This window comes from Bartonella sp. B41 (assembly GCF_053795765.1).
Map to the genome: position 1 here is coordinate 57,672 of NZ_CP200037.1, position 230,686 is coordinate 288,357.

A 230,686-nucleotide genomic window follows, 5' to 3' on the forward strand; every position below is an offset into this window, starting at 1 on the left:
TTTTGGAACTTGGTCGGCGTGCAAAATATTTATTATTTTATCTTTCAGAGGGCGAAACGGTTTTGAGTCATTTAGGAATGTCAGGATCATGGCGTTTAGAGAAGAATGTTTTAAGAAAAAAACATTATTCTACGGGTAAATCGATTTTACATGATCACCTTATTATGAATGTGCAAGCAGAAAATGGCTATGTTTACCGCTTAGTATATAATGATCCTCGCCGTTTTGGATTTATGCAGCTAGCAGATACAGCGAATCTTTACAAGAATCCATTTTTAAAAAATTTGGGATTAGAGCCGACGAGCAACGAATTTTCTGGTACCTATTTGCAAAAGGTTTTTGCTAGTAAGAAAACACCTCTTAAAATAGCTCTGCTAGATCAGTCTATTATTGCGGGTCTTGGAAATATTTATGTTTGTGAAGCACTTTGGCGTAGTCATTTATCACCAAGACGTAGTGCTTCGACATTGGCATTAGAAAGTGTTCGTGCACGCAAATTGGCAAAAAATCTAGCTAACAATATACGAAATGTGATTGCTGAAGCAATTTTTTCTGGAGGATCTTCTCTGCGTGATTATATGCATGCAGATGGTTCATTTGGATATTTTCAACATTGTTTTTCGGTTTATGGGCGAGAAGGAAAGGAATGTTTACAGTGTGGAATGCTCATTGTGCGTATTGTCCAATCAGGGCGTTCAAGTTTTTACTGTCCACGGTGTCAAAAATAAATAAGATGCCTTGCAAAATCTTATAACAGGCTTAAAGTCATGGATATGATTTTTTGAAGATGAAGAGGTTTTTGTGTTAGACAGAGTTTTAACTTATCTAGATGAGAATGTAGAAAAAAGTCTTGAACGTCTTTTTTCTTTTTTACGTTTCCAGTCGATTTCTACAGATTTATCCTATAAAGATGCATGTTGTAGAGCTGCTGATTGGCTGGTAGAGGATTTAAAAAGTATTGGTTTTGATGTTTCACGTCGTAATACGCCAGGTCATCCAATGGTTGTTGGGCATCATGCAGGGCCTTCAAAAAATTGTTTACATGTCCTTTTTTATGGGCATTATGATGTTCAACCGGTTGATCCATTAAATTTATGGGAAGATGATCCATTTGAGCCTTCTTTAAAAGAGCGAGATGGAGAAAAGGTTATTTGTGCGCGTGGCGCTTCAGATGACAAAGGTCAGCTGATGACTTTTATTGAAGCATGCCGTGCATTTAAAAAAGAGACAGGCCATCTTCCTATTAAAGTAACTGTTTTATTTGAAGGTGAAGAAGAGAGTGGTTCTCCTTCACTTGTTCCTTTTTTGAGAGAAAATATTGATGAGTTGAAGGCTGATTGTGCATTGGTTTGTGATACATCAATGTGGGATTCTAATACACCATCGATTTCTACGGGTCTTCGTGGTCTCTTAGGTGAAGAAGTTATTATCAAAGCTGCAAATTGTGATTTGCATTCTGGTTATTTTGGGGGTGCAGCTGCCAATCCTATTCGTATTTTGGCTAAGATTTTAGGGGGGCTTCATGATGAGGAGGGACGAGTAACCCTTTCTGGGTTTTACGAGGGTGTAGAAGAGACACCTAAAGAAATCTTGAAATCGTGGAGCGAGCTCAATTGTAATGCTGAAAAGTTTTTAGGTCCTGTAGGTCTTGCCATTCCTTCTGGAGAAAAGGGGCGGAGTATTTTAGAGCAAGTATGGGCTCGTCCTACAGCAGAAATAAATGGTATTAGTGGGGGATATGAGGGAGAAGGGATTAAAACAGTCATTGCCTCTCAAGCGATTGCAAAGGTTTCTTTTCGATTAGTACATAAACAAAATCCAGAAAAAATACGTCAGACGTTTCGTGATTATGTTCGCAGTTTTATTCCTGCTGATTGTACAGTCACATTTAAAGAACAAGGTGCTTCTCCAGCTATTCAGCTTCCCTATGATTCGCCTTTTATTGAAGCAGCAAAAAATGCATTATCACAGGAATGGGAAAATCCTGCTGTATTAACTGCTATGGGTGGTTCTATTCCGATTGTTGGAGATTTTCGAGCAATTTTCAATATGGAAACTGTTTTAGTTGGATTTGCATTGGCAGATGATCGTATTCATTCGCCGAATGAAAAATATAATCTAAAATCATTTCATAAAGGTCAGCGGTCTTGGGCGCGTATTCTTGCAACTTTGGCGCAAATAGGAGGTTAGATGGCAGAGATTCGTGTTCATCAGGGTGATTTACCAAACTTGGATAATTATGATATTGATTCTGTTGCAGTTGATACTGAAACTTTAGGGTTACAACCGCATCGTGATCGTTTATGTGTTGTGCAGCTTTCTTCTGGAGATGGTACTGCTGACATTATACAGATTGCTAAAGGGCAAAGAAGTGCTCCTAATTTAGTCAAGTTGCTTGAAGATAAGGAAATTACTAAAATATTCCATTTTGGACGTTTTGATCTTGCCATTTTGGCGCATACATTTGGTGTTATGCCAGAGGTCGTTTTTTGTACGAAAATTGCTTCAAAGCTTACTCGTACCTACACAGATCGTCATGGATTGAAAGAGATTTGTTGTGAATTATTAAACATTAATATTTCCAAGCAGCAGCAATCTTCAGATTGGGCGGCAGAGACTTTATCACGTGCACAAATTGAATATGCGGCGTCGGATGTTTTGTATTTGCATCGTTTAAAAAGTGTTCTTGAAGAACGATTAATACGAGAAGATCGGGAGAACGTTGCAAAAGCATGTTTCCAATTTTTACCTATTAGAGCAAAACTTGATCTTTTGGGATGGCCAGAGGTTGATATTTTTGCACACAGCTAGGCCAAAAAAAATTGCTCTCAAGCTGAAAATAGAGAGGATAGTTTATACAAACAGAAAAAATACCTCACACTTATTTCTCTGTTCTCTCATTTATTTTTTATTACGATGTTTATGGTAAAGTTTTGCGCGATGGCACAACTTAGCTTAAAGGTTTTGTAATAAAATACAATTTACAAATGTGTTTTTCGAAGATTTAAAACTATTTTTATCTAAGCTTTGTCAAATATGGTTTCATTTTTATGGAACTTACAGTAGATAAATATAGCATCAATATTCAAGTAATATGCGGTATGTGTGAATGTTGTTGGGATTGCATTGAGTAACATAAAGCACGATGTTGTTATCAAAAAAATGAGTTATTTATCTATATGCTGTATCCTATATCCAACCATGTATCATTTTTACCTATTATAAATTTATGGATTTGTACGCTAATATATCTCAAAAATTTTATTTATTTTGAAATCAAAATGTTACGATTTTATTTTTATGCTTCTTGTAGAAATAGAAAATTGGCGCTCTATGTAAGACACATTATGTATAATTAAATTATAAAGGTAAAACTATGAACATAAAACATTTTATTACACGCTCTGCTTTTGTTTCAATTTTTGCGATTCAGGGAACCAGTCTTATGGCATTCCAAAGATTGGCTCTTGATGCATCTCCCGTAGCTGCTTCCTTTAGTAATTCTTTTCTTAATGAACAAGATAACATCCCTTTGGATAAAGTTTTTCAAACAAAATTTTCTTATTCTTACAACGATGGGTGGGAAGAAAGCGCTCATTTATTACCCGTGGCATCTCAAATTAAAAAGAGACATAAGAACTCTGGAAACAGGCCAAGACGACCAAGTCTATTTACACGTGGTCCGATGTCATTCTAGCAAACAGACGACAGTTTTAAGATTATATGATTTTGTTCTCAGGTAATTGAAGGGTAAATGCAGAATATTGGTCGGGGGGGCTTTTATTGGGATGTTTGGTTGATAGAGCTTGACGTTTCATGTTTTTTACAGGTGTATCATTTTTACTACAGATATCTGAAATTAGCGCACTATATGACACCACATGTTCAAATATCAGCTATTGGAGAAAAATGATGAATATAAAATGGTTAATGACAGCTTCTGCTTGCGCTTTAATTTCAGCTTCTATAGCGAAGGCAGCGGATGTTATGGTTCCTTTAGATCCGACGCCAGCTGCACCAGTTATTGTTGCTCCTACTTTTTCTTGGACAGGTTTTTATATTGGTGGTCAAATTGGTAATTTTTCGAGTAAGACTCGCAGGAACACTATAGGAAACGACAGACCCTTTCCTGTTAATGAAAATTTTTTGCCCAAACCATCGGGTTTCATGGCTGGTCTTTATGCAGGTTCTAATGCTGATCTCGGTAATGGTCTTATTTTGGGTGTTGATACGGATATTGTTTGGACTGATAAGGATGACAGTAAGATTGGGCAGGCGTCTTCAATTGCTCAAGGTCAGATAGCATATGTTGAAAATATGCTAAAAAATGCTGGAATTAAGGTTGTTAATGGAGCAATACACGCTGGTGATGAACGAGTTAATGGTTTTACTCTTAAAGAAAAATGGTCTGGTGCAACGCGTTTGCGGATCGGTTTTGCTGCTGACCGTATTATGCCTTATCTCGCTGGTGGTGTTGCTTATGCACGGCTTCAAGACATTATGTCGATATCAGTAAGGGCAAAAGACCATGGTCCAGTAATTGTTTCTGGTAATTTGTTAGATGAAACAAAAACATTGGTTGGTTATGCTGTTGGTGCTGGTATTGATTTTGCAATGGCTAATAATGTTATTGTGCGTGCGGAATATCGCTACTCAGACTTTGGTAAGAAAAAATTTATGGATGATATACAAGAACTTGGTTACAAGACTAACGATTTCCGTGTTGGTGTGGCTTATAAATTCTAATTTAGCACAATATTGAATTACTAGGAGATCTCGTTTTGAGAGGGGTCTCTATTTTTCGTGATTGTGTCATTTTTGCTACAGATTTTTTTTTGCATTTGTGTAACATTGCCCCTATAAATTAATTTAGGAGCAAAATTTATGAATATTAAACATTTAATGACGACCTCTGTTGCCGCTTTGACTTTATCTTCTGCGGCACAGGCTGCGGATGTTGTAGTCCCTGCTCGTGAGATGGCGCCAGCTGTTACTGCTACTACTACCGCTCCTGCGTTTTCTTGGACGGGTTTCTATATTGGTGGTCAGATTGGTGGTTTTTCAAGTAAAGTGGGTATAAGTGAGAAACATGCAAATATTGGTTCTTATACCGACAATAAGGATGGAATACCTCAACCTTCGGGTTTTATGGGTGGTGCTTATGCAGGTTCTAACATTGATCTTGGAAATGGTCTTGTTCTTGGTATTGAAACGGGTGCAGTTTGGGCAGATCAGGAAAAAACGGGCACAATTTCTTCAGTAGCTCTTGATGCGGCGGGTATTGCAGCTCTTAATGCAGCGTTCGATTTGAAAGGCGATAATGTGCTTGCAGTTAACGATAGGCAAGATAATGTCTTTACTTATAAAGAAAAATGGTCTGGTGCAACGCGGGTTCGTGTTGGTTGGTCGACTGCTGGAAACATGTTGCCTTATGTTGCAGGTGGTGTCGCTTATGCGCAGATGCAGGGTATTTCTACAGCTTTAGAGGTAAAACAACCGTCGGGTAAGGTAGCAGCTACTTCTTCGGAAATAGATGAAACAGCTACAATGGTTGGTTATACTGTTGGTGGTGGTATTGATTTTGCAGTAAATAGCAATGTTGTGTTGCGTGCGGAGTACCGTTACTCAGACTTTGGTAAAAAGAAATTTTCAAAAGAAAATCTTGAAGTGAGCTACAAAACTAATGATTTTCGTGTTGGCGTAGCTTATAAATTCTAAATTTAGTGCAAGATTAAATTGTTAGGAGACCTCGTTTGAAGCGGGGTTTCTATTTTTTTGTGACTGTATCATTTTTGCTACAGATATTTTATTTTAGATGCTTTATATATAATTCGTTTTGGATATTTGGAGATATTTTATGAATACGAAACGTTTGATAGAAGTGTCTATTTTTGCTTTAATTTCTGCTTCCACAGCGCAAGCAGCGGATGTCATGGCTCCTCATCAGCCGATACATGCTGTTTCACCTGCTCCTGCTGTTGTAGCGCCTGCCTTTTCATGGACAGGTTTTTACTTTGGTGCTCAGGTTGATAGTTTTTCAAGTAAGGTCGATATGAACTTTGTTGATGATGGTCAAGCTGCTCCAGTGGGTGATGATTTGACGCCAAGGCCTTCAGGTATTACAGGTGGTCTTTATGCAGGTTCTAATATTGATCTTGGGGACGGATTTGCTCTTGGTGTTGATACAGATTTCATGTGGTTTAAACGGGGAAAGACAAAAAATATCGTTTTAGATACATCTGATTACCCTGTACTAAGGGAGTCTGGGAGAGTTCGTAGAGCAGCACCACCAGCACCACCAGCACCACCAGCACCACCAGTAGCACTTCCACACGGAACGCACGCTTCTTCTGGTAAGTTGAACAGTGGTGGTAGCTCGTCTCAAGGTCATCATAGCGGAACAAGCAGATCTTCTGTTAGTCATACGGTGCATTCTGCAGTAAGTTTAGCTGGATCCACTTCACAAAGTAGACCAGCAACTGTGAATGCAAAAGGTGTTAATGCGCACAATGCAGCACAGGCCAGAGGAATGGCTTCAGCCTTTGGTTTTGATATCGAGGATGATTTTGATACTTTAAGTCACACTCTAAAACAGAATTGGACAGGCGCTACGCGGGTACGTGTTGGTTTTGCTGCTGATCGTATTATGCCTTATGTTGCTGGTGGTATTGCTTATACACAGCTCCAAGATACATTTTCTATATCGAGCAAAGAAGAATCTGCTTCCAAGAATATATTGGATGAAACAAAAACATTGGTTGGTTACACCCTTGGTGGTGGTGTTGATTTTGCAGTGATGGATAATATCATTTTTCGTGCAGAATACCGTTACTCAGACTTTGGTAAAAAGAAATTTTTAAAAGAAGAGCTTGAAGTTAGTTACAAAACTAATGATTTCCGTGTTGGTGTAGCTTACAAGTTCTAATTATCATTCAAGCTAAGCTGTTGAGGGAGCTCTGCCTACGGTGGGGCTCTTATTTTTTTAAGGGGATCATTTTATGGTTTCCTTTCTTCGCTCTTTCATGATAAAGCCCATAAGACGTTATGATAATCTTCTTGATCGCTGCTTGATACGAACTATTGTTTTGTCTCTTCCCATGGATCAAAAAAACGGAGTTGCAGGGTTCAGGGAAATTATGAAAAAATAAAATCGTAAAAGTGGACAGGAATCTTTCACAATGGCTGTGAAAAATAAGACAATGGATTATTCAAAAACTCTTTATTTGCCACAAACAAACTTTCCAATGCGTGCAGGACTACCGCAAAAAGAGCTGGAATTGATAGCACGGTGGAAAGACATAGGTCTTTATGTTCAATTGCGGCAGCAAGCAAAAAATCGTCCACTTTATGTTCTTCATGATGGTCCGCCCTATGCAAATGGCAATATTCATATAGGCCATGCTTTAAACAAAGTTTTAAAGGATGTTGTTGTTCGTGCATTTCAAATGCGCGGTTTTAATGCAAATTATGTGCCTGGTTGGGATTGTCATGGACTTCCGATTGAATGGAAGGTTGAAGAAAAATACCGTGCACGGGGAAAAAACAAGAACGATGTACCTCTTAACGAATTTCGTCAAGAGTGTCGTGAATTTGCTCAGCGTTGGATAACTATTCAAAGCGAGGAGTTTCAGCGTCTTGGAGTTGTTGGAGATTTTAATGCTCCCTACACCACAATGGCTTTTCATTCAGAAGCGTGCATTGCTAAAGAACTTATGAAATTTGTTATGTCGGATCAGATTTATCGTGGCTCGAAGCCTGTAATGTGGTCTGTTGTGGAACGTACGGCTTTGGCTGAGGCAGAAATTGAATACCACGATCATGAATCAGAAGTTATTTGGGTTAAGTTTCCTATTTTACAGGCAGATTCTGATGATTTATATGGTGCTTATGTAGTTATTTGGACGACGACTCCATGGACAATTCCTGGAAATCGCGCAATTAGTTATTCTTCTCAGATTTCTTATGGTGTTTACGAAGTTGAAAGTACGGAAAACGATTTTGGTCCTCAAATTGGAGAAACACTTCTTTTTGCTGATATTTTAGCTTTAGAATGTGCAAAAAAAGCAAAACTTGTTTTGAAGCGTTTGCGTGCTATTTGTGCTGATGAGCTTAAAAACATCATTCTTTCTCATCCATTGAGAGGGTTAGCTGGAGGTTATAATTACAAGGTTGCGATGCTTGATGGTTCGCACGTGACAGATAGTGCTGGTACAGGTTTTGTTCATACAGCGCCTAGCCATGGTCGTGAAGATTTTGAAATTTGGAACTCTTATAAATCTACATTGGAGAAAGCAGGGATTGATCCATCCATACCTTTTCCTGTTGATGACGCTGGATTTTATACACAAGATGCTCCTGGTTTTGGTCCAGATCGTAACGGGAAGGCTGTACGCGTTATTGATGACAATGGAAAAATGGGTGATGCTAATAAAGAGGTTATTAATGCTTTAATTGAAGCAGATAGATTGTTTGCACGTGGTCGTTTAAAACATTCTTATCCCCACAGTTGGCGTTCAAAAAAACCGATCATTTTTCGTAATACGCCACAATGGTTTGTTTCAATGGATAAAGATCTTGGAGATGGTTCAACTTTACGCAGTAGGGCTTTAAAAGCTGTTTCAATGACGCGTTTTATTCCACCTTCGGGTCAAACTCGTCTGATTTCTATGATAGCAGATCGTCCTGATTGGGTTCTTTCTCGCCAGCGTGCTTGGGGAGTTCCTATTTGTATTTTTGCAAATAAAGATGGTTTTGTTCTTAAAGATGAGCAAGTGAATGAGCGTATTTTGCAGGCTTTTGAAGAAGAAGGTGCTGATGCGTGGTTTAGTGAAGGAGCGCGTGAACGTTTTTTAGGTGAACGTGCACATGAGCCTTGGATTCAAGTTCGTGATATTCTCGATGTTTGGTTTGATTCTGGAGCAAGTCATGGTTTTGTGTTAGAAAATAGAGATGATCTAAAGTGGCCTGCCGATGTTTATTTGGAGGGATCTGACCAGCATCGTGGATGGTTTCAGTCTTCTCTTTTGGAAAGTTGTGGGACACGCGTTTGTTCACCTTATAAGGCTGTAGTTACGCACGGCTTTACTTTAGATGAAAATGGCAAAAAAATGTCTAAATCTTTAGGCAATACTGTTGTTCCTCAGGAGATTATTAAGACTTCAGGTGCCGATATTTTTCGTCTTTGGGTGACGATGACTGATTATTGGGAAGATCAGCGTTTAGGAAAAAAAATTCTTCAGGCAAATGTAGATTCATATCGTAAGTTACGAAATGCAATTCGTTGGATGCTCGGAACTTTAACGCATGATGAAGGAGAAGAAATATCTTATTTTGCGCTTCCAGATCTCGAAAAATTTATATTGCATAGACTTTTTGAACTCGATCAATTGATTAATAAAGCCTATGATAATTTTGATTTTAAGAAGGTTATGCGTTCATTATTAGATTTTTCGATCATTGAGTTGTCGGCATTTTATTTTGATATTCGCAAAGATTCTCTTTACTGTGACGCACCCTCATCGGATAAGCGTAAGGCTTCTTTGCAGATTGTTCGTGAAGTTTTTGAGAGAATGGTAACATGGTTGGCTCCGATGCTGCCTTTTACGATGGAAGAGGCTTGGTTGGAGCGTTATCCGGAAAGTCAATCGATACATTTAGAACAGTTTCGACCTGCGCAAGAAGAATGGCAGAATGAATCTTTGTCTGAGCGTTGGAAAAAGATTCGGCAAATTCGTAAAGTTGTAACTGGCGCTTTAGAGCTTGAGAGGGCTAGCAAAAATATTGGATCATCTTTGGAAGCAGCTCCTATTGTTTTTATTTCTAATCCAGTTTTACTTGAAGCCATAGAAAATTTAGATATGGCGGAAATTTGTATTACAAGTTCTTTAACAATTATTTCGGATATACCACCTTCAGATGCTTTTATTTTAGATGATGTTGAAGGTGTTGGAGTGCGTTTTAGAAAAGCGGGCGGCACAAAATGTGCTCGATCATGGCGTTATACACAAGATGTTGGAAGCGATCCGGCTTATCCTGATGTTTCTGCTCGCGATGCGGCTGCTTTACGAGAATTACAGATGCTGGGAAAGATTTGAGATTTTAAATAAAATATGGAAAAGCGCAAGATTTTAACAGCATTTTAATGCTTAACCTGTGTTCATTGGCGGTTTAAAACTGTTTGTGTGGAATGTTTGGCAGAGCAGGTCTTTAAGATTGATGCAGTGAAGAAGTATTTGTTCTGTCATGTAGTTTTTGTTTTACAAAGAAGGTCTAACAATTAACTGGAATGTTGACTCCGCTGATCCAGATTTCATGGTTATACATGAAACAATGATGGGCAGTATTTTTTTATGGGGATAGGGGTAAAGGTGAAAAAACAGAGTGTTTCTATAGTATTCTTAAATTATACTATCATTTAGGAAAATTGTTGAAGAATGCTTAAAAAATATTTTGGTGAGAAGTTCACTATTCTTTAAAGGACATTTTATCTTGTTAAAGATATAGGCATTTTAGTAAAGAACAAAAATTGTCTTTAATAACGTTTTCGAGCAAAAAATTCTTTTAGCAGTTGAGCAGCTTCTCTTTCTTTAAACCCAGAATAAACTTCAGGTTTGTGATGACAGGTTGGTTGTTGGTAAAGGCGTGGTCCGTGTTTGACAGCACCACTTTTAGGATCGTCTGTTGCATAGTATAAACGCCGTATGCGTGCAAATGAGATAGCTGTTGCACACATAGCGCAAGGTTCAAGCGTTACATAGAGGTCACAATTGGAGAGTCTTTCACTTTTTAATATCTCACAAGCCGTACGGATAACACGTATTTCTGCATGACCGGTAGGATCATGCGCAGCTTTTACATAGTTACCAGCGCGTGCAATAATTGTTTTTCCGTGTGTTATAACAGCTCCTACAGGGACTTCATTTTTCTTTTCTGTCCATTGTGCTTCTAAAAGAGCTATTTCCATGGGAGTTAAAGTCATAGTATTTTTTTTATTTAAGTGTATAAGACAAAAAATATTTTCCATATGAGAGGGTGCTAAGAAATAGACACTATTTTCATTTCATAACGAAAAAGATATAATTTTTAAAGTGTTTAAAATTAAATTTGCAAGTAAACAAATCTTGTTGTCTTTAAAAGATAGCAAATCGTATACAATTATGTTAATTCATGCTTTTCTGGATAAGCGATATGGTGCGTACAAATGTTTGCTGAACGTGCTAAAAGAGGCTAGTGTGAAAAGCAAATGAATGAAAACAGTGAAAGTGAGAGGATTGCTAAACGATTAGCACGTGCTGGTATTGCGTCGCGTCGTGATGCAGAAATGATGATTATCGCAGGTCGTATTGTTGTTAATGGAACGGTTATAACGACACCTGCTTTTAACGTTACTTGTTCTGATGTTATTGCAGTTGATGGTAAGCCTTTACCTCCCATAGAACGGACACGATTGTGGCTTTATCATAAGCCAGCAGGGCTTGTTACTACTAACCGTGATCCCGAAGGTAGACCAACAGTATTTAATAGTTTACCTAAGGAAATGCCTCGTGTTCTTTCTGTAGGAAGGCTTGATATCAGCACAGAGGGACTTTTGCTGCTAACAAATGATGGAGGTTTAGCACGCGTATTAGAGCTTCCTTTAACAGGGTGGATACGTAAATATCGGGTTCGTGCTCATGGAAAAGTGAAGCAGAGTGTACTTGATAACTTGAAAAATGGCATTGTTATTAATGGTATTTTTTATGGTTCAATTGAGGCATCGATTGAGCGTGAACAGGGAGCGAATGTATGGCTTTCTGTTGCTTTGCGTGAAGGAAAAAATCGTGAAATAAAGAATGTTTTGGGAGCATTAGGGCTGTTTGTTAATCGTTTAATTCGCATATCTTATGGTCCATTTCAGCTGCATAATTTAGAAGCAGGAGCTGTTTGTGAGATAAAAGGTCGAGTATTGCGTTATCAATTAGGTGAAGATTTAATTATGCAAGCTAATGCAAATTTTGATGCTCCTATCATTAGACCATTTCAAAATACTACAATTTCTTCAAAAAAAACAAGTCGTGAAAATCGTCTGACGGAAAATAAAAATGAGTGGATTTTTTCGAGTGAAGGAAAAACTCAGCAAGGACAACGAGGTGGGTTTGCTGAGTATAGTCGATTACGATTGATGAAAAAAATTGATGAAAAACAATTTTCTCATAATAAAATACAAGATAAAAAATTAGGTCATTTTCGCCGTTCTAATGTTTGGATGGCTCCGAAGAGTACTCATAGGAAACATTTTCATAATGAGAATATCTTCCACAATGATGAGAGTGATTTAGCGAGAAAGAGATCCTCTTACAAAAGTAAAGAAAAATCGTCACAAACTCAATTACGGAAAGACAAAAGCGTTAATTTTAATCAAGAATGCGAAAAAAAATCTCATGGTGGCGTAAATTTTTTTAGTAAGAAGAATCATTTTTTAAAGACAGCAGAAAAAGTTACAAAAAGTGGTCGTGGTGCGCGTTTTTTTGAAAATGAGAAAGGGAGAAAATCGTGTAGTGATGTCATAAAAAGGTCTAAATTATGCAGAGGTGGTACAAAAAGCTCCAAGTTATTTAAGGGATCGTATGCGGGTCATTGGCGGTAAATTTGCAGGGCGTATTTTGTTTGCTCCTACTGGTCATTCTATTCGCCCAACAAGTGATCGTACGCGTGAAAGCTTATTTAACATTCTTGCTAGTCGAGAAGAACAGTTTTGGAGAGATAAGAGAATTTTAGATCTTTTTGCGGGGACTGGTGCCTTTGGTATTGAGGCGCTTTCACGTGGTGCAAAGGCTGCCGTTTTTGTTGAAACTTCAATTGAGGGACGTGGTCTTATTCAAAAAAATATTGAATCCCTTGATCTGCAGTCAATGGGTCGTGTTTTACGTCGTGATGCGACTAAGCTTGGTAATATTGGGACGATGCTTCCGTTTGATGTGATTTGCGCAGATCCTCCTTATGGACATTGTTTGGGTGAGCGCGCTTTTGTTGAAGCTATGAAGGGAGGATGGGCAAAAGCTAGTACACTTTTTATACTTGAGGAAAAAAAAGGCGCGATTATTCGTTTACCTGATGTATTTTACGTGGATGATGAACGTTATTATGGTGATACCACGATACGTATTTATAAATTTCTATCATAATTTTTACTAATTGGTGCACAAGAGTTATATTGCCGTGTAAGTTTACAAAATTTCGTATTTGATGTGAATGAAAAAAGGAGTCTATGATGGCTGATAAAAACCAGATTGATAAAGCTGCATCATTGGTTGAATCAGCTAAACACTTTGGTGCAGATGCTGCTGATGCCGTTATAATTTGTACACATTCTACCCGTGTATCTGTTCGTTTGGGAAAGGTTGAATCGACAGAATCTTCAGAGAGTGATGATTTCACACTGAGAGTTTTTGTTGGTAAGAAAGTAGCGAGTGTTTCTGCTAATTTAACATCTCATCCAAAAGAATTAGCAAAGCGTGCTGTTGCAATGGCTAAAGCTTCTCCAGAAAATTTATTCGAAGGGTTGGCAGACAAGGAATTGTTGGTTACTCATCCTAAAGATCTTGATCTTTTTGATACGTTTGTTCCACACAGTAATTTTTTAATAGAGGATGCTTTAAAAATGGAAGAAGCAGCCCTTAATATTCAAGGGGTTAATAATTCTGGTGGAGCTGAAACAGTTTATGGCCGTAGTGGGTTTGTTCTTGTGACAAGTGATGGTTTTTGCGGAACTTATCAATCCAGTTATTTTTCACGTTTTTGTAGTGCACTTGCTGGTGAGGGTACAGCAATGGAGCGAGATTACGATTATACAACGGCTTTGCATTTTTCTGATTTAGAAGAAGCAGAAATTGTAGGTAGAAATGCGGGATTAGGTGCAGTCCGGCGTCTGGGAGCAGTTCGTGCAGATACAGGGGTTATTGATGTTATTTTTGACCCGCGTACTTCTCGTGGGATTGCAGGACATATTGCATGCATGGTTAATGGAGAATTTGTTGTTCGCAAAACAAGTATTTTACAAAATTTTTTGGGTAAGGCAGTAATGAAGTCTGATGTTAATGTGACAGATCAACCTTTGCGATTACGTGGAAATTCTTCTCGTCCTTTTGATGGAGAAGGAGTGGAAGGGAAAGCATTGAATATCATTGAAAATGGTGTTTTAAAAAATTGGCTTCTTTCATCGTCTTCAGCTCGTGCATTGGGTTTAAAAACCAATGGACGTGGTGTGCGTTCAGCATCATTAGTTCAGCCAGCAAGTACCAATTTTGCTATTGAACCGAGTGTAATATCACCTCACGATATGATCAAAGATTTGCAGAATGGGTTTTATGTGACAGAATTATTTGGGCATGGAATTGATTTTATTACAGGTCAGTATAGTCGTGGCGCTTCCGGTTTTTGGATTGAAAATGGTGAAATTACTCATCCAGTAAGCGAGGTGACTCTTGGTTCTGATTTACTTCATATGTTGGCACATTTAACTCCTGCAAATGATATTGATCGACGTTATAGTATATCTGCTCCAACATTGTTAATTGAGGGAATGACACTTGCAGGAAAATAATACGCAGTATTCTTCTGATTTAGCTCTTTTGCTTGATGTTTGTCGAGAGGCAAAGGATTTGGCAATGAGGTATTTTAGGTGTGAGTTGAACGTTTGGATAAAAGATGGTAATTCACCAGTTAGTGAAGCAGATTTGGCTGTTGATAAGTTTTTGAAGAAGAAGCTTCTTGAAGCACGTCCAAATTATGGATGGATTTCGGAAGAGACGAAAGACAGTAGAAAACAAGGGAGCTATAAACGCTATTTTGTCGTCGATCCTATTGATGGTACACGTGGTTTTCTTTCTGGAAATACCCATTGGTGTATTTCAGTGGCTATCATTGAGAATGGACGCCCTGTTGTGGGTGTTTTGCAGTGTCCAGCTCAGGAAGATGTTTACGCAGCCATTATTGGTTGTGGAGCAACATTAAATGGTGTAATGCTTCCTCGTTTGCAACAGCAGACTAATCGAAAATATAAAGTTTCGCTTGATAAATCGCTTTCCCAAAAATTGCCAAATGATTTTCGGAATCAAGTCAGTTTTTACCACTACATTCCCTCTCTTGCATATCGTGTTGTGCTTGTTGCTCAGGGTAAGATTGATGCTGTACTTGTTTATCCCAGTTGTTATGAGTGGGATATTGCTGCCGCCGATCTTATTTTACAGGAATGCGGCGGATGTTTTTTACCATTTGATAAATCTTCTATTTCTTATGGTATTGAGCCCTATCAATATGGATTTTTGATAGCTGGTAAAAGCAATTTTTGTCAAAATATGATAGATGTTATTCATCAGGCAAAGTTAATTTAACAGCATATAAAAACGCACTAAAATTTCTTAATGATATGGAGATATTCATGACTAAAGGAAACGAGGAAAAGCAATATTTACATCTTGTTTTTGGTGGGGAATTAAAAAGCCTTAGTAGCAACCAATTTAAGAATCTTGAAGATTTAGATGTGGTTGGTATTTTTCCAAATTATCAGTTAGCTCAAGAAGCGTGGAGGGCGAAAGCACAAAGCAGCGTGGACAATGCATTACAGCGTTACTACATCGTAGATCTACATAAATTTTTGGATAATGAAACAAACGATAGATAATAGAATTAGATTTATTTTACTTTTGGTAAAAGATTCAATTTTCTTGGATCAAAAAGACTAGATTATTGTACGAAGTAACATAATTCTTGTAATCTATTTATTATCACTTTGTTTGTGCAGCGTGTTTATTATGGAATCTGAATCTTTTTTTGGTTTGGGGATGGAGGATTATTTTATATGTTTTTTATTTAGAAGTGGATGCATAATTTGCAAAAATTTAAGGCTTTAATTGTATATTAAATGAAATAAAGTTCTTCATGTAAAAAAGGGGTGTTGTGTGGGCGCATCGATATTTAGAGATAGTTCTAAATTTCGCAAAAAAATAACTGAGATTAACGGATGTCTTATCTAGAAAGGTGCTGTAAAATTGGGGAAGGGGTTATTTAGTTAGCCAAACTATCTTCTTGCTCTGCTGTACAGCGTGTATTTCTCTATTCCTATAGGAAGAAAATTTTTAAAATATAAGATAAAATGCAGTTTTTACTTATAAAAATATGAACAGTATTTTACCAAAAGCAACGGATAAAATGAACAAAGAATTACGGAATAAAAGAAGATCATAGAAGTCTAAAAACAAATAAATGGGGTAATTCAAATGGTAGAATTAAAGGCACATACGGCTCTTTTAATTTATAGAATGATCGGATTTTGTTTACGTCCTATAGTACCCTTTTATTTGTTTCTACGTGCTGCACGTGGAAAAGAGGAGAGGGGGCGTCAGAAGGAGCGTTTGGGTAAAAGCTACAAAGTGCGTCCACAGAGCCCATTAATCTGGTTACATGCGGCGAGTGTTGGGGAAACACTTGCTCTTTTCCCTATTATTAATTACATTTTATCATTAAAAATCAATGTACTATTAACAACTGATACTGTAGCATCTTCTTCCCTTGTGAAGAAGCATTTTGGAAGCAGGTTAATTCATCAGTATGCTCCGTTAGATTTAGATTTGGCAGTGCATCGTTTTATAGATCATTGGAAGCCTGATTTGGCATTGATTTGTGAATCAGAAATTTGGCCGCTACGTATTAAAGAACTCGCAAAAATGCGGATTCCACAAATATTAGTTAACGCCCATATGTCCGAGCGCTCTTTTAAAGCTTGGCAAAAGCGAAGTGTTCTTGCTAAGCACATTTTTAAGGATATTGATATAGCGATTGCACAAAATGAAAGAGATGTGGCTTATTATCATGCTCTTGGGGTAAAGTCTGTTGCACTTTCTGGTAATCTTAAGGCCGATATTTTTCCGATTGAAGATAAAGAATTGCTCGAGCACTATCGTAGTGCTATCGGTGATCGTCCAGTTTGGGCAGCTGTTTCTACTCATGAAGGGGAAGAGCAAATAGTTTTTGAAGTTCACAAGATTCTTAAAAATTATTTACCGAATTTGTTGACAATTATTGTTCCTAGTCATTCTGAACGTTTAGAAGAGCTTGTTAAGATCTGTACTAATAAGGGGTTGCGTTTTGTTTATAGAAGTGACAATGTTGCTCCTGATCAGAAGACAGATATTTTATGGGGAGATACAGTTGGAGAAATAGGTCTTTTCCTTCGCTTGTCAAAAGTTGCGTTCATCGGTAAGTCATTATGTGGAGATGGTGGACATAACCCATTGGAGCTAGCTTTGTTTGATTCAGCTATTTTAACGGGACCTCACGTGTCAAATTTTCAGGAAATGTTTGGACAATTTTTAATGTGTGATGCAGCATGTATGGTTCAGGATACAAAACAGCTTGCCATTCAGGTTTATAGGCTTTTAACAAATGAAGAATTACGCAAAGAGATGGTTGATAAGGCTCATGAAGTGGCAACAGGTATGGCAGGTGCACTTGAACGCACGTTAAAAATTATTGATCCATTTTTGCAACCTCTAGTGATTCAAAAAAATTTGAGTCAGGATCGAGGTAGCTATGTATGTTAGAGCATTTGATTTTTGGTGGAAAGATAAGAGTTTTTTACGTTTTTTGTTAACACCATTTTCTTTGGTATACGGTTATTTTTCGTACCGTCAGATGGCAAAACATTCTCCTGTTATTGATCTTCCAGTTTTGTGTATTGGCAATTTTACATTAGGTGGTGCAGGCAAAACACCTGTTGTTATTGCTTTTGCTAAAATTGCAAAAGAGCTTGGTTTGGTTCCTGGTATTGTATCACGAGGTTATGGTGGTACGGTTAGGGGAGTGCATCTCGTAAATGAAGAGTGCGATAATGCGCGTGATGTTGGAGATGAGCCAATTTTGCTCGCAAAGTATGCTTTTGTTGCTATATCTTCTGATCGTTATGCAGCCGCACAACGACTTAAAGAAGAAGGATGTGATCTTATTTTGATGGATGATGGATTTCAGAGTCGCCGTCTTTATATGGATTACGCGTTGCTTGTTGTTGATTCAATGCGTGGTTTTGGTAACAGAGCTGTTTTCCCTGCAGGACCTTTACGTGCACCTTTAAAAACACAATTTTCTTTTGTGGATAGTGTTTTGTTGATTGGTTGTTCAGATTCCTATGATAATGTTGCTTTTCTTGTCTCCCAGACTGAGAAGCCTTTATATCATGCTCATTTCAAACCTCTGGCATCTGACGAAGTTGCGGGAAAGTCATTTTTAGCATTTGCAGGTATTGGCAATCCAAATAAGTTTTTTGAATCTATTAAAGAACTCTCTGGTCGTGTTATACAAACCCACTCTTATCCAGATCATTATTTTTTTACCGATACAGATTTGAAAGATCTCATACAAAGAGCCAAAGATGAAAACTTATTGTTGGCAACAACCGCCAAAGACTACACACGCATACAAACGAATAGTGTGCAAAAAGATTTAAAAAATCTTATTGTATTTGATGTTGAGGTGGATTTTGTTCAAAAAGATTTCTGTCGCATACTCCTTGAAGTAGTTATAGCTCGCTTTGCTGAACGAAAATGCTCCCTTTAAACTGGCAATTTTGGAAATAAGTTGAGTTCTAATTTTTTCATAAGTTACTTTTCTTGCTTCTTAATAATTCGCGGAGATATGGATTGCATTCAAGTTCACGGTGATAAGAAATTTCACAGCTTGCATATGCTTCTTGGCGGTGATGATTCCAGTATTTCAGATCATCGATAGGGATTTTTTTTCCGCTAACAGCGCAAAGAGTATAAGTTCCGTATTTCACTATTTTGTATCCACTGTTAGAATAATGGATTTCTGCTTCGCATTCATTTTTGGATAACATTTCCAACAACTCCTTTCCAAATATATGAAAGATGATTCGAAGAGGATATTGTAGGACACTTTATAAAGTCGAGAACAAATTACAAAACACTTTTTCTACTATAGAGAATGAATCATAGTTTATTTCCTGCCAAAAAGCCGTTCTATATCAATCAATTTTAATTCAATATAAGTAGGACGACCATGGTTACATGTGCCAGTCTTAGGTGTTGCCTCTATTTGTCGTAACAATGCATTCATTTCCTCAGGATGTAGAAGACGTCCTGATCTTATTGAACCATGGCAAGCCATAGTTGCTGCAACGTGATCTAGCATTTCTTTTAAATTGTCAGCGGTGCCATATTCCGCTGCTTCATCCGCAAGATCTCTAATGAGAGCCTGTACGTTTATTTCTCCTAGCATAGAAGGTGTTTCACGCACAACAATCGCATCACTCCCGAAGGGTTCTATTCCTAAGCCAAATTTCTGTAAAGCATCTTTATGAGCCAGAAGACATGTTGTTTCTTCTTCGGAGAGTTCTACAACTTCAGGGATAAGCAACAATTGTGAAGAAAGAGGTTTGGAATAAAGTGCATTTTTGAGTGCTTCGTAGACCAGTCTTTCATGCGCGGCATGTTGGTCAACAATGATCAAACTATCTTTTGTTTGAGAGATAATGTAGTTCTTGTGGATTTGTGCTCTAGCAGCTCCTAGAGGATAATGCAACTCTTCTGGTGAAGGCACAATATTTGCAGTACAGGTATTACCGCTTGGTGTATTTAAAAACTCGATAGGGGTATGATCTTTTTTTAAGTAGGGAGAGCTTGCAGCATCTAGTGGTTTATGAATTATGGATGCGGAAGGAGATGCAAAATGACAATTCTGCAGGCTGTAAGAAAAAGATTGGCAAGTATTTTCAAAATTTCCAAATTGTTGTTGTGATGTTTGAAATGCTTCCAGCATTGCTTCAGATTTTGTTGAAGTGTGACGAACACTTATTTGATGCAACATTTCATGAATTGTTCCAATGATTAAGCTGCGAATTAATCCAGGATCACGGAATCGCACATCAGCTTTTGTCGGGTGAACATTAACATCTACCTCAGTAGGAGGTAGGTCAATAAAAAGAATAGAGACAGGATAACGATCCCGAGCTATAACGTCGGTGTAAGCTCCTCGGATTGCACCCAAGAGCAATTTATCGCGTACTGGGCGTCCATTCACATAAGCAAACTGATGAAGGCTGTTGCTGCGGTTAAAAGACGGTAACCCAGTAAATCCAGTTAAATGAACAGCTTCGCGTTTGGCATTAAGAGTGATACTATTATCAGCAAATTCTTTTCCCATGATTTGTGTAATGCGTTGTAATTGTCCTTGGATGCTATTCTTTGTGCTAGGAAATTCCAGGGAAGCTCTGTCTGGACCAGAAAGAGAAAAGCGGATATGTGGAAATGCGATGGCAATTCGTTTAACTACGTCAGTTATGGCATTTGCTTCGGCTCGATCAGTTTTCATGAATTTTAGTCGTGCTGGAGTAACAAAGAAAAGATCTCGAACCTCAACAATAGTTCCAAGATTTGCTGCAGCCGGTTTAGGCTCCGTAATTTTTCCTGCTGTGACAATAATCTCGGTAGCATTGTCAGCATGCTGTGTTCGTGAGGTCAGCTTGAGTTTAGCAATGGAGCCAATAGATGGTAAAGCTTCTCCCCGAAATCCAAGGAAACGGATATTGTGCACATCATCGGTAATTTTTGAAGTACAATGACGAGAAACTGCCAATGTCAACTGATCTGCAGGAATTCCGCAGCCATTATCACTGACTTTAATTAAGGTTTTTCCACCATTAGCTGTGGTAATATCGATTCGAGTTGCTCCAGAGTCAATAGCATTTTCAACAAGTTCTTTAACAACATTTGCAGGTCGTTCAATAACTTCTCCTGCGGCAATTTGATTAATAATATTTTCATTGAGATGGCGTATTAGCATAACAAATTCCAACAAAATCTTGGATGTTTTACAGTTTCCTAGAAGCTGTGGGTGATGATAACATCATTTATTCAACATTCAAGAATAATGGCATCTAAATAGATGAAAGAATATTTTTTTAGAACTATTTCATTATTTGTAGAATCCTATTATTGGTAGCAGGAAACTAATTGATAAGCTCAGGAGGGGATAATTTCTGTTTTTTAACAGTTTGCACTAATCAGCTATTTAAGCCAAAGATATTTTTGACAAGAACTAAAGTAAAGATAGAAAGCAAGGCATGTGGAACGTCTAAGCGGTATTTTAGCAGATAGCGATATACAGGTTTTAATTAATAGTGGTGTTCTTAAGGCTCTATTTCCATTTGATGCCTCCCAAATACAACCTGCTAGTCTTGATCTTCGTCTAGGAGAGAAGGCCTATCGTATACGTGCCTCTTTTATGCCGGGATCTGATGCAAAAGTTTCAGACAAGATTGAGCGGTTAAAGTTACATGAATTTGATCTGAGAGATGGAGCGGTTTTAGAGACTGGTTGCGTTTATATTGTACCTCTTTTGGAGAATTTGGCTTTACCAAAAATTTTGTCTGCAGTTGCCAATCCTAAAAGTTCTACGGGACGGTTAGATGTTTTTACGCGTGTGATTACAGATAATTCTCGAGAGTTTGATCGAATTTGTGCAGGTTATCATGGCCCTCTTTATCTTGAAATTAGTCCACGTACATTTCCAGTTTTGGTTCGTACAGGTTCTTATTTATCTCAGCTCCGATTTCGTAAAGGACAAAGTTGTTTAAGTGAAATTGAGCTACATTCTTTGCATAAAGAGGAGATGCTTATATCAGATGATTTTCCGAATATTAATGGTGGTGGTATTGGAATTTCTATCAACTTGAAGGGGGATGAAAACGGGCTTGTAGGTTATCGTGGTAAACGTCACACAGGCGTTATTGATATTGATAAATGTGCTTTTGTTCATATTTTGGATTTTTGGGAACCAATTTTTGACTACGGTCAAATGGAATTGATTCTTGATCCTGATGAATTTTACATTTTAGCTTCGCGAGAGTCTATCCATATTCCTCCTCTTTATGCTGCTGAAATGACTCCTTTTGATCCATTAGTTGGTGAGTTTAGAGTGCATTATGCAGGTTTTTTTGACCCAGGGTTTGGGCATATGCATGATGGTGGAAAGGGGACAAGAGCAGTTTTAGAAGTTCGTAGTCATGGTGTTCCATCTATTTTGGAACATGGTCAAATCATTGGTCGTTTGGTTTATGAGCACATGCTTAATCGGCCGTTGACACTTTATGGAAATAATGTTGGATCACATTATCAAGCGCAGGGGCTAAAGCTTTCTAAGCATTTTAAATGAATTTGCAAAAAGTAAGCTTTAATCTAAATTATCATTGAAATTGCCTCTGTTTAAGAGGCAGATAGGGTTGAGTTTGATTTACAGTGTGGTAACAGAGATGATAGAAGCTTGAAAAACTTTGTTATTTTGCATTATCCATAAATTTTTTGTTAGCAGGAACTTTTTTAGGTTGTAAATATTAATTTAGTAAAATTTACTGATTTATTCAAAATTCTTATTAAAGCCTAAATGCTTTTTTTGTTTTTATAATGGATGATATGTTCTTGATGATTATCTTTGTACCTATCGCAAATGATAGTGTGATGTTTCTTCATAGGAGGGTATTGCTTTAAAATCAGAACTAAGTGAAAAGATAATGCTTCTTGTGTAGGCATCGACCATGTAATTACACCATTTTAAAATGATGAACAGTGCGTGCGTTGTTACGTTAGCAGCTAAAGACAGTTCTTAATCTGGAAAAGAAGTAGAGGAGTTATTTTTATCTGTTAATTTTGGGGGTTGCAATCGGTTGTGCTTGCATCTACTGAGTGGGGCATTCTTTTGGAATATTTAGTAGTAATGTGAATGAGTTTGGGTGTTGGTTTTAGGGGGATTATTTTTCATTCAGAAACAATGGTGCAATTATGATTATTTCCTCAACGTTTGATTACCGCAGAGCAGCGAGACGTCGGCTTCCTCCTTTTCTTTTTCATTATATTGATGGCGGAGCTTATTCTGAAGAGACAATGCGACGTAATTGTACAGATCTTCAAGCGCTTTCTTTGCGTCAAAGGATTTTGATGCAGGTTGGTGAAGTTGATCTTTCAGTAAAGCTGTTTGATCAAATGCTCGATATGCCCGTTGTATTAGCGCCTGTTGGTTTGACAGGTATGTATGCGCGTCGTGGTGAGGTGCAAGCCGCGCGTGCAGCTTTAAAAAAAGGTATTCCTTTTACACTATCCTCAGTTTCTGTATGTCCCATTGAAGAAGTCCAAGAGAAGGTTGAAAGTGCATTTTGGTTTCAACTTTATGTTTTAAAGGACCATGGATTTATGCGTGATGTTTTAGAGCGATCTTGGTTTGCTGGTGTACGCACATTAGTGTTTACGGTTGATATGCCGGTTCCAGGTGCACGTTATCGTGATGCTCATTCAGGCATGTCTGGTCCTTACGCTGGGATACGTCGTATTTTACAAGCTATGTGTCATCCACATTGGGCTTGGAATGTTGGTATTATGGGACGCCCACATGATCTTGGAAATGTTTCTACTTATCTCAAAAATAGAGTTACATTGGAAGATTACATTGGTTGGCTTGGTGCAAATTTTGATCCCTCAATTGGTTGGTCTGATCTTCAGTGGATTAGAGATTTTTGGAAAGGAAAAATGATTCTAAAAGGAATCCTAGATCCGCAAGATGCGCGAGAAGCAGTAAGATTTGGCGCTGATGGTATTGTTGTTTCTAATCATGGTGGGCGTCAGCTTGATGGTGTATTATCAACTACTAAGGTTTTGCCAGTAATTGCAGATGCGGTGAAGGGTGATTTAACTATTTTAGCTGATTCTGGTGTTCGTTCTGGCCTTGATGTTGTACGTATGATAGCGCAAGGTGCGGATGCTGTTATGATCGGTCGTGCTTTCATTTATGCGCTTGCTGCTGCGGGTGAAAATGGTGTTGAACATCTTCTAGATCTTTTTGCAAATGAAATGAGAGTGGCTATGACATTAACTGGTGTACGCACAATTAGAGATATTACACGTGAGAGTTTGGCAGGTGTAGATGCTGTTGGTTCGTTAATGAATAATGTGTAGTACTCGGTATTTTTGGAAAAAAGATATTTTCACATAGTTAGAAAGAACGTGATTTTGTGTTTTTGCGTTGTGTATGTTCTATTCTGGATAAAATAGTGTCGTGTATAGGCGAAATATACCATATTAGTGGGGGGCAGCTCATTAAAAGTATGCGAAGGAGGATGTTTATATTAAAGTGAAAGTTGCGCTACAGCAATAACATGGTGTTTTTGCGCAGTAGATTATCGTTATTATTGCTAGATTTTCGCATACTGGGGGAGTGTGTAGATGTTTGCGTGTTTTATTTAAATATTTTGGCGTTGTTGATACAGATAGGAAATGATGAAGCACGATGGATATTTTAAATGCGAGCTTTATTGAAATTTTGGCATAAAGGAGTTGTTTAAAAAGGGATTGCTTTGTGTAGGTGATGTTGAAATCCTACATTTTATTACAGAATCTTTGTATCTGGTTATTATCTTGGTTTTGATAAGGGTTTGTTGCAAATACACTTTGATCGTGCAGTTTCTTTGGGTAAAGTTGTGGCCAACATTAAGAACGGAGCTATGCTTTGATTGAGCGTGTTGCAGACAGTTTGTTAATGGTTTCAAGATTTTGTTGTAAGAGCTCCTTGCAATCTTTGAACAACCTTCTTTTTTCCTAACGTGATGTTCAGAATATCGAGGAGTAGTCTACAAATGTTTTGAAAGAAAATGAATGGTATGTACAGATTAACGTAGCACATATTTCTGTGTATGCATTTGTTCGTTTGTACTGTTCTCCATTTGAGCTTGCTTTTTAAATTCGCATTTATTTTCTTTATAAAGTTATTATCTTCCTCAGTTTGGAGTAGATAGATCACTTGCAGTAGACGGTAGGATATATATTTTAGATATGTTAGCGGAATAAAATGGTGCCGCATGCCGGATTCGAACCAGCGACCCCATCATTACGAATGATGTGCTCTACCAACTGAGCTAATGCGGCACACAGACTTGTTACTCTAATTGAGTAAAAGCTATTTCCTGAAGGTAATTAACCAAAAGAATACACAAAAGCAAGCGCACGTTTTGTTCAATAAATTGTACAGAACAGAAATTTCGAGATTAGGTTAGTAGTTTGTTTAACTTCAGAATAGTATTTTTTTGATACAATTAAATGTTTTTTAATTTATGACTTTAAAGTTGTGTAAGAATTTTATTTCGTAAATTCGATATAAAATAAAATATATTTTCTATTTATAGCATATTTTATTAAAAGGATTTTGTTTTTCGTAGCTTAATAAAAAAAATGCCGTTGATAAAGTGCCAAAGATAAACCACACTGGTAAATAAGTTATAGCAATGCAAATTGAGGAGAAAAAAGGAGATATAGTGTGACAGATAGATTTATTCAGATTATAGATATTCATCTGTAGAAAATTTGCTAATATTTCATTCAGAAGGGTTGTGGTCCAGTGAGATGTGCTTATGGAATGTGTAATGTCTATTTCTGATACTATGATTGTTAGTGCAGCGAAAGTAAAAGCTGCTAATTTAAATAAAGAACGGTGCATATTTTTCCTATAAATTCAAACATAGTGTTTGCGTAATTGGTAGAGTGTTTTTGTAACGTAAAAAAAAGAAAGTAGTTGCATTATAACAAGAAAAATGAGTTACGTTTTTTATGATTTTTTAAAAGATGCATAAGGATATTCATGAGTCGCTGTGGCAAAGATTTAATCGTGTTTAATTAAAGTATTAATGAGAGATAATGTTTGAGGAAAAGAACAGTAAGTTAAAGCGTAACCTTCAAAATCGCCATGTTCAAATGATTGCTCTGGGAGGTGTTATTGGAACGGGGCTTTTTTATGGATCAACAGAAGCTATACAATTAGCAGGCCCTTCAGCCATTTTGGCTTATCTTTTCGGAGGTCTTATTATCTATTTCATCATGCGAATGCTTGGTGAGATGCTTTCAGAGGAACCGATTTCTGGTGCATTTAGTTTTTTTGCTTATAAATATTGGGGATCTCTTGCTGGTTTTGTATCAGGATGGAATTATTGGTTTCTTTACGTTCTCGTTAGTATGGCCGAACTGACGGTTATTGGATTTTATCTTGATCACTGGGTTTTTGTAAGTCATTGGAAATCGTCATGTATCGTTCTTTTGTTGGTCACATTAATCAATCTCTTTAATGTTCGTTTATATGGAGAATTTGAATTTTATTTGTCCTTAATCAAGGTTATTTCTATTATCGGTTTGATTATTTTTGGATTATTTCTCATCATTACCGGTATAAATGGAAACCAGGCGAGTGTTCACAATCTTTGGATTCATGGTGGCTTTTTTCCTTACGGTGCAATAGGAGTTGCTCTAGCTACTTGTGTTGCGATGTTTTCCTTTGGTGGAACAGAGCTCATTGGTATTGCAGCGGGAGAGGTATCAAACCCACAAAAGACAATTCCGGCTGCTATCAATAAAGTTATGTGGAGAATTATAATTTTTTATATTGGTTCCATTAGCATTATTATGATGATAAGTCCGTGGAATGCGATTGAAAGAAATGGAAGTCCTTTTGTTGTAGTTTTTGAGACAATAGGAATTCCTGCAGCAGGCCATATTTTGAATTTTATTGTTATTATGACAGCTGTTTCTGTCTACAATAGTGGCATTTATTCTAATGGTCGTATGTTGTATAGTTTGGCCACACAAAAAAATGCTCCAAATATTTTTAGTAAGCTAAATTCTGCCCATGTTCCCTATATTGCTATCCTTTTTTCATCAGCTTGTACTTCGGTGATTATTATCATTAATGCTATTTTTCCTGATAATAGTTTCGTGCGAATCATGGCGATTGTGACTGCAGCAGCAGTTATCACTTGGTCTGTCATTGTTGTTGTTCATTTGAAGTTTCGAAAGGCGCATAAAAATAGAGAAGGTTCCTTTATTTATCCATTTTATTTATATCCTTATGCTCATTATTTTTGTCTTTGTTTTCTCATTGTATTGTTTTGCATTATGTTTATAAGTGGTTTTGGGCATAATGGGATGATGACTCAACTTTTTGATATGATAGGGGTAAGAACGGTTTTTATTAGATCGTATATTCCAGTTCAGATGCCTGATATGAGTTTAGCGGTTATCGTTATTCCTGCATGGTGTTTGCTGTTGCTGATGAGCCATAGACTTAAGAGATTGTGGCAGAAAAGGGGTAATATTACAGGAATTGATAGGAATAAATTTTGGGGATTATAAAATTTGAAAAAGTAACGCAGTTATTTGGTGATTTGTGTGCTTTAAAAGACATCACCATACAAATGACAGAGCGGCGAATTGCGATTATTGGTGCAAATGGATCTGGGAAAAGTACATTTGTTCGGCTTATAAACGGATTACAATTACCATCGAGTGGTTTTGTAAGCGTTGATGGGCTTGATACAAGGAATGATGCAAAGGCAGTAAGGCGTAAAATAGGATTTGTCTTTCAAAATCCTGATAATCAAATTGTGTTACCATTGGTGGAGGAAGATTTATCTTTCGGCCTTAAAAATTTAAAACTTAGTAAAAATGAAATAAAGAAGCGTGTAGATGAGGTTTTGCAGCACTATAACCTTCAAGACTTTAGAAATCATGCGGTTCATTCATTAAGTGGTGGACAAAAACAATTGATTGCCATATCAGGTGTGGTAGCAATGAGACCAGACTATGTTATTTTTGATGAACCAACAACTTTGCTCGATTTGCGAAATAAGCGCCGTGTTACGCAAGTTATAGAAGAGTTACCACAAACGGTTATTGTTGTATCCCATGATTTGGAATTTTTGAGAAAATTTGATAGAATTCTTGTCTTCGATAAGGGAGAAATAGTCGTTGATGATGTACCTTTTGTTGCGATCAAAGAATATACAAGAAGAATGTCGTGATTAGGTTATATATTTCTAAAGATACATTTATTCATAGGCTTAAACCGGGAGTTAAGTTGTTGTTTCTGACTATAGGAGCGACAGCCATGTTTGCGGTTTCATCTATTCCTGTGCTTATACTATTTTTGTTATTTGTAGCTTTATTGTATGGAATTGCAAAGATCCCTTTGATTGATGTGTTAAAACAGCTGAAATCAATGAGTTTGTTTTTAATACTTATATTTGCGTTTCAGGTCATTTTTAGAAATTGGTATGTAGGTCTTGAAATTATATTACGCTTTATCACTCTGATTTTTTTGGCTTCTCTTGTTTCCCTAACAACCAAGGTTTCAGATATGGTAAACTCAATCGAGACAGTGCTCAAACCATTGCAGTGTTTTGGTATAAATTCGTCAAAAATTGGTATGGTTTTATCCATGGCAATTAGATTTATTCCTGTTGTTGGTAAAAATTTCAGTGAGGTGCGTGAAGCACAGCGGGCACGTGGATTTGATGTCAACATTTTTGCGTTTGCAATGCCTCTCATAATACGAACTATCAATATGGCTTCAGAGGTTGCTGAAGCTTTGGAGGCACGGTCTTATGATGGTGAACCCAGCGATAGAGAACAGGATGTTAATACAATTTTCATTGAGGAGGGGTAATTTTATGAATACTAAGGATTTAGTCTATGTTTCTTTATTCGCGGCTATTTATGCAGTTTTAGGACTTTTCCCCCCTATTTATCTTCCTGTATTCCTTGGGTTGCCTATTACAGCTCAATCTATGGGGCCAATGTTAGCCGGATCCATACTTGGAGCAAAAAGAGGAGCTTTGTCATCGATTCTTTTCCTTGTGCTTGTTTCTGTTGGACTTCCTTTGTTATCTGGTGGGCGTGGAGGCATTGGTGTTTTTTTAGGAGCTGGGGGAGGCTATATGCTTGGCTATCCAGTTGCTGCATTTTTTATTGGCTATATGGTTGAGTTATTTTGGCAGAAGTTAAATTTTACTATCTTATTTATTGTAAATACTGTTGGTGGCGTAGGGATTGTTTTTCTTTTTGGGATACCGTGGATGGCTTATATTGCCAACGTTTCTTTATTAACAGTTTTAACGAGTTCATTAGGTTTTTTAATTGGTGATTTTGTAAAAGTTTTTGTTGCGTCTTCTATTGCGCTTGCAGTTAAAAAATCCACCCCTCTTATTCAATAATAAAAGGTGAGTTCTTATTTACCTATACATGAAAAATAGTGTTACGATAAATCCAAAAATTAAAAAGGAAAAACGCAATATTTGATGAAGTTTTCTGCATTATTTATTCGTATTTGGAATAAAAAATGTACAAGGTAAGTAAAAAAAATAATTTTTTATTACCTGATGATTTTATCAAAAAGAAATAATATTATTAATTCATATTGATTCTTTAATTAAAGGGTTGTATATGTAAAAATGCGCGGATTTTGTTCATAAATTACGTAAATTATTTTATTGCCGTCTATTGTATATTTTTTACAGAAAATATATTTGATATATATCAAATATATTATGCTAATCTTTTTATTCAAGAAATTGTATATTGAAGCACAAACTATTGATTTAAGAAAAATTACCTTGTTAGCGGTTTATGATTAAGATTTTTAAACAGCAATAGAAATTTTGTTTCATGTTTATTTGCAGTATATATTAAATACATTATTATCTTTACAATAAATCAAAAATATTTATATTGTTACATACTTTATATATAGACACACATAATGATATTATGATACATGCAGCATTTATTTTTTTAAGAAAGGTAAATAATATGAATAAAGTTATAAGTATAAGATATTTTTTTGCTGTATGTTCTATTATTCTATGTTTTTCTTCTACTGCAAAAGCGATGGATCATTTAAACCTTCAAAAAGGAGCATCTGTTTTTATTATTTCTGCCATATCTAGGGCAGATTTATTACCTAATGAGCGAGTTAATCCTTTATTGAATAAAGTTTTTGTTCCTTCTCATTTAGGTGATCACACCTTGTTCTGGAAGAGTGTGGCATTGACGTTTCAGAAAACAAGAAAAGTGTACGCTGATCTTGGAAAGTATCTCTATGCTTCTCTATGTTCCATATTTAGGTGGTAGAATAAGGAAAGCCTTATCATTAAAGGGGTAGTGTCGTTTTTATTGTAACTCAAGAGTTATAGGCATCCTAAACTTTTTAAAAAAGGCAAATCTTTTTTATCTGGAGGAGCATTTAGGGGAATGAGCGGGAAAATAAAAATATTTTACATCTACGTATAAATTAAAATTTCTTGTTAAAATCCTTTTTCGATTTATTCATTTGGATTTGTTGTGTTCTAAGAGTTAGATTATTATAGTACGCACGAGAAGTCTCGTTGGGGATGAGGAGCATCTATAAAGCCATATAAAATTTTTGTATCAGGAAATATATTTGTAAGAGAGAATACGATATTGATTATTAAATAGCGCGTATTCTTTCCTTTTATATGATTGCATGATAAATTTTCAAATATGCTTATTTTCTTCCTTCATGAAACGGTAATTATGAAACGTCGATATACAAAAAATAAAATAACAGATGTCTAGTATATTGTTTATTATTCATTTTTTATCTATCAGATAAAGCTTTCTTTGGATCTATTCCGTATTTGTTATCCATACGTTTTCCATCTTTTAAAATAAGATAAAAGGATAAAGCAATTCTAGAAAATACCACTAACATCAAAAAAAGATCAAAGAAGATGCTTTCTATTAGATAGTAGAAAGAATCGTTCATTTCTGAGAGATTTTCCAAAAAACCCATTGTTAACCAAGGTACGTAGATGGGGATCAGCCAAAAACCTGAATGACCTAAATCGTGCAATCGCCTCACTGAAACAGCAAGCTCAGGTATTCGTAATGCATGATAGATTACATGCAAAAAAAACACGAAACCAATATTTGATTTGGGAAGTACAAACTCAAATATTTCAGGATGCTTCGCAAAAAACCAGAGAGGTAATGCAAGAAGACGTGATATGATCAAAACCCAAGCATACTCAGCACGTGTTGCGCGTTCTTTCCAGTTAAATGAACGTTTTAGCCCGCAACAGAACCATCTAAATCCATCATACCATTTCAATTCACGCATCTTAGTATCCTATTTTTCACAACCTATGCATTATTGTAGCGACTTCCATATAATGATTCCCTATGGTTACAATTTACCTATTACTTTCTTCAGACATTTTTAAGATTTAACAACAAAGATGAGGGCTTTTTTAGACAATTATTTTCAACAAACTTTTCTCTACAAGATTTTTTTAGGAGCTTCAGAACGCAATGGGAAAAATGATGGTATCACTAAATGGCTTCAAAGGTTCTCTCATGATCATTCAGCAGTTTATGTTGCGCTGTTTATTAAGATAATGAAAATCGATGCAAAAAAGATGGATAAAGAAGAAACTTTTAAAGTATTTACTCAATCCGTGATTGAAATTAAGATTCTTTTCTCTATCCCTACAAATGTTTCTGAATAAAGATCAGTGGGGAGTATAAAATTTGAGATAAGATTATACGTAAGTTTTTAAAGGATAAAATCGATTTTATTTTCGGATATTGTTGGAGAAAAAAATTATAAAATACCTAAAATAGGAACTCTCGAAAATAATCAAATAGGGGAAGGAATAGTTTTAAAGGCTATCATGAATATATTTTAGTGTTCCAATAAAGCCATCAACTCTAACGTTTCATTCTTTCTTAATCTAAAAAATCAGCGTTAATCTTTGTTATTTTTTTAGATAGTCTCATGTTTTTTATAATTTTGAGTAAATATTTAACCTTAAAATAACCACATAAATTAACATAAAGATTCATCTGCTTTTTTGTGAACTTCTTTTTTCTTATTTCAAAATTTTGTAAAATCTTTATAAATCCAGTCTTATTAAGGAAGTTGAGATTTTGTCAAACAATACTATTAGTAGCTTACACATAATTCATGCAGAAATTGAGCCAAGCAATACTGTATCCAAAAGTTTATATGATTTATTTCAATAGTATATACGATACATGAATAGTTAAATTTTTTTGTGAATTAAGTTCTTTTTTACTTTGTTAGCCTACCCAAAGAGTTTGTGATATCTCTAACTTCTTTTCATTGAGTCCCATGTATTCAATTTTAATATATGTATAGGGAACATATGTCTTTATCCTTATACAAGCTTTTCAGCATTTAGATTAATTGAAGCGATGCTTATTTTTAATAAGCAGTAAGGGGTAGACTACTGAGTGAATTGAAAGAAAATAAAATCAATTCATCTATTGATTATATTACATTATTTAAAATAAAGTGGTGCCCAGACGCGGATTCGAACCACGGACACGCGGATTTTCAGTCCGCTGCTCTACCTACTGAGCTATCTGGGCACGCTCCACAGAACACGTGAAACGTGTGCGGTTATAACATTAAAATTCTCTCTGTCCAGTCTTGAAAAGAAAAATAATTTATTTTTTACAAAGTTTATCCTTGTTCTATGAAAATTGCAATTATTCTCACTGTAAAATCAACTTGATAGGAATATTTCAATACGTTATCTTGGTATCGTCGAGGTGTTGTCTTATCGTGACAATAATGCATGCAGTTCACTGTAATAAATAGAATCAATCAAGGGGCATGATTGATCAAGATATTTTCACAAGGGGTTCGCATATTTTAAACTTACAAAATAGACAGAAAACATTTGCGATTTTTATATAAAAAGGCTCGTTAAGAAGCCTTATAACGTTGGTCTTTCTTTAAAAAAGAAAGCTATGTAAATGGGGAGAATAATAATGTTGAAAAAACCAAATTTGCGTCCAAATAATCCTAATTTTTCTTCAGGTCCTTGTAGTAAACGACCAGGTTGGACTGTAGAAGTCCTGAAAAATGCATTAGTTGGTCGTTCGCATCGATCTAAAGTAGCACGATTAAGACTTGCGGAAGTAATTGATTTAACACGTAAGATTCTTGAAGTTCCTTCTGATTATCGTATAGGTATCGTTCCTGCTTCGGATACTGGTGCTGTCGAGATGTCTTTATGGTCTTTGCTAGGTGAGCGTGGTGTTGATATAGTTGCGTGGGAAAGCTTTGGTTTTGGTTGGATTGCTGATGTTGTCGAACAATTAAAACTTTCTGATGTGCGGCGTTTTGAAGCTCCATATGGTGAATTGCCTGATTTAACACAAATTGACTTTAATCGTGATGTTGTTTTTACGTGGAATGGAACGACGGCTGGTGTTCGTATTCCTAATGCATCTTTTATTCCAGATAATCGAAAGGGATTGACAATTTGTGATGCAACATCAGCAGCTTTTGCACAAAATCTTGATTTTTCAAAATTGGATGTTGTTACTTTTTCATGGCAAAAAGTTTTGGGAGGTGAAGCAGCGCATGGTATGTTGATTTTAAGCCCTCGTGCTGTCGAACGACTTGAGACTTATTCTCCTGCTTGGCCTATTCCCCAAATTTTTTGTCTGAAAAAAGATAAAAAATTGAATGAAGATATTTTTAAAGGGGAGGTAATTAATACGCCTTCTTTATTATGTGTTGAAGATTATCTTGATGCGTTAAGGTGGGCTCAGTCAATTGGTGGTTTACCAGCTTTAAGAGAGCGAGTTGAGAAAAATTTCGCTGTACTCGATGCTTTTGTCCGCAGAACACCTTGGTTGGAGTATTTAGCGAAGGTTCCCCAAGTACGTTCTAACACGTCTGTTTGTTTAGTAATCGTAGACAAAGATATTGCTGCTTTGGACATTAACATGCGAGCATCTTTTGTAAAAGCGATAGTGAATCGTCTTGATGAGGAAGGTGCTGCTTATGATATCGGTTCTTATCGGGATGCTCCCCTAGGAATTCGAATTTGGGCAGGCATAACAGTTGAGAATTCTGATCTTGAGTGCTTAACAGAATGGCTTGAATGGGCATTTCAAGTTGAAAAAGCTAAATTCCAAGTGGTCTAGAGGGATCCTTGTAACATGATTTAAAAAAATGGAACACGAGAAACCGTAATGGTATTTTGTGTTCTTTTAAAGAGAGGGACTATTTTTAAAATTATACAAATTCTGTAAGATAATAGGATAGACATTGATGATTTTCTAGATGTAAGAAAACTAAAAACTTTGAATTCTTTTGCATTTTTGGTCTTTGATCGTAGTAGAGTAGTGGATCATTCATAATATGAAGAGTAGAAAAAAAGCGTAAATGAAGGGTCGCACTTTCTCTAAGGTTTCGCTATAAAGGAGCGTTCATTTTTGAATGCTGGTTTTATTCTACCAAACACGACGGAGAAAGTTATGGCCAATGTAGTAGTTGTCGGCACACAATGGGGCGATGAAGGCAAAGGTAAAATCGTAGATTGGTTGTCTGAGCGCGCAGATATTGTTGTGAGGTATCAGGGTGGACATAATGCAGGCCACACATTAGTCATTGAAGGAGTTAGTTATAAATTATCTCTTTTACCATCTGGTGTTGTTCGTGGAAAATTGTCAATTATTGGGAACGGTGTTGTTGTTGATCCTCATCATTTTGTTGCAGAATTAAAAAAACTGCGGGATCAAGGTGTTAAGATTACACCAGAAATTTTACGTATAGCTGAAAATGCTCCTTTAATTCTTTCTGTGCATCGTGATCTTGATGCAACTAGGGAAAGTTGTATTTCAGGTTTAAAAATTGGAACGACAAGGCGTGGAATCGGACCCGCTTACGAAGATAAAGTAGGGCGCCGTTCTATCCGAGTTATGGATCTTGCAGAAGCTGATACGCTGATGGCTAAGATCAAGAGGCTTTTGGTACACCACAATGCTTTGCGTCGTGGAATGGGTGTTGAAGAGATCGATTCACAAATTCTTTATGATGAATTAATGCAAGTAGCAGATAAAATTTTGCCTTTTATGGATTGTACATGGCGTCTTTTAGATGAAAATTATCGTATGGGAAAGCGCATCCTTTTTGAAGGTGCACAAGGTGCATTGTTAGATAACGATTTTGGGACTTATCCTTATGTGACTTCATCTAACACAGTTTCTGGGCAGGCTCTTACGGGTTCAGGTATGGGATTTGGATCAATTCATTATGTTTTAGGTATTGCAAAAGCTTATACAACACGGGTTGGAGAGGGGCCATTTCCGACAGAACAGATGAATGATATTGGAGAATTTCTTGGAACACGTGGTAATGAATTTGGTGTTGTGACGGGTAGGAAACGAAGATGTGGTTGGTTTGATGCTGTTTTAGTACGTCAGATGGTTATGATTTGTGGAATTCAAGGAATAGCATTGACAAAGCTTGATGTCTTAGATGGATTGGATGAAATTAAGGTTTGCGTTGGTTATGAAATTGATGGAAAAAAGATTGATTATTTGCCTTCCTCTATGAGCTCTCAAGATCGTGTTAAGCCGATATACGAGATATTAGAAGGTTGGAAGGAAACAACAGCGCATACATCGAGATGGGAAGATCTACCAGTAAATGCTGTTAAATATATTCGCTATATAGAAGAGTTAATTGATACGAAGGTGGCTTTATTATCTACTAGTCCTGAACGTGATGATACCATCCTTGTAACTGATCCATTTGCAGATTAACTTCCTATATTTTCACGCCATTGCTGTATTGTTTCTGAAAATAAAGAATTAAGTGGTAAGATACAGAAAAGTACAAAATAGCATTGTCTATTTTTTGTATTCGCTTTAAGGTGTAGTTATATCAATGTAAATGATGATCAATTTAAAGGGCTAAAGTCAGGGATTTTTTAGCTTTGCGGTTGGTTTTTTTCTTCAACTTGAGAAAGATCATACAGGAATGGTAGATTTCGCTGGAATCTTAAGAAAGGCAATTAATGCACAAAGCAGCGTTACCCCACAGGTGCGAGAGAAAATTTATAGGCGGGCTACTGAAACATTAGAAAATAAATTTCTGATTGCAAAAATCTCTCAAGAAATTGCGGATGAGCAAAGACAAATTTTACAGAATGCTATTGCAAGTATTGAAAAGGAATATTTAGCAGTTGAGAAGCAGCTTCTTTCTTCGGTTATTGGGTGGAAATTTACAGCTACTTCTGAAAATAATAAAAATGTTCAAAATTCTGTATTGCTACAGTCTGATAATATTTTGGTTTTTGAGACAGAAAAAAAGCAGGATTTTTATGGCACAGTTTTAGGGAGCAGAGAAGAAGTTCATGAACGCTCTGTATCGATATTAAGAACGCCAGATGCAGAACCGGTCAATATGGATGCTAATTTGGTTTCCCGGCATGTTGACTCAAATCTATCAAAAAATTCTACTTTAACTTCTTCTTCGAAAGTAGATAATTTTCATGTTGTTTCACATATTTTTTCTCAAGCTTTGCGTCGTACAAACCGATTGTCAATGCAGAGACGTATTGCGATAGGCATCGCTATTTTTGCTAGCATTGCTCCTTTAATTGTTGGTATTTATCTCATTGGTGGATATGTGTCTGTATCAAATGATAATAAGTCAACAAGAGAAAACGTTCAACCTTCTAATGCATTATCAAAATCGTTTGTGGCTAAAAGAAAATTAACTCAACGTCTATTAGAAGATGGGAGTGAAATTGATGTTGGTTTGGATCAAATAGAAGATTCTTTTGAGGAAGGGACATCGACGGTTATAACAAATAATTTACAGACAATTGAGCAACTAGGAGAAGCTATTTTTTATCAAGCACGTACAAATGATGATGCGGAAAAAGTAGCAACTGGAAATGTACGATGGTCACTTGTAAAAGAATCACACGCTAAAGGTAGTCCAAAGGGATCAACTATACAAGGTGATGTAACAATTCCAGATGCAGGGTTATCGTTACGGTTAGTTTTAAGACGTAATACTGATCCATCTTTTCCTGCTTTATATGTCATGGATCTAATTTTTATTGTTTCTGACACATTTCTAGGTAAAGCCATAAGTAACATTCAGGCCTTGACTTTCAAGGCAAGTGAACAATCAATAGGGCAAGTTTTAACAAGAACTGTTACAGCAAAGATTGATGACAACCTTTTTCTTGTTTCTTTGAGTGGAAATCATCCATTTCTTGATAGAAACTTACAGTTGATGAAAGAATTGGATTGGATCCGTTTGATTCTTATGGATAAAAATGGACGTACAAACGAATTAACTTTTGCAAAAGGGTCAATTGGTAAGACTATTTTTAATGAGGTTATTGGACGATGGCTTACACAGTCATCTAAATTTGAGGTTCTTGGTCAAAGAAAATACAAAGCAAACTAAGAAGATACAAATAGAGTTGCTCCCTCCCCCCCTCTACGCAAGAAGTCAAACAACCTTTACTTAAAAGAACAAAGCTAACATAATGAACTTTAGTTCACATCAATAATACAAGAAAGTTGATCAACTATACACCTGCCCTTGAGATAAAGCAGACGCTTTGACAGAATATTGTACTTTTTCAAATGCGCGCATTTCAATTTGTCGTACGCGTTCTCTACTGATATTGAACTCAGTTGAAAGTTCTTCTAGTGTTAATGGTTCATCACTTAAGCGACGCGCTTTGAATATACGCTTTTCACGTTCATTCAAATTATTCATGGCGTGCGTTAACATTGAACGACGATTTTCCAATTCACTTTGCTCAATCAAAATCTGCTCTTGGTTATCAGATTCATCAACCAACCAATCTTGTAATTCACTGTTTTCACCTTCTTTTGTGCGTAAAGGCGCATTAAGTGAAGTATCGCCACCCAATCGATGATTCATGGATACAACTTCATCTTCTGCGACATTTAACTGTTTTGCAATCTCTTTAACCTGTTCTGCACTGAGATCGCTGTTATCCAATGCTTGCAGTTTACTTTTTAGCTTACGAAGGTTGAAAAATAAACGTTTTTGATTTGCAGTCGTTCCTATTTTCACTAAACTCCAAGATCGCAACACATACTCTTGTATTGATGCCTTAATCCACCATATCGCATATGTTGCAAGACGGAAACCACGCTCTGGATCAAAACGCTTGACAGCTTGCATCAGTCCAACATTACCTTCTGAAATAACTTCTCCAATAGGCAATCCATAGCCTCGATATCCCATCGCAATTTTAGCCACAAGACGCAAATGACTAGTAACTAATTTATGCGCAGCCTTTCTATCGTGATGCTCACGATAACGCCTAGCCAACATGTACTCTTCTTTTGGCTGAAGCATTGGAAAACGACGAATTTCTTCTAGGTAATGGCTTAGTCCTCCATCACCGGTTGTTATTGATAGTAGATTCACATGGGCCATATAGCACCCTCCTTTTTCATGAATTCCCTAAATGAGGCAAATTCCGTTTCTAGTAATTACACTAACTACTCACCACATACGTTATCATAATTTTAAACTTTGTTCAAAAAGAGATATTGTATTATGAAATCATAAGAAGGCTAAAAGTTTCAATTAATTTTTTTAAAATGATTAATAAGTTCAGCCATGTCTTTTGGAAATGGTGAGGAAAAAGACATGATTTCACTTGTAATGGGATGTTCAAAGGTAAGGCTGGTTGCATGGAGTGCTTGTCGATTAAATTGAGCAATTGCATTTTTAATTATAGGATTGAGTATGTTTGATTTTGTTTTAAAAGCACTTCCATAAACAGCATCACCTATAAGTGGATGTCCAATATGAGCCATGTGAACGCGGATTTGGTGTGTACGACCAGTTTCTAGTCTACATTCCAGAAGACTGGCCAAGGATGACGTATCCGAACAGATTCCATATTTTTCAATTAAAGAGAAATGCGTAACAGCATAACGGGCATAAGGATGTTTGCTATGGACAACAGCTCGTTTTGTTCTGTTATGAGGAGAGCGCCCAAGAGCTGCATTAATTGTCAAGACATTTCGATTAGGGGATCCCCAAATCAGGGCGTGGTATCGTCTATCTAATGCACGAGTGCGTCCATGGTCAGCAAATTGAGTACTGAGGTTTTTATGAGCAAGATCATTTTTGGCCACAACCATGACTCCACTCGTATCTTTGTCAAGACGATGGACAATACCGGGGCGTTGAATGCCACCAATTCCAGATAAACTACCTTTACAGTGGTAGATAAGTGCATTAACCAATGTGCCAGTCCAATTACCATTGCCGGGATGAGAAACAAGACCAGCTGGTTTATTTACGACAACGATATGATCATCTTCAAACAGAATATCCAATGCAATATCTTCGCCTCTAAGTTTTGCTTCCTTAGTAGTAGGCATTGTTAACTGAACTATTTGATTTGGTTTTAATTTTGTCTTCGGTTCTTTTATTAATTGGCCATCAATTTGGAGGTATCCTTCACGGATGAGTGTTTGCAAACGTGAACGCGACAATTCATGACAATACTGTTTGGTAAGCCATTGATCAAGCCGCTGTCCAATAGCACTCTCGTCCGTTATACATTGTATCACTCTATAATTCCTATTAAGATTTCAGTGAAATTCTTTTACCAACATGAAATCGCTTTGGTATCTAAAAACTCTTTGATTCCCCATTTCCCACCTTCACGGGCGCGTCCAGAAAATCTTACTCCTCCAAAGTAACTACCATCTGGCAGACGGTGTCCATTAATTTCTACCATACCAGATCGCATTTGCGCAGCGACTCGACGACATTTACTTTGGTCTTGTGATTGTATATAGTTCGTAAGACCGTATTCTGTTTCATTGGCCAAGGATATAGCCTCATCTTCTGTATTAAAAGGAAGAATTGAGAGAACAGGGCCAAATATTTCTTCGCGAAAAATACGCATATTGGGTTTTACATTTGCAAAAACTGTTGGTCGGACATAATAACCGCGTTCCATTCCTATAGGTAAGCCAGTTCCACCCGCTATAAGAGTTGCACCCTCATCAATTCCAGATTGGATCAGTTCCTGAATTTTATTATATTGTTGCTTTGAAACAACGGGACCAATATGATTTCCTGTTTGAGAATTTGAACCAATTTTTGTTTTTTCTGCAATATCTTTGGCTATTTTTATTGCTTTTTCATAAATAGTTCGTTCTACAAGCATTCGCGTTGGTGCATTACAGCTTTGTCCACTATTATAAAAGCAGTGGTGCACACCCCGTTGAATAGCATCAGCATCAGCATCGGCAAAGATGAGATTAGCTCCTTTACCTCCAAGTTCGAGACAGACTCGTTTTAAAGTGCTACTAGCATTTTTGGAAATATCTTTTCCTGCTCTTGTTGATCCAGTGAAGCTAATCATTTCCAAATCTGGATGAGAAGATAAGTAAGAGCCGACATTGGCGCCATCTCCGTTGATCAAATTAAAGACGCCAGCAGGAAGATCAGCTTCATCTAAAAATTCTGCAAAAAGCATAGCTGAAAGAGGAGCAATTTCAGAGGGTTTTAAGACCATAGTACAGCCAGCTAAAAGAGCCGGGATAACTTTAAGGGTTATTTGATTCATAGGCCAATTCCATGGAGTAATCAAACCAACGACACCGATGGGATCATAATGAAGAATTGCTTTTTCATCATCTTTTGTTAAAGGATTTTGAAACGAAAACTCCTTGAAAGATTTTATAAAGTTGCGAATATGATAACTTCCTGTCGCGGTTTGTGCGTTGCGTGCCATGTCAATAGGCGCTCCCATTTCCATTGAAATGGTTTTTGCCATATCTTCTGAGCGTCTTTCGTAGATTTCTAAAATTTTTTCAACAAATCTAAGACGTTCGCTTGGTAAGATTGTTTTCCAGTTTTGAAAGGCCTTTTTAGCAGCGCTAATTGCTTTATCTGCATCTCTTGTGCTTCCAAGGCTAATAATAGCACATGGACTTTCTGTTGATGGATTAATGACATGTAGATCGTTAGGAGTACTCGGATTTTCCCATAGACCATTGATATAAAATTTTCTCTTATTAAACATAATTCGCTTCCAACTTTATTTCTTATTAAATAGTACATTATTTTGGCTTTTGATATCAAAAATAGCAAAAATAATCTCATGATGAATTGGAATCACATGGTGTTATGAGTTTCACCATTGACGCAGTGAGCGTAATGAGAAAAAGAATCTTGGTAAAAAGTACTTTTTTCATTTAATTTCATTTTAAAATAGTTATTGGCAAAAAGTTATTAACCTTCATGTTTTAGTTTTTATACATTCTTTTGAAGAAGCGATAGTTCTCATTCTGATAATTTTGTTGGGTGTCATGCATAATTCGAAAAAAAAATCCATTTTTACGTCCTCTTTTTCAAATGAGGATGTGGAAGATGCATCAGGAAAAAGTTTATCTGCAAAGATTACTGAGATATTTCCTTATCCAGAAGTATGGAAAAAAGCATTTTCTCTTGGCAAAAACGTGCGTTTTACAAGAACTCCGGAGATTGAGATTTTACGGCGTCGGATAGAAACAGATCCAGTTTTTGCGAGGAAATTTAAAATTTTTGTGAAAAAAAAGCAAAAAAATCTTACGAATATTTTATACAACAGTAAAAAAATGATGAATTCTTTACCAATTGAGGATAAAGAATCACACGGATGTTCAGCAGTTTTGAATCAGATGTCGTTGGAGATTGGTGACATTCCGAGTAAAAGAAAGGCAAAGGTGCATAAATTACAAATAGACAGCGCAATAGAAAAACAAAAGTCTGCGTTCCATCTTTCGGACGACGCATTTTTTGAGTGTGATCCTTCTATATTGGAGCAGGTTGATACTAAGATTTCAGAAGAAAATAGAACATTTGTTAATTTTTTGAATGACAAGGATGCATCGGATACGGATTCTACCTTTGATGATTCAACGATTGCACTTTCTCATGTTCTTGAAAGCCGTTTCCCAAAATTTTACAACTCAATTGTATCAGAATTCTCGACAAATAATATTCAAGAAATTAGACAAACTTCTAATTTAACATCCAAAAAAAGTAATACTGCAAAAGAGGCTGAATTATGTAATTATGAACTTGTAGATGGAAATGTTTCCCATACACTAGACAACATGGCAGGTACTACAATAGCCAACAGTTACACCTGCATTGCTGACCGTTTAACGGGCAGAGCGCTAAAGAATTCAACGAGTTTTCCTTTAATGAAAACAGAGGGTAGTAGTGCATTGCGAACTGCTAGTTCAACGTTGGGGGGGCGTAATTCCTCTGTTATTTCAAATTTTCAATCTTATAATAATAATATTTATGAGTTCCCTCCGATTGATTTATTGCAGGAGCCTGCTTTTCGTGAAGGCACAGTTATCCCACGAGAGATGCTAGAGCGCAATGCCAGACTTTTAGAAAGCGTTTTAGAAGATTTTGGTATTAAGGGTGAAATTATTCATGTTCATCCAGGGCCGGTGGTAACAATGTACGAGTTTGAGCCTGCTGCTGGAGTAAAATCATCGAGAGTTATCAGCATTTCTGATGATATTGCGCGTTCTATGTCTGCTATTTCTACACGTGTTGCTGTGATTCCTGGACGCAATGTTATTGGGATTGAGTTACCAAATACAGTACGTGAAACAGTCTATTTGCGTGAATTAATACAATCGAGCTCTTTTCATGAAAATCAATTTAAATTAGCTCTTGCTTTAGGAAAAGGGATTAATGGTCATCCTGTAATTGCAGAATTAGCAAAAATGCCGCATTTATTGGTTGCTGGAACAACAGGATCAGGAAAATCTGTAGCGATTAATACCATGATCTTATCGATTCTTTATCGAATGACACCAAAGCAGTGTCGTTTAATCATGGTAGATCCTAAAATGCTTGAGCTTTCTGTTTATGATGGCATTCCACATCTTTTAACACCCGTTGTAACTGATCCAAAGAAAGCTGTAGCGGCTTTGAAATGGGCAGTTCGTGAGATGGAAGAGCGCTACCGAAAAATGGCGAAATTAGGTGTACGTAATATTGATGGTTTTAATGCACGAGTTTCTCTTGCAGCAAAAAAAGGCGAAACGATCATGTGTACTGTACAATCTGGTTTCGACAAAGAAAGTGGAGAAATGCTTTATCATGAAGAAGTGATGGATCTTACACAGCTTCCTTATATTGTCGTTATTGTCGATGAAATGTCAGATCTTATGATGGTTGCTGGAAAAGAAATAGAGAATGCTATTCAGCGTTTGGCACAAATGGCGCGTGCTGCAGGTATTCACCTTATTATGGCAACACAGCGTCCTTCTGTTGATGTAATAACGGGGACGATTAAAGCAAATTTTCCTACTCGCATTTCCTTTCAAGTCACATCAAAAATTGATAGTCGCACAATTTTGGGAGAACAAGGTGCTGAAACACTTTTGGGTCAAGGAGATATGCTTTATATGGCTGGTGGTGGACGCATTATCCGTGTTCATGGGCCTTTCGTTTCTGATGAAGAAGTTGAGTCTGTTGTGACGCACCTTAAAATGCAAGGAAAACCTGATTATTTAGCAACAGTAACGGACGGTGAAGACGATAACAAAGATACGGAGTCTGTAGGTGCAGTTTCTGGAAATACTACGATGGAGGATGGTGAAGAATTGTATGAACAGGCTGTTAAAATTGTGATGCGTGATAAAAAATGTTCAATATCTTATATTCAGCGTCGACTTGCAATAGGTTATAATAAAGCTGCTTCTCTCGTTGAAAAAATGGAAGCAAAGGGTATCGTTGGTGCTGCTAATCACGTTGGTAAACGTGAAATCTTACTCGATGAGTGTAACAATAATCATGTTTAGTGAACTATAGGATGCTAAATCGGTAAGGCATTTCATGCCTTTATTTTTTCTTGGATAATAGATCTCTGATTTCTGACAATAATTTTTCTTCTAGAGACATCTCTTGGAGATTTTCTTGTTCTCCTTGGGTGCGACGGACCTTATTCATACCTTTAACAAATAGAAAAAGAATCCAAGCAACAATCAGAAAATTTATGAGTAGCGTTATAAAGTGCCCATAACTAATGGTTGCTCCAGCTTGCTTTGCTGCATTTAGTGTTACTTGTTTCTCACCAGCAAGCTGAATAAACATATTAGAAAAGTCAATTCCACCCGTTATAAGGCCAATAATTGGCATAAAAATGTCGTTGACAATTGAATTAACCAGACCCCCAAAAGCGTTTCCTATAATAACGCCTATGGCGAGGTCAATCATATTTCCTTTTAAAGCAAACTCTCTAAATTCTTTAAACATTGCATTTTCCCCCTTTACATACGTAGCCTGTTAGTAATTTTAACTATGGCTTTCAATAAAAAAGGAAAGGGCAGCTTTTATTTTATTGCAACGTTATATTGCAAATATGAAAATTTTTAATGACTATTATGATAACTATGATAACGCCAAAAAGTTTAACTATAAATTTTATTTTGTTTTGTTAAAATTTAGAGAAAGAAGCACTTTATTAAGTTGAAATAAATAAAAGTCATTTTCAGTGAAAATAATATATATTTTACTGACCTCTTATTGAATTTATTAATAGATAGAAAAAAGGAAAGCATTTTTAAGAGTAAAAAGATTTTGTGCTGACTAGCATTCACAAACATAAGCATAATTGGTGGTTATCCTATGGGTTTTTTTCGTTGTATTGGTCGCTCTGCTTTATTTATGTTGGATCCGGAGCATGCTCATCGCTTAGCAATTTTGGGATTGAGAAGTGGATTAAACAGTTATCAGAGGGTTGTTGATGAGCGTTTGTGTGTAAACGTTGCAGGTCTTAAGTTTGATAATTTTGTTGGCCTTGCTGCAGGTTTTGATAAAAATGCAGAGGTTATTGATGCTGTTTTTCATTTAGGATTTGGTTTTACTGAAATTGGCACAGTTACACCAAGATCTCAGATTGGTAATCCAAAGCCACGGCTTTTTCGCCTAAAAGAAGATGAAGCGATTATTAACAGAATGGGCTTTAACAATGATGGCCATAAAACTATTTATGGCAGAATTTGTTCCTGTAACCGCCTCGGCATTTTAGGGATAAATATTGGTGCTAATAAGGATGCATCTGATAAAATTAATGATTATGCTGCTGGTATTACTTTTTTTTATGATGTTGCAGATTATTTTACGGTTAACATTTCATCACCTAATACACCAGGTTTGCGTGATTTACAGACTCGTGATAATTTACGTCTTTTGCTTAACACAGTTTCACGAGAGCGTAATGAACAAAAGAAAAAGCATGGATTCTCCATTCCAATTTTTTTAAAAATTGCGCCTGATTTATCAGAGAAAGAATTGGATGATGTAGCTGAAGAGGTAAGACAGTCTGATGTTGATGGTTTAATTATTTCTAATACCACTCTTTCTCGTCAAGGATTGACGGATCATTCACTGATCAGCGAGGAAGGAGGGCTTTCTGGGCGCCCGCTTTTTGAACGATCCACAGTTACTCTTGCAAAAATGCGTAAAAAATTGGGAAAAGATATGGCGATTATTGGTGTTGGTGGTGTTAGAGACGCAAAAACAGCTTTGGAAAAAATTAAAGCTGGTGCGGATTTAGTCCAATTATACAGTGGGATGGTTTACGAAGGTCCAGATCTCGCGATAATTATTTTAAAAGGAATTTTGCAGTTGATGCAGCGAGACGGTGTTGATAACATAGCAAATTATCGTGATTATCATGTTGAGAGGTGGGCAAAACGTGCGCTTCTTCTGTGATGAACAGTTTTTTCTTGACAAAAAACGCTGTATTTTTTTTAAGGGGCTTGCAAACTTCCGTGATCTTCCTTATGTCACACGGATTGTGAGTGATTATTGGATATTATTGTTTGTGCGGTTGTAGCTCAGTTGGTTAGAGCGCTGGTTTGTGGCACCAGAGGTCGTAGGTTCAAATCCCACCAACCGTACCACTTTTCACTGTATTTAATATAATAAGCAGTTTACTGTGGTTACAGGACATAGATTATTTTTGTAGTGAGGTTTATGTTGTCATTTAAAGTGGAGCTAAGTTTTTACACATTTTTATGTGCGTATGGCTCAACGAAGGTGAGGTTTAATTATCTTTTTTAAATTAGTGCATTATGACTGTGAAGAGTAGTCAACAAATGAAGAGCAAAAATTCTAAGACGGTCGCTGATTTTTTGAAAAAGTTACGTGGTGTGGATAATTGGGAGCAGGTTTCTCAATGGCTTTCGTTTCGGAACGTAGAAGACATTGAGTGTATTACGCCCGATCAAGCAGGTGTCGCGCGTGGCAAAATGATGCCTTCTAAAAAATTTATATCAGAAACATCGTTGGCGCTTCCTTCAGCAATTTTTATGACGACAATTTCAGGGATCTATCCTGAAGATGGACATGGCTTTGAGTATCCTAAAACAGATGGTGATTTGCGTCTTGAGCCTGATCTTTCTACATTAAGCATTGTTCCTTGGGAAGGTGCACCTACAGCACAAGTGATTTGTGATCTTATATACCAGAATGGTCAAATTGTCGATTATACGCCACGAAATGTTTTACGGAAAGTAACCAGCCTTTATACACAAATAGGTTTAAAACCTGTTGTTTCACCGGAGATTGAGTTTTATTTAGTGCAGAAAAATCCCGATCCAGATTACCCTCTGGTATCTCCTGTTGGTCGTTCTGGACGTTCAATTGGTGGTGGGCAGGGTTATTCGATTGCTGGTGTTAATGAATTTGACGATTTGATTGATGATATTTACCATTTTTCTGAAGCACAAGGGCTAGAAATTGATACACTCATTCACGAAGAAGGGGCAGGTCAGTTTGAAATCAATTTACGCCACGGTGATCCAGTTGAATTGGCTGATCAAGTTTTTATGTTTAAACGAACAATTCGTGAAGCAGCGTTAAAGCATAACATGTATGCAACCTTTATGGCCAAGCCTATTCAAGGACAACCCGGATCTGCAATGCATATTCATCAATCTGTTATTGATGAGAAAACCGGTCTTAATATTTTTACAGATAGGGATGGTGGAGAAAGTGTCTATTTTCGTCATTTTATTGGTGGATTGCAAAGACATATGGCTGGGGTGCTGGTGATGCTTGCACCTTATGTTAATTCTTATCGGCGTCTCATGCCTGGAATTTCTGTACCTGTTAATTTGCAATGGGGGTATGATGATCGTACAACGGCTTTTCGTGTTCCACGTTCTGCACCACAGGGGCGTCGTATTGAAAATAGGCTTCCTTCTTCAGATGCTAATCCTTATTTAGCATTGGCCGCTTCCTTAGCTTGTGGACTTATTGGTTTGCAGCAAAAGATTGAGCCGGATGAGCCAGTAGCAAATAGTGTGGATGCTGATAATATTGAGTTACCGCGCGGGCTTATTGAAGCTGTCAGTTTGTTTGAACAAGATGTAGCAGTGCGTGCTATTCTTGGAAATATGTTTGTAAATACCTATGCTGCAATAAAAAGACAAGAATTTGAAACCTTTATGGAAGTGATTAGTCCGTGGGAGCGCGAATATCTCTTGCTAAATGTTTGAGTTCTATAACGATGACTGATAAAAATCCAATTTCTCCAGGAATTTCTTGGTATGAGGATATTTTAGAAAGACGTCCTTCTTACCCATTTTTTAACGGATCTACTCGGTGTGATGTGGTTATTATTGGTGGTGGATTCACAGGGTTATCTGCCGCTTATCATTTATCTAAGGTTGGAGTGAGCGTTGTTTTGCTTGATGCTTCACGTTTTGGAGATGGTGCTTCAGGACGTAATGGTGGTCAATTGGGGACAGGCCAGAGACAATGGGTAGAAGCATTAGAGAAAAAATATGGTTTTGAGCGAAGTAAGATGCTATTTGATTTATCTGAAGAAGCTAAAAAAGATATTTTATCTTTGTGTTCTATGCCTGGTTGTCATAGCGAATTTATGACGGGTCAGCTTTCTGTTATTCATAAAAAAAGTAAGGTAGCACCTTATCAACGACACGTTGAAGTAATGCACCGTTATGGATATCATGATCTCACTTTTATGGATAGAGATGAAGTTTCTGAAAGACTTGGCTCATCTTTTTACTATGGTGGTATTTATGATTCTGGTACTGGCCATATAAATCCTTTGAAACTGGTTGTTTGGTTAGCAAAAAACGCAAAAAATGCGGGTGCTAGACTTTATGAAAAGACATGTGTTGTTTCGGTAGAGAGAAAAAATAGTCGAAATGGTAGCTATTGCATAGTGAGAACAGAAAAAGGTCACATAACGTCTGAGCATGTTCTGTTAGCAACTAATGCCTATAAACTTGGGCTTCAGCATTTTATTGAGAAAAATATTGTTTCCATCCGATCTTATATTGGGGCCACTGAACCGTTATCGAAGCGTGATTCAATTCTTTCAGGAAATGAATCGGTGGATGATTCTCGTTTCATGGTTCGCTATTTTCGAAAAAGCATTGACAATCGTTTATTATTTGGTGGAGTAGAAAGTTACGATAATAGTTGCCCCGTGAATTTAGATAAACATATACGGCGGCAAATTTTTGAAATTTATCCTCATTTACAATTTATAAATCTGACTCATTGTTGGGGTGCAACAGTTGGCATTACAGTTGAACGTATGCCCTATGTGAGACAGCTTTTACCAGGGATTACCTATTGTGGTGGTTATTCTGGTCATGGAGTTATGCTTGCACCTTTTGTGGGGAAATTATACTCCGAATGGCTGACTGGTAGGCGTGAGCGTTTTAAAATGTTTGAGAAATTGAAGATTTCATCATTCTGGGGTGGAAGAGTTTTACGTCATCCGCTTGTATTTCTGGCGATGAATTGGTTTTCTTTAATGGATCGTTTTTAGTTAAAAGTTTGTTTAAATGAATAAAGTTCAATGTCTTGTTTGGCGCATAATTTTCTAATCACTAAAGATTCCACAATTTACTAAGATAACAAATAAGTGCATATTTTGTAGAGTTATCCTATTTTTATCTCCTAATAATTTATGTTGGAACATTGATTTAGGATCATTTCACACAATGGGTCGCATAATTTTTAAAGTGAGAAAAAGCAGTGTAGAATACAAGAATAGTGTAGAAATTTTTGCAATATGGTACAGGCCTTTAGATTGTATTTGAATACTGTGAAATATGATTTGTCAACGATGAAATTACTGTTCGTTACGAAAGATTCCAAATTTTTCGATTTTTAGTATTTCTCAATATTCATAATACAGAACAAACAATGTATAGGTGGTATGTGGGGGTGATGTCTTACTGATACGTTAATGCCATGTATACACCTTAATGAAGTCAAGTTTACTTGATATCTATAATCTAGAAGTATAGAAGCACTAGATAATCCTAGTTTAGAGCGATAATGATGCATAAAATGAACATAGATCGTTTAAGTTTTGAAACACCTGCTGCCTTAGCTTTAGTGTTGGCAGGATAGGGCTGTAGCAGAGCTCACCGTCGCTATTTGCTGCAAAATTTCGCTGCTGAAGCGCATTTTGTTTGGCTTTATAATGGGGATCTGCAGTTGAACTTGCTGCTTTTCTGCGGTAAATCGCATAAATACTTTGCCTATGCCATTTGATGTTATCATTTTAGGAATGGGTGTGGGTGAATATACCTCCTCTTTTTTCTGATGTTGATCGTTTAAAGCAGGCGCTTGATCTTAATACACGGGTACTTGTTTTTCCTATTCATTCAAAGAGAGCGTTTTGGTCAAGGATTACGCTAACAATGTCTGTTAGAGCGATTTTGTGTTATGCTCATAACCTTGTCCAGATTTGTTGATTGCCCACAAAAAATAAAATAGTTAAAATTGAATGTGGCATAAGTACAGAAACTGCTTAATTTTTTTATGATAAAATGTGCATATAAATAATCACGTTTGTAGCATTTTAATAAGTAAATACAATAACATAATATTTTAAATTAGTTTCAGAGGTCAGAGAAAATTTATTGTAACGATATGAAGAAAGTATGAAAAGTAAAGAAGCCATGTAGGTATAGAGTATAGTAAGTGTAATAAAATAATATACTATTCTTAAAATTTTGGCATAGGTAGATTGTGGAAGTTGGTCGCAGCTTTGAGTGTATTAACCATAAGCATAGCAATCGTCATAGGCCCAACACCTCCTGGAACGGGGGTGATGGCGGCTGCTTTTTCTTTTACTTTTTCAAAATCGACATCACCGACAAGTTGTGTCTTTCCTATACCTTTTTCTGGTGTTTCAATACGGTTTATGCCAATATCAATAACAACGGCACCATTTTTTATCCAATCTTTTTTAATCATTTGTGGACGGCCTACTGCAGCTACTAAAATATCAGCACTACGACATACATCATCGAGGTCGTGGGTATGACTATGAGCGATTGTCACAGTGGCATTTGCTGTTGTCAAAAGAGATGCCATAGGCTTTCCAACAATATTCGAGCGTCCAACAACGACAGCATCAAGACCAGATAAATCTCGTCCACATTGCTGCTCAATCATTATCATAGCACCAGCAGGTGTGCATGGAATAATAGCATCTTCAAGTGAATTTGTTACGAGTTTTCCTACATTTATATAATGAAATCCATCAACATCTTTTTGGAAAGCAATAGCCTGTGTTACACGGTTTGTACTAATGTGGTCAGGAAGGGGGAGTTGTACCAAAATACCATGAATTTTAGGATCAGAATTTAATGCTGCAATGAGTTGGAGGAGCTCTTTTTCTCGTGTTTTTGGGGAAAGTACATGCGTTTTTGAGAAAAAACCACATTCTTCAGCCTTCTTACTCTTTGATTTGACGTATACGTGGCTTGCGGGATCATCGCCAACAATGATAACAGCAATACCAGGTTGTACCTTGTAGTTATTCCGAAGTTTTGTTGTTTCAGCCTTAACTTTTATAATAATCTCTTCGGCAAGCTTTTTTCCATCAATAATATTGCTCATGGAAAGTATCCTTTCAGTAAGGCTGACTGTTCATTTTTTGTATAAAGCATTTGCTGACAATTCAATAGAGCTTTATGCAAGAATAATTCGGTTATTAAACGGGATATGACAGATTTTTGAATTATGAAGAAGCTTTTTAGCTATAATTTAGATTTTCTTTTGATTGATTATGTGAAATAAAGATATAGGAAGGGTGTATATATCAGAGTGATAAAACATTTGAATAGTTTTTTACTCCAATTGATATTTTTATTTGCGGTAAAATTTCTCTTCTTATCACTAAAAAGGGTAAGAACATGGTATTTTTATGGTTTAAAATAATACAGATGCAGATCAATTTTTGTTTTTTATGTTGGCAGGAATTTTAAGAAATTTCTAAAGAACGTTGTTCTAGGGTAAAATTTTGAATATATAATGGTGTATATTCACTGAGTTTGAGCAGAAATTCCGTAACCATCTTTAACGATTATTCTTTTCTTATCTGCTACAACGGAACCAATTCCTATTGTAAGAAGAATAAAGGTCAAAATAGTTATGACAGTGATGATTGTGGCCTTCTTAGCAGACATATTTTTCTCCAGTTATATGTTAACTTGCCGAACACAACTGAGATTTGTGTATTATTCTAAATTCGTACAAAAACAGAATCACTTAATGTCCTATTTGTTCCATTATCATCTCATAAAGCTAAAAAAACTTATAACCCTTTGCATATTATAACTTTACAGGTATGATTTTTATTGAATATTTTTCTTCATTTGCTTGACGATTATTGTTAGCTCTGGCAAAAATTTTTTATGCGCCTAAATTATAAACTGAAAAGATTATTTGTTCGACAACCTCTTGTTTTGAATAAAGAGGTAAAAATAGAAGGTTCGCAAGCTTTGTATCTTGCACGCGTTTTACGTATGCAAGAGGGGGAAAGAATTCTTCTTTTTAATGGACATGATGGTGAGTGGCTTGCTAAACTTATTGACATTAGAAAAAAGGTTGTATCAGCGCGTCTTATACGTCAAGAAAGATTGCAAACATTATGTTCGAGTTTTGTTTATTGTTTTGCTCCGATTAAGAATGCACGTTTAGATTATATGGTGCAAAAAGTTGTAGAAATGGGGGCATCAGTTTTGCAACCTGTTGTAACACACCATACACAGGTATCTCGTATCAATATGGTACGTATGAAAGCTAATATTGTCGAGGCAGCTCAACAATGTGGCATTTTATCTTTGCCTAAATGTCTACCTGCTGTGTCATTAGCAGAACTTTTAGAACATTGGAACGAAAATAAGACTTTATTTTTTTGTGATGAAGCGCACGAATTACACAGTCCATTACCTCTTTTAAAGAGGCATGGAGTCGCTACATCAGGTATTCTCATTGGGCCAGAGGGTGGATTTAGTGAAGAGGAACGCAGTTTTTTAAAAAAACATCCTTTTGTGATTCCAATATCATTAGGTTCATGTGTTTTACGTGCTGATACTGCTGCTGTTGCTGCTCTAGCTCTTCTTAATGCTACGGTGGGAGATTGGTCAATTAATTGAGAAGCCTGTAAAGTGATTTTAAAGATTCATTAAAATGGTGGAACTAATGATAGGATAAAATGAGTTATGGCGCTTGATATAACCGATGAAAATGAAATTTCTAGCTTAGATTCTTTAGTTGGCTATTTTCAAGGGGGATGTAAGGCAGAGAACGATTGGCGTATTGGAACAGAACATGAAAAAATTCCATTTTATATAGATAATTTACGTCCTGTTCCATATGATGGTACGAGGGGAATTCGTGTGCTTTTAGAGAAACTGCAAGGAGCCCTAGGATGGATGCCTGTTTTAGATAAAGGGAACATTATTGGCCTTGTGGGGTCAGTAGATCAAGGAGCTATTTCCTTAGAACCTGGAGGACAATTTGAATTATCTGGTGCTCCATTGAAAACAGTTTATCAGACTTATTATGAGGCGATGGAGCATTTATCTCTCCTTAAGAAAATTTCTGAACCATTAGGTATTGGTTTTCTCGGTATTGGTGCTAGCCCAAAATGGACGTTGGATGAAACTCCGCGAATGCCAAAGTCACGCTATCAGATTATGACTAATTACATGCCAAAAGTTGGGCATAGCGGTCTTGATATGATGTATAGAACATCAACTGTTCAGGTTAATCTTGATTTTTCATCTGAAGCTGATATGCGAAGAAAAATGCAAGTATCAATGAAATTGCAATCTGTTGCGACAGCTTTATTTGCTAGTTCACCTTTTACTGAAGGGCGTCCAAATGGCTTTGTATCTTGGCGCTCTGAAATTTGGCGTGATACCGATAATCAGAGGTCTGGAGTTCTTCCTTTCACATTTTCTGATAATTTTGGTTTTCTGGATTATGTTGAATGGGCGCTTGATATACCAATGTATTTTGTTATACGGGACGGTTGTTATTACGATTGCACGAATATAACTTTTCGACAGTTCATGAATGGAGCTTTAAGAGGAAAAATTGCAAATTCGATACCGAGTATAGGAGATTGGATTAATCATTTGTCCACTTTATTTCCTGAAGTACGCTTAAAACGATTTTTGGAAATGAGAGGTGCTGATTGTGGTTCTTTGAAGTATATTTGTGCATTGTCAGCTTTTTGGGTAGGTCTTCTTTATGATAGTGAAGCGCTTAATGATGCAGAAGCTTTTACAAAGGATTGGCGTTTTGAAGAAATTTTGGACATGCGTAATCGTGTTCCAAAAGAGGGATTAAAAACCCCCTTTCGTCAGACTAGAGTTTTAGAATTAGCACGCCATGCTGTTTCTATTTCACGCAAGGGTTTAAAGAATCGGCAACAGTGTGAGGCAGATGATTTTGATGAGACAAATTTTCTAACTCCTTTGGAAGAGGTAATTGCTTTAGGTCAAACAGAGGCTGATAAATTTTTGTCTAGCTATCATTCTGTTTGGGACGAATCTGTAGATCCAGTATTTTTAGAATGCTCTTACTAAGTTTTTTAAGTAGGTAAAATTTATTTCTCAATAAGATTTTATTTTCATAATTCAGTTCATATTCGAACAGTTTGTTGATGTATTGTGCATTTTTTCCTCTTCGTTTGTTGAGGATGTAATGCTATATTCATTGGATGCCATCATTTGAAATTACAAAAATGGTAAATTAGGGGCATTGCTATATTTACAGGCTGCTAATGTTAATAACAATTCTCACATTTAAAGATTTATTTATCGTTCGTTTAAAAGCCATAGTTTTTACGTGAAGGATATCATTTTATCTTCTATCCATCCTAAAAGTGCTTTGATTGCAATTATTTGTAAGTGAAGCACCACTCTATTGGTCTTTAAATTTGCCATTTTAGGCGGGTTGTTAACTTCATCTTTCTATTCTTTATCGCCATTTTCATCTGATGAGATCAACCTCCCCAGCGCGAACGCTCAGATACAGTCACAACAGACAAAACGAAAAAAATGTATAACAAAGCGAGGTATTACTTCTGCATTTAAAACAAACTTAACAAAACACAAGACTAGAAAAAATTCCACAACAACACAAAAAAAAACGAACCATAATCACCATACGGCTATTATTTTGCACGATAAACAAAAAGGAAAAAAACTACTTCATAAGAGAAGTTCGACTACTACCAACTAGGCCTTCTCTTTGTGCACGCTTACGAGCAAGTTTACGTGTACGACGAATCGCCTCAGCTTTCTCGCGGGCACGCTTTTCTGAAGGCTTTTCATAACACCCGCGCATCTTCATTTCACGGAAAATACCTTCACGTTGCATCTTTTTCTTGAGCGCACGCAGCGCTTGATCAACATTATTATCACGAACGAGTACCTGCACGATCCATCCTACTTTGTTTCAATGTAAAAAACAATTGGTCAAAGAACTACACCCTAACAAGATGTACATCCAAGGGATGTGCATACCACATAAACGAGATATTTGTCTATATTGCTTTTAAAAATTCTATTCTTTTTTCCATGAATGGTTTTGCATAGTTGATAATCAATTCTATGAGTATAAATTCGTAAAAATTCCTAAATTGCACTATCTTTGTTGATATAAACTATCTTTGATAGCTAGAAATGTAGTATGTTTTTATGGTGTTATGATATCTTTATTACATTAAAGAAACAATAATAAAGTTTATTCTCGTTGGGAATGTATGCTCTTACTTCGTATAGAAATTTTAAAAATTAGTGGTGATGTCACCTTTTTTAAGATAGGAAAAAATTAGAATTCTCTTTAAATATATGGAAATGTTGTTAGTCACAGCATGCTCATTCTCAATTTTCAGACTGTTTTAATGGTCTGATCTAGTACTATATCTTCCTAAGAAATTGGATCTGGTATGTTTGAAGAGGAAATAAAGATGATATAAACACGATGATATAAATACAATGTGCGGGTAGATGCTGGAACACTTACACTGGATCAACCAAGAAATCAAAACAAAGACTGAGAGCTAAATTTGAGCCAGATTTTTTTCATAAATTATTTTTCAAATACACGAAACCCAACATCCTGATAGTACTCTTATCTTCCATAAAAACATGAAAAAATGGCGCACCCGAAGAGATTCGAACTCCTGACCCCCAGATTCGTAGTCTGGTGCTCTATCCAGCTGAGCTACGGGTGCGTTCACCTATCCTAGGACATGGGTTTTTCCTAATCGTTTCGTTGGCGAATTGCAAGTAAAACTTAGCAAAACAAAAATTTTGCCTATTACCTAGTTATTTGCCTATTAGAAAATCATATATTCCTATTTTAGGATTGTAACGCTTCATCAATTATAATGTAAATGTATAGGTTATAGGATTTTATTTGCTGTGTTAACATCAGAAATTTCAATATAAATTGTGGTTAACTTGACAGTCTGAGCCACAGGAGATAGTTTGGATGTATGAAAATACGTTTTTAGGGGATTAAAATACGCTATCTGCAATTCTTTTAGGCAGTTTTACTGAAAATTACTTCAAACAAAAAAAATATTTCAAATAAATTTGCATGTTTATTTATAAACCAAGGATAGGTACATGGGGTTATCTAAGAAAAATGTTACGTTGGCGTTTTTAGTCTTTGTTTTGATGGTTTTTTACTTTTGGTTAAAGTACAGCTCAAGCCCAGAACAATCTGTCCCAGCAGCAGAAAAGATAACAAATTCATTGTTGCATGAAGCATCAAAGGGTTCAACAGGACGTCCCCCAGCAAAAGTTGTCGTTGACTTTGTTAAAGTACAAGATTTTTGTGAACAGCTTAATGCTCTAGGCAGTGGACGAGCAATTTCTTCAGTAGATTTGACTCCTTGGTCATCGGGTGTTGTTGATAAGTTTTTTGTATCTTCTGGAGCAAAAGTGCAAGTTGGTGACGCAATTGTTAAGCTTGATTCTAAAAAAGAAGAAATAGCTGCCGCAAAGGCAAAGGTACAACGTGACAATAGTGCTCTAACACTTTCTCGTATTCTTAAATTACGTGCTAGCAATACAGCAACGGAGGTTCAAGAGATTACAGCACGATTGGAGTTGGATAATGCAAATTTAGCTTTACGTAATGCTGATTTAGAGCTTGATCGGCGAACAATTCGAGCTCCAATTAGTGGGGTTGTTGGTATTTTCCCCATTGGCGTTGGCAACACTGTTGCGCTTAACACTGTCATAGGACATATAGAAAATAGGGATCGTATTTTGGTTGATGTATGGGTACCGGAAAGATATGCATCGCGTCTTCATAAAGGAGATAAGGTAACAGCAACGTTAACGGCACAGTCAAATAAGAGTTTCATTGGTCATGTTTATGCGCTTGACAATGTTGTTGATGCGACAAGCCGCACACTACGTGTTCAAGTTGAAATTAAAAATGAAAAAGATATGCTTATGTCTGGTATGTCTTTTTCTGTTGCGTTTAAATTTCTAAGTGGTTCTTTCCCTGTTATTAATCCTCTTGCAGTTCAATGGAACAGCAAAGGATCTTTTGTTTGGCGCATAAGAGAGGGAAAAGCAGAGGTTGTTCCTGTGTCAATTATCCAGCATAAAGAGAATCAAGTTTTTGTGAAAGCCCCTTTAGAAAATGGTGATCAGGTTGTTATTCAGGGAGTACAAATGCTCCATCCAGGAAGCAGTGTTGTTATTGATAGTCAAGAGGCTTATCAACAGCAAACATCAGAAAATAATGGGCAGAATGTACAATGAGTCAAGAATTGAAAACAAAACGTCATGCTACAGATGTAGAACAAGGCGGTGTAATTTCATTATTTATTCGTCGTCCTGTTTTTACTTTTGTTTTGAATGCTATGATCGTAATTGCAGGAATTGCTGCATGGCTAAATGTTGATGTTCGCGAGTTGCCAGATATTGATATTCCAGTAACAACGATTATGACGACCTTTGATGGGGCATCAGCAGAAACAATTGATCGTGAAATTACAAAAAATATAGAGGATGCAGTTTCTCGGGTTTCAGGTGTTAAAACAATTTCTTCAACTTCTTCTTTTGGTCGCTCTCAAGTGAAGGTTAACTTTAATGTTGGAGTTGATTTGAATGTTGCTGCATCTGATATTAGAGATGCTCTTTCTCGTATTGCGTATTCTTTACCGAAAAATTCTGATACACCTGTAATCATTAAGGCGGATTCGAATGCAGCTGCTATGATGTACTTGGTCGTGACTTCACCAACGGTTAGCATTGATGATTTAACAAAAGTTGTAAATGATCAGATTTTAGATGCGATTTCTGCAGTTGATGGTGTTGGTGATGTAAAGGTTGATAGTGCTCGCACAAAAATTTTTCAAATCGATGTCGACCAAGCAAAACTTGCTAGCTATGGGTTGACTGTAGCAGATGTTTCTCGTGTTCTTTCTGATATGACAACTGACGTACCTGCAGGGTCGTCGCGCAATTCGAAGCAAGCTTTGATTGTGCGTGCTACAGCACGATTAACGACACCAGAGGATTTTGAACGGGTTGTTTTAAAGTCTCATGTGCAGCTTGGTGATGTTGCGCATGTTACTTTGTCTCCTGATGTTGAAACGGTTATTCTTCGTATAAATGGGAAAGCAGGAATTGGATTGGGTATCGTTCGTAAAGCACAATCCAATACCCTTAATATTTCTAGGGGCGTTCGAGAGGTTGTCGATCATCTTAAAAATGTTCTTCCTTCTTCTGTACACGTAAGCGTTGTTAGCGATGATGCTATCTTTATTAAGAGTGCTCTTCATGAGGTTGAGGTTGCATTGATTATTGCTATCCTGAGCGTTGTTTTGGTTATTTTTCTTTTTCTTAGAGATATTCGTGTAACGCTTATTCCTGCTTTATCTATTCCTGTTGCTTTGGTTGGTACGATTGCTGCCATCTATCTTGCTGGATTTTCACTCAATATTCTCACATTTTTAGGACTTGTTTTGGCAACAGGGCTTGTGGTAGATGACGCAATTGTTGTTCTTGAAAACATTGTTCGTTGGCGCAATATGGGTTTTAATCCTAAAACTGCGTCTGTGCTTGGAACACGGGAAGTATTTTTTGCTGTTTTAGCAACGACATTGACTTTGGTCGCTGTTTTTGTGCCTATTTCTTTTCTCCCTGGACAAGTCGGAGGACTTTTTAGAGAATTCGGTTTCGTTTTAGCGATTTCTATTCTTCTTTCTTCAATCGTTGCTTTAACTCTTTGTCCTATGTTGGCATCACATTTTTTGACGGAACATGCTGAGGATAATAAGGAAGGAGTAGGTCATTTTGCTTTTCTACATAAAGTTGGGTCTTTTTTTAGCAGGGGATATGCTTATAGTTTACAGAGATGTTTAAATAGGCCTTGGGCTGTCGTCTTTGCTTCGGTTATTTTCGCGTGTCTTTGCGTTGGAGGTTATACGCGATTACAACAAGAATTAACACCATCAGAAGATAGGGGGCTTATTTTTTTAGTTATTAATGGACCACAGGGAATTTCAACACAGTACTTGAATGAGCAGGTGGAGCAGATTGAGGCCAGTTTAAAACCGTTGCGTGACTCTGGAGAAATTACTCATAGTTACTCTATTGCTGGCGTTGGTGGGTCATCCAATACTGCTTTTCTTATTTTACTGCTTTCGCCTTGGGATCAGCGTTTGCGCAGCCAACAAAAGATCGTAGAGGATATCAATGTAAGAGTTAGGCAGTTTCCAGCGGTTTTTGTATTTGCTGCGCAGGGAAATTCTTTAGGGGTTAGGGGAACTGGGCAAGGACTACAATTTGCAATTCTTGGAAACGATTATACAAAATTGCAACCGCTTGCTGATAAGCTTGTTAATGCTTTGCAAGTAGATCCGCATTTCATTCGTCCACGGCTTACCGTTGATGCAACACAGCCACAATTTTTTATCGAAATCAATCGAGAGAAAGCTTCTGATTTAGGGATCGATATTGCTAATTTGGGAAATACATTGCAGGCAATGTTAGATGGGAAAAAAATCGGTTCTGTTTACGTGGATGATCATTCTTATGACGTTAAGCTAACGTCTCGTAAAAATCCTATTAATAATCCTAATGATTTAGAAAATATTTTTTTAAAAACAAAGGGTAATCAATATGTTCCTTTATCAACTACTGCGAACTTACACGAAAAAGCCATCGCGCCTCAATTAAAACGCGAAAACAGAATGAGTGCTGTTGTTCTAAGTGCCAATCTTGCACCAGGTGTTGTTCTAGGAAATGCTTATAAGATTGTAGAAGGAATTGCTGCTCCTTTGTTGTCTGAAGGAAATTATATTATTCCTTTGGGTGAAGCTGCGACACTTAGTGAAACATCTTCTGATTTTATGGTTGTTTTTGTAATTGCCTTTATCATCATTCTATTGATTTTGGCAGCTCAGTTTGAGAGTTTTGTTTCAGGATTTATCATAATGGCTACTGTCCCATTAGGGATTGGTTGTGCTGTAATTGCTATGCTTGTTAGTGGTGTTAGCCTTAACATTTACAGTCAAATTGGTTTAATTTTGCTAATTGGAGTTATGGCTAAAAATGGCATCATAATTGTTGAGTTTGCAGATCAGCTGCGTGGTCAAGGTAAAAATGTGCGTGAAGCTATAGAAGCAGCGGCAAATATTCGTCTTCGTCCAGTTTGCATGACGATGATTTGTGCTATCTTGGGAGGTATTCCTTTAATTTTGGCCAAAGGTGCTGGTGCGGAAGCACGTATAGCTTTAGGTTGGGTTATCGTTGGAGGTTTGGGTTTAGCAACTGTTTTTACCCTTTATGTCACACCAATTGTTTATCTTTTCCTTGGACGTTTTGTGAAGCCAAAAACGGAATAAAACAAAAATTTAGCCCTTCAAAAATTGCAAATGGATGTACCTAAAGATGTATCAAATCTAGTGAAGCAATCAAATAGATGAGTAAATTACAAATCGTTCACGAGAAAGCAGAGTTAACAATTTTTTGGTTACCACAAGCCTTTTTCATAGATTACTTGTTTATAAAGAAACACGGTATATAGAATTCAAGATATTTTATAGATATTTCTATTGATTTACAAGTTTGGCGGAGAGAGAGGGATTTGAACCCCCGATAGAGTTACCCCTATGCCGCATTTCGAGTGCGGTGCTTTCAACCACTCAGCCATCTCTCCACGTTAAATGAAATAATATTTTGAACTTTTAAAGCATATTGTGGATAGATAACCCTCAATTATTTTTAGCACAACTCTTTTTTTGCATTTTTATGGAGCTTTATTGACAGGAAATAGAAATTCCGTCATATACACTGAACGGTGCAGACGTAGAAATCATACGTGTTTGTATTTTGTGGGTATTTTTGCCCCTCTTTTAGAACCTGTTACGACTGATAAAAAGCAGCCTATTGTCCTTATTAACTAAGGTACAACAAATAAGAGCTGGATTGAACGAAAGGATAAGAAATGTTCGCAGTCATTAAGACCGGTGGTAAGCAATATCGCGTATTTGCTGATCAGTTAGTAAAAGTAGAAAAGGTCATTGGAAATGTCGGTGACGTTGTTGAGTTCAGTGATGTTCTGATGATCGGGGAAGAGAGTAATGTGGCTATTGGTGTACCGATTGTCGCTAATGCTTTGGTTACAGCTGAGATCGTGGAACAGGGGCGAGCGCGTAAAGTTGTTGCATTTAAAAAGCGCCGTCGTCAAAATTCAAAACGCACTCGTGGACATCGTCAAGAAATAACAGTGCTTCGTATTTTAGATATTTTAACTGGTGATGAAAAGCAGAAAAAAGTGGTTGTGGAGGCAGTTGGAAAGGGAGAAGCTGTTTCAAAGGAAACAGCGAAAAGAGTAAAATCTGCTGCTTCCGTTAAGAAAAATGCTACAAAAGCTGCTGAGAAAGAAGCTGTGTCGCAAAAGGTGGCGACGACATCGTCAGATGATAATAAAGATTAAAGGAGAACGCCTATGGCACATAAGAAAGCTGGTGGTTCATCGCGTAATGGTCGAGATTCAGAGTCAAAACGTCTTGGTGTTAAAAAATTTGGTGGTGAATCTGTTGTAGCTGGGAATATCATTGTCCGCCAACGTGGTACACGCTGGCATCCTGGAGATAATGTTGGCATTGGAAAAGATCATACTCTTTTTGCACTGTCGAGTGGAACAGTTTCTTTTTGTAAAAGAGCTAATAATCGCCCGTATGTTTCTATTATTCCTACCGTAAAAGCAACAGAATAAGCTATGTATTATTTGTATTAGCTGATAATTTATCAGATTTCATTTTTGGTTCATATAAAAGGGAAGGTAGTACGCTATCCTTCCTTTTTTGTTTTCTATTATTTAATCAACTATGAAAAGAATCGAGAATCAGCGCAAAGTTTATAAGGATATTTTCTTTAAATGATTAAAAAATCGACTTAGAAATTTTTTTTACAATTAACGAATGATTATTTTGATGAATATTGATTAGTTTGTGTATGTTTATGATTTTGGCAATAGCCACAATATTTCTTTAATTTGTTATAAGTATTTTTGGGATTGAGTGTCTAAACAAGAGCAGTGTGCAACAGAGAATATAAGAATACTGATCAAAAATCACTTTAAAAGAAATGTGTGTTGTAAGAAGAGAAAATGTGAGATTAAACTACATTTTAGGAGGAAGTCCAGTTTGAAGGTATTGCAATAACATGGATATATTAACTACCTCATGCATTGGTGTGTCTTTAATCTGTTTGTTATTGAGTATTGTTAAAATAGGAGTTACCAAAAAAATAACAAAACTAATTTAAGAGAATGGCATTTTGCACTTCATAAACTTTATTTGTCTCGTTTATTTCTGTTCTTATCAATTTGGATGATTTGCAAAATTTTTTTAATTTTAGTTTTCGAAAGTGTTGTTTTTTGATGTCTATTTTAGAATATACAGGAAGATAACATTTAGCTATTGTAATGCCTATTTGGGAGGGAAAAAGTATAATACGATTAAGGTTTCATCTTTGTGATTTTGGTTTTGGATATTAATCTGTAAAAAATCTTAAGAAATTAAGCTCTGATATGGACATTTATAATTATGAAATCAATTAGATGAAAGAAATAGTGATTTTTTTGATTTTTGAAATGATTGAATAGCATCAAAATTTTAGATGATAAGTGCGTTTGTCAGATAATTTTATGTGATGGAAGCTTTTTAAAAATTACTGTTTTGTTAATTATATTTGTGAAGATTTCTACGTTTTATACGGTAGGGTAGAGAATGTAGTTGAGGTATTTTCAATGATCACTTTATCTGATTGTATTTTATAAAACAAAATGAAGCTGTATTGTTACCTATATCTTGTAAATACAATTTTGAAACGAAATTTATCAAAATCTTTTAAACTGTTTTAAAATGTGGGGAAGTGGAAGCAATGAGTGCAGATTTTGACAAGATAGAAATTTTATCTGCGAGATCTGTACAGCTTGCAGCTGCTTTTGATCATAAAAATGATGCAATTCGTGCTGCCGCTGAATTGCTTATTCAGGTTGGTGCAGTTAAAAAATATTATTTAGAAAGAATGCTTAAGAATGAGGCAACAACAAACACTTGGCTTGGGAATGGTATAGCAATTCTCTACGTAATGGATAAAAATAGTAATTTAATTATCAGAGATGCTGTTGCTGTTGTCCAAATTCCCGTTGGTGTCGAGTGGTGGGATGGAAATAAAGCTCATTTGGTTATTGCCATTGCAGATCGTTCAGATCGATATATAGAAATTCACAAAAAATTGACACAACTTTTGTTTGATAAAGAGCGTCTTGAATTGCTTTTAACAACTACAGATAAACAACAGGTTATTGAAGCCTTATTGGGTGAATATACGAAGATAGAAAAGGCTTCTGTTGATGATTTTTTAGTATGTAAGGAATGGACTTTAGATTATCCAAGTGGTCTTCATGCTCGACCTGCTTCTTTGTGGGTTGACTTCGCAAAAAAAGCAAAGGGCTCTATTATGGTTCGATGCGGTAAACATGCTGTTGAAATGAAAAATTTGGTTGGATTGCTGCAACTGGGAGCAAAAAATGGTGATGTTTTGATTTTTTCAACGGATGTTGCAGGAGGTGAACAGCTTCTTAAGGATGCGATTTTAGTCGCAAAAAAAATTAGCGTAAGTGAAAAATGTATAACAAAGGAGATGGAATCTAAAACAAAATTTTTTCATGGTTGGAAACCATTCTCTGGAAAAAAAGGTATTTCCGGTGTTGGGGCAAGTCCAGGATTGTCTATCGGTAAAGTTTTTGTCTTAAGGCGAAACGATATTGTTGTAGCAGATCAGCCAATTGGTTTTGCAACTGGCACTGCACACCTTAAACATGCTCTCAGAAAAACAAAGTGTAAAATGATATCAATTATCGATGACATCACATCTCGTATAGGGGAAGATTCTGCGGCAATTTTTTCTGCACAAATGATTTTTCTTGAAGATGAAAATCTAATAGATCAAGCTTGTCGTTTTATAGCAGAAGGTCATGGTGTTGCGTGGTCTTGGGATAGAACAGTTCGACAATTTTCCGACATGTTTTCTAAGGTTGACAACCCTTTATTGGAGGAGCGTGCCGCGAACTTAATTGATGTTGGTCGCCGTGTTTTAGGAGAAATTGATCCATCTTATAGGCCATTCTTTTTAAATGATATTCCTCATGGAATTATTCTGATTACAGATGATTTATCTCCTTCTGATGCAGCTCAGCTTGATTGTACGAAAGTTTATGGATTGACAACAGCATGGGGGGGGCCTATGTCGCATACTGCTATCTTGGCGCGCACTCTTGGTATTCCAATGGTTGTTGCTGTGGGTGTCAATATTTTAGCAGTTGATAATGATACTCGGGCGATTATTGATGGCGATAATGGGTTTATTTATCTTAATCCCATTGCTGAAGATATTGAAGATGTCCAAAAACAAAAAAGCATTATTGCAAAAAAACGTGCTAATGAGGAGCGCACATGTAGATTGCCAGCGAAGACGGCAGATGGTCAAAGGATTCGCATTATGGCCAATGTCAATCACGCAAACCAAATTTCTACTGCGTTAAATTCTGGAGCTGAAGGTGTTGGACTAATGCGTACAGAATTTTTGTTTTTAGATAGTTCACATATTCCAGACGAAGAAGAACAGTTTGATGTATATCGCGAGATGATTAAATTTGTTGGGAAAAAACCATTGATTATTCGTGCACTCGATATTGGAGGGGATAAACAAGTCACGCATTTACACTTATCAAAAGAAGATAATCCCTTTTTAGGTGTTCGAGGAACTCGTCTTTTATTACGTCGCCGTGATCTTTTGGTTCCTCAATTGCGTGCTCTTTATCGTGCCGCGAGAGAGGGAGGAGATCTATGGATTTTATTTCCTATGGTTATGTCTGTTTCAGAAATTTTCGTTATAAAAAAGATTACTGAAGATATTCAGAATGATATTGGTGCACCAAAACTAAAACTTGGAGTTTTAATTGAGATCCCAGCAGCTGCTATTATGGCGGATGTTTTGAGTGCTTATGTTGATTTTTTTTCGATTGGAACTAATGATTTAACTCAGTATACAATGGCAATTGATAGGAAAAACCCTTATCTCGTATCAGAAGCTGATAGCTTGGATCCGGCAGTTTTACGTATGATTTATCAGACTATTAAAGGAGCTGCAAAGCATAAGCGTTGGGTTAGTGTGTGTGGTGGTATGGCTGGAGATCCTTTTGCAGCAATGATATTAGCTGGATTGGGGATTAATGAGCTTTCTATGATATCCTGCGATATTGCATCAGTAAAAGCACGTTTACAGGCTTATAGTTTTGCAGACATGAAAATTTTAGCACAGAATGCATTACAGTGTGAAACTGCACGAGATGTGCGTGCTCTTAACTATGATACGAGATAAACAAAGGGTAGGTAGAGAGAACAGAGCATCAGTAAGTTATAACAATTTAGTAAAATAACTATATTTAGATCATTTTGCTGTTTATGAGATGCAATAGTCTCGTAATTGTTTCGGCTATTTTATTTGGGAAAATATATGCAATATTTTGATTTAAATATCAGTGTATTCCGTTAATAAGAAGTAGAATCAGCAAACATTAAAAATTTTGATTTTCTGAAATATTGTTGTTACAGATTTTATTTATCCACGGAAAAGTTATTCCTTGAATAGAGAAGAGATGACTGTTGCTAAATAAACACTGTACCTTATTTTGATAGATGAAAATGTCTTTAATGAATTTTAGAATAGAGTTTGAGCTTGCACGTTATCTCTTTCTGGGTATAGTGCTCCCTCCTGGAGAGGTGGCCGAGTGGTTGAAGGCGCACGCCTGGAACGCGTGTATATGGGAAACCATATCGAGGGTTCGAATCCCTCTCTCTCCGCCATCGACTAAAACAAACGTTTATATGTAAGAAACATAAGGACGTTCTAAGGCGATTTGTTTGCTTGGACAAGATTTGCATTAAGAATAAGATAACTTAGTTTCAAATTTCTCTTGTTTAGATTGTTTTTTTAAACTGCCTTTGAAAACTTTTCGTGAAAAGCACCTTTTGCTTAAATCTTATTTGCTTTATTTCCAGCTTATTACAAATATATTAGAGTTTAGCGAATGTACCTTTTATTGCATATGAAGCAGTATTTTTACGCTTACCACTGGCTGCTCATAGGGCAAATGGATGTTTTGTAAAACGGGCTTCTTAATTTATACTTTCAGGGATTTAAATTGAAACATAGTCAAAGCACTATTTATAAACGAGACATGTAGTCTTTCGTCGTTTCAGGGTTGATTTCATTATATAATGATATTTAGGCACAACGTGGAATACATTGTTTAAGAGTGTTTTCCAGTTGATATAACCTATGCAATTTTCTTCATACTATTCCTATGAGTATTCTGATTTTTATAATCTTAAAATAACTATACACTTTTTACGTGTTTTTATTTTTGTTTTTTAAAATAGCATTGAGAGTTTTATAGTAGGTTTAAAAAGATTAGATCAAGCAAATGCAGAATTTTGTATGGTGCCAATAAATTTCACAGAAATATGCTGAGTGCACTTGAGTGTTATTTTGATGTATTTCTGCAAATTAATGAAAAATTATTTTTATACTCTTGTCATTCCTTCCACTCGCTTTATCTGAAGGGTAAAATTTCTCTTTTATAATGGCTATTTTGTCTAGGTGGTGAATGGCAATTTCTTTGGATGAGGATCATGTAGTATTTACAAAATTGTATGTCTTTTTATTTTTTAGCTTAAATCCCTCTAGCTAAAGGGTTGGGGCCTTCTCTAGATTAAGTGTTCAGAGGTTTTAGACTGGTGTTATGGTTGATGTTGGCATCAGTTAAGGGTGGGTTTGTCTTTAATTTATTGGTTTCTTGTGTGCGCAAACGAAGATTTTGCTGCGTGGAGGTTTTTGCGCGCTGTGACAATGTTAGACTCTGTTGGAGGAGGTTCTTAATGAAAAAAATGCATTCAACAAATTTGGCTAGAGCTATTTCACTTGGAACGGCAATAGCCGTACTTTTATCAAGTGTTTCTCCTATTTTTGCTTCCAATATTTCTATAACAGGAGAGATTATTCGTAGCACAAATGGTACGCATTCAGCTTATTTAAAGGGGAGTCATGGCAGTATTGTTTTTTCTGGGGATGATGATTATTGTGGAGTCGATCATGTTATTGATCGTGGAAGTTCATCAAATACAGCTGCAGCAATAAGTGCGGAAAACCAGTATGAAAGATTTATCAATGATACAAATTATAGAGGTCGAAATCCTTATGGGGTAATGACAAACCAAGCGACTTGGGAAGGGGATGGTTTGACAACTCAGAATAGTGGTTATATGGGAAATTTAACTGGTGGTGCGCAAAATGTTCTGCCTGAGGCTTATGGTATCTATTCTTTTGTGACCGGTTGTGGTGCTTATGCATCAGGTAATTATTCAACAGCATTTGGTGCTGGTGCAACTGCCAAGTCTGGAGGAGCACAGGCTTTTGGTGTTTCTGCACTTGCAAGTGGGAAAACGAGTGTTGCCGTCGGTGTTGGATCAGAAGCATCAGGAACATCCTCGGTCGCTCTTGGGGGGCTAACAGTTGCTTCCGCTGATGATAGTATTTCTTTGGGCGTAAGAACGAAGGCAGGGGAAAAATATGCAATTGCGATAGGTTCACGGTCTGAGGCGCAAGCTAAAGGATCCATAGCGATAGGTGGCAGCGATCCTGTAGAAGAAAACGGTCAAAAAAGGTATGTGTTGGCAAAAGCTAAAAATTCTATTGCTATCGGTGCTAGTGCTTATGCTGAGAAGCATGCTTCAGTCGCTATTGGTGATAATGCACAGGTACGTGTTGATGATGGTGTTGCAATTGGAGGAGGATCTAGATCTATAACCCCACGTGATACTGCTGGTTATGATCCAGCGTTACATGATACTGCAAAAAATGAAGACAGTACATGGAAAAGCACTTCTGGTGCTTTTGCTATTGGTGATGCAGATCTTGATGTTACTCGACAGATTACAGGGGTAGCTGCCGGAATTAGAGACACTGATGCAGTTAACCTTGCTCAGTTAAGAGCTGTAGAAGATTTGGCCTCAGGAGTGTGGAATATTTCTGTTAATGGCAAAGACAAAACGGAAGTTAGAGCTGGTAATTCGGTTAATTTTTTATCGAAAACAGGAAATTTAATAGTTGAAAAAAACACTGATAATGATTTGAATAATATTCAATTTGGTTTGAGTGATAATCTTAGACTGGCTAGCATAACTACTGGAGGAACTTCTTTAAGCGCTGATGGTTTGGTGTTAAAAGGAGGGCCAAGAGTAACCAGCAATGGTATTTTTGCTGGAGGTAAAGTAATTACAGGACTTGCAGATGGGACTGATGATACTGATGCAGTTACCGTTGCTCAGCTAAATGCTATGAAAGGCATGGCAGAAGGGTGGAATCTTTCTGTTAATAAAGAAAATTCAACAGCTGTTGGAGCAGGAAGCAAAGTAGATTTTTCAGTAAAAAACAATAATTTATCGATTATAAAAGACAATGATAATAATGTTAAATTTGGTTTAAGTTCCGATATTACACTAACGAGTGTTACTACTGGAAAAACTTCTATGCAAACTTATGGTTTAGTAATAATTGGAGGGCCAAAGGTAACTAGCGATGGTATTTTTGCTGGAAATAAAAAAATTAAAGGAATAGAGGATGGTGATATCACTTCATCTTCTGATGAAGCGGTTACGGGTAAGCAGATTAATAAATTCGGTCAAGATATTGCAGGTTATTTCGGTGGTAATTCTAGCTACGATAGTGGTGTGTGGACAGCTCCTAGTTTTATGGTTAATAAAATTGATGACAAAGGTATTGTTTCTGAAAAAAAATATAATAATGTTGCTGAAGCACTGAAGGATATTGATAGTTCTATTTCGAATGTTTATAATAAAATTACTAATGCACAGAAAGATAGTCTTGTTAAACAGCAGCATGATGTTGCTGTGATAACGATTGGCGAGGAAACAGGTGGCAATGAAATTCGTGTTGCAAATAAATCTGATGTGGATCGTAAGATTTCTGGTGTAAAAGATGCAGAATATGCTGATGAAGCTGTTAATAAAAAACAACTTGATAAGAGTATTGCATCTGCAGTTCTTTACGATAAAGCAGGGGAACGCGTTGATTATAGCAGTATAACTTTGGGAGGAGGGAGGTCTGGAGGGGCGGTTGCTCTCCGTAACGTGAAGGATGGTGAAATCACTTCGCAATCGTTGGATGCAGTCAACGGTGGTCAGGTTGATGCGATAGGCCAAAGTGTTGCATTCTATTTTGGTGGAGATACAAAATTCAATAATGGTGTCTTTACGGATCCAAATTACCGAATATCCACAGTTTCACCGGATGGCAGCATAGTTTATGGCAGTTATAATAATGTTGGTACTGCTTTATCAGTGCTTGATAACAGTATTAGGGGTATTAACACTCGTATAACGTACGAATCTGATAATTTGACTCAAAAAATTGATAATCTTTCTCAACAAGCTTTATTATGGAATGAGGACGATCAGGCGTTTGTTGCCATACGTGGAAAAGGAAGCGATAGGAAACCGAGAAAGATTAAGTTTCTTGCAGATGGAGAAATTTCTGCTCAGTCAACTGATGCTATTAATGGTCATCAGTTTTATGTTCTAGGCAGCAATGTTGCTAAATATTTTGGTGGTGGTGCTAGCTATAACAACGGTGTATGGACGGCTCCCAATTTTACGGTTGGAAAACTTAATCTTGATGGTACTGTCGGTGATGATAAAAGCTATAATAACGTTGCTGATGCACTTAAAGGCGTTAATAGCTATATTACGAGTGTCTACAATCAAGTTTCCAATGCGGCGCAAAATTCTCTTGTTAAACAAGAGAGCTATGATAGTCCAATCACCGTTGGTGGTGCAACAGGTGGCGATGAAATTAGCATTACAAACAAGTCAAATGAAGATCGTAAGATTCTTGGTGTGAAAGATGCGGAACAGGCTAATGAAGCTGTTAATAAAGGACAACTTGATAAAAGTATTAAAGATGTTATTGACAGTATTAAGGACATTAAAGATTTAGGCGTTGCGGCAGTTCTCTACGATAAAAAAAATGGCAATGTTGATTATGGGAGTATAACTTTAGGTGGAGATCATAGTAACAATTCGGTAGCCCTTCGTAACGTAAAAGATGGGAAAATTGCCAAGCAATCGCATGATGCAATCAACGGTGGCCAGATTGATACAATAGCTAAAAATATTGCAAGCTATTTTGGTGGAGGGATGACATTTATGGATGGTGTTTTTACACAGCCGTCTTATTCCTTATCCGTTATTTTAAGTGATGGTAGCGTAGGTCGGACAAATGTTCACAATGTTGATGACGCTTTGGCGAGTCTTGATATCAATATCGATAATGTGAATAGTCGTTTAACATCGAAAGTTAATGAGTTCACTGAAAATGCCTTATTATGGAGTGAAGGCGATCAGGCATTTGTTTCTTTACACAAATCAGCAGGGGTTAGAAAAAATAGCAAGATTACGTATCTTTTGGATGGAGAAATTTCTTCTCGGTCAACTGATGCCGTTAATGGTAAGCAACTTTATACTGTAATTAGCAATGTTGCTTCATATTTTGGTGGTGGTGCTAAATATGATGATGGTAAATGGATAGCTCCTACTTTTGAGATTGGTCAACTCAATCTCGATGGAAGTTTTGGTGCCAATGAGAGCTATAATAACGTTGCTGATGCACTTAAAGGCGTTAATAGCTATATTACAAGTGTTTACAATCAAGTTTCTAATGGGATTCGAAATTCTCTTGTTAAACAAAATCTGGAAAATAGTCCAATTACTATTGGTGTGGAAACAGGTGGTAATGAAATTCGCATTACAAACAAATCAAATGGAGATCGTACGATTTCTGGTGTAAAGGCTGCAGAAAAAGGCGATGAGGCTGTGAATAAAAGACAACTTGATGGTCATATTGAAATAATTAATAACGATATTAAAAACATTAGAAGTGCGAGCGCTTTTGCGGTTCTTTATGATAAAAGAGATGGTGGTAGCGTAGATTATGGCAGAATAACTTTAGGTGGAGATAAATATACAGGGCCTGTTGCTCTACGTAATGTGCGAGGAGGTGAAATTAATCAGCAATCACTTGACGCGGTTAATGGTGGTCAGATTTACACGATAGGCCAAAATGTTGCGCTCTATTTCGGTGGAGATACAGAATTCAATAATGGTGTCTTTACAGGTCCAAATTATCGAATATCCACGGTTTCACCAGATGGTAGTATAATTTATGACAATTATACCAATGTTGGTACTGCCTTATCAGCACTTGGTAACAGTATTGGAAGTATTAACACTCGCATAATGTACATATCTGATAATTTTACTCAGAAAATTGATAATCTTTCTCAACAAGCTTTATTATGGAGTGAGGACGATAAGGCGTTTGTTGCCATACGTGGAAAAGGAGCTGATAGAAAACCAAGAAAGATTAAGTTTCTCGCGGAAGGAGAAATTTCTTCTGGGTCAACTGATGCTATTAACGGTAAGCAGCTTTATGTTATGGGTAGTAGCGTTGCCAGATATTTTGGTGGTAAAGCTAGTTATGAAAACGGTGTGTGGACAGCTCCTAATTTTAAGGTTGCGCACATTGAAGGTAATGTTGCTCGTGAGGAAAATTATGATAATGTTGCTGAAGCGCTTGGTGATGTTAGTAAAAGTATAATAAATGTAAATAATCGTATTTCTGAGATTAAAGATCAAGTTGGTTCAGATGTTTTACGTTGGAATAGTATCAAGGATGCTTATGATGCTACTCGTGGAGGTCGGACGAGCAAGATTGTCGGTGTAGCTGATGGTTTAGTTACACAAAATTCTACAGATGCCATTAATGGTGGGCAGCTTTGGAAAACAAATGAGCGTGTCAAAGATGTTGAACAGAAGGTTGATTATATTGATAGGAGAGTTGACAATATTTCTAGTACGGTTACTGACATGGGTAAAACGATTTTCAATATTGAAAATAAGGTTAATGGTATTACTGATGGAGCTGTTGTTTATGATAAAGATCGAGATGGGAAAAAGACGAATAAAATCACTTTAGTCGGTGGTGATGAGGGTGTACCTGTATTGATTGATAATCTTTCTGATGGTCGTATTGAAAGCGGATCAAAAGAGGCTGTTAATGGTGGACAGCTATATGATTACACCAAGCAGCAAATGCAGATAATTCTTAACGATGCAAAACAGTATACAGATCAGAGGGTCAATAACATCGTTGTTGATGCTATCGATGATGCTGTTGAACAGTCTAAACATTATACAGATCTAAAATTTGAAAATCTAAATTACAATATTGAGATTGCACAAAAAGAGGCAAGACAGTCAGCTGCTATTGGGTTGGCTGTGGCCAACTTGCGTTATAATGATACGCCTGGGAAGTTGAGTATTGCATTTGGCAGCGGCTTATGGCGTAGTCAATCAGCACTCGCATTTGGTGCTGGTTATACATCGGAGAATGGGAATATTCGTTCTAACTTATCTGTGACCAGTTCTGGAGGGCATTGGGGTATAGGTGCAGGATTTAATATGACATTGAATTAATAACCATAGTTGTTACATTTTAATCAAAGTTCTCGCCCTTGTTTAATAATTTAATAAGACAAGAGCGAGAGATTTATATATATATGAAATTGGATGCGGGTATAAAGTTACCTTAATGTAAGGTCATTATTTTTGTAAAAAGTACAGTGTTGTATATTTTCTCTTTGAGAATTGGAAAGATAGAGTACTTATTATTTTCTTCTTGCTATTCTATTTTATATCTCTTATAGCGTTGAGAAATCCCAGAAAACAAAATAATTATTCTTTCTTATGAAGGAAAATTTAATTGCGAATAAATAATTATGGAACTAAAAACTTTGTGCAACAAAAAATATCCACCATAGAAGTATTAAAAATACTTTGCCATATAATTTAATTTCTATGTTAAGACACTTTTATACTAAAAGTGGCTTTTTTTTAGTATCAAAAAAACACGTATGGTCTGTATTGAGGCATAAATACTTCTTTATTATGTTCATTCTAAAGGCCTTTTTATTTTTATTGATTTTGAAGACTTATTACAGAAATACTAATTCACTACGACAAGGTAAAACAATTCAAAGCATTGAATACGCATAAGACTAATAAAGTTAAAATGTGTTTTTATTTATGTTTTGAATATATTCATTAGTTAGGGGAGCTTATTATGAAAAAATCGTATTCCATTTTTAAAAAATCCATTTCAAAAGAAAATAATTTGAAAAATAGTTTGAAAGAGAATTATTTTCTTCGTTTAACAAAAATGGGTTCATTGGGCCCAAAATTTACTACACTTTTATCGAGTGTTTTCCTGGTGTGTATTGTTTCTGAGCCAGCTAATGCTTTATCTGGATTCGGCTCTAATTCTTTGATAATTGCTCCTGAAGAGGTAACACTTGCTGCGGGTAAATTTTTAGGGTCCGTATCTTTAGTTAACAGTGCTGAGCTGTGTTATGCAGATGAAGTTTATGGGCGAGGTAACATTTGGAACAGCCCCAACGGTTCAGATGAAAATACACTAACTGCATATAAGCAGTATAGTCTTTTTTTTGATGCGGAAAATCCGTCTTTATCTGCAGTGCGTCCACAAAGAGAAAAAACTACAACAAGTTTTGCAAAACTTCAACTTCCTCTTGCTTATGGAATGAATTCTTTTGCAACCGGTTGTGGTGCTTTTTCAGCGGCAAGTGCTTCAACGGCATTTGGTATGAATGCAACTACATTAGGTGCTGGATCGCAGGCTTTTGGTGTCTCTGCGCTTGCAGGTGGGAGAGCAAGTATTGCAGTAGGAGTTGGATCAGAAGCAGCAGGGGATGATGCAATTGCTTTAGGCAGTCTTGCAACAGCAAAAGACATGAGTTCGATCGCATTAGGTAGAACTGCACTGGCGAATAGTGAAAAGGCTATTTCTATCGGTTCTGCCTCAAAGGCATTAGAAAGTGGCAGTATTGCAGTAGGATATGTTGCAGAAGTACATAGTCATGCTGGAACTGCACTTGGCATGTTTGCATCGGTAAATGGTGATAGCGGTATTGCTCTTGGCCGTAGTGCAAAGGCGGAAGGTGAAGCTTCTGGTGCTCTGGGTTATCGTGCGGTAGCAACAGGAAAAAATAGTCTTGCTCTTGGTCGTCTTTCCAAGACAGAAGCAGGAGATAGTATAGCTCTTGGTGTTTATTCCGTAGCCAGTAAAGATAATGCTTATGCTGGTCGGATAGGGTATAATCCTTTTAAGGATAGTCCAGTTATGTTAAATGCGGAAAATGTGCTTCCTGAATGGAAAAGTACATTGGGAGCACTTAGTGTGGGTGATATAGAAAATGGAAAAACACGCCAAATTAAAGCAGTTGCAGCTGGTAGTGATGACACTGATGCAGTAAATATTTTACAGTTAAAATCGTTAAGAGAATATGTAAAAAGAGGTTGGATGGTTTCTATTAATGGGAATGATAAAAATTCTGTAAATTTTGATAAAGATAATGGTTTGAATTTTTCAGTTTCAAATAAAAATTTCTATATTACTCGGGGTAAAGGAGATGCTAATATAGTCTTTGGTTTATCTGATGACATTAAGCTTAATAGTATAAAAACAGGAAAAAATAGCTTGACAGAGGCTGGTTTAGATGTTGGGAATGTTCGCATAACCTCTGATGGCATCAATTCTGGTGATCAGAAGATAAAGGGAGTTCTACATGGTGAGCTTTCCAATCTTTCAAAAGAGGCAGTTAATGGTTCTCAACTTTATTCTATGAGTAATCAGCTTGCTACGTATTTTGGTGATGCTGCTGCATACAATGATACAGGATGGACAAATCCTATTTTTCAGGTGGTTACAGGGTTTAATGCTGGTGGTTCTCCTATCATAACGTCTTATAATGATGTTGCTAGTGCCTTTCGCGGTATTAATAATGGTTTAATCTATGTAAAGGATCTTCTCGGTTCAATTAAAGTTGATGCCGGTAGTTCTAGTAATGTTGGTTTACCTTGGAATAGTGATAAGGGGGCTTATGATGCAATTCACGATGGTCATGTGAGTGGTATCATTAATGTGGCTGATGGCCAAATTGCACAAAGTTCTACCGATGTGGTGAGTGGTGGGCAGCTTTGGAAAATAAATGAACATGTTGCAACCGTTGAAAAAAAAGTTGATGATTTTTCTAACACAATTACCGGTATGGGTAGTACAATCGTTGGCATCGAGGACAAAGTTGATGGTCTTTCCAATACAGTTACTGACATGGGTAAAACGATTGTCAATATTGAAAACAGGGTTGATGGAATCGAGGATAAAGTTAACAATATTGCTGATGGAGTTGTAACCTATGATAAAGATCAAGATGGAAAGAAGACCAATAAAATTACTTTAGCAGGTGGTGATGAAAGTGAGCCTGTGTTGATTGACAATCTTGCTGATGGTCATATTGAAAGTGGATCAAAAGAGGCTGTTAACGGTGGGCAGATGCATGATTACACAAAGCAACAAATGCAGATAGTTCTTGATGATGCAAAGCAATATACAAATCAACATGTCAGTGATATTACCGCCGATGTTATTGACCGAGCTGTTGATCAGTCCAAACATTATACAGATTTGAGATTTAAAAATTTAAATTACAGTATAGAAGGTGTTCGGAAAGAAGCGAGACAAGCTGCAGCTATTGGTCTGGCAGTGTCCAATTTGCGTTATTATGATACGCCTGGATCGTTAAGTTTTTCATTTGGTGGTGGTCTATGGAGTGGTCAAGCTGCGTTTGCTATTGGTGCCGGCTATGCATCTGAAGATGGAAATGTTCTTTCTAATTTATCTGTTACTGGTTCTAGTGGTAATTGGGGTGTAGGAGGGGGAGTTACCCTGAAAATAAAATAATGGGTAAAAGCTAACGTAAAAGTTAATATAACCGTAAAAACAAAAATATTTTTCTTAATATTCTCTCGCTTTTGTCTTTAAACTAGGTATGGGCGAGAGGTTTTTTTATTTATTCACATAAAATTAACCACAATATAGAGCGCTTGATTCAGGATTACAATCTTTATAAAAAGTCTTATATTACATGGAATAGTTGCAAAAAAATATCTTGGATACTCAGACAACAGACAATATCCGAACGAGAAAAGTAGAGTTATTTCCCCTTGCTATTCTATAGTACATCTCCTATAGCGTGAAAAAATCTAAAAATAAGGAGTTTTCCTTCAATAGAATCAAAATTGAAGGAAAAAGTTATGAGGTTTAAACTCTTGCGAAACAAAAAAAATCCACCATAGTATTATATCAACACTCTGCTAAATAATCCAAATTTTAAACGCAAAACATCTCTACAACAAAACAATCTCTTTCAAAATGTACATCACACGTCCGTGATTTTGTGAAGAGATTTTTTCTTTCGTTTCCTTTCAAAAATTCACCAAAAAACGCACTCAGAAAAAATGAGCGATGTGGGCTCAAGTGCCCAGATATAACTGACAAGCGTAAACGTAAAGTTAAAATATGTTTTTTTTATGTTTTGAATATATTCATTAATCAGGGGAGGTTATTATGAAAAAACAATATTCTATTTTAAAAGAAAATTATCTGAAAGAAGAGCGTTTTACTCATTCACCAAAAACAATGTCGTTAGGAAAAAAACTTACTGCACTTTTGTCAAGTGTTTTCCTTGTTTGTGTTGCTTCTGAGTCTGCCAGTGCTTTGGCTGATAAAGATCCAAGTTATCTAGATGTATTTGGTCATCTAGATTTAGTTGGGGAAGGTGCTAATTATTTAGTCGTTAATTCTGGACAAGTTTTTTTATCTTCTGGTCGTCTTCGAGGATCAGCATCTTTGATTAATAGTGCTACAGAATGCTACGCAGATGAAGTTTATGGTCGTGGCAGTTTATGGAATAAACAAGTTGCTGATGCACCTAATGCATTAACTAAAAAACAACAATATGAGCAATTTTTTAGTGGTTCATTTGCACCTCCACATGATGCACCTCAGTATGAGCTAAATGATGATCCTAAACTGAGTATAACTGCTAATGCAAAGCGTCAATTACCTAATGCGCTTGCTATGTATTCTTTTGCAACTGGTTGTGGAGCGCGTGCAGGAGGTCGCGCTTCAACAGCATTTGGTATGAATGCAACTACAGTATCTGCTGGATCACAAGCTTTTGGTGTTTCTGCACTTGCAGGCGCGGCATCAAGTATCGCAATGGGGGTAGGATCAGAAACAAGAGGTGCAGATTCAATAGCTTTAGGTAGTCTTTCGTTGGCAAAGGGAAAAAATAGTCTTGCCTTTGGTTATGAATCATCGACAGTGGGTGATGATTCAATTTCTTTCGGTAGTGAAGCATCAGCAATTGGTCAATATAGTCTTTCTATTGGTTCTTCTTCAAAATCATCAGGTGAATCTTCAGTTGCTTTAAGCAGCCTTTCGTCAGCACTGGCAGATTATAGTCTTTCTTTAGGTTACCGTTCAAAAGCAACTGCGAAGGATGGTCTTGCTTTAGGTTCCTATTCTGTTGCTGATACGGTTTCTGGTGGCTTTGGGTATGATCCCTTGACGAATGGTGCGATAAAGGACATCACTACTCCTACATGGAAAAGTACATTAGGTGCAGTTAGTGTTGGTGACAATCAGAATGGAAAGACACGTCAGATTAAATCGGTTGCAGCTGGTAGCGATGACACCGATGCAGTGAATGTAGCACAGCTAAAAAAGTTAAGAGAGTATGCGACAAGTGGCTGGAAGGTTACTATTAATGGAGACACTACGAGTCCTGTAGTTTTTGATAAAGACAGTAGTTTGAATTTTTCAGTTTCCAATAAAAACCTTAATATTACTAAGGGTGATGGCAATGCAAACGTAGCTTTTGGTTTGTCTGATGATATTACACTTAAGAGTGTAAAAACAGGAGGAAATAGCTTAACAGAGTCTGGTTTAGATGTTGGGAATGTTCACATAACTTCTACTGGCATCAATTCTGGTGATAAGAAGATAACGGAAGTCTTGAATGGAGATGTTTATGGCTCTTCAAAAGATGCGATTAATGGTTCACAGCTTTACTCGATGAGCAACACACTTGCATCGTATTTTGGAGGTGGAGCCAAATATGATGATGGGAAATGGACAGCTCCAACTTTTAAAGTTAGCACTATTGCTGCCGATGGTACTCATAAAGAAGAGAGCTACAACAATGTTGCTTCTGCGTTTAGCGGGGTTGGAAGTTCTTTCACAAATCTTGACAAGAAAATTTCTGATAAAATTAACAAGCTTTCCGATGATATCAAGAATGTCACCGGAAATGGTATGATTGATCATGATACATCAACAAATGTTATCTCTATTGGTGGTACCACTGGTGGCAGCATCATTAGTGTATCAAATGACAAGGATGAATCACGCGTTGTTTCTGGTGTAAAGGATGGAGCAGTTTCATCTGGTTCCACGGATGCGATTAATGGTTCACAGCTTTACTCGATGAGCAACACACTTGCATCGTATTTTGGAGGTGGAGCCAAATATGATGATGGGAAATGGACAGCTCCAACTTTTAAAGTTAGCACTATTTCTGCTGATGGTACTCATAAAGAAGAGAGCTACAACAATGTTGCTTCTGCGTTTAGCGGGGTTGGAAGTTCTTTCACAAATCTTGATAAGAAGATTTCTGATAAGGCAGATGAGCTTTCTAAGGAAATTAAGAATGTTGCGAGCACAAGCACTATTCATCATGATGCAACGACAGGTTCTATCTCTATTGGTGGTACCACTGGTGGCAGCATCATTAGTGTATCAAATGACAAGGATGAATCACGCGTTGTTTCTGGTGTAAAGGATGGAGCAGTTTCATCTGGTTCCACGGATGCGATTAATGGTTCACAGCTTTACTCGATGAGCAACACACTTGCATCGTATTTTGGAGGTGGAGCCAAATATGATGATGGGAAATGGACAGCTCCAACTTTTAAAGTTAGCACTATTTCTGCTGATGGTACTCATAAAGAAGAGAGCTACAACAATGTTGCTTCTGCGTTTAGCGGGGTTGGAAGTTCTTTCACAAATCTTGATAAGAAGATTTCTGATAAGGCAGATGAGCTTTCTAAGGAAATTAAGAATGTTGCGAGCACAAGCACTATTCATCATGATGCAACGACAGGTTCTATCTCTATTGGTGGTACCACTGGTGGCAGCATCATTAGTGTATCAAATGACAAGGATGAATCACGCGTTGTTTCTGGTGTAAAGGATGGAGCAGTTTCATCTGGTTCCACGGATGCGATTAATGGTTCACAGCTTTACTCGATGAGCAACACACTTGCATCGTATTTTGGAGGTGGAGCCAAATATGATGATGGGAAATGGACAGCTCCAACTTTTAAAGTTAGCACTATTTCTGCTGATGGTACTCATAAAGAAGAGAGCTACAACAATGTTGCTTCTGCGTTTAGCGGGGTTGGAAGTTCTTTCACAAATCTTGATAAGAAGATTTCTGATAAGGCAGATGAGCTTTCTAAGGAAATTAAGAATGTTGCGAGCACAAGCACTATTCATCATGATGCAACGACAGGTTCTATCTCTATTGGTGGTACCACTGGTGGCAGCATCATTAGTGTATCAAATGACAAGGATGAATCACGCGTTGTTTCTGGTGTAAAGGATGGAGCAGTTTCATCTGGTTCCACGGATGCGATTAATGGTTCACAGCTTTACTCGATGAGCAACACACTTGCATCGTATTTTGGAGGTGGAGCCAAATATGATGATGGGAAATGGACAGCTCCAACTTTTAAAGTTAGCACTATTTCTGCTGATGGTACTCATAAAGAAGAGAGCTACAACAATGTTGCTTCTGCGTTTAGCGGGGTTGGAAGTTCTTTCACAAATCTTGATAAGAAGATTTCTGATAAGGCAGATGAGCTTTCTAAGGAAATTAAGAATGTTGCGAGCACAAGCACTATTCATCATGATGCAACGACAGGTTCTATCTCTATTGGTGGTACCACTGGTGGCAGCATCATTAGTGTATCAAATGACAAGGATGAATCACGCGTTGTTTCTGGTGTAAAGGATGGAGCAGTTTCATCTGGTTCCACGGATGCGATTAATGGTTCACAGCTTTACTCGATGAGCAACACACTTGCATCGTATTTTGGAGGTGGAGCCAAATATGATGATGGGAAATGGACAGCTCCAACTTTTAAAGTTAGCACTATTTCTGCTGATGGTACTCATAAAGAAGAGAGCTACAACAATGTTGCTTCTGCGTTTAGCGGGGTTGGAAGTTCTTTCACAAATCTTGACAAGAAAATTTCTGATAAAATTAACAAGCTTTCCGATGATATCAAGAATGTCACCGGAAATGGTATGATTGATCATGATACATCAACAAATGTTATCTCTATTGGTGGTACCACTGGTGGCAGCATCATTAGTGTATCAAATGACAAGGATGAATCACGCGTTGTTTCTGGTGTAAAGGATGGAGCAGTTTCATCTGGTTCCACGGATGCAATTAATGGTTCACAGCTTTACTCGATGAGCAACACACTTGCATCGTATTTTGGAGGTGGAGCCAAATATGATGATGGGAAATGGACAGCTCCAACTTTTAAAGTTAGCACTATTTCTGCTGATGGTACTCATAAAGAAGAGAGCTACAACAATGTTGCTTCTGCGTTTAGCGGGGTTGGAAGTTCTTTCACAAATCTTGACAAGAAAATTTCTGATAAAATTAACAAGCTTTCCGATGATATCAAGAATGTCACCGGAAATGGTATGATTGATCATGATACATCAACAAATGTTATCTCTATTGGTGGTACCACTGGTGGCAGCATCATTAGTGTATCAAATGACAAGGATGAATCACGCGTTGTTTCTGGTGTAAAGGATGGAGCAGTTTCATCTGGTTCCACGGATGCGATTAATGGTTCACAGCTTTACTCGATGAGCAACACACTTGCATCGTATTTTGGAGGTGGAGCCAAATATGATGATGGGAAATGGACAGCTCCAACTTTTAAAGTTAGCACTATTTCTGCTGATGGTACTCATAAAGAAGAGAGCTACAACAATGTTGCTTCTGCGTTTAGCGGGGTTGGAAGTTCTTTCACAAATCTTGACAAGAAAATTTCTGATAAAATTAACAAGCTTTCCGATGATATCAAGAATGTCACCGGAAATGGTATGATTGATCATGATACATCAACAAATGTTATCTCTATTGGTGGTACCACTGGTGGCAGCATCATTAGTGTATCAAATGACAAGGATGAATCACGCGTTGTTTCTGGTGTAAAGGATGGAGCAGTTTCATCTGGTTCCACGGATGCGATTAATGGTTCACAGCTTTACTCGATGAGCAACACACTTGCATCGTATTTTGGAGGTGGAGCCAAATATGATGATGGGAAATGGACAGCTCCAACTTTTAAAGTTAGCACTATTTCTGCCGATGGTACTCATAAAGAAGAGAGCTACAACAATGTTGCTTCTGCGTTTAGCGGGGTTGGAAGTTCTTTCACAAATCTTGATAAGAAGATTTCTGATAAGGCAGATGAGCTTTCTAAGGAAATTAAGAATGTTGCGAGCACAAGCACTATTCATCATGATGCAACGACAGGTTCTATCTCTATTGGTGGTACCACTGGTGGCAGCATCATTAGTGTATCAAATGACAAGGATGAATCACGCGTTGTTTCTGGTGTAAAGGATGGAGCAGTTTCATCTGGTTCCACGGATGCGATTAATGGTTCACAGCTTTACTCGATGAGCAACACACTTGCATCGTATTTTGGAGGTGGAGCCAAATATGATGATGGGAAATGGACAGCTCCAACTTTTAAAGTTAGCACTATTTCTGCTGATGGTACTCATAAAGAAGAGAGCTACAACAATGTTGCTTCTGCGTTTAGCGGGGTTGGAAGTTCTTTCACAAATCTTGACAAGAAAATTTCTGATAAAATTAACAAGCTTTCCGATGATATCAAGAATGTCACTGGAAATGGTATGATTGATCATGATACATCAACAAATGTTATCTCTATTGGTGGTACCACTGGTGGCAGCATCATTAGTGTATCAAATGACAAGGATGAATCACGCGTTGTTTCTGGTGTAAAGGATGGAGCAGTTTCATCTGGTTCCACGGATGCAATTAATGGTTCACAGCTTTACTCGATGAGCAACACACTTGCATCGTATTTTGGAGGTGGAGCCAAATATGATGATGGGAAATGGACAGCTCCAACTTTTAAATTTGAAATTGTTGGTGCCGATGGTACTCATAAAGAAGAGAGCTATCAGAATGTTTTTGCTGCGTTTAATGGTTTTAGCGAAAGCATGTTAAGTCTGAGCGATCGTGTTCAAGTTATTGAAAAAGGAATTGATCCCAATATCTTAGAAAATGCACAGGAACTTATAAATGGAGGACATAAGATTGAAGAAATTGAAAATAAGGTAGATGTTCTCTCTAATACAGTTACTGACATTGGTCATAAGCTTTCTGGTATTGAAACTCAAGTTAACGTTGTTACCGATGGAGTTATTGCTTACGATAGAGGAGAAGATGGAGGAAAAAGCAATACAATCACTTTAGCAGGTGGTAATGAAAGCGAACCTGTATTGATTGACAATCTTGCTGATGGTCGTGTTGAAGAGGGATCGAAAGAGGCTGTTAATGGTGGTCAGTTATATAGCTATACTAAAGAACAGATTGATGTTGTTTTTAAGGATGCGCAGAAATATACTGATGAGAGCATTAACAATGCTGTTAACGATGCCAAAATTTACACAGATATGCAGTTTGAATCGTTAAAATATGGGATTGATGATGTTCGGAAAGAAGCGAGACAAGCTGCGGCTATTGGTTTGGCAGTATCCAATTTACGTTATTATGATGTTCCAGGGTCTTTAAGCTTTTCATTTGGTAGCGGCTTATGGAGTGGTCAGTCAGCTTTTGCTATTGGTGCTGGCTATACATCTGAAGATGGTAATGTTCTTTCTAGTCTGTCTGTCACTAGTGCTGGAGGTCATTGGGGTATAGGAGGGGGAATTACCTTGAGAATAAAGTAACAAAGAAAAATCTAGTGTAAGATTAGTATAAATGTGAAAGATAGAGTATTTTATTAATATTTTTTTGCCCTTGTCTTAATTAGACAGGGGCAAAAGTTTTTATTTATATGAAATCAATTATAATATAAACAAAATAAGTATAGTATTATGATTTTTGTAAAAATCTCATATTATATAGTTTATATATGAGGTAATATCTTGGATACTTAGTAAAAATAAACTACATTTAGACAAACAAAATACTATTATTTTTTTGTTGATGTTATTTTTTTCTTGCTATTCTATTTAATATCCCCTATAGCGTGGAAAAAATACAAACAGCGAGGGGTTTTCTTTTGATAAGAAGAAAAGCTTAGTTACAGGAAGAAAGATTATGAAATCTAAACTTTTGCGTGGTAAAAAGTTTCCGCCGTAATGTTATATAGACATTGCATTATATAATTTGATTTTTATATTTAAGACACTTTTACCAGAAGTGGCCTTTTTTTTTGGCGTTTAGAAACACACATTCCATTTTTAACAAGGCATAGATATGTCTTTTTTATATCCGTATTAAAAGTCTTCTTAGCGTTATTTCTTTTGAAGGCACACGGAAAATACTTAATCAAAAACATCAAGAACACGCGGAGGATTATAAGCCGAAATGTGTCTTTTTTATGTTTTAAATATATTCATTAGCTAGGGGAGCTTATTATGAAAAATTCACATTCTGTTTTAAGAGAAAAATGTTTTCTTCGTTCAGCTAAAGCAATTTCATTGGGAACAACACTAATTGCATTTTTATCAAGCACTTTTCCTGCTTTTGCTACAGATTTTACTCCTGTAAAAGAAGCCAAAATTATTGGAAATCCAGGTGCTTGGCGTCCAGGTATCGCTAATTCCATTGGGGTTGGTAGTATCATTTTAATTGGAAGCAGTAACGATCGTTGTTTCGCAGATAAAGTTTATGGTCGTGGTGCATTGGCTCATAATAAGCCAGATACTAGCTATCCAGGCGCAATGACTGTGGCAGCGCAATATGAAAAATTTCTTCGTGAAAAAAAATCTTTAGATTCTCATAGTTCAATAGAAATAGAAAGAGCAGTTAGTAACAATGATTCTGCACCACCTATGGCTTTTGGTGCTTATTCTTTTGCGATTGGTTGTGGAGCCCATGCAGGAGGAGATAATGCAACGGCATTTGGCATGAATGCGACTACGGGATCTGCAGGAGCGCAAGCTTTTGGTGTTTCTGCACTTGCGAGAGGGAAAGCAAGCATTGCATTTGGTATGGGATCAGAAGCAGAAGGTGAATCTTCAGTTGCTTTAAGCAGCCTTTCGTCAGCACTGGCAGATTATAGTCTTTCTTTAGGTTACCGTTCAAAAGCAACTGCGAAGGATGGTCTTGCTTTAGGTTCCTATTCTGTTGCTGATACGGTTTCTGGTGGCTTTGGGTATGATCCCTTGACGAATGGTGCGATAAAGGACATCACTACTCCTACATGGAAAAGTACATTAGGTGCAGTTAGTGTTGGTGACAATCAGAATGGAAAGACACGTCAGATTAAATCGGTTGCAGCTGGTAGCGATGACACCGATGCAGTGAATGTAGCACAGCTAAAAAAGTTAAGAGAGTATGCGACAAGTGGCTGGAAGGTTACTATTAATGGAGACACTACGAGTCCTGTAGTTTTTGATAAAGACAGTAGTTTGAATTTTTCAGTTTCCAATAAAAACCTTAATATTACTAAGGGTGATGGCAATGCAAACGTAGCTTTTGGTTTGTCTGATGATATTACACTTAAGAGTGTAAAAACAGGAGGAAATAGCTTAACAGAGTCTGGTTTAGATGTTGGGAATGTTCACATAACTTCTACTGGCATCAATTCTGGTGATAAGAAGATAACGGAAGTCTTGAATGGAGATGTTTATGGCTCTTCAAAAGATGCGATTAATGGTTCACAGCTTTACTCGATGAGCAACACACTTGCATCGTATTTTGGAGGTGGAGCCAAATATGATGATGGGAAATGGACAGCTCCAACTTTTAAAGTTAGCACTATTGCTGCCGATGGTACTCATAAAGAAGAGAGCTACAACAATGTTGCTTCTGCGTTTAGCGGGGTTGGAAGTTCTTTCACAAATCTTGACAAGAAAATTTCTGATAAAATTAACAAGCTTTCCGATGATATCAAGAATGTCACCGGAAATGGTATGATTGATCATGATACATCAACAAATGTTATCTCTATTGGTGGTACCACTGGTGGCAGCATCATTAGTGTATCAAATGACAAGGATGAATCACGCGTTGTTTCTGGTGTAAAGGATGGAGCAGTTTCATCTGGTTCCACGGATGCGATTAATGGTTCACAGCTTTACTCGATGAGCAACACACTTGCATCGTATTTTGGAGGTGGAGCCAAATATGATGATGGGAAATGGACAGCTCCAACTTTTAAAGTTAGCACTATTTCTGCTGATGGTACTCATAAAGAAGAGAGCTACAACAATGTTGCTTCTGCGTTTAGCGGGGTTGGAAGTTCTTTCACAAATCTTGATAAGAAGATTTCTGATAAGGCAGATGAGCTTTCTAAGGAAATTAAGAATGTTGCGAGCACAAGCACTATTCATCATGATGCAACGACAGGTTCTATCTCTATTGGTGGTACCACTGGTGGCAGCATCATTAGTGTATCAAATGACAAGGATGAATCACGCGTTGTTTCTGGTGTAAAGGATGGAGCAGTTTCATCTGGTTCCACGGATGCGATTAATGGTTCACAGCTTTACTCGATGAGCAACACACTTGCATCGTATTTTGGAGGTGGAGCCAAATATGATGATGGGAAATGGACAGCTCCAACTTTTAAAGTTAGCACTATTTCTGCTGATGGTACTCATAAAGAAGAGAGCTACAACAATGTTGCTTCTGCGTTTAGCGGGGTTGGAAGTTCTTTCACAAATCTTGACAAGAAAATTTCTGATAAAATTAACAAGCTTTCCGATGATATCAAGAATGTCACCGGAAATGGTATGATTGATCATGATACATCAACAAATGTTATCTCTATTGGTGGTACCACTGGTGGCAGCATCATTAGTGTATCAAATGACAAGGATGAATCACGCGTTGTTTCTGGTGTAAAGGATGGAGCAGTTTCATCTGGTTCCACGGATGCGATTAATGGTTCACAGCTTTACTCGATGAGCAACACACTTGCATCGTATTTTGGAGGTGGAGCCAAATATGATGATGGGAAATGGACAGCTCCAACTTTTAAAGTTAGCACTATTTCTGCTGATGGTACTCATAAAGAAGAGAGCTACAACAATGTTGCTTCTGCGTTTAGCGGGGTTGGAAGTTCTTTCACAAATCTTGATAAGAAGATTTCTGATAAGGCAGATGAGCTTTCTAAGGAAATTAAGAATGTTGCGAGCACAAGCACTATTCATCATGATGCAACGACAGGTTCTATCTCTATTGGTGGTACCACTGGTGGCAGCATCATTAGTGTATCAAATGACAAGGATGAATCACGCGTTGTTTCTGGTGTAAAGGATGGAGCAGTTTCATCTGGTTCCACGGATGCGATTAATGGTTCACAGCTTTACTCGATGAGCAACACACTTGCATCGTATTTTGGAGGTGGAGCCAAATATGATGATGGGAAATGGACAGCTCCAACTTTTAAAGTTAGCACTATTTCTGCTGATGGTACTCATAAAGAAGAGAGCTACAACAATGTTGCTTCTGCGTTTAGCGGGGTTGGAAGTTCTTTCACAAATCTTGACAAGAAAATTTCTGATAAAATTAACAAGCTTTCCGATGATATCAAGAATGTCACCGGAAATGGTATGATTGATCATGATACATCAACAAATGTTATCTCTATTGGTGGTACCACTGGTGGCAGCATCATTAGTGTATCAAATGACAAGGATGAATCACGCGTTGTTTCTGGTGTAAAGGATGGAGCAGTTTCATCTGGTTCCACGGATGCGATTAATGGTTCACAGCTTTACTCGATGAGCAACACACTTGCATCGTATTTTGGAGGTGGAGCCAAATATGATGATGGGAAATGGACAGCTCCAACTTTTAAAGTTAGCACTATTTCTGCTGATGGTACTCATAAAGAAGAGAGCTACAACAATGTTGCTTCTGCGTTTAGCGGGGTTGGAAGTTCTTTCACAAATCTTGATAAGAAGATTTCTGATAAGGCAGATGAGCTTTCTAAGGAAATTAAGAATGTTGCGAGCACAAGCACTATTCATCATGATGCAACGACAGGTTCTATCTCTATTGGTGGTACCACTGGTGGCAGCATCATTAGTGTATCAAATGACAAGGATGAATCACGCGTTGTTTCTGGTGTAAAGGATGGAGCAGTTTCATCTGGTTCCACGGATGCGATTAATGGTTCACAGCTTTACTCGATGAGCAACACACTTGCATCGTATTTTGGAGGTGGAGCCAAATATGATGATGGGAAATGGACAGCTCCAACTTTTAAAGTTAGCACTATTGCTGCCGATGGTACTCATAAAGAAGAGAGCTACAACAATGTTGCTTCTGCGTTTAGCGGGGTTGGAAGTTCTTTCACAAATCTTGACAAGAAAATTTCTGATAAAATTAACAAGCTTTCCGATGATATCAAGAATGTCACCGGAAATGGTATGATTGATCATGATACATCAACAAATGTTATCTCTATTGGTGGTACCACTGGTGGCAGCATCATTAGTGTATCAAATGACAAGGATGAATCACGCGTTGTTTCTGGTGTAAAGGATGGAGCAGTTTCATCTGGTTCCACGGATGCGATTAATGGTTCACAGCTTTACTCGATGAGCAACACACTTGCATCGTATTTTGGAGGTGGAGCCAAATATGATGATGGGAAATGGACAGCTCCAACTTTTAAAGTTAGCACTATTTCTGCTGATGGTACTCATAAAGAAGAGAGCTACAACAATGTTGCTTCTGCGTTTAGCGGGGTTGGAAGTTCTTTCACAAATCTTGATAAGAAGATTTCTGATAAGGCAGATGAGCTTTCTAAGGAAATTAAGAATGTTGCGAGCACAAGCACTATTCATCATGATGCAACGACAGGTTCTATCTCTATTGGTGGTACCACTGGTGGCAGCATCATTAGTGTATCAAATGACAAGGATGAATCACGCGTTGTTTCTGGTGTAAAGGATGGAGCAGTTTCATCTGGTTCCACGGATGCGATTAATGGTTCACAGCTTTACTCGATGAGCAACACACTTGCATCGTATTTTGGAGGTGGAGCCAAATATGATGATGGGAAATGGACAGCTCCAACTTTTAAAGTTAGCACTATTTCTGCTGATGGTACTCATAAAGAAGAGAGCTACAACAATGTTGCTTCTGCGTTTAGCGGGGTTGGAAGTTCTTTCACAAATCTTGACAAGAAAATTTCTGATAAAATTAACAAGCTTTCCGATGATATCAAGAATGTCACCGGAAATGGTATGATTGATCATGATACATCAACAAATGTTATCTCTATTGGTGGTACCACTGGTGGCAGCATCATTAGTGTATCAAATGACAAGGATGAATCACGCGTTGTTTCTGGTGTAAAGGATGGAGCAGTTTCATCTGGTTCCACGGATGCGATTAATGGTTCACAGCTTTACTCGATGAGCAACACACTTGCATCGTATTTTGGAGGTGGAGCCAAATATGATGATGGGAAATGGACAGCTCCAACTTTTAAAGTTAGCACTATTTCTGCTGATGGTACTCATAAAGAAGAGAGCTACAACAATGTTGCTTCTGCGTTTAGCGGGGTTGGAAGTTCTTTCACAAATCTTGATAAGAAGATTTCTGATAAGGCAGATGAGCTTTCTAAGGAAATTAAGAATGTTGCGAGCACAAGCACTATTCATCATGATGCAACGACAGGTTCTATCTCTATTGGTGGTACCACTGGTGGCAGCATCATTAGTGTATCAAATGACAAGGATGAATCACGCGTTGTTTCTGGTGTAAAGGATGGAGCAGTTTCATCTGGTTCCACGGATGCAATTAATGGTTCACAGCTTTACTCGATGAGCAACACACTTGCATCGTATTTTGGAGGTGGAGCCAAATATGATGATGGGAAATGGACAGCTCCAACTTTTAAAGTTAGCACTATTTCTGCTGATGGTACTCATAAAGAAGAGAGCTACAACAATGTTGCTTCTGCGTTTAGCGGGGTTGGAAGTTCTTTCACAAATCTTGATAAGAAGATTTCTGATAAGGCAGATGAGCTTTCTAAGGAAATTAAGAATGTTGCGAGCACAAGCACTATTCATCATGATGCAACGACAGGTTCTATCTCTATTGGTGGTACCACTGGTGGCAGCATCATTAGTGTATCAAATGACAAGGATGAATCACGCGTTGTTTCTGGTGTAAAGGATGGAGCAGTTTCATCTGGTTCCACGGATGCAATTAATGGTTCACAGCTTTACTCGATGAGCAACACACTTGCATCGTATTTTGGAGGTGGAGCCAAATATGATGATGGGAAATGGACAGCTCCAACTTTTAAAGTTAGCACTATTTCTGCTGATGGTACTCATAAAGAAGAGAGCTACAACAATGTTGCTTCTGCGTTTAGCGGGGTTGGAAGTTCTTTCACAAATCTTGATAAGAAGATTTCTGATAAGGCAGATGAGCTTTCTAAGGAAATTAAGAATGTTGCGAGCACAAGCACTATTCATCATGATGCAACGACAGGTTCTATCTCTATTGGTGGTACCACTGGTGGCAGCATCATTAGTGTATCAAATGACAAGGATGAATCACGCGTTGTTTCTGGTGTAAAGGATGGAGCAGTTTCATCTGGTTCCACGGATGCGATTAATGGTTCACAGCTTTACTCGATGAGCAACACACTTGCATCGTATTTTGGAGGTGGAGCCAAATATGATGATGGGAAATGGACAGCTCCAACTTTTAAAGTTAGCACTATTTCTGCTGATGGTACTCATAAAGAAGAGAGCTACAACAATGTTGCTTCTGCGTTTAGCGGGGTTGGAAGTTCTTTCACAAATCTTGACAAGAAAATTTCTGATAAAATTAACAAGCTTTCCGATGATATCAAGAATGTCACCGGAAATGGTATGATTGATCATGATACATCAACAAATGTTATCTCTATTGGTGGTACCACTGGTGGCAGCATCATTAGTGTATCAAATGACAAGGATGAATCACGCGTTGTTTCTGGTGTAAAGGATGGAGCAGTTTCATCTGGTTCCACGGATGCGATTAATGGTTCACAGCTTTACTCGATGAGCAACACACTTGCATCGTATTTTGGAGGTGGAGCCAAATATGATGATGGGAAATGGACAGCTCCAACTTTTAAAGTTAGCACTATTTCTGCTGATGGTACTCATAAAGAAGAGAGCTACAACAATGTTGCTTCTGCGTTTAGCGGGGTTGGAAGTTCTTTCACAAATCTTGATAAGAAGATTTCTGATAAGGCAGATGAGCTTTCTAAGGAAATTAAGAATGTTGCGAGCACAAGCACTATTCATCATGATGCAACGACAGGTTCTATCTCTATTGGTGGTACCACTGGTGGCAGCATCATTAGTGTATCAAATGACAAGGATGAATCACGCGTTGTTTCTGGTGTAAAGGATGGAGCAGTTTCATCTGGTTCCACGGATGCGATTAATGGTTCACAGCTTTACTCGATGAGCAACACACTTGCATCGTATTTTGGAGGTGGAGCCAAATATGATGATGGGAAATGGACAGCTCCAACTTTTAAATTTGAAATTGTTGGTGCCGATGGTACTCATAAAGAAGAGAGCTATCAGAATGTTTTTGCTGCGTTTAATGGTTTTAGCGAAAGCATGTTAAGTCTGAGCGATCGTGTTCAAGTTATTGAAAAAGGAATTGATCCCAATATCTTAGAAAATGCACAGGAACTTATAAATGGAGGACATAAGATTGAAGAAATTGAAAATAAGGTAGATGTTCTCTCTAATACAGTTACTGACATTGGTCATAAGCTTTCTGGTATTGAAACTCAAGTTAACGTTGTTACCGATGGAGTTATTGCTTACGATAGAGGAGAAGATGGAGGAAAAAGCAATACAATCACTTTAGCAGGTGGTAATGAAAGCGAACCTGTATTGATTGACAATCTTGCTGATGGTCGTGTTGAAGAGGGATCGAAAGAGGCTGTTAATGGTGGTCAGTTATATAGCTATACTAAAGAACAGATTGATGTTGTTTTTAAGGATGCGCAGAAATATACTGATGAGAGCATTAACAATGCTGTTAACGATGCCAAAATTTACACAGATATGCAGTTTGAATCGTTAAAATATGGGATTGATGATGTTCGGAAAGAAGCGAGACAAGCTGCGGCTATTGGTTTGGCAGTATCCAATTTACGTTATTATGATGTTCCAGGGTCTTTAAGCTTTTCATTTGGTAGCGGCTTATGGAGTGGTCAGTCAGCTTTTGCTATTGGTGCTGGCTATACATCTGAAGATGGTAATGTTCTTTCTAGTCTGTCTGTCACTAGTGCTGGAGGTCATTGGGGTATAGGAGGGGGAATTACCTTGAGAATAAAGTAACAAAGAAAAATCTAGTGTAAGATTAGTATAAATGTGAAAGATAGAGTATTTTATTAATATTTTTTTGCCCTTGTCTTAATTAGACAGGGGCAAAAGTTTTTATTTATATGAAATCAATTATAATATAAACAAAATAAGTATAGTATTATGATTTTTGTAAAATATTACTATATAAGATACGTATACGAGAAAATATTTCTTATTTTTAGATAATACACTACTCTTGAATAATAGTAATACTATTACTTTCTTCTTGCTATTCTGTTTAACATCTTTTATATCGTGAAAAGACTTAAAAAAGCGGGATGGTCTCCTTCTCAAAAAGCAAGAAATATTTTGGCTATTAAGCCATTAAAGAGAAGAATTGTGAAATATAAACTCTTGCACACAAAAAAAATGTCCATTGTGGCATCGTATAGACACCTCGCTGTGCAATTCAATTTCCATGCTGAAAGAATTCAACTAAAGCAAAAATATATCTTTATTTATATCTTACGTTCATTAGCTAGGGGAGCTTATTATGAAAAAAACACACTTGGTTCTAAAAGAAAATAATTTGAAAGATTATCATTTTTTTCGTTCATCTCAAGCAGTTTTGCTGGACACAACGCTAATTGTATTTTTATCAAGCATTTTTCCTTCTTTTGCTGCAGATCCTGTTCCAACAGAGGTTGCATCTACGTCTTCAGCAGAGATAGAGTCCACATCGACTGCTTTCCCGTCAGCTAGGATTTTTACTGGGCAAGGTGTTGGAGCAATAATTAAGGACAGTAAGGATAAAAGCAGTAAGGTTAAAGCTGCAAAAAAATCAAATTCTTTGATACTCGGAAATGATCCATATGATATCGGAGATTTTTCAGTATCCATTGGTGCTCAGACGTTCGCAGTTCCACTTTTTGCGTCAAATCCGAATACTGGTTCTTTTAGTGTATCGATTGGTGCTAATACCATTACTGCAGGGATTGGAACAATAGGTATTGGAGCTTCATCACAAGTGTTTGGTTCTGATTCTATAGGGATTGGTAAGTTTATAAACGTGGGAACTGCTGCAGGTCCGGGTGGTGAAAATTTACCACTTGGTGTTTCTGGTGTTGTAGCTATAGGTTCTGATTTATCTATTAGAAAATCTTCCAACTTTTCTATAGCTATTGGTAAGAAAGTAACAGTATATGATAGCGCGGAGTCTGCTATCGCCATTGGTTTTGAGACACACACGGATCATGCTGATACTGTAGTTGTAGGTCATGGTGGACAAGCAATAGGCACTGCCTCTATAGCTGTTGGGTTATGGTCAAATGCAGGGGGAGATTCTAGCGTGGCTTTAGGTGACCACGCAATTACAATGGATAATCGATCTATTGCAATGGGTTCTTTTGCATCAGCCCAAAAAGGTAATTCAATCGCGATTGGACAGGGCGCATCATCAGCTAACGTTGGTTCTATTTCCGTTGGTTCTAACGCAAATGCGACGGGTCATGATGCAGTTTCTTTGGGTAATGAATCTAAGTCAACGGCCTATTATACAGTTGCTATCGGTTGGAAGGCGTCTTCATCGCTTGAGAGTGCTGTTGCTATCGGTTTCAAAGCAAAGGCAAGTGCTTTCGATTCAGTTGCTTTGGGAAGTGATTCTGTGGTTAATGATAGTGGTGACGCTGGTTCCTTGGGATATAATCCTATAACAGGTAAATTGACAAGTATGGATAGTCACGATTTTAATGATCATGTATGGATAAGTACAAGGGGTGCGGTCAGTGTAGGGAATGTTGGCAAAGGTTTCACACGCCAAATTAAATCAGTTGCAGCTGGTAGCGAGGACACTGATGCAGTAAATATTGCACAGCTAAAAAAATTAAAAGAGTATGCGACAAGTGGTTGGAAGGCTGTTATTAATGGAGATACTATAAATCCCATAGCTTTTGGTAAAGACAGCGGTTTGAATTTTTCAGTTTTAAATAAAAATTTAAAAATTGCTAAAGGCGACAGCAAATCTAATATAGCCTTTGGTTTATCCGATAATATTATACTTAAGAGTGTAAAAACAGGAGGAAATAGTTTAACGGAGACTGGTTTAAATGTTGGGAGTGTTCACATAACTTCTACTGGTATCGATTCCGGTGATAAGAAGATAATAGGAGTTTTGGATGGAGAGCTTTCTAGTTTTTCAAAAGAAGCGGTTAGCGGTTCACAGCTTTATTCTGTAAGCAACATGCTTGCTTCATATTTTGGAGGAGGTGCCCAATATGATGGTGGCAAATGGACGGCTCCGACTTTTAAAGTTAACACTATTGGTACTGATGGTACTCATAAAGAAGAGAGCTATAATAATGTTGCGGCAGCTTTTGCCGGTATTAGTGCTTCATTTGGAAATATTGATAAGAAGATTTCTAATAAATTTAATGAATTTTCGAGCGAAGTCGGTATTGTTTCTGGTGATAATCTTGTTCAACAAAATGGAGAGACGCGTGTTATCTCCATTGGTGGAACTAAAGGTGGTAGCGTCATCAATGCCACAAACAGCGAAGGTGAAGCGCGTGTTATTTTGGGTGTAAAGAATGGTGTAATTTCATCCTCTTCAAAAGAGGCAGTAAATGGCTCTCAGCTTTATTCTGTAGGCAACATGCTTGCTTCATATTTCGGAGGAGGTGCTCAATATGATAGTGGCAAATGGACAGCTCCAACTTTTAAGCTTGTAACTGTCAGTGCCAGTGGTAATGAAGAAAAGGGCTATAATGATGTTGCTACAGCTTTTACAGGAGTTAGTAGTTCTTTCACAAATATTGATAAGAAGATTAACCAGCTTTCTAAAGAAATTAATAATGTCACTAGTGATGGTATTATCAGTCATGATACATCGACGAATGTTATTTTCATTGGCAGACGTGAAGGTGGCAGCGTCATCAATGTCACAAACAGCGAGGGTGAAGCACGCATTATTTCTGGTATAAAGGGCGGTACGATTTCGTCTAGCTCAAAAGAAGCAATAAATGGCTCTCAGCTTTATTCTGTAAGCAATACGCTTGCTTCATATTTCGGAGGAGGTGCTCAATATGATGGTGGAAAATGGACTTCTCCAACATTTAAACTTACTGCTATTGGAGATGATGGAGTCAATAAAAATGAGAGCTACGCTAATGTTGCGGCAGCTTTTACGGGGGTTGGCAGTTCTTTCACAAATCTTGATAAGAAGATTTCTAATGAAGTTAAGGTGCTCTCTGACAAAATCAACATTGTTTCTGGTGGTAATCTTGTTCAACAGAATAAAGATACACATGTTATTTCTATTGGTGTAACTGAAGGTGGTGGCATAATCGACGTCACGAATAATGCAGGGGAGGTACGCGTTATTTCTGGTGTAAAGAGCGGTACGATTTCGTCTGTCTCGAAAGAAGCAATAAATGGCTCTCAGTTTTACTCGATGAGCAATACACTTGTGTCATATTTTGGTGGTGAAGCTAAATACGATGGTGGAAAATGGACAGCTCCGACCTTTAAACTTACCATCATTGGAGCTGATGGAGCTAATAAAGAGGAGAGTTATGCTAATGTTGCTGCGGCTTTTACAGGTATTGGTACTTCTTTTGCAAACCTCGATAAGAAAATTTCTGATAGAGTTGAAAAGCTTTCTGACGAAATTAATATTTTTACTGGTAGTAATCTTGTTCAGCAAAATAAGGATACACATGCTATTTTAATTGGTGGAAATGAGAGTGGACATACCGTTGACATTACAAATAGTGAACATGAAACACGTATTATTTCTGGTGTAAAGAGTGGTGCAACTTCATCTTCTTCAAAAGAAGCAGTAAATGGCTCTCAGCTTTATTCTACGAACACCACGCTTGTTTCATATTTTGGAGGAGGTGCTCAATATAATGGTGACAAATGGATGGCTCCAACCTTTAAGCTTGTCACTGTTAGTGCCAGTGGTAGCAATGAAGAAAAGAGCTATAATGATGTTGCCGCGGCTTTTACAGGAGTTGGCAGTTCTTTCACAAATCTTGATAAGAAGCTTAATAAGATCTCTGATCAGATCAATGATAATAGTATTGTTGGCTATGATACATCAACAAATGTCATCTCCATTGGCAGCGGTAAAGGTGGCAGTACCATCAGTATCGTAAATAATGAACATGAAACACGTATTATTTCTGGTGTAAAGAATGGTGCAATTTCATCTGAATCGAAAGAAGCGGTGAATGGCTCTCAGCTTTACTCTATGAATACTACGCTTGCTGCGTATTTTGGCGGAGGTGCTTCTTATAATGATGGTGTGTGGACAGTACCAAATTTCCAGATTGCACATATCAATGACGATGGCAGTATTGTTACGGAAAAAAAATATAATAATGTTGCTAGTGCGCTTAGTGATGTTAGCAAAAGTATACTAAATGTAAATAATCGACTTTCTGAGATAAAAAATAATGTTTCTTCAGATAGCGTTTTAGTTTGGGATAATGAGAAGGAAGCCTATGATGCTTCTCGTGAAGGTCAACGGAGTAAGATTACCAATGTGGCAAATGGTACAGTTGCACAAAATTCTACTGATGTAGTAAATGGTGGACAACTTTGGAATACAGACAAAAGTGTTACAGATGTCGAAAAGAGAGTCTCTCATGTTGAGAAGAACGTTGATGATCTTTCCAATACGGTCACTGATATGGATGATGTTCTTGTTGGAATTGAAAAAAAGGTTGATGGCATAACTGATGGAGTTGTTACTTATAATAGAGACCAAAACGGAAAAAAAACCAATAAGATTGCTTTGTCAGGTGGCGATGAAAGTGAGCCTGTATTGATTGATAATCTCGCTGATGGTCACATTGCAAGCAAATCAAAGGAGGCCATTAATGGTGGGCAGTTATATGATTATACAGAAAAAAGGATGAATACAGTTTTTGAAGACGCAAAGCAATACACAGATCAGCGGGTCAGTAACATTACTGTCGATGCTATTGATGAAGCTTTTGAACAATCCAAAAAATATACAGATCTAAAATTTGAAAACTTAAATTATAGTATAGAAGGTTCGCGAAAAGAAGCTAGACAAGCTGCGGCTATTGGTTTGGCTGTAGCCAACTTGCATTATAACGATTCACCTGGAAAATTGAGTATTTCATTTGGCGGTGGTTTATGGCGTAGCCAGACTGCACTTGCATTTGGTGCAGGTTACACATCCGAAAGTGGAAATATCCGTTCTAGTTTATCAGTGACCAGTTCTGGAGGTCATTGGGGAGTTGGTGGAGCATTTAATGTAACATTGAACTAATAATCGTAATCATTACCTTTTACAAAGGATTCCGCTTTTGTCTAACAAGGATAGGAGCGGAATTTTTGTTTACACTTCCAACAGCGCACAATCCTCATGCCCACCTATGATGTATTTAGGGTATGATTTTTTATGAAAATTGCAAAAACCAAATCATCGTACAGTGTATTTGAAAACAATGTTTTGACCGAAGATATACCACACTTTGATAGATATAATACTATGATAGATACAATATTATTATTTTCTTCTTGCCATTTCATATAATATTTTATAGCGTAAAAGAGATAGAGGGACTCAACTAGCCTTTATTAGGGAATTTAGCTATCATGGAAAAGTACAATATCTGACGTTATACAGGAAGAAAAATTCACTACGAAGAAAATAGCCTATGAACTTTGACTTTTTGAGCAACAAAAAACACCCACCATAACATTATATAGGCACCTTCCTATACAATCCAATTTCTCACAAAATACATTAATACTTAAAATACTTTCATATCTTTTTATAGACGTTCCTTTTTTTACTAGAGCGCAAGCGTGTTCTTTTTATGTTTATAAACAAGTTTTTCAGTTTTACTATCTTTATGGAGCTACCTTAAAGAGCACGTTGTGAAAAAGTAAAACGATACAAAACTTAAAGCTATAAACAAAACCAGTAAGCGTAATCTTAAAGCTGAAATGTGTCTTTTTTATGTTTTGAAGATATCCATTAGTTTAGGGGAGCTTATTATGAAAAAATCGTGTTTCATTTTTAAAGAAAATTGTCTTAAAGGGAATCATTTTACTCGTTTAGACAAAACAGTTTCATTGGGTATTATACTAATTGCACTTTTGTTGAGTATTTTTTCCGCTTTTGCTGCAGATCCTGTTCTTACAGAAGAAGATAGAGCCAGTGGAAGCGTGGGGGCTATTGATCCTACAGATCATGCGAATATTTCTAATTCTGTTGGTAAGGGAAGTATTATTTTGACTGGCAGCAGTGGCGATCGTTGTTTTGCAGATAAAGTTTACGATCGTGGCAAATTGTCTAATGAGCCAAGCAGTAGTATAGGTGCGATGACTACAGAAGAGCAATATGAGAAATTTCGTCGCAAAAAAAATTCTTTATATTCTCATTCTAAGGGAGCGATAGAAAAAGATTCTAATTGCTTCGGTTATGATTGTGAAAGTAATGGTTCTTTACCACCTGAAGCTTTTGGCGTCTATTCTTTTGCTGTTGGCTGTGGAGCTTATGCAGAAGGAAGTCATTCAACGGCGTTTGGTATGAGTGCAACTACAAGATCTGCAGGAGCACAAGCCTTTGGTGTTTCTGCACTTGCAAGTGGGAAAGCAAGTGTTGCAGTAGGTATGGGATCGGAAGCAGCAGGTGAATCTTCAGTTGCTTTAAGTAGTCTTTCATCAGCATTTGGCGATTATAGTATTTCTTTAGGTTACCGCTCAAAAGCAACTGCGACGGGAGGTATTGCTCTAGGTGCATATTCTTTGTCCAATACCAATGATGGTGAAAAGGGATATGATCCTATAACAAATACTTTGAGAGAAGATAATGGTCATTTTAGGAGTGAGCAGAGCACTTCGCATATATGGAAAAGTACATTAGGTGCGCTTAGTATAGGTGATGCTGAGAACGGCAGGACGCGCCAAATTAAGTCGGTAGCAGCTGGCAGTGTTGATACAGATGCAGTGAATGTTGCGCAGTTGAAAGCATTAAGAGAATATATGGCAGGCGGCTGGAAGGTTATTATCAGTGGGGATTCTCAGAATCCTATAATTTTTGATAAAGATAGTGGTTTGAATTTTTCAGTTTCAGATACTAATCTCAAAATTACTAAAGGCAACCGCAATGCTAATGTAGCTTTTGGTTTGTCTGATAACATTATACTTAAAGGTGTGAACGCAGGAAAAAATAGTTTAACTGAAGATGGCTTAAAGATTACAGGTGGTAGTAGTATAACCATTGAAGGAATTAATGCTGGTGATAAAAAGATAAAAGGAGTTTTGAATGGAGAAATTATCAGCTTTTCAAAAGAGGCTGTTAATGGTGGACAGCTTTATTCTATAAGCAACTTGTTTGCTAAGATTTTCAATAAAGATGCTGGCTATGAGGATCAAAGCTGGATTTTCCCAAAGTTTTCAGCAATTACAAAATTTAATGATGATGGTACAGCCGTTAAGACGAATTATAGCAATGTTTCTGATGCGTTTGAGGGGATTAATAGCGGTTTACTTGATGTAAAAAATCGTCTTGATTGGATTAAAAATAGTGTTGATAATTTTAGTGAGTTTAGAGAATCTAATTTGCTTTGGGATAGTGAAAAGGGAGCCTATTATGTAGCTCATGAAAATCAGCAGAGTCAGCAGAGAAAGATTGTCAATAAAGCTGATGGTCAGGGTGTGCAGCTTTGGAAGACAGATGAAGATGTTACAGTTGTTGAAAAGAAGATTGATGACCTTTCCGATACAGTTGCTGGAATGGGCAATACGCTTGCTTGTATTGAAAATAAAGTTAACACTATTACCGATGGAGTTGTAACTTATGATGAAAGTCGAGATGGAAAAAAAATTAATAAAATTACTTTAGCAGGTGGTGATGAAAGTGAACCTGTGTTGATTGACAATCTTGCTGACGGTCATATTGAAAGTGGATCAAAAGAGGCTGTTAATGGTGGGCAGATGCATGATTACACCGAGCAGCAAATGCAGCTAATTCTTAGCGATGCAAAACAGTATACAGATAAGCGAGTTAGCAACCTTGTTGTTGATGCCATTGACGATGCAGTTGAACGGTCTAAGTATTATGCAGATTTGAAATTTAAAGATTTAAGTTATGGCATCAAAGATACACTGAAGGAAGCAAGACAATCGGCTGCTATTGGATTGGCTGTCTCTAACTTGCGTTATAATGATGCACCCGGAAAATTAAGCATCGCATTTGGTAGTGGCCTATGGCGCAATCAAACTGCGCTTGCGCTTGGTACTGGTTATACATCTGAAAATGGTAATATTCGTTCTAACTTATCTGTGACTACTTCTGGAGGTTATTGGGGAGTTGGTGCAGGATTAAGCATAACATTGAATTAATAGTCGTAGTAATTGTATCTTGTAGGATTTTTGCCCTTGTCTAATAAGACAAGGGCGAAATCTTTATTGATATTAATATGAAATTAACCATAATATAAAGTTATCCAATATAGGATCATAATTTTTGTAAAAAATCCTGTATTATGTGGCATATCTGTGAAGAGATATCTTGGTAGAAAATTTCGGATAACAAGATGCTATTCCATTTTAATTTCCCATAGCACGGGAAAATTCTAAAAAGGAGGAAAATTTTTCCGAAAGAAAAGAGAACTTGAATCGCAAAGAAGGGGAATACCAGTTTAGACTCTCATATAATAGAAATTCCTACTGTAGCGCCATATAGATGTCTTGATGTGAACACAATTTCTATATGCATAACACCCCCATGCTAAGAAATTTTAGCATCAAGAAACATGTGCTCAACCTCAATCAAAGCATAAATGCACTCTATTTTACATCTATTTTGCTAAGAGTATTTCTGCCTCTGTCGATTTTGAACATTTTTCGCAAAAACACTAATCCATCACAAAATAATTCAGAATCTCAAACATTTGCATGACATTATTAAAACTAAAATGTGTCTTTTTTATGTTTCAAATATATCCATTAGTTAGGGGAGCTTATTATGAAAACATCATATCCTATTTTAAAAGAAAATGATTTGAAAGAGAATTTTCTTCTTCATTCAGCTAAAACAATTTCATTAGGTACGGCACTAATTACACTTTTATCGAGTATCTTTCCTGTTTATGCTGCAAATCTCGCTATAACAGGTGCGAATAAAATTAGTACAAATCTTCCTGGTGTTGCATATTTATACGGGAGTCATGGAAGTGTGGTTTTGTCTGGTGATGATGATTATTGTGGTGCAGATAAAGTTTATGGTCGTGGTAAGTTATCTGAAAAAACAGAAGCGGACAATGTAACAGGGGCTATAACTGCAAAGGAACAATATGAGAGATTTCTTAATGAGAAACTGTATGATGATGGAAAATATAATCCGTATGGCACTATGACGAGCCAATCCATCTGGACCGGCGATGGTCGTGCCAGCAAAGGTGGCGGGTATATGGGAGCAAGTACTGGTGGTTTTACAAATGTTTTACCTGAAGCTTATGGTCTCTATTCTTTTGTAACTGGTTGTGGTGCTTCTGCAATAGGCAACTATTCAACAGCATTTGGAGCAGGTGCAACCACAAGAGCTGGAGGAGCACAAGCTTTTGGTGTTTCTGCACTTGCAGCTGGGAAGGCAAGTGTTGCAATAGGTATTGGATCGGAAGCAGCAGGTGTAGATTCGATCGCTTTGGGTAGTCTTGCATCAGCAGGTAGTAAAGGAAGTCTTGCTATTGGCCATGCTTCAGAAGCAGCGGGTGAATTTTCAATTGTTTTAGGTAGTGAAGCATCAGCAACTGGTGATCATAGTCTTGCCTTAGGTTCTAATTCAAAAGCATCAGAAAATAATGCAGTTTCCTTAGGTCATCACGCGTTAGTAAAAGGTATAAATGGTCTTGCTTTGGGTTATAATTCAGAAGCAGTAGGTAGTTCATCTGTTGCTCTAGGAGCTTATGCAGCAGCAGCTGGTTCAGATAGTATTGCATTGGGTTCCATTGCAAAATCAGCGGGTGAAGCTTCAGTCGCTTTAGGCTACCTTGCATCAGCAGTTGGTACCAATAGTCTTGCATTTGGTCGTGTTTCCAAAGCAGAAGTGGAGAATAGTGTTGCTATTGGTTCCTATTCAGCAGTTAATAAAGGTGATATAGAGCCTAATCAAGTTGGGTATGATCCCTTGACGAATGGTGCGATAAAGGACATCACTACTCCTACATGGAAAAGTACATTAGGTGCAGTTAGTGTTGGTGACAATCAGAATGGAAAGACACGTCAGATTAAATCGGTTGCAGCTGGTAGCGATGACACCGATGCAGTGAATGTAGCACAGCTAAAAAAGTTAAGAGAGTATGCGACAAGTGGCTGGAAGGTTACTATTAATGGAGACACTACGAGTCCTGTAGTTTTTGATAAAGACAGTAGTTTGAATTTTTCAGTTTCCAATAAAAACCTTAATATTACTAAGGGTGATGGCAATGCAAACGTAGCTTTTGGTTTGTCTGATGATATTACACTTAAGAGTGTAAAAACAGGAGGAAATAGCTTAACAGAGTCTGGTTTAGATGTTGGGAATGTTCACATAACTTCTACTGGCATCAATTCTGGTGATAAGAAGATAACGGAAGTCTTGAATGGAGATGTTTATGGCTCTTCAAAAGATGCGATTAATGGTTCACAGCTTTACTCGATGAGCAACACACTTGCATCGTATTTTGGAGGTGGAGCCAAATATGATGATGGGAAATGGACAGCTCCAACTTTTAAAGTTAGCACTATTTCTGCCGATGGTACTCATAAAGAAGAGAGCTACAACAATGTTGCTTCTGCGTTTAGCGGGGTTGGAAGTTCTTTCACAAATCTTGACAAGAAAATTTCTGATAAAATTAACAAGCTTTCCGATGATATCAAGAATGTCACCGGAAATGGTATGATTGATCATGATACATCAACAAATGTTATTTCTGTTGGTGGAAATGAGGGTGGACATACCGTTGACGTTACAAATAATAAGGATGAATCGCGTGTTGTTTCTGGTGTAAAGGATGGAGCAGTTTCATCTGGTTCCACGGATGCGATTAATGGTTCACAGCTTTACTCGATGGGCAGTACGCTTGCGTCATATTTTGGAGGTGGAGCCAAATATGATGATGGGAAATGGACAGCTCCAACTTTTAAAGTTAGCACTATTTCTGCCGATGGTACTCATAAAGAAGAGAGCTACAACAATGTTGCTTCTGCGTTTAGCGGGGTTGGAAGTTCTTTCACAAATCTTGACAAGAAAATTTCTGATAAAATTAACAAGCTTTCCGATGATATCAAGAATGTCACTGGAAATGGTATGATTGATCATGATACATCAACAAATGTTATTTCTGTTGGTGGAAATGAGGGTGGACATACCGTTGACGTTACAAATAATAAGGATGAATCGCGTGTTGTTTCTGGTGTAAAGGATGGAGCAGTTTCATCTGGTTCCACGGATGCGATTAATGGTTCACAGCTTTACTCGATGGGCAGTACGCTTGCGTCATATTTTGGAGGTGGAGCCAAATATGATGATGGGAAATGGACAGCTCCAACTTTTAAAGTTAGCACTATTTCTGCCGATGGTACTCATAAAGAAGAGAGCTACAACAATGTTGCTTCTGCGTTTAGCGGGGTTGGAAGTTCTTTCACAAATCTTGACAAGAAAATTTCTGATAAAATTAACAAGCTTTCCGATGATATCAAGAATGTCACTGGAAATGGTATGATTGATCATGATACATCAACAAATGTTATTTCTGTTGGTGGAAATGAGGGTGGACATACCGTTGACGTTACAAATAATAAGGATGAATCGCGTGTTGTTTCTGGTGTAAAGGATGGAGCAGTTTCATCTGGTTCCACGGATGCAATTAATGGTTCACAGCTTTACTCGATGGGCAGTACGCTTGCGTCATATTTTGGAGGTGGAGCCAAATATGATGATGGGAAATGGACAGCTCCAACTTTTAAAGTTAGCACTATTTCTGCTGATGGTACTCATAAAGAAGAGAGCTACAACAATGTTGCTTCTGCGTTTAGCGGGGTTGGAAGTTCTTTCACAAATCTTGACAAGAAAATTTCTGATAAAATTAATAAGCTTTCCGATGATATCAAGAATGTCACTGGAAATGGTATGATTGATCATGATACATCAACAAATGTTATTTCTGTTGGTGGAAATGAGGGTGGACATACCGTTGACGTTACAAATAATAAGGATGAATCACGCGTTGTTTCTGGTGTAAAGGATGGAGCAGTTTCATCTGGTTCCACGGATGCGATTAATGGTTCACAGCTTTACTCGATGAGCAACACACTTGCATCGTATTTTGGAGGTGGAGCCAAATATGATGATGGGAAATGGACAGCTCCAACTTTTAAATTTGAAATTGTTGGTGCCGATGGTACTCATAAAGAAGAGAGCTATCAGAATGTTTTTGCTGCGTTTAATGGTTTTAGCGAAAGCATGTTAAGTCTGAGCGATCGTGTTCAAGTTATTGAAAAAGGAATTGATCCCAATATCTTAGAAAATGCACAGGAACTTATAAATGGAGGACATAAGATTGAAGAAATTGAAAATAAGGTAGATGTTCTCTCTAATACAGTTACTGACATTGGTCATAAGCTTTCTGGTATTGAAACTCAAGTTAACGTTGTTACCGATGGAGTTATTGCTTACGATAGAGGAGAAGATGGAGGAAAAAGCAATACAATCACTTTAGCAGGTGGTAATGAAAGCGAACCTGTATTGATTGACAATCTTGCTGATGGTCGTGTTGAAGAGGGATCGAAAGAGGCTGTTAATGGTGGTCAGTTATATAGCTATACTAAAGAACAGATTGATGTTGTTTTTAAGGATGCGCAGAAATATACTGATGAGAGCATTAACAATGCTGTTAACGGTGCCAAAATTTACACAGATATGCAGTTTGAATCGTTAAAATATGGGATTGATGATGTTCGAAAAGAGGCAAAACAAGCTGCGGCTATTGGTTTGGCAGTATCCAATTTACGTTATTATGATGTTCCAGGGTCTTTAAGCTTTTCATTTGGTAGCGGCTTATGGAGTGGTCAGTCAGCTTTTGCTATTGGTGCTGGCTATACATCTGAAGATGGTAATGTTCTTTCTAATCTATCTATTACTACTTCTGGAGGTAATTGGGGCATAGGAGGGGGAATTACCTTGAGAATGAAGTGACAAAGAAAAAATCTAGAATGAAAATTAATACAATCGGAAAAAATGGAAATATTTTGCTCAATATTTTTTTCTCCCTTGTCTTATTAGGCGAGGGTGAGAGTTTTGCTGCTGAAAAAAGCAGTATTTATACGGTGCATCCACCTAAATTATCTGTACCTAGCGGAGATCCCGGTGAAACACGTCGGGTTATTATGCAGTTTTATAATTGGACTTTGATCTGTGATGAAAAACAATCTCTCAGGCAAGGCGTATGTAATGTAACACAAACGGTTCATGATCATGAGGATAATACTATTTTTAGTTGGTCTCTTGTTTCTACAAAAAGCGGTCAAGCGGTAATGCTTTTTCGAGCATTACCAGAAGCTGATACAAGTGTTCCTATTAGAATTTTTATCGATGGTATTAAAAAGCCTATTCTCATTCCTTATACACAGTGCAACAAAACCGTTTGTTTAGCACAATCGCCTGTAGGACCAATTTTTAGCAAACAAATAGAACAAAACAAAAATGTACGCATTTCTTATAAAATTAAAGGAGGAAAAACATTTTCTTTTACTGTGCCGTTTAAAGGTCTCAGTGCCGCACTTTATTCTTTACAGCGATAAAACTATAAAATTTTTCACAATAGGAATATTATTATTTCGTAGATTAGTGCATTTTATTTTCAAATTTTGCTAAGGGATTTATGGGTATATGTTTTTATGTTTAACACAGGGATTGTTTAGTCAAATTTGGAGCACATTTTACAAGTACGAGATATCACGAGTTACTTAATACATAATCGGAGATCAAAGAGTGCCTACCTGTTTACTGTAAAAAAGATTTTTTAAAAATCTTAATAGTGCTTTTTAAGAAAATTATCTATGATAAAAAATAACAATATTTTTTGATATTGGCAGTTTGGTGCGACATTGTTACACCTAATGTTTGGCGATTAGCGGAATGGTCTTTGTTCTGGATTGTTATAGATGAGTTACGCTCTATTTCTTTTGACGTAAAGAAGCAATTATGAAAAAGATATTTGAAATATAAATCAGTGCTAAGCTGTTTGGAATCATCTCGTGAGTTTTGCGGTTAGGTAGTGGTAGGTGCAAAATAAGAAATCAGAACATATCTTTTTCTTCATCATTTTCTAAATCTAAGCCTTCACCTCTTTATGCAGCACTTGATTTGGGAACAAATAATTGTCGTCTTCTGATTGCGTCTCCTAGTAATTTAGGATGTTTTCGGGTCATTGACGCTTTTTCACGCGTTGTACGATTAGGGGAAGGTTTAGTAAATAGCGGTTTTCTTAATACACAAGCTATGGATCGAGCGATTGAAGCATTAAAAATTTGTAGTTCAAAATTGAAAAAAAGGCATATAAAGCGTTCTTGCTTAATTGCGACGGAGGCTTGCCGTTCAGCTAAAAATGGTAAGCATTTTATTCAACGTGTTTGGGATGAGATTGGCCTTAAATTAAAAATTGTTGACAGAGAAACAGAGGTACGTTTTGCTGTTTTGGGATGTAGCACACTAATTGATCCGGATTCTGATGCGTTTGTATTATTTGATATTGGAGGCGGATCGTCAGAAATTGCACTTCTTGATGTTTCTCAAAAGCGCTCTTTGTGTTTAGATGAACAAATTACAGCTTGGACCTCTCTTCCTGTTGGTGTTGTTACTCTTGCTGAGCGCTTCGGAAGAAACGATATCAGCTTAGATAATTTTGAAAAGATGAAAAGCTATGTACGTAATTTATTAAACAATTTTTCGGATCGTTATAAACTAGGTGATTTGGCTAAAAGTCCGAAATTTCATCTTTTGGGAACTTCTGGAACGGTTACAACTTTAGCGGGAATGTATCTTAACTTAAAGCATTACGATCGAAATCAAGTTGATGGCATCTGGATGAATAATTCAGATATTACTCTTATGATAAAACGTTTGTTGTTATGGGATACAAAAAAACAAGAAATTAGTCTTCGTATTGGTCGAAAAAGGGCAGGTTTAGTTTTAGCTGGTTGCGCAATTTTAGATATCATTCGAGAAGTTTGGCCAAGCAAGCGACTAAGAGTTGCAGATCGTGGGTTGAGAGATGGAATTTTGATAGAGCTTATGTTACGTGATGGTGCTTGGTGTCGCTATAAAAGGGAAAGAGAATCCAAATATTAATAAGCTGCTAATAGCAGTTTACTGTAGTATGAAGATAATGTGAATAATTATGAAAAAAATAACGAGAACAACGACTGGTGGATATGGTGGATCAGGGTCGCATGAATTATATCAGCGCGTAAAGAAAAAAGCTCGGCGTATCAAAGCATCTTCACGGCGATGGTTAGAAAGACATCTAAATGATCCCTATGTTCATCAATCAAAAGTGGATGGTTACCGCTCGCGTGCTGCTTATAAGCTGATTGAAATTAATGAACGCTATAAGTTTTTAAAAAAAGGTCAAAAAGTTATCGATTTGGGAGCTGCTCCTGGTGGATGGTGTCAAGTGGCTGCTTGCATGGTAGGATCAAGCGATAAAAACCCTAAAGTTGTTGGTATCGATTACCTGCACGTTGATCCATTGTCTGGAGTTATGATGTTGGAAATGGATTTTTTGCATGTAGATGCGCGACAGAAATTAATTGATGCTTTAGGAGAAAAGCCGGATGTAATTCTTTCTGATATGGCTGCGCCGACAACTGGTCATCGTCATACAGATCATTTAAGAACAATTTACTTATGTGAGGCTGCTGCCGATTTTGCTCTTTCTGTTCTTAAGCCTAAGGGACATTTTTTAGCGAAAGCTTTTCAGGGAGGAGCAGAAAATAATCTTCTTATTGCATTAAAGCAGAATTTTAGAACAGTACGTCACGTTAAACCGCCTGCAAGTCGTACAGAATCAGCAGAGTTATATCTTCTAGCTCTCGAATTTAAGGGAAGAGCAGCGGTACAGTGATATTTCTTTGTTTTTATTGGTAATTTGGTAATATTGTGTGTGTTTTTGTAGATGATAAAAATTGTCAAAATTAATGTATGACCTGTAGAGGTTGAAGGGTTTGATTCCTTAGTGAGTGTTTTATGAAATTTCTTGATCAGGCTAAAATTTATATTCGTTCTGGTAACGGAGGGGCTGGTGCAGTATCATTTCGTCGTGAAAAATTTATAGAATTTGGGGGGCCTGATGGGGGCAATGGGGGACGTGGTGGTGATGTTTGGGCTTTTGTTGTTGATGGTCTCAACACATTGATTGATTATCGTTATCAGCAGCATTTTAGAGCAAAGACGGGAGGTCATGGAAAAGGGCGTAATATGACTGGTGAAAAGGGTGATGATATCATTCTCAAAGTGCCCGTTGGAACGCAAATTTTTGAAGAAGATAATGTAACACTAATTTGTGATTTAACTGAGATTGGACAACGTTACCGTCTTGCAAAAGGGGGAAATGGTGGTTTTGGGAATTTGCATTTTACGACATCCACGAATCGTGCGCCTCGTCATGCGAATCCAGGGTTAGCTGGAGAGGAACGTACACTGTGGTTACGTTTAAAATTGATTGCTGATGGAGGACTTATTGGTTTGCCAAATGCTGGGAAGTCAACTTTTTTAGCATCAGTAACAGCTGCAAAACCAAAAATTGCATCTTATCCTTTTACCACTCTACATCCTTATCTTGGTGTTGTACGTATTGATTCTCGCGAGTTTGTTTTAGCTGATATTCCAGGTTTAATTGAGGGAGCACACGAAGGTATTGGTATTGGGGATCGCTTTTTAGGGCACGTGGAACGTTGTCGTGTTTTGTTCCATTTGGTTTCTGCTCAAGAAGAAGATGTTGCACAAGCGTACCAGATAGTCCGGAACGAACTCAAGGCATACGGACATAATCTGAGTGACAAAGTTGAAATTGTAGCCTTAAGTCAGATAGACACTCTCTCCGTTGAGGAGCGTGAAGCTAAACAAAAAAGTTTGCAAAAGGTTACAGGAAAATCTGTTATGATGTTTTCTGCCGTTAGTCATGAAGGTTTAGAGAATGTGCTGCGAGCTGGTGCGCATATCATCGAAATGGCACGTAAGGAAGATATCCATAAGGGATGGTAGGGTGATTGATTGATATGGCTACTGGACTACAGAAACTCGCACACTACAAACGCATTGTGGTTAAAGTTGGATCAGCTCTTTTGGTTGATTCCAAAACAGGATTAAGAACTGAATGGCTCAATAGTTTAGTAAGTGATATTGCGTGGTTGCATCAAAAAGGTGTTGAGGTTTTATTAGTATCTTCAGGTGCTGTTGCGTTAGGAAGAACATTGCTAAGCCTTCCTAGGGGGACTTTGAAGTTAGAAGAGAGTCAGGCGTGTGCTGCTTTAGGACAAATTGAGTTGGCTAAAACGTATGGGGATGCGCTTGCTAGATATGGATTAAAAACTGCTCAGATTTTGCTTACTTTGTTTGATACGGAGGAACGGCGACGTTATCTCAATGCACGAGCTACGATTAACGTTCTTTTGCGTTTTGGAGTAGTACCCGTTATCAATGAAAATGATACTGTTGCAACAAGTGAAATTCGCTACGGTGATAATGACCGTTTGGCAGCACGTGTAGCAACAATGATGGGATCTGATCTTTTGGTACTTTTATCAGATATCGATGGTCTTTATACAAAATCTCCTAATCGTGATCCAACAGCTGAATTTATTCCTTTTGTTGCATCAATTACAGGAGATATTGAAAAAATGGCCGATGATTCTTCTTCAGATTTTTCACGAGGAGGCATGAAGACCAAACTTGATGCGGGAAAAATAGCAAATTCTGCTGGAACAGCTATGGTTATTGCATCGGGTAAGCGTATAAATCCTCTTTTGGCAATTGACAGGGGAGAACGTAGCAGTTTTTTTGCAGCTAGCGAAAAACCTGTAAATGCTTGGAAGACTTGGATTTCTGGTCATTTAGGTCCATCAGGTATCTTAATTATTGATCGGGGGGCAGTGAAAGCCCTTGAATCTGGAAAATCATTGTTATCTGCTGGAGTTATTGCGATTAAGGGAAGATTTAATCGTGGAGATACAGTTGCAATTGTTGATGAAAATGGGATTGAAATTGCGCGTGGACTTGTGAATTATAGCAAAGATGAAATCGTTCGTATTATGGGACGTAAAAGCGAAGAAATTGAATTTATCCTCGGATATGCAGCGCGCTCTTCTGTAGTGCATCGTAATGATATGGTTTTACGCTGCTTGAGCGATTTTATTTAGAAAAATTATCTTGTATTTTCTTATTTTTCTCTTGTGATGGATGATTGTATGACTTTAGAAAAACAAATGAAAGACATGGGAAACATGGCGCGTAACGCTGCTTCAGTGCTTGCATCTGTTTCTACTGAACAAAAGAATCAAGCATTAGAAATGATAGCTTTGAGTTTAGAATCTCAATTTGATGAGATTTTATATGCCAATCGTAAGGATTTAGAGAATGCTATTCAGAATAATTTAAGAGCAGCGATGATTGATCGTCTCAAATTAGATAAATTACGATTGCGTGCAATAATAGATAATGTCCGCAAAATTGCTTGTTTACCTGATCCTGTTGGAAAAGTCATAAGTGAATGGATGCGTCCAAATGGGTTGCACATAAGCCGTGTGTGCACACCTCTTGGTGTAATTGGAGTTATTTATGAGAGCCGACCAAATGTTACAATTGATGCAGGAGTTTTATGCTTAAAAGCTGGAAATGCAGCAATTTTGCGTAGCGGTTCAGATAGTTTTTATTCTGCACGGGCTTTGCACTCAGCATTAGTAAAAGGATTAAGTAAGGCTGCTTTTCCTGAATATGCTATTCAGCTCGTTAAAACAACAGACCGGGATGCCGTTGGAGAGATGCTCAGGGGGCTGGGTGGAGCAATTGATGTTATTATACCTCGTGGAGGGAAGAACCTTGTTGCACGTGTTCAGTCTGATGCACGTGTTCCAACTTTTGCGCATTTGGAGGGGCTCTGCCATATTTATATTGATCGGTCAGCAGATTTAAATATGGCACGTGATATTGTTGTTAATGCAAAGTTGCGGCGACCAAGCGTATGTGGAGCTGTTGAGACGGTTTTAATTGATCGCAAAGCACTAAAAAAATTTCTTCCTGTTTTGACTGCTTTACAGAAAAATGGGTGTGAAATTCGTGCAACAGAAGATATCATTTTTCTTGTACCACATGCTAAATTAGCATCTGAAGAAGATTGGTCACATGAGTATCTTGATGCAATTCTTTCTGTAAAAACTGTCGATGGTATTGAGGGAGCCATTGAGCATATTAAACGTTATTCATCAGGACATACTGAATCAATTATTGCTGAGGATATGGAGATGGCGAAGATATTTTTTGATCGTTTAGATTCAGCTATTTTGCTTCATAATGCATCTACGCAATTTGCTGATGGAGGTGAATTTGGTTTTGGAGCAGAAATTGGTATTGCAACGGGAAGAATGCACGCACGAGGTCCCATAGGTGTGGAGCAGCTGACATCATTTCAGTACCATGTAAAGGGAAGTGGGCAGGTTAGGCCTTGAAAAATCTATTTTCTCAATGGAAAAGCCGTATGCCATATGTAGAAAGATCCAATGTTGTTGGTCTTTTTGGTGGATCCTTTAATCCACCACATGTGGGACATCTTCTTGTTGCGAAAATTGCAATTAAGCGTTTGAATCTTGATCAATTATGGTGGATGGTAACTCCGAAGAATCCTTTAAAGGAATGCACTCAATTACGATCTCTGGATGAGAGGATACGGTTAAGTGTTGCGCTCGTTGATCACCCAAAAATTCGCGTGACGGGTTTTGAGCAGGTTATAGGCAGCAAGGTATCAATAGATACAGTTTCTCATGTTCTTACTTATTATAGTAAAGTGCATTTCGTGCTGATTATAGGTGCGGACAGTTTTGCAATGATTCATTATTGGCATCGGTGGCGCGACCTTGTGTCGATGATTCCTATTGCAGTGATTGATCGTCCTTTGGTGCGTACGCCCGCACTTTCTTCTCGTATGGCACAAATTTATCATCGTTTTCGTTTAGATGAAAGAGAAAGCATACAATTGCCTTTTATGAAGCCCCCAGCTTGGGTGTATTTGCACGGACCTTTGTCTTTTCAGTCTTCAACGAATCTTCGTTTAAGGGAGAATGATTTTTCTTGAATATTTTATCAGATTTTGCAAACTCTTTTTCGAAGAGGTGATTATTCTTCCTGTATTTTAAGTGATAAGAGAGGAGATTATTCTGGAAAACATTTTACAAAAATATACTGGCAGTTTTGCATTTTCTAATGAAAAGAAAGGTTTTTCTGTGGATGATGGCCTAAAACTTATTCTCGATAGTTTAGAAAATGCAAAAGCAGAAGATATCGTTTCTATTAACATTCATGGGAAATCGTCTTTGGCTGATTATGTTGTCATAGCTTCAGCGCATTCACAGCGTCATGTGTCCGCTGTTGCTGATTATTTACTACGCACTTGGAAAGACAGAGGGTATGGTCGTGCAAATGTAGAAGGACTCACTGGTAGTGATTGGGTATTGATCGATACAGGAGACATTATTGTTCATCTTTTTCGTACTGAAATTCGCCTCTTTTATGATTTAGAAACGGCACTGTTAGTTCCGGATTTAGATAATACAAAATCGGTTCTCTTCGGGGATCGTTGATATGCGTATTTCTATTTTTGCTATTGGTCGTATGAAGACAGGGGTTGAGCACAAATTGATTCACCATTATTTGGATCGTTTTATTAGAAACTCTGGAACTGTAGGATTACATTTTAAAATATTACAGGAAATATCGGAGAGTCGTGCTCAGACAGCATGTCAGCGTATGGAAGAAGAGGGGAGGAAGCTTATTGACTTTTTGCCAGAAAAATATCGATTAATTGTATTGGATGAGCGTGGTCAATCGATTTCATCATTTGCTTTTGCCAAAAAATTGGGGTGTTATCGTGATGAGGGTGTTCGTGATTTAGTGATGGCCTTAGGGGGGCCGGATGGGCATAATGAACAGATAAGGAAACGAGCTGATTTTCTTTTGTCTTTTGGTTGTATGACGTGGCCACATCAAATTGCACGTATATTGCTGACAGAGCAGCTTTATCGGGCTGTAACGATTTTGTGCAATCATCCTTATCATCGCGCTTAGTATTTTTGTATAATTTTATCTTTGTTTCTGCATTTATTAATATTGTTTTAGGTGACACCGTTTAAAGCATCTCTGATTTGTGTAATGAGGCTTAATGGTTGAGCAAATGAACGAGCAAATGAAGAATTTTCTTCATAGAAGTATTGGGTATTCATATAAGAGTTACATGATATCCGTTGCGTTGGTTCTAAGTATATTATTTGTCTTGTCTCCATCACGTGCTGAAGATGCTATTAGTAGCACAGCAGTACATAGGGCATTAGAAGAAATTCGTCAGAATATATCTATCTCGCGTGAACGTATTACTTTTCTTACTAATCAAGTTGAACTCTTAAAAAAAGATCAACAAGCTTTGATTGATGCGTTAATAAAGGGTGCTCAAATAGAGCGAATTATAGCAAACGATGTTGCTAAAAGGGAAGAAAAATTGAAAAAAATGGTGGAGAAGCAGGAACAAATGCGCCGCAATTTAAATAGCTGTAAAGCTGAATTTGCAGAAGTTCTTGCCATTTTAGAGCGAATGGGACTGAATCCACCTCCTGCTCTTATGGCACGGCCTGAAGATGTATTATCGTCTATGCGCAGTTCTGTTTTGTTGGGAGCCGTTATTCCAGAAATGCAGGAAAAAATAAAAGCTTTGGCAGTCAGTTTAAAAGAGTTAACTAATATTAGTAACTCAATTACCACGGAATATGCGTCTCTAAAGGTTAAAATACGAAATCAAGCAGAACAGAGAAAACATTTGGAGCTTTTATTAAAAGAAAAATCTAAGCTGCAAAAAATATCAGAAAAAGAATTGATGGAGCAGCGACAAAAAAGCATTTCTCTTATTAAAAAAGTTAAGTCTTTGGAAGAATTGGTTTTAGAGCTTGATCGTCAGTCACAGATTAATTCTAATGTGTCTATGCGAGTACGAAAAAATCTACAATTATTGGAACAGCGTAATTTTGAAAATCAAAAAGGTTCTTTGCTTTTTCCCGTTTCAGGAAAGAGAGTGGGACGTGTTAGTAATAGTTCACAGGTTATAAGGTTTGGTGAAGTGATTGAAACAGAACCAGAGGCTGTTGTTATAGCTCCTGCTAATGCTCTTGTTGCTTTTGCTGGACCTTTTCGTTCTTACGGACAATTGATTATTCTCAATGTCGGGAGTGGTTATCATATTGTTTTGATTGGTATGTCTAAAATTAACGTTATTCAAGGGCAATTTGTCCTCTCAGGTGAGCCTCTTGGTACGATGGGAACACAATTTATTGCAAACAGTGTTACATTGGATATAGGCAAAAGTGCTCCAATGCTTTACATTGAGTTCAGAAAACAGGGGAAGCCTGTAAATCCGATCCCTTGGTGGAGGACTGAAAAATCGAGAAGGAACCAAAATGATTCGTAAAGTTATTTTTTTGGTAGCTGGGGTCTTGCTCGGCGCCATTTCAATGATTGAAGTGCAATCTGTTTCTGCGAATAATGAAGGTGATACTTATAAGCAGTTAGCAATTTTTGGTGACATCTTCGAGAGGGTTCGCGCTCAGTATGTGACAGTTCCAGATGATAAAAAGCTCATTGAAAATGCAATCAATGGTATGCTGACATCGCTTGATCCGCATTCATCTTATTTGAATACCGAAGAAGCGAAGGATATGCGTGATTCTACTAAAGGAGAGTTTGGAGGTCTTGGTATTGAGGTAACCATGGAGAAGGGTTTGATTAAAGTTGTTTCTCCAATGGATGATACGCCCGCTTCAAAAGCTGGGATTTTGGCTGGAGATCTTATCTCAAAAATTGATGGTGTACAAACGAATGGTCAAACATTGAACGAAGCTGTCAATAAAATGCGTGGGGCAGCTGGAACGCCAATCACGTTGACGATTATTCGCTCTGGTGTTGATAAGCCGCTTGAGATTAAGGTTGTCCGCGATATTATTAAGGTAAAAGCAGTAAAATATCGCATTGAGGGTGATATTGGATATTTAAGAATTATTCAATTTTCTGAGCAAACTTTTGGTAATCTGCAGGCCGCAATTAAAGACATTCAATCTAGAATTCCTCAAGATAAGCTGAAGGGGTATGTTCTTGATTTGCGGCTTAATCCAGGAGGGCTTTTAGATCAGGCTGTTAGTGTTTCGAGCGCTTTTCTTAATCGAGGTGAGATTGTATCAACTCGTGGGCGTAAAAAAAATGATGTGATGAGGTTTGATGCTAAGCCAGGGGATCTCATAAAGGGAAAGCCTATGATAGTGCTTATCAACGGTGGTTCAGCAAGCGCTTCTGAGATTGTTGCAGGTGCGTTACAAGATCACCGTCGTGCTACAATTTTAGGAACACAATCCTTTGGTAAAGGATCTGTTCAAACGGTTATTCCTTTAGGAGAAAATGGCGCTTTACGTTTAACAACAGCGCTTTATTATACGCCGTCTGGTACTTCAATTCAGGGAACTGGTATTACACCAGATATTATTGTTGAACAGCCATTGCCTGAAAAGTACAAGGGCTATGACGTGAAACTTGGTGAATCTGAGTTAAAGGGGCATATTAAAGGAAAGAGAGAAAGCAATAAGGGATCTGGTTCAGCTGCTTTTGTTCCACAAGATCCTAAAGACGATATTCAGTTAAATGAAGCTTATAAACTTTTACGGGGTGAAATGGCAAATGCAGCATTTCCACCTGATCCAAATAAGGATATTTTGAGGTAGGAAAGGATCTACGATTTTTGGTGATGATTTAATGAATGCAATTATAGACGTTAAAGATCTTCCTTATCGAAAAGGTGTTGGGATTTTGGTTTTTAATAACGACGGTAGAGTGTGGATTGGACGTCGTTTGATAGCTTTTGTGCATGGAAGTGCTGAAATATCTGGTGGTTGGCAACTTCCTCAAGGAGGAATTGATGAAAATGAAGATCCGTTAGATGCAGCGCGTCGTGAACTTTATGAAGAAACTGGTATGCGGTCTATAAAGTTGATTAAGGAGGCACAGGATTGGTTCCATTATGATTTTCCACAAGAACTTGTTGGATGTACATTAAATAATAAATATCGTGGGCAAATGCAAAAATGGTTTGCTTTTCAGTTTACAGGAAAGATTTCTGAAATTGCCATTAATCCGCCTCCAGATGGCAATAAAGCAGAGTTCGATCAATGGAAATGGGTTGATATAGAAATTTTGCCTTCAATTGTTGTTTCATTTAAAAGACATGTTTACACAAAAGTCGTCAGCGAATTTCGAGGTATCCCGAAGCATTTATGAATGTGTATAATGATAGGACACTGTTTTTTCGTTCGGATGCTTTATATTATATATAACTGTTAAAATAAAAATGATTCTATTTTATGTAAAGAACTGGAATGTAAGATGAAAAAGTTATTCAATTTATTTACAATTTTTATTCTCTTGAGTATTTCTTCTACAGTATTTGCGTCAGATCAAAAGTCACCTGCACCGAAGCCTGTAGCGGCGACGCTTCCAAATGGTGCTTCTTCCTTAACTGAGACTTATGGTTTGTGGAGTATTAACTGTGGTATACAGGATGGGAAAAAAATTTGTTTCATGCATCGTCAAGAAGTCAATGACCAAAATCGTGTCATTTTGGCTATGAATGTTGTTCTCAATTCTGATGGTGTTGTATCTGGTAATTTAACAGTTCCTTTTGGTATGTTAGTTTCTAAGCCTGTTCGTTTACAAATTGATGATGGAAAAGCTGTTATTGAAACTGGTATTCGAACTTGTGTCCCAGCAGGATGTATTGTCCCAATAGTTTTTGATAAAAATTTTGTGGCAGCTTTACGTGCAGGAAAGAATTTAAAACTAGCCATGACGATTGCTGCTCCAGGAGAACCAGTTCTGAAAGATTTGTTTGTTCAGTTGAACGGTTTCAGTAATGCGCTTAATCGTTTGGCTACTTTACATAAATAGTGTTATTCGAAATAAAGAAGAGACGGCCTTTAGAGGCCGTTTTGGTTTTAAGGTTTAGTTATGTCTATGGATTATACAGTGTGCACATGGCGTGAGGTAGTTAAAATTTCTTATAATTTCAATATCTTAGTAATTTTTCTATTTTATTAAATTTTATTTTTGATGATCATATAGAAATTGAGATCCTTGGGTGCTTGTATTTTTTACTTTGAAAAGTAATATGAATATATGGAGGAAAAAAGCCATCACTTGATAAAGAAGCTTATTCAAATAAGTGTTTTGCGTATGTTCCTCTATTCTGTTAACTGAAAAAGAGATAAGAGATGGTTTATGCATTGCTTCAAGTAATTGATCTAGTTTTTAGTATTTATACTTACGTATTGATCACAAGCGTGGTTTTTTCTTGGCTCTATGCATTTAATATTATAAACGCACGTAATCGCTTTGTTATTTTGATAGGGGGGATTCTATATCGTGTTACGGAGCCAATTTTAGGTCGAATACGACGAATTTTACCAAATCTTGGAGAAATTGATATTTCACCTATCATAGTATTTATGATTATTTATTTTATTCGTGTGCTTATGTGGCGATTTTATGCGGGCATGTACTTTTAGAAATATCTTATTAGGAAAAGAATGATGTTTCACCAAGTTGATGAGGATAGCTTGGTTCTGTATGTGTATTTGGTTCCAAAGTCTTCAGTTGATAGGATAATTGGAGTAGAATCTAGGGGCGATGGAAAACAGCATTTGGTTATACGTCTCCGTGCTGTTCCTGAGGATGGAAAGGCAAACAAAGCACTAATTAAATTTCTGGCAAAGCAATGGAGGATTCCATCTTCTTGCATTTCTCTTAAGAGTGGTATGACATCACGTCATAAACAGATTTTTTTTTCAAAACATTTAAAAGAAATAAAAAAAATATTACAATCTTTTTAGATTTATTTTATTGTAAACAACAAACAAAATACGAAAGCCTATCTAAAATAGGCTTTTTTATTAGGATCATTATATTTTTTTGTTATTCTCGATTGCTCTCTTGATCAACTCACGTGCAAAATTCTTATCACGCCAACCTTCAACTTTAACCCATTTTGCAGGTTCAAGATCTTTATAATGTTTGAAAAAATGCTCAATTTGCTTTAACGTAATTTCAGGGATATCCACGTAATTGTGAATGTTTATGTATCGTTGCGTTAATTTTGGATTAGGTATTGCAATAATTTTTTCATCCTTACCGCCATCATCTTCCATGATCAAAGCACCGATTGGGAGAACATTAATAACACAGCCAGGAATGAGTGGACGAGTATTGCAAATAAGGACATCGATAGGATCGCCATCATCTGAAAGAGTATGTGGGACAAAGCCATAATTCCCAGGATAAACCATTGATGTATGGAGAAAACGATCAACGAACAACGCTCCAGATTTCTTGTCCATTTCATATTTTATCGGCTGACCACCAATAGAGACTTCAATAATAACATTAATATCTTCAGGTGGGTTTTTGCCAACGGGTATTTCTTTAATATTCATTTAAATATCCTTTCTGGAATATAATTAAAAGAATGATAATAAAACATTTTATCAAGAAAGTTATGATATCATATTAAAAATGAGAGCGTGTTTTTTCAAAACGTTTACGTTCATTTGGATCCAGATAAAGTTTTCGCAGACGAATATTCTTAGGGGTTACTTCAACAAGTTCATCATCTTGTATCCATGATAGAGCGCGTTCTAACGTCATCTTGATAGGAGGAGTTAATTTCACAGCTTCATCTTTTCCCGATGCGCGCATATTAGTCAATTTTTTCCCTTTTAAAACATTTACTTCTAAGTCGTTATCACGTGAGTGTATTCCAACAATCATACCTTGATAAACTTTAACACCTGCATCAATCACCATAGGCCCACGATCCTCAAGATTAAAAAGAGCATAGGCAACAGATTCACCATTATCATTCGAGATCATAACACCATTTGTACGACCGCTAATATCTCCTTTATAAGGTTCATATGAATGAAAAAGGCGATTCATAATTGCAGTACCACGTGTATCAGTTAAAAGTTCAGATTGGTAGCCAATAAGTCCTCGAGTTGGTGTGTAAAAAACAAGGCGTACACGGTTACCTCCGGAAGGACGAAGTTCAACCATTTCTCCTTTACGCTCAGACATTTTTTGAACAATGATTCCGGAATATTCTTCATCTACATCGATCATAACTTCTTCGATTGGTTCAAGAACTGTTCCATTTTCATCTTTTTGCATAACAACACGTGGACGTGAAACACTAAGCTCAAATCCTTCACGGCGCATATTCTCAATGAGAATTGCGAGTTGTAATTCTCCTCGTCCTGAAACGTGGAAAGAATCTTTATCAGCTGATTCTTCAATTCTAAGAGCTACATTTCCTTCTGCTTCTTTTAATAAACGATCACGGATAACACGACTTGTTACTTTGTCTCCTTCAGTTCCAGCTAAAGGACTATCGTTAACAAGAAAACTCATGGTGACGGTAGGGGGATCAATTGGTTGTGCGATAAGTGCTTCATTGACCGAAAGATCACAGAAAGTATCCGCGACGGTACCTTTTTGCAGTCCTGCAATTGCCACAATATCACCAGCAATACTTTCTTCAATAGGTTGCCGTTCTAGCCCACGAAATGCCAGAATCTTCGAAATACGTCCAGTCTCCAAAACTTTTCCATTTTGCCCTAGAACTTTGACATTTTGATTTGGTTTAATAGAGCCTGAATGAATACGGCCTGTAATAATTCTTCCCAAAAATGGGTCTGCTTCAAGAATTGTTCCGATCATTTTGAATGCACCTTCACCTACTGTAGGAGAGGGTACGTGACGAATTATCAAATTAAATAAAGGGGATAATCCTTGATCCTTTGGTCCTTCTGGAGTTTCAGCCATCCACCCGTCACGGCCTGATCCATAAAGAATGGGAAAATCAAGCTGCTCATCTGTTGCATCAAGAACAGCAAAAAGATCAAAAACTTCATTGATAACTTCATTAGCACGTGCATCAGGCCGGTCAATCTTATTGATGGCAACAATTGGGCGCAATCCTATTTTCAATGCTTTACTGACGACAAACTTTGTTTGTGGCATTGGACCTTCAGCTGCATCAACAAGTACAATTGCTCCATCTACCATATTTAAAATACGTTCAACTTCTCCACCAAAATCAGCATGGCCAGGTGTATCAACAATATTAATTCTGATGTTTTTCCAAACAACGGATGTTACTTTTGCTAAAATTGTAATTCCACGTTCTTTCTCAATATCGTTTGAGTCCATCATGCGCTCACTTGTGCGTTGATTATCGCGGAAATTACCTGATTGTTTGAGAAGTTCGTCTACGAGTGTCGTCTTCCCATGATCGACGTGGGCAATGATGGCAATGTTACGCAATTGCATAAATTTTCTTCTTTTCGTTTAATGAAATTCCATTTGAGGCGAAACTTTCGCGCCCCCTGCTGTATTCTCAAAAAGCCTTTTACATGTTTTTTTATAATTTTGGAAGAGGAAGAACTGTTTTTATGTTAAAGGCTCTTGATAGAGTTTTATTATGCTTTACTGACTTAAAGATTCTTTCAGAGAATTCTACCAGTTACAATAACTCCTATATTGAGGTTATGCTAAAAAATTTACTTCAAATATAAAAAATCCTCCACACTTACGTAAAGACTATAAAAATGCGTTTTTTATTTCGCATTTCAGAGTATGATGCCAGACAAAATCAGAGAAGCAACAGAAAAATAGATTATAATACCCATAACATCCACTAAAGTTGCTACAAAAGGAGCAGAAGCACTTGCTGGGTCGAATTTGAAACCTTTCAGTATAAAAGGAAGCATAGAGCCAGATAAAGAACCAAACATAACGATTCCAACTAATGCTGTTCCTACCGTTATGGAAACTGCAATCCAATGCTCACCATAGTTATAGATGCCTAATTGTTGCCAGATAGTAATGCGCATGACTCCAATAATACCAAGTAAAAGACCAAGAGATAGTCCCGTTGGGATTTCACGAATGACAACTTTCCACCAATCACTAAGTGTGAGTTCACGTAAAGCCAATGCACGAATTATAAGGGATGTAGCTTGTGAACCAGAGTTTCCTCCTGAGCTCATAATGAGAGGAATGAACAATGTAAGGATAATAGCTTTCTCAAGTTCTGTTTCAAAATATTGCATAGCACTCGCTGTGAACATTTCACCTACAAATAGTAGAGAAAGCCAACCTCCGCGTTTTTTCATCATTCCAAGAAAATTTATTTGCATATACGGTTTATTGAGAGCTTCCATTCCTCCAAATTTATAAGCGTCTTCATTCATTTCATCGACCATAGCATCAAGCACGTCATCAACGGTTACAATACCGATGACATGATCACTTTCATCAACAACTGGTACTGAAAGAAGGTCATGGCGTCGAAAAAGACGGGCAATATCTTCATGATCCATGAAAGGGGAGATTGTGATGGGTGTATCATGCGTTGAGACATTAAGAATTTGTTCATCAGGCAGTGCAAGAATAAGATTCCTGAGTGAAACAGCTTTGAGAAGAGTACCTGTTTTGGGATCAATAACATAGCTTGTATAAACAGTTTCACGTGTTCGTTCGACATCGCGGATGTGATCAAGAGTTTTTTTTACTGTCCAGTTTGCTGGAACTGCTATGAATTCTGTTGTCATCAATGCTCCAGCTGTATTGTTTGGATAACTAGTAAGTTTTTTTAGTTCCGCTCGCGTTAAGGGTTTGAGCAGGCTATAAAGTCGCGTGCGGGTTTTCTTATCCATTTCTTGAAAAACGTCCGCGGCGGCATCTGCAGACATACCATCAAGGATTTCAACAGAACGGTTTATTGGAAGAAGATCAAGAATAGCTGCGGGTTGTTTAAGCTCTGGTTTATCAAAAAGTTCGACAGCATAATCGAGAGGCAAGAGACTGAGGACAGTAACACGTTCCATAATATCGAGATCATTGATGATATCAATTGAATCAGCAAAATGCTGATTTTTTAATTCTTCAGCGAGAACTTTTGGAGATAAATTATTAAAGTTGAAGGTCGTTTTGATTTCAGTCATTATAAAATACCTTCCGAAGAGTTGGAGAATTATGAATCCAGATATATGGAGTAAGATCAATAAAAAATTATGGAAAATTTAAAAAAAATCCCCCCCCAATCATATTCTCAATTGTTAATATTTAAAATAAAGTCAAGAAGGTATAGCAAGCTATAAACAATTTCGTGAATTAGATATGTTGATATTTTTATTAATCATTCCAAATCAAAGTTTCTTTTATATTTTTTGCACCAAGATACTGTGTTTAGAAGTTTATTTTGAAACACTCTAGACAATTTTACAATTTATGTCGTAGAGACAACAACTGTGCCTTCAATTTATAATGGAGATATGTGGTATTATGACGAAAGTAGTAGCGCTGGATTGGACAAGATTTTTAGGGCTTCCTGATCTTGCTTCGATTAGTGATGATGATTTTAAACCTGCTTTTGAACAGGCACTTAAAAAGGCAGAAGAAGAAATAGAAGCAATTGCAACGATGAAGGCAGCGCCAACAATTGAAAATTTTTTGCAGCCCTTTGAGCTTTCTGGTAAAGAGCTTGATTGTGTATGTTCAGTATTTTTTTTACGCTCCGGTGCACATAGTAATGAGTTAATTCAGAAATTAGAACAAGAGTTTGCTGTAAAGCTTTCTCATTACTCTTCAAAAATTATGATGGATGCACGAATATTTGCAAAAATAGATGTACTCTATAAGCAATCTAAAAAAGGTGTATATGATTGTGAAACAACACGGGTTATTGAACTATGGTGGAAACAATTTGTTTGCAACGGTGCAAAGCTTGATGAAAAAGGAAAGAGAAGGCTTGTTGAGCTTAATGAGAGGCTTGCTTTTTTAAGTGCTTCCTTTGGACAGAACGTCTTAAAAGATGAAGTTGAGTGGGTTTTATTTTTAGAACAAACAGATTTATGTGGTTTGCCTGAAGACCTTATTGCGTCAATGAGGGAAATTTCTCATGAAAGGGGCAATAAGAAGGCTTATGCGTTAACATTGGCACGCTCAATTATTGAGCCTTTTTTAAAATTCTCTCATCGACGCGACTTACGAAAAATGGTATTTAACGCTTGGTCTAAACGCGGCGAAAATAACAACGATAATGATAATAGAAAAAATATTGTAGAGATTATTGCTCTCCGAGATGAACGGGCTAAGTTATTAGGGTATCAATCTTTTGCGGATTTGAAACTTGATAATACTATGGCAAAGAACGTTAATGCTGTCATGGATTTGCTTATTCCTATATGGGAAAGAGCACGAGTTAAAGCTGCTGCTGAACAGGTTGAGCTGCAAGATTTTGCAAAAACTCAGGGAAACAATGAACCTTTGGCAGCTTGGGATTGGCGTTATTATTCTGAAAAATTACGAGCTAAAAAGTTTTCTTTTGATGAAACTGAGATTAAATACTATTTTCAACTTGATCGCATGATTGAGGCCGCTTTTGCAGTAGCGAGAAAGCTCTTTGGGATTTCATTTGAAGAAAAAAACACTATTACACTTTGGCACCCTGACGCGCGTTTGTGGGAAATTAAAAAATCTGATGGAAGTCTTCTAGGATATTTTATAGGTGATTATTTTGCACGTCCTTCGAAACGGTCCGGGGCATGGATGAGTAGTCTAAAATCTCAGCATAAATTGAATGAAGGACAAAAACCTATCATTTACAATATTTGTAATTTTGCTAAACCACCCAGAGGAGATATTGCTCTTTTATCTCTTGATGATGCGCGCACACTTTTTCATGAATTTGGGCATGCATTGCATGGTTTGCTTTCTGATGTAAAATGGCCATCCGTATCAGGTACGTCTGTCTCACGTGATTTTGTTGAATTGCCTTCTCAACTTTTTGAGCATTGGTTAACTGTGCCAGAGGTATTAAGATCTTATGCTATACACGTAAAAACAGGGCTTCCTATACCACAAAAACTGATGGATAAAATTATATCAGCACAGACATTTAATGCTGGTTTTTTTGCAGTTGAATTTACTTCATCAGCTCTTGTGGATATGGCTTTTCACAAAGGAGAAATGATAACTGATCCAACAACGTTTGAACATCGTGAGCTGAAAAGGCTGAAAATGCCTGATGCAATTGTTATGCGTCATCGTCCTCCACATTTTACACATATATTCTCAGGAGACGGTTATGCCGCTGGTTATTACTCTTATATGTGGTCAGAAGTGCTAGATGCTGATGCTTTTCAAGCCTTTGAAGAGATAGGCGATGTTTTTAATTCAGAGCTTGCAGATCGATTAAAGCGTTTTATCTATTCTGCCGGAGGAAGCGCTGATCCAGAGGAGCTTTATAAGGCTTTTCGGGGACGGTTGCCTTCACCTGAGGCTATGATCAAAAAACGTGGAATTTAAAGCTATCATAACATGTTTTACATACCATATTGTAAAATTTTTTCGCTCAACACGGCTTTATGAAACAAAAGTTACTTCATTTGTAAAGAAAATTAGATTCCATGTTTTAATAAGATATTATGGGAAGAAAAAATTATCTGCTCTATTTATTTTGTTTCCATTTGGAAGTGACAATGATTTTTTTATCATTGTTGAATCTGTTTTATCTAGCAAACGGGTATTTTGTTGTGCCATATCGTCAAGGCTCATTGGATGCATACGTTTAACATAATTTGGTTCTTGTGTGGGTTTTGAAGTATTTAGATCCGTAGAATGTGTATTGCCATCAGAAAATGAACCAAAGTTTAAGACAGTTTCTAATTTTTTTCTTAAATAGAATGCAATTTTTTTCTTTCCTTCAGGAGTAAAATTAATACCATCATTTGTACGTAGCATCACTGTTTTTCCATTTATATCACAGCCTGAAAAAGAAAATTGTCCCTGTGTGTCAACAAAGTCATTCCAAATATCAAGAAAATATCCGCTTTCTACTTCTGTTGCATTTTTATAAAGATCATTAAAACTCTTCATTTTTTGCATTAGATTGTTGTTTTTAAAAGAGGGTTGGCCTATCCATATCCATGGTTTTCCAGAATTATGAAGGCTTGTTGCAATTTCAGCAATTCTTTGTTTATATATGGCTATCCATTCTGGTTGGGTTGTGCTTATGATACCATTAGGAGTTGTAATTGGCTGATTATCATTTGCACCTATGACGATAACAATGGCGTCGGGTTTATGTGTATAGATAAGCTTGGAAATATTTTTTTGCCAAGAATAATAGTCGGTTCGAATTAGGCCAGAAGATGGTACGGAATTGTTAATAATAAGGACATCCCTATTATCATTGAAAAAAAAATTGAGTTCATTGGCAACGACGGAAGCTACAAAATCACCTATAATCAGAACACGTTTTGCATTTTCTGCTTTTAGTTTTTGAGCAGATACCCGTATTGTAATTTTTTTTTGTGGTTTGTATATTTTTTGTTCTACAATCTGTAATCGTTGTTTTGGTTCGCTGTGATTAAAAAATAATTTAAAAAAATTCTCTGCTTTGGCTGGGTTTTGTTGTATGAAAATAAGGGTAAGTGCGAAAGAAAACAGGTAAACCAAGTGCACATATCGGAGATAAAACAAGTATTTTACTCCTTATTTCTGTTTTCGAAGAAGAAAAAGCATTTGAGAGCTTGGATATCCGTTTTCCTCTAAATTATGATGCAGTTGGAAGATTTTAATTGCTTTTCTAGAGGCTGTTCCGATTTTTCCATCAATCTCTCCTTGATAATAGCCGAGTGCAGCAAGGCGAGATTGCAGCTCTTTACATTCTTGAAAAGTAAGAGGATGAAATGGTCGTTCCCAATCTTTCACTAGTTTAGGATGTCCGGCAATGCGGTTAGCTAAAAGAGAAACAGCGAAGGCGTAGCGATCTGCATTATTGTAACGTTTAAGAACAAAAAAGTTTTTTGTTACCAGAAATACAGGCCCTTTTAAACCATCTGGATATTTCAATATTGCTGTTTCAGGTGATGAAGGAAGAGGCTGCCCATTTGCAGTTTTTACACCAAGCTTTGCCCATTGTTCAAAGGAACACCAATCACTTGGAAAATTTGTTCCTTGTGGCAGTTTAACTTCCATTCCCCAAGGTAAGTCAGATTTCCACCCATTCATGTGAAGAAGATTAGCGGCAGTAGCAAGAGCATCTGGAACTGATGTCCAGATATCTCGTCGTCCATCTCCATCCATATCAACGGCATAAGCAAGATAACTACTTGGAATAAACTGCGTATGTCCCAATGCGCCAGCCCAAGATCCAATAAGTTGAGAACGGTTAATCTCACCACTTTGCAAAATTTTCAGAGCAGCAATTAATTGCGTGCGTGCATATTTTGCACGTTTTGGATCAGCATAGGATAGGGTTGCAAGTGAGCGAATGGTATCACGCATCACATTTTTATTTCCCAGGACTTTTCCATAATTACTTTCTATTGACCAAATTGCAAGGAGGATATTTTTATCAACGCCAAAACGATTCTCAATTTTAGGAAGCCACTTTTTTAATTCTTTAGCTTGACGTTTTCCTTCAACGATTGCAATGTCATGGATACGATTATCAAAATAGAGCCATGAAGGATTCACAAACTCTGGCTGATATGCCGCCCTTTCCAATACTTCCGGATCAATTGAGTTGATAGTTTTAAACGCTATATCAAACGTAGATGATGAGATATTGTTGGCTAGAGCTGTTTTTTTAAATTCTTGAATCCAGAGCTTAAAGCCATCTTCAGCACTGGAAAGTGGTGTAAAAAACATTAAAAAAACAAAAAAAATAGCAGATAAACCAACGACAGAAGAAACTTCGTTCACGGTTTTTCTTAAGTAGGTAAAAGTCTCAGATTTTATTGTTTTCATTTTTAGATATTCTATCAATGTTTAAATATTTTAATGTTTTGTAGCTATACTTTGTATGTGGTCTTATCAATTTTGTTGTCAAGTAAATGAGGACACTGAAACAAGATGTTTGTTTTAGGCAATATTCCCAAAGGTCATCATACTCTTGTGCATTTTTGTTGTCTATTATCAATAGCAATTTGAACAACAAGGTATTTAAAAATGTTCTAATGAGAGAATACAATCAATAAATCTAGAAAATTATATGATTGGTTGAGAGTACGAAAATACAAAATTTGCTATAGGTCTTATAAGAGTGGTTATACAAATGAAAGAAATTTCCTACTTTATTTTCAATTAAATTTTGTTTACAATGCAAAAATTAACTATGATAATTTTGTGCGCAATATTCTCCTCAATTCATCAAAATTCGGCGTCTATGATATAATAACAAATAATCCGAAAATTGTTAATTTGGATGTATTTGTTTAATCTGCAATGGTTTTTATTAATGGTATTTCCACGTAGATTTTTTCGTAATTGAATATAAGTAAATAGAAATTTTCACTTTCATAATCTTTTACGTACTGATGCTATCTTAATTGATTGCTTTTTATATTATGACAAAATTTTTTATTTGTTAGTAAAAGATAAAGTTAATAGCGAAGCCTATTTTTTTTGAAAAGCAGATTGTTAAAATTTTTACTTAGAAGAAGAATGGATCACTCCGTACGATTTATAATGAACCATGAATTTTTCCAGCGGGAAAATTATACCAGCATTTTTTGCATATTTGAGCAGAAAAATCATATTATTAAATAAATTTACGGTTTTCTGTCACAAATATGCCTTACATATTTCTATAATGATATATACTTTTATTCAAATTTTTCGCTTAAGAGAAAATTGTGATCCCGAACGTGACGTACAGAAAAGTTGTGTTGTGTTGTTTGATATTACACAATTCACCTTGGATATTGTTCCGCGGAGAATTGAGCGTATTTCAATATCTACATGTTGCGCACCAACGTAGTCGTAGGTACCTTCTGACAATTTCTCTTTTGTATCTGCTGCTCGTGTTTCAAAGACACCATTACGGAAAGAAGAAATGATACCATTCTCATCGACCCATTCACCATCAATTCCAGCTGGCATATTTTGTCCATAATATTGTGAAAAACCACAGGCTCCTAGTGCTAAAGCGGTGATCGTAAGACACAAGATACGGCAGATTTGCTTCATTGATTTTACTCTGATTTATGTTGCTTCACTTATCAACTTTTAACGTTATCGAATTGTTCCATTAGTCAATATGAAAATTTTGATGAAAATCAATAAAAAAGCAAAAAAAATGGAAAAAAGTGCCTTAATATTGTATTTAATTAACAGCTTGGTGAGGTTTGTTCGCAAAACATACAAGATAAGGTATATTCTTGTGATTTGCGATAATTCTTATGTTAAGTTGCTTAGTAGTCTCAGAGGAGATTATTAAAATTATGGTTGGTCCCATTCTTGTTGCAAGTGAAGACTATGGGAGGCGCATAGAGCTCGCTGCTATCCTCCGCGGTTTTGGTTATCGTGTCATTGAAGCAGAAAATGGCTTACGGACGATTGATCTCTTACACAGACGAAAAAACATTGTTCTTGTTCTTCTTGATGTCGTTATGAGCGATTTGAGTGTGAGTGATTTGATTAAAATGATTAAGGTTACTGGTGCCTCTGTTTTTATTGTTGTGATAGCACAACAAGACAACCAAGAATTACTCCAGAAAGCTTTAACAGCTGGAGCCATTGATTATTGGATTTACCCAGTCACACCATTGCGATTAAGAGTCACTTTGAATACTCTTGCTCTCATTTCTGCATTGGAACGAGACCTTCGTTACATTCGCCACAAAAATAAAAATCATTTAGGATTTTCGGATCTTTGCATAAAAAGCAAGGCAATGCAAATTCTCTTAGAACAATCGAAAAGAGCGGCAGCATCTTTACAGAATCTTTTAATAGAGGGTGAAGTTGGAACTGGACGAGAAACACTGGCTCGTATTATTCATCATGAGGGTTTGTTATCAGAGGGAGATTTTATTCGTTTCCAATGTTCATCGATTATTGATCCAGCAGAAGAAAATAGAAAGTGGTTTGAAGAGTTTTTACCATTGGTATCTTCCCTTGAGAAAGGAACACTTTGCCTTTGTGATGTTGATCGACTTGAGCCTGCACAACAAAGGCGTTTTGCACATTACCTTAAAGAAAGAGAAAAGGCTAAAAAGGATAAAGTTCCTTCTTTTCGGGTCATTGCTATTTCAACGTCTCGGCTAGCAGATTTAGTTAAAGAAGACTTTTTTTTAAGCAGTTTGTTTGAACATATTTCCCAATTATCTATCAATGTTCCTCCTTTGCGAGAATTGAGGGATGATTTTCCAGAGCTTATGCAACGTTTAATTGACAATATTATCACTGAAACAGGGCGATCACATGTACATGGTCTGGCAGGATCAGCTCTCTCATTGCTTATGCAATATGATTGGCCAGGTAATCGATATGAACTTGAAAATTTACTATTTCGTGCAATTTTATTGAGTGATGGGCCACTATTAACCGTTCGGGATTTTCCACAATTAATTGGAAATCCATTAATAGGTGTCTCTAATATCATGGACAATAACGTTCAAGAGCAATGTGAAAGGGAGTCGATACAATTTTTTAATGTCGATGGGCATGTGCGTGCTTTTGTTGATTTGGAGCGCGACATTATTGAAAGAGCTGTTAAACATTACAAAGGGCGTATGAGTGAAATTGCTCGTCGTCTTCGTATTGGACGTTCTACACTTTATCGCAAAATAGAAAGTTTGAGAGTAGAAGACGACCAAGATCAGAAGTAAGTTAACAACGCTGTTTGGTTCAGAAAATAGGCTTTTAAAAAAGGATGACATTTCTTGGTAAAAGGGAATTGTTTTTTTCTTTATAGAATCATCGTTGAATCTTTCTTTTTTAGTTTTCGTTACTTTAGTTAAGTTTATTCTTAAGATTAATGAACAACATTTTGTGCATTTTAAATATCAGTTTAATTTTGAAAAAAATTTTGGATCACATTAGTGTGATGTTTAGGTTACTTTCAAGTAAGGGATGGAATGCTATATATATTCCTATTTTAGATGGGATTTTAGTGTTATGATTTGTATCTATGTGTGATGATTTGAAAATGGAAAGTTAATTCTCTTTGACTCTGTTACGAATCTCTATTGATTTTATTATCTTTTTTTTTATTGCATCTGTATTGGCGATTTATACATATGGTCGCTTTATTAAAAATGCTCGTGGTGTACTTTCTTATGCATTTGCTATCAAAGAAGATGAGACTGAGATTGATCGCTTGGTCAATAAATTAGCAGAGAAAGAAGACGGACTCGGAGTTAATAAAGATGCTCTTTCGCTTATCGTAAGTAATTTGGATGCATTTTTTGTTCGTGCAATAGGGGCTGCACAGTCTGGACGTAGTCTTGATCTTATGTATTATATTTGGGATGATGATTTAACTGGCCGTTTGTTGTTAAGTGAAATAGTAGAGGCAGCTGACCGTGGTGTTCGAGTGCGGCTTCTTCTAGATGATATCAATGCTCAGGCACGCGATCCTGCTTATATTGCGTTGGATAAACATCCTCATATTGAGGTGAGAATGTTTAACCCTGGGCGGTCGCGTAGGGGTGTTTTTCGCCGTGGTTTAGAGATTATATTGCGAGCGATTATTGTAACTCGCAGAATGCACAATAAAGCTTTCATTATAGATGGTCGAGTGGCACTTGTGGGGGGACGGAATCTTGCAGATTCTTATTTTGATGCAGGAAAAAAATCACGTTTTCGAGATCTAGACTTGATGCTAATAGGCCCGTCAGTGAAAAAGGTAGAGGCTATTTTTGATGAATTTTGGAATAGCTCTGTCGTTTTGCCAATTCATACTCTGGTTGTTCCAAAAAGCATAGGCGATTTTGGTTATTGGAAAGATAAATTACGGCAATTTCGCGATTCCGACGCCGCAAAAATTTACTTAGATTACGTCAATGAGTATATTAGCCTTGAACGTTTTATTCAGACAGGAAAGCGATTATTTTTGGCGGATAAAGTTGCTGTTCTTTCAGATCCTCCAGAAAAAGCATTACGTAAAAAAGCAGAAAATTGGCTTATAAAGGCAATTTCACAAGTCATTGGAGATGCTAAGAAGACAGTTCAAATTACATCACCTTACTTTGTTCCCGGTAATATCGGTACGCAAAGTTTTAAAAATTTGGTTTCGAAAGGCGTTAATGTCAAAATTCTTACTAATTCCTTAGCAGCTACTGATGTTGCACTTGCGTATGGCGGTTATGTGCCATATCGAAAGGCGTTGCTGAAAAGTGGTGTTAAGCTCTATGAGTTAAAACCAGATGGAGAAACTCATGGATTGCGATTATTCAGATCAAACAAAGCAAGCTTACATACCAAGGCTTTTTTAGTTGATAGTAAAATTGCTTTCATTGGATCTTTAAATTTCGATCCTAGATCTGCTTCATTAAATACAGAAATGGGCATTCTTTTTGAATGTGCACCGATTGCTGCTAGGTTGGATCTGCTTTTTTCTGAAGAAACGACTGGCGAAATGAGTTATCATCTTCGTCTCGGTGATAACAATCGCATTTATTGGGATTTTATTGAGAACAAGAAACGATACAGCATTGACCATGAACCAGAAAGCAACTTTTGGCGTCGTGCATTTACAAAAATAATAAGTTTGTTGCCTATTGAGTCGCAATTGTAGAATTTGATAAATTACATATCAGGGATTATTTTTCTTTTCATTTTGTTTGTCGCATGGCATAATTCGTTGCCAATCCACAACTTATAAAAACCGCAGTTGTGTTTAAAGCTTCTTGCGGCATTTGTTATTAAAGGAATTTGGCGATGGCAAAGATTGTTGAAACAGGGACGGGTGCATTAGCACTGACTTTTGATGATGTGCTTTTACAGCCTGGTCATTCTCTTGTCATGCCTAGCCAAGTAGATATTAAAACGCGTATTGCCGCTGATATTGAGTTAAATTTGCCTTTGCTTTCCGCTGCGATGGATACTGTAACGGAATCACGTTTAGCAATTGCTATGGCTCAAGCTGGTGGCATTGGTGTCATCCATCGTAATATGTCTCCTGCAGAGCAGGCTGAAGAGGTTCGTCAGGTAAAAAAATTTGAATCCGGTATGGTTGTTAATCCAGTGACAATTGGTCCTGATGCAACACTTGAAGAGGCAAAAGCTTTGATGCATTCTTATGGTATTTCTGGTATTCCAGTTGTTGAAAGTGGCGCTCAAGGTGAGCCTGCTAGGCGTCTTGTTGGCATTTTGACAAATAGAGACGTGCGTTTTGCATCAGATCCAAAACAGAAAATTTATGAGTTAATGACGCATGAAAATTTGATCACAGTGCGTGAAAATGTTCAACTAGACGAAGCCAAATATCTTTTGCATCACCATCGTATTGAAAAATTGTTGGTTGTAGATGAACAAAACCGTTGCGTTGGTTTAGTAACGGTAAAAGATATTGAAAAAGCGCAATTAAATCCAAATTCTGCTAAAGATTCTCAAGGTCGCTTACGTGTTGCTGCTGCGAGTAGTGTAGGGGATGATGGGATGGAACGAGCTGAGAGGTTAATTGATGCGGGCGTTGACGTGTTGGTGATTGATACAGCTCATGGACATTCTCAACGTGTGCTGGAAATAGTTGAGCGTATAAAAAAAATGGCTCCTTCTACAGCTGTTATTGCTGGCAATATAGCAACTCCCCAAGCAACGAAAGCTTTGATTGATAGCGGTGCGGATGCAGTAAAAGTTGGTATTGGTCCTGGTTCTATTTGTACAACACGAATCGTTGCAGGTGTTGGTGTTCCCCAGCTTGCGGCTATTATGAGTGCTGCAGAGGTTGCTGACAAAGCTGGTATTCCTGTGATTGCTGATGGTGGCATAAAGGCTTCAGGTGATTTTGCCAAAGCTTTGGCAGGTGGGGCTTGTGCTGCCATGATTGGATCTCTTTTGGCGGGTACGGAGGAAAGTCCTGGTGAGGTTTATCTTTATCAAGGGCGATCGTTTAAAGCATATCGTGGTATGGGGTCTGTTGGTGCTATGGCAAGAGGATCAGCAGATCGTTATTTTCAGGATGAAGTTCGCGATGCGCTTAAATTAGTTCCAGAAGGTGTTGAGGGTCAAGTTGCTTACAAAGGTCCTATAGCGTCGGTTTTGCATCAGCTTGCTGGAGGATTGCGTGCTTCAATGGGCTATGTTGGTGCGAAAGATCTAGCGGAGTTTCGTGAAAAAGCAACTTTTGTCCGTATTACCAATGCTGGTCTTCATGAAAGCCATACACATAATGTTACTATCACTCGGGAGAGTCCTAATTATCGTGCTCCTGTTTAGTTTGTAAAAGATTAATTTGTTTTTCACGGACAAAACAATTGTTTCTAAACGATGTATAGGAATGATCATTTTTAGCAGCGGTTTTTTTCGAAATAATCTTCAAAGTAGAGGGAAGGAATCAGAAAATAATGTTCCAATTCCTTCTACTAGTTAAATGAAATTGAGAAAATTAGCTTTTTGAAGTATTCCGCCCCGTTTTTGACACGCGTTGGCGAGTGTTATTTTGATCACTTTGGACGGATTTCTTTCCATTGTTTGAGGGTATGGTATTGTGGCGGCTTTTAGATGAAGCTGTTTTCCCATTATTGTAGTTATTCATTATTTTCTCCTTTCAAATTATCTGGTGTGACCAGTACAATAAAAACGGTCGTGCCAAATAGTGGTTCCAAGAGTTTTCTTAAAAGTTATATGATGTTCTATTTGGAACAAGATGGATTCTCGCTGTTTTGAAAGAAGAATTTTTCCATGTTTCAAAGAAGAAATCCATTTTATGGTATGGGATACTTTATATTGAGTGCGGTGATGCAAATTTATTAAACAATTATTTTACCGAAAAAGGATGATTTTGTAATTTTTGCACACTTAATAAAAAACTCTAACATTTTTTCTTGTCTTATTAAATAGAATTTTATGTAGCATTTTGAGTTATAGAGGGTATGAGTAAGAAGTATATGAGATGGTAGGTTTGAGTGCTGTGAAAAACTATAACCAGAATCATTCACAATAAATTTGTGATAATTTTTAAAAGATTTCACTGGTAGTGAGAGAGATGATTTTGTTCTTTTTTTGAATTAAATGGGAGAAATAAATGAGATTAGGTGGACGTTTGCAGGCAGCAGTAGATGTTTTAAAAGAGATAGAAACTCGGCATCGTCCTGCAAGTGAAGCTTTAAAAGATTGGGGAGAGTCTCATCGATTCGCTGGGGCAAGTGATCGTGCAATGATTGGTACAATTGTTTATGATGTTTTGAGGAAGCGTTATTCTTTACCATGGCGTATGGATAGTGATGATCTCAGAGATATTGTTTTTGGTGTTCTCTTAGATGACGAAAAAATGACGATTGAGCAAATTGATTGCCAGTTAAGGGAAGACAGATTTGCACCACAACTATTAGGAATTAAACAGCGTAGATCATGGCAAGAACGGCAATTGATTGATGCACCAGACCATATTCGTGGTGATGTTCCTCAGTGGTGTCAAGATCATTTACGTTCTGTATTCTCTGATAATTGGATAATTGAAGCTACGGCATTAGCAACACGCCCTTCTTTAGATTTACGTGTGAATATTTTAAAAGCAACGCCAGAGAAGGTATTGAAAGAATTATCAAAAATAGAAATTCAGTCTCTATCATGGTTTAGCCAAGCTTTAAGAATTCCTCCTATTGAAAAGTTTTTCCGTCATCCAAATATTCAAGTTGAACCTGCTTTTCAAAAGGGACATCTTGAAATACAGGATTTGGGATCACAGATCGTTTCCTATCTTGTTGAAGCCAAAGAAAGCATGCAAGTGTTGGATTATTGTGCTGGAGCTGGCGGAAAATCATTGGCATTGGCTGCTAGTATGAGGAATCGTGGACAAATTTATGCTTATGACTCAGACAAAATCCGCTTGGCTCCTATCTTTGATCGTCTTCGACGTTCCGGTATTCATAATGTACAACCACGGGTGCACGTAGAAGAATTAAAATCACTGGTGGGCCACATGGATATTGTTTTATTAGATGTGCCGTGTAGTGGAACAGGAACATGGCGTCGTCGTCCAGATGCGAAATGGCGTTTAACATTAGAACAAGTAAAACGGCGTCAAGCAGAGCAAAGGACGATTTTGAATTCGGCATTGAATTACCTCAAGCCAAGTGGTCGTTTAGTCTACATTACATGTTCTCTTTTTGCCGATGAGAATGAAGAACAAATTTCTCACTTTCTCCAGCAGCATTCTAATTTTTATCCGATAGATATACAAAAACTTTGGAAAAAACATTTTGGCCTTTCGTCCGTACAACCTATATTTTCAAATTACGGACTTACTTTATCTCCAGCATCAACAAATACAGATGGCTTTTTTTTATCTATTTTGCAACAAAAGCATTAACTGATATTTTTATGCTTTTTATTTTGAATATTATAAGAATAATATTTTTCATGCTAAGTATCTTGTGAAAAAGAAAAGATTGGATAATAAATCTCATTTCCTAATTTTTAATGATCATTGATTGGTTTTTTATGAGCATATTGCATTCAGACATTATCCTTATTATTGATTTTGGTTCGCAAGTAACACAATTGATCGCGCGGCGAGTGCGAGCAATGGGCGTTTATTCTGAAATTGTTTCGTTTCAATCTGCTTCAGAATGGCTTACAAAAATAAAGCCTAAAGCTATTATTCTATCTGGAAGTCCTTATTCAACTCTTAATGATGGATCACCACGTGTTCCGACGGAAGTTTTTGAAGCTGGTATTCCAGTTCTCGGGATTTGTTATGGTGAACAAGCTATGTGTGTTCAGCTTGGTGGACAAGTTGAAGCTGGGCATGAGCGTGAATTTGGACGTGCTTTTTTGGAGATAAAAGAAGATAGTGCACTTTTTAATGGTGTTTGGAAGAAAGGATCCTTTTATCAGGTATGGATGAGCCATGGCGATCGCGTGACATCTTTGCCAAAAGGTTTTCGTGTCATAGGAATCTCAAAAGGTGCTCCTTATGCTGCTATTGCTGATGAAAAACGCCGTTTTTATGGGGTGCAATTTCATCCTGAAGTTGTGCACACACCAGATGGTACAAAATTGTTACAGAATTTTGTACACAAAATATCTGGTCTTGAAAGTAATTGGTCAATGGCTTCTTATCGTAATCGAGCAGTTGTTGGGATACGAGAGAAAGTTGGAAAAAGTCGTGTAATTTGTGGTCTTTCAGGTGGTGTTGATTCATCTGTTGCAGCTATGCTTATTCATGAAGCGATAGGAGATCAGCTAACGTGTATTTTTGTAGATCACGGATTGATGCGTAAAAATGAATCTGAAGAAGTTCTCACATTGTTTCGAAGTCATTGTAACATAAAGTTGATTCACGTTAATGCTGCGAATACGTTTATTAATGCTTTAGAAGGTGAAACAGATCCAGAGAAAAAACGAAAAACGATAGGTCGCCTTTTTATTGAAGTGTTTGAAGAAGAAACCAAAAAGATAGGGGGAGCAGAATTTTTAGCGCAGGGAACACTTTATCCAGATGTTATTGAAAGCGTGTCATCTATTGGTCAATCAGTAACAATTAAAAGTCATCATAACGTGGGAGGATTGCCAGAACGGATGAATATGAGACTCATAGAGCCATTACGTGAGCTGTTTAAAGATGAAGTACGTTCTTTGGGGCAAGAATTAGGGTTACCTCAGCAGTTTATTGGCCGTCATCCTTTCCCAGGACCGGGGCTTGCAGTTCGGTGCTTAGGTGCAGTTACGCGTGAAAAATTAGAAATTTTGCGTGAAGCTGATGCTGTTTATCTTGATGAGATACATAAATCTGGTCTTTATGATGAAATTTGGCAGGCCTTTGCCGTTCTTCTTCCCGTTCAGACTGTTGGTGTAATGGGCGACGGTCGCACTTATGAATTTGTTTGTGCTCTTCGCGCTGTAACGTCTATAGATGGAATGACTGCCGATTTTTATCCATATAATATGGAATTTTTAGGGAAAGTAGCAGCCCGTATTATTAATGAAGTTAAGGGGATTAACCGCGTTGTGTATGATATAACCTCGAAGCCTCCTGGAACTATTGAGTGGGAATGATTAAAATTAAGTCAGTTATTTTAAGTGTAGACTATCGTTTCAAATTTTATGCTAGAGAGATTAATCGAAAGAAATACATTTCTTTAAAAAATGTTTGTTATATAGCTGGAACAGTTTTTCATAGTTATTATTTGGGTACATATCTGTTTATATTGTTTAAAGTTTGGAAATATGAAATCTAGTATATATCAAAAAAAAATTGTTGCACATCGCGGTGGAGCCAGTCTCTATCCTGAAAATACACTTTCAGCATTTCGTCATGCAATTACGTTGGGAGTTGATGAAATTGAATGCGATGTTCATCTTCTTAAAAGTGGTGAAGTGGTTGTATTTCATGATTTCCTTCTAGAACAACTAGTTGGAAAAAAAGGATATATTCATGATATAGACAATGAAACACGCAAGAGACTTTGTATAAAAGGAAGTACTGAAGCTCCCCCTTTGTTAGAAGAGGTTCTTGATCTTTTGCAACCAACCAATGTTGCGCTGCACATTGAAATCAAAACATGCGGTGAGATTGAGCGCGAGTATATTTTATCTCAAAAAGTGCTCATGCTGATAAAAAGTAGAAATTTATCAAATAAGATTTCTGTTATTAGTTTTGATCCCCTTAGCCTTCGTCCTTTTATTGAAGCAGGTATACCATCTGGGCCATGTATTGATAAGCTTGATGATGATATGTTTCATCACCTTTCTGAATGGAAGCATTTGGGGTATTCAGATCTGAGCTTGTATGGCTCCATTGTTTCACAGGATTTTGTTGAAGCTGCCCGTGATTTTGACTTCACTGTAGGAGTATGGACGATTAATGGAAGGACGCGGTTATCACATTGGCTCGATATGCCAATACATTATATTACGACGGATCAGCCTGATCTTGCTTTACAATTACGTTCACAGAAATAAAGAATTTTTCTGCCAAATTATATGTAAAAAATTGATTTTAAAATGTAAACTACAATGTATGTTAAGTTAATTTGCTTAATATTATAACGTTTCATTATTTTACATATCTTATATAGATTAGAAAAAATCATTTGATAATATGGTAAAAAAGGGGCATTTATCTTTAAAATGTAAGACTATAAAGAACGAAAAGACGTTCATTAACTTTTTGGATATGGAAGTAATTACAAATGTAATAATCTCATAAAAATACAAATTGTTGTGGTCATCACAGATGACGATGAAAATTTTTACCATGTTGTTATGTGCGTCTTCCCGTTTTTTTATTAAAAGTATGAAAACTTTTGTAAGAAACGGTGAAGCTTAGCTTTTGTCCAGAGTTTTTGGTAAGACGCTCTTTGACATCAACGGTCAAGAGAGCATCATTCCAACGTGTTAAAACATGACACCCCATTCCAATGGGATTGATAAGTTCAATATGCGTGTGAAAAATAGGTCCTTCATTTGGATGCTCACCTAACAGGATTGATTCTGGTCTAAATGCCAAAAGATTAGTTTCTTCATTAAAGGAAAATTGTTTACCTAAATATTGTTCAAAAATTTGACGATCAATAAAATTCATAGGAGGGGAACCAATAAATTCTGCAACAAAGATTGTCGCTGGATAGTCATAAATTTCTGTAGGAGATCCAATTTGTTCAATATTTCCTTTATTCATAACAACGATTCTATCAGCAAGCGTCATTGCTTCTAACTGATCATGTGTAACATAGAGGCTGGTTGTTCCTAAAGAGCGCTGTAACGTTTTGATCTCAATGCACATTTGCGTGCGTAATTTTGCATCAAGATTTGAAAGTGGCTCATCAAAGAGAAAAACACGAGGTTTGCGCACAATGGCACGTCCTATTGCGACACGTTGCCGCTGTCCTCCTGATAACTGTCTTGGCTTACGATCCAAGAATGGCTCTATCTGTAGAAGTTTTGCTGCATTTGCAACTCTTTTCTTAATTTCTTCTTTGGGTGTTTTACGGTTTTTGAGGCCATATTCTAAATTCTTTCGAACTGTCATATGAGGGTAAAGCGCATAATTTTGGAAAACCATAGCAATATCACGATCAGCGGGTTCATGATCATTAATACGTTCATTGTCAATATAGAGTTCACCTGAGGTAACTTGCTCGAGTCCAGCAATGATCCGTAATACAGTTGATTTTCCACATCCTGAAGGACCAACCAAGACAAGAAGTTCACGATCAGCAACGGTTAAGCTAAGATTATTAATGACTAAGATATCGTTATCATATTGTTTTTTTATATTTGACAGCTGAATTGTTGCCACAGTTATTTCTCCATTTCAATTAGGCCTTTTATAAAAAGTCGTTGCATAAAGATAACGACCAGAACAGGTGGAATCATGGCAACGACAGAGACTGCCATAAGAATATTCCACTGAGGCTCATGTTGAAGTGATTCTACGATAAGTTGTTTTAGAATAACGAGAATGGTTTGATGATTTTGATCTGTTGTAACAATAAGAGGCCACAGATATTGTATCCATCCATAGATAAACATAATGATAAATAAAGCGGAAATGTTGTTTTTGCTGAGAGGCAAAAGGATATCCTTAAAAAATTTAATTGGTCCTGCACCGTCGATACGTGCAGCTTCTAAGAGTTCATCAGGAACAGTTAGAAAAAATTGACGAAACAAAAATGTAGCAGTTGCTGAAGCAATAAGTGGAATAATCATTCCACTATAGGTGTTTATCATGTTCAATTTTGCAACAACAGCATAGGTTGGGATAATACGAACTTCGATAGGAAGCATTAACGTGACAAAGATAAGGGAAAAAGCAGTTTTGCGAAAGGGAAAGCGCATATAGACAATTGCATAAGCAGAGAAGAGTGAAATAATAACTTTTCCAATACTGATACTCAGTGCTATGATGAGTGAGTTCATCAGAAGTGGTCCTAGTCGTGGAAGACCAAGTTGGGTAAGTTTATCACCAAAAATCATTGTATAATTTTCTAAGGCATATTTTCCTGGTAAAAGAGGAAGTATACCAGAATTAAATGAAGCTGAGCTGTGTGTTGAAGCAATAACGGCAACATAAACTGGGAAACAAATGACTACAATGCCTACAATTAAGATGATATGGGTTATAAATCTCAAAATGGGACGATTCTCAACCATGATTTTTCTTCTAATACTGTACGTGGTGTTCAATCCAACGAAATTGGATAAATGTCAAAACAATAACCATCAGCATTAATATCACTGATTGTGCTGCGGATGCACCAATTATCTGATTTTTAAAGCCATCATCATATATTTTGTAGACGAGTGTGCTTGTTGAACGAGCTGGTCCTCCAGCAGTCATGTTATCAATAATACCAAATGTATCGAACATAACGTAATGAATGTTGACAATAAGTAGAAAAAAGGTTGTTGGAGAAATTTGTGGGAAAACAACAGTCCAAAATCGTTTCAAAGGATGAGCACCATCGATTGCTGCTGCTTCTATTTGAGAGCGTGGAATCGATTGAAGACCTGTAAGAAAAAAAAGGAAATTATAGGAAATTTGTTGCCAACTAGCAGCAATCACAACAAGAACCATTGCTTGAACGCTGCTAACACGATGATCCCATATGATTCTTACTTTTTCAAGGAGGAATGGAAAAATACCGATTGTTGGATGAAAAATGAACAGCCATAAAACACCTGCTAATACAGGAGCAACTGCATAGGGCCAGAGCAAGAACATTGTATAAACTTTTTTTGCGCGGATAACACGATCAACAGAAACAGCCAAAAGAAGTGATATGGCCATTGCAATGACGGTGACAGAGACAGAAAATATCACAGTTACAAGCAATGATTTCGTGTAGATTGGATCAGATAGGACGGTTAAATAATTTTCGAAACCAATAAATGTTGTTGTCAATCCAAATGGATCTTCACGTTCAAAAGAAAGTTTTATCGTTTGAAAAGCAGGAAGTAAAAAAAACAAAAAAGTTACTACAAGCTGAGGAAGTAGTAGCCAGTAGGGAAGAAGGCTATTTTTAAAATATGCACACTTTTTTCGCATATTCAGAGCTTTCTAATAAAAGGAATTAGAAGAGTAATAACGAGAAAGTTGAAAAAAATAATCTTTAGATTGAACTTTTAAATCATTTTTAATAATGGCTAAAAAATTCTAGGGATTTGCCCTTTCGAATTCACGGAGGAGTTTGTTACCACGTTGGACTGCCGTATCCAATCCATCTTTTGGTGTTTTAGAACCACTAAGAACAGCTTCCAATTCTTGATCAAGAATGGAACGAATTTGTGGTAAATTTCCAAATCTTATTCCTTTTGAATAAATTGTTGGTTTATTAAGGTTAATCTGCTTAATAGCTATATCTGCACTTGGAACTTTATCATAAAAGTATTGTTTTTTACTTAGTTCATAGGCAGCCTTTGTAATTGGAAGATAACCCGTTTTTTGGTGCCACTTCGCTTGATTATCTGCACGTGAAAGAAATTTTAAAAAAGCAGACGCTCCCGCATATTCTTCTGGAGTATGACCTTTCAATACCCAGATAGAAGCTCCTCCAATGATTGAATTTTGTGGCGCTTCCTTCACATCACTATAGTAGGGAAGCATACCAAATCCAACTTGAAATTGAGCTTCAGAAATAATACCAGATTGTGATCCTGATGATTGCATAAAAATTGCACAATTTTGTGCCATAAACAGCGGAGCGGCATCTAATGCACCTGCAGGGCCTCCATAGCGAAAAATACCTTGATCAAACCATTTTTTGAGATCAGTCCACATACGCACCTGTAAAGGTCCATTAAAAGTAAGCTCTGAATCAAGCCCTGAAAAACCATTCTCTTTTGTTCCGAAGGGAAGGTTATGAAGTGCTAAAAAGTTTTCCATACCAATCCACTGTGATGCATAAGCCATTGTAAAGCCACAGCTTGCTGCTTTAGTTGCAAGGATTTTTTTGGAAAAATTCTCAATATCCTGCCATGTTTTTGGTGATTGCTCTGGATCAAGTCCTGCTCTTTTAAAGATATCTTTATTATAGTAAAGAATTGGTGTTGAAGCATTAAATGGTAAGGATAGCATACGCCCTCGAGTATCAGAATAATAATTACTGATAGTAGGAAAATAATCTGCAGAGTTGAACTCTTGTTTTGTATCGGACATTAGCTGATAAAGGGGGTAAACCACGCCTTTCGCTGCCATCATAGTTCCAGTGCCAATCTCGTATATTTGGGCAAGAACTGGTTGTTTCTTCCCCCGAAACGCTGTAATAAGCGAGATCATACTTTCTTCATATTCACCACGAAATGAAGGTATAATTTCATATTTAGATTGGCTTGCATTAAAGTCATTGATAAGATCTGCAGTTTGTTTCCCCAATTCACCACTCATGGAATGCCAGAAGCTTATTCTGACTTTAGCAAAAACCACTGTCGCTACGGTCATAGCAATCGCAAACGTTGCAATAGAGAAATAAATACGGTTCATAGTTCACCTTTTTTGAGGTAACAAAACACAAGACTCCTCCTTGTGATACCGAAACAAGAACGCTACGATAGTGAATGTGCCATGACAGTTATTTTTCAACGAACATATCAGCCCATTTAAACAGGAACCATCAAAAGGTCAAACAAATTTATTTAAATTGGTTTCTTTCCTTTTTTATAGCTGCTGCATGGTCGCAAATACTCGAAAAACTGATATGCTTCAAATGAGGAAAATCAAAAAAATCTCTACAAAGATGAATGAGATGACGTATCAGGCTAAATGATAGAAGGAGCATTATAACAGATGCGGATTACCACTCCTGAGTAATTGTAACACTTAGGCTTCATAGTTTTTTAATGATAGATTTGAGGCAAATCATTTTACGTTATTGGTTTTAAATTTCATTATAGCATCTACGATAGTATGAACATTATATTTGATCATATCGAGATAAGTTGCTGCAGGGCCATTTTCATTTGATAGCGCATCGGAATACAATGTTCCTCCGATTTTTAAGCCTGTTTCTTGAGAAATTTGTTTTATGAGGCGGGGGTTAGAGATATTTTCAACGAAAAGTGCAGTTGCTCTATTCGCTTTAATTTGTTTGATAAGTTTGGCGACATCTGTAGCTGTTGCTTCAGCTTTTGTTGCTGCATTTTGGGGGAAAAGTATGGTGAATCCGTATTCCTGAGCAAAATATCTAAAAGCATCATGAGACATGATAATGGTACGTTTATCCTTAGGAATAGTGGCAATCTGCGTCTTAATAATTGCTTGTGTCTCATCAAGCTTTTGTATGTAATTTTCAGCATTTTTGCTGTAATATGAACAGGATTGTGGATCAATTTTGCAGAAAGCATCAGCGATATTTTTGATATAAATTTTGACGTTAGGAATGGCTTGCCAAGCATGTGGATCAATGTTGCTGTGGTGATGATGTTGCTCAATACCGTATCTTTTGTTTTCAATTACAAGGGGAGAAATATTTGTACCAACTTCAACGCGAAGAGCTTTTGTATCACTTGTTGTGATAAGTCGGTCAATAAAACCTTCTAAATTAAGTCCGTTGATAAAAATAATATGAGCATTTTTAAGTTTTTGTACGTCATGGGGAGTAGGTTCATAGATGTGAATATTAGAATTTGGACCGACAAATGTTATTATAGAGGTGCGATCTCCTCCTACATTTTTAACTAAATCTGCAAGAATAGAAAAACTCACGACAACTTGAATCTTAGCATGCACAAAAGCAAAAGATGGCGAAATAGGAGGTAGAAGGATAGCTACAAGAATTATAAACTGTTGTATAAGTTTGGGCACATTGTTTCCTTAAGGTGAAGAAGACGTGTGGAAAAGAAGGAGGAATCGTTCCGCAATAAAACCGCGTGGGCTTATGAAAAAGGAAAGCAGATAAATAAATCCTGCTGCAATAATGATAGATGGGCCGGAGGGAAGTGATAGGTGAAAGGAAAGAAGAAGACCACACGTGCTGGCAACGATACCAAAAAAGACAGAAAGTACGCAGATAGCACCGAGATGTGAGAGCCAAAAACGAGCTGTAATGGATGGGATCATCATAATACCAACAGAGAGCAATGTGCCTAATGATTGGAAACCACCAACCAAATTTAATACTACAAGTGCGAGCAATAACATATGGATATACTTACTTAATGGAGAGAGAGACCGAAAAAATAAAGAATCAAAGCTTTCAACTACAAAGGCGCGCCAAAAAATACAGAGACTGCACACTGTGACAAACATTATGATAGTGATCAACCAGAGAGCTTGTGCATCAATGGCAAGAACTGAGCCAAATAAAAGATGGAGTAAATCAACAGCTGAATCTTTAAGTGAAATAATAGTAACACCTACTGCTAGCGCGATAAGATAAAAAACGGTCATCGATGCGTCTTCTTTTTGAATACTATTACGTGAAATTAAGGCAGTTGCTATCATAACAATGAGGCCAGCTAAAATTCCACCAAGTGTCATGGATATGAGGGAGAAACCGCAAAAAAGAAAAGCAATTGCAACACCAGGAAGAATGGCGTGGGATATAGCATCTCCTGTTAAACTCATTCCGCGCAACATCAAAAATACACCGATAGGACATGCGCTAATAGATAAAAGAATTGAACCTATTAAGGCTTTTTGCATAAAATGAAAATCAACAAAAGGAGCGATGAAAAATGTATACACTTAACTATGATCCAATCTATTCAGAATCATTGGGGAGAAGACACTGTTTTAGTGAAGAAATGTGGAAAGAGTTATATGTAAGAGGTGGTATAGTGTGATGAATACGGTTATTTAAAAACTGTGCTGTTTTTTTGCAAAAAGCGTTATGTTTGCTAATTTCAATCGTTTGAGGAAAATATCCCTGTACAATAAGAGGGTCATGTAGTGCTGTAAGAATTGTTCGCCCTTGTTGTTGCCAACGAGTAATTAATGTCAGAAGATCTTTTTGAGTATTATGATCCAGGCCATTGAAAGGTTCATCAAGTAGGATGATATCTGCATCTTGGACAATGATACGTGCGAAAAGTGCACGTTGTAATTGACCGCTCGATAACGTATTAAGTGATTGAGTAGCAAGTTTTGTAAGTCCCACCATTTCAAGAGCGTTTTGAATTTTGTTCCGATAAGGATATTGATTTTTCCACAATCCACAGAAAGACCACAGTCCTGTTTTAACAAGTGCTTCTACATTAATTGGAAATGTTCGATCGATGTTGCATTGCTGAGCGAGATAAGCGATGCGACTTTTATTCGGCTTTATAATTTTACCACTGATAGGTTTTATCAGTCCAGCTATAGCCTTAAGAAGTGTAGATTTCCCAGTGCCATTACTACCTGTTATTGCAACTAATGAACCGGTTACCAGATTTGCTGAAAACCCCTCTATCACTATTCTGTTCATGTATCCCAATGTTGTGCTATCGAAACGTAAAGCCATGATCATATCATTTCTATTATTTTCGTGGATCCTCAGCTTAAAATAGTTATGTTATATTATTACATCTGTCAACAAAATGTTACATTATTACATAATTACATATTCCCCAGTATAATAATGTTGCATTTTGGGTATCTAAAAAATTTAGTGGAAAGATCATTTTCAACTGTAAAATAGTTGTTGAATTTCTTTTTCTGATATTATTATAATCCTAACACCACAGTGCTCATACCACATGTGGTGTTAGGGTTGTATTTATGCCCTAGATTTACATAAATGAGGGCAGTGCGGTTTTTATACCTTTAGATTTCTAATTAGTTATGTTCGTTTAGGAGTAGGGTAGTATTCTCACTATGAAGTATTCCTTATGAATGGGGTTTCTTTCTCTTTTTTTTGGGTTAGTTTTTACGTCAAAGCGAAAACATAATAAAGGGAATATGGGTGTTAGAAGGTGGCTGCTTAGGTTTTGTGTAGGTATTGATTTTTTAAAGACAGTTATGAGGGAAGTAAAATGCAAGTAAGAGATTATTGAAAGCTAAGGAAGTTTACTGTTTAAGTCATAAGGTGATCGTCTTTTGTCATTATTTTTTAGCTATTTCAAAAATATGGCAGTTTGTATTGTGTTTGGGAAGCTATGTTTTCTTGAATTTTTGGTGCGGTCACATTGTACATCTGGTTACTATTAACTCTTTGATTATTGTGAAAGTTAAAGAAAATGCCGATCACTATTTACAGCAAGCCATTTTGTGTCCAATGTGACGCTACATGCCGTGCTTTCGATGCTAAAGGTATTGATTATCATGTTATTGATATTTCTCATGATGAACAGGCATACAGTTTTGTTCAATCTCTGGGATATCGTCAGGTTCCTGTGGTTGTTTGTGGCGAAAATCATTGGTCTGGTTTTAGACCAGATATAATTAACGGTCTTTGCGTTTAATGGGGCTTCTCGTTTATTATTCAAGCGTTACGGGTAATACTAAACATTTTGTTTCTCATATTTTTGGTCAACGGCTTTTAAAGATTAGTAAAAAAAAATCGCCCTTATTGGTTAGTGAGCCCTATGTATTGGTTGTTCCAACGTATGCAGATGGTGAGGGTCGGATGGCTGTTCCTAAAGCAGTTATTCATTTTCTCAATGAAACGGAGAATCGTAAATTAATTCGTGGTGTTATTGGTGGTGGGAATCGCAATTTTGGTCGCAATTATAATTTAGCTAGCAAGATCATTGCTGAAAAGTGTCTTGTACCTTGCCTTTATCGCTTTGAGATGCGTGGAACTGATGAGGATATTACTCGTGTAAAGAAGGGGTTGGAAATATTTTGGAAACAATCAGTATAGAACGTTTAAAAAAAACAGATCAGACCACAGATTATCATGCACTAAATGCAATGCTGAATCTTTATGATGAGAATGGTCAGATCCAATTTGATATGGATCGACTTGCTGCGCGGCAATATTTTCTTCAGCATGTTAATCAGAACACGGTTTTTTTTCATAATCTTAAGGAAAAAATAGACTATCTAATAGAGGAAGAGTATTATGAAAGAGACCTATTTGAACTTTATGATTTTTCTTTTGTAAAGGAGCTTTTTAAGCGTGCTTATGCATTCAAGTTTCGATTTCCTACTTTTTTGGGTGCATTTAAATACTATACAAGTTATACGCTGAAAACTTTTGATGGGAAGCGTTATCTTGAGCGTTATGAAGATCGTGTTTGCCTTGTAGCTTTATATTTAGCACAGGGGAATAAGGCTCTTGCTGAGAGATTCGTAGATGAGATTATTTCTGGCCGCTTTCAGCCTGCGACACCAACATTTTTAAATGCAGGAAAAAAGCAGCGTGGCGAATTAGTTTCGTGTTTTTTATTGCGTGTTGAAGATAGTATGGAATCAATAGGGCGCTCAATCAATTCAGCTTTACAACTTTCAAAACGAGGTGGGGGGGTAGCGCTTTGTTTGACTAATTTGCGAGAAGCTGGAGCACCGATAAAGCAAATAGAAAATCAGTCTTCAGGTGTCCTTCCTGTAATGAAACTCTTGGAAGATTCCTTTTCTTATGCAAATCAATTAGGTGCGCGGCAAGGTGCTGGTGCTGTTTATTTACACGCGCATCATTTAGATATTATGAAGTTTTTAGATACAAAACGTGAAAATGCTGATGAAAAGGTTAGAATCAAAACTCTTTCACTTGGTGTTGTTATCCCCGATATTACTTTTGAGCTTGCTCGTAACAATGAAGATATGTATCTATTTTCACCTTATGACATCGAACGTGTTGCAGGAAAACCCTTTAGTGATATTTCTTTAACAGAGTATTATCGGTCTTTTGTTGATGATGCAAGGATTCGTAAAAAGAAGATTAATGCACGTGTTTTTTTCCAGACATTAGCAGAGATTCAATTTGAATCGGGCTATCCATATATTTTGTTTGAGGATACTGCCAACAGAGCTAATCCAATAGCGGGCCGTATCAATATGAGCAATTTATGTTCAGAGATTTTGCAGGTAAATGAAGCAAGTGAATTAAAAACAGATTTAACCTATCATACTGTTGGGATTGATATATCTTGTAATCTTGGCTCGATGAATATTGCGAAAGTAATGGAAGGTGGTGATATTGGACAAACTGTGGAGGCTTCTGTACGTGCTCTTACTGCCGTTTCTGATATGAGCGATATTTCTTGTGTTCCTTCTATTGCAAAAGGCAATGCTGAGAGCCATGCAATTGGTTTGGGACAAATGAATTTGCATGGTTTCTTAGCACGTGAACAGATCTATTATGGATCTCCAGAAGCAATTGATTTCACTAATATCTATTTTTACATAGTAACGTACCATGCGATTCGTGCTTCTAATTTGATTGCACGTGAACGTAAAGAGGTATTTGTAGGATTTGAAAAGTCAGCTTACGCGGATGGGCGTTTTTTTGTAAAATATATTGAAAAAGAATGGAAACCACAGTTTCCTCTTGTTCAGGAGCTTTTTGAGCGTAAAAATATTACAATACCTGACCAAAAAGACTGGCAAGAGCTCAAAAAGTTAGTTGTTGAGAGTGGACTTTATAATCGAAATCTTCAGGCGGTACCACCTACAGGATCCATTTCTTATATTAATCATGCGACGTCCTCCATTCATCCGATTGCTTCAAGGATTGAAATTCGTAAAGAAGGAAAAATTGGACGCGTTTATTATCCTGCTCCTTATATGGATAATACGAACTTAAATTTTTATCAGGATGCTTATGAAATTGGTCCTGAAAAGATCATTGATACTTATGCAGCTGCTACACAACATGTTGATCAGGGTCTTTCATTGACGTTGTTTTTTCCTGATACAGCTACTACGCGTGATATCAATCGAGCGCAAATTTATGCTTGGAAAAAAGGTATAAAGAGTATTTATTATATAAGACTGCGGCAGATGGCGTTGAGTGGAACAGAGGTAGATGGCTGCGTTTCGTGTAGTCTATAGGGAATTAAGCATATGACAAAGATTTCGACAAAAAATCCCATTGTTTCAGCTGTTAATTGGAATAGATTACATGACGAGAAAGATCTTGAAGTCTGGAACCGATTAACTGGAAATTTTTGGTTACCCGAAAAAGTTCCTCTTTCTAATGATATTCCGTCGTGGGCAAGTTTGACAGAGGAAGAAAGAAAGCTAACGATTCGTGTTTTTACTGGGCTAACTCTTTTGGATACGATTCAAAATACTGTAGGAGCCATTTCACTTATGGCTGATGCAATAACAGAGCATGAAGAGGCAGTATTAACGAATATTGCATTTATGGAAGCAGTTCATGCGCGCTCTTATTCTTCTATTTTTTCAACTTTATGCTCAACGGTAGAAGTTGATGATGCTTTTAGATGGTCGGAAGAAAATATTCATTTGCAAAAAAAGGCTAGGTTGGTGCTTGAAAGGTACGAAGCAAATAATCCACTGAAGAAAAAGATTGCCTCGACTTTACTTGAAAGCTTTTTATTTTATTCTGGATTTTATTTGCCTATGTATTGGGCCAGCCGTGCTAAGTTAAGCAATACAGCCGATTTAATTCGGCTTATTATTCGTGATGAAGCAGTACATGGTTACTATATTGGTTATAAATTTCAATTAGGGTTTGCAAAACTTGATCAAGCTAAAAAGCAGGAAATTAAAGATTTTGCTTTTAATTTGCTTTTTGACCTTTATAATATTGAATGCAAATATACTGAAGATCTTTATGATGCTATTGGGGTAACAGAAGATGTAAAGGTTTTTCTTCATTACAATGCGAATAAGGCACTGATGAATCTTGGGTTTGAGTCTCTTTTCCCACCTGAAGTTTGTCGTGTTAATCCAGCTATTTTGGCAGCTTTATCACCTAGCTCTGATGAGAATCATGATTTTTTTTCAGGATCTGGTTCTTCTTATGTTATTGGTAAGGCGGTTGCTACTATGGATGATGATTGGGAGTTTTAAGAATTGCACGTAAAGAGAAGTGCGCGGGGGATGCCACCTAAATCTTTAAGCATTTCTAGATAACGAAATCCCTTTCTCTCAAACAAGTTGCGGACTTCTTTTTCTTGGGAATAACCAATTTCAACGGCTATATGACCTTTTTCTTTCAAAAAAAAACCTGCTTTATTAGCAATTTTTCGATAAAAATCAAGACCATCTTTCCCACCAATTAGCGCGCGAAGTGGATCATGTAAACGCACTTCTCTTGCTAGATTTTTAATATCTTCTTCTGGGATATAGGGTGGATTAGAAATGATAAGATCAAATTGACCCGTTACAGAATCAAACCAATTACTAAGAAGAGGTGTAAAACGATCCAGAACTCCTACATTTTTTGCATTTTTTGTAGCCGTTTTAAGGGCATCTTCAGAAATGTCGACAGCTACTGCGTACGATTTAGTAATTTGTTTAAGAATTGTGACAGCAATGGCGCCGCTTCCTGTTCCCATATCAAGAAGGGTTATTTTTTTTGATTTCTCCATCTTTTTTGTAAGGATTGGTAAAACGATCTCTATGAGAGTTTCTGTGTCAGGACGTGGTTCTAGTGTATCTCGAGATAATATAAAGGGTATTCCATAAAATTCTCGAACCCCAATGATGCGATGAACAGGCTCACCGGAAATACGTCGTTTAATAGCTATTTCTAACTGTGTGATTTGTTGAGAAGATAGACATATGTTCGGTCGTAGGACTTTATCAGTTTCATTGGTACCTGTTATCCACTCAACAAGTATTTTTGCATCAAGATTGGCTTCAGAAATTCCTTGAGTATGCAATTCTTTTTGAGTTTTTCGAATTATATTATTGAGAGAATAACTATTCATCTATTACCATCTATTTCAGCAAGGAGAGCAGTTTGATGATCGGATATAAGTGCATTAATAAGCTCATCAAGATTTCCTTCCATGATGCGATCGAGTTTATACAGCGTAAGATTAATGCGATGATCAGTGACACGTCCCTGCGGAAAATTATAGGTGCGAATACGTTCTGATCGATCACCAGAGCCAACCTGAATCTTGCGAGATTCTGATCGTTCACGTTCTGCTTTTTGGCGCTCGATGTCAAATAAACGCGCACGTAAAATTTGTAGTGCACGCGCTCGATTTTGATGCTGTGATTTTTCCGCTTGTACAACCATAATTCCTGTTGGAATATGCGTTATACGAACAGCTGAATCGGTTGTATTGACATGTTGTCCACCTGCGCCTGATGCCCGCATTGTATCAACACGTATGTCTTCCGTGCGGATTTCAATATCGATTTCTTCAGCTTCTGGAAGAACTGCAACGGTGGCAGCTGATGTATGGATACGTCCGCTTGTTTCTGTTTCTGGGATACGTTGCACACGATGAACGCCTGATTCAAATTTAAGCTTAGAAAATACTCCTTTTCCTGCAATAGTAGCGATAATTTCCTTATATCCACCAACTTCACCTTCACTAAGAGAAATGATTTCAATTTTCCAGTTATAATTATTGGCATAACGTTCATACATGCGGAAAAGATCTCCAGCAAAAAGTGCTGCTTCTGATCCACCAGTCCCTGCACGAATTTCAAGGATTGCGCTTTTTTCATCAGCAATGTCCTTTGGTAAAAGAAGAATCTGGAGTTCTTGCTCTAGATTTTCAATTCTTTCATCTAATTGTAAAAGTTCTTCTTGGGCAAGGTTACGCATTTCCGTATCTGTGTGTGTATCATTAATTATAGTTTTTAATTCTGTTTTTTCTTTATAGAGAGCATTTAATATTTTTATGCGAGAAACGATTGATTCCAGTTCTGCATATTCAGATGCCAATTTCACGTAAGTTTCAGCATTTGGATTTTCAGACATTTGCTTTTCAATTATTTCAAAGCGTTTTTCTAGCTTTTTCATACGGTCTTGTGGTAAAGAAACCATGGCAATATCAGCCTAATTTTGTTATAATGTTAAAAACTGATGGCATTATACCATTGTGTGGAAGAGGGGGTAATAAAACAGAAAACTGTTTTTGCCAATGAAAACTACAAAATTTTTAGGAAAATATTTATAAAATCCAGTATGCATAAACAACTTATCGATTATACGCATGAAACTATAGTTTCAAGAATTTTGTTTTTTTCATGAATTTCAAGATGTTTGTGAGCAACGTTGTATACAAGAGGCTTTGGCAATTTTTCTTTTCGGCCTTTAATAGTTTCGTATTGAAGTTCAACAAACAACTAAATCCAGACACAAACAAGAAAATTATTTGTTGCGGATAAAACATCAAAAATAACATGTCCTGTTTCTTTATTCTGAAATATGCATGATACGATTTTTATTTATAATTCTCTTTTTATACAAAAGCTCCATGGCAATGCTTGTACTTTTTTTCAGAACCACAGGGGCATCGTTCATTACGTCCAACTTTTCCCCACGTAGTTAAATCATTAGGATTCCGATCTTTAGGATTGATCAATCTGCTTTCTTGTGAGTTCGCCCATAAAACAGAGCTGTCTTCTTTCCTCTTATCATTAAAAATAGAGTTCCCAATGTTAGCTTGATCAGAAATATAAGGTCCTGTAGGTTGTTGAACAATTTCAAAACGCATAAGTTTAGAAATGGCATTTCTACGTAGATTTTTGAGCATAGTCTGAAAGAACTCGAATGATTCAGTCTTGTATTCATTAAGTGGATCTCGTTGTGCGTAACCACGAAAACCAACGACAGAGCGCAAATGATCTAAATTCACTAAATGTTCACGCCATAATGCATCAATTGTTTCAAGTAATACAGCTTTGTAAAAATAAGTCATCATTTCTGGAGAATAGTGCTCAAAACGCTTGCTTTCAAGTTTAGCAATGGCGTCTAATATACGCTCTAAGATTTGTTCTTCTCCAATTCCATCTTCCTTTGCCCATTCTTCAATTGGAAGTTTGAGATTAAATAGCTGAGAAAGTTCTTCTTGTAGAGCTTTTACATCCCATTTTTCAGAATATGTTCCGGATGGGATGTAAGATTCTACTAGATCTTCAACAACTTCATAACGCATTTCTGAAATCATGTCAGTTAAATCATCTGCATTCATGATCTCTGTACGTTGTTCAAAAACAACTTTGCGCTGATCATTCATTACATCATCGTATTTTAATAGGTTTTTCCGAATTTCAAAATTTCGTGCTTCGACCTTTTTTTGAGCTTTTTCAAGCGCTTTATTGATCCACGGATGGATAATGGCTTCATTTTCTTTCAGTCCAAGTTTTTGCAATACACCGTCCATACGGTCGGAGCCAAAGATGCGCATGAGATCATCTTGAAGAGATAGAAAAAACTTTGAACGGCCTGGGTCACCTTGGCGACCAGAACGACCACGAAGCTGATTATCAATACGACGGCTTTCGTGGCGCTCAGTAGCAATAACGTAGAGACCACCCGCAGCCAACGCCTTTTCTTTTAATTTCTTAACATCTTTTCTAATTTCTTCAATTTTAGCAGTTCGTTCTGAACCTTCAGGTACATCTTGCAGTTCTTGTCGAATACGCATTTCAACATTACCACCAAGCTGTATATCAGTACCTCTTCCAGCCATATTGGTCGCAATGGTTAAAGCCCCAGGAACGCCTGCTTGTGCAATTATGTACGCTTCTTGCTCATGATAACGAGCATTTAAAACTCTAAAATCAGTGATGCCTTCTTTTCGTAATCTCTCTGCCAACTGTTCTGATTTTTCAATAGAGGTTGTTCCAACAAGGATAGGCTGCCCTTTTTCGTGTGCTTGACGAATATCACTCACAATAGAATGATATTTTTCTTCTGCTGTACGATAAATTTCATCATCTTCATCAATACGTTGTATTGGTAAATTCGTTGGTACTTCAATGACATCAAGACCGTAAATATTACCGAATTCTTCTGCTTCTGTAGTGGCAGTGCCAGTCATACCAGACAATTTTCTGTACATACGGAAATAATTCTGGAAAGTAATGGAAGCTAAAGTCTGATTTTCTGGTTGAATAGCAACATGTTCTTTAGCTTCTAATGCTTGATGAAGCCCTTCAGAATAACGACGACCTGGCATCATACGACCTGTAAATTCATCAATGATAACAATCTCATCATTGCGAACAATATAGTCTTTGTCACGGATAAACAGCTTATGGGCTTTTAGAGCATTGTTAATATGATGAACAGTAGCAACATTTTCTATGTCATAAAGACTTTCGCTTTTAAGAAGGTTGGCTTGTTTAAGCATTTTTTCAATTTTTTCAGTACCAATTTCTGTAAAAGTTGTTGTCTTTTGTTTTTCATCTATTTCGTAATCTTCTGGAGTTAAAATAGGAATAAAGGTATCGATAAGATTATAAAAGTCAGTACGGTCTTCCAATTGGCCAGAAATGATAAGGGGAGTACGCGCCTCATCTATAAGAATCGAATCAACTTCATCAACAATTGCATAATGATGCCCACGCTGAACCATCTGACTGCGATCAAAAGCCATATTATCACGCAAATAATCAAAACCTAATTCATTGTTTGTTGCATAGGTAATATCGCACGCATAGGCTTCTCTACGGGTATCACTGTTGAGATCATGCAGAACTACGCCAGTTGTTAATCCTAGAAAGCCATAGATTTTTCCCATAGTTTCAGCATCACGACTGGCAAGGTAATCGTTTACTGTGACAACATGAACGCCTTTTCCTTCTAATGCATTGAGATAAACTGGCAAAGTTGCCATCAATGTTTTACCCTCACCAGTTCGCATTTCCGCAATTCCTCGGTCATGGAGAACCATTCCACCGATAAGTTGCACATCAAAAAGACGCATATCGTAAACACGTTTTACCGCTTCACGGATAGTTGCAAAAGCTTCTGGTAAGAGCAAATCAATAGTTTCACCATTCGTTATTCGTTTACGAAATTCATCAGTCTTTTGACAAAGCTGCGCATCACTTAATCTTTGGAATTGTTCTTCCAAAGTATTAATTTGTACGACCTTCTTACGAAGAGCTTTGAGGCGGCGCTCATGAGATGAGCCAAAAAAATTGCGCGCAAAGATACCTAAACTGACCATTTGGGGCTCTTTCTTTCATTTATTGTCACCACAGCTCAACACACCGCATGTTATTTCTCCATGCGTTGTATCCCTATATTTGTTTGTGTGCGACCTTTCAATATTCACTTGCAAAGTAGAAATAAGGGGCTAAGCTCAGTATGTCAACTTGAGTAATGCTTTTTATTTGATGCACTGTAAAGCAATTTTTGGTATAATATGGCATTTCACATCATCATATATTTTCAATGTCATAAAGGTAGGATATAGAGAGACAAAAAATAAAAGGAAGATTTTGTATTTTTTACAAAATCATCAATTTATTTACCTATGTTTAGAGATTGAAAGTGCTATGGTAAAGAAAATTAAAGTCGTGAACATGTGTTCATTTTTAAGGAGTGTATTTATGAAATTCAACTTTATCACGCTGTTCCTAACATCGTCCTTATTGGCAAGCACGAGTTTTGGAACAATAGCTCAAGAAAGTGCAAAACCCGCATCAAATGATTTAGAAACCTCGGAGAAAGCTCCTGAAAAAACATTTTCTCCCTCTCATGTGATGGCAGTAATTGATGGAAAAGATATTACAGCAGGGCAATTAGATGAGTTAGCGCTTGATATAAATCCTAATTTGGCTCGTATTCCGGATGAGCAACGCCGTATAATGGCTTTAAAGACATATTTAGATATGCAAATACTTGCAAAAGAAGCCATTAGTATGGGCATTGACAAGACAGACGCTTACGATAAACGTATGATAGTTATGCGTGATAATGTTCTTCAACAGATTTATTTTAATAAAATGATTGTTGATAAGATTTCAGAAACTGATTTATTGACTCTTTACAATAAGGAAGTCGCTGCTTTACCGAAAGAGGACGAAGTTAGAGCACGTCATATTTTGGTAAAAACGAAAAAAGAAGCAGAAACCATTATTAAGCGTTTAAGTAAGGGGGAGAAATTTGAGGATATTGCAAAAAAGAATTCAACAGATGGTTCAGCTGCTGTTGGTGGTGATCTTGGTTATTTCAGCCATGGTCAGATGGTTAAGTCCTTTGAAGATGCTGCATTTAATTTGAAGGTTGGAGAATATACTAAAAAGCCTGTTGAAAGTCCTTTTGGTTGGCATATTATCAAATTAGAAGATCGCCGTTTAAAGCAGCCTCCCGTGTTTGATGACGTTAAAGAGATGTTGCGTGCGCAGATTATAAAAGAGCGCTACCAGCAGCTTATCGCCAGTTTGCGAGGTAAGATAGATGTGAAGTATCCTGATCCTAGTGTTGAAAAGCTTATGCAATCTCTTGGTAAAAATGGTGTGCCGCTTCCAAACGATGCATCTGAAGAAGAACAAAAATAGTATCTTGTGAGCTGGGTAATTTGATATACCATTCATAAAGCCCAGCAATTTTTATTTACAATCCTTTGGTTGGTTGAGATTTATTTTTATAGAAAGCATGCTGTGGCTTTAGAATTATCGTCTTTATTTTCTTCTAAAATGCGGGATCTTTCACCGTTATCTGGTGTGCGTATAGCGACGGCTGAAGCTGGGATTAAATATCAGGGTCGTACAGATCTTCTTTTCATTATATTTGATGAGCCAGCAAGTGTGGCGGGTGTTTTTACACGATCAAAGTGTCCATCTGCTTCTGTAGATCATTGTCGTGCGTCGCTTCCTCACGGAATTGCCAGAGGCGTTGTTGTCAATTCTGGGAATGCAAATGCTTTTACTGGATATAAAGGGAAACAAACGACAGATGCGATAATGAGTGCTGCAGCAAGCGTTTTAAAAGCTAAAGAAAATGAAATTTTTATAGCTTCTACGGGTGTGATTGGTGAACCGATGGATGCGTCTTGTATTGTAAATCTTTTACCAAGTATGGCGGGGACAGCAAAGGAAGGAAATTGGTTGGAGGCTGCAAAAGCTATTATGACAACCGATACATTTCCAAAACTTGCTACGCGAAAATTTGATTGTGGAGGGGAAACGGTAGTCATTAATGGGATTGCAAAAGGTTCTGGTATGATTGCACCGGATATGGCAACGATGCTGTCTTTTGTAGTGAGCAATGCAGACATTTCTTCAAAGATACTCCAGTGCATGTTGTCGGAAGCAGTTCAAGACTCTTTTAATTCTATTACTGTTGATAGCGATACCTCAACATCAGATACGTTAATGATGTTTGCAACAGGGAAAACAAAAAAAGATTTTCCTTCCCTTACGAGTAAATCTGATCCACGTTATAAAGTGTTCTCTAGGCAATTAGGCGAGTTATTGCATGAACTTGCATTACAAGTTGTTTGTGATGGTGAGGGTGCTCGTCATTTAATTGAGGTTAATGTGACTGGTGCTACAACAGATAGTGCTGCTAAAATCATTGCTCTGTCAATTGCGAATTCACCACTTGTAAAGACGGCTGTTGCTGGTGAAGATGCTAACTGGGGGCGGGTAGTGATGGCTGTGGGAAAGGCAGGTGTGGAAGCAGATCGTGATTTGTTAACAATTTGGTTTGGTGGACATCGTTTGGCTGTTAATGGCGAACGTGCTCCTGAATATAATGAAGAAATAGTTAGCGCCTATATGCGAGGTAAGCATATTACAATTTGTGTTGATGTTGGCTTAGGTGATGGTAAGGCGACAGTTTGGTCTTGCGATTTAACGAGGGAGTATGTTCTTATTAATGGCGATTACAGAAGTTAATTAGTAGACATAGATTTGATATTAGTAATCTCTATGTTTATGTTTTTGATGGAAGTGAGGTATTGGATTTTTATTTTAGGATAGGGGTTTATGACAGAAGAAGAAGAAATTGTCATTGTTGTTATCCCTTTTGGAGAGATATATGGGTATAAGAAATCCACTTCTTCTTGTTGTTGCATGTGCATTATTGGATCAGGATAATCGTATTTTGCTTACTGAACGTCCTCAGGGAAAATTTCTGTCTGGTTTGTGGGAATTTCCTGGTGGAAAGGTAGAACAAGGAGAAATTCCAGAAGTATCATTGATTCGTGAATTAGAGGAGGAGATTGGCATTCATGTACAGCAGAGTAATTTGCAACCTCTAGCATTTGCGAGCCATGGCTATGAAACGTTTCATCTTTTAATGCCATTATATCTTTGTTCTCATTATGAGGGTGTTGTGCAAGGACGAGAGGGGCAAAATTTGAAATGGGTTTTTGTTGAGGATCTTGATAAGTATCCTATGCCTGACGCTGATAAGCCACTGATTAAGGTATTAAAAAATCTTCTTCTTTAACATATTCTAAAAAGAGTACAACAGACAAATAGCGATTTTGTTCTTGTAAGATAACAGCGTAACAATGACTTGAAACAATTGTATATATGGCTTTTCAAAATTTTGTGATTGAAAAAAATTGGTAAATTCTTCCTGAAAATGACTCTTATGGTTGCCAGTGAGAATTTTTATTCCTATGCAATAAGCTAATTATTAAATTTTATGTTCTTGAAACAGCCGTTAATTAGATAGAAAAAAGTTCTCTTTTAGTACATCTATTAAAATAGTACATAAATTTTAAAAAATAATGATTTTATAAAGGCTAGGTAAATCTTATATTTATGCATTGATTTTAAGCTATAAATTATTTTCAATATAAAACACAATGATGGCAGGCACGAAAAATGATACTTAATTTTTTCATTAATTTATTTCTATTTATTATTTTTTTGTTATGTATTTTTCAAAGCAATAAAATGAAATGGAATTTTTCGAGTCGTGTTATATTTGCTTTGATTAGCGGCTTAATTTTCGGAGGTATATTGCACGTTATTTATGGAGATGGTGAACCCACTCTGTTAAAATCTGTTGAGTGGTTTAATGTTGTTGGAGAGGGCTATATACTATTATTGCAAATGATTGTAATGCCTTTGGTGTTTATTTCTATTGTTTCAGCAGTTGCTCATTTACATTCTGTTGATTCTATTGGAAAAATTAGCATTATGACAATTTCAATGCTGCTTTTTACAACTGCTTTTTCAGCATTTGTTGGTGTTTTAACCGTTAACGGATTTGGATTAACTGCAAATGGCTTGATATCTGGTGGGGAAGATATGTCTGCTGTTCTTGGGTCTCGTTTTGCTCAGATTGAGGATATGAGTATTCCTGAGATGCTTTTGTCATTTATCCCTAAAAATCCATTTGCGGAGCTGAGTGGGGCTAAAAGAACGTCAATCATTGGTGTTGTTATTTTTTCGGCTTTTTTAGGAGCGGCGGCTGTTCTTTTAAAGAAGGATGATCCAGATAAGGGTGAACAGGCTCTTTCGCTTATTCGGGTTGTACAATCTTGGATCACGCGGTTAGTGCGCTCTGTTATTTTTTTGACTCCTTATGGCATTTTTGCACTTATGACAAAGGCAGCAGCAACTTCAAAAATTGAAGATATTTTGAAAGTATTTCTTTTTATTGTTGCTTCTTATGTTGGTATCATCACTATGTTTGCTGTTCATGGCATACTATTAAGCATATCAGGAATTAATCCATTTCGTTTTTTCAAAAAAGTTTTACCTGTTCTGACATTTGCTTTTAGCAGCCGTTCAAGCGCTGCGAGTATTCCATTAAATATTAACGCGCAGGTAAAGTTGGTTGGTGTTCCGCAATCAATTGCAAGCTTTTCAGCTTCTTTTGGTGCAACAATTGGACAAAATGGTTGTGCTGGTCTTTACCCAGCAATGCTTGCTACTATGGTAGCTCCTTCTGTAGGGATTAATCCTCTTGATCTTAGTTGGATTGCTACTCTTGTCGGTGTCATAATACTAAGTTCTATTGGTGTTGCTGGTGTTGGTGGGGGAGCTATCTTTGCAGCATTGATTGTATTGCCAATCATGGGGCTTCCTGTTTCTTTAGTCGCTGTACTTATTTCTGTTGAACCTTTGGTGGATATGGGACGTACAGCTTTGAATGTAAATGGCTCAATGTTGGCTGGAGCTGTAACAAGTCAGATATTAGGTGTAACGGATAAAAGTATTTTAAAAAAATAACTTTCTTATTGAGAGCCATAGAATTTTTATTTTTGTTATTAAAAAAATATCCACGAGAGATATCTTATTAAAGCGTATCGATATTGTTTTGGGCTAATTTTTGTTAGGAGTCCAACCAGATAGCCAAATAAATGAGAAGTGTGCACGAATGCGACCATCTGGATCGCTAAAATGTTTTGCATAAATTTCGGAAGCTCGGAAAAAGAAGCGCTTGGATACAGGACGACGTGAACGATTAATGAGTGCGTTTTGCATTCCCATAGCTCTAAGATCATAAATAAGGTCAAACATTGTATTATAGCGTACGGTAATTTCTTCAACGTCTACTACGGGAAAGGTAAAGCCAGCACGCTGTAAGAGATCACCTGCATCACGAATATCAGTAAAGGGATAAATTCTTGGGCTGGCTCCACCATAAATTTCACTTTCAGCTTGCAATAGACTTTCGCGTAATTCTCTTAATGTACCTGTTCCTGTTATAGCTGCTAGGAATAGCCCATCTGGTTTAAGGATATTTCTTATTTGACTGAGAACACCAGGAGTATCATTGGTTAGCTGCAATGAAAGAAGAGAGACAATAAGGTCGCAATAATGCTCAGGAAAATTAAGAAATTCTCTATGACATGTATGAAATTTTCTGTCACAACTCTGATAAAGTGTATCAGTTTCGACGCGTTCTATAGAATGGACTTTTCCAGATTTCATCAAAGCTTGTGCAGCAAGATCCGTATGACTATGTAAATCTAAGCCTAATGCAAATATACGATTAACAGTACTGAGACGTTTATAGAGGTCTTCAGCCATACACGATAGCAGAAAGTCGTGTCCCTCTTTTGCTTTTTTGAAAGCACGCCTACGGAATTGTTCAATACGGTTATGATCAAAAATTAGAGGATTTGACATATCATTGAGTGCTTTCGATTTGTGGTTATATATTTTAAGAAGTTTTATTCTTTGGACAGCTATGTTAAGTTTACGATATTCAAAATAAGTCTATAAGATATGAGAATTTTAAAAGGAATTAAATTTTGCAAATTTAAAAATACTAAAAATATTCTTGCAAAGAAAAATTATAAAAACGTCAAATGGCTGTGTTATGTTTGCGAAAAATGGATTTAAGCAACGGTATATATTGGGTAAGTTTATTGAACGTTTAATAACAATTTTATATCCGTCTATTTGTCTTGGATGTAGGCAAATGGTTTCTGCTTATGGTACGGTTTGTTATGAGTGTTGGAAAGATTTGCAGTTTATAACAAAGCCTTATTGCCCCGTTATGGGAATTCCTTTTGTTTGCGACATGGGAGATGGCTTTCTTAGTGGTGAAGCTATTCAAACTTCTCCTCCTTTTTCACGTGTTCGTTCAGCTATTATTCATAAAGGGATAGCAAAAATTTTGGTAACACGATTGAAATATTGCGATCACATAGAGTTAGCATCTTTTATGGCCAACTGGATGATGATTGCTGGGCGCGATATTATTGATGATTGTGATGTGATTGTTCCTATACCTTTGCATTCTCGTCGTTTTTTATGGCGTCGTTATAATCAATCTGCGGAGCTTGCTCGTTATATTGCCGCAAAACAGAAAAAAAAATTCAAGCCCAGGTGGCTTGTGCGTTACCGACATACACGTCCACAGGTTGATTTATCTGCGAAAGAGAGAAAACTTAATGTAAGAAATGCCTTTGAAGTTCCTCGCAAAGTAAAGAAATTTCTAAAAGGGCATTCTATTTTGTTGGTTGATGATGTTTTCACAACGGGTGCAACAGTTACGGCAGCAGCTTCAACATTGAAGCGTGCAGGCGCACGACAGGTAGATGTCTTAACATTTTCGCGAGCTTTGGAACATCTCTCTATTCTTCCTAGTTCTTGATATATATTTAAAAATGGATTCTGTATTAAAAAATCGGAGAATAATATTATGAAAGAGATAGTAATTTATACACGTCCAAATTGTTCTTATTCTATGAGAGCGCGTGATTTACTTGACAAAAAAGGTGTAATATACACGGATATTGATGCATCAACTTCTCGTCGCCAAGAAATGGTGCAACGAGCGAATGGGCGTAATACGTTTCCACAAATTTTTATAGGAGACTATCATGTTGGGGGTTGCGATGATCTCTATGCTTTAGATGCCAATGGTAAACTAGATTCTTTGTTGAAAAACACAAAATAGACGCGAGTTATTATATGCAATACTAAGGGCGTTTTATAAGAAGTAAGTAATTAACATCCATATCTTTTGAGCGATTCCAGCTATTATATAATGGATTATAGGTGATGCCTATTTCATCGATGATAGTTAGGGCGTTTTTTGATAAGAGATCTTTAAGTTCTTTTGGCTTCAAGAATTTTTTGTAGTCATGGGTTCCTTTAGGAAGCCAACGCAAGATATACTCAGCGCCTACAATGGCAAGTCCCCATGCTTTCCAAGTACGATTTAGTGTTGAAATAAACATCAGACCTTGTGGTTTAAGCATTTTTGCTGTGGCTTCTATGAATAGATCAACATCAGAAACATGTTCAACAACTTCCATATTAAGGATCACATCAAATTGTTCTCCTTCTTCAGCTAATGCTTCTGCAGTGGTAGTACGGTAGTCAATGAAAAGATTATTTTGGTTTGCATGTGTTTTAGCAACTTCAATATTAATTTGTGAGGCATCAGCTCCCACAACCATGGCGCCGAGATGTGCCATTGGTTCGCATAGCAAACCGCCTCCACAACCAATATCAAGAAGTCTTAAACCTTCAAAAGGTGTAGATGAAATGGGATCTCTATTAAATGTTAAACAGATTTTTTCTTTAATGTAGGCAATACGCGTTGGATTGAGCTGATGGAGTGGTCGAAATTTTCCTCTAGGATTCCACCATTCATCTGCAATTCGTGAAAAGTGATCAATCGCATTTTGATCGATAGTGGTGTGTATTTTATTTGTCATAATGGCTCTCTTTATAATTTTCTAATTATCAAGTCAGACAGATTTTTTTTAAAGTCAAGAGCAAATTAATTGCAACATGTTAGACTTGCGAAAATGGAAGATATTGGGTATGTCGAAGAGGTTCTTGGTCGGTATGGTGGAAATTTATTTTCGTTGATATTTAAGATAAAAGATACAAAAAGGTAAGAGTATTATTGATGGCACGTATTGTCATGAAATTTGGTGGGACGTCTGTAGCAAACATTGAGCGTATTCACAATGTTGCGCGACATGTCAAAAGAGAAGTTGATGCGGGTAATGAGGTTGCAGTTGTCGTATCAGCAATGGCTGGTAAAACTAACGAGCTTGTCCAGTGGGCGCGTGATGCTTCACCAATGCATGAGGATACTCATGAGTATGACGTAATTGTTTCTTCTGGTGAACAGGTAACGGCTGGTTTATTGGCTCTGACACTCCAGTCTATGGGAATAAGTGCTCGTTCATGGCTTGGTTGGCAAATTCCTATTCACACTGATAATACACATGGAAATGCGCGAATTATAGATATTGATGGATCGCTTTTGATACAGCATATCAAGGCAGGTCAGGTAGCAGTTATTGCTGGTTTTCAGGGTTTGGCTCTGGATAATCGGATTTCTACTTTGGGACGTGGTGGATCAGATACAAGCGCCGTTGCAATGGCAGCAGCTATTCGAGCTGATTGTTGTGATATTTACACAGATGTGGACGGTGTTTATACAACAGATCCACGTATAGAACCAAAGGCGCGCCTTTTACCAAAAGTAGCTTTTGAAGAAATGCTGGAAATGGCTTCTCTTGGAGCAAAAGTTTTGCAAGTTCGTTCTGTTGAGTTAGCTATGGTTCATAAAGTTCGTACTTTTGTGCGATCAAGTTTTGAGGATCCCGATGTTTTTGATATAGGTGATCCAATTAAATCTTCTGGAACACTTATTTGCGATGAGGATGAAATTGTGGAACAACAGAATGTTACTGGTATCGCTTTTGCTAAGGATGAAGCGCAAATTTCATTGCGAAGACTTTCGGATCGTCCAGGTATTTCTGCAGCAATTTTTTGCCCGTTAGCTGAAGAGCGTATCAATGTTGATATGATTGTTCAGAATATTTCTGAAGATGGATCTAAAACGGATATGACTTTTACTGTTCCATCAGCTGACGTAGAAAAAGCTGTTGCGCTTCTCAAAAAAAATCGTAATGAAATTGGTTTTGATGTTATTCAATCTGAAACTGGTCTTGCAAAGATTTCTGTTATTGGTATTGGAATGCGAAGTCATGCAGGTGTAGCTGCTACGGCGTTCAAAGCTTTAGCTGAAAAAAGTATTAATATTCGGGCAATTACTACCTCAGAGATTAAGATTTCTATTTTGATTGATAGTGAATATACTGAGCTTGCTGTAAGAACTTTGCATGCTGTTTATGATCTTGATAAGGGATAAGCAAAGTTTCTTGAATAATATTGAAATATTTATACGCTTTGAGGGTAAAATTCTGTATAATGGACTTCTGCAAGAAAAAACCTTTATCATACTCATACCAATTGTATTTTTATACAAGAGTGGACGTGCAAGTATAAAATTTGTGTCATAGAGCTTAAAACGGTTTTTTTTAGGTTATTTGAGACGTATAATTATGTATGATATAGCTCTATGGGACAGATGTTATTCCATCTGAAATAATCGTTTAGAATTTATACCAAAGTGATTTCAATTTCGCTTTTATAAAATAAAAGACGCTAAGCATAAAACACTTGGAGTGAACACCATAGAGATATACACTTAGCTTAAAGCATGTGCAAAATTTTGATATATGAATCTTGCCTTACTAAGAATTCTTGGGCATTTTTTTATTGCGTTTAATGTAAACAATTCCATATCCAAGACCGATAAGAGCGGACAGTCCAGAACCACAAAGTACTCCAATTTTTGCAGAATCAAGAAGAATTATATCTTTGAACGCAAGCATCGCAACGAAGATAGACATTGTAAAACCAATTCCAGCTAAAAATCCGATCAGTAGTACGCCTGCCCATGTTGTATTAGGGGGCAAACGACACAACCCTGATTTTACTGCCAAATAGCTTGTCGCTATAATACCAAAAGGTTTTCCGATACATAATCCAATAACAATTCCAACAACAATTAAGAGTGATTTGCTAGAAGAAAGATCAAAGTTTGCAAAGCTAACACCAGCATTTGCAAAAGCAAAAATTGGCATTATACAGTACGCAACCCATGGGTGTAATATTTTTTGAATACGTGTCACTGGAGCGATGATATCACGTTGTCCTCTGCGCATTTTTTTTAATGCAGTTGAGATGTGATGCAGATCCGTTTTTATATTTTTTTCTTGAAGAATTTGCATTGCATTGTTAAGCATCGTAAGTGGAGCTACGAGGGTACGAGTTGGGAGAACTGGAGTCATCATACCCAAAATTACACCAGCGAGCGATGGATGAACACCTGTTATCATTAATCCCCACCAGATAATTGCACCAGGTAAAATATAGAGCCATGCCGATGCAAGCCCAATCCATTGAAAAAATAACACCAAAATAATTCCTATTGATGCAATGGCTAAACCACTAAAATCAAGGTTAGTTGAATAAAAGAAAGCGATGATAAGAACGGCAATGATGTCATCAATAATCGCTAAGGATAAGAGAATTATGTGGAGATTAGAAGGAATTCTTTTTCCAAGAAGAGCCAGAATACCTAAAGCAAAAGCAATGTCGGTAGCTGTTGGAACCGCCCAACCGTGAGCATGCCCACCATTTAAATTAAAGCAGAGGTAAATAATTGCAGGAAGGCAAACTCCACCCATTGCTGCAACAATTGGCAAAATTGCTTGTTTAAAGTTAGCAAGAGCACCTTCGTAAATTTCACGTCGAATTTCCATTCCTGCTACGAGAAAGAAAACAGTCATGAGGGCATCATTGACCCAGAAATGCAGATCCCATGATATGGTAAAATTACCAATATTAAAGCCAAGAGGCGTATGCCAAAAACTTTGATAGAAAGAAGAATATTGAGAATTAGCAAAAATAAGTGCTGCAGTTGCTGCCAATAAAAGAACAACACCACTAAGAGCTTCTATGTGAAGAAAACGCTCAATAGCAGAAAGTGCTCGATTTGTGACACGAGAAGCGCGATTGGGAACGCGATGTGATGATGGATTAGACATGATGAATAACTCCAAATAATCGACAATTTCTCTAACATGCATCTCTTGTACAAATTATTACGCATGGCGCTTTATTATAATCGTATACAAAAAAACAAAACAGGAATAAAGCTTTTTAATTTATAGATGCAATCATCTCACTTAAAATTATATTCCTTTTTAAGGGGATGATTCATTTTGGACGGTTAAAGTTACCTTACTTAAAATAGCCGAAAGACCTTTGTGTAAGGTGGTTTTGAAATCATCTATTGTAAGACCTTTGTTATCTTTTGCCGTTATTTTAATTGCCAATGTTTTGGGATTTTTAGCGAAGTCGCCAAAAGACTTCGAAATAGCTTCAGTATTTTCATGATTTTTTAACAACATTCTTGGGCTTTGCATCATAATTAAATAAAAGTAATCATAAAGTTCCTGTTTAAGGTCATGTCGACCATCGTTGAGTTTTTGTGCAAGATACGAAAAAAGCTTATCGATAAAACCGACATCTGTATAGCGTATATCAATTTTTGTTATACCCAAATTTTCAAAGGTAGATATCGTCGCATCTTTTTGCCCAGAGAAAAGTTTTTTATCAACATCAACAAACTGAGCGGATATTTTTCCAAATCCGATATCCTTCACATTAAAGGACATTGCATTAAGAGAGAACATACGTTTTTTTTCATCATAAGAAACATCCAATTCTCCTGAAAAATCTAAGCGGTCAGAGATTATCTTTTCGAAAAAATTTAAATCTTTTTTTCGTATGTTTTTAGGCAATATTGAAAAATTGCTAAGATAAAGAGAAATTTTTTTTGGTATAGGTTGTTCCCACAGGCTTGGTTCGAAGTAAAAAGCATCAAGTGTTGCCTCAAATTTAGGAGTATTAATAGTTGCTTTATCAACTTTTATATCAACAGAAGCAATGGTAGGTAGTATATTTATGAGAAGAGCATTTCGTGCTGTTTTTTCAGCCATCCTATTATTTTTTTTTCTCGCATCAAGATAGTCTTTGATCAATCGCTCAGGATATTGTTCAAACGGTTTCATTTTTAAACCAGATGTTTTAAATTTTCCAAGAGAAAGAGAAACGATTTTTTCTGTTTCTTCAAAAATATTAATGATAAAATCATCAAAGGAAATAGGGCCAGTGATGATTTCTTTCTGGTTTGTAGAATTTCCTTTTTTAAAAACAGAAGAATAGATGTGAATGATATCTACATTATAAGCTTTTATCACATTACTTTTAGATACAAGATGCACTTGTTTATTGCCACTCGCTGTTGTCATTGCAAGTTCCATGTTTTTGATGTCAACAGAACCAATACGACCATTCTTAAAGTCAAAAAGCCGAAAATCTCTTATCCTAACTTTTTCGGTTAATTTATTGCCATTCTTCATAGAAAGAAGTATGTCTTGTGCTACAATTGACGCAAGTCCAATGCGCATAATTGATTGTAAAATTGGGGGTAAAACTGTAGGATCCTTTTCTTTTAAGGATACGCCATTAAGATGAAGTTTTGGAATTTGTACATGAAGATTATTGAGTTTTAAGTCGACATCATAAAGTGTGAAAGTCCCTGGGATAAAAGAAATAGGGGGACGGGCTGAAATAGTGCCAATTTTAAGTGACATGCTAGCAGGAACTGGAACGATGACGTTTGTCAAATTAACCTTTCCCAAAATACTGACTTCAGATGTTTTGGCTCTTATGAAACGACGCGTTATTTCTCGTTTTACAAAGTTATCGAGGTGGGGTTTTGCTATATAAAAACCACCAATCACTGCTGTTGCTAAAATAACAAAAGATACAATAATATACGTCAACCAGCACCTTAGATTGCTTCTGTGCAAACTATTAAAATTGATCATTATTTTCTCTTTCGCTTTTATCACTCTGCATAGGAACGCAAGCATGCTTACTTCCAGCAACGATAATGGATTAAATCATAACACATACAAATTTAACAGTTATTATTTGTTCCTTTTTTCATGTAGAGCTATTTTATTTTTTTTTTCAATATGCTTTTATTAACTTTCACCAATTTTCTTTGGGTTTCAAAATCTTACAAAAAGCTAATATTATGAGAAATGGAATATGATCTAATCATATTTTTTATCTCTTTAAATTATTCTTCTAAGTGTACCCCCTGTCCGCTTTTATCTTGTTGCTATTTATAGGAATAGTTAAGAAACAAAAGATGTGTTACCGTTCATTTAGTTTAACGGGAAGAGATGAGTATCATGACAGAAGATCAAATAATGGCTTTTTCTATAATCGGTATCATGATGGCCGTTTTTATTTGGGATCGATTCCGCTACGATCTTGTTGCTGTTTTTACATTACTGATTGCTTGTGTTGTTGGTCTTGTCAGTCCAAAAGAGGCCTTTAGTGGTTTTAGCAATGATATCGTTATAATTGTGGCGAGCGTATTTGTTGTCAGTGCGACTGTATCTCGCTCTGGTATAATGGAATTTATTATTCAAAGAATATGGCCAGATGTAAAATCAGTACGTCTCCAATTAGCTTTTTTAGTTATTTCTGTTGTAGTTTTGTCAATGTTTGTTAAAAATATTGGTGCCTTAGCTATAATGCTTCCAATTGCTTTTCAGTTTGCTCGTCGTTCACAGACTTCACCTTCTGTTTTTTTAATGCCAATGGCCTTTGGTTCCTTATTAGGTGGTCTCATGACACAGATAGGAACTTCACCTAACGTTGTTATTTCAGCTATGCAAGAGCGTTTGGTAGGGGTCCCTTTTACTATGTTTGATTTTACTCCTGTTGGTGTTGTGGTTGCTGCCGCTGGTGTTATGTATTTGATTTTTTTTTCTTGGCGTTTACCAATGCGTGTACGTTCAGGAACATCATTTGACGATATTATTGATATTCGCAATTATATTTCAGAAGTTCATATTCCAGCAAATTCACCAATTGTAGGTAAAACAATAACTGATCTCGTTAAGGTATCAGGCGGTGAAGTTATGGTGGTTCAAATTATTAGAAATCAAGTGTCTATTTCACCACTACCAGATTTTGTTTTGTCTGAAAACGATATCGTTTTATTGGAAGGATCGCACACAGGATTGGATAGTATAGTTAATTCTGCTCGTTTGGAATTTTCTACTGGACGAATTATTTCAACTGGTGATAAGGATAGTGATATCGACATTGTTGAAGCGGTTATTACGCATAATTCTCCTCTTATTGGCATTAATGCGAAAAGACTCTTGTTGTTTGATCGCTACGACGTAAATTTACTTGCGTTAAGTCGTCAGCATGAAAGGGTTCGAGGAAGACTTGGTGATATTGTTTTTCGTCTTGGAGATATAGTTGTTCTGCAAGGACAAGATACAGCCATCCCAGGTTTATTACGGGAGATGAAATGTTTTCCTTTAGCAAAACGCAGCATTACATTTGGTAATGTGCGACATGGTCTCATATCCCTAGCAATTCTATTCATAGCAATTATTTTTACAACTTTTCAAATTGTTCCAGTCGCATTTTCTTTCTTTTTTGCAGCTGCTGCAATGGTTATTTTTAGAGTTTTGCCAGCACGTGACTTATACCAAGCATTAGATGGACAAATATTGGTATTATTAGCAGCTCTTATTCCAGTTAGTGAGGCGCTAGAGAAAACAGGATGTACAGATCTTATAGGCCATTGGCTTAGCCAATTAGCGGTGTTTTTACCACCGTTTGGAACATTAGCACTTATGCTGATTACAGCTATGTTGGTAACGCCATTTTTGAATAATGCAGCGACGGTTATGATGGTAGCACCAATTGCGTCGAGTTTTGCTCATTCTCTTCATTATAAACCTGAAGCATTCTTGATGGCCGTTGCAATTGGTGCTGGGTGTGAATTTCTTACTCCTATAGGACATCAAAGTAATATGCTTGTGATGGCACCTGGAGGATATCGTTTTAGTGATTATCCGCGTTTTGGCGCTCCATTATCTATATTAATAGTGATCGTTGCAGTTCCAATGCTCATGTGGATTTGGCCATTACAATAGAATATTTTCAGGACTATTGAATATAAAGTACAATAAAGCATCATTGGTAAATGAATGAGAGATAAGGTAATTTTGTCGTGGAGATTTTACGGTATCTTTCTTGTTTTTTTCATTGTAGTTTCACAACGGAGATTTTTGTAAAGTACAATACAAAAGCTGTCTTTAAAAAGGCTTTAAAATACTGTATCGGTTCATGCGAGATTGTGAAAAGTATTATTAGGCTTACCCAAAAGACATGCGTGTTAGAAATGCAGGCATTATTGATTTCCATGTTTGTGCAGAATAATATTAGTATCCATAGGATCTAAAATATAAACTAAAAGAAAGTTATGTCATTTCTGGTTTACGCAATTGCAAAAATTGGTACGATTGTGTCTTAAAGCTAATGATCTGACAATTTTAAGATTTTTAGTTAATTAGGACTACCATATTTGTGTATTTATGCGTAAAAACATAAAAATTATATTTTTAAGGTATGATATATGTCGTATGATAATTTTATTACTGAAGTTGATGCAGAGCTTCGTCAAGAGAAAGCTATTGCTTTTTGGAGACGGTATGGTTTTTCAGTGATTATTGCAGTTATTCTTTTTATATTAGCGATATCTGTTTATCAAATATATCAATATGAGCAAATGAAAAAGGCTGGTCATATTGGCGATACGCTTATGAAGGGTCTCAATTTTGCAGATGTACGTAATTTTGATAAGGCAATGGAACAATTAGAGATTCTTAAAGAGACAAATTTTGGAGGATATCCTTTTCTGGCTCGTTTGCGTGAGGCTTCCTTATTGATGGAACAAGGAAATGCTGTCAAAGCAGTTGAGGTCTTTGATTCTATTGCAGATGATGCAGGTGCGCCAAAAATTTTGCAGAGAATTGCAAAGATTCGGGCAGCTTATATTTTAGTTGATGTAGGAACTTTTGATGACGTCAAAAAGCGTGTTAAAGATATGGAAAGTGATATTGATCCTATGCGTATGTCCGCGAGAGAGGCTTTGGGTTTAGCTGCTTACAAAGAGGGAAATATGGATACTGCAGTCCATTATTTTCAAAAAAATTCTTTGGAAGATATTCAAAAATCGACGATGATAAGTCGGGCGAGGATTATGCTTGATCTTATTCAAGCTGAAGGCAAGGCAACTAAGGAATAAATTTAATGAGCCTTACCATTGCTATAGTTGGCCGACCTAATGTTGGAAAGTCAACTCTATTTAACCGTTTGGTTGGGCAAAAAATAGCTTTGGTTGATGATAGCCCAGGTGTAACACGTGATCGTCGTAGCCATTCAGCTAGGCTTCAAGATTTATGTTTTGATGTAATTGATACAGCTGGATTAGAAGAAGCTGATGATCATACACTTGCAGGTCGTATGCGTTCTCAGACAAAAACTGCTATAGATGAAGCTGACCTTATTTTATTCATGTTTGATGCAAAAATGGGGATAACACAGAGTGATTTAAATTTTTCTTCGTTGATTCGGAAATCAGGGAAACCTATCGTGCTTATTGCCAATAAATCTGAATCAAAAGTGGCAATAGAGGCAGAGTGTGAGGCATGGTTATTAGGTTTAGGTAAGCCTTGTTCAATATCTGCTGAACATGGGCTAGGTCTCACAGATCTTCGTGATGCGATTGTGAATGTTCTTGGCATAGGTGAGGCTTTTGAACGAAGAATTAAAGCACGATGTGCTGTGGCACAGTTTTCTTCTATTGATGATGAGTTAGAAGAAGATGGAGATGATTACAATGAAAGTAAACTTATTCGTATTGCCGTTGCTGGTCGTCCAAACACAGGAAAATCAACCCTTATCAATAAAATGTTGGAACAAGATCGTTTATTAACGGGGGCTGAAGCTGGGCTTACACGTGATTCTATTTCTGTAGATTGGGAATGGCGTGGTCGTCCTATTAAACTTTTTGATACTGCAGGTTTACGTCGAAAGTCTAAAGTTCAGGAAAAATTAGAAAAGCTTTCTGTTGCTGATACTTTACGCACGATTCGTTTTGCTGAGGTGGTAGTGATTGTTTTTGATGCAACTGCACCCTTTGGGAAGCAGGATTTGCAAATTGCTGATCTTGTGATTCGTGAAGGACGGGTCCCCATTATAGCATTCAATAAGTGGGATCTCATAGAAAATGGCCAAATAAAATTAATTGATTTGCACGAAAAATGTTCTCGCCTTCTTCCTCAGGTTCGTGGCTTGAGAGCTGTTCCTTTATCAGGTCAATATGGTCACGGAATTGATAAGCTTATGGAAAATATTACGATGATGCACCGTGTATGGAATTGTCGTATTTCTACAGGAAAGCTTAATAGGTGGCTTGAAACTGTAGTTGCGCATTATCCACCTCCTGTTGTTTCTGGGCGTCGAATTAAGATAAAATATATGACACAGGTTAGGACACGTCCTCCTGGGTTTGTAATTTCTTGCTCCCGACCAAAAGCAATGCCTCAATCGTATTTACGTTATCTTTCAAATGAACTGCGTGATGAATTTAATATGCTAGGTGTACCAATTCGCATATCTTTACGAACATCTGATAATCCTTTTGCAACACGTTCTAAAAAAAAATGAGTTATTTCTTTTAAAAGTTAATGAAATCTACAATAGACATTTTTTAGTATGTTCCTAAATCTTTTATAGAGGAAAGTATGTAGTTTTGAGTAAGATAGCAATGCATCTATTTCAGATTATTAAGACGTCCTAAATGTGTTAGTAATGAAAGAGCTGACGAAATTAAAATGCGTGTTTTCTAAGATAAATTGTGATAGATTCTTTTTGGCGGCTTGACGAATAAATTCGGTAACAATATGTTGCGCGTAGTTTTGTTAGGTAGGTTTGATTTTGCTTTTTGATTAAGGAGCCAATTATGGCGAAGGGTAGTGAGCTTGTTGTGCCACGAAAGGAAACCAAAGGGAAAAAGCAGAAAAATTTTTTTCATCCAGAGGATTTAGAATGTCGTAGTAAGGATTTAGGTTTAGCTTTAATGCGCAAGCAAGCATTCAAAAAGAAAGAGTTTAAGAATAAGAAAAAAGAGCTGCAGGGAGGAATGGCTCGAGCTGTTAAGCTTTCTAGTGATTTCTTGGCGAGTATAATCGTTGGTGTTGTGTTAGGGTTAGGATTTGATAAGCTTGCAGGTTCATTACCGTGGGGGTTGGTGTTTTTTCTTTTTCTTGGGTTTGCTGCTGGCGTGTTGAGTATTCTTCGGTCTGTAGGGTACATTCCCTCTAGTAAGCTAAGACAAAGTGGCGCGTTGCGCCGAGGTAAAAAGGTCGGTAAGAGATCCAATAAATGAGGTTGAAGTGACATCGCACGCTCCAGATCCTATCCATCAATTTGAGATTTTACGCCTGATCAATATTTCTATAGGGAATATGGATCTTTCATTTACGAATGTGTCATTTTTTATAGTAGTTACTGTTGCTGTGACATCGATTTTTCTCTTTATTTCATCATCGAGACGTGGACTAATTCCAACACGAATGCAGTCTATTTCAGAGATAGCATACGAATTTGTAGCATCAATCTTGCGGGAGTCATCAGGTGTTCAGGGAATGCAGTTTTTCCCTTTAGTTTTTTCGCTTTTCACTTTCATTTTAGTTGCTAATTTTATTGGCCTTTTCCCCTATTTTTATACGATTACTTCTCAGATTATGATCACTTTCTCATTGGCTATGTTGGTTATTTTAACGGTAATTGGTTATGGTTTTTATAAGCATGGGGTTAGTTTTTTAAAATTATTCGTTCCAAATGGGGTGCCTATTGTTATTTTGCCTCTTGTTACAATGATTGAGGTTATTTCCTTTTTTTCTCGTCCAATTAGCCTCTCTCTTCGTCTTTTTGCGAATATGCTTGCTGGACATATTACCCTTAAGGTATTTTCTGGTTTTATTGTATCTATGATTGGAGTAGGATTTATAGGCGTTGGTGGTTCAGTTTTGCCACTTATCATGACTGTGGCAATTACTGCTCTTGAGTTTTTGGTTGCGTTCCTTCAAGCTTATGTTTTTACAGTTTTAACTTGTATGTATCTTAATGATGCAGTTCATCCTGGACATTAATAAAATTGGCGGTTTTCCGTCGAACAATGCAATTTCACTTCAAAGGAGAATAATATGGAATTAGTGCTTGCAGCGAAATATATTGGTGCTGGTCTTGCTTGCTTTGGTATGGCTGGAACGGCTTTGGGTCTTGGGAATATTTTTGGCAGCTATCTTTCTGGTGCACTACGGAATCCGTCTGCAGCAGACAGCCAATTTGGTCGTTTGGTTTTTGGTTTTGCTGTGACAGAAGCTTTAGGCATTTTTTCATTGCTTATTGCTTTGTTGTTACTTTTTGCGGTTTAGTTATCTTCAAAAGGGTATACCTGTTTTCTGCGTGGAAGGCAGATTTGCCCTTTCGATTTTTGATAGAAAGAGTGTTATTCTATTATCGTTGGTTTTGAGTAAAAAGATTCAGTGAATTTGTTTGAAAGGATGAAAAAGAATGTTTATTTCTAGTGCTTCTTCACAGGCCACTGAAACGGCAATGGAGCATGTCAAAAATGCAGCAGAGCATGCAGGTCGTGTATTTCCGCCTTTTGATTTTATGTATTTTTGTTCTCATTTTTTTTGGCTCGCTATTTCTTTTGGTTTTTTCTATCTTTTCATTTCCCGTACTATTGTGCCGCGAATTGGTGATGTGATTGAGACACGTCGGGATAGAATCGCATCAGATTTAGATCAAGCGATGCGCATGAAACAAGAAGCAGACGCTACAGTTGAAATTTATGAACGGAAATTAGTAGAGGCTCGTTCGCAAGCTCATATTATAGCACAAGGAGCTGGTGAAGAGATAAAAGAAAAGGCTGAGATCGAACGAAAAGAAATTGAAGCAAGTTTAGAGAAAAAATTGGCAGATGCTGAGAAAAAGATAGTGGCAATCAGGGATAAAGCTATGCAAAATGTTGGCTCAATTGCTGAGGAAGTTGCTCTTGAAATTGTAAAAAAATTGATTGACGTTGACGTTAGTAGAGAGTCTGTTAGTTCAGTTATTAAAGCTAAAAGTCACTGAGGATTATAAGGATGAACGATACTTTTTGGGCTTTTGTTGGGCTAGTTTTTTTTGTAGCTATTTTGATTTATTTTAAAATTCCGAGGATGGCTGTATACTATCTTGATGCTCGGGCAAAGCGGATAAAAGATGAACTTGATGGGGCACTTCGCCTCCGTGAAGAGGCACAGGAAGTTTTAGCTGGATATCAGCGCAAACATGCAGAGGTAGAGAAGGATGCTCAGGCAATCATTGCTGCAGCAAAGCGTGAAGTTGAAGTTATAGTTGCTGAGGCTCGTATAAAAGCAGAGGAGTATGTAATGAATCGTAATAAATTGGCGGAGCAGAAAATTGCTCAAGTGGAGGCTGATGCTGTGCGTATGGTTTCTTCATCTGCGGTTGATTTAGCTGTTTCTGTTGCGCGTGTACTTATAGAGAAGGAATTAGATTCTGAAGATAGAGCAAATGAGCTTATTGATGAATCTGTTTCAGAAGAATTTCTTACAAAAATTAAATCATATCTTAACTAAGATCATTTATCTCAGCTATTCGATTAATTTATATAAAATTTTACGTGCACAGAAATTTTGTAAATTCGTTTTGTGACCTTTTTGAAAAAGCTTAAGGGATTGTATTTATCATTCAATAAAACCAAATTTATGTTGCAAGTTTTGAAAAATCTGCAATTACTTGTGTAACGTCATGGATGTGTTTAAGAAGAGCAAGGCGGTTAGTACGAATATCAGGATTTTTATCGTTTACCAATACTTTTTCAAAAAATACGTTGATAGATTTTCCAAGTGGTATCAGCGCATCGAGTATAGGAACTAGGTTAGTTGTGTTAATGCTGCTACGAATCTTTTTTTCTGCGGTAATCATTTCTTGATAAAGTTGTTTTTCTTCTTCTTCAATAAGGAATGCAGTGCTAATTTTTTCTTCCATTATTACACCTTTTGAGAATTCATTCTCAAGAATGTTTGCAGCGCGTTTCATAGAAGATAAAAAGTAATTTCCATCATTTGTATTTATAAAAGATACGAGTGCTTTGACACGTTGTGCAACTAGCAAAAAATCATCAGCATTTTTGTTTAAGATTGCATCAATAGCATCATAACGAAAACCTTCTTCTTTTAGATAAATTTTCAGACGTTCATGAAAAAAGAGCAACAAATCAGATAAAATATTTTTTATTTTTTCTAAAGATATATTTTCTGATTGCCAAGTTTTTACTGAAAATTCAGTTTTTTGTTGTAAAAAGAGATTTATTGCTAAATTAAAAATTGGCATAAAATTAATTTTCCAGTCGTGCAAAAGCACAAGCCTGATAATTCCTAATGCAGCCCTTCTTAACGCGTAGGGATCTTTTGATCCAGTTGGTTTTTCATTAATGAACCAAAATCCAACGAGAATATCAATTTTATCGGCAAGCGCAATTGCTATAGCAGTGGGTTCTCTTGGGATACGATCTGTTGGTCCTTGAGGTTTATAATGATCTTCAATTGCTTCTGCAACACGAGGATCTTCTCCTTGAAGAAGTGCATATCTTCGTCCCATTATCCCTTGTAGTTCTGGAAATTCCCCGACAACTTCTGTTTGTAAATCAGCTTTTGCAAGTACTGCCGCGCGTTTTACCAATAGAAGATTTGCTTGGACAAAAGGTGCAATTTCTTGTGCCAGTGTAGCAATACGTTCTACTCTTGCACCTTGTGTTCCCAATTTTTCATGGAAAGTGACATTTAAATGGTCGAGTCGTGCCATCCTTTGATCAAGAGGTTTATTTAAATCGAGATTAAATTTTTCAGCAGAGGACTTCAAATATTTTATATCAGATAAATCACGCTGATCCGTTTGCCAAAAATAGAGTGCATCTGAAAGGCGAGCGCATACAACTTTGCTGTTTCCTTTTGACACCTCTTTTCCTTCATCGCATGCAAGAATATTAGAGATGAGAATAAAATGATGAGAGAGTTCGGTGCTTGAATTTTGTTTTCGAGTTACAAAGCACTTTTGATTGGCCTGAATAGTCAAGCGAATGATTTCTGGAGGAATACTGAGGAAGGATTTTTCGAAATTTCCCATAAGGACGACAGGCCACTCAACAAGTCCTGCAACCTCTTCCAAAAGAGCGCTATCTTGAACTAATTCCAGACCGTTTGCGAAACAGAGGTTTTGAGCATCTGCCAAGATAATATTTTTTCTCCTTTCAGCATCCAGAATGACTTTATGAGCTTCAAGTTGGACGATATAATCACTAAAGCGACGGACTTGGATAGGGGTTTCATTGCTTAAGAAACGATGACCGTAGGTTAGATTATTACTTTGAAGGGAGCCAATTGCAAAAGGAATAATTTTTGTTTCACCAATTTCTGGTCCAAAGATACAGAGAATGTTTTTTAGGGGACGAATCCACTTCAGTGTTCCATTTTTTACTGAATCTTTCCCCCAACGCATGGATTTTTGCCATGAAAAATTACTGATAACATTTGGCACAATATCGGCGATAATTTCTTCTGCACTTCGGCCTTTTTTTATGATTTTAGCAACGTAAAAATTACCCTTTTTACTATCATGTACAATTTTCGCTTCAGAAATGTTGCTAAGCCCTGTTGTGCGTAAAAAACCATCAATTACGTGTCGTGGTGATTTTATATTTGGGCCTTTACGTTCTTCACAGACATCTTTTGAATGTGCTGAGATACCGCGAATGTCTAATGTCAACCGACGTGGTGTCCAATATTCACGAGAAGCTTTATAGGTTAATCCTGCATTTACAAGTTGATCTGTTATACGCCTCTTAAGATCGTTAGCAGCTTTTCGCTGCATACGAGCAGGAATCTCTTCGCTGAAAAGTTCAAGAAGAAGATCAGACATTAGATTGTTCCTTTAGTATGTATTCGACCAGCTTCAGTGAGTAAAAAGGCTTCACCACAACGATGCGCGAGATCACGGATGCGCAGGATATAGTTTTGTCGTTCAGTTACAGAAATAACGCCACGGGCTTGTAAAAGATTAAAGATATGACTCGCTTTAATACACTGATCATAGGCTGGAAAAACACAAAAATGTGAATTGTTGTCCTTGTTTGGTTTTCCAGCTTCAAGGAGCGCGATGCATTCACGTTCTGCATCTATAAAATGCTTGTGTAGCAGCTCAGTATCTGCAAATTCAAAATTATAGTGTGAATATTCTTGTTCTGCTTGTAAAAAAATATCACCGTAACTTATTTTGTCTTCTCCATCTAAACCATTAAAGTTAAGATCATAGACGTTATCAATGCCTTGAATATACATTGCTAGCCGCTCTAGACCGTAGGTGATTTCTCCAGAAACTGGTGCGCACTCAATGCCACAGATTTGTTGAAAGTAAGTGAATTGAGATATTTCCATTCCGTCACACCAGCATTCCCACCCCAATCCCCAAGCACCGAGCGTTGGACTTTCCCAATCATCTTCAACAAAGCGAATATCATGAAGTTTTGTGTCAAGACCGATTGCGTGTAAAGATTTTATATAAAGTTCTTGTAAATTTGGTGGAGAAGGTTTGAGAAGAACTTGGAATTGGTAATAGTGCTGTAAACGATTTGGATTTTTACCATACCGTCCATCTGCTGGACGACGAGAGGGTTGTATGTAAGCTGCTTTCCAAGGATTTGGTCCTAATGAACGCAGCGTTGTTGCAGGATGAAAAGTTCCAGCTCCCACTTCCATGTCGTAAGGTTGTAGAATCACGCATCCATAGTGAGCCCAATAATTTTGCAAAGTTAAGATCAGTCCCTGAAAAGAACGTGTAGGGTTAAGATATTCAAGAAGTTTCACGCTTCATACTCTTTTTTATATTTAGTTAATAGACAGCTGCCAAAGGAATTTCATCTGTCGTTATTGTCTATTGTTTCATATGGCCATGGTCAAGCATTGTTGTTCGTTACAAACCAAATTTCAATTTTTCTTGTATTTTTTTAGAGTTTTCTGGTTCTCCATCAATTGCATGATTCCATTGAAATATTGCTTCACGTTTGCGCCCAACTTTCCAATAGGCATCACCTAAGTGATCGTTAAGTGTTGGATCATGAGGCTGCATCCTAACAGCAGTTTCCAAGATTTGAACAGCTTGGTCATATTGTTTAAGTTTGTAATAAGCCCATCCGAGAGAATCCAATATATGACTATTTTGTGATTGCAACTCGTTAGCTTTTTGCAGAATACGAAGCGATTCTTCAAGTTTTTGATTACGTTCAACGAGGGAATATCCGAGATAATTCAGAACTTCTGGTTGGTCAGGAAAAAAATCAAGCGCTTTCCTTAAATCACTTTCTGCTTTTGACCACTTTTGTAAGCGTTCAAAAGCGATACCACGCTGATAAAAAAGTTTCCAATCATCTCGTTTAAAATTTGTTACTCGTTTAATGGCACGATTCATAGTTTGAACAGCATCAGAAAATTTATTTTCTTGCATATAGACGGCAGCTAACGTTATCAAAACGTGGTGATCATTGGGAAATTTTCTTTCTAACGCTTTAAGTAATTTTATGGCTTCATGGTAATTTTTGTTATTTGTGAAAATAAGCGCAAGCAAAAGCTGTCCATCTCTATAATAATGAGAGGTAGGTGGTAAGGCACGATAAAGCTTAATTGCCTGATTAAGATTATTTAGTTTGGCAGAAATGTTTGCTAATTGGAATAGTGCTGCATCATTTTGGGGGTATAAGACTAAAGATAATTGTTTTAAAATGCAGGCAATTCGTCCCGAGCTGTTGTAATTCAAGGCTGTTCCAAAATCATATAATACTTCACTTGCTCCTTGTTGAGGTGTTTGTATCATTCGTTTTAGAGAAGAACCTTTTTCGATTTTTTTTCGGATTATTTTGAGTACATCTCGGCCATATAACGTTTTCTCTCCCTTTTTTAAGGTTTGGATAGCTTGAGTGCGCATTTTATGACGCAGTTGGAATGAGGCATAGGCTACGATAATACGCTCGTAGGTATTGGGAGCTAAAAGGGCGATTTGTCGGCTATTGAGTGCGCGACTGAAGTATTTTTCTGCATTCTGTTCATTTTCAGCTAGGTCATTCATAAGGGCAAGATGATAGTATATAAAAAGGCTATACCACTCAGGACCTTGGATTTTTTCGAGATCAGAGATTGCTTGAGATTGATCTCCAGATCCAAATACAGCCCAAGCGCTGATTAGCTCAGGTATTGGGTTTTTAGCAGCATCAGGAACCTTTTCCTGCATGAGTAGCTTAGCATTTTTATAATCTTTTTTGATAAAATTTTCTACTGACAATGTCAAAGAAACAATGGGAGTAATAACACCCTGTTTTTGCAATTTTTTGGCTTGTTGAACAGCTTCTTTAAACACACCTGCAGATAGCATTGCTTCAAGAATTTCTGTCTGTGTTTCAATGTTATCTGGTTTATAAGTAAGTGCTTTCTTAAAATAATCGATAGCAAAATTTGTCCTGTTTTCATGATTTGCAATTCTGCCAGCAAGGTAAGAACCAGCAAATGAATTTGTACTAATTACGGAGTTAACTTTGCTGTAAGTGAACGATGGTATCAACAAAAGACCCACAATAAAAAGGATAAAAAAGCGAAATATTGTTACACTACGCATAGGGCTAATCCTTCTCATGGTATGAATCGACAGCATGATTTATTAAACCATATCTGATTGTTTTTGTGAAAAATATTATGATTTGGCAAACAATCAGTTTATACGAGAAACACAAAAGTGAACAGTTTCTACCAAAGCATGGTGAGCAGGATTTTGGCTCATCGAAGCAAGAGCATCAATCGCACGTTTTCCATAATTTTTTGCCTGTTTTATTGTATTTGTAAGGCTATCATATTTTTTGATCAAGTGTTGAGCATACAAGAAAGCTTCATCATTATTACTTCCGTTTTCAAGAGCTTCTTTCCAGAATTCCTTTTCCGTTGCGTTGCTTTGTGCATATGCTAGGATAACGGGCATCGTTATTTTCCCTTCTCGGAAATCATCACCTATATTTTTCCCTAGGTATTTAGCAGTTCCGCCATAATCAAGTGCGTCATCAACGAGTTGAAAGGCCAAGCCTAACAATGTTCCGTATTCGCGTAATGCAAAACGTTCTTTATGTCCACAGCCAGAGATAATTGGTCCGACTTCTGCAGCAGCTGAAAAAAGTGCAGCTGTTTTTGCGTTAATGATTTTGAGATATTCTGATTCACTTGTTTCTATATTTTTCGTTGCAGTAAGTTGCATAACCTCTCCCTCAGCAATGACTGTCGCAGCGTTTGCGAGAACGGAAAGTGCGTCTATAGATTCAGCCTCAACCATCATTTTAAAGGCTTGTCCTAATAAAAAATCACCAACAAGTATGCTTGCTTGGTTCCCCCAAATCATGCGTGCGGTGGATTTTCCACGTCGTAAATTGCTTTCATCGACCACATCATCGTGCAGCAAAGTTGCTGTATGCATAAATTCAACGGCTGTTGCGAGTTTTATATGTCCATCATTTTTATAGCCAAACATACAAGCAGATGCTAGTGTGATCATTGGGCGCAATCGTTTTCCACCTGATGAAATAAGGTAATTAGAAATTTCAGGTATCATTTCAACATTTGATTTTGCCATAGAGAGAATGAATTGATTAACGTGCTCCATATCATTCTTAGTAAGATTGATGAGAGGTTGGAGAGAGGTTTGATTATTTCTTACCTGATCTTGTTTTATGGCAACGCTCAATGTATTTACTCCAAGAATATTGCAACGGACATGTATAAATTTTATTTTTGTAGCATAAAGTAAGGTTCTACATTTGATGGGAGTACAAGTCTTAAACGACATTTACAAGGAATATTTTAAAGATCCTAAGTAATATCATTTTTACACAATACAGGGAGAGTTTGAACAACTTTGTTTAAGGTTTAAGCAGAAAGTGAATGGGGGGGATACGGGTTACAGGGATGTAGATTGTAAGAATGAGTATTAAGATTTTTAATGAATAAAACAGCGAATCATAATGATGAAACAATTGATGGATTTCATTGTGGGAGATTCTATTTAGTCCAGCCACGTTTGTTTGGTCATCGCTCCGGTATAGATGCTATGTTGTTGGCTAGTTTGGTTCCTAGTGATTTCAAGGGAAAAATTGTTGATTTAGGTGCTGGTGCTGGTGCAGCAGGGTTTGCGGTTGTTTCACGCTGTTTAGAAGCTCATGTTACATTGGTTGAACGATCAGATTTTATGGCATGCTATGCTCAAAAAACGCTCATGCTAAAACAGAATGAGAAATTTTTTGATCGAATTTGTTTATTAAAAACAGATGTGACTTTCAAAGGTAAAGCGCGTTTAGAAGCAGGTTTGGCGGACAATACATTTGATTTTGCAATTATGAATCCTCCCTTTAACAATCCTACAGATCGCAAAACACCTTATGAACAGAAATTAGAAGCACATGTTATGCCGGAAGCAATGTTTGATGATTGGTTGCGTAGCGCGGCAGCAATTGTTAAGCCAAGCGGATATTTAGGTTTAATTGCACGACCACAGTCTCTTCTCGATATATTGCAAGCTTTGAAAGGGAGGTTTGGTAATGTTTGTATAATTCCTATTTATGCACGAGCATCAACGGCTGCAATTCGTCTTTTATTTTATGCGAAACGGGGAAGTCGAGCAGCCTTGTCTATTTTGCCGTCTCTGGTTATACATGAGAACGATGGCCACACTTTTTCCCCACAAATTGATGCGATCAATAATGGACGGATAAGTTTGTGGGAACTTTTAAAATGATGTCTTGTGTTTTTTTGTTTATTATTTAAATTCAAGTTGACCTTTTAATTTTTTAAAAGGAGGTTTAACTTGGTATTAGTTGGGGTTAGAATTTATCGTTCAGACTTATACGGAATTTTTTTCCGAGTATCTTTTCTCCTCATTGTACCAAAGCTTATTTTTTGTCATTAACTTATAAGGAAGTTTCGTTTTGATTGGTGTTATCAAAAAAATTATTCCACGTTGTTTTTGTTCTGGTAAACTTGAGATTCCTGTTGTACGCCTTCAGGGAGCGATTATGGATTCAGCTTCGTCAATAAGACCTACACTTTCGTTAAGCAGATGTGCGGATCTTTTGGATAAGGCTTTTTCCAGCAAAAAGGCACCAGCTGTTGCTATTATTGTTAATTCTCCTGGTGGTTCGCCTGTGCAATCACGTTTTATCTTTAATCGTATCCGAAATTTAGCGGAGGAAAAAAATAAACAGGTTCTTGTTTTTGTTGAGGACGTGGCTGCATCAGGTGGTTATATGATTGCTTGTGCAGGAGATGAAATCTTTGCTGATCCTTCTTCAATTGTTGGTTCTATTGGAGTTGTCTCATCTTCTTTTGGATTTCCGGAGCTCTTAAAGAAAGTAGGTATTGAGCGCCGTGTTTACACGGCTGGAAAAAACAAAGTTGTATTAGATCCGTTTCAGCCAGAAAAGAAGATGGGTATTGAACATTTAAAATCTCTACAACTTGAAGTGCACCAAACCTTTATTGACCTAGTTAAGGAGCGGCGTTCTGCAAAATTATCAAATGATCCGGATATATTTACAGGAATGTTTTGGAGTGGCAAGAAAAGTATGGAACTTGGTCTAATAGATGGATTAAATGATGTGCGTTCTGTTATTAAAGAGCGGTTTGGCCATAGTACAAAACTTAAATTAATTGCTCCTGCAAAAAAAATTTTTGGACCAAAAATTCCTGCTGGAGTTACTTCAGATGCGATATATACGGTGGTTGATGGTGCATTTATGGCGGTAGAGGAGCGGGCACTTTGGCAGCGTTATGGTCTATGATTAGGAGGGGGGGCTTTGAAATAAGCTTCAGAAGGAAAATGGTTTAAAATACGAATAGCTGCAGTCTAGTTTGGTTTATATTTTTTGTACTTTATCTCTTTGTATTTACTTATTTGTTTATACAAAGATTATGGGGTATTGTGATGTCTTTTTTCGTAAAAAAATTGGCTCATATTTTAAATCTGAGAGACATGTTGGCAAAAGTTTACGTAATCTGTGAATTCTGCATCGTATGGTATGATATTGGGTGTGAAGAATGTGTTTAAGGGGTGTTTTTATACGTTTACACCAATCAAGTTGAATTTAGCTTTACATGTTGTAGGTCGGCGTGCTGATGGCTATCATTTTATAGAAAGTTTGGTTTATTTTAGCCTTAGTGGTGATTGCTTAAGCTACAGACCCTTTGAAAAGGATCATTTTGTTTTAACAGGAGTTTTTTCTAATGATCTCACCTCTGATACGGATAATCTGGTTGTTCGCGCACATGATTTCATGCGAAAAACATTTCCTGAGTATGCTCAACCTATGTTTTTTCAACTTATTAAAACGTTACCAGTTTCTTCTGGTATAGGTGGTGGTTCAGGTAATGCTGCTAGCGTTTTAAGTGTTTTGCATCAGCAATGGAAGCTTGATTCTTCATATGAGAAATTGGCAAAAATGAGCCTAGTTCTTGGAGCTGACGTTCCAATGTGTCTTTTGGCGTTGAAATATCGACATCCGCTTTTTGTTGAAGGAATTGGGCAGGAAATTACACGGTTAAAAGAAGCTTGTTCTCTTGCAATGGTGTTGGTGAATCATGGTCAAAAAATTGAAACGAAGGCTGTTTTTGATGCTTTAGAAAAATGTGATCATCCTTCTTTAAAAATTGATCCAGAGGCTCTAAAAACAGTTGATTCGTTGGTTGAATCTTTACAAAAAACGCGTAATGATCTTTTTGTTCCTGCATTAAAAATTGCACCTAAGATTTCTGAAGTTTTATACGTATTAAATGAGAGTGGGGCACTTTTTTCTCGCATGTCAGGGACTGGAGCAACTTGTTTTGGTATTTTTAAAGATAGGAAAGAAGCACAACGAGCTGCGTTTTTTATCAAATCAAGGAATCCAGATTGGTTTGTTAAGCCTATCATAACTTTAGGGGCACTTTAAGGGAAATAGGACAAAATAGGAAATTTTTCTCGGTAATGCTTTTAAAGATATTTAGAGAGTTTATTTTTTTCTTTGTAATATGTAAGGTGCGGGGAATAATATTTAAGAGGAATTTGTGCAGTTTTTGTTTTTTGTATTTGTATAGAGATATGGGGATGTGGGTGGCAGGAAATTTCCCCTACGGAGATTACAGCGAACAGGCAGTGGTGCAAAATAAATTATATGTCTTATCACATAGATAACTTGTCAGATGTATTTGATTTACCGCTTAAACCAAATTTTTCTTGCGAATTATATTTGCAGAAGCGTGGTTTTTTTCATATAGCAGGTGTTGATGAAGTTGGACGTGGTCCTCTTGCTGGTCCTGTGGTAGCAGCGGCAGTAATTTTAGATAAAGATCGCATTCCGCATGGGTTAAATGACTCAAAAAAGCTTTCTGTTCGACAAAGAAGTAGACTTTACTATGAAATTTTGAGAAACTCCTTCTCGGTTTCAATTGCCAGTCTTTGTGCCCACACAATTGATCAATCTGATATCAGAAAAGCAACTTTAGAAGCAATGCACCGTTGTATCGTAGGGTTATCAGTTCCAGCCCACTACGTATTGGTTGATGGACGTGATGTTCCGCTTCATTTACCATGTCCAGCCTCAGCTTTAATTAAAGGAGATCAGCGTTCTGTGTCGATTGCTGCAGCATCTATTATTGCTAAAGTGACACGTGATCGAATGATGAAATGTGCTGGACAAGTTTATAAAAGTTATGGTCTAGAAAAGCATGTGGGTTATGCAACACAAAAACATCGTGCAGCTCTTGATAAATATGGGCCAGTTTTGGGATTACATCGTTATAGTTTTGCACCAATAAAAAAATATAGGAGTGACATTTCGTGACAATTATGCCTCTCAATAGTACTTCAATAAAAGAGGCTGTTACACTTCTTGAGCATGGAAGATTAGTGGCTGTTCCAACGGAAACCGTTTATGGATTAGCTGGTGATGCAACTAATGGAAGAGCAGTGGCTTCTATTTTCTCTACAAAAAAGCGACCGCAGTTTAATCCCCTTATTGTACACGTGAGCGATATTGCTATGGCAGAACGCTATGTGGAAATTGATTCTCTTTCACATCTGTTAATGGAAGCGTTTTGGCCGGGGCCTTTGACATTTATCTTGCCTTTAAAGAAGCATCATAATATTCATCCTTTAACAACTTCTGGTCTTAATACATTAGCCGTTCGTTTTCCAGATAGTGATTTTGCAAAAATTGTACGAGATTTAGATAGACCTTTAGCTGCTCCCAGTGCAAATCAGTCTGGATGCCTTAGCCCTACTTCAGCCGAAGCCGTTTTTGCATCTTTAGGGACATCTGTTCCTTTAATTATTGATGGGGGGTCTTCTAAAATAGGGTTGGAATCAACTATTATTAAAATTTATGGTGGGGATGTTTATCTTTTACGTCCTGGTGGGCTAGCTTCTGAAGAAATTGAAAAAGTCACTAAAAAATCGCTGAAAAGATTGGATCCGTTAGTGGAAATTGAAGCTCCGGGTATGTTAAAGTCACACTATGCACCCAGTGCTAAGGTTCGTTTGAATGTACAAAAAGTGGAAAGTGGAGAAGCACTTTTAGCATTTGGTTCTAAACGTGCCATGTGTGTTGAAAATGCTGTTTCTGTTTTAAATCTTAGCGAAAATGGGTTGCCAGAGGAAGCTGCGTTTCATTTGTTTCAGTATATGAAGAAATTAGATTCACTTAAAGTAAGATGTATCGCAGTAGAACCCATCCCTTTTTATGGATTAGGAGAGGCCATTAATGATCGTTTGATGCGTGCTGCTGCTCCAAAGGAGGAATAAATATGGAGCATGATTTAATTGAGCGCTTTAGAAAAATTGTTGGTTCTACGCATACCATAACAGATCAGGAATTAATTGCACCATATTTAGTTGAAGAGCGAGGACTTTTTCATGGAGAGAGCAAATTGCTTTTGCGGCCATCTTCTAAGGAAGAAGTCTCGTCAATTATGCAATTAGCTAGCCAAATGCGCATACCGATAGTGCCTCATGGAGGAAATACAGGCCTTGTTGGTGGACAGCAGCCAGATAAAAGTGGGAGTAACGTTATTTTATCCATGGAGCGTTTAAACAAGATTAGATGTATTAATTGTGATGGTAATTTTGCTGTTGTAGAGGCGGGTGTAATTTTACATACTTTACAAAAAAAAGCGGATGAATTGGATCGTCTTTTCCCTCTTTCTTTAGGTTCAGAGGGCTCTTGCCAGATAGGAGGAAACCTTTCATCAAATGCTGGAGGAACAGCTGTCTTAGCTTATGGTAATATCCGTGAACTTTGTCTTGGTTTAGAAGTTGTTTTGCCTGATGGCAGTATTTTGGATGATTTGCGTTTCTTGAAGAAAGACAACAGTGGTTATGATTTAAAAAATATTTTTATCGGTGCAGAGGGCACTTTAGGAATTATAACCGCAGCTGTTCTAAAGCTTTTTCCAAAGCCGAAGGGAAAGGCAGTTGCTTTTGTAGGTTTGTCCAGTCCGAAAAAGGCTCTTGAATTGCTATCTCATGCACAATGCTGTGGTAGAAAAATGTTAACTGGTTTTGAGATTATGAACAAACTTAGCTTTCGGATGGCTTTAGATTATAAGGAATCCAAGAATTCTCTTTTTGGACAAGAGCATGAGTGGTACGCATTAATTAATATTGTATCGTTTCAGGGAGATTATGAGGCATTATCGGTATTAAGTGCTATTTTAGACAAGGCTTTGAAATACACTGTAATAGAGGATGCTGTGATCGCTCAATCCTTAAAGCAACAAGATTTTTTTTGGCAATTGCGTGAGAGCATGTCATACGCGCAAAAGCAAGCAGGAGCGTCTATTAAGCACGACATTGCAGTGCCTATCCCTTATATTCCGAATTTTATTTCTGAGGCTGCTGTTATTGTTGAGAATATTGTTCCAGGTGCGCGAGTTGTTTGTTTTGGTCATATGGGTGATGGTAATTTACATTACAATATTACGCAGCCTGTTGAATCTGATACTACGGCGTTTTTGCAATTACGGACAAAAATGAATCGCTGTATTTATGACCTTGTTATGCGCTATCAGGGTACATTTTCTGCTGAGCATGGTATTGGTCAGCTTAAGTGTGAGGAGCTCCGTATTTTTAAATCACCCGTTGCATTAGACATTATGAAGAAAATCAAAAAAATATTCGATCCTTTAGGAATTATGAATCCTGGAAAGATCTTGTGATTCAAGAGTAGAAAGTTACGTTGCATGTTTTTGTTTAGATTTCAATAACCGAGAAGTAAAGCAGTTGTTTTTTATTTAATCTTCTAATAATTCAATGAGAAAAGGCTATTAGATAGTGTATGTTGTTAAGATAGAATTGGGATACTGTACATGGTTAATCAATGTTTTAATCAGGTGAAAGCAGGGCTTGAATTTCGGTTAGATCCGTGTCATTTACCGCATACGACAACGTATTTTTCATCCAAGACTGGCAGTCAAATGACTTGTTTGCTTAGTGAACGCGGTTCTTTTTTTAAAATAGATTCTTTCTCAAGTTTATCATGTTTAGTATCGGCTGATCATTTCAAAGGAATTTCGGCGCGCATAGTGCAAACCATTTCAGGAGAGAGAGCTGTTGCATTGGAACTGCTTCATGATAATGAGGAGTTTTGTATCCCGCTTTTAGTTTCTAGAGATCTCAATAATGTTCTTTTAGATTGGCGATCGTGGGTGGATATTTATGGTCTTCCCATGCTGATGATAAGTGAAGAGAATAGTATTATAGCAATCAAAGACCATTCTGACTTACGTCGTTTTTTTTGTACAACACTACATTTAAAACATGGACATTTTTTTCTTCGATATAGAAATTCATTAGGTTTAAGTTTGTTAATTGCCAATAGGCATGTGTTTCAGCAGTGCTAATATGCATTAATTTTTTGTATATTTTTACAAATTATCAGTTTAGCTGCGCTCGGAACTTTTATTGACTGTAATTAATGGCTTTGTATGAAAATACACATAGAGATCAGAAGATCTTATACATCATGCTGTTGTTTTAAATCCACAACGTTATGAAAATAAATGACTACAGATTGTATTTTTCTCGTGCGACAGCTCGCCATCCAATGTCGCGACGGACGAAACCTTCTGGCCAATTTATACAATCAACGGCCTCATAGGCACGCTTTTGTGCTTGCGTAACATTCTTTCCCATTGCTGTTATGTTTAAGACGCGTCCACCACTAGAGATTAATTCTCCATTGTGCAATTTTGTACCGGCTTGAAAAACTTTCACATGAGGAAGAGCATTTACCTTATCAACATTGCGGATGACAGTGCCATTTTGAGGGAAATTCGGGTAACCTTTCGCAGCCATAACAACAGTCAAAGCAGTTTTTTCAGACCACGTAAGAGATTTTTTTTCAAGATTTCCTTTTGCTGCGGCGAGAAGAATTGGAAGAAGATCATCTTTAAGTCGCATCATCAAAACTTGACATTCAGGATCACCAAATCGCACGTTAAATTCTATTAAATGTGGCCCTTTTGATGTTATCATCAATCCAACGAAAAGAATACCTTTAAAAGGAGCATCCATTTCATTCATGCTACGTAGAGTTGGCTCAACGATTTCTTTGAGGGTACGATCAATCATTTTCTGAGTCATTATAGGAGCTGGAGAATAGGCGCCCATGCCGCCAGTGTTGGCTCCAGTATCGCCATCACCGACACGTTTATGGTCTTGAGCAGATTCAAAGGGAATAGCAATTTTACCATCACAAAGACAAAAGAAGCTTGCTTCTTCACCATCAAGGAATGATTCAACAACAATTTTTATTTGTGTGTTACTATTTTTAAAACAAGCATCAACTGCATTAAATGCCTCCTCCATTGTTGTAGCAACAACAACACCTTTACCAGCAGCTAAGCCATCAGTTTTAATAACAATAGGAACTCCTTGTTGATTGATGTAAGATTTTGCTTTTAAAGCATCATTAAAGCATTGGTAGGTTCCTGTAGGAATGTTATTTTTACGGCATAAATCTTTTGTAAAAGCCTTGGAACCTTCCAGCTGAGCAGCTTTTTTCGTGGGGCCAAATACACAGATATTGGCTTCGTTAAGGGCGTCTGTTATGCCTGCTACCAAAGGTACTTCTGGTCCAACGATAACAAGATCAATTGAATGCAGTTTACAAAAATCAATGACGAGAGAATGATCATCAATGTTTAAATCAATGTTTTCACCAAATTCCATTGTTGCAGGATTTCCAGGAGCACAATATAATTTCTTTAGCAGTGGTGATGCTGCAATTTTCCATGCTAAAGCATGTTCACGTCCGCCTGAGCCGATAAGAAGAATGTTCATTGTATGCTCCTACTACAGAAGATAATTGAATCAATTTTCTTGTCATAAGAATGAAATGCTCATATCGCAAGATTAAAGGTGAAATAATTTGATGAAAAAAAGTAAAAATATTGCACATATTCAATCCTGTAAGAGCCAAGGACGGGTTATGGATGCATCCTCCAAACAGTGGGTTTACTATTTTCTTCCATGTTCTTTATGGTTTTATGCTCAGTTGGCACGTTGGGATAGACCGGTTGGTTGGCAGTTATTGATGTGGCCTTGTTTTTGGTCAATAACCATGGCTTTTCTTTCTGACGAGATATTCCAATTGCCTCGTTTAGCAATGTTGATTAATTGGATTTGGTATCTTTTTCTTTTTTTTCTAGGATCCATAGCTATGCGGGGAGCAGGGTGCACTTGGAACGATCTCGTTGACCATAAGATTGATTCTCAGGTAGAACGGACACGTTCTCGTCCATTGCCAACAGGTCATGTGAGTCGATTTCAAGCAAAAGTTTTTATACTAGTGCAGTGTTTAGTGGGGTTAGGTATTTTATCTCAATTTAATACGTTCAGTTTTTTTCTAGGTATTTCATCATTGGTAGCAGTTGCTATTTATCCTTTTATGAAACGCGTGACATATTGGCCTCAATTTTTTTTAGGTATAGCATTTAATTGGGGAGCATTAATGGGATGGGCAGTTGTATGTGGGAGCTTAAGTTTGGCTCCGATCTTACTTTATGTAGGATCAATTTTGTGGACGATAGGTTATGACACAATTTATGCTCATCAAGACAAGGAAGATGATGCTACAGTTGGTGTTCTTTCAACTGCTCTTCTTTTTGGGAAAAGAACTAAGTATGCGTTGATATTCTTGTATAGTGGTTTTGTGATACTTGTCGGGTTGGCGTTTTATTTGGCAAAAGTCCCCATTCTTAGCTTCTGGGGTCTTTTTGTTGCAGGTGTTCACATGTTTGTTCAAATTAAAGTTATCAATATAGATGATAGTTCACAGTGCCTAAAGCTTTTCAAATCTAATTCATTCGTTGGTTTTTTGATTTTTGCTGGTTTGATATGTGGTGGTATATGGAGCATATTTGGCTTTGTGGCTTAGGAGCAGCAAGATAAAGCAAAATCGCATATTATATAGTTTCAGTAAAGAAAGGTTTATTTACTTCTATGTTGTGAAATCCTCTCTTATTGTGAAGATTGTGGGGCAATTTAAAATATTGTTAATGTAAGCTGCACAGAGGGTATATTTCTTCTGTTTAGATTAATTCTGTTTAGATTAATATTTATGATTAAACAGTATATTATGGAGAATTTTAAACCGTCATATAAGAAAAGGTTGCACACTTAAAGTTTGCAGAATTAAGGATAAAGCTTCTTCCTTTTCCAATCTACATGTTCAATAGAATCTCGTGTAAAGAGTAGGCGATCGTGCAAACGAAACGGACGATCGCACCAAAATTCGATGGAGAGAGGCTTCACACGGAACCCAGACCAATAAGGCGGACGCGGAATATTTCCTACCGCATAACGTGCAGTATATTTAGCAATTTCTTTTTCTAGGGTAAAACGATTTTCTAATGGCTGCGATTGTCTAGATGCCCATGCACCAATTTGGCTACCGCGTGGTCGCGACTGAAAATATTCATCTGCTTCTTTAGCACTCACAGTTTCTACTATTCCTCTAATTCTTATCTGACGGCGGAGAGATTTCCAGTGGAAACCTAAGGATGCTTTCATTGATTTTAAAATTTCTTGTCCTTTGCAACTATCATAATTAGTATAGAAGACAAATCCTTGGGGATTAAAATTTTTGAGAAGAACCATACGAACATTGGGTAATCCTGTTTCGTCAACTGTTGCTAATGCCATAGCATTGTGATCGTTTATTTCATTTGATTTTGCTTCTTCAAACCAATTTGCAAAAAGTTCAAAGGGTTTTTGTATGCGCATAAAATCATCATTTTCCTGTACTTTATTTGCCATGATATCTCCGATTGTTAGTGAGTGTAAGACGTTTCTTGATTTACTTTTATGCTTTATCATCAAGAAATAAAGTAGTGGTTCTTTCTTAATAAACAAAAATGTCTATCTTATCTGGTATTTTAGTTACTTTATAGACATATAAATAAGAGAAAAATTACTCACATGAAATGACCGATAAGGCTGTAAATAATATTGGATAATGTATTAGTTTATATGTTAAAAACAAAAAGATTGAAAAGAGGGCAACATGCGCGATCCCTACACGATTTTAGGTGTAGAACGTACTGCGAAACCGCAAGAGATTAAATCTGCATTCAGAAGATTGGCAAAAAAGTATCATCCCGATCATAATATGGGCGATATAAATGCTAAAGAAAAGTTTTCTGAAATTAATCAAGCTTATGAAATTATAGGCGATAAAGACAAAAAAGCACAATTTGATCGTGGTGAAATTGATATGGAGGGAAGGCCACTTCATCAAGCCTATAGTTATGGTGCCGATAGAAATTTTAGAAATAGGCATAATTCTTTTGCAGGAGGTGCAAAGGGGTTCGATTTCGATTTTTCAGGGGGTACAGGTTTTGATGCTGGCGATATTTTTCGTGATATATTTGGAAAGGGAGAAAGATTTTCAAACTCTGCTCAGTATAATAATTATCCTCAACAAGGGGTACATGTTCGTGCCAGTCTTTCAGTAACATTGGAGCAGATGGTTGGTGCAGAAAAAGTAGAAGCGGTTTTTCCTAATGGAAAAAAATTAAAAATTAAACTTCCAGACTATGTTGAAGATGGTCAAATAATTCGTTTGAAAGGTCAAGGAGAAGAAGTTTCTTGTGGAAAAGCAGGAGATGCGTTAGTAACTATTCATGTTCAGAAACATCCTCGTTTTCGGGTTGAAGGAAGAGAACTTCATGTTGATTTGCCAGTTTCCCTTAGACATGCTGTTCTGGGAGCAAAGGAAGAAATTGAAACCTTAGAAGGGCGTGTGGTTTTAACGATTCCTGCATGGTCGAGTTCTGATCGCGTTTTACGTCTAAAAGAAAAAGGTCTTCGCTTGAAAAATGGAAAAAGAGATGATCTTTATGTACATGTTCGTATCATGCTTCCAGAAGGTAGAGATTCTGCATTAGAGCAATTTTTACAGATGCAAAAAGGTTAATTTTTATTGTATAAACATACAGTTTTTATTCAATTTAAAACCAATTGCTTGAAGAAAAAGTCAACCTATGTCATAGGCAAGTAGATGATGTTGATTTCTAACAGCAATGAGGCAGTGCTAATGGCTAATAGTAACGGTTTATTATGCGGGAAGCGTGGTCTAATTTTAGGGCTTGCGAATAATCGCTCTATTGCTTGGGGGATAGCTAAGTCGGCCAGTGCGGCAGGAGCAGAGCTTGCTTTTACTTATCAAGGAGAGGCGATGAGAAGGCGTGTTGAGCCTTTAGCTGAAGAATTGAGGGGGGTCATATGCGGTCATTGCGATGTTTCTGATGGTGAATCTATCGATGCAGTCTTTAGTAAAATAGAAAGAGAGTGGGGTGGGCTTGATTTTTTGGTTCATGCTATTGGCTTTTCTAATAAAGATGAATTAAATGGTCGTTATGTTGATGTCAGTGAATCAAATTTCATGATGACTATGAATATCTCCGTTTATTCATTAACAGCTATTACTCGGCGTGCGGAAAAATTAATGCCAGGTGGTGGTTCAATTTTAACACTGACCTATTATGGTGCGGAAAAAGTAGTTCCAAATTATAATGTCATGGGGGTTGCAAAGGCTGCTCTTGAGGCTAGTGTGAAATATCTTGCTGTAGACTTAGGGCCAAAAAATATTCGTGTTAATGCTGTGTCCGCAGGGCCAATAAAAACATTAGCAGCTTCTGGTATTGGTGATTTTCGTTATATTTTAAAATGGAATGAATACAATACTCCTTTACGCCGTACGGTGACAATTGAAGAAGTTGGTGATTCTGCTCTGTACTTCCTCTCGGATTTATCTCGTTCTGTTACAGGTGAAGTGCATCATGTAGATTCTGGTTACAATATCATAGGTATGAAGGCTGTTGATGCACCAGATATTTCTGTCGTTAAAGATTAGGGTTTAGTTTATGAGGTTTTGTCTGTTCATCGTAATTTTATGAGTGTTTTACAAATTGGTGTGATATTTTCTGGTCATATTGGGCTACGGATGGTTTTGCACATACTAAAATTGTTTATACTCAAAAAAGAAACGGGACGTTTTTTATGTCGCATAACACATTTGGTCATTTATTTCGCGTGACAACGTGGGGTGAAAGTCATGGTGTTGCGCTTGGCTGTGTCGTTGATGGTTGCCCTCCAGGAATTGTTTTTACTGTTGCAGAAATTCAGGCATATCTTGATAAACGAAAACCAGGGCAATCAAAATATACGACACAGCGTCGAGAATTAGATAAAGTTGAGATCCTTTCAGGAGTTGTGCCTCAGGATGATGGGGAGACGTTGATGACGACAGGAACTCCAATTTCAATGTTGATTCGAAACATGGATCAACGTTCTAGAGATTATAGTACAATTGTTCACAAATATCGTCCAGGGCATGCAGATTATACCTACGACATCAAATATGGTATTCGTGATCATTTTGGTGGTGGGCGTGCTTCAGCTCGTGAAACAGTTGCACGTGTCGCAGCAGCTGCTATCGCTCGTAAGGTTGTCCCTAATTTGATCGTACGAGGAGCTGTGATAGCGGTTGGTCCTCATAGTATTGATCGTGATCGTTGGGATTGGGCAGAAGTTGATAACAATCCCTTTTTTTCTCCTGATTCTGAGGCTGTGCCTATTTTTTCTAGTTATATAGATAAGATTCGTAAATCTGGATCATCTGCTGGAGCTGTTGTTGAGATTGTTGCAGAAAATGTTCCAGCTGGTTTGGGAGCACCTATTTATGCAAAACTTGATCAAGATATTGCATCATTGCTAATGTCTATCAATGCAGTTAAAGGTGTTGAAATTGGTGATGGTTTTGCAGTTGCTCAACTAACAGGTGAGGAAAATGCAGATGAAATGCAAATAGGAAGTGATGGAAAACCAGTTTTTTTATCCAATCACGCTGGCGGTATCTTAGGTGGAATATCAAATGGACAGCCAATTATTGCGCGTTTTGCTGTTAAACCTGCTTCGTCGATTTTGATTCCTCAACGTTCCATTGATGTTTATGGTAATGATGTAAATGTTGTAACAAAAGGGCGGCATGATCCGTGCGTTGGAATTCGTGCGGTTCCTATTGGTGAAGCAATGGTTGCTTGTGTTATTGCTGATCATTATTTGAGACATCGTGGTCAGATTGGTTGATTCAAAAGGTAAATTATGACGTACGATCAAAAAAAAATTGTTTCTGCTATTCGAGCTTTTGAATGCGGTGAAATCGTCGTAGTTACAGATGACGCTAATCGCGAAAACGAAGGGGATTTAATTGTTGCAGCTGTTCATTGCACAGAAGAAAAGATGGCGTTTATCATTCGCCATACAACGGGTATCGTGTGTGCGCCTATGCCAGTAAAAGAAGCACAGCGGTTTAATCTTTCTCCTATGGTTTTAGAAAATAATTCAGTGCATCGCACCCAATTTACTGTTACTGTTGACTTTAAACATGGAATAACGACAGGAATTTCGGCATACGACCGTGCATTAGCAGTTCGAAATCTTGCTAATCCAAATGCTGTTGCTAATGATTTTATCCGTCCAGGCCATATTTTCCCTTTGATTGCGCACGAAGGGGGAGTTCTCATGCGTTCAGGGCACACTGAGGCTGCTGTTGATTTATGTAAATTAGCTGGTTTACCGCTTGTTGGCGTCATTGGTGAGTTAGTCAATGATGATGGCAGTGTTAAGCATGGAGAGGAGGTTATAAAATTTGCGAAAGACCACCGATTACATGTGATCACGGTTGCTGATCTTATCGCTTATCGCCAACGTAAAGAAATGTTAATTAGGCATATTGGGGAGATGCCCATTGAAACACCGATAGGTTCTGCTGTTGTTCAAAGCTACCAACTTCCTTGGGAAGTAGTCCAGCATGTTGCAATCGTTTTCGGTGATATTCGTGATGGAGAGGATATTCCTGTACGGTTGCATCGTGAAAATATTATGAATGATGTCTTCGGCCAATCTTTGGACATTATGTCCATCATGAGACGTATGGTAGAGGAAGAAAAACGCGGTGTATTTGTGTATTTGCGTGAAGGATCTGTTGGTGTTGGTATTTCGCCAGCTATTGGAAGTCAGAAGATAACAGCAGCAAGTTCAGAAAATCATATTCAGGCAGTTGAACGAGAGGAAGAATGGCGTCAAATTGGTTTAGGAGCACAAATTTTAAAGCATTTGGGGATTAGTTCGGTTATTGTTTATGCTTCTAAAGAACGGCATTATGTCGGTTTAGAGGGTTTTGGAATTAGTATATCTAGAACAGATATTTTATGAGGATTTCATGAAACAAGAGTTTGAGAAGGAAGATATTTCTGCGTTGAGTTTTGAGGATGCGCTAAAACAGCTTGAGAGAATTGTCGAAAATTTAGAGCGTGGGGATGTTCCTTTAGAGAAGTCAATTGATATTTATGAGCAAGGTGAAGCTCTTAAAAATCATTGTGACAAACTGTTAAAAGCAGCTGAGGCTAAAGTTGAGAAAATAAAACTTTCAGATACTGGTCATCCGGAAGGTGTAGAGTCGCTTGATCCTGAATAATATGAAATAATCTTTTGAGATTTATTTGTATGTATAGGGATTCCATAATTATATTTACAAAGAATGTTTTTACTGATTTTCTCTCGAAAAATGAATTAAAAATAGTAAAATCTATAGATCATCTTAAATAAATGAAGAATTCCAGTGTAAAATACATCGCGCTGTGGAAAAAGTGAAAAAAGTGTAAATACATTATTTAACTACATCTATAACATAATTTAACTGTATTTATAATGCAAGGAGTCCCTTTTGTCTCGGCCATTAACGCCATTGCTTGATCATGTTTGTTTGCCACGGGATTTGCGGGCATTGCCTGAATCGGATTTAGTTCAGTTGGCGGATGAGTTGCGAGCAGAGACAATAGATGCTGTTTCTACAACGGGGGGACATCTTGGTGCTGGTCTTGGTGTTGTTGAATTAACAATTGCTCTTCATTATGTTTTTGACACACCGAATGACAGGATTGTTTGGGATGTTGGGCATCAAACTTATCCACATAAGATTTTGACTGGTCGAAGAGATAAAATTCGTACGTTGCGCCAAGATGGGGGATTATCGGGTTTTACAAAACGTTCAGAAAGTATTTATGATCCATTTGGTGCTGGTCACTCTTCTACTTCTATTTCTGCTGGTCTTGGTATGGTGATGGCCAGTATGTTAAAAGGGGAAAAGAGAAGGAACATCATTTCTGTCATTGGAGATGGTGCTATGTCTGCGGGTATGGCTTATGAAGCGATGAACAACGCTGGCGCTTTGGATGCACGTTTGATTGTTATTCTGAATGATAATGATATGTCTATTGCACCTCCTACAGGTGCTTTGAGCTCTCATCTTGCACGATTAGTTTCACGTCCTTCTTATCGCAGTTTGCGCGAACAAATAAAGATTTTGAGTCAAAAATTACCAAAATTCTTTTTTGATAAAGCACGTCGTTCAGAAGAGTTTGCACGTAGCTTTTTGGTTGGAGGGACTCTGTTTGATGAGCTTGGCTTTTACTATGTTGGACCGATAGATGGCCATGATCTTGGGAGTTTATTACCTGTTTTAAAAAATGTGCGGGAATATCCAAATGGTCCTGTTTTGGTTCATGTTGTAACACGTAAGGGAAAGGGCTATGCACCGGCAGAAGCATCCTCTGATAAATACCATGGTGTTAATCGTTTTGATGTTTTGACAGGAAAGCAAGTTGAGGCACAAAGCAATATTCTGTCTTATACAAAGGTATTTGCTAAGGCATTAATAGAAGAGGCTATGCACGACGATAAGATTGTTAGTATAACAGCAGCCATGCCAACGGGAACAGGGCTTGATTCTTTCGTTGAGAAGTTTCCTAATAGGATGTTTGATGTTGGTATTGCTGAGCAACATGCTGTGACTTTTGCTTCAGGTATTGCTTGTGAGGGATATAAACCTTTCGTTGCAATTTATTCTACTTTTTTACAACGTGCTTATGATCAAATTATACATGATGTATCAATTCAAAAATTGCCAGTGCGTTTTGCAATTGATCGAGCTGGTTTTGTTGGAGCAGATGGGCCGACACATGCTGGAAGCTTTGATATTGTTTTTTTAACGGCTCTTCCTGAGTTTGTTGTCATGGCTCCTTCTGATGAAGTGGAGCTTATGCATATGGTACGTACAGCAGCAGCTTATGATCAAGGGCCAATTTCTTTTCGTTATCCACGTGGTGAAGGTTTTGGAATGGATTTGCCGAAGCGAGGTGATTTGCTTGAGATTGGTAAAGGGCGTATTTTGTGTGAAGGGAACAGAGTGGCTTTGGTTTGTTTTGGAACGCGGTTGTCTGCAGTGTTAGCAGCAGCTGACGAGCTGACAGCAGAGGGAATATCAACAACTGTTGCAGATGCACGGTTTGCTAAGCCTTTGGATAAAGATTTGATGCGTCGTTTGGTTCGTGAGCATGAAGTATTAGTGACAATTGAAGAAGGATCAATAGGTGGGTTTGGAGCACACTTACTACAGTTTTTAGCGCAAGACGGACTTTTAGATCATGGTTTAAAAGTTCGCACACTAAATTTTCCTGATGAGTATTTAAGTCATGGTTCTCCAGAGAAAACTTTTTCGCGTATTAGGCTTGATGCAACTGGTATCGTGAGCACTGTTTTTAATACTTTAGGGTGTAAGATTCGGACAGTACAGAAAATTAGGATGTGAAATTATTGTTTAGAAAGGGTTAAATTTTCACTTTTGAAATTGTATTTTAAATTCTACTCAAAATTAGGTTGAGTATTTTGTGGTTAGAAAAATCTGGTGAATGTCATGTATTCATTTGACGATGATAACTTAACGAATTGTTTTTAATATTAGTGTGTTAATAAATTGTTTTGCAGGTGCGTTCAAGTAACGAGCCGTATGTGCTTTTATTGTTTGAAGTTGGCCACAATTAGTTTATTGTACATTTACTTGGTAGCAAGAATAACGATCTTGTAAGAATGCTTAATTTTTAGGGTTTGAGACAAAAAATTTAAGTTACCAATCAATTTTTCTACTTCCCATTTTGTTTTTCATTACGAAAGGATTTTAAGCTGTTTTATCGACGAATCTTTGATTTAAAGATGGTTAAAAGGCGATTGTTAAAGAAGGAATGTTGCAAGGCAAGGAAATAATAAAAACAGATGAAGTTTTTTTATGAGTTTAGAACGTAAATAGCGTCTAGTTGTAAGGATTAGGGATGTTTTTTTGTTTGGAGAAAAAGAGTGGGAAAAGACGTGATCATTGATCATATTGGAGCGAGTGGCTATGGTGTCGCTAAAACTCCGCGTGGTTTAGTTTATGTTCCTTTCACTTTACCAAGAGAAGTTGCTAACATTTCTTTTCATGGAAAATATGGAAAAATTATCAAATTAAAAGAAAAATCGTCAGAACGCATTGATTCTATTTGCAAGCATTTTAAAAAATGTGGAGGATGCATGCTTCAGCATTGGCATCCTACTGCCTATCACTCTTGGAAGCGGCAACTGGTCGTTATTGCACTAAAAGGACACGGACTCGATGTTGCTGTCTCTCCTTTGATTGAGTGTGGAAATCATAGTCGCAGACGAATTACTTTAACGTCATCGATGATCCGGAAAGATCATAATTTTGGTTTTAATGGTTATTCATCTCATGATGTTGTTACCCTCGAGGAATGTCCAGTCACGTGTTTAGAAATTACATCCAAATTAGACGATATTAGAATATTATGTTCCCTTTTAAACAATCATTCTGAACGCTTTTATGCTACGGTAACATCTGTTGAGAATGGCTTAGATGTTGCCTTGTATGGTTGTATCGTTTTGGATGAGAATATTCGTCAGAAAATGGTTCGTACAGCTCTTTCTTGTGGGATTAAACGCTTATCTGTTGAAGGCGAAGTTTTAGTTGAGCAAGAAAAGCCGTTTGTTTATTTCGGAGATATCCGTGTTGAACTACCTCCTGGTGGTTTTTTGCAAGCGACAGTTGAGGCAGAGAATATCATGGGAAATACTATTTTAGATCATTTAAAAAAGGCAAAGAATGTTGTCGATTTATTTTCAGGGGTTGGAACTTTTACCTTGCGTGTGGCGAAAAAGATGAATGTTCATGCGGTTGAGAATGATGGAGCAGCGTTAGCAAATTTAGATCAGGCAGCACGTTTTGCGACTGGTTTGAAAACGGTAACTTATGAAAAACGTGATCTTTTTCGTTATCCACTGTCTTCAAAAGAACTTGAGTGCTTTGATAGTGCTATTTTTGATCCTCCACGTTCTGGTGCGGAAAAACAGGCACGTGAATTGGCTAAAACAACAATTCCACAAGTAGTAGCTATTTCATGTAACCCTGTTACATTTGCTCGTGATTTATCTCTTCTCATTGCAGGGGGATATATAGTAGAAAAAGTCATACCTATCGATCAATTTTTGTGGTCGCCACATGTTGAAATCATTGCTATTTTAAGCAAGAATAAAACAAAAAAAAGCTGGAAACTTTAAGTTTATTTGAAGTCTATTGAAAAATTTTTAGTTAAATACTTTTTGTGTGTTTTATGAAAGATCTGTTCCTCCAACTGTCATATTATTAATTCGTAGATGAGGCTGCCCGACACCAACGGGAACATTTTGTCCGGCTTTTCCACACATACCAACGCCATTATCAAGTTTGCTATCATTTCCAATCAATGTAATGCGCTTCATAGCTTCTGGTCCATTGCCGATGAGAGTTGCGCCTTTTATTGGTGTTAAAATTTGGCCATTTTCTACTCTATAGGCTTCGGTACATTCAAAGACAAATTTTCCAGAAGTTATGTCAACTTGTCCTCCACCAAATGAAACAGCATAGATACCGTTTTTGAGTGAGGATAAAATTTCTTCAGGTGTTTTATCTCCTCCAAGCATCATTGTGTTCGTCATACGCGGTATTGGTATATGCGCATAAGATTCACGTCGTCCATTTCCAGTTGGACGAACACCCATGAGACGGGCATTCAGCCTGTCTTGCATAAAACCAACAAGTATTCCATTGTCAATAAGAACATTACAATCTGAAGGTGTTCCTTCATCGTCAATGGTTATTGAACCACGGCATTCAGGAATAGTTCCATCATCAACAATTGTAACTCCTTTTGCTGCAACTTGTTGGCCTAAAAGTTCAGAGAAAGCAGATGTTTTTTTACGGTTGAAATCTCCTTCTAAACCATGTCCAACAGCTTCATGAAGCATAACACCAGGCCATCCATTAGCTAACACAATGTCAAATGTTCCTGCTGGTGCAGTTTCAGCTTCTAAATTTACTAAAGCCATTCGTAAAGCTTCATCTGCAGCTTTTTTCCAATTATCTTCTCCGATAAATTTATCAAATGTTTGTCGCCCACCACAGCCATAAAATCCATTTTCACGTCGATTACCATCAGCTACAATCACAGAGATAGAAAGTCGTACAAGAGGACGTATATCACGAGCAAGATATCCATCTGCACGTAAGATTTCAATATTTTGAAGTGAACCAGAAAGAGAGACAGTAACCTGGTGTAAGTTATCATTTTTTTTACGCAAATAGGCATCAATTTTTTGTAACAGTAAACTTTTTTCTTCAAACGATGGAGCATCAAGGGGATTGTTTGGTTTATAGAGTCTTTTGTTTGTTCTTTGGGGGGATGCGCTATAAGATTTTATACAGTTATTGTAGGTAACAGTTTTGGCAGCCTCGCTGGCGCGTTTAAGTGCAGCCACTGATAATTCTCCAGAATGCGCGTATCCTGTTGCCTCTCCAGCAACAACACGTAGGCCAAAACCTATATCTTGGTGAAACGAACCGTTTTTAAGTTGTCCATTGTCAAATAAAAGAGTTTCACTTTCTGTGTATTCAAGGTAAAGTTCACCATCATCGGATTTGTAAAGAGTGTCTTCTACAAGAGATTGTACTTTAGAGGGGGAAACATCAAAATGATCAATTAACGATTTCATACGTTATCCTATTCTTGTTTTATATTCAGAGGTTTTTTATTTTCTCAGTTAAGAAGTAGCAAAGAATGTTTGATATGCAGGTTAAGCTAATGTTTGCAAGCAGTTTTATAATTATTATAGGGCAGCATAGGCATCCTTAAGACCACGAAGATCGATGATTCCCCCGACACCTTTTTCTGGTGTTGTAAAAATAAAACAAGTTGCTTCCTTACCTTCTAAAAAAAGTTTTAGAACGTCACCTTTAAGAAGAGATTCTGCAACGCAATTATCACCGAGACAACGACGATACTCTATTTTTTCAAGATTTTTATCATCAATTTTAATACCAACTCCAGGGCGCAGTTCAACACGAATCGGAACGAAAATACGCATCAATGCTCCTTGGCTTTTGGGAAGTTTGTAAAATACCACGCGAAGAGTAATGTCGTGCCGATTCTGCATTTGTATATCTTGCACAGCTTCACATTGTATATTGAGGGTACCTAGTGGAAGAGAACAAATTCTTGTCCATGCACCATAAGTCTGTGGTACAGGAACATCTTGTACGTTAGAAATTTGTGCGACAGCCTGATCAGGAAAGATATTGTGAAGAACACCATAAAGTGCGCACATAACCGCACCAACAAAGAAAGTTTTTTTTAGCAATTCAACAGTACCACAGAAAAAACTACTCAAACCAAAAAAACACAACTGATTTTCGAATAAAAATCGTAACACACAATCAACGTTTTGCCAAACCATATTATTTACATACACGAAAAAAAGTAAAAAAATAGCATCTTATGGGACAGTTGTGTTTTCTCATCCTTGATAGGATATGTTTTATTTTTCTAGGGCATCCATAATCCTAAATGCATGAAATAATGTGCATTTAGAAGTATATTTTTGTTGCAAAGAGTTCTATCTGTTTCTAATGGGTATATACTAGAAGAGAGACCTCGTATGGCTTTCAAAAGATCTATAATATTAATTGGTTGCTTCATGTGTTAGAAGGTATTCGTCTGTAGATGTCAAGAATAGAAAAGGTCTTTGAATAGAATGTCCGTTTTAGGAGAATCGTCAACTGCGTGTGATAAATCTACACCACTAAAGTCTGGTATTTGTGATTATATTGCATTGTTAAAACCACGTGTTATGGCGCTTGTCGTATTTACAGCTTTGGTTGGATTGATTGTATCATCTTCTTCTATGCACCCTTTTTACGCTTTTTTGGCAATTTTGTGTATTGCTATAGGTGGTGGTAGTGCAGGAGTACTTAACATGTGGTATGATGCTGATATCGATGCTGTAATGGAACGTACCAAAAACCGCCCTATCCCTGCTGGCAGAATCAGCCGTGGTAGAGCGCTTTTTTTTGGTTTATCTCTTTCCTTATTTTCAGTTTTTTTCATGGGAATTTTTACTAATTGGTTTTCTGCATTCTTTCTTGCCTTTACCATTTTCTTTTATGTCGTAATTTACACGATTTGGCTAAAACGTATTACGCCACAAAATATTGTGATTGGTGGGGCCGCAGGTGCTTTCCCACCTATGATTGGATGGGCAGCAGCAACGGGTACAGTGAGTATTGATAGTTTTTTACTATTTTTAATTATTTTTATGTGGACGCCACCGCATTTTTGGTCTCTTTCTCTGTTTGCATCGCTTGATTATGATGCAGCAGGTATTCCGATGATGCCAAATGTGCGGGGTGAATATTCAACAAAAAAGCAAATATTACTCTACACTATTCTTATGTCAATATGTGTTGCTGGGCCTTTTTTTACAGGTTTTGCTGGAATTTTTTATGGTATTTTTTCAACAATTTTGAGTTTTATTTTTATCTATTTTTCGTATCATTTGTGGAAAGCTAATACGCACGATGCTACTATTTTTCTGGCAAAAAAGGTATTTTTCTTTTCACTGTTTTATTTGGCTGCTATATTTGGAATTCTTTTGATTGAATTTCTTGTTTGGTACTTTATCATTCTCTAATATAATGGAATTAAAGAACAAACTTGAAATAACTTTTTTGCTACAGAGTGCTATAAAAGTACTTCATTAGTGTCATTGAGCGCAATTTGTATGACGGTATTTTGCTTGTCTCTTCGCGCTTTTTATATCATGTATAGCATGTTCGTTTATATTTGGTTCAAGGTTATGGATATCAAGGATGATTTATGTCTGTGTACCCCTCTTTAACGATGCGCCTTTGTGGTCCACGTGGATTTTGTGCAGGGGTTGATCGTGCTATTCAAATTGTTCTTCTTGCACTAAAAAAATATGGTTCTCCAGTTTATGTTCGACATGAAATTGTACATAACCGTTACGTTGTTGAAGGATTGCAGCGACGTGGAGCAATTTTTGTAGAAGAACTTGATGAGATTCCGGAAGTTTATCGTAGTCAACCTGTTGTATTTTCTGCTCATGGTGTGCCTAAATCTGTATTAGAAAAGGCACGTCACTATAATTTATTTTATCTTGATGCAACATGTCCATTGGTTTCTAAGGTTCATAAGCAAGCGATACGACACAGACGTTACGGTCGTCATGTTATATTAATTGGTCATTCTGGTCATCCTGAAGTGATAGGAACAATGGGGCAGCTTGAAAAAGAAACTGTTACATTGATTGAAACGGTAGAAGATGCTTTGCGGTATCAACCGAGTGAGTCGGAAAAATTGGGATTTGTAACACAAACGACACTTTCCATTGAAGATACAGCAAAGATTCTTGATGTATTAAGAAGACGGTTTCCTACGATAGAAGCTCCAGCTGCTGAATCAATTTGTTACGCTACTACAAATCGCCAAAATGCCGTTAAAGCAGCGGCATTAGGAAGCGATTTATTTTTAATTGTTGGTGCACCAAATTCATCTAATTCACGACGTTTGGTAGAAGTAGCGGAAAAATTTGGTGCACGGCGGTCTATTTTAGTTCAATCTGTCGATGAAATTGATTTTGATCATTTTGATTCCCTCTCAGTTGTTAGTCTTTCGGCTGGAGCATCCGCTCCTGAAAGTATCGTTAATGAAATTATTGCAGCTTTTCGTGAACGTTATGATGTTAAAATAGAATTGGCTGAAACTGCAGTAGAAACGGAAAAATTTTTGGTCAATCGTGAATTACGTGATGTTGCTTTAACGTCTCAGGATATGGCATTTGTTAACGGTCAGTCTGATATGGTAACAAACAAAAAACTGTGATGCACTAACATTTAGAATGAAAGAGAAATAATGGCAGTCTATACTAAGATTGGTAGGGATGATTTGGAGTTTTTTTTAAAGCGTTATTCAATAGGTTTTCTTCTATCCTATCAAGGTATAGAAGAGGGTATCGAAAATTCAAATTTTATAATTCATACAACAGAAGGGAAGTTTATTTTAACACTTTATGAAAAGCGGATTTTGGAAGATGATTTGCCTTTTTTTTGTAGCCTTATGCAGCATTTTGGAAAGCAGGGAATTTCTTGTCCTCAACCAGTAATTCAAAATGATGGAATGATAATTGGTGAGTTAGCAGGACGTCCTGCTGCTGTTATCACTTTTCTTGAAGGAGAATGGGTTCATCAACCTGATGTACACCATTGTTGTGAAGTGGGTAGTGGTTTGGCTAAATTGCATTTGGCGGGACAAAGTTTCGGATTCAGCAGAAAAAATACACTTTCTATTTTTGATTGGAGACCATTATGGAAATCGTGCCAAACAAAGGAAGATCCTCTGTTAAAAGCATTTGGAGAAAAAATTGATACAGAATTGGCTTTTTTAGAGGAAAATTGGCCATCAAACTTACCAACTGGTATCATTCATGCCGACTTGTTTAATGATAATGTGTTTTTTTTAAATCATCGTCTTTCTGGTATCATAGATTTTTATTTTTCTTGTAATGATTTTCTTGCTTATGACTTAGCGATCTGTTTGAGCGCTTGGTGTTTTGAGCATGGCCATTCTTATAATGTAATTAAGGCACGTATGCTGTTAGAAAATTATCAAAAAATCAGACCATTATCTTCTTTAGAACTAAATGCGACTATTCTACTGGCACGGGGGGCTGCTTTGCGCTTTTTGCTTACACGCCTTTATGATTATTTTAATACACCAGTGAATAGTTTTGTGATGAAGAAAGATCCGTGGGAATATTGGCACAAACTTTGTTTTTTCAGCAATGTTAGTTCATTAAGTGAATTAGGTTTTTTATGATGCCGTATCGAAAAAAAAATGTTGAAATTTATACAGATGGTGCTTGTTCCGGTAATCCTGGAATTGGAGGGTGGGGAGCAATTTTACGCTGGAATGGTCATGAGCGTGAGCTTTACGGTGGAGAAGCACATACAACCAATAATAAAATGGAACTTATGGCTGCGATTTGTGCATTAAAATCATTGAAAGAACCTTGCTTTGTGAATCTCTATACAGATTCAGTTTATGTTCGCAACGGTATATCTCTGTGGCTTGCAAGTTGGAAAAAAAATAATTGGCGTACTGCTTCAAAAAAAACTGTCAAAAATGTAGAGTTGTGGCAAGCACTCGAAAGTGCATGTGCTCATCATATTGTTAAATGGCATTGGATAAAAGGGCATTCTGGTCATATGGATAACGAGCGAGCAGATGAATTAGCGCGTAAAGCAATTTCTGAATATCGTGAAAATGGGTATTTTTTAGCATAGTTTGTGTTTAGAAAAATTTGTATTTTATGTAAATAACATTTCCCTTATTTTTAAAGTTATTTTAAATTCACAATGTGCTATGTCGTGTAAAATAGAAATAGCCTAAATAAGTTAGAATGAAAATTTAGGAGTGTGTACGTGTTAAAGAGTATATTGTAAACAATTAAAGTAAACAGTTCATTTTTTATACAAGTTAAATTGAATCATGTAGGTTAATGGAGAATAACAGATTGATAAAGCAGCGTAATAGATTTTTAGATGGACAGCTGCTTATAGCGATGCCTGGAATGGATGATAAACGCTTTATTCGTTCTGTTATTTATATTTGTGCACATTCTGATGCTGGAGCAATGGGAATTATTCTTAATCAGTTACATAATATTGATTTTCCAGAGCTTTTGCTTCATCTTGGTGTAATAGATAGTTTTCAAAAAAAATATCTTCCTGAGCCTATGAAAACGTTTCCTGTACGCTGTGGTGGGCCAGTTGATCCTTCACGTGGTTTTGTACTTCATTCTGATGATTATGTTTGTGAAGAAACTATTCTGATCGCAGATAAGGTCTGTTTTACTGCAACTATTGATATACTTAAAGCGATTAGTTGCGAACAAGGCCCTCGACATGCACTTGTAGCACTGGGCTATGCTGGATGGCAGGCGGGACAGCTCGAGGCAGAAATTTCTACAAATGGCTGGCTTATTAGTCCTACATCACCTAGTTTTCTTTTTGAAAGCGATTTGAAACACAAATATGATAAAAGCTTAGTTCGCATGGGAATAAACCCAACTTATCTCATTTCTGAAATTGGACATGCGTAGAGAATTTCATTACTTTTTGAATTCCCTATTCTATGAGACTTCGTTATTCTGTGCCTTTACCTTATAAGGGAAGTGACTTTGAACGAGAGTGATTAATTCTTCTATAGAAATTGGTTTGGTGACAAGTGTGCTCTGAACGTATTTGCAACCCTCTTGGCGTAAGAAGATAGCTTCTTTTACACTTTCAACACCTTCTGCTATTATTTGTAAATCAAGATCTTTAGCCATGTTTATAATAGACTTAAGAACAAGTTTTTTCTTGGGCAAATCGATTGAGATGAGTGAGCGATCCAATTTAACCATGTCAAATGGGTAACGAACAAGATAGGCTAGTGATGAATAACCTGTTCCAAAATTATCTAGTGCAAGGTTTATTTCTAGTGCTTTGATTTGTTTAAGGAAATGTGCTGATTGTTCAGGGTTTTTTCTTAAGACAAACTCAGATATCTCTATCATCAAGCGTCCTTTGTTCAGAGGATAACGAAGCAAAGTAGAGCGCAACTGGCTTATAAAGTTCGGATGCACCATCTCCGCACTGGGTAAATTAATTGAAACGAAAAAAGATTGTTGAAAAAACTTTTCTTGTATCTTTGTAAGATCAATAATAGCATTATCTATGATGAATTGTGCTAATTCCATAACAATTTGTTCATTTTCAACGATTTTGATAAAATCATGAACATTCAAATTTCCATAATCAGGATGATGCCATTCTACAATTGTTTCGAAACCAATTATCTGTCCATCTGATAAATTTAAAATAGGATGGTACAGGATCTTCATTTCGTTATTCTTTATTGCATGACGAATATCTTGACCCATGTTGTTATGTTCAAGCCCAAGAGTACGGAAATTAGGGCGAAAGGGTTCGATATGGTTTCCCCCCTTTTGTTTTGCGCGAATCATTGCTAATTCGCTATCATTAAAAATATCCTTAGCAGTTGATCTTCTCTCACTCCATGGAACCAGACCGATTGATATTGAAGGTATAATTTTCTTTTCTGAAAGTGAAATTGGTGCTGATATTGTTTTATGTATATGATTTGCAAATTCTGCAATTTTTTTTGGTTCAGTCTCACTAAGTAAAATGATTGCAAAGCGGTCAGCAGAAAGGCGTGATAGTGTATCTTGAAAATTAATAAGACGACTCAAACGACGCGCAATTATGAGCAGAATAGTGTCACCAACAGCTGTACCTAATTTGCGGTTAATTTGACGAAAATTATCAAAATCAATCATAAAGACGGTTGGTTTAATATTTATGTTTACCTTAGCTAAGGAAGTATAGTTTTGTAATCGGTCAAAGAAAATTTGTTGATTTGGAAGGCCAGTTAAACTGTCATGAATTGCATCATGTAATAAGCGCTCTTCAGCTTTTTTATGGTTAGTAATATTAACGATAGTTCCAATGATACGAGTAATTTTTCCATTTTTTTGCACAGCTGGTCGAGCTCGAAGAGAAAACCAATGATAATATCCACCACCAGAAGAAAGCCGAAAGATTTGATCAATACGTCCTTTTTTATTTTTTAGGATGATATCTAATATGGCTTGAAAACGTTCACGGTCATCGTAGTGCAAGGCTGAAATCCAATTGCGCATAGAACCATTAAGTTTGTGTGATTCAGTGCCAAAGAGTGCGGTCATATCCGGATGCACAACAATTCGATCACGCTCAACATTCCAGTCCCAAATAATATTTCCAGCTCCTTTTGCTGCCAGAACTTGCTGTTCAAGGTCGGAAAATATTCCTTCATGGAATGCATCATTGGAGAAGGTTTGTTGCATGACGGTAAAGCTAATAAGAAGAACAATGAGTACTAATCCACCAGCTAAGGCTGGTTGGATGATATCATTATCTAAATATCCTGCTATGCAGGCATAAGCTCCAAAACACCAGAGACTGATAAGCAACCATGTTGGTATAAGCATGATTGCACGGTCATAGCTTCGGATTGAAAAATAGCTGATAAGAGGAATGCCAATTATAGCGGTGAGCCCAAATGATAAGCGAGCAATTCCAGATGCTCTAACCGGATCATAAATAGCAAATGCTCCAAGTCCGCAGAGAGCTACTATCCATGCAATTGCACCATAACTGAAATGATAGTGCCAACGGTTAAGACATAAGTAGGTAAAAAGGAAAATGAAAAGTGTGGCAGCAAGTGCTACTTCTGTTCCAGCACGCCAAATTGGTTGTGTTGCTAATGTAATGGCAAAGAACTTATTCAAAAAATTGAAGTCAATTCCAATATAAAAAAGAACTGCCCAAGCAACAGCAGCTGTTGCTGGAAATAGCCCTGTTCCACGAACAACGAATAAAACAGTTAATAAGAGTGCCAAAAGACCTGATATCCCGAGAAGAATACCGTGGTAGAGAGTATAAGAATTAATTGCATCTTTATAAGCTTCAGGTTGCCATAAATAAATTTGTGGTAGGTTTTCGGAGTTAAGTTCGGCAACAAACGTAATGATTGCACCAGGATTCAGTGTAATACGAAAGATATCTGAGTTTGCACTGGATTGACGGTCAAGTGAAAAGCCTTCACTTGGAGTTATGGATTGAATGCGAGATGATCCAAGATCTGGCCAAAGAAAGCCTGAATGAGCCATACGATAATGGGGTGCAACGATGAGGCGGTCAATTTGTTCATCGGTTGGATTCGCAAGCGAAAATACTGCCCAGTTACCAGAAAATTTCTCGCTTTTTGCTTGTACCTCAATACGCCATACGACTCCATCTGCTCTTGGTGTAGTGCTTGTTTTAAAGATCGAATTATTCGTACGATGAATCTCTATTGCCTTCGAAAGATCAAGAGCAGCATCTTGGGGGGAAATTTTAACGGGTTCTATTGCTTGCGCTGGTGCAAGGTAGACAAAAAAGCTGATTATTGCCACGAAAATGACATCAATTATTTTACGCAAACTCTTCACAACGTTTCACTCTCAGTACTTCAGAATGTTTAATTTTACTTAGATTTTCAAGAAAATACGCTACATCTTTTGTAGTTTATTTTATGCAATAAACAACCATCATGCCCTTTTAAAATTATATAATTTTGTAAAAAGATAGATTAGATATCAATTTGTCCTAACGCGAATTAAAACTGACGGAATTTATATTTTACAGAAGAAAAATTAAACCATTAGTTTTTACCTTTGCAGGTACACTCCACTCATTAGTGGTTCTTATCACATAAAGTGCTAATTAGATAGTTTTGTATGCTTCTTTGATAAATGTTTCCAAAATTTATTCCGGAAGAAAACTTTTTGTGGTAAATTTTTATGGATGTTTATACAACTTGTACGTACCGTTATAATGTCCCATCGAATGGGAAATATATCAAAAATTTGTATTAAGGTGCTTGAAAAATTTTATTTAGTTTTACCTTATACTGCATGAGAGAATTGATGTTAAATCATCAAAGTTTATGAGAGAGCCAACAGGACCAATGGCCGCTAGTGTTGGGGTAGAATTGATAAAAAGGCGATTGGTTAAATCGGTTAATCTTGCGGGAGTAATGAGCTCTAAGCGCTCAAGTGTTTCGGATATTGGAATTGGTCGGCCGTGGAGAAGCATCTGACGGGCGATGAGGTGCGCTTGAGAAGATGGATTTTCTCGCGACATTATAAGGCTTGCACGATATTGCGCTTGTGCCCGTTTCAATTCATCGAAATGAATGTTTTTACTCGCTTTATAAAGTTCATTAAGAATCACAGGAGCCAGTTCTTGTAGCCTTTCTTGTTCGGTAGCCGCATGAATACCAAAAAGACCTGTGTCTGAAAATCCCCAGTGAAAGGCATAAATAGAATAGCATAATCCACGTTTTTCTCTTACTTCTTGAAATAGACGTGACGACATTCCACCACCAAGAATAATTGAAAGGATTTGTGCTGCATAAAAGTCGCGCGCATGATAGGCACGTCCTTCAAAGCCTAGAACAACTTGTGTATCCATTAAGTCACGATATTCGCGGAAATCTCCACCAACATAATTAGCAAGATTAGCCAAAGGCGCTGTTGAACAAGAGCGAAAGGTTGCAAGACGTTTTTCAACTTCACGCAAAAAAACTTCATGTTCTACAGCTCCAGTTGCAACGACAACCATGCGATCTGCACTATATTGTTTGTCCATAAAATTATGTAGGTCAGCAGATGTAAATGACTGAATTGTTTTTGCTGTTCCCAAAATAGAGCGACCAAACGATTGGTGGCGAAAGGCTGTTTCAGTAAAATGATCAAAAACAGCCTCATCAGGAGTATCATGAGCAGCACCAATTTCCTGAAAAATGACTTGTTTTTCTCGTTCTAATTCACCTTCATCAAACTTTGAACATGTCAAAATATCGGCAAGAATGTCAATGGCAAGAGGGATATCGTTTCTGAGTACGCGTGCAAAATAGGCAGTCATTTCAGTACTTGTTGTGGCATTAATTTCTCCACCAACATCTTCAATATCAGCTGCAATTTGAAAAGCTGTACGGTTTTCTGTTCCTTTGAAAGCCATATGTTCAAGAAGGTGTGCAATTCCATGTTGTGCAGAGGTTTCATTGCGTGAGCCAACTTTAACCCATATTCCTAGCGCTACACTGTCAATTTGTTGCATTGTGTGTGTGGCGATAGTCAAACCATTACTAAGGTGACTGATATCTACACCCATCTATTTTCAACTCCATTAAGAAAACCAAACCTTTTGTTAATATTTGTTAATAAAGGTATTGGAACATTTTTTATTTGAATCAAAATGTAGCCAACATCTAGTAAGATGCACGTGATTTTGAAAAAATATAATCTTTTACTATTTTTTCATCATTAGCAAGACTTATAAAACGTTCTTCGTGTTTCATTAAATCATCCAGAGAAGGTTCCCAAGGAACATCAATATTACAAGTACTTTTAATTTCGTTAGGAAATTTTGCAGGGTGAGCGGTGGAAAGAACAACCATTGGAACATGAGGTTGCTCATTTTCACGAGCTACTTTTAGAGCAACGGCTGTATGTGGATCAATAAGGTATCCATTTTCTTTATAAACTTTATTAATTGTTTGAGCTGTTTCAGCCATGCTGCTTTTTCCAGCTGAAAATAGCGAACGAATATTATGGAGCTGTTTTTTATTAAGCTTAAAATGACCTGTTTTTTTCAAATTTTCCATAGCATTGCAAGTCAATTCTGGATCCCGATCGCTGCTTTCAAATAGTAAGCGCTCAAAGTTAGAAGATACCTGAATATCCATAGATGGTGATATTGTGTACGTTACAGGTCGTGTTTCATAAATGCCGCTGGTCAATGTGCGTGCGAGGATATCATTATCGTTTGTTGCAATAATTAGCTGTGCAATAGGTAACCCCATTTTAGCAGCAACATAACCTGCAAAAATATCACCAAAATTTCCAGTAGGAACGGTAAATGATACAGATCTGTCAGGAGCACCTAGGGAAAGCGCAGATGAAAAATAATAAACAATTTGCGCCATAATGCGTGCCCAATTCATAGAATTAACCCCCAAAAGCGCTTTTTTTTGATGAAAGTTGTGATCGTTAAACATTGCTTTGACAAGAGTTTGGCAATCATCAAAATTTCCTTCAATAGCGATGGCATGAATATTAGGGTTGTGATTGGTTGTCATTTGTCGCTGTTGAATGGAAGATACACGTCCTTTAGGGAACAAAATAAAAACGTCTAAGTGTTTTCTTCCCGCGAAAGCTTGTATTGCTGCTCCCCCTGTATCACCTGACGTGGCACCAATGACTGTTGCACATCTGTTATTTTCAGTAAGAACATAATCCATAAATCTAGAAAGGAATTGCATTGCAACATCTTTAAACGCCAAAGTAGGACCGTGAAAAAGCTCAAGGATAAATTCGTTTGAACCAGTTTGTCGCAATGGACAAACTGCTGGATGGCGGAAGGTATCATAGGATTCAGAAATCATATTTTCAAAGGAGCCATATTCGATTTCATTATTCATGAAGGATGAAAGAATTGTTTTAGCAATCGTTATGTAGGACTGCCCGCGAAGTGCTCGTAATGCATCATGAGATAATTGAGGAAATTTTTCTGGAAGATAAAGGCCACCATCACTTGCTAGTCCAGTCATGCTGATTTCAGTAAAGCCTAAAACGGGTGCTTTTCCTCTAGTGCTAATGTATTTCACGAGACTTTTCTTTCATTTATGTTTTCAAATTTCTACAGACATATATTTCATATTTTTAATAATGTTTAAATTATTAATACACTTCACGTAATTAAGGTATTTTTTAGCATAAATTATCAATTTTAACGCTGATAGACACTTTGTTGTCTCATAATAACCAACGTTATCAATAACGAAGAAAATTATATACGGAAAGCATAAAAACAGCCTTCCAAATTATTTAAGGAAGGCTGTAATTTAAATGTTACTTTAACAACAAGTAGAAGATAATCAAATATTTCAGAATTATTTGCTTCCTTTAACCACAGCTATTAAAATTCCAATCATTGCACTGACTGCAGCCATAATGGATCCAACAGAAAAGCCGAGACCAAAAGCGGCTGTTGTAGAAAGAACTCCTATCGTTATGGGTTCAACTACCTTTTCGATTTTTCCTTCATTCTCTGTTCCTTGATCCAAAAAATTTGAAACGTAAAGAGCGTCCATACTAACGGTTTTATTTATTTTATGTTCTGTTGCGGAAACATAAAAATTTTCTTTTTGCAGCTTGTTGCTTGCATAATTCGCCTGAACATTTACTATCTGTGATAGAAAAAAAGCGAACACTATAAAAACATTTAGTACATAATTTTTAAGCATAATTTTACCTCAAATACTTTTACTTTTAATACAAATTACGAATATGTATGGAATTAAATAAGTTTTAGATATTGAAATATATCAATATTAATGATTATATTGTTCCGACAAAATAATTCATAACAAATTAATTATTTTAATAATAAATGATCATATTATTTTATAATCTACAAAATTAAAAAATAAAAATTGAATTTATTTTCCTATAATGAGTTTTATTATTTTGCCTATTAATGCTCCAATTACCATACCAACTACGCTTGTTACGTATCCAGTTAGCGTTCCTAATCCAAGAGCTCCTATTGTTATGGGTTCAACTACCTTTTCGATTTTTCCTTCATTCTCTGTTCCTTGATCCAAAAAATTTGAAACGTAAAGAGCGTCCATACTAACGGTTTTATTTATTTTATGTTCTGTTGCGGAAACATAAAAATTTTCTTTTTGCAGCTTGTTGCTTGCATAATTCGCCTGAACATTTACTATCTGTGATAGAAAAAAAGCGAACACTATAAAAACATTTAGTACATAATTTTTAAGCATAATTTTACCTCAAATACTTTTACTTTTAATACAAATTGATAAAATATATTTATGGAATTAGTGAATGTACCAGAGAAGATAGGTAAGCATATTCACGAGCAACATTGTTGGCATCATATATATTATTATGTATATTTAGTAAATATAAAAAATACATAATGTATTATTTTTTATATTTTATATAAAGACAATAAAATTATTTATGAATATGTTTTCCATATATGTAGATAGAATTATGATAAAATTTTTATTCTATTCTACTTTAAAATAGCTTATCTTATAAAACTACAATCAAACATTACATCTAGTTCGGTACTAAGTAATAATACCCACATGTTGTGTGTTAGTTTTATTTTATATGAAAATAAGATATTTAAATTTTTATTTTTAGGTTTATACGTTTCTTAGAAACATTTATCTTTAAGTTATATTGCAGTATTTTTATAAGATAAATTGATGACATTTAGTTTAGTGTGGTTGGTGTGTCGTAAACTTTGATACAAGGGCTGAGGTTTGTCCTTATGTGTTAATTGATAAAATTTAGCATTATAATAGGGTATTAGGCTTAATAAGTTTCAACCTACAATAGGATTTTGCAGTATATGCGGTAATATATTTTGAAAAGAGCCTATTCAATTACAATTGGTTGGGTGTTTATTTGTGTCATCATAATGTTATTTATTTCTAATTATATGGCGCTATTCGTGGGAGGACTTTCTAGATGAAAAATGAGATATACAGTTTTTCAGAAAACAAGAAAAATTCAAATTAGATAAAACATTAGGGAGAAAATCTATAAGTAATCACCTAATATGGGGTTTTTATTTTGATTCTTTCCATATTTTCATTGCTTCTAAGACTTTTGGTAAATGATTATGTTTATAGATAATTGTTTCAGCACCAGCATCTGTGAGCGCATCAGAATGATTAAAGTAACTATGCGATCCTCCAGCAAATCCAATGACGCGCATTCCTGCCGTTATTGCAGCGTGTACTCCGTGAATAGAATCTTCTATAACCACGGTGTTTTTTTGCTTTGCTCGTAATTGTTGTGCAGCAAAAAGAAAGACATCAGGGGCAGGTTTCGTTTTTTTTGTTCCCACTTCAGGGGCAGAAAATATTTTATTTTTGCTATCAAAAAGATCATAAAGACCGACTGTGATAAGCATCTCTTTTATATCTTGGCTTGCGGCGTTAGAGCAAATACAATAGGGGTAGCGAGAGCGAATAGCTTCTATTGCTTTCCTTATGCCATCGATAGCGCGTAGTTCAGTTTTTATTTGTTTTCGAAAAATATCTGACATTTTATCTATAAGGTGAACAGAGATTATCTTACCTGTCTCCTGTTCAATTTTTTTGAGAATATCAAAAAAGGTTAGTCCTGTATAACGCTCACTTAATTCTTCAGGCAATATTTCATACCCTTCTTGCCTGAGCAACTGAGATCCAATCTTTGCTGCAAGATACTCAGAATCCACTAAAACTCCATCACAGTCAAAAATAACAAGATCTATTTGAGGCATGATATAATCCTTATTTATATCTGATTACAGCGTTAAGAATATATGGGGGAAAGGCATTGAAAAAACTCTCATTACGTCAAGATATGCTTTGAAAATGATTCTTAATTTGATTGGCGAGTAAGGATATGAGAACAGTGCACTAAAGAAAAGAAAATAAATATCTATTGATGTGGAATTGCTTCTTTTTTTGAAAGAAAAGAATTAAGCGTCAATTTTGAATAAGTTTAACGATACATTTACTCTATATTTATAAGTATGAAACGGTGGTGTGCATCTATAAGTCATTCTGATTATAGGGCAGCTTCGGTTCATTTTGTTGGGTATTTCATGACAGTTATTCAGCTTCAAAAAGATTTAATTCGCACTTCTTCGCTAATGCCGTGGCGCAACAAAATCTTCAAGGGGGATTGTGTTGCAGTATTAGAGAAACTTCCTAAACATTCTGTTGATGTGATTTTTGCTGATCCTCCTTATAACCTACAATTGGCTGGAACGCTGTATCGTCCAGATCATTCTCTTGTCGACGCAGTTGATGATGAATGGGATCAGTTTGAGAATTTTGCTGCTTATGATGCTTTTACGCGCGCATGGTTGCTCTCTTGTCGTCGTGTATTGAAACCGAATGGAACGATTTGGGTTATTGGATCGTACCATAACATTTTCCGAGTTGGTACAGCCTTACAGGATCTAGGTTTTTGGATTTTGAATGACATCATTTGGCGTAAAAATAACCCGATGCCTAATTTTCGTGGGCGTCGTTTCCAGAATGCTCATGAAACACTCATTTGGGCTGTTCGGGATAAAATGGATAAAAAGTATACATTCAATTATGATTCCTTGAAAGCTGCAAATGAGGACGTGCAAATGCGTTCAGATTGGCTTTTTCCCCTTTGTACTGGTGCTGAACGTTTAAAGGATGAAACAGGACGTAAGCTGCATCCAACACAAAAGCCACAAACTTTATTAGCTCGGATTATTATGGCTTCAAGTAAGCCGGGTGATGTTATTTTGGATCCGTTTTTTGGTTCAGGAACGACAGGTGCTGTTGCCAAGCTTTTAGGGCGTGATTTTGTAGGGATTGAACGCGAGCAGCATTATATAGATGCCGCGTGTGAAAGGATTGCTTCGGTTAAGCCTTTAGGTAGACCGGAATTAGCGATTTTAGACAGAAAAAAAGCTGTGCCACGTGTAGCATTTAATAGCTTGTTGGAAGCAGGCTTACTTTATCCTGGAGAAGTTCTGTATGACAGAAAGAAAAAAATATCTGCCATTGTGAGAGCTGATGGTACTCTCATGTATAATGGTGAAGCTGGTTCTATTCACGAAATGGGAAGAAAAGCTCAAGATTCGCAGAGTTGTAATGGTTGGACATTTTGGTATTACAAGGAAAATGGACAGTTGAAGTCAATAGATAACTTAAGAATGATAATACGCTCACAAATGTTAAAAACTGGTGTTTTATGAAAAACGGTTGACTTTGGCTAAACTAAATTGTGTTATTATCTTAAACAAATGGAGTTATTTGGGTTTAAAGAGATTAGGGATTGCTACAGAAATAGCTTTTTTCATAACAGTTGGAAGAGCTTCTTCGGTAAGATGCTGAATGTCACACCACCAACCATTTTTACGTTGCACTTGATGGACGTCGTTAATACAGTAAACGTTAAGTTTTAAGGAGAAGTGAGTAAAAACATGTGTAATTTGTCCTTTAAACTGCCAATTAGCAGTGAGGGGGGCGTTCTTAAATTCGTCTTTATCATTTATTCCAATATTGTTAGGAATTTGTGTCATCCCTTTGAGTAGTTTTTCCTCCTGTCTTTTTTCCAAATAAATTTGTTTATTTTTATTCAACACGACAAAAGCAGAACCAGTTTGTAAAGGGCGTTTTTTTTTGGGTGATTTGATTGGAAATAATTCTGCTGTTTGCGTTTTTGATGCTTTGCACAAATCTTGGAGAGGGCAGAGTGAGCAGGATGGTTTATATGATGTACAAATAGTCGCTCCAAGATCCATCATAGCTTGAGCAAAGTCGCCAGGGCGGCTTAAAGAAGTAATCTTTTGTGTCGTTTCCTTAATTTCAGCTTTTGCCTTAGGTAACATTGAGGTGATAGCAAATAAACGAGTCACAACGCGTTCAACATTTCCGTCAACAACAGCTACAGGGAAATTAAAAGCAATTGCGGCAATGGCTGAGGCAGTATAGTCCCCAATACCAGATAGGGTACGCAATGCTGTTATGGATTGTGGAAATTTTCCTTTATAATTTTCAATTAGCTGATGAGCACAAATTTTAAGGTTACGTGCGCGTGAATAATAGCCAAGGCCTGCCCATGCTTTCATAAGGTCATCTTGTGAAGCTTTCCCTAAAGAGGATAGGTTAGGCCAAAGCCTTAAAAACTTTTCGAAATATGGTTTTACAATCTCGACAGTTGTTTGTTGAAGCATTATTTCAGAGATCCAAACTTTGTAAGGATCAGGGCGGATTCCTTGCACTTGTTCTTTAGGAGAAACACGCCATGGCAAATGTCGATGATTCTGATCGTACCAAGAAAGGAGGCGCGAAGAAATTTCACACATAGTTATTCTCAATCATAGGAAGTACAAAGTGCAAAAGAAAAAACATTTATTTTGAATTTACAACTCATTTTATCGTTTATTGTATGATTTCTGATTAGGCAAGCATCAGATCAATATTCGTAAGTTTTTGAAAATAATAGCACTTGGATAGAAAAAAATATTATAATTTGGTAAATGATTTTATTATGATCCGTAAAAAGAAACAGTATAAAAGATGCGATTTTTTATCTCTTTCTGAGATGACAGCAGAGATTCTTGATCCAATTTTACGCAGACGAATGGGTTTGAGTGTGGAGCTCATAGAACATTGGTCACAAATTGTAGGCTCTGATATTTGTGAATGTACAACACCACTTAAGATTATTTGGAGGCGTCGAATAGATCAAGATGAAGTTTTTCATCCTGCAACACTTGTTATTGCTTGTGAGAGGGGTATTTCATTAAAACTGATGCATAAAACAGGTGAATTGCTCCATAGAATTAATGTTTTTTTTGGGTATGCTGCTATCGATCGCATAAAAATTGAGCAGAGATATATATCTGTTTTTACAGATGATCTTCTTGAGAAGTTCGTTCCAAATGAAAAAGATAAAAAACACGTAAAAAAAATGCTTAAAGAAATTGACGATGAAAGATTGCATAGATCGTTGTATGAACTTGGCTGTTGCATTTTTGCAGAAAAAAATAATAGATAAAAAGCGAAATCTCTTTGTAATTTTAATATATGAGGAGATATTATATCCTTATCCTTGTAACAACATAAAGAAAAGTATTGCTTATGACAAACTATTTTTCCTTTCTTTTTCTCACAATAGCTGCTTTCTTAATTACAACTGCACAAATCAATGCAGAAACTAATTTATCTAGTGGAGGTCAACCGGTTGCAATTGTTGATATGGCTCAGATTCTTCAATCTGGTAGGGTTAAAGATAAAATTGAGGGAGCAGAGAATGCACCAGTGGTAATTGTTGAATATGCCTCATTGTCATGTCCGCATTGTGCGCATTTCTACAATAATATACTTCCTAAAATACGCAAAAAATACATAAAAACAGGGAAAGTAAAACTTATTTTTCGCGAGTTTGTTTTTGATCCCCGAGCTGCTGCGGGTTTCATGTTGGCGCGATGTGCTCCAGAGGATCGTTATTTCCCTTTGATAGAGGTTTTATTTCAGAAACAGAATGATTGGGTCTGGGAGAGGAACGTTCTAGAACCATTGAAAAAAATTGCTTCAATGGCAGGTTTTACAGATGAGAGTTTTAATGCTTGTTTGAAAAATCAAGCTATTTTAGATGAAATTCATGCCTCTTTTAATCGTGGAAAAGAACTTGGTGTCACGGGAATTCCTACTTTTTTTATCAATGGCCAGAAGTATGAAGGGGCTATGACAAAGGAATCTCTTTTTTCAGTAATTGATAGTTTTCTTTAAAATTCAATCTTCTCTTTTTGGGAAAGTATACATTGCAGTTTGTGATTGTTGCTTTTCATCTTTAAGAAGAATTTATTTTGTATACTATCCGATTTTATACATTGATAAAGCAATATTTTCTTTGATTTAGCCAATTTTGAATCGAATCATTTCTTTTGATAATTAGCTCAGATCAAATGATGTTTTGATGCTGATATGGGAGGATTTACACAATGGCGAAATGGGTTTACAGGTTTGGTAATGGCAAGGCAGAAGGAAGTTCTAGAGAGCGTAATCTTCTCGGTGGCAAAGGAGCTAATTTAGCAGAAATGAGTAATCTTGGATTGCCTGTTCCTCCTGGATTCACTCTTACAACGGAGGTGTGTAATTTTTACTATGAGCACGGCAAATCATATCCCAAAGAATTGAAAGAATCTGTTAAACAAGCGGTAGAGTATATTGGTAAGCAAACTGGTCGTGAATTTGGCAATGCAAAGATGCCCCTCTTACTCTCTGTTCGCTCAGGGGCTCGAACTTCTATGCCAGGCATGATGGATACAGTTCTCAATCTCGGTATCAACGATGAAACTGTTCAAGCAATTGCTTTACAAACTAACAATGAACGTTTTGCTTATGATAGCTATCGTCGTTTTATTCAGATGTATTCTGATGTTGTTTTGGGATTGGATCATTTGTGTTTTGAAGAAATTCTTGATGAATCAAAAGTACGCAATGGTTATAATTCAGATATAGAAATGACGGGAGATGATTGGAAAGGGATTATTTCTTCTTATAAAGCATACGTTGAAGAAAAGTTAGGTAAACCTTTTCCACAAGATCCTGAAGAACAGTTGTGGGGTGCAATTGGAGCAGTTTTTTCAAGCTGGATGACGGTTCGTGCGGTTACTTATCGTCGTTTGCACAATATTCCTGAGAGTTGGGGAACAGCAGTTAATGTACAGGCGATGGTGTTTGGCAATATGGGTGATGATTCGGCTACAGGCGTTGCATTTACACGGAATCCGTCAACTGGGGAAAAAGAACTTTACGGTGAATTTTTGGTTAACGCGCAAGGAGAAGATGTTGTTGCAGGTATTCGAACCCCCCAAAATATCACAGAAAGTGCGCGTATTGTTGCAGGTTCAAATAAGCCATCTCTAGAAAAAATTATGCCAGACTCTTTTTCAAAGTTATGCCAGATTGCACAAAAGCTTGAACAGCATTATCGGGATATGCAAGACCTTGAGTTTACAATTGAAAAAGGAAAATTGTGGATGCTTCAGACACGTTCTGGCAAGAGGACAACACGTGCGGCTTTGAAGATAGCAATTGAAATGGTTCAGGAAGGTTTGATAAGTCGCGAGGAGGCAATAATGAGAATTGAGCCAAAATCACTTGATCGGCTTTTACATCCAATGCTTGATCCAAAGGCGAAGCGTTGCATTATTGCACGTGGCTTGCCAGCTTCTCCTGGTGCAGCAACTGGTGAAATTGTTTTTACTTCAGAAGAGGCTGAAGCTGCATCAACTGGTGGTCGCAAAGTTATTTTAGTACGTGTAGAAACAAGTCCAGAAGATATTCATGGTATGCATGCTGCAGAAGGAATTTTAACGACCAGAGGTGGTATGACAAGTCATGCGGCTGTTGTAGCTCGTGGTATGGGAAAGCCGTGCATTTCTGGTGCAGGAAATGTGCGGATTGATTATAATACAAACACAATGTTTGCTTCAGGACAGAGTTTTAAAAAGGGCGATGTGATTACAATTGATGGTGGAAGTGGAGAGGTTTTAAAAGGAAAAGTTGCTACGTTACAACCTGAGCTTTGTGGAGATTTTGCAAAATTGATGGAGTGGGCTGATGGAATTCGAAGGATAAAGGTTCGTGCTAATGCTGAAACACCATCTGATGCACGTATGGGGCGTTCTTTTGGTGCTGAAGGTATAGGTCTTTGTCGGACAGAGCATATGTTCTTTTCTGGTGATCGTATTGTTGCTATGCGGGAAATGATTTTAAGCACCGACGAAATTGGTCGCCGCAAGGCACTGAATAAACTTTTACCTATGCAGCGTTCAGATTTCACAGAATTATTTGAAATTATGCATGGTTTGCCAGTGACCATTCGATTATTAGATCCGCCATTACATGAATTTTTACCAAAAACGGATGCAGAAATTTTTGATGTTGCGAAGACTATGGGAATTCCTACTGAAACACTTACTGAACGTGTTCATCAGTTACATGAGTTTAATCCCATGCTTGGTTTACGTGGATGCCGTTTAGCAATTACTTATCCTGAAATTGTAGAAATGCAAGCACGGGCGATTTTTGAAGCAGCAGCGCAAGTTGCTCAAAAATCTGAAACTTCTGTTATACTTGAAATCATGGTACCACTTATTGCGCTAAAATCTGAATTAGATTTTATTAAATTTCATATTGATCAGGTAGCTCATGAGGTAATGAAGGAAAAGGGAAGCAGTATTCAATACATGGTTGGAACGATGATTGAGCTTCCAAGGGCAGCTCTGCGAGCAAAAGAGATAGCAGAAACAGCAGAATTTTTTTCATTTGGAACAAATGATTTAACACAAACCACTTTTGGTATTTCACGTGATGATGCGACTCCATTTTTAGCTACTTATCTTCAAAAAGGACTCTTAAAACAAGATCCTTTTGTGTCAATTGATCGTGATGGAGTAGGGGAGCTTATCACTATTGCAGCACAGCGCGGGAGGTCACAGCGTAAGAAAATTAAGTTGGGAATATGTGGCGAACATGGGGGAGATCCTGCTTCTATTGCTTTGTGCGAAGAAAATGATTTGGATTATGTTTCATGTTCTCCTTTTCGGGTTCCTATTGCGCGGTTAGCTGCAGCGCAGTCGGTGATTGCGAGAAGGACATAAGGGGGGGGAAAAGGTATTTTCATCACGTTACGATTATGGCATGTGGATTAGAATTACTAATAGGCTTTTAGTTTATTTTTGGAGGAAAATTATGGTGCATTATTAGGCTATACGAATTTAAAAGGTGAAAATATGATACTTCAAGTATTGATAAAAGATACAAGACGTAGGTTGAGTATTTTAAACTTCTGTGCCTATAAGGGTGAGCGTGTGTTTAATCCAGCAAGCCGATTTTATGCATTTTTACTAAAACTGTACGATTAATCTTACCAGTTACAGGAAGGTTAAACATTTTTTGAAATTGTTTTAGGGCATCTACAGTTTTTTGATCTTCTACACCTGTAATATTCACTTCGTGGTTACCAAAAATGCGTAAGGCGTGCTGCACTTTTTCAATCTCTGTAGTGGGAGGCTTTGAAATGATTGTTTGTGTGTCAGATAGATCTTTACTTTTTTTCCCCTCATTTGCTGGTTCTATTTCACTTTGTTGAATTAATACTGCAATTTTATCCGTTGTATCTTTTGATAAAGAGATATTTTTTATTTTGTTAGCATTCTGCTTTTTCCATAATGCTATGGCACGGCGTGTTTTAGGTCCTTCTATTCCATCCAGAGAACCAGTATAGAGTCCTAATTTCGCTAGTTTTTTCTGAATTTTTAATGTGTTTTCTGAAGAAAATCGTAAAGATGAACTGTTTTGTGGATTTCTTAATTGAGTTTCTAATTTTTTTGCATAAAAAGCAGAATTTTTTGCTGTGTTTGAAATAGATTTTAGTTCTATTTGAGTAAACACACCTTGATGTTCAGTCATTTGCGAAAATAAAGCATTAAATAAAATTAATACGAAACTAATAGTAAAGATAAAAAGTCCAATAATCAACAAAGTGTTTTTGCATGCATAATAATAAATCTTCTTTGCTATCCAAAAAAGAAAACGACTACTTATGAGAAAAAATGTTATAATAATACTGCGTTGTATACGCTTTTTCATAACTTTTTTTTTGTGTATTTTTCGTCTTTTTGCCATTGCCTTTATTTTTTACTGCTAGTTTCGAATTGTCTCTTAAAAAGAAATCATCACAAACTATTCTTTATTCTTGTCTACACTTTTAGTCTTAGTTCACGCAAAGAAAGCCTATAGCAACACGATACGATCTTATCTATCAATGTAATTATTTCATATCAAATACTTTTTAAAACGGTGATGCATATATTTTTTGATTCTACCATTTTTGCATATATTAAGAAGTATTTAAGATCAAGTTTAAGCCATTTCCCTGTAATTCCGTTACACCTGTAGTGATACATAAACCTCTTGAATACTTTTACATGCATGAATTTATGTTTTCATGCAGCAACACTCCCAGCATAATGGCTCCACGATATTTTATTATTTTTCAGTAGTTAAGTCCACTCTGCTAATATTCAATAAATTTCGTAAATTTAAGTTAAAGTTTTTTGCAGATATCCACAAAACAAAAAATGATATGTTCAATTCGCTTAATTTTATGGCTATAGGTTCTTGAAATTTAAAAAATTAAAGAAGATTAAGCAGTATTCCAATTTTACGCATTCTCCAAATTGCACTTGCTGTTTGTTTATTATCAGTGTTGCTAGCGTCTCATTATTAAGCGATGAAAATTTGCAGGATGTTTAAACGCTTTTTTGTACATTTTTGACGCTAACTCATTTACAGAATGAATAACGCGTTCTGTTTGTATAAGAGAAAAATTATATATGTTTTTACAACATAGGTAGTGAAAAGGTCATAAAAAAAATCTAATTTCGTAAATGCTATTTTGTCAATCTTTCATAAAGAAGCATAGCATAGACTTCTACTTTTGTTTCATTTGTAATTGAGATACACTAGTTTTCTATGATACGTTCTTTAATAAAATTATCGTTTCTGCTGTTTTTTATTTTTGTTGCTATTTCATTTTTTGCAGCAAAGAAGAGTAGTCACCATTCTTTTATTCTAAAAGACAGTGAAACCACAATGAGTGATGTCATCATTGTCTTTAAGGAAGTTTTAGCGGATCTAGGGACGTTCTGTGAACGCCATATAGAAACCTGCAAAACTGGAAAATCTTTTTTAAATTCACTTGGTCAGCGTGCACATCACGGTGCAAGAACTGCTTACGAATATCTGAAGAGCCTACTAGATGATAAAAGTATCACTCAACCAGAAAGTTCTTCTCCAGAGAAGGGCATGCATAAGCCTACACAAAAACAGAATTATTTAACACCAACTTAAAATAAAAGCTCTTACGTTTGCTGTTACTTCATGTTAAGCGAAATAGGTATTTATCTGTCAACCAAATGCACAAACACAATTAACAAAAAACAGGACTAAGGTTATGGCAGAAACGATTGATGATATTATAGAAAATTTTTCTTTTTTGGATAACTGGGAAGATCGCTATCGCTATGTGATTGAACTTGGCCGTGAATTACCACCTTTTCCAGAAAGTGCGCGAAACGATTCTCATAAAGTTCCTGGTTGTGTTAGCCAAGTATGGCTTATAGCTTCGCATGATAATTCAGAAAATCCGATGTTAACATTTCATGGTGATTCTGATGCCCATATTGTGCGTGGGCTCATATATATCCTTCTTGCTTTTTATTCAGGTAAAAGAGCTTCTGAGATTCGTAACGCTGACGCTGAAGGTTTCCTTGAAAAACTCGGTTTAAACGAAAATCTCACGCCACAACGATCAAACGGACTTAAATCTATGATTGAGCGCATTCGCAATGAGAGTTACCTATAAGAATTAGTCTTTTACCAAGGAAATATCATAGAAAATATTCTTGATAAAAGTGTTTCTATACCTGATATAATCATTTTAAAAAACGTGATTACTTACTCTTTTTTCTTTGACTTTTTCGTCCAAGTCCCATTTTTTTTGCTAGTGCTGAACGTGCTTTAGCGTAATTAGGTGCGACCATAGGGTAAGAGCTATCCAATTGCCATTTTTCACGGTATTCATCTGGCAACATTCCATAATGTGTCATAAGATGACGTTTTAAAGATTTAAACTTTTTTCCATCTTCAAGGCAGATAAGGTAATCTGGGAAAATGGAACGCTTCGGGTTAACGGCAGGCCTTTGCTTTTCAATTTCAACTTCGGTCAACTCCGTATTTCCTGCTTTTAGGAAAGCAGCATGAACATCAGAAATCAAACTTGGCACTTCAGTTGGTCGGATCGAATTATTACTCACATAAGCAGCAACAATATCGGCAACCAATGTAATAACTAAATTGCTTTCAGTCTCTAAGACTGGATGATGTTCCATTCTTGTTCCCTTTAATTTAAAATAGAGATATAATTTGCACTTATACTCGTGATACAGAGATCCCATGCACGTAGATTTCATATTGTACAAAAATCTTTTTTGTCAATTCAATTATTCTACAAAATCGCTTAAACACAAAAAAATCAAACAAATTCCTCTTTTTTGTCATAATATATGATAAGAAAAACTATCTTCTTTCTTTTTATAATATAGTTTTTTTTATAGAATATCATGCCTAAGATATAATATATGGCATGCTTAGTTATTTTATATATAATTTAAAAATAAAATTATTAAATGAAGAAAATGAAATTATTAAGTGAATAAATGCAATTTATAAAATAAACCTTTAATTTTATGCACTTATTCTATCATATTTTTAATATTTTATATGAGAAAGCATTAATTTAATTTAATGATTGTATTTTTTAAACATAAAAAACGACATAAACGACTTTTAAAAAAAAAATCAGCAAAAGTGCAGTGAACAAAATAAAATGTACAAAATAGACACAAAATGACATAAAAATAGAACCAGAACAACATACTCTTAATGCATCATTATGATATCAATTTTCTTCTTCATATGAGTGGCACTATCTTAAGTACATTTATCTATTTTAAAATATATCTTATTATATTTTCGGTAGCATTTTTTGTTAGTTAGAGTAAAAATTTAATTTGTTTATCGAAGGGTATGTTGCATAATTTTTTTATCTGAATGGCATTACGCTTATAAAAGGATGTCTACAATATGTAATAAGTGGAAATAAACAGCATAATGACCATGAACTTACTTCAGATCTGTTTTGTAAGAGATTTTGATTTGAATATTTCCGATATTAGCTGTTATTGTATAGGCAGTGTGATTCTAACATATCAGTAAAACTATCAATATATTTTACAGAGGATCGTTTATGACTTGCTCTTCGGTATTTCCCCCAAAGGCATTAAAAATTGTTCATGAAGAAATTCATCATGGTATTTGTCGCAATGATCCTTATCATTGGTTACGAGCATCCAATTGGCAAAATGTTTTTAAAGATCCTAACTGTCTTAATAAAAGTATTCGAGATTATCTTGAAAAGGAAAATGCTTATCAAACTGCTCAAATGGCTGATACAAAATTATTACAAGAGTTGCTTTTTTCTGAGATGAAAAGTCGTCTCCAAGAGGATGATAGTTCTGTTCCTGTGAAGCGAGGCTCTTTTTCTTACGGATTTTCTTATATTTCTGAAGGTCAACAACCGCATTATTTTCGTACGTTACGGGATGGAGGAGAAAAAAAGGTTTACCTTAACGGTGATTCCTTATCTGAGGGAAAAGAATATTTCAGTTTTGGTTCTGTCCAAGTATCTCCTGATCATACACATGTGGTATGGACTTATGATGATAAGGGATCAGAGTTTTATACGGCTAAAATTCGCAATTTAGAAACACTATCTGATTGTTCAGACATAATTACTGATACATCTGGGCAGATTGTTTGGGATGCTAAATCAGAAGGATTTTTTTATACTAAGATGGATAAAAATCATAGACCTTCTGAGCTCTATTATCATCGATTAAATACGGATCAATTGCAAGATAAGCTCATTTTTTATGAGGATAATCCAGGTTTTTTTTTACATGTAAGTGGTTCTAAGCTTAACGACGTCATTTATGTTCATATTCATGATCATGAAACGTCAGAAATTTGGCTTATTTCGGCTGAAGAGCCTGTTGCTACGCCTAAATGTGTACGAAAGCGACAAAAGGGGATTGAATATTCACTCACGGAAGGTGGAGATGTTTTTTACGTTCTTACCAATATAGATAATGCGAAAGATTTCAAAATTATGGTGGCGCCATACACATCTCCGCAATCAGAAAATTGGTCTGAGTTTTTGCCACATGAGCTTGGGCGACTAATTATATCTCATGATGCCTATCAAAATTTTCTTGTTTGGCTTGAATGTTTTGAGGGACTTCCCCGCATAAAAGTGATGGAACGTACAACTGGAGAAATTCATTCCATTTCTTTTACAGAGGAGGCTTATTCTTTGAGCTTACAAGGTTCTGCAGAATATGACAGCCAAACTATTCGCTTTTCTTATTCATCGATGACGACACCTGATCAAATTTATGACTATGAGATGAAAAGTCGCAAACGAATTCTTCTAAAGATGCAAATAATTCCATCTGGGCATAATAAAGATGATTATGTGATAAGACGCCTCATGGCAACTGCGGATGATGGTGAAAAGATACCTATTTCACTTTTTTATCATAAGACGATTTCTCTCAATGGTAGCGCACCTTGTCTTCTTTATGGCTATGGTGCTTATGGTATTTCTATTCCTGCTAGTTTTAATAGCAATGTTCTTTCTTTGGTTAACAGAGGTTTTATTTATGCTATTGCTCACGTTCGTGGAGGAAAAGAGAAAGGAGTTGAATGGCATGAAAAAGGAAAGCATCTTTTTAAATACAATACATTTACAGATTTTATTGCTTGTGGGCGCTATCTTGTAAACAATCAATTTACTTCCCATGATCGTCTTATAGCTCACGGTGGTTCAGCAGGAGGAATGCTGATGGGAGCTGTTGCAAATATAGCTCCGCAGGATTTTGCTGGCATCGTAGCCAATGTACCTTTCGTTGATGTTTTAACTACGATGTTGGACTCCTCACTACCACTTACCCCACCAGAATGGCCAGAATGGGGAAATCCTCTTGAATCAAAAGAGGATTATAACCTTATTGCATCTTATTCACCTTATGATAACATTAAAGCTCAAAGATATCCATCTATCCTTGTTATAACAGGATTAACTGATCCTCGTGTTACTTATTGGGAGCCTGCAAAATGGGTAGCAAAATTGCGCGATTTAAAAACAGATGACAACACAATCTTATTGCGCATTAACATGGATTCAGGTCACGCAGGCGCTGCTGGACGTTTCTCTAGGTTAGAAGAGGTCGCATATATTTACGCGTACATTCTAAAAATAGTGAGAAGAATCAATGTTAATTTAGAAACTGTTTCTTTATTAAAAGGCTCCACGATTCAATAAATGTGAAGCCTTAGCAATTATACAAGGCATTGTGAAAAAAATCTAAAGTCCAGATTTTTCGTAAAGCTCTAAAACATAGTCCCAATTAATTAAGTTATCTACGAAAGCTTCAGCGTATTTGGGACGCGCATTGCGATAGTCAATGTAATAGGAATGTTCCCATACATCGATACCTAAAATAGGATAAGCACCATGAACTAAAGGATTTTCACCATTGGGTGTTTTCATAATTTCAAGCTTACCATTTTTAACAGCAACCCACGCCCATCCAGAACCAAATTGAGTACAAGAAGCAGCAATAAAGTCAGTACGAAATTTATCGTAGCCACCTAAATCAGATTTAATAGCATTCGCCAATTTTTCAGGCAGTTTTTTACTGCCACCACCTTTTTTCATCCAGTGCCAAAAGTGGTGATGATTATAGCATTGAGCAGCATTATTAAACAAACCAACATTCTGTCCAAAGCTTTTTTTAATAATATCTTCAAGGCTCTCATTTTCTAAGCCTAATTCTTTTACAAAATTATTGGTATTAACAAGATAAGCGAGGTGATGCTTATCATGATGGTATTCTAGCGTTTCGCGTGACATATAAGGTGAAAGAGCGTCATAATCATACGGCAATTCAGCCAATTCAAAAGCCATTTAAAATCTCCTCGATTTCAATTGTTGAGCTTACTCCACGAACATAATCCAGCATTTACAGCATTTTAAAGCAAATATTGAATATTCGTCCGCATCGGTTTAAATTTAATGAATTTCTGCTTGATAAAGTTATTTTCTCAAAATTCTCTTACTTAATCAATTACAATATCACTAACTTATATAATTCCTTTTCGGAAGAAATTTCTATATCCGTTTCCTAAGAAAAATACAACCATCCTCTTTAAGGGATGAAGA

The 230,686-nt window shown here is 36.9% G+C and carries 160 protein-coding genes, 6 tRNA genes and 5 pseudogenes (1 of these 171 running past the window's edge); 117 read left to right on the top strand and 54 right to left on the bottom strand.

Going from position 1 to position 230,686, the window contains the following annotated elements; all coding sequences use genetic code 11:
- The 9 genes from mutM to ileS form a co-directional block, all read left to right on the top strand.
- Window positions 1-728 carry the 3' portion of a bifunctional DNA-formamidopyrimidine glycosylase/DNA-(apurinic or apyrimidinic site) lyase gene (gene mutM, locus V4P54_RS00270; protein WP_455477177.1) on the top strand. 148 nt of this gene lie to the left of the window's left edge, so 728 of the gene's 876 nt are visible here — the last part of the coding sequence; the start codon falls outside the window, past its left edge; its stop codon occupies window positions 726-728.
- Window positions 729-801: 73 nt separating this feature from the next.
- Entirely contained in the window at window positions 802-2,190 is a 1,389-nt protein-coding gene (locus V4P54_RS00275; protein ID WP_455477178.1) for a dipeptidase, read from the top strand.
- Window positions 2,191-2,811, top strand: a complete 621-nt coding sequence (locus V4P54_RS00280) for a ribonuclease D (protein ID WP_455477179.1) — start codon at window positions 2,191-2,193, stop codon at window positions 2,809-2,811. It begins immediately after the preceding gene.
- Window positions 2,812-3,376: 565 nt separating this feature from the next.
- The gene (locus V4P54_RS00285; RefSeq protein WP_455477180.1) at window positions 3,377-3,697 is read left to right on the top strand and encodes a hypothetical protein; all 321 of its coding nucleotides are present in this window, start codon (window positions 3,377-3,379) and stop codon (window positions 3,695-3,697) included.
- Between the two features lie 215 nt (window positions 3,698-3,912).
- Window positions 3,913-4,746, top strand: coding sequence for an outer membrane protein (locus tag V4P54_RS00290; protein ID WP_455477637.1), 834 nt, complete (start codon window positions 3,913-3,915; stop codon window positions 4,744-4,746).
- 138 nt (window positions 4,747-4,884) lie between these two features.
- Entirely contained in the window at window positions 4,885-5,718 is an 834-nt protein-coding gene (locus tag V4P54_RS00295; protein WP_455477181.1) for an outer membrane protein, read from the top strand.
- A gap of 139 nt (window positions 5,719-5,857) precedes the next feature.
- Window positions 5,858-6,925 (top strand): outer membrane protein, encoded by a 1,068-nt coding sequence (locus V4P54_RS00300; protein ID WP_455477182.1) that lies wholly within the window; start codon window positions 5,858-5,860, stop codon window positions 6,923-6,925.
- A gap of 73 nt (window positions 6,926-6,998) precedes the next feature.
- Window positions 6,999-7,148 (top strand): hypothetical protein, encoded by a 150-nt coding sequence (locus V4P54_RS00305; protein WP_455477183.1) that lies wholly within the window; start codon window positions 6,999-7,001, stop codon window positions 7,146-7,148.
- Between the two features lie 30 nt (window positions 7,149-7,178).
- Entirely contained in the window at window positions 7,179-10,094 is a 2,916-nt protein-coding gene (gene ileS, locus V4P54_RS00310; protein ID WP_455477184.1) for an isoleucine--tRNA ligase, read from the top strand.
- Window positions 10,095-10,531: 437 nt separating this feature from the next.
- On the opposite strand, the gene V4P54_RS00315 is transcribed toward ileS, so the two are convergent.
- The gene (locus V4P54_RS00315) at window positions 10,532-10,978 is read right to left on the bottom strand and encodes a nucleoside deaminase (protein ID WP_455477185.1); all 447 of its coding nucleotides are present in this window, start codon (window positions 10,976-10,978) and stop codon (window positions 10,532-10,534) included.
- Between the two features lie 264 nt (window positions 10,979-11,242).
- Here V4P54_RS00315 and V4P54_RS00320 point away from each other — a divergent pair, with 264 nt between their 5' ends.
- From V4P54_RS00320 to lpxK, 7 genes are all read left to right on the top strand, one after another.
- Window positions 11,243-12,625 (top strand): pseudouridine synthase, encoded by a 1,383-nt coding sequence (locus V4P54_RS00320; RefSeq protein WP_455477186.1) that lies wholly within the window; start codon window positions 11,243-11,245, stop codon window positions 12,623-12,625.
- Window positions 12,606-13,163: a 16S rRNA (guanine(966)-N(2))-methyltransferase RsmD gene (gene rsmD, locus V4P54_RS00325; RefSeq protein ID WP_455477187.1), complete on the top strand. Its 558-nt coding sequence runs from the start codon at window positions 12,606-12,608 to the stop codon at window positions 13,161-13,163. Before V4P54_RS00320 ends, rsmD begins: the two co-directional genes overlap by 20 nt.
- An 86-nt stretch (window positions 13,164-13,249) precedes the next feature.
- Window positions 13,250-14,581: a TldD/PmbA family protein gene (locus V4P54_RS00330; protein ID WP_455477188.1), complete on the top strand. Its 1,332-nt coding sequence runs from the start codon at window positions 13,250-13,252 to the stop codon at window positions 14,579-14,581.
- On the top strand, window positions 14,568-15,371 hold the full coding sequence (locus V4P54_RS00335; protein ID WP_455477189.1) for a 3'(2'),5'-bisphosphate nucleotidase CysQ: 804 nt from the start codon (window positions 14,568-14,570) through the stop codon (window positions 15,369-15,371). Before V4P54_RS00330 ends, V4P54_RS00335 begins: the two co-directional genes overlap by 14 nt.
- 47 nt (window positions 15,372-15,418) lie before the next feature.
- Complete coding sequence (locus V4P54_RS00340) at window positions 15,419-15,661, top strand: DUF4170 domain-containing protein (protein WP_455477190.1); 243 nt, start codon at window positions 15,419-15,421, stop codon at window positions 15,659-15,661.
- A gap of 595 nt (window positions 15,662-16,256) precedes the next feature.
- On the top strand, window positions 16,257-17,579 hold the full coding sequence (gene waaA / locus V4P54_RS00345) for a lipid IV(A) 3-deoxy-D-manno-octulosonic acid transferase (protein WP_455477191.1): 1,323 nt from the start codon (window positions 16,257-16,259) through the stop codon (window positions 17,577-17,579).
- A complete protein-coding gene (lpxK, locus tag V4P54_RS00350) occupies window positions 17,569-18,588 on the top strand; it encodes a tetraacyldisaccharide 4'-kinase (RefSeq protein WP_455477192.1) in 1,020 nt (339 codons plus the stop codon). The genes waaA and lpxK overlap by 11 nt, the downstream gene beginning before the upstream one ends.
- Window positions 18,589-18,625: 37 nt before the next feature.
- On the opposite strand, the gene V4P54_RS00355 is transcribed toward lpxK, so the two are convergent.
- Window positions 18,626-18,868 (bottom strand): DUF2093 domain-containing protein, encoded by a 243-nt coding sequence (locus V4P54_RS00355; RefSeq protein ID WP_455477193.1) that lies wholly within the window; start codon window positions 18,866-18,868, stop codon window positions 18,626-18,628.
- Window positions 18,869-18,987: 119 nt separating this feature from the next.
- Complete coding sequence (gene mutL / locus V4P54_RS00360) at window positions 18,988-20,832, bottom strand: DNA mismatch repair endonuclease MutL (protein ID WP_455477194.1); 1,845 nt, start codon at window positions 20,830-20,832, stop codon at window positions 18,988-18,990.
- Between the two features lie 282 nt (window positions 20,833-21,114).
- On the opposite strand from mutL, the gene V4P54_RS00365 reads away from it, so the two are divergent.
- Window positions 21,115-22,203, top strand: coding sequence for a 2'-deoxycytidine 5'-triphosphate deaminase (locus V4P54_RS00365; protein WP_455477195.1), 1,089 nt, complete (start codon window positions 21,115-21,117; stop codon window positions 22,201-22,203).
- Between the two features lie 623 nt (window positions 22,204-22,826).
- Window positions 22,827-23,993, top strand: a complete 1,167-nt coding sequence (gene lldD, locus V4P54_RS00370) for an FMN-dependent L-lactate dehydrogenase LldD (RefSeq protein WP_455477196.1) — start codon at window positions 22,827-22,829, stop codon at window positions 23,991-23,993.
- An 890-nt stretch (window positions 23,994-24,883) separates the two neighbouring features.
- On the opposite strand, the gene V4P54_RS00375 is transcribed toward lldD, so the two are convergent.
- Window positions 24,884-24,959: transfer RNA gene (locus tag V4P54_RS00375), tRNA-Thr, on the bottom strand.
- A gap of 765 nt (window positions 24,960-25,724) precedes the next feature.
- Here V4P54_RS00375 and V4P54_RS00380 point away from each other — a divergent pair.
- The 5 genes from V4P54_RS00380 (at window position 25,725) to V4P54_RS00400 (ending at window position 29,984) form a co-directional block, all read left to right on the top strand.
- Window positions 25,725-27,209, top strand: coding sequence for an amino acid permease (locus tag V4P54_RS00380; protein WP_455477197.1), 1,485 nt, complete (start codon window positions 25,725-25,727; stop codon window positions 27,207-27,209).
- The gene (locus V4P54_RS00385) at window positions 27,197-27,877 is read left to right on the top strand and encodes an energy-coupling factor ABC transporter ATP-binding protein (RefSeq protein ID WP_455477198.1); all 681 of its coding nucleotides are present in this window, start codon (window positions 27,197-27,199) and stop codon (window positions 27,875-27,877) included. The genes V4P54_RS00380 and V4P54_RS00385 overlap by 13 nt, the downstream gene beginning before the upstream one ends.
- Window positions 27,874-28,521 carry an energy-coupling factor transporter transmembrane component T family protein gene (locus tag V4P54_RS00390; protein ID WP_455477199.1) on the top strand — a complete coding sequence of 216 codons (648 nt, stop codon included), beginning with the start codon at window positions 27,874-27,876 and terminating at the stop codon, window positions 28,519-28,521. Before V4P54_RS00385 ends, V4P54_RS00390 begins: the two co-directional genes overlap by 4 nt.
- A 4-nt stretch (window positions 28,522-28,525) precedes the next feature.
- Window positions 28,526-29,068, top strand: coding sequence for a biotin transporter BioY (locus V4P54_RS00395; protein ID WP_455477200.1), 543 nt, complete (start codon window positions 28,526-28,528; stop codon window positions 29,066-29,068).
- Between the two features lie 595 nt (window positions 29,069-29,663).
- A complete protein-coding gene (locus tag V4P54_RS00400; RefSeq protein ID WP_455477201.1) occupies window positions 29,664-29,984 on the top strand; it encodes a hypothetical protein in 321 nt (106 codons plus the stop codon).
- 487 nt (window positions 29,985-30,471) lie between these two features.
- Here V4P54_RS00400 and V4P54_RS00405 read toward each other — a convergent pair whose 3' ends face one another.
- Window positions 30,472-30,993 (bottom strand): DUF805 domain-containing protein, encoded by a 522-nt coding sequence (locus tag V4P54_RS00405; protein WP_455477202.1) that lies wholly within the window; start codon window positions 30,991-30,993, stop codon window positions 30,472-30,474.
- A 118-nt stretch (window positions 30,994-31,111) separates the two neighbouring features.
- Between V4P54_RS00405 and V4P54_RS00410 the strand changes: the two genes are divergently transcribed.
- Window positions 31,112-31,381 (top strand): hypothetical protein, encoded by a 270-nt coding sequence (locus V4P54_RS00410; RefSeq protein ID WP_455477203.1) that lies wholly within the window; start codon window positions 31,112-31,114, stop codon window positions 31,379-31,381.
- An 810-nt stretch (window positions 31,382-32,191) separates the two neighbouring features.
- Here the strand turns inward: V4P54_RS00410 and V4P54_RS00415 are convergent.
- A tRNA-Phe gene (locus V4P54_RS00415) sits at window positions 32,192-32,267 on the bottom strand.
- Window positions 32,268-32,672: 405 nt separating this feature from the next.
- Here V4P54_RS00415 and V4P54_RS00420 point away from each other — a divergent pair.
- From V4P54_RS00420 to V4P54_RS00430, 3 genes are all read left to right on the top strand, one after another.
- On the top strand, window positions 32,673-33,839 hold the full coding sequence (locus tag V4P54_RS00420) for a phosphoserine transaminase (RefSeq protein ID WP_455477204.1): 1,167 nt from the start codon (window positions 32,673-32,675) through the stop codon (window positions 33,837-33,839).
- Window positions 33,840-34,172: 333 nt separating this feature from the next.
- Entirely contained in the window at window positions 34,173-35,462 is a 1,290-nt protein-coding gene (locus tag V4P54_RS00425; RefSeq protein ID WP_455477205.1) for an adenylosuccinate synthase, read from the top strand.
- A gap of 217 nt (window positions 35,463-35,679) precedes the next feature.
- Window positions 35,680-37,125, top strand: a complete 1,446-nt coding sequence (locus tag V4P54_RS00430; protein ID WP_455477206.1) for a hypothetical protein — start codon at window positions 35,680-35,682, stop codon at window positions 37,123-37,125.
- 120 nt (window positions 37,126-37,245) lie between these two features.
- Here the strand turns inward: V4P54_RS00430 and rpoH are convergent, their stop codons facing one another.
- From rpoH to V4P54_RS00445, 3 genes are all read right to left on the bottom strand, one after another.
- Window positions 37,246-38,136: an RNA polymerase sigma factor RpoH gene (rpoH, locus tag V4P54_RS00435; protein ID WP_455477207.1), complete on the bottom strand. Its 891-nt coding sequence runs from the start codon at window positions 38,134-38,136 to the stop codon at window positions 37,246-37,248.
- A gap of 149 nt (window positions 38,137-38,285) precedes the next feature.
- On the bottom strand, window positions 38,286-39,287 hold the full coding sequence (locus V4P54_RS00440) for an RluA family pseudouridine synthase (RefSeq protein WP_455477208.1): 1,002 nt from the start codon (window positions 39,285-39,287) through the stop codon (window positions 38,286-38,288).
- A gap of 35 nt (window positions 39,288-39,322) precedes the next feature.
- A complete protein-coding gene (locus V4P54_RS00445) occupies window positions 39,323-40,753 on the bottom strand; it encodes an aldehyde dehydrogenase family protein (protein WP_455477209.1) in 1,431 nt (476 codons plus the stop codon).
- 286 nt (window positions 40,754-41,039) lie between these two features.
- On the opposite strand from V4P54_RS00445, the gene V4P54_RS00450 reads away from it, so the two are divergent.
- A complete protein-coding gene (locus tag V4P54_RS00450) occupies window positions 41,040-43,541 on the top strand; it encodes a DNA translocase FtsK (protein ID WP_455477210.1) in 2,502 nt (833 codons plus the stop codon).
- 40 nt (window positions 43,542-43,581) lie between these two features.
- Here the strand turns inward: V4P54_RS00450 and mscL are convergent, their stop codons facing one another.
- The gene (gene mscL / locus V4P54_RS00455; protein ID WP_455477211.1) at window positions 43,582-43,995 is read right to left on the bottom strand and encodes a large conductance mechanosensitive channel protein MscL; all 414 of its coding nucleotides are present in this window, start codon (window positions 43,993-43,995) and stop codon (window positions 43,582-43,584) included.
- Between the two features lie 372 nt (window positions 43,996-44,367).
- Here mscL and V4P54_RS00460 point away from each other — a divergent pair, with 372 nt between their 5' ends.
- The 5 genes and pseudogenes from V4P54_RS00460 to V4P54_RS00480 all read left to right on the top strand — a co-directional run.
- Window positions 44,368-45,456 carry a quinone-dependent dihydroorotate dehydrogenase gene (locus tag V4P54_RS00460; protein WP_455477212.1) on the top strand — a complete coding sequence of 363 codons (1,089 nt, stop codon included), beginning with the start codon at window positions 44,368-44,370 and terminating at the stop codon, window positions 45,454-45,456.
- Between the two features lie 114 nt (window positions 45,457-45,570).
- Window positions 45,571-45,647 (top strand) — tRNA-His (locus tag V4P54_RS00465).
- A gap of 171 nt (window positions 45,648-45,818) precedes the next feature.
- Window positions 45,819-47,246 (top strand): glutamine synthetase family protein, encoded by a 1,428-nt coding sequence (locus tag V4P54_RS00470; RefSeq protein ID WP_455477213.1) that lies wholly within the window; start codon window positions 45,819-45,821, stop codon window positions 47,244-47,246.
- 11 nt (window positions 47,247-47,257) lie between these two features.
- On the top strand, window positions 47,258-48,553 hold the full coding sequence (locus V4P54_RS00475; protein ID WP_455477214.1) for an NAD(P)/FAD-dependent oxidoreductase: 1,296 nt from the start codon (window positions 47,258-47,260) through the stop codon (window positions 48,551-48,553).
- Between the two features lie 608 nt (window positions 48,554-49,161).
- A pseudogene (locus tag V4P54_RS00480) lies at window positions 49,162-49,445 on the top strand (6-phosphogluconolactonase); the annotation flags it as partial.
- Window positions 49,446-49,743: 298 nt separating this feature from the next.
- Here the strand turns inward: V4P54_RS00480 and folD are convergent.
- Window positions 49,744-50,643, bottom strand: coding sequence for a bifunctional methylenetetrahydrofolate dehydrogenase/methenyltetrahydrofolate cyclohydrolase FolD (gene folD / locus V4P54_RS00485; protein WP_455477215.1), 900 nt, complete (start codon window positions 50,641-50,643; stop codon window positions 49,744-49,746).
- Between the two features lie 425 nt (window positions 50,644-51,068).
- Entirely contained in the window at window positions 51,069-51,212 is a 144-nt protein-coding gene (locus V4P54_RS00490; protein ID WP_455477216.1) for a hypothetical protein, read from the bottom strand.
- 228 nt (window positions 51,213-51,440) lie between these two features.
- Between V4P54_RS00490 and V4P54_RS00495 the strand changes: the two genes are divergently transcribed.
- Together V4P54_RS00495 and V4P54_RS00500 are read left to right on the top strand one after the other, a co-directional pair.
- Window positions 51,441-52,184 carry a 16S rRNA (uracil(1498)-N(3))-methyltransferase gene (locus tag V4P54_RS00495; protein WP_455477217.1) on the top strand — a complete coding sequence of 248 codons (744 nt, stop codon included), beginning with the start codon at window positions 51,441-51,443 and terminating at the stop codon, window positions 52,182-52,184.
- A gap of 66 nt (window positions 52,185-52,250) precedes the next feature.
- A complete protein-coding gene (locus tag V4P54_RS00500; RefSeq protein WP_455477218.1) occupies window positions 52,251-53,624 on the top strand; it encodes a glutamate--cysteine ligase in 1,374 nt (457 codons plus the stop codon).
- A gap of 622 nt (window positions 53,625-54,246) precedes the next feature.
- Here the strand turns inward: V4P54_RS00500 and rpsU are convergent.
- Together rpsU and V4P54_RS00510 are read right to left on the bottom strand one after the other, a co-directional pair.
- The gene (gene rpsU / locus V4P54_RS00505) at window positions 54,247-54,480 is read right to left on the bottom strand and encodes a 30S ribosomal protein S21 (protein ID WP_455477219.1); all 234 of its coding nucleotides are present in this window, start codon (window positions 54,478-54,480) and stop codon (window positions 54,247-54,249) included.
- Between the two features lie 722 nt (window positions 54,481-55,202).
- Window positions 55,203-55,279 (bottom strand) — tRNA-Arg (locus tag V4P54_RS00510).
- A 397-nt stretch (window positions 55,280-55,676) separates the two neighbouring features.
- Between V4P54_RS00510 and V4P54_RS00515 the strand changes: the two genes are divergently transcribed.
- Together V4P54_RS00515 and V4P54_RS00520 are read left to right on the top strand one after the other, a co-directional pair.
- Window positions 55,677-56,828 (top strand): efflux RND transporter periplasmic adaptor subunit, encoded by a 1,152-nt coding sequence (locus V4P54_RS00515; protein ID WP_455477220.1) that lies wholly within the window; start codon window positions 55,677-55,679, stop codon window positions 56,826-56,828.
- Complete coding sequence (locus tag V4P54_RS00520; protein WP_455477221.1) at window positions 56,825-59,920, top strand: efflux RND transporter permease subunit; 3,096 nt, start codon at window positions 56,825-56,827, stop codon at window positions 59,918-59,920. The genes V4P54_RS00515 and V4P54_RS00520 overlap by 4 nt, the downstream gene beginning before the upstream one ends.
- Window positions 59,921-60,144: 224 nt before the next feature.
- Here the strand turns inward: V4P54_RS00520 and V4P54_RS00525 are convergent.
- Window positions 60,145-60,234: transfer RNA gene (locus V4P54_RS00525), tRNA-Ser, on the bottom strand.
- A 288-nt stretch (window positions 60,235-60,522) separates the two neighbouring features.
- Between V4P54_RS00525 and rplU the strand changes: the two genes are divergently transcribed.
- The 27 genes and pseudogenes from rplU (at window position 60,523) to V4P54_RS00660 (ending at window position 117,500) form a co-directional block, all read left to right on the top strand.
- A complete protein-coding gene (rplU, locus tag V4P54_RS00530; protein ID WP_455477222.1) occupies window positions 60,523-61,014 on the top strand; it encodes a 50S ribosomal protein L21 in 492 nt (163 codons plus the stop codon).
- Window positions 61,015-61,026: 12 nt separating this feature from the next.
- Window positions 61,027-61,296, top strand: coding sequence for a 50S ribosomal protein L27 (gene rpmA, locus V4P54_RS00535; RefSeq protein WP_455477223.1), 270 nt, complete (start codon window positions 61,027-61,029; stop codon window positions 61,294-61,296).
- 1,169 nt (window positions 61,297-62,465) lie between these two features.
- On the top strand, window positions 62,466-64,970 hold the full coding sequence (ptsP, locus tag V4P54_RS00540) for a phosphoenolpyruvate--protein phosphotransferase (protein WP_455477224.1): 2,505 nt from the start codon (window positions 62,466-62,468) through the stop codon (window positions 64,968-64,970).
- A 395-nt stretch (window positions 64,971-65,365) separates the two neighbouring features.
- Window positions 65,366-65,455: transfer RNA gene (locus V4P54_RS00545), tRNA-Ser, on the top strand.
- 1,074 nt (window positions 65,456-66,529) lie between these two features.
- Complete coding sequence (locus V4P54_RS00550) at window positions 66,530-72,202, top strand: Vomp family autotransporter (protein WP_455477225.1); 5,673 nt, start codon at window positions 66,530-66,532, stop codon at window positions 72,200-72,202.
- A 1,186-nt stretch (window positions 72,203-73,388) separates the two neighbouring features.
- Window positions 73,389-74,423, top strand: a pseudogene (locus V4P54_RS00555) (hypothetical protein); the annotation flags it as partial.
- A gap of 240 nt (window positions 74,424-74,663) precedes the next feature.
- A pseudogene (locus tag V4P54_RS00560) lies at window positions 74,664-75,545 on the top strand (YadA-like family protein); the annotation flags it as partial.
- 666 nt (window positions 75,546-76,211) lie between these two features.
- The gene (locus V4P54_RS00565) at window positions 76,212-82,727 is read left to right on the top strand and encodes a YadA-like family protein (protein WP_455477226.1); all 6,516 of its coding nucleotides are present in this window, start codon (window positions 76,212-76,214) and stop codon (window positions 82,725-82,727) included.
- Window positions 82,728-83,420: 693 nt separating this feature from the next.
- Window positions 83,421-91,328, top strand: coding sequence for a YadA-like family protein (locus V4P54_RS00570; protein ID WP_455477227.1), 7,908 nt, complete (start codon window positions 83,421-83,423; stop codon window positions 91,326-91,328).
- A gap of 520 nt (window positions 91,329-91,848) precedes the next feature.
- Window positions 91,849-96,594 carry a Vomp family autotransporter gene (locus V4P54_RS00575; RefSeq protein WP_455477228.1) on the top strand — a complete coding sequence of 1,582 codons (4,746 nt, stop codon included), beginning with the start codon at window positions 91,849-91,851 and terminating at the stop codon, window positions 96,592-96,594.
- 734 nt (window positions 96,595-97,328) lie between these two features.
- Window positions 97,329-99,680, top strand: coding sequence for a YadA-like family protein (locus V4P54_RS00580; RefSeq protein ID WP_455477229.1), 2,352 nt, complete (start codon window positions 97,329-97,331; stop codon window positions 99,678-99,680).
- A 625-nt stretch (window positions 99,681-100,305) separates the two neighbouring features.
- Window positions 100,306-104,514 carry a YadA-like family protein gene (locus V4P54_RS00585; protein ID WP_455477230.1) on the top strand — a complete coding sequence of 1,403 codons (4,209 nt, stop codon included), beginning with the start codon at window positions 100,306-100,308 and terminating at the stop codon, window positions 104,512-104,514.
- A 17-nt stretch (window positions 104,515-104,531) separates the two neighbouring features.
- Window positions 104,532-105,119: an invasion associated locus B family protein gene (locus tag V4P54_RS00590; RefSeq protein WP_455477231.1), complete on the top strand. Its 588-nt coding sequence runs from the start codon at window positions 104,532-104,534 to the stop codon at window positions 105,117-105,119.
- 490 nt (window positions 105,120-105,609) lie between these two features.
- Window positions 105,610-106,668 carry a Ppx/GppA phosphatase family protein gene (locus V4P54_RS00595; RefSeq protein WP_455477638.1) on the top strand — a complete coding sequence of 353 codons (1,059 nt, stop codon included), beginning with the start codon at window positions 105,610-105,612 and terminating at the stop codon, window positions 106,666-106,668.
- Window positions 106,669-106,717: 49 nt separating this feature from the next.
- Window positions 106,718-107,443, top strand: a complete 726-nt coding sequence (locus V4P54_RS00600; protein WP_455477232.1) for an RlmE family RNA methyltransferase — start codon at window positions 106,718-106,720, stop codon at window positions 107,441-107,443.
- Window positions 107,444-107,565: 122 nt separating this feature from the next.
- Entirely contained in the window at window positions 107,566-108,582 is a 1,017-nt protein-coding gene (gene obgE, locus V4P54_RS00605) for a GTPase ObgE (protein ID WP_455477233.1), read from the top strand.
- A gap of 14 nt (window positions 108,583-108,596) precedes the next feature.
- Window positions 108,597-109,736 (top strand): glutamate 5-kinase, encoded by a 1,140-nt coding sequence (gene proB, locus V4P54_RS00610; RefSeq protein ID WP_455477234.1) that lies wholly within the window; start codon window positions 108,597-108,599, stop codon window positions 109,734-109,736.
- Between the two features lie 48 nt (window positions 109,737-109,784).
- Entirely contained in the window at window positions 109,785-111,041 is a 1,257-nt protein-coding gene (locus V4P54_RS00615) for a glutamate-5-semialdehyde dehydrogenase (protein ID WP_455477235.1), read from the top strand.
- A gap of 29 nt (window positions 111,042-111,070) precedes the next feature.
- Window positions 111,071-111,664 carry a nicotinate-nucleotide adenylyltransferase gene (locus V4P54_RS00620; RefSeq protein ID WP_455477236.1) on the top strand — a complete coding sequence of 198 codons (594 nt, stop codon included), beginning with the start codon at window positions 111,071-111,073 and terminating at the stop codon, window positions 111,662-111,664.
- A gap of 61 nt (window positions 111,665-111,725) precedes the next feature.
- Window positions 111,726-112,169, top strand: a complete 444-nt coding sequence (rsfS, locus tag V4P54_RS00625) for a ribosome silencing factor (RefSeq protein WP_455477237.1) — start codon at window positions 111,726-111,728, stop codon at window positions 112,167-112,169.
- Window position 112,170: 1 nt separating this feature from the next.
- Window positions 112,171-112,653, top strand: a complete 483-nt coding sequence (gene rlmH, locus V4P54_RS00630) for a 23S rRNA (pseudouridine(1915)-N(3))-methyltransferase RlmH (protein WP_455477238.1) — start codon at window positions 112,171-112,173, stop codon at window positions 112,651-112,653.
- Between the two features lie 106 nt (window positions 112,654-112,759).
- Window positions 112,760-114,040 (top strand): murein hydrolase activator EnvC family protein, encoded by a 1,281-nt coding sequence (locus tag V4P54_RS00635; protein WP_455477239.1) that lies wholly within the window; start codon window positions 112,760-112,762, stop codon window positions 114,038-114,040.
- Entirely contained in the window at window positions 114,030-115,340 is a 1,311-nt protein-coding gene (locus tag V4P54_RS00640) for a S41 family peptidase (protein WP_455477240.1), read from the top strand. Before V4P54_RS00635 ends, V4P54_RS00640 begins: the two co-directional genes overlap by 11 nt.
- Window positions 115,341-115,371: 31 nt before the next feature.
- Window positions 115,372-115,893: an RNA pyrophosphohydrolase gene (locus V4P54_RS00645; protein WP_455477241.1), complete on the top strand. Its 522-nt coding sequence runs from the start codon at window positions 115,372-115,374 to the stop codon at window positions 115,891-115,893.
- Between the two features lie 105 nt (window positions 115,894-115,998).
- A complete protein-coding gene (locus tag V4P54_RS00650; RefSeq protein ID WP_455477242.1) occupies window positions 115,999-116,559 on the top strand; it encodes an invasion associated locus B family protein in 561 nt (186 codons plus the stop codon).
- Between the two features lie 323 nt (window positions 116,560-116,882).
- Window positions 116,883-117,176, top strand: a complete 294-nt coding sequence (locus V4P54_RS00655; RefSeq protein ID WP_455477243.1) for a YggT family protein — start codon at window positions 116,883-116,885, stop codon at window positions 117,174-117,176.
- A gap of 24 nt (window positions 117,177-117,200) precedes the next feature.
- Window positions 117,201-117,500: a DUF167 domain-containing protein gene (locus V4P54_RS00660; protein WP_455477639.1), complete on the top strand. Its 300-nt coding sequence runs from the start codon at window positions 117,201-117,203 to the stop codon at window positions 117,498-117,500.
- Window positions 117,501-117,569: 69 nt separating this feature from the next.
- On the opposite strand, the gene ppa is transcribed toward V4P54_RS00660, so the two are convergent.
- The 3 genes from ppa to mgtE all read right to left on the bottom strand — a co-directional run bounded on the left by ppa (window position 117,570) and on the right by mgtE (window position 121,670).
- Entirely contained in the window at window positions 117,570-118,100 is a 531-nt protein-coding gene (gene ppa, locus V4P54_RS00665; RefSeq protein WP_455477244.1) for an inorganic diphosphatase, read from the bottom strand.
- A gap of 73 nt (window positions 118,101-118,173) precedes the next feature.
- Complete coding sequence (gene typA / locus V4P54_RS00670; RefSeq protein ID WP_455477245.1) at window positions 118,174-119,994, bottom strand: translational GTPase TypA; 1,821 nt, start codon at window positions 119,992-119,994, stop codon at window positions 118,174-118,176.
- A 299-nt stretch (window positions 119,995-120,293) separates the two neighbouring features.
- Window positions 120,294-121,670, bottom strand: coding sequence for a magnesium transporter (gene mgtE / locus V4P54_RS00675; RefSeq protein WP_455477246.1), 1,377 nt, complete (start codon window positions 121,668-121,670; stop codon window positions 120,294-120,296).
- Between the two features lie 340 nt (window positions 121,671-122,010).
- On the opposite strand from mgtE, the gene V4P54_RS00680 reads away from it, so the two are divergent.
- Window positions 122,011-124,035 carry a M3 family metallopeptidase gene (locus V4P54_RS00680; RefSeq protein WP_455477247.1) on the top strand — a complete coding sequence of 675 codons (2,025 nt, stop codon included), beginning with the start codon at window positions 122,011-122,013 and terminating at the stop codon, window positions 124,033-124,035.
- Between the two features lie 117 nt (window positions 124,036-124,152).
- Here V4P54_RS00680 and V4P54_RS00685 read toward each other — a convergent pair whose 3' ends face one another.
- From V4P54_RS00685 to V4P54_RS00695, 3 genes are all read right to left on the bottom strand, one after another.
- A complete protein-coding gene (locus V4P54_RS00685) occupies window positions 124,153-125,211 on the bottom strand; it encodes an SGNH/GDSL hydrolase family protein (RefSeq protein WP_455477248.1) in 1,059 nt (352 codons plus the stop codon).
- Between the two features lie 12 nt (window positions 125,212-125,223).
- Window positions 125,224-126,483 (bottom strand): lytic murein transglycosylase, encoded by a 1,260-nt coding sequence (locus V4P54_RS00690; protein WP_455477249.1) that lies wholly within the window; start codon window positions 126,481-126,483, stop codon window positions 125,224-125,226.
- A gap of 861 nt (window positions 126,484-127,344) precedes the next feature.
- Entirely contained in the window at window positions 127,345-127,704 is a 360-nt protein-coding gene (locus V4P54_RS00695) for a hypothetical protein (protein WP_455477250.1), read from the bottom strand.
- A 254-nt stretch (window positions 127,705-127,958) separates the two neighbouring features.
- Here V4P54_RS00695 and V4P54_RS00700 point away from each other — a divergent pair, with 254 nt between their 5' ends.
- The 3 genes from V4P54_RS00700 to guaB all read left to right on the top strand — a co-directional run bounded on the left by V4P54_RS00700 (window position 127,959) and on the right by guaB (window position 132,897).
- Window positions 127,959-129,344, top strand: coding sequence for a sigma-54-dependent transcriptional regulator (locus V4P54_RS00700; protein WP_455477251.1), 1,386 nt, complete (start codon window positions 127,959-127,961; stop codon window positions 129,342-129,344).
- 338 nt (window positions 129,345-129,682) lie between these two features.
- A complete protein-coding gene (locus V4P54_RS00705; RefSeq protein ID WP_455477252.1) occupies window positions 129,683-131,254 on the top strand; it encodes a phospholipase D-like domain-containing protein in 1,572 nt (523 codons plus the stop codon).
- A gap of 143 nt (window positions 131,255-131,397) precedes the next feature.
- Window positions 131,398-132,897, top strand: a complete 1,500-nt coding sequence (gene guaB, locus V4P54_RS00710) for an IMP dehydrogenase (protein ID WP_455477253.1) — start codon at window positions 131,398-131,400, stop codon at window positions 132,895-132,897.
- Between the two features lie 169 nt (window positions 132,898-133,066).
- On the opposite strand, the gene V4P54_RS00715 is transcribed toward guaB, so the two are convergent.
- The gene (locus tag V4P54_RS00715) at window positions 133,067-133,216 is read right to left on the bottom strand and encodes a hypothetical protein (RefSeq protein WP_455477254.1); all 150 of its coding nucleotides are present in this window, start codon (window positions 133,214-133,216) and stop codon (window positions 133,067-133,069) included.
- 489 nt (window positions 133,217-133,705) lie between these two features.
- Between V4P54_RS00715 and V4P54_RS00720 the strand changes: the two genes are divergently transcribed.
- The 3 genes from V4P54_RS00720 (at window position 133,706) to V4P54_RS00730 (ending at window position 137,586) form a co-directional block, all read left to right on the top strand.
- The gene (locus V4P54_RS00720; RefSeq protein WP_455477255.1) at window positions 133,706-134,992 is read left to right on the top strand and encodes an RsmB/NOP family class I SAM-dependent RNA methyltransferase; all 1,287 of its coding nucleotides are present in this window, start codon (window positions 133,706-133,708) and stop codon (window positions 134,990-134,992) included.
- A gap of 131 nt (window positions 134,993-135,123) precedes the next feature.
- Window positions 135,124-136,680: a glutamine-hydrolyzing GMP synthase gene (gene guaA, locus V4P54_RS00725; RefSeq protein ID WP_455477256.1), complete on the top strand. Its 1,557-nt coding sequence runs from the start codon at window positions 135,124-135,126 to the stop codon at window positions 136,678-136,680.
- A 183-nt stretch (window positions 136,681-136,863) separates the two neighbouring features.
- Window positions 136,864-137,586 carry a glycerophosphodiester phosphodiesterase gene (locus tag V4P54_RS00730; RefSeq protein WP_455477640.1) on the top strand — a complete coding sequence of 241 codons (723 nt, stop codon included), beginning with the start codon at window positions 136,864-136,866 and terminating at the stop codon, window positions 137,584-137,586.
- Window positions 137,587-137,887: 301 nt separating this feature from the next.
- Here V4P54_RS00730 and V4P54_RS00735 read toward each other — a convergent pair whose 3' ends face one another.
- The 7 genes from V4P54_RS00735 to V4P54_RS00765 form a co-directional block, all read right to left on the bottom strand.
- Window positions 137,888-138,925 carry a sn-glycerol-3-phosphate import ATP-binding protein UgpC gene (locus V4P54_RS00735; protein ID WP_455477257.1) on the bottom strand — a complete coding sequence of 346 codons (1,038 nt, stop codon included), beginning with the start codon at window positions 138,923-138,925 and terminating at the stop codon, window positions 137,888-137,890.
- 2 nt (window positions 138,926-138,927) lie between these two features.
- On the bottom strand, window positions 138,928-139,779 hold the full coding sequence (gene ugpE / locus V4P54_RS00740; RefSeq protein WP_455477258.1) for a sn-glycerol-3-phosphate ABC transporter permease UgpE: 852 nt from the start codon (window positions 139,777-139,779) through the stop codon (window positions 138,928-138,930).
- 10 nt (window positions 139,780-139,789) lie between these two features.
- Window positions 139,790-140,674: a sn-glycerol-3-phosphate ABC transporter permease UgpA gene (gene ugpA, locus V4P54_RS00745; RefSeq protein ID WP_455477259.1), complete on the bottom strand. Its 885-nt coding sequence runs from the start codon at window positions 140,672-140,674 to the stop codon at window positions 139,790-139,792.
- Window positions 140,675-140,782: 108 nt separating this feature from the next.
- Entirely contained in the window at window positions 140,783-142,108 is a 1,326-nt protein-coding gene (ugpB, locus tag V4P54_RS00750; RefSeq protein ID WP_455477260.1) for a sn-glycerol-3-phosphate ABC transporter substrate-binding protein UgpB, read from the bottom strand.
- A 375-nt stretch (window positions 142,109-142,483) separates the two neighbouring features.
- A complete protein-coding gene (locus tag V4P54_RS00755) occupies window positions 142,484-143,428 on the bottom strand; it encodes a metal ABC transporter solute-binding protein, Zn/Mn family (protein ID WP_455477261.1) in 945 nt (314 codons plus the stop codon).
- 9 nt (window positions 143,429-143,437) lie between these two features.
- Window positions 143,438-144,310 carry a metal ABC transporter permease gene (locus tag V4P54_RS00760; protein WP_455477262.1) on the bottom strand — a complete coding sequence of 291 codons (873 nt, stop codon included), beginning with the start codon at window positions 144,308-144,310 and terminating at the stop codon, window positions 143,438-143,440.
- A gap of 16 nt (window positions 144,311-144,326) precedes the next feature.
- Window positions 144,327-145,067, bottom strand: a complete 741-nt coding sequence (locus tag V4P54_RS00765; RefSeq protein ID WP_455477263.1) for an ABC transporter ATP-binding protein — start codon at window positions 145,065-145,067, stop codon at window positions 144,327-144,329.
- A gap of 715 nt (window positions 145,068-145,782) precedes the next feature.
- Here V4P54_RS00765 and nrdH point away from each other — a divergent pair.
- Genes nrdH through nrdF form a run of 4 tightly spaced genes read left to right on the top strand, consistent with a single transcriptional unit; the run spans window position 145,783 to window position 149,527 of the window.
- Entirely contained in the window at window positions 145,783-146,007 is a 225-nt protein-coding gene (gene nrdH, locus V4P54_RS00770; RefSeq protein ID WP_455477264.1) for a glutaredoxin-like protein NrdH, read from the top strand.
- A complete protein-coding gene (gene nrdI, locus V4P54_RS00775; protein WP_455477265.1) occupies window positions 146,007-146,408 on the top strand; it encodes a class Ib ribonucleoside-diphosphate reductase assembly flavoprotein NrdI in 402 nt (133 codons plus the stop codon). Before nrdH ends, nrdI begins: the two co-directional genes overlap by 1 nt.
- Window positions 146,390-148,540, top strand: coding sequence for a class 1b ribonucleoside-diphosphate reductase subunit alpha (gene nrdE, locus V4P54_RS00780; protein ID WP_455477266.1), 2,151 nt, complete (start codon window positions 146,390-146,392; stop codon window positions 148,538-148,540). The genes nrdI and nrdE overlap by 19 nt, the downstream gene beginning before the upstream one ends.
- A gap of 12 nt (window positions 148,541-148,552) precedes the next feature.
- Complete coding sequence (gene nrdF, locus V4P54_RS00785) at window positions 148,553-149,527, top strand: class 1b ribonucleoside-diphosphate reductase subunit beta (protein ID WP_455477267.1); 975 nt, start codon at window positions 148,553-148,555, stop codon at window positions 149,525-149,527.
- On the opposite strand, the gene prmC is transcribed toward nrdF, so the two are convergent.
- From prmC to secA, 3 genes are all read right to left on the bottom strand, one after another.
- Complete coding sequence (prmC, locus tag V4P54_RS00790) at window positions 149,524-150,390, bottom strand: peptide chain release factor N(5)-glutamine methyltransferase (protein WP_455477268.1); 867 nt, start codon at window positions 150,388-150,390, stop codon at window positions 149,524-149,526. The genes nrdF and prmC overlap by 4 nt on opposite strands.
- Window positions 150,387-151,466, bottom strand: a complete 1,080-nt coding sequence (gene prfA / locus V4P54_RS00795) for a peptide chain release factor 1 (protein WP_455477269.1) — start codon at window positions 151,464-151,466, stop codon at window positions 150,387-150,389. The genes prmC and prfA overlap by 4 nt, the downstream gene beginning before the upstream one ends.
- A gap of 418 nt (window positions 151,467-151,884) precedes the next feature.
- Window positions 151,885-154,602 carry a preprotein translocase subunit SecA gene (gene secA, locus V4P54_RS00800; protein WP_455477270.1) on the bottom strand — a complete coding sequence of 906 codons (2,718 nt, stop codon included), beginning with the start codon at window positions 154,600-154,602 and terminating at the stop codon, window positions 151,885-151,887.
- Between the two features lie 385 nt (window positions 154,603-154,987).
- On the opposite strand from secA, the gene V4P54_RS00805 reads away from it, so the two are divergent.
- The 4 genes from V4P54_RS00805 to V4P54_RS00820 all read left to right on the top strand — a co-directional run bounded on the left by V4P54_RS00805 (window position 154,988) and on the right by V4P54_RS00820 (window position 159,574).
- Window positions 154,988-155,938 (top strand): peptidylprolyl isomerase, encoded by a 951-nt coding sequence (locus tag V4P54_RS00805; protein WP_455477271.1) that lies wholly within the window; start codon window positions 154,988-154,990, stop codon window positions 155,936-155,938.
- A 138-nt stretch (window positions 155,939-156,076) separates the two neighbouring features.
- The gene (gene argJ / locus V4P54_RS00810; protein WP_455477641.1) at window positions 156,077-157,279 is read left to right on the top strand and encodes a bifunctional glutamate N-acetyltransferase/amino-acid acetyltransferase ArgJ; all 1,203 of its coding nucleotides are present in this window, start codon (window positions 156,077-156,079) and stop codon (window positions 157,277-157,279) included.
- Between the two features lie 142 nt (window positions 157,280-157,421).
- Entirely contained in the window at window positions 157,422-157,835 is a 414-nt protein-coding gene (locus V4P54_RS00815; RefSeq protein WP_455477272.1) for a (deoxy)nucleoside triphosphate pyrophosphohydrolase, read from the top strand.
- Window positions 157,836-158,218: 383 nt separating this feature from the next.
- Window positions 158,219-159,574 carry an L-cystine transporter gene (locus V4P54_RS00820; protein WP_455477273.1) on the top strand — a complete coding sequence of 452 codons (1,356 nt, stop codon included), beginning with the start codon at window positions 158,219-158,221 and terminating at the stop codon, window positions 159,572-159,574.
- Window positions 159,575-159,670: 96 nt separating this feature from the next.
- Here V4P54_RS00820 and V4P54_RS00825 read toward each other — a convergent pair.
- Window positions 159,671-160,477: pseudogene (locus V4P54_RS00825) on the bottom strand (methyltransferase domain-containing protein); the annotation flags it as partial.
- 182 nt (window positions 160,478-160,659) lie between these two features.
- On the opposite strand from V4P54_RS00825, the pseudogene V4P54_RS00830 reads away from it, so the two are divergent.
- A pseudogene (locus tag V4P54_RS00830) lies at window positions 160,660-161,450 on the top strand (ComF family protein).
- 48 nt (window positions 161,451-161,498) lie between these two features.
- Window positions 161,499-161,756, top strand: a complete 258-nt coding sequence (gene grxC, locus V4P54_RS00835; protein WP_455477274.1) for a glutaredoxin 3 — start codon at window positions 161,499-161,501, stop codon at window positions 161,754-161,756.
- A gap of 22 nt (window positions 161,757-161,778) precedes the next feature.
- Here grxC and ubiG read toward each other — a convergent pair whose 3' ends face one another.
- Complete coding sequence (gene ubiG / locus V4P54_RS00840) at window positions 161,779-162,522, bottom strand: bifunctional 2-polyprenyl-6-hydroxyphenol methylase/3-demethylubiquinol 3-O-methyltransferase UbiG (protein ID WP_455477275.1); 744 nt, start codon at window positions 162,520-162,522, stop codon at window positions 161,779-161,781.
- A 197-nt stretch (window positions 162,523-162,719) separates the two neighbouring features.
- Here ubiG and V4P54_RS00845 point away from each other — a divergent pair, with 197 nt between their 5' ends.
- Window positions 162,720-163,976 carry an aspartate kinase gene (locus V4P54_RS00845; RefSeq protein ID WP_455477276.1) on the top strand — a complete coding sequence of 419 codons (1,257 nt, stop codon included), beginning with the start codon at window positions 162,720-162,722 and terminating at the stop codon, window positions 163,974-163,976.
- A 385-nt stretch (window positions 163,977-164,361) separates the two neighbouring features.
- On the opposite strand, the gene nhaA is transcribed toward V4P54_RS00845, so the two are convergent.
- Both nhaA and V4P54_RS00855 read right to left on the bottom strand, forming a co-directional pair.
- Window positions 164,362-165,720, bottom strand: a complete 1,359-nt coding sequence (nhaA, locus tag V4P54_RS00850) for a Na+/H+ antiporter NhaA (protein WP_455477277.1) — start codon at window positions 165,718-165,720, stop codon at window positions 164,362-164,364.
- 159 nt (window positions 165,721-165,879) lie between these two features.
- Window positions 165,880-167,571 carry a hypothetical protein gene (locus tag V4P54_RS00855; protein WP_455477278.1) on the bottom strand — a complete coding sequence of 564 codons (1,692 nt, stop codon included), beginning with the start codon at window positions 167,569-167,571 and terminating at the stop codon, window positions 165,880-165,882.
- A 372-nt stretch (window positions 167,572-167,943) separates the two neighbouring features.
- On the opposite strand from V4P54_RS00855, the gene V4P54_RS00860 reads away from it, so the two are divergent.
- The 8 genes from V4P54_RS00860 to V4P54_RS00895 all read left to right on the top strand — a co-directional run bounded on the left by V4P54_RS00860 (window position 167,944) and on the right by V4P54_RS00895 (window position 175,281).
- Entirely contained in the window at window positions 167,944-169,716 is a 1,773-nt protein-coding gene (locus V4P54_RS00860; RefSeq protein ID WP_455477279.1) for an SLC13 family permease, read from the top strand.
- 482 nt (window positions 169,717-170,198) lie between these two features.
- Window positions 170,199-170,870, top strand: a complete 672-nt coding sequence (locus tag V4P54_RS00865) for a tetratricopeptide repeat protein (RefSeq protein WP_455477280.1) — start codon at window positions 170,199-170,201, stop codon at window positions 170,868-170,870.
- Window positions 170,871-170,875: 5 nt separating this feature from the next.
- On the top strand, window positions 170,876-172,294 hold the full coding sequence (der, locus tag V4P54_RS00870; protein ID WP_455477281.1) for a ribosome biogenesis GTPase Der: 1,419 nt from the start codon (window positions 170,876-170,878) through the stop codon (window positions 172,292-172,294).
- 295 nt (window positions 172,295-172,589) lie between these two features.
- Window positions 172,590-173,015: an AtpZ/AtpI family protein gene (locus V4P54_RS00875; RefSeq protein WP_455477282.1), complete on the top strand. Its 426-nt coding sequence runs from the start codon at window positions 172,590-172,592 to the stop codon at window positions 173,013-173,015.
- A 7-nt stretch (window positions 173,016-173,022) separates the two neighbouring features.
- Window positions 173,023-173,781 (top strand): F0F1 ATP synthase subunit A, encoded by a 759-nt coding sequence (locus V4P54_RS00880; protein WP_455477283.1) that lies wholly within the window; start codon window positions 173,023-173,025, stop codon window positions 173,779-173,781.
- Between the two features lie 54 nt (window positions 173,782-173,835).
- The gene (locus V4P54_RS00885; protein WP_006589457.1) at window positions 173,836-174,066 is read left to right on the top strand and encodes a F0F1 ATP synthase subunit C; all 231 of its coding nucleotides are present in this window, start codon (window positions 173,836-173,838) and stop codon (window positions 174,064-174,066) included.
- A 139-nt stretch (window positions 174,067-174,205) separates the two neighbouring features.
- Window positions 174,206-174,772, top strand: a complete 567-nt coding sequence (locus tag V4P54_RS00890) for a F0F1 ATP synthase subunit B (protein ID WP_455477284.1) — start codon at window positions 174,206-174,208, stop codon at window positions 174,770-174,772.
- Between the two features lie 11 nt (window positions 174,773-174,783).
- On the top strand, window positions 174,784-175,281 hold the full coding sequence (locus tag V4P54_RS00895; RefSeq protein WP_455477285.1) for a F0F1 ATP synthase subunit B: 498 nt from the start codon (window positions 174,784-174,786) through the stop codon (window positions 175,279-175,281).
- A gap of 127 nt (window positions 175,282-175,408) precedes the next feature.
- On the opposite strand, the gene glyS is transcribed toward V4P54_RS00895, so the two are convergent.
- From glyS to V4P54_RS00915, 4 genes are all read right to left on the bottom strand, one after another.
- Entirely contained in the window at window positions 175,409-177,622 is a 2,214-nt protein-coding gene (glyS, locus tag V4P54_RS00900) for a glycine--tRNA ligase subunit beta (protein ID WP_455477286.1), read from the bottom strand.
- On the bottom strand, window positions 177,622-178,566 hold the full coding sequence (locus V4P54_RS00905) for a glycine--tRNA ligase subunit alpha (RefSeq protein ID WP_455477287.1): 945 nt from the start codon (window positions 178,564-178,566) through the stop codon (window positions 177,622-177,624). Before V4P54_RS00905 ends, glyS begins: the two co-directional genes overlap by 1 nt.
- A 106-nt stretch (window positions 178,567-178,672) precedes the next feature.
- Window positions 178,673-180,364, bottom strand: a complete 1,692-nt coding sequence (locus tag V4P54_RS00910; RefSeq protein ID WP_455477288.1) for a tetratricopeptide repeat protein — start codon at window positions 180,362-180,364, stop codon at window positions 178,673-178,675.
- A 93-nt stretch (window positions 180,365-180,457) separates the two neighbouring features.
- Window positions 180,458-181,474 (bottom strand): polyprenyl synthetase family protein, encoded by a 1,017-nt coding sequence (locus tag V4P54_RS00915; RefSeq protein ID WP_455477289.1) that lies wholly within the window; start codon window positions 181,472-181,474, stop codon window positions 180,458-180,460.
- Window positions 181,475-181,729: 255 nt separating this feature from the next.
- Between V4P54_RS00915 and V4P54_RS00920 the strand changes: the two genes are divergently transcribed.
- The 7 genes from V4P54_RS00920 (at window position 181,730) to V4P54_RS00950 (ending at window position 188,655) form a co-directional block, all read left to right on the top strand.
- Window positions 181,730-182,521 (top strand): tRNA1(Val) (adenine(37)-N6)-methyltransferase, encoded by a 792-nt coding sequence (locus V4P54_RS00920; RefSeq protein WP_455477290.1) that lies wholly within the window; start codon window positions 181,730-181,732, stop codon window positions 182,519-182,521.
- A 190-nt stretch (window positions 182,522-182,711) separates the two neighbouring features.
- A complete protein-coding gene (locus V4P54_RS00925; protein ID WP_455477291.1) occupies window positions 182,712-183,563 on the top strand; it encodes a S49 family peptidase in 852 nt (283 codons plus the stop codon).
- A gap of 237 nt (window positions 183,564-183,800) precedes the next feature.
- Window positions 183,801-184,709 (top strand): 4-(cytidine 5'-diphospho)-2-C-methyl-D-erythritol kinase, encoded by a 909-nt coding sequence (locus V4P54_RS00930; RefSeq protein WP_455477642.1) that lies wholly within the window; start codon window positions 183,801-183,803, stop codon window positions 184,707-184,709.
- Window positions 184,710-184,931: 222 nt separating this feature from the next.
- Window positions 184,932-185,600 (top strand): ribonuclease HII, encoded by a 669-nt coding sequence (locus V4P54_RS00935; RefSeq protein ID WP_455477292.1) that lies wholly within the window; start codon window positions 184,932-184,934, stop codon window positions 185,598-185,600.
- Window positions 185,597-186,559, top strand: a complete 963-nt coding sequence (locus V4P54_RS00940; protein WP_455477293.1) for an L-threonylcarbamoyladenylate synthase — start codon at window positions 185,597-185,599, stop codon at window positions 186,557-186,559. Before V4P54_RS00935 ends, V4P54_RS00940 begins: the two co-directional genes overlap by 4 nt.
- A gap of 2 nt (window positions 186,560-186,561) precedes the next feature.
- A complete protein-coding gene (locus V4P54_RS00945; protein ID WP_455477294.1) occupies window positions 186,562-187,971 on the top strand; it encodes an FAD-binding oxidoreductase in 1,410 nt (469 codons plus the stop codon).
- A gap of 150 nt (window positions 187,972-188,121) precedes the next feature.
- On the top strand, window positions 188,122-188,655 hold the full coding sequence (locus V4P54_RS00950) for a DUF6101 family protein (protein ID WP_455477295.1): 534 nt from the start codon (window positions 188,122-188,124) through the stop codon (window positions 188,653-188,655).
- A gap of 163 nt (window positions 188,656-188,818) precedes the next feature.
- On the opposite strand, the gene purD is transcribed toward V4P54_RS00950, so the two are convergent.
- Complete coding sequence (purD, locus tag V4P54_RS00955; protein WP_455477296.1) at window positions 188,819-190,096, bottom strand: phosphoribosylamine--glycine ligase; 1,278 nt, start codon at window positions 190,094-190,096, stop codon at window positions 188,819-188,821.
- 91 nt (window positions 190,097-190,187) lie between these two features.
- Between purD and ubiA the strand changes: the two genes are divergently transcribed.
- A complete protein-coding gene (gene ubiA / locus V4P54_RS00960; RefSeq protein WP_455477297.1) occupies window positions 190,188-191,192 on the top strand; it encodes a 4-hydroxybenzoate octaprenyltransferase in 1,005 nt (334 codons plus the stop codon).
- A gap of 257 nt (window positions 191,193-191,449) precedes the next feature.
- Here the strand turns inward: ubiA and pdxH are convergent, their stop codons facing one another.
- Window positions 191,450-192,073 carry a pyridoxamine 5'-phosphate oxidase gene (pdxH, locus tag V4P54_RS00965; RefSeq protein WP_455477298.1) on the bottom strand — a complete coding sequence of 208 codons (624 nt, stop codon included), beginning with the start codon at window positions 192,071-192,073 and terminating at the stop codon, window positions 191,450-191,452.
- A gap of 247 nt (window positions 192,074-192,320) precedes the next feature.
- Here pdxH and V4P54_RS00970 point away from each other — a divergent pair, with 247 nt between their 5' ends.
- From V4P54_RS00970 to V4P54_RS01000, 7 genes are all read left to right on the top strand, one after another.
- Entirely contained in the window at window positions 192,321-193,232 is a 912-nt protein-coding gene (locus V4P54_RS00970) for a DnaJ C-terminal domain-containing protein (RefSeq protein WP_455477299.1), read from the top strand.
- 120 nt (window positions 193,233-193,352) lie between these two features.
- Complete coding sequence (gene fabI / locus V4P54_RS00975) at window positions 193,353-194,171, top strand: enoyl-ACP reductase FabI (RefSeq protein ID WP_455477643.1); 819 nt, start codon at window positions 193,353-193,355, stop codon at window positions 194,169-194,171.
- 146 nt (window positions 194,172-194,317) lie between these two features.
- Entirely contained in the window at window positions 194,318-195,406 is a 1,089-nt protein-coding gene (gene aroC, locus V4P54_RS00980) for a chorismate synthase (RefSeq protein WP_455477300.1), read from the top strand.
- A gap of 15 nt (window positions 195,407-195,421) precedes the next feature.
- Window positions 195,422-196,534: a 3,4-dihydroxy-2-butanone-4-phosphate synthase gene (gene ribB / locus V4P54_RS00985; protein ID WP_455477301.1), complete on the top strand. Its 1,113-nt coding sequence runs from the start codon at window positions 195,422-195,424 to the stop codon at window positions 196,532-196,534.
- Between the two features lie 7 nt (window positions 196,535-196,541).
- Window positions 196,542-196,796 (top strand): exodeoxyribonuclease VII small subunit, encoded by a 255-nt coding sequence (locus V4P54_RS00990; protein ID WP_455477302.1) that lies wholly within the window; start codon window positions 196,542-196,544, stop codon window positions 196,794-196,796.
- Window positions 196,797-197,045: 249 nt separating this feature from the next.
- Window positions 197,046-198,968 carry a 1-deoxy-D-xylulose-5-phosphate synthase gene (dxs, locus tag V4P54_RS00995; RefSeq protein ID WP_455477303.1) on the top strand — a complete coding sequence of 641 codons (1,923 nt, stop codon included), beginning with the start codon at window positions 197,046-197,048 and terminating at the stop codon, window positions 198,966-198,968.
- 542 nt (window positions 198,969-199,510) lie between these two features.
- The gene (locus V4P54_RS01000) at window positions 199,511-200,764 is read left to right on the top strand and encodes a class I SAM-dependent RNA methyltransferase (RefSeq protein ID WP_455477304.1); all 1,254 of its coding nucleotides are present in this window, start codon (window positions 199,511-199,513) and stop codon (window positions 200,762-200,764) included.
- A 51-nt stretch (window positions 200,765-200,815) separates the two neighbouring features.
- Here the strand turns inward: V4P54_RS01000 and tldD are convergent, their stop codons facing one another.
- Both tldD and V4P54_RS01010 read right to left on the bottom strand, forming a co-directional pair.
- A complete protein-coding gene (gene tldD, locus V4P54_RS01005) occupies window positions 200,816-202,234 on the bottom strand; it encodes a metalloprotease TldD (protein WP_455477305.1) in 1,419 nt (472 codons plus the stop codon).
- A 114-nt stretch (window positions 202,235-202,348) separates the two neighbouring features.
- Entirely contained in the window at window positions 202,349-202,846 is a 498-nt protein-coding gene (locus V4P54_RS01010) for an invasion associated locus B family protein (protein WP_455477644.1), read from the bottom strand.
- A 426-nt stretch (window positions 202,847-203,272) separates the two neighbouring features.
- Between V4P54_RS01010 and cyoE the strand changes: the two genes are divergently transcribed.
- The 5 genes from cyoE to V4P54_RS01035 all read left to right on the top strand — a co-directional run bounded on the left by cyoE (window position 203,273) and on the right by V4P54_RS01035 (window position 207,697).
- On the top strand, window positions 203,273-204,208 hold the full coding sequence (gene cyoE / locus V4P54_RS01015) for a heme o synthase (protein WP_455477306.1): 936 nt from the start codon (window positions 203,273-203,275) through the stop codon (window positions 204,206-204,208).
- A gap of 185 nt (window positions 204,209-204,393) precedes the next feature.
- Window positions 204,394-205,419: a 4-hydroxy-3-methylbut-2-enyl diphosphate reductase gene (gene ispH, locus V4P54_RS01020; protein ID WP_455477307.1), complete on the top strand. Its 1,026-nt coding sequence runs from the start codon at window positions 204,394-204,396 to the stop codon at window positions 205,417-205,419.
- Window positions 205,420-205,449: 30 nt separating this feature from the next.
- Complete coding sequence (locus tag V4P54_RS01025; protein WP_455477308.1) at window positions 205,450-206,412, top strand: homoserine kinase; 963 nt, start codon at window positions 205,450-205,452, stop codon at window positions 206,410-206,412.
- Entirely contained in the window at window positions 206,412-206,879 is a 468-nt protein-coding gene (gene rnhA, locus V4P54_RS01030; protein WP_455477645.1) for a ribonuclease HI, read from the top strand. The genes V4P54_RS01025 and rnhA overlap by 1 nt, the downstream gene beginning before the upstream one ends.
- Window positions 206,880-207,112: 233 nt before the next feature.
- On the top strand, window positions 207,113-207,697 hold the full coding sequence (locus V4P54_RS01035) for a YqgE/AlgH family protein (RefSeq protein WP_455477646.1): 585 nt from the start codon (window positions 207,113-207,115) through the stop codon (window positions 207,695-207,697).
- Window positions 207,698-207,727: 30 nt separating this feature from the next.
- Here V4P54_RS01035 and V4P54_RS01040 read toward each other — a convergent pair whose 3' ends face one another.
- From V4P54_RS01040 to V4P54_RS01065, 6 genes are all read right to left on the bottom strand, one after another.
- Window positions 207,728-210,631: an EAL domain-containing protein gene (locus tag V4P54_RS01040; protein WP_455477309.1), complete on the bottom strand. Its 2,904-nt coding sequence runs from the start codon at window positions 210,629-210,631 to the stop codon at window positions 207,728-207,730.
- Between the two features lie 451 nt (window positions 210,632-211,082).
- On the bottom strand, window positions 211,083-212,357 hold the full coding sequence (locus V4P54_RS01045) for a M16 family metallopeptidase (RefSeq protein ID WP_455477310.1): 1,275 nt from the start codon (window positions 212,355-212,357) through the stop codon (window positions 211,083-211,085).
- 97 nt (window positions 212,358-212,454) lie between these two features.
- Window positions 212,455-213,852 (bottom strand): threonine synthase, encoded by a 1,398-nt coding sequence (gene thrC, locus V4P54_RS01050; RefSeq protein WP_455477311.1) that lies wholly within the window; start codon window positions 213,850-213,852, stop codon window positions 212,455-212,457.
- Window positions 213,853-214,137: 285 nt separating this feature from the next.
- Window positions 214,138-214,491: a hypothetical protein gene (locus tag V4P54_RS01055; protein ID WP_455477312.1), complete on the bottom strand. Its 354-nt coding sequence runs from the start codon at window positions 214,489-214,491 to the stop codon at window positions 214,138-214,140.
- 195 nt (window positions 214,492-214,686) lie between these two features.
- Window positions 214,687-215,031 carry a hypothetical protein gene (locus V4P54_RS01060; RefSeq protein ID WP_455477313.1) on the bottom strand — a complete coding sequence of 115 codons (345 nt, stop codon included), beginning with the start codon at window positions 215,029-215,031 and terminating at the stop codon, window positions 214,687-214,689.
- Window positions 215,032-215,852: 821 nt separating this feature from the next.
- A complete protein-coding gene (locus V4P54_RS01065; RefSeq protein WP_455477314.1) occupies window positions 215,853-216,554 on the bottom strand; it encodes an HAD family hydrolase in 702 nt (233 codons plus the stop codon).
- A gap of 375 nt (window positions 216,555-216,929) precedes the next feature.
- On the opposite strand from V4P54_RS01065, the gene V4P54_RS01070 reads away from it, so the two are divergent.
- Window positions 216,930-218,018 carry a DNA methyltransferase gene (locus V4P54_RS01070; protein ID WP_455477647.1) on the top strand — a complete coding sequence of 363 codons (1,089 nt, stop codon included), beginning with the start codon at window positions 216,930-216,932 and terminating at the stop codon, window positions 218,016-218,018.
- Window positions 218,019-218,072: 54 nt separating this feature from the next.
- On the opposite strand, the gene mutY is transcribed toward V4P54_RS01070, so the two are convergent.
- Entirely contained in the window at window positions 218,073-219,131 is a 1,059-nt protein-coding gene (mutY, locus tag V4P54_RS01075; RefSeq protein ID WP_455477315.1) for an A/G-specific adenine glycosylase, read from the bottom strand.
- Between the two features lie 185 nt (window positions 219,132-219,316).
- On the opposite strand from mutY, the gene V4P54_RS01080 reads away from it, so the two are divergent.
- From V4P54_RS01080 to ppdK, 3 genes are all read left to right on the top strand, one after another.
- Window positions 219,317-219,826: a DUF721 domain-containing protein gene (locus V4P54_RS01080; protein WP_455477316.1), complete on the top strand. Its 510-nt coding sequence runs from the start codon at window positions 219,317-219,319 to the stop codon at window positions 219,824-219,826.
- A gap of 83 nt (window positions 219,827-219,909) precedes the next feature.
- Window positions 219,910-220,560: a DsbA family protein gene (locus tag V4P54_RS01085; RefSeq protein ID WP_455477317.1), complete on the top strand. Its 651-nt coding sequence runs from the start codon at window positions 219,910-219,912 to the stop codon at window positions 220,558-220,560.
- Between the two features lie 212 nt (window positions 220,561-220,772).
- Window positions 220,773-223,439, top strand: a complete 2,667-nt coding sequence (ppdK, locus tag V4P54_RS01090) for a pyruvate, phosphate dikinase (protein ID WP_455477318.1) — start codon at window positions 220,773-220,775, stop codon at window positions 223,437-223,439.
- A gap of 214 nt (window positions 223,440-223,653) precedes the next feature.
- On the opposite strand, the gene V4P54_RS01095 is transcribed toward ppdK, so the two are convergent.
- Window positions 223,654-224,466 carry a peptidoglycan-binding domain-containing protein gene (locus V4P54_RS01095; protein WP_455477319.1) on the bottom strand — a complete coding sequence of 271 codons (813 nt, stop codon included), beginning with the start codon at window positions 224,464-224,466 and terminating at the stop codon, window positions 223,654-223,656.
- Window positions 224,467-225,435: 969 nt separating this feature from the next.
- Here V4P54_RS01095 and V4P54_RS01100 point away from each other — a divergent pair.
- Together V4P54_RS01100 and V4P54_RS01105 are read left to right on the top strand one after the other, a co-directional pair.
- Window positions 225,436-225,693: a DUF5330 domain-containing protein gene (locus V4P54_RS01100; protein ID WP_455477320.1), complete on the top strand. Its 258-nt coding sequence runs from the start codon at window positions 225,436-225,438 to the stop codon at window positions 225,691-225,693.
- 103 nt (window positions 225,694-225,796) lie between these two features.
- Window positions 225,797-226,207 carry a SufE family protein gene (locus V4P54_RS01105; protein WP_455477321.1) on the top strand — a complete coding sequence of 137 codons (411 nt, stop codon included), beginning with the start codon at window positions 225,797-225,799 and terminating at the stop codon, window positions 226,205-226,207.
- Window positions 226,208-226,295: 88 nt separating this feature from the next.
- On the opposite strand, the gene V4P54_RS01110 is transcribed toward V4P54_RS01105, so the two are convergent.
- A complete protein-coding gene (locus tag V4P54_RS01110; protein WP_455477322.1) occupies window positions 226,296-226,733 on the bottom strand; it encodes a MucR family transcriptional regulator in 438 nt (145 codons plus the stop codon).
- Between the two features lie 917 nt (window positions 226,734-227,650).
- Between V4P54_RS01110 and V4P54_RS01115 the strand changes: the two genes are divergently transcribed.
- Complete coding sequence (locus V4P54_RS01115) at window positions 227,651-229,786, top strand: S9 family peptidase (RefSeq protein WP_455477323.1); 2,136 nt, start codon at window positions 227,651-227,653, stop codon at window positions 229,784-229,786.
- Between the two features lie 42 nt (window positions 229,787-229,828).
- On the opposite strand, the gene V4P54_RS01120 is transcribed toward V4P54_RS01115, so the two are convergent.
- Window positions 229,829-230,431 (bottom strand): superoxide dismutase, encoded by a 603-nt coding sequence (locus V4P54_RS01120; protein ID WP_455477324.1) that lies wholly within the window; start codon window positions 230,429-230,431, stop codon window positions 229,829-229,831.
- Window positions 230,432-230,686 lie beyond the last annotated feature (255 nt).

Excerpts from the sequence above, each read along its gene's own strand:
- V4P54_RS00280 (WP_455477179.1), top strand. The coding sequence starts at position 2,191 with ATGGCAGAGATTCGTGTTCATCAGGGTGATTTACCAAACTTGGATAAT.
- V4P54_RS00285 (WP_455477180.1), top strand. The coding sequence starts at position 3,377 with ATGAACATAAAACATTTTATTACACGCTCTGCTTTTGTTTCAATTTTT.
- V4P54_RS00290 (WP_455477637.1), top strand. The coding sequence starts at position 3,913 with ATGAATATAAAATGGTTAATGACAGCTTCTGCTTGCGCTTTAATTTCA.
- V4P54_RS00295 (WP_455477181.1), top strand. The coding sequence starts at position 4,885 with ATGAATATTAAACATTTAATGACGACCTCTGTTGCCGCTTTGACTTTA.
- V4P54_RS00300 (WP_455477182.1), top strand. The coding sequence starts at position 5,858 with ATGAATACGAAACGTTTGATAGAAGTGTCTATTTTTGCTTTAATTTCT.
- V4P54_RS00305 (WP_455477183.1), top strand. The coding sequence starts at position 6,999 with ATGGTTTCCTTTCTTCGCTCTTTCATGATAAAGCCCATAAGACGTTAT.
- ileS (WP_455477184.1), top strand. The coding sequence starts at position 7,179 with ATGGCTGTGAAAAATAAGACAATGGATTATTCAAAAACTCTTTATTTG.
- V4P54_RS00315 (WP_455477185.1), bottom strand. The coding sequence starts at position 10,978 with ATGACTTTAACTCCCATGGAAATAGCTCTTTTAGAAGCACAATGGACA.
- V4P54_RS00320 (WP_455477186.1), top strand. The coding sequence starts at position 11,243 with ATGAATGAAAACAGTGAAAGTGAGAGGATTGCTAAACGATTAGCACGT.
- rsmD (WP_455477187.1), top strand. The coding sequence starts at position 12,606 with ATGCGGGTCATTGGCGGTAAATTTGCAGGGCGTATTTTGTTTGCTCCT.
- V4P54_RS00330 (WP_455477188.1), top strand. The coding sequence starts at position 13,250 with ATGGCTGATAAAAACCAGATTGATAAAGCTGCATCATTGGTTGAATCA.
- V4P54_RS00340 (WP_455477190.1), top strand. The coding sequence starts at position 15,419 with ATGACTAAAGGAAACGAGGAAAAGCAATATTTACATCTTGTTTTTGGT.
- waaA (WP_455477191.1), top strand. The coding sequence starts at position 16,257 with ATGGTAGAATTAAAGGCACATACGGCTCTTTTAATTTATAGAATGATC.
- lpxK (WP_455477192.1), top strand. The coding sequence starts at position 17,569 with ATGTATGTTAGAGCATTTGATTTTTGGTGGAAAGATAAGAGTTTTTTA.
- V4P54_RS00355 (WP_455477193.1), bottom strand. The coding sequence starts at position 18,868 with ATGTTATCCAAAAATGAATGCGAAGCAGAAATCCATTATTCTAACAGT.
- mutL (WP_455477194.1), bottom strand. The coding sequence starts at position 20,832 with ATGCTAATACGCCATCTCAATGAAAATATTATTAATCAAATTGCCGCA.
- lldD (WP_455477196.1), top strand. The coding sequence starts at position 22,827 with ATGATTATTTCCTCAACGTTTGATTACCGCAGAGCAGCGAGACGTCGG.
- V4P54_RS00380 (WP_455477197.1), top strand. The coding sequence starts at position 25,725 with ATGTTTGAGGAAAAGAACAGTAAGTTAAAGCGTAACCTTCAAAATCGC.
- V4P54_RS00395 (WP_455477200.1), top strand. The coding sequence starts at position 28,526 with ATGAATACTAAGGATTTAGTCTATGTTTCTTTATTCGCGGCTATTTAT.
- V4P54_RS00400 (WP_455477201.1), top strand. The coding sequence starts at position 29,664 with ATGAATAAAGTTATAAGTATAAGATATTTTTTTGCTGTATGTTCTATT.
- V4P54_RS00405 (WP_455477202.1), bottom strand. The coding sequence starts at position 30,993 with ATGCGTGAATTGAAATGGTATGATGGATTTAGATGGTTCTGTTGCGGG.
- V4P54_RS00410 (WP_455477203.1), top strand. The coding sequence starts at position 31,112 with ATGAGGGCTTTTTTAGACAATTATTTTCAACAAACTTTTCTCTACAAG.
- V4P54_RS00420 (WP_455477204.1), top strand. The coding sequence starts at position 32,673 with ATGTTGAAAAAACCAAATTTGCGTCCAAATAATCCTAATTTTTCTTCA.
- V4P54_RS00425 (WP_455477205.1), top strand. The coding sequence starts at position 34,173 with ATGGCCAATGTAGTAGTTGTCGGCACACAATGGGGCGATGAAGGCAAA.
- V4P54_RS00430 (WP_455477206.1), top strand. The coding sequence starts at position 35,680 with ATGGTAGATTTCGCTGGAATCTTAAGAAAGGCAATTAATGCACAAAGC.
- rpoH (WP_455477207.1), bottom strand. The coding sequence starts at position 38,136 with ATGGCCCATGTGAATCTACTATCAATAACAACCGGTGATGGAGGACTA.
- V4P54_RS00445 (WP_455477209.1), bottom strand. The coding sequence starts at position 40,753 with ATGTTTAATAAGAGAAAATTTTATATCAATGGTCTATGGGAAAATCCG.
- V4P54_RS00450 (WP_455477210.1), top strand. The coding sequence starts at position 41,040 with ATGCATAATTCGAAAAAAAAATCCATTTTTACGTCCTCTTTTTCAAAT.
- mscL (WP_455477211.1), bottom strand. The coding sequence starts at position 43,995 with ATGTTTAAAGAATTTAGAGAGTTTGCTTTAAAAGGAAATATGATTGAC.
- V4P54_RS00460 (WP_455477212.1), top strand. The coding sequence starts at position 44,368 with ATGGGTTTTTTTCGTTGTATTGGTCGCTCTGCTTTATTTATGTTGGAT.
- V4P54_RS00470 (WP_455477213.1), top strand. The coding sequence starts at position 45,819 with ATGACTGTGAAGAGTAGTCAACAAATGAAGAGCAAAAATTCTAAGACG.
- V4P54_RS00475 (WP_455477214.1), top strand. The coding sequence starts at position 47,258 with ATGACTGATAAAAATCCAATTTCTCCAGGAATTTCTTGGTATGAGGAT.
- folD (WP_455477215.1), bottom strand. The coding sequence starts at position 50,643 with ATGAGCAATATTATTGATGGAAAAAAGCTTGCCGAAGAGATTATTATA.
- V4P54_RS00490 (WP_455477216.1), bottom strand. The coding sequence starts at position 51,212 with ATGTCTGCTAAGAAGGCCACAATCATCACTGTCATAACTATTTTGACC.
- V4P54_RS00495 (WP_455477217.1), top strand. The coding sequence starts at position 51,441 with ATGCGCCTAAATTATAAACTGAAAAGATTATTTGTTCGACAACCTCTT.
- V4P54_RS00500 (WP_455477218.1), top strand. The coding sequence starts at position 52,251 with ATGGCGCTTGATATAACCGATGAAAATGAAATTTCTAGCTTAGATTCT.
- V4P54_RS00515 (WP_455477220.1), top strand. The coding sequence starts at position 55,677 with ATGGGGTTATCTAAGAAAAATGTTACGTTGGCGTTTTTAGTCTTTGTT.
- V4P54_RS00520 (WP_455477221.1), top strand. The coding sequence starts at position 56,825 with ATGAGTCAAGAATTGAAAACAAAACGTCATGCTACAGATGTAGAACAA.
- rplU (WP_455477222.1), top strand. The coding sequence starts at position 60,523 with ATGTTCGCAGTCATTAAGACCGGTGGTAAGCAATATCGCGTATTTGCT.
- rpmA (WP_455477223.1), top strand. The coding sequence starts at position 61,027 with ATGGCACATAAGAAAGCTGGTGGTTCATCGCGTAATGGTCGAGATTCA.
- ptsP (WP_455477224.1), top strand. The coding sequence starts at position 62,466 with ATGAGTGCAGATTTTGACAAGATAGAAATTTTATCTGCGAGATCTGTA.
- V4P54_RS00550 (WP_455477225.1), top strand. The coding sequence starts at position 66,530 with ATGAAAAAAATGCATTCAACAAATTTGGCTAGAGCTATTTCACTTGGA.
- V4P54_RS00565 (WP_455477226.1), top strand. The coding sequence starts at position 76,212 with ATGAAAAAACAATATTCTATTTTAAAAGAAAATTATCTGAAAGAAGAG.
- V4P54_RS00570 (WP_455477227.1), top strand. The coding sequence starts at position 83,421 with ATGAAAAATTCACATTCTGTTTTAAGAGAAAAATGTTTTCTTCGTTCA.
- V4P54_RS00575 (WP_455477228.1), top strand. The coding sequence starts at position 91,849 with ATGAAAAAAACACACTTGGTTCTAAAAGAAAATAATTTGAAAGATTAT.
- V4P54_RS00580 (WP_455477229.1), top strand. The coding sequence starts at position 97,329 with ATGAAAAAATCGTGTTTCATTTTTAAAGAAAATTGTCTTAAAGGGAAT.
- V4P54_RS00585 (WP_455477230.1), top strand. The coding sequence starts at position 100,306 with ATGAAAACATCATATCCTATTTTAAAAGAAAATGATTTGAAAGAGAAT.
- V4P54_RS00590 (WP_455477231.1), top strand. The coding sequence starts at position 104,532 with ATGAAAATTAATACAATCGGAAAAAATGGAAATATTTTGCTCAATATT.
- V4P54_RS00600 (WP_455477232.1), top strand. The coding sequence starts at position 106,718 with ATGAAAAAAATAACGAGAACAACGACTGGTGGATATGGTGGATCAGGG.
- obgE (WP_455477233.1), top strand. The coding sequence starts at position 107,566 with ATGAAATTTCTTGATCAGGCTAAAATTTATATTCGTTCTGGTAACGGA.
- proB (WP_455477234.1), top strand. The coding sequence starts at position 108,597 with ATGGCTACTGGACTACAGAAACTCGCACACTACAAACGCATTGTGGTT.
- V4P54_RS00615 (WP_455477235.1), top strand. The coding sequence starts at position 109,785 with ATGACTTTAGAAAAACAAATGAAAGACATGGGAAACATGGCGCGTAAC.
- V4P54_RS00620 (WP_455477236.1), top strand. The coding sequence starts at position 111,071 with ATGCCATATGTAGAAAGATCCAATGTTGTTGGTCTTTTTGGTGGATCC.
- rlmH (WP_455477238.1), top strand. The coding sequence starts at position 112,171 with ATGCGTATTTCTATTTTTGCTATTGGTCGTATGAAGACAGGGGTTGAG.
- V4P54_RS00635 (WP_455477239.1), top strand. The coding sequence starts at position 112,760 with ATGAACGAGCAAATGAAGAATTTTCTTCATAGAAGTATTGGGTATTCA.
- V4P54_RS00640 (WP_455477240.1), top strand. The coding sequence starts at position 114,030 with ATGATTCGTAAAGTTATTTTTTTGGTAGCTGGGGTCTTGCTCGGCGCC.
- V4P54_RS00645 (WP_455477241.1), top strand. The coding sequence starts at position 115,372 with ATGAATGCAATTATAGACGTTAAAGATCTTCCTTATCGAAAAGGTGTT.
- V4P54_RS00650 (WP_455477242.1), top strand. The coding sequence starts at position 115,999 with ATGAAAAAGTTATTCAATTTATTTACAATTTTTATTCTCTTGAGTATT.
- V4P54_RS00655 (WP_455477243.1), top strand. The coding sequence starts at position 116,883 with ATGGTTTATGCATTGCTTCAAGTAATTGATCTAGTTTTTAGTATTTAT.
- V4P54_RS00660 (WP_455477639.1), top strand. The coding sequence starts at position 117,201 with ATGTTTCACCAAGTTGATGAGGATAGCTTGGTTCTGTATGTGTATTTG.
- ppa (WP_455477244.1), bottom strand. The coding sequence starts at position 118,100 with ATGAATATTAAAGAAATACCCGTTGGCAAAAACCCACCTGAAGATATT.
- typA (WP_455477245.1), bottom strand. The coding sequence starts at position 119,994 with ATGCAATTGCGTAACATTGCCATCATTGCCCACGTCGATCATGGGAAG.
- mgtE (WP_455477246.1), bottom strand. The coding sequence starts at position 121,670 with ATGACTGAAATCAAAACGACCTTCAACTTTAATAATTTATCTCCAAAA.
- V4P54_RS00680 (WP_455477247.1), top strand. The coding sequence starts at position 122,011 with ATGACGAAAGTAGTAGCGCTGGATTGGACAAGATTTTTAGGGCTTCCT.
- V4P54_RS00690 (WP_455477249.1), bottom strand. The coding sequence starts at position 126,483 with ATGAAAACAATAAAATCTGAGACTTTTACCTACTTAAGAAAAACCGTG.
- V4P54_RS00695 (WP_455477250.1), bottom strand. The coding sequence starts at position 127,704 with ATGAAGCAAATCTGCCGTATCTTGTGTCTTACGATCACCGCTTTAGCA.
- V4P54_RS00700 (WP_455477251.1), top strand. The coding sequence starts at position 127,959 with ATGGTTGGTCCCATTCTTGTTGCAAGTGAAGACTATGGGAGGCGCATA.
- guaB (WP_455477253.1), top strand. The coding sequence starts at position 131,398 with ATGGCAAAGATTGTTGAAACAGGGACGGGTGCATTAGCACTGACTTTT.
- V4P54_RS00715 (WP_455477254.1), bottom strand. The coding sequence starts at position 133,216 with ATGAATAACTACAATAATGGGAAAACAGCTTCATCTAAAAGCCGCCAC.
- V4P54_RS00720 (WP_455477255.1), top strand. The coding sequence starts at position 133,706 with ATGAGATTAGGTGGACGTTTGCAGGCAGCAGTAGATGTTTTAAAAGAG.
- guaA (WP_455477256.1), top strand. The coding sequence starts at position 135,124 with ATGAGCATATTGCATTCAGACATTATCCTTATTATTGATTTTGGTTCG.
- ugpE (WP_455477258.1), bottom strand. The coding sequence starts at position 139,779 with ATGGTTGAGAATCGTCCCATTTTGAGATTTATAACCCATATCATCTTA.
- ugpA (WP_455477259.1), bottom strand. The coding sequence starts at position 140,674 with ATGCGAAAAAAGTGTGCATATTTTAAAAATAGCCTTCTTCCCTACTGG.
- ugpB (WP_455477260.1), bottom strand. The coding sequence starts at position 142,108 with ATGAACCGTATTTATTTCTCTATTGCAACGTTTGCGATTGCTATGACC.
- V4P54_RS00765 (WP_455477263.1), bottom strand. The coding sequence starts at position 145,067 with ATGGCTTTACGTTTCGATAGCACAACATTGGGATACATGAACAGAATA.
- nrdH (WP_455477264.1), top strand. The coding sequence starts at position 145,783 with ATGCCGATCACTATTTACAGCAAGCCATTTTGTGTCCAATGTGACGCT.
- nrdI (WP_455477265.1), top strand. The coding sequence starts at position 146,007 with ATGGGGCTTCTCGTTTATTATTCAAGCGTTACGGGTAATACTAAACAT.
- nrdF (WP_455477267.1), top strand. The coding sequence starts at position 148,553 with ATGACAAAGATTTCGACAAAAAATCCCATTGTTTCAGCTGTTAATTGG.
- prmC (WP_455477268.1), bottom strand. The coding sequence starts at position 150,390 with ATGAATAGTTATTCTCTCAATAATATAATTCGAAAAACTCAAAAAGAA.
- prfA (WP_455477269.1), bottom strand. The coding sequence starts at position 151,466 with ATGGTTTCTTTACCACAAGACCGTATGAAAAAGCTAGAAAAACGCTTT.
- secA (WP_455477270.1), bottom strand. The coding sequence starts at position 154,602 with ATGGTCAGTTTAGGTATCTTTGCGCGCAATTTTTTTGGCTCATCTCAT.
- V4P54_RS00805 (WP_455477271.1), top strand. The coding sequence starts at position 154,988 with ATGAAATTCAACTTTATCACGCTGTTCCTAACATCGTCCTTATTGGCA.
- argJ (WP_455477641.1), top strand. The coding sequence starts at position 156,077 with ATGCGGGATCTTTCACCGTTATCTGGTGTGCGTATAGCGACGGCTGAA.
- V4P54_RS00815 (WP_455477272.1), top strand. The coding sequence starts at position 157,422 with ATGGGTATAAGAAATCCACTTCTTCTTGTTGTTGCATGTGCATTATTG.
- V4P54_RS00820 (WP_455477273.1), top strand. The coding sequence starts at position 158,219 with ATGATACTTAATTTTTTCATTAATTTATTTCTATTTATTATTTTTTTG.
- grxC (WP_455477274.1), top strand. The coding sequence starts at position 161,499 with ATGAAAGAGATAGTAATTTATACACGTCCAAATTGTTCTTATTCTATG.
- ubiG (WP_455477275.1), bottom strand. The coding sequence starts at position 162,522 with ATGACAAATAAAATACACACCACTATCGATCAAAATGCGATTGATCAC.
- V4P54_RS00845 (WP_455477276.1), top strand. The coding sequence starts at position 162,720 with ATGGCACGTATTGTCATGAAATTTGGTGGGACGTCTGTAGCAAACATT.
- nhaA (WP_455477277.1), bottom strand. The coding sequence starts at position 165,720 with ATGTCTAATCCATCATCACATCGCGTTCCCAATCGCGCTTCTCGTGTC.
- V4P54_RS00855 (WP_455477278.1), bottom strand. The coding sequence starts at position 167,571 with ATGATCAATTTTAATAGTTTGCACAGAAGCAATCTAAGGTGCTGGTTG.
- V4P54_RS00860 (WP_455477279.1), top strand. The coding sequence starts at position 167,944 with ATGACAGAAGATCAAATAATGGCTTTTTCTATAATCGGTATCATGATG.
- V4P54_RS00865 (WP_455477280.1), top strand. The coding sequence starts at position 170,199 with ATGTCGTATGATAATTTTATTACTGAAGTTGATGCAGAGCTTCGTCAA.
- der (WP_455477281.1), top strand. The coding sequence starts at position 170,876 with ATGAGCCTTACCATTGCTATAGTTGGCCGACCTAATGTTGGAAAGTCA.
- V4P54_RS00875 (WP_455477282.1), top strand. The coding sequence starts at position 172,590 with ATGGCGAAGGGTAGTGAGCTTGTTGTGCCACGAAAGGAAACCAAAGGG.
- V4P54_RS00885 (WP_006589457.1), top strand. The coding sequence starts at position 173,836 with ATGGAATTAGTGCTTGCAGCGAAATATATTGGTGCTGGTCTTGCTTGC.
- V4P54_RS00890 (WP_455477284.1), top strand. The coding sequence starts at position 174,206 with ATGTTTATTTCTAGTGCTTCTTCACAGGCCACTGAAACGGCAATGGAG.
- V4P54_RS00895 (WP_455477285.1), top strand. The coding sequence starts at position 174,784 with ATGAACGATACTTTTTGGGCTTTTGTTGGGCTAGTTTTTTTTGTAGCT.
- glyS (WP_455477286.1), bottom strand. The coding sequence starts at position 177,622 with ATGTCTGATCTTCTTCTTGAACTTTTCAGCGAAGAGATTCCTGCTCGT.
- V4P54_RS00910 (WP_455477288.1), bottom strand. The coding sequence starts at position 180,364 with ATGCGTAGTGTAACAATATTTCGCTTTTTTATCCTTTTTATTGTGGGT.
- V4P54_RS00920 (WP_455477290.1), top strand. The coding sequence starts at position 181,730 with ATGAATAAAACAGCGAATCATAATGATGAAACAATTGATGGATTTCAT.
- V4P54_RS00930 (WP_455477642.1), top strand. The coding sequence starts at position 183,801 with ATGATATTGGGTGTGAAGAATGTGTTTAAGGGGTGTTTTTATACGTTT.
- V4P54_RS00935 (WP_455477292.1), top strand. The coding sequence starts at position 184,932 with ATGTCTTATCACATAGATAACTTGTCAGATGTATTTGATTTACCGCTT.
- V4P54_RS00945 (WP_455477294.1), top strand. The coding sequence starts at position 186,562 with ATGGAGCATGATTTAATTGAGCGCTTTAGAAAAATTGTTGGTTCTACG.
- V4P54_RS00950 (WP_455477295.1), top strand. The coding sequence starts at position 188,122 with ATGGTTAATCAATGTTTTAATCAGGTGAAAGCAGGGCTTGAATTTCGG.
- purD (WP_455477296.1), bottom strand. The coding sequence starts at position 190,096 with ATGAACATTCTTCTTATCGGCTCAGGCGGACGTGAACATGCTTTAGCA.
- ubiA (WP_455477297.1), top strand. The coding sequence starts at position 190,188 with ATGAAAAAAAGTAAAAATATTGCACATATTCAATCCTGTAAGAGCCAA.
- pdxH (WP_455477298.1), bottom strand. The coding sequence starts at position 192,073 with ATGGCAAATAAAGTACAGGAAAATGATGATTTTATGCGCATACAAAAA.
- V4P54_RS00970 (WP_455477299.1), top strand. The coding sequence starts at position 192,321 with ATGCGCGATCCCTACACGATTTTAGGTGTAGAACGTACTGCGAAACCG.
- fabI (WP_455477643.1), top strand. The coding sequence starts at position 193,353 with ATGGCTAATAGTAACGGTTTATTATGCGGGAAGCGTGGTCTAATTTTA.
- aroC (WP_455477300.1), top strand. The coding sequence starts at position 194,318 with ATGTCGCATAACACATTTGGTCATTTATTTCGCGTGACAACGTGGGGT.
- ribB (WP_455477301.1), top strand. The coding sequence starts at position 195,422 with ATGACGTACGATCAAAAAAAAATTGTTTCTGCTATTCGAGCTTTTGAA.
- V4P54_RS00990 (WP_455477302.1), top strand. The coding sequence starts at position 196,542 with ATGAAACAAGAGTTTGAGAAGGAAGATATTTCTGCGTTGAGTTTTGAG.
- tldD (WP_455477305.1), bottom strand. The coding sequence starts at position 202,234 with ATGAAATCGTTAATTGATCATTTTGATGTTTCCCCCTCTAAAGTACAA.
- V4P54_RS01010 (WP_455477644.1), bottom strand. The coding sequence starts at position 202,846 with ATGTGCGCACTTTATGGTGTTCTTCACAATATCTTTCCTGATCAGGCT.
- cyoE (WP_455477306.1), top strand. The coding sequence starts at position 203,273 with ATGTCCGTTTTAGGAGAATCGTCAACTGCGTGTGATAAATCTACACCA.
- ispH (WP_455477307.1), top strand. The coding sequence starts at position 204,394 with ATGTCTGTGTACCCCTCTTTAACGATGCGCCTTTGTGGTCCACGTGGA.
- V4P54_RS01025 (WP_455477308.1), top strand. The coding sequence starts at position 205,450 with ATGGCAGTCTATACTAAGATTGGTAGGGATGATTTGGAGTTTTTTTTA.
- rnhA (WP_455477645.1), top strand. The coding sequence starts at position 206,412 with ATGCCGTATCGAAAAAAAAATGTTGAAATTTATACAGATGGTGCTTGT.
- V4P54_RS01045 (WP_455477310.1), bottom strand. The coding sequence starts at position 212,357 with ATGGGTGTAGATATCAGTCACCTTAGTAATGGTTTGACTATCGCCACA.
- V4P54_RS01055 (WP_455477312.1), bottom strand. The coding sequence starts at position 214,491 with ATGCTTAAAAATTATGTACTAAATGTTTTTATAGTGTTCGCTTTTTTT.
- V4P54_RS01060 (WP_455477313.1), bottom strand. The coding sequence starts at position 215,031 with ATGCTTAAAAATTATGTACTAAATGTTTTTATAGTGTTCGCTTTTTTT.
- V4P54_RS01065 (WP_455477314.1), bottom strand. The coding sequence starts at position 216,554 with ATGCCTCAAATAGATCTTGTTATTTTTGACTGTGATGGAGTTTTAGTG.
- V4P54_RS01070 (WP_455477647.1), top strand. The coding sequence starts at position 216,930 with ATGCCGTGGCGCAACAAAATCTTCAAGGGGGATTGTGTTGCAGTATTA.
- mutY (WP_455477315.1), bottom strand. The coding sequence starts at position 219,131 with ATGTGTGAAATTTCTTCGCGCCTCCTTTCTTGGTACGATCAGAATCAT.
- V4P54_RS01080 (WP_455477316.1), top strand. The coding sequence starts at position 219,317 with ATGATCCGTAAAAAGAAACAGTATAAAAGATGCGATTTTTTATCTCTT.
- V4P54_RS01085 (WP_455477317.1), top strand. The coding sequence starts at position 219,910 with ATGACAAACTATTTTTCCTTTCTTTTTCTCACAATAGCTGCTTTCTTA.
- ppdK (WP_455477318.1), top strand. The coding sequence starts at position 220,773 with ATGGCGAAATGGGTTTACAGGTTTGGTAATGGCAAGGCAGAAGGAAGT.
- V4P54_RS01095 (WP_455477319.1), bottom strand. The coding sequence starts at position 224,466 with ATGGCAAAAAGACGAAAAATACACAAAAAAAAAGTTATGAAAAAGCGT.
- V4P54_RS01100 (WP_455477320.1), top strand. The coding sequence starts at position 225,436 with ATGAGTGATGTCATCATTGTCTTTAAGGAAGTTTTAGCGGATCTAGGG.
- V4P54_RS01105 (WP_455477321.1), top strand. The coding sequence starts at position 225,797 with ATGGCAGAAACGATTGATGATATTATAGAAAATTTTTCTTTTTTGGAT.
- V4P54_RS01110 (WP_455477322.1), bottom strand. The coding sequence starts at position 226,733 with ATGGAACATCATCCAGTCTTAGAGACTGAAAGCAATTTAGTTATTACA.
- V4P54_RS01115 (WP_455477323.1), top strand. The coding sequence starts at position 227,651 with ATGACTTGCTCTTCGGTATTTCCCCCAAAGGCATTAAAAATTGTTCAT.
- V4P54_RS01120 (WP_455477324.1), bottom strand. The coding sequence starts at position 230,431 with ATGGCTTTTGAATTGGCTGAATTGCCGTATGATTATGACGCTCTTTCA.